The organism is Halocatena marina (assembly GCF_023276375.1).
Lineage (GTDB): Archaea > Halobacteriota > Halobacteria > Halobacteriales > Haloarculaceae > Halocatena > Halocatena marina.
Window position 1 is genome coordinate 2,189,748 of the sequence record NZ_JALLPK010000001.1, and the last position, 229,127, is coordinate 2,418,874.

The window sequence follows — 229,127 nt, forward strand, 5'->3', positions numbered from 1 at the left end:
CGTTCCAGATATTCGCCGAACCGTACGTCATCACCGGTGGTGGTCCATCGAATGCGACCATCACGATTGTGCAGTACATCTATAGACAAGCATTCATCCAGTTGAATCTCGGATACGCGAGTGCGGTTTCGGTTGCGCTCGTCGTTCTTGTGAGCGTCATGTCGATAATCCAGCTTCGATACGGAGGGGCAGAATAATGCGCCAACAAACCAAGCAAGAGGCTCTGTGGAGATTCGGGGGCTACATATTCTTGTTGACGATCACAGCCCTCATGATAATCCCCATCTACTGGATGATCGTTGCGGCGACGATCCCGCAATCAGAGTTCTTCTCGTGGCCGCCACGCCTCATCCCAGGATTGCACTACTTCGAGAACTTCCAGGCGTTACAGGAGAACGTTGACTTCGTCCGGAGCATCGGCAACAGCCTCGTTATCGCCGTCTCATACACGGTGCTGTCGCTCATTCTCTGTTCGATGGCTGGCTTCGCCTTCGCAAAGTATGAATTCAGGTTCAAAGAACCGCTGTTCTACTTCATCCTAGCAACGCTGGTCCTTCCGATCCAGTTGCTCATCATTCCGCTGTTCCTGTTGATGACGCAGGTTGGGTGGACGAACTCGTACATCGCTGTGATTCTTCCGTGGGCTGCGAACCCGCTGGGAATCTTCCTGATGCGACAGAACATGAAAGCAATCCCCGACGCGTTGCTCGAATCGGCTCGAATGGACGGCGCGACGGAGTTCCAGCTGTACTACAAGATCGCGCTGCCGACGATGATCCCATCGTTGGCCGCCTTGGCAATCATCTTATTCCTCAACCAGTGGCAGGCATTTCTCTACCCACTCGTTATTCTCCAAGAAGAGGCGATGTTCACGATACCGATCGCGTTGGCACAGCTCGTCGGACAGCAACGGGTGTACTTCGATCAGATCATGGTCGCAACCTCGCTGGGCATCATTCCCATCTTCCTGATGTTCATCTTCCTACAGCAGTATTTCATCAAAGGCATCCTTTCCGGCTCGGTCAAACAATAAGGTGATTATAATGGCTACAATCGATATTACGAAACTCCGCAAAGAATACGGCGACGAAAACGAACAGATCGTTGCAGTCGAAGACCTCGACCTCACTATTGAGGATGGGGAATTCTTGGTCTTCGTCGGACCGTCCGGCTGTGGAAAGACGACGACACTACGGTGTATCGCAGGACTCGAAGACGCCACAGACGGGAGCATCGAGTTCAATGGGACGGACGTGACTGAAAGGCGTGCGCGAGAGCGAAACGTCGCAATGGTGTTCCAGAACTACGCACTCTACCCACACATGTCTGTGAGAGGTAATTTAGGATTCCCGCTTCGACTCTCGACGAAACAATCGAGCGACGAAATCGACGAAAAAGTCGATTCGGTTGCACGCCTTCTCGGTATTGAAGATCTTCTCGCGGACAAGCCAAAAGAGCTCTCAGGAGGACAGCAACAGCGGGTTGCGCTTGGTCGTGCAATCATTCGTGATCCTGAAGTTTTCTTGATGGATGAGCCGCTTTCCAATCTCGATGCGAAACTCCGGTCGAAAATGCGGACAGAGCTTCAGGAACTCCAACAAGAACTCGACGTCACGACCGCCTACGTGACCCACGATCAGGTTGAGGCAATGGCAATGGGAGACCGGATTGCGATTCTCGATAAGGGGAGACTCCAGCAAGTTGGAACAGCCAACGAGGTCTACCGATCACCGGCCAACGAGTTCGTTGCCGGGTTTATTGGGAGTCCGAGTATCAATCTGTTCACCGCGGAAGTGGACGGAGACACCTTGCTTGGACCCGGAGAGTTCGTGTATACGCTTTCCGATCGTTCGCCAGTCGAGGACACAAACACTGTACGCGTCGGCGTACGGCCAGAAGACATGCAACTCGCCTCCAATGGGAGCATGCCGAGTGTCGTTACAGTCGTCGAGCATATGGGCAACGAAAACTTCCTCTATGCTCAGATAGGCGATATCGATCTGACGGCTCGTGTTGAGAGCGAGGTACAACCGTCTGAGGGCACAGAAGTTGATTTCGACTTCGAAGAAGCGGATCTGTACCTTTTCGATGTCGAAACAGGAAAATCCATCAAGACCAAAACAGCCGAAGCGGGAATCGACTACAGCCAGTACGTCCAGAACAACGTCTGAAGCGGTGTCTTTCGGTGTTTGGTCGGATGCTGACTGCCTCTGAAATTATTTCAATATCACAGACAGTAGAGGCCATCTATCTGTAATTGATCAAACACACGGTTCGAACGATTTTCGAAGCACAAAGCGGAACGTCCACTCGGTGGAGCTCACTGATGAAGATGGGAGTGACGTTCGAGTAGTTTTACAAGGCGAACAGCACATCAGAGCACAAGTCCGAGCCGAAAACATCGAGTCATACTCTACCGATCGATCTCGGGAATGAAAGACACTTGCTCGTTCCAACCAGCAAGCAATGCTATATTATTGTCAGCATAGTATCAGTTGCCGTTTCAGGAAACGTTTTGTGACTACTCATAAACTGGTTAAGGGATGGTCTATACTGTTGCCGTAATCGGTACCGGGACCGAGCCAGAGAATCCAGGACGTGATGGCTACGCGATGGCGTATCATCACGCGACTGGCTACGAAAAGCAAGACGAGTGCAATCTGATAGCGTGTGCAGACATCGTCCCTGAGAACGCCAACGCGTTCGCCACCGAATTTGGTCTCGACGACGAGAACGTCTTCGAAGACTACACCGAGATGCTCGATGTAGTCGAACCAGATATCGTCTCCGTCTGTGTTCCACCAGCAATTCATGATAATATCGTTCTCGACTGCATCCGAAGTGGTGGAGTCGAGGCGATCCACTGTGAAAAGCCGATGGCCGACACGTACGGTGGGGCGAAATTGATGACCCAAGAGGCACTGCGCCACGATGTTCAGCTCACATTTAATCATCAACGGCGATTCAGTGATGCGGTCCGAACCGCAAAGGAACTCCTCGACGCCGGTGAAATCGGTGATCTCCATCGTGTGGAGTTCGCGGCACCGGTTGGCATCTTCGACTATGGGAGCCACTCGTTCGACTTGTGCAACTATTTCAACGACGAGACGCCCGGAGAGTGGGTGTTCGGTCAGGTCGACTACTCCGAAGAGAATATTCTGTTTGGTACACACAACGAGAATCAGGCGATCGTCCATTGGGAGTACGAGAACGGTGTCCACGGGATCGGCACGTCGGACAGCACCGGCACTGGCGGCCCTGCGAGCGCAGTCGCGTGCCACAACCGCCTCGTAGGGACCGAAGGAGAGATTGTGGTCGGACCCAGAGACGACGACAGCGAAAATCCCCCCGCACTGCAGATTCGTCGAGACGGTCATGGGTGGGAGACGATTGAGACCGACGACGGTCTCCACAGCTGGGAGTTCGTTGACCGCGCTATCGCAGAGAACATCCGTTGCTTGCGCGAAGGAGAACAGCCAGAACTCGGTGCAGAAAACGCACTGAACGCGACCGAACTCATCTTCGCCGCGTGGGAGTCCTCGCGCCAGCGTGCGAGGGTGGATCTTCCGTTAGAGATCGACGATAACCCGCTCGAAGCGATGGTGAACACAGGCGATCTGACGCCGCAACCGAGGAGTGAGGAGTGATGGTTCAGCTCTCTGTCTGTATCGAGATGGTTTACGATGATGAGCCCTTCCACGAACGAATCCATCGTGCTGCCGATGCTGGCGTTGAAGCCGTTGAATTCTGGGATTGGCGGGGAAAAGACCTCGATGCGATCGAGACCGCAGCAGATGAAACGGATGTGCGTATCGTCGGATGCACGGCTGGTGGGGTTCTCACTGACCCAGACGCCGCTGACGAGGCGACAGCGACCATCCGTGAGTCAATTGATACCGCTGCAGATCTCGGTTGTTCGACGCTCATTGCGACGACCGGTCCCGATCAGGAGGGATTGGACCGCAAGACCCAACACGAGAATATCGTCGATGTTCTCTCCCGGGTCGCTCCAGCAGCCGAGGAGAGCGGGGTAACACTTGCTCTCGAACCGTTGAACACAGCAGTCGATCATCCAGGATACTACTTGCAGACCGCTGGCGAAGGATTCGAGATCATCGAGGCAGTAGACTCCGAAAGCGTAGCGCTCCTGTACGACGTGTACCACCAGCAGATCACGGAGGGTAATGTCATCGCAACGATTACAGAAAATATCGAACTGATCGGGCACGTCCACATTGCGGATGTACCAGGACGGCACGAACCGGGGACTGGCGAGGTGAATTACGAGAATGTGTTCGACGCTCTCGATGAGGCCAGTTACTCCGGCTTCGTCGGCTGTGAGTTCTCTCCGACAGGTGATCCAGAGACTGCGATGGCTACAGTTATCGATTATACATAAGCCAGTCTTCTACGGTTCTGGTCGTTCGATGAAATACTCGAACCCAGTGGAGTGTGAGAAGTTACCGGCACTCTCAGAGATGTAACAACCAACGTCTGGTGGATGCCAATCAAGCACTCTGTAAGCTCTCGTCCAGCCACGTCGTGTAGCTTCGGCAGCTCCGTATGACTATAATACAACGTGGGATGCAGACACCAATGATCGCTCCATCAGCGCGAGTACGCTGACCACCGGCGGGATCGAAAAGAATGGGTATAGAGTTACGCTCTGTAGTTCCTATCCTCAAGCCGGGACATTTGATGTCTCCAGCTTTCGTTTCACAATGAACTGTGTCAGGAAGAACAGAGCACCACCAGCAATAGCTATGCTAACTCCGAATCCAAACGGGATCAGTGTCAACGTTGTTGGATCATAAGTCCATTCAAACGTATAGACATCACCCTTGTACTGGACAGCGTGATTGGCAAACGTAGTGAGTGCAGTCCCTTCAACAGGAGCGGCTCCACCACCCTTCACCCGATCAAAGACAGCTTTTTCTTTTGATGTGAGACTGGAATACGAAACTTGCGATGCATCCGTGGAGGTGCCAACTTGGTCAACCTGGATCATGTACGATGTCGAATCAATCTCTCCGTATGCAGCAAAGCCAGTCATCGCAATTCCAATGACGAACAGTCCGACACTGGCCGCGTATAACCCAAGACGAAATTGTGGGGACAAATCCATGTATCCAGATGAGATGTGAATTAATATAAATATTATTATTCTATATCTGTGGTGTTTTGATTGTATTTTGATCGTTGATACTTTCGATCACCCCATCAATGTGAGCGTATTTGATCAGACCATTCACAGAACGCCCTACTCGGATATGGACTCTGTGGGGAGAGTGTCTCTTTCCGCATTATCACTGGCCCGTTCGGCGACAAGGACACCCACTTGGTCGTGTACGCGCTCGACTGCTGTGACCACGAATTCGGCGTCGGTGAGTACGTCGACGAGTTCTCCAACGGTAGCAGCATCAACGCCATGGCCAAATAGCGGTTCTTCAGGATCAGACGATCCGAAGAACATCGCGTCACCGAGGACGAACCGACGCGGGCCGAGATCGGCAATAACTTCGATAGCCTCGCGCTTTTCCTCGTCAGGAAGATGGTGCAAGGCGAAATTCGAAACGACGATGTCCACCTCACCGTCGTAGTGCGGGTCACGGAACTGGCCAAAGCCGAACTCCACGTTCTCGAGACCTCTATCGGTGGCCTTCGACCGCGCCTGCTCTATCATTCCGTCACTGATGTCGCGACCGACGACGTGGCCGGCGTTTCCGGCCAGCGCGAGTGCAATTAGACCTGTCCCCGTTCCGAGGTCGAGGACAACGTCGTCGGGCCCAGGGTTGGCGTGCTCGGCGACGAGCGAGGCGCACGCATTGTAGATTGTCTTCTGTTCACTACCGTGTTTGTCGTCGTACTGGTGGGCTATCTGCGAGAAGCGATCGGCGAGGTCCTGAAGGCGCTTATCCATTATTACCACCTCCTTTCGAAGTCTTCTTTTGACAGTTCCATGTTGACGGTCGTGCCGACTGCGTATCCATCGGCGACAGCAGACGGTATGGACGGAGGAGCTCCACTGGAGGCGTCTCCTGCAATGAAAAGACCCTCGACCGACGTAAACCCGATTCCACGCTGGGACCGCGTTGCATCGATGAGTCCACCCTGATTCACTTCGAGACCGAGCCGTTCTGGAAGCTCGCTGTGTTGCTCCATCGGTGGGGGATAGAATAGAGCGTGGCGAGCTACGCTGCGGCCATCCGCGAGCGAGATGCTTTCGAGTTCACTCTCGTTGCCAGAGCCGTTGAGTGCGGTAATCGGTTCGTCTTCGATTTCGATTCCTCGCTCGGCGAACAACGACCGTGTTTCTTCGTCGAAGACGTCCTGACCATCGGTGAATACGACGAGATCATCACTCAGATTGTAGATGAGCTTCGCGTAGTCGACCATGTGCTGATTCGTGACGATAACGCCGAGGGGTTCATCACGAACTTCGTAGCCGTGACAGTAAGGACAGTGATGTACGCCACTCCCCCACAATTCCTCGAAGCCTTCGGTATCTGGAAGGTCGTCCCTAACACCAGTTGCTAGTACGACCGTCCGACTCGTGACGGTCTCGTCGGAGTCAAGGGTGCTGATGAATCCACTGTCATCTCTCGAGACATCCGTTACCCGCGTGTTTCGGAATTCGCCCCCGTATTGCAATACCTCCTCACGTCCAAGACGGCGGAGATCCTCCGGCGAGATACCATCCCTTGTTAGATATCCATGGGCTTCAGCCGCTGGACCGTTACGGGGATAGCCGCTATCGCAGACCAAAACGCTGCGGAGCGAGCGCCCTAACTGGAGGGCTGCACTCAAGCCCGCAGGTCCACCACCGATAATGAGAACGTCGTACTCCCAATCACCGTCATCAGTTGTTTGCATAACTAATGCAATTAGGACATTGGAGATAAGACTGTCGTTCCCGGCGGAAGTGGCAGCCACTATGATAGAATGCAATGATAGGACCTAAACGACCGCATCTCTTCAAATTATATATCTTCTAGATGTCATTAAATTCTCAGGGCTACTCTGGTCCTACGAAAAGAATGCATTCAAAGTGCAAACTTTATCTAGCAGCAGTACCAAACCTCGACAATAATGCCAGACGCCGTACAAAATCAGCTCCGAGATGAACGAGAGTGTGAGGGTCTCCTTGACTGTATGTTCGGATTGAATGAGCTCGATCGAGGTGTCTTTAGACTGTTAGCAGAATGTTCTGAACCGCTTACCGTGGATCAAATTGCGGCGTTCATTGACCGGGAACGGACGACCGCGTACCGTTCAGTCAGACGGCTCCAAGAAACAGGAGTTGCTGTGCAAGAACAAGAAAGCTGTCCGAAGGGAGGCTATCACTACGTGTATCGAGTCTCAGACCCTGACGAGATAGCGGATAGACTCCAACGGATGCTCAATCAGTGGTACGCTGAGACCGGACAACTTATTCAGGAGTTCCGAGATGCGTATGGGGCGGATCATTCTCCAGAGATGGATCACTAACATCCCACGCTTGGTATCTGAGGCAGGATAAACTGGACGGACGTGGCCACCGATTACCTGACGCATTCGTCGACTCTTGACTTCTGCAAGCATTTCCGTGAAACAGGCCCAAACAGCCCTGAAACAGCCCAGTCTCCGAAACTGTGTCTGATTGCGGTAGCGAGTATTGATATAGCCATATACAGTATATGGCTGTGCATCTGCACAGAATATGCACAATAGACATTAATCACAGAGAGTAATTCCCTCAGAGAATACTAGAATCTCGTGTTCGTACTGCCGCAGTTCCCTGATACTCTTGAATGGTCTTTTGTAGTCCGTCAGTCTATTTCGAGCGACACATGAGTGAGAAGAGATGACCCTGTGAGCGCACCCGGCATTTCGTGACAGAGACCGCTGATTGCTGCGTTCGATTCAATTGGCTACCCAACTCCGGGTGAAATCAATGACCACGACGTTTCGTACATCATGTGACCATCTCTTTCGAAAGGATCCATTTTCAGGTACGGATGTGCGGCTCGTATTCGAGCTATCTTTCGGGTATGAATATATTGGTGCAGTAAACCGTGACGCAACACGCATCCATCATCCAAATACTCAAACTAGCGTTTTGATACGGTCGGTCCCCGTTCCCCAAACCGAGTTCAACAAGGACGCACAATCGAAAACGAGTGAAGGAGAAGAAAATCGAGAGCAACCACCTATTGAGCACTAGAGAGATGGTCGACGAATACACGTTATCGGAGCGAATAGATGTTCGCTTCGTAGACAGTCCGAACACGGTTACCCCAATCGTGGGTATACGTATCGATAATATCCTGTGCGACATCGCCACGAAGGTATTTCACGATTCCTCGATCCCCGGTTCGATCACGGAGATACGTCGTAAAGAAGTGACGGAAATAATGCGGTGTAACATTTTCTTCTGCCCCACCACCAACACGGTGCCAGCCCATCTGATTTGCGTGTCTTCGCACGAAGGTCCGTACTTGCGATGGCTCGAGACGGTGTCCCCACTTTCGACCAGTATCGACGAACAGCGGATCAGCAGGTGACGGTGCATCTGGCCGGATCGCAAGCCACGTGATCAGCGTCGCTTTCAGTTCTTCATCAACCGGGATGACGGTTACCCGCTTTCGTTTGTTCGAGGCCGTCCGCTCTTCGCCGTTGACAGTCTCCCCACGGTCGATATCACTGGCCACGAAAATTGTGCCTGTTCGACCATCAAGCTGTGGTCTATGAGTACGGCCGTACTCATCGCGGACGGTTGGGGCACCGAGATTGAGATCACGCAAGTCTAGGTTACAACACTCACCGACACGCAACCCGGTTTTCAGTAACGTCATCGTGACAGCTCGTTCGAGTGGATGTGTGATTCGTTCAATGAACGATCGCATCTTAGGAATAGACACTTCGCGCCGTGTCGGATCCGTATTAATAGACTCATCCATCTCTGCCATCACGAGGGCCATGGGATTTCCATCGAACGCTTCGGTTTGTGTCATATATGCATAAAATCGGTGTACGTAAGATGCATACGAGGCAATCGTGCTCTCAGCGTGCGAGCCACGAAGAGAGTGAACGAACGCCATACAGTCGCGCTGTCCAGCTGTTTCCGGAGATTTGCCACGATCCTGAAGGAATTGTTCGAATCGTCGAAGAACTCGTTCGTATGCAGCGAGGGTCCGCTCTGATTTTCCATGGTACGTGAGATCGTCCACAAAATATCCAATCGGATCGTCTACGCTTGCCGTGTCAGCTTTCATCGTCATTGGTCACTGTCTCCAATCAGAGTGTATCCACCGTTCCGACCACTGTACTTGATTTCGTTTTTCTCTTGTAGCGTATCAAGAGTGTGTTCGAGTCGGTCCTCAATATCGTCAGTCACGCCTGCAAGAAGTTCATCCCAAGTAAGATATCCTGCCCCACGAAGGACATCAAGGAGACGCATTTCGAGGTCGTCAACCCCCGGGGTAGCGTCCGTAGAATCGGTCTCCCCATCGGCATCTGATTCGGTGAAATCGAACCCTCGCCGACCCGCCTGCACCATCGATCGTAGAAACTCACTCTGTGTCATGTCAAGCTGCTCTGCGTGAGCAACCCATTTTTCCTTTTGCCAACGAGGAATGTGAACTTTCACCGACACCCGATCATCGTCGCTGCCCATGAATACGAGCATGTTTCTTTGGTACATCAATCTGTCCCCATAGAACGGGATAAGTATCCTTATCCCAAATTATGTACCCAGATTGGAGTGGGTTATCACCATATATCGTCTTTGATGGGGCTAGCAAAGATCAGTATTTGCACTACAAAATCAGATATTAATAGGCCCATTTGACAACTATCAATGCGCGATTACTGGTCACTCGGTAACTGAGTGAACCGCTACGGTCTGCCATTCATGACAAAGAGTATTCTCTCATCTAACAGTGAGATTGTTCAGATGATAGGTTGTTTTTGTTACTCTCTAGCAATTGTGAGCGTCGAGTCAGACAACCGAAGACCTGGTCTCGACAGGATACGCGATTATTCGAGGAGGGTCATTAGGGAACTCATTCGGGTTTCAGGCCGGACTCGCCGATGAATTCCTTAACAATCGTTTCTTCGGCCCGGTGAAGCACCCCACTCGCAGCAGACGGATTGACATCGAATGTCTCTGCTAGCTCAGTAAGCGTACAACCACGAGGAGTATCGTAGTAGCCGCGCTCAACTGCCTTTATGATAAATTCCCACTGACGATCTGTGAGTAGCTCGCTGGGGTCGTATGACTGCGTTACCGACTGAATTCTGTACGGGATACCAGCTTCTTCCAACGACTCCGGAAGATGTGATGTCTGTTCGTGTGTGACTGTGTGCTCTGCGGACAACCAGCCATCCTGAAGATGAGCAGGGAATTGTGGTAGAGCACCCGACGCGCGGAGAGCCCGATTCGATTCCGTTTCCGGGATCAAATACTGAATGACAACGAGCTGTGTATCAGTATGTAGCACCTCGTACGACAGTTCCGATGCGTCGTCGAAGTGTTGGATGACGGTAGTCGGATTCGGCGTCTCGATCTCCAACAATCCGAGGATCCCGTTGTCCGTCGGATGACTCGATAGAATCGTGAACTCCGTATCGGGCAGTTCTGTCGATACTGTGGCCAGCGGATCTGAGCGGGCCGCAGCGTCGAATGCGAGCTGGACGCGAGGCATAATTCGATAGTTGAGCGAGGACAATGATAAAACTGGCAAGAAAATCACGGTCTCATTGAGAAACCTTGCTACGTTGTGACTGAGATCAGTGGCTATTTCCCGACTCCAACACTCGGATAGAGACCAGTGGACGGCACAGAAAAGCAATGAGTTCGAGAGATACAATCGCGATCGCTGTATCATAGCCGAACCTCACGCACCGTTTCATAGTGTATTCCCTGACTAAAGCCGAGTGACATTACCAGACAACGATTGCTAAATCGTTCGTAGCCATGTTGATAGCCCTCAACACAATGATTTCATTTATTATTTGATGGAAATTATGTATGCTATGTCGGTCAAGGTCAGTCACGGTCTACAGTTGGAACACAGTGAGATCCGTAGACAGAAACAGCACACCGACAGTCCCGGAGTGTCGGTTGGGGACACTGAATGGTTTCTATTCACTCGAGCAGATCGAGACATTCACATCGACGCTATAGCAACGAGAGCTTTGATATCATAATGAATCGAGAATTTCAACCCACTCAGCAGTACCGCACTTCATGAGTCGGTATCGCACGACAGGGCTGTTCGTCCTACTGGCGGCGCTTTGGGGAAGTTCGTTTGTCGCTACGCGAGCCGCACTCTCTGCTGTGCCGCCAGTCCTACTCGCGGCTCTTCGCTTCGATATTGCTGGGATGCTCATGCTGTGGTATGCAATTGTGTCGACAGACAGGTGGCGACCGTCGACCCGATCAGGGTGGATTGAGGTCTCCGTCGGTGGAGTGCTATTCGTCGCCGCACATCATGCACTCCTGTTCATCGGCCAGCAGTACGTGACAAGCGCAGTTGCAAGCATCATCGTCAGCCTCGATCCCGTGCTTGCAGCTGTTTTTTCGAGCCTCCTCCTCACGACTGAGCGACTCTCGTGGAATGAGATCGTTGGGATCTGTCTCGGCGTCTTCGGAACGACGTTTATTGTCAAGCCAACATCACGAACGCTCGCCAGCGCAGATATCCGAGGCATCGGGTTCGTCTTTCTCGCTGCGGGAGCGTTTGCGCTCGGTGCAGTCATTACTAAGCGATATCGCACGTCGATTCCCGCGCAGTCGATGCAAGCGTGGATGATGCTCATCGGGGCAGCCTTGCTTCACGCAGCAAGTGTTGGTCTCCCGAATGAGTCGCTGGCGTCAGTCACGTGGTCGCCTGTCGCACTCGCTGCGCTCGGTTATCTATCGATTGTTGGCGCTGGTGGAGGCTATCTCATTTATTTCACACTACTGGATCGTATCGGTCCCGTTCAGATCAACCTCATCGGGTATGTGGCTCCAGTTTTCGCTGCGCTGAACGGCTGGGTGTTTTTGGGTGAGCCAATCACAGTAACAATGTTTTTCGGGTTCATGACCATCACTATAGGGTTTGTAATCGCAAAATACGACGAGATTGGCGAAGAGGTAACCCGCCTACGACAGTTCACACTGATACGAGAATAAGAATAGAAGGCGATTACTGAATTGAGCTTCAGGCGGCCACCCTATTTGCACCATCAGGCACGCGAAGTCTCAAGAATCGATGGACGGACACAGTGGATGTTACTGCACGACATATCTACCTGGATGAGAAAGTAACCACGGCGTGGGAACATGTGGTACCACCTATTTAAACAAGCGTATCAATAAGCATGTCACTCTCCACACTGGATACCGTTCGACTCACCAATGCCATCAGCATCATCGAATGGGTGGACAGCAGACGATATGCCTAACCAGACAGGCAATGTTGTCGTCGTTACCGGTGCGAACAGCGGGATTGGATACGACACGACCAAAGCATTCGCTCAAAAAGGTGCCCACGTCGCCGTGGCCTGCCGGAGTCCCGAAAGGGCGAACCGTACACGACAAAAGATTGAGTCGACGGTGAGTGATGCATCATTATCGGTACACGAACTTGACCTGAGAAATCAAGTAGCCGTTCGGCAGTTCGCTTCTGAGTTCAAATCCGAATTCGATCGGCTCGACGTGCTTGTCAACAACGCTGGCGTCATGGTACCTCCGTATTCGACGACCGATGACGGGTTTGAACTTCAGTTCGGCGTCAACCACCTTGGACACTTTGCGCTCACGGGACTCCTTCTCGAAGAACTCATCGAGACAGATGGGGAGACACGGATCGTCACACAGAGCAGTGTTGCTCACGACTACGGCGATATCGATTTCGACGATCTTCATCGTGAGCAATCGTACAACCGAACCGAGGCCTACGGACAGAGCAAGCTTGCGAATTTGCTTTTCACCTACGAACTGGACCGTCGGCTTCGCGCAGTCGGTTCGAATACGATAGCCGTTGCTTCCCATCCCGGCTGGTCTGCGACTGGACTCCAAGATGGTGACACCGAGTTAGGTGTCTCTAGTGTCCGGCGGACCGTCGCACGAATCGCGAATACGGTGTTCGCCCAGTCACCCGCCGATGGTGCACTTCCAACGCTGTATGCATCGACGGCAACCGATGTCGACGGAGGTCACTATTTCGGCCCGAGCGGAATCATGGAAATGCGCGGGAGTCCCACCCGAGTAGTATCCAATGAGACGTCGTACGACCACAAAACGGCACAGCAGCTCTGGGACATTTCGGGGAAACTGACTGGCATCACGTTTGAGATCGGTGAAGCGACAGCCACACAGTCTCTGCCGTAGGTAGCCAGACAAACGGCGGTATGCTTCCAATTAGGCTACCGCGAATTTCGTTACCACTACTCGGTTGGTTGAATCGAGAGTTTGTTCACATTACGCGATGGAGCGACCCCTCAAATTCACTACGATGGTCTGTGTTGACATGCGAGTGGTATGCGGGATATACTATTCGGTCGACATGGCGACGTACTGCTTTGAGCCGAGCGTTTGGCTGATGAGTTGAAACTCAGCCCGACGGAGGAGATCAGACGCAGCAGCGGCAGAAATTCCAAACTCGTCGGCGAGTTCCTGTGTTGATAATCTGCGTGGAGAGTCATAGTATCCCTGAGCGAACGCGGTTGAAAGTGCCCGATACTGTTTATCGGTGAGACCAAATTGATCACGCTCTCCGGGGTTCTCGGGATCGGAAGCGATGGTCAGTAACTCGAATGCAATATCGTGAAGTTCACACCGATCCCGGAGCGTTCTGAACGCATCGAAGTCAGAGAATACCTTCTGCTCTCTCAAGCCCTCGCTGGTGATTGTCGCGTCGATTAACACGCCTTCGAATTCGTCATAGTCATGTGAAGCTATGAGGTTGAAATCATCGTGGATGGTCAGCTGATAGAACCATCTTCCACCAGTCGGTCCGATTTCTACCGCGTCGTCAATCTCTGTTTGTGCGTCTGATCCGTTTTCGAAAGCTTCTCGTGAACTGCTATCTATACGAACCGTAAGGAGAAGCCGTTTGTCTTCAAGGGGAAGCCAACTATAAATCGAAATTTTTCCATTTGGAAGCGAACGCGCAAGGTCAACAAACGGAAGGGTTCGATCTGCGAGGAGGATCTCTGCGACGATAGCCATACGTGGATGTGTGGACCGAACTATGTAATCCACTTATTCAGTCGGAGACACTGGTGTGTCGTCTCCGACTGTAGGAAGACAACGGATCTGAACACCCAGCAGGCCTCATAAATCATATTCCGATATATGAAATGGCCTGTTCTGAGTCGGACGCGTACTGGAAAGGCTAAATTCAAAACAGGGGTATGAGAGTCAGAGGGTGCTAATATGAGACGCCTGGGTCAAGTCTTTGGTCACTATTCACAGCTTTTCGCTAATCGATCTCACCGTAATTCCTCTGTGGAATTCGATTTATCTAACCCAAGTCGCGGTGTTCAGACAGAGACGTTCCAAGTGGAACTCGAAATCACACTCTATTCAGAAACGTTTCACTTCGTGTCTGTCCCGGATCTCTACTGTAGAATAGAACCCGAAGCTATTCCGTATAGTAAAACTGTCCCGCAGAACATCTATCAGTCAACAGTATAACTCATATGATGACGATTACAAACGTTCGGAGGAGATAGCAGTATAGATGCAATACGACGAACTACAACAAATCTACGCTCAGGAGGGATACTATTGGGGCAAAGAACCGAACGAACTCGTTAAGCGAGCCGTCGACTACACTCCTAGCCGAGAGAGTCTGACAGCAATCGACGTAGGAGCTGGTGAAGGTCGGGATTCCGTCTATCTTGCCGATCAAGGAATAGACGTTACAGCCATTGACATCGCACCAAACGGACTCGAAAAGGCCAAACAACTAGCTGAGGAAATCGGTGTCGAAATCGACGTTTCTCAGGCAGATATCAATACGCTCCAACTCGCCACGTCGATCGACCTATTCTACTCGATAGGAACAATTCAGTATCTCCGTCCTGAGAATCGGTCCAATCAGTTCCAACATTTCCAAACTCAAACATGCTCCGGTGGCATTCATGCACTCTTCGCGTTCGTGGACCGAGACGACATCCCGCCTGCTCCCGACTGGGGTAAGAACGAATATTACTACGAGGAATCCGAACTGGACCAGTACTATGAGAACTGGGATTGCCTCTATACTGAGAAGCTGGTTTTCGATGATGACTCCGGTAGCGAACCACACCAGCACGCCGCAGTCGAGGTAATCTATCGCAATCCAGTGTCGAACTAATGAGATTGCTGTTTCCCGAAACAATCCAGACAGACCGACTCTGTGGCTGGCCGATTCCGGCTGATTATGTAGACATATGCCGTCCTTCTAAAACGAATCTGCTCGTTCTAAGACAGAGAACAAACTGAAGTGTCCGACAAATCGAAAGTGGGATAGAGATTATTCGGCACGAGATCACTCTCCAACTCAATCTCGACCTGCACAATCCGATGAACGTTTCATCGATTCGTGATATATTAATTACAGTAAATGAGTATCAGAACGGTGCCGTCATCTAGTGGTAGATCTCTCGTTACCCCAACGTTGTGACAGTGGTTTGTGCCTCAAAACCGTCTGGTGGTTGTTCGGTTACCTTCGCAATCGTTGGAAAGTTCGTGTCGAAACGTACGACCAACCGATACTGTACAGCTCCGAGCGATGTCTGACAGCTAGTCATCCAGACGGGGGTTTTTTTCTGCACAGATGCTACCGTGATTCTGAGTTCATCGCTTGCCTGATCGAGTGATATGTCAGTCAGTTTTACCTCTTCACACGGGCTGCCTTGCCACATCTTCCCCGTAATGATCACACTGTTTTCCTCTTTGTCAGTAGTTATTATTGGCTTGTTGTTGATTGGTTTTTCTGGCTGTTGGGAGAGGATAGTGAGCTCCGTTGATAGATCCGATGACAACTGATCACTAGAGATCGTTACTACCGACCAACCGCTCAGCAATACCGAAGATCCGAAGACGGTTTGTAACAAACTACGACGCCGCATATTCCTGTTATCGTGTAATTCATTATCAGTCTTCACCTGGATAAAACCCCCATATGATGCAGCCATATTTGACAGATCTGATTAGAGGATATACAATATTACTCTAGAGCATGAGAATTCCTAGTATATAATTGAGATATTATGTTTTTTAGATATCAATTTCTATATACCATCTAGAGAGCCGGGATAGCGCTCTATACTCAACTATCCAACTATACTATCTTTGTTAGTATTGGTTAGATCGTTGTGAAGCAAAAGTTAAAAATGTCCTTGTATTCCACTGTTAATACTATAGTTTAGTTTTCGACATAAAATCAGAACGGACGTGTGTCAAGCGTTATTACAGAGGTACCGGTGTAATACCGAAGTCGAAAATCACCGAGAATCCTCACAAAGTTCTCGGTCCACTCATGGGTCAGGGGTGGGTTGTGATTCCGGTCATGTTCCCCGGTTTCGAGGGGTCATAGTGATTGCCGCCCGAAAAATACGCATGCGCGAATCAAACAGACGATACGTGTTTGCAAAGCGGCCCGAAGGCGTTCCCGGAAAGGACGTATTCGAACTCGAGGAGAACGCTGTCCCCGATCCGGGAGAACGGCAGGTACTCGTTCGTACCGTGTATCTCTCGGTTGATCCGTACATGCGCGGACGGATGCGCGACAGGGAGTCGTATGCTGAGCCATGGGACGTCGGCGATCCACTGAAGGCGGCTGTCATCGGTCGCGTCGTCGACTCCAACTACGAACGTTTGAGCGAGGGCGATTACGTTACTGGCGAACTCGACTGGGCGGACTACACAGTCACAGACGGCGACGATCTTCACCCGGTCGATCCCGATCTCGCGCCGCTTTCGACGTATCTTGGCATCCTCGGAATGCCCGGCCGAACCGCCTATTTCGGACTGCTCGAAGAGGCACCTCCCAAGCCAGGTGACACTGTTGTCGTCTCTGGGGCCGCAGGTGCAGTCGGATCGACGGTCTGCCAAATTGCCTCACTCAACGGATGTCGAGTCGTCGGATTCGCAGGGAGCGACACAAAGATCGACTATCTCGAAGAAGATCTCGGAATCGATGCCGCCATTAACTACAAGGAGACGGAGAATTACCGCGATGCACTCGATACTGTCGCTCCCGATGGTGTCGATGTCTATTTCGATAATGTGGGTGGACCGATCACCGACGCCGTATTCACGAATCTCAACACCGATGCTCGGGTTGCGATCTGCGGACAGATCGCCCATTACAACGACGAAAGTGTGCCAACCGGCCCGCGGAAACTCCCACAGATACTCCCATTGCGCGCGACGGTCAGCGGGTTCATCGTCAGTGATTACGCCCCTCGATTTCAGGAGGCAACCCAACGTCTCGGTGAGTGGGTCGCAAACGGTGATCTGACGTACCGTGAGACGGTTACGGAGGGCCTCGAAAACGCGCCAGACGCGTTCCTCGGTCTGTTTGAAGGCGAAAACATCGGAAAGCAACTCGTCAAGGTCACAGATCCCGACGAATAACGAAGCGTCAACTCACAACCGCGTCTTATTATTATCGCATTCGATCTCGGGGAGCCATCACGGTCAGATGGCACTATCGACGAGAGGGAGAAGACAGACATACATCCAAGTTATTCGGATTTTGGTTCAGTTTAGCTACTGCTGGAGCTCCATCGATACTTCGTGCAATGAACACCGGGGGTCGATGAACTGGTCTTAGAATTCGACTGCATCGAGGATACCTTCCTGAATTCGAACCGCCTGTGGAAGATAATATCCTTCGAGAGCGTGGAGCGGCATCGGGGCATCGAACCCAGTGATTCGCTGAATTGGTGCCTCTTGATAGACGAGGGCCTCTTCTTGGATTATCGTACTGATTTCAGCACCGAGTCCCGCCGTTTTCGGAGCTTCGTGGACGATCGCAGCACGTCCGGTTTTTTTGAACGACTCGACAATCGTTTCGACATCGAGCGGGGAGAGCGTTCGAAGGTCGATGACTTCAGTCTCGATTCCCTTCTCATCCGAGAGATGATCGGCTGCAATAAGCGCCGGCTGAGTCATCGCACCCCACGTGTAAACAGAGACATCCGATCCAGTCCGACGCACGGACGCACTTCCAAGCGGTACCTTGTATGCTCCAGTGGGAACGTCCTGCCGAAAGGCACGGTAGATGAGCTTTGGCTCAAGGAAGATGACTGGATCCGGATCCCGAATTGATGCTGTCAGCAGTCCTTTTGCGTCTGCGGGCGTACTCGGCGCGACGACTTTGAGTCCAGGTTCGTGAACGAAGAATGCCTCTTTCGACTCAGAATGATGTTCGGGAGCACGAATTCCGCCGCCGTACGGCGCTCGAACGACCATCTGACAGGAGTACTGACCTTGGCTCCGGCTGCGAATCCGAGCAGCGTGACTGACGAGCTGATCGAATGCGGGATACATGAATCCCATGAACTGCATCTCTGGGATCGGCTTCAGTCCGGACAGAGCAAGACCGATAGCCGATCCTACGATACCGGACTCGGCAAGCGGTGTATCCACAACGCGGTCACCGCCGAATTCCTCGTACAGACCGTCTGTTGCGCGGAACACACCACCGTTCACACCAACGTCCTCACCAAGGACGATGATGCTCTCGTCACGGTTCATCTCGGTCGATAGACCGTCTGTGATGGCTTCAACTAACGTGAGCTGCTGGACTTCACCGTTCGATGGATGATCGTTGATCGAATCCGTACTCATTCTAAGACACCGGAGAATGCACCCTCTCCGTACTTCTTTCGGAGTTCGTTCAGTTCGTCCATCTGCGCTTGAAGGCGGTCGGGGGTCTCCTGATAGACGTGCTCGAATATCTGTTCAGGTGCAGCTTCGACCGCCTCGGCCGTCTCGATAGCTGTCGCAACCTGCTCTTCGATTCGGGCTTGAATCTCGGCTTCGCGCTCGGAATCGAGGAGCCCCGTTTGATAGAGGTGGTTTTCGAGCCGTTTGAGTGGATCGCGCTTTCGCCACTTATCAGCGTCTGCTTCGTCTCGGTAGACGCTGGGGTCGTCAGACGTCGTGTGCGCTCCGTACCGATACTGCACCGATTCAATGAGTGTTGGTCGTCGCTCGCCGTCAACAGGGTTTTTCGCCTTCCGAATGGCTTCTCTGGTGACCACGTAGACAGCAAGCGGATCGAGACCGTCGACCCGTATTCCTTCGATGCCGTACGACTGGGCCTTCTGTGCGATGGTTTCGCTGGCAGTCTGTCGTTCACGAGGAACAGAGATTGCCCACTGGTTGTTGTTACAAACGAATACCGATGGAACATCGAAGACACCCGCAAAGTTCAGTCCCTCGTGAAAATCGCCTTCACTGGTCGCGCCGTCACCGAGATGACACAGCACTGCTCTGTCGTCCTTGCCTTGGAGCGTATACCCCCACGCCATGCCCATTGCGTGCGGCACTTGCGTGGCGATGGGAATGTATTCGGGCATAACGTTTACACCCTCTGGGACGGCGTATCCCTCTCGATAACCAAGCAGTGCCGTCAGAAGTGACGGCAGGTCGACGCCGTGTACGTATTTCGCGGCGTGTTCACGGTATGTTGGGAATAGCCAATCCTGCTCATCAAGCGCGTAGCTGGTTGCAACCTGCGATCCTTCTTGTCCCGTCATCGGAGCATACGTTGCGATGCGTCCTTGACGCTGGAGACTGATTGCTCGCTGGTCGAAGTGTCGGGCGAGTTTGATGTCTTCGTACATCGCCAACCGTTTGTCACCGGACAGTCCCGGATCGACGCCTGGAAGGAGATGTCCGTCGTCGTCCAGAATGCGAAACACCTGATCGAACTCGCTCTCGATATTTGAATCGGGCTGTATCTCCGCGATACTAGGGTCGGTTTCGTCTTGCGTACTCATGGTTTCGGCTGTTTGCTTTGTGTTCGTCTGGCTGTAGATTGATGACTAGTCGTCGCCTCAGCGAAGAGGGGCGATTGCAGTACCTCGGGCCGAAGATCGATTTACTGGGTCGTTCGAACGTCACAGTTGTGCTGTTTCGAACGCCAGCAGCGCGCACAGGATGCGCGTTTTGATAGTACGAACCGCGTAACGAAACATTCCACCAGTGTCGCTGTTGTGGTGACTACGCTGAACTCGGTATCGGTACACCGAACTGGCTGAGTAGCCGCGCGAGTCGCTGATTTACTGGCGGAAGCCATGTCTGAATAATGTGTGGGTCGATACTTAATGATTGCGTGGTTTGAGTTCACATGGAGTAACAATCAATCAGAATATTTCGAATCCGTGGACGACACCGTGGAAACGGTACATACAGATCTAGTATCGTCTTGTTTTCTTGGACAGCAGCCTACTGGCTGTCTTGTGTCTGGCTATACTTTCGGATCCACGCTTCTAAGGTAATACCCATCGCGGCCTGCGTGATCGCGTTCGAAGACGCCGAGTTTGCGCTTTTGACGAGCTCGGCCTCAAGCGTTCGCTGGGGTATCTCGCCGAGAAAATGGGGAATCGCTCGTTGAACTGCTATCGGACATCCAACTTCGTGCGCGAGCGCGTATCCGGAGATTGAGTGTGGGATCACTTCGGTAGCGTACGTGTCGCGGTCTGGTTCAACGAGGGGACCATCATCAACGTGGTCGGTGTACTCATAACACTTTCCGACATCGTGCAGGAGGCACGCAGCGACGACGACATCCGTGTCGGGGTCGGCACCGTGAAGCTCGCGTTGAACTTCGACGGCTGCGAGGGCTATTTTCGTCACTCCACGAACGTGCTCGACGTTGCTCACATCGTGAATGTTCCACGCGTACGGGATATCCTCGATGTCCTGCCATCCACCACGTTGCAGGCCAAGCACCCACGCTTCGATCACTCGCTCGCGGAGGGTCTCACTCTCGATGTGGTCAAGTTCGGGGTACGCATCCCTCACTTGTGATGCATAAGGGGGTGTACTCGTTTGAGGCATGTTTCATTCAGAGCTCATCTTTGATGACGTGTTCTTGTCCAACGAATCGTGGACGGTCATCGATCGCGAGGAAGTTATCCACGTCTTCTCTCGGTGCGGCTGCCTTCGGGTGATCAGGGTCGTAATCACGGGAGGATTCGTGACCGAGACCAGCTCGAAGCGCATCGAGGCTTTCGAAATACAACTCCGCAACACCGTCGAACTCGGCGTGTGCGGGGTCGGTCGGTGTGACGCGAGTATAGCGAACAACACCGGGGATTTCCCGTGCGAGGGGAACGTGCTCGTTTGCCCAGTGATCGAGAAACTCCTCGTGACTCAGACCATCCTTCCGGACGAGAAACGCGGAGTGTTTGTACAGCTCGTCGGTGTCCCCGTCGACAGAATCCAGTTCGACTGTCTCTTCACCGATGAAGCGCGGACGGCGCTCGATGTCGAGGAAATTGTCTACATCTTTACGAGCTTTCTTCGCCATCCCTTTCTCTGGATCGTAATCGCGTGACCCCTCACTACCGAGCGCGTCGTACAGCGCGTCTAACTCCTCGAAATAAAGCTCTGCAATACCGTCGAATTCGGCTGCTTCTGAATCGATCGGTAAGACCTGATGGTAGCGGACAACACCTTCGATTTCGCGGGCAATCGGCGTGTGGGTGGTGTGCCAGTGATCGAGAAACGCCTCGTGTGTCAGATCACCCTTACGAACGAGAAGGGCCACATGCTTGTACATTCAAACAATCAATAGTGCACATCTTAGATAAAACATGGGGACACCACGATCACTGGATGTGAATTCCTCACAGTGCAATGATGAAGTTCTTTCACTATCCTCAATGCCCACGGTACGACCACACCAAACATGGAATTGAACCGCCATATATTATTAAAAATTGTATAGGTAAAAAATAGAAAAATTTTATATTGCGCTATGATATCCTTTTGTTGGGTATGCGAGAGAAAGATAGCATGAATCGGCGGACATTTCTACAATTGAGCGGTTTCGCAGGGATTGCTGGATTCACTGGATTCGCATCAGCGGTGCCCGAGCGTGAGTCAGGATCGAGCGTGGAGCTGTTAGTCGGTACGAGTGCGACGACAGAACGTCCGCATACAGTAGTCACGCCATACCTTCCGAATGGGACGCGCATTGTACACGAGAACGACACTCTCGGATACGTTGCTGTCGAGTTTCCCGAGCAGAGTAGCTCTCAGGTGTATACTGCCCTAAAACAAGCTTCAATGGAACAAGGGCCAGTGAGCTACGTCGAGCCGAACGGGACTCACCGGGCATTGTACGAGCCGAATGATCCTCTGTACAGCAATCAGAACATCCACCAGATGATAAACACACCAGCTGCGTGGGACGAGACACTCGGTGACAGCGATGTCACGATTGCCGTGATCGATCAGGGAGTCGCATACGGTCACCCTGATCTTCAGGGTAACGCGCGCAGTGATCCGGGCCATGATTTCGTCGATGACGATAGCGATCCAGCTCCAGACACGAGCGATGAAAGTCATGGATCACACATCGCAGGAATTGCGGCCGCTGGCGTCGACAACGGGACTGGTATCGCAGGAATTGGCAACTCAACACTCCTCTCTGTGCGAGCACTCGATGAAATGGGTTCAGGAGCGATCAGCGACATCGCTGACGGAATCCAGTGGGCTGCCGACCAAGGGGCAGATGTGATCAACCTCTCCTTGGGTGGTGGAGGTCCATCCCAAACGATGGACCAAGCACTCGCTTACGCTGTCGACAACGGTGCACTACCTATCGCCGCCGCAGGTGGTAGCGCTTCATCGGAGGTAGCGTATCCAGCAGCGAACAGTAAGTGTCTAGCAGTATCGGCGCTCGATTCCGACAGGACACTGGCTTCGTATTCGAATTACGGAGAAGCGATTGAACTGGCCGCACCCGGAACGAACGTACTGTCAACGGTTCCAGGCAGCGACTACGAGGTGCGATCGGGCACATCGATGGCGGCATCGGTGGTGTCTGGTGTTGCAGGATTGACACTTTCGCAGTGGGATCTCACGAACAGCGAACTCCGGGCTCATCTCAAAGATACCACAGTTAATGTCGGTATCCCAGAAGATGAGCAAGGAAGCGGCCTCGTCGATGCTGGTAACGCTGTTACCACTCCACCATAAAGCGACAGCAGTGACGGTGCGGTCGGCGTACGCCTTATCCCACCCACTGTCGGGCTACCAGACTGTTCTTAAAACGAGAGATGCACATGCAATGATTCGACGAAGATGTCGCCAGATCAAAGCCATTGTGACAGCGGCGGTTGAAATTCCAAATAAAGTGAAGTAATCAGAGGTTCGATGAGTATCGAAGATGGATGTGAATTTCATCGATTACTGCGAGCAGCGTGTCAGGAAGTTGCTCTCGAAGAAGTTCGCCTTTGACCCGGTTCGCAGGACCAGAGATGCTGATACTGCCGAGTGGATACCCATCTTCGCCTCGGATCGCCGCCCCGACCGCGTTCAATCCGGTGATAGATTCACCAATGTTAAACGCATAGCCACGGTCAGCGATGGAATCGATCTCCTCGAACAGATCCTCTCGATTGGTGACTGTGTTCTCTGTCTTTTCGGGAAGCCCTCGGCGTTCGATGATCGACCGGCGTTCGTCCTCGGGGAGAGATGCGAGAATGGCCTTTCCGGCTGCCAACTGATGGAGATGGCGTCGCTGTCCGATTCTTGCGGACGTTTTGAGCGGGTTATCACCATAGGCCTTGTAGAGATGAACACTGAAGTCACCCTCCTTTGCAACGAGCCAGATCTTCTCTCCGGTCTCTTCTGCTAATCTGTCAACGGGTTCGCGGGCAACGTTGAAAAATTCAGTCTGATCTCTGGCACAGATGCCGAAATCGAGAAACCGAAGCCCGATGTAGAAGGTCCCATTATCTCGGACAACGAGGTCGTTGTTTTCGAGAGTGAGAAGATGGCGGTGGATTGTGCTCCGAGCGACAGCCAACTCGCTCGTGATCTCTGCGAGTGTGAGACCGCGAGAAGCCTTGAGAAGTTCGAGAATCCGGATAGATGTCTCTGTCGTCGTGACCGCGCGATTCGGTCCGTCGTTTTCGGGCATGGTTCGAGTAGAGGGATTGTCGGTATAGTTCTTGTTGGGATAGCCACAGAGACACCGATCCGGCCGGTTCTCGACGTTCGTGCTATATCCAAGTAGATAGGATGATCTCAAATAGTATTAATAAATAGTATCACTTTTGTATCATATCTTCGACAGCGCCCCTACCACGTCGCCATCTGTATTTGAGAGGTAAATAAATATCATACAATATGATAGGAATTTATCACACGACAATCGTCGAGGAAACCATTATATATCGTCGAATGGTTGTAGATGACCAATGGATTTCGACTGTCCAAAGTGTGAAGCACGCATCGTCTCCGAGCAAGGAACGAGTCAATGTACCGGCTGTGGATTTGCGCCGCTGCACGGCGCAGACTGAACAACAATGGCGTATTCAAACCGACGCATACTGAGGTAGATCTCAAAGGAGTTCTGAGATTTAGTCTAATACACAGTTGGAGATCTGAGAGATAGATTTAAAATCTGTGACTTTATCGTTAGAAGATAGAGATCGCCACAGTACCGAGAACTGTGAATAGACAGACAGTCTTCTCGAAGACAGCGTGCCTGTTGATATCCGCGTCCAGCGTGAAAGATGAGTGTTCAAGACGTAATGGCCTTCAGGAGTACGCCACCAATCCAAATCCAGCGTTCATTGAAAGGCCGAACGTTTTCGGCAGCACAACCATATAATAGCACCCCGCTCATTTGTATATGCGACTCAATCTCCGATGGACGGTCGTTGCGCTCGCGCTTGTCTACGGACTCTTTGCTGTCAGCAGCTTTCTCAGTCCAATGCCCCGGTATGCGGTGATGATGAATCTCGTCATTTTCTTCGTGTTCGGTAGTCTGATCGCGATCATTGGAATTACGCACGAGCCGAGACAGGAGATGAAGAAGGTAGTGATTGCGTTTTCACTAATTTATGGGCTGTATGCTCTCGGTGGATACCTCGCTGCGATGCCCCAGCACGCGCTACAGATTGGGCTCATCGTGTATTTCGTGTTCGGAATCGCAGTCCTCACTGTTGGTGTCTCTCATGGCCAATATCGTGCATCACGGAGCCACGTATGAAAAAAGCGAGCCAGAGCTCCACAGACCGTGTACAGACTACACAGAGACACGTTGCGCCATGACAAACGATTCAAACACGAAGCCGGATGGGATGACTCGCTTAGAATCCATCCTCTATCCGATCTTCGGGCGTCCGACTGGTCTGTTGGGTCGGCTTGGAGGCCGGATGATGGCTGGTAGAAAAACCGACACGATCGAGCGGGTGGTAGAACTGCTGTCGATTCGGCCAACCGATCACGTTCTCGAAGTTGGATTCGGACCAGGGGATGGCATTCAGATTGCCTCGACAGTAGCCTCGGAAGGATTCGTTGCAGGAGTTGATTATTCCCGTCCGATGGTCGAGATGGCACACGATCGGAATGCAGCTGCTATCGAGACGGGATCAGTCGAACTCCAATACGGTGCTGCTGCTGATCTACCCTACGAAGACGACAGGTTCGATCGGGCGTTTTCGATCAACTCGATGCAACTCTGGCCCGACGCGTGCGCAGGACTCGAAGAGATGCGACGCGTTCTGAAGCCGGGGGGAACAATTGCGCTCGCGTTTACTTCGCATGCTCACCAATCGCGTGACGAACTGGTAAGTGTTCTCTCTAAGGCGGGCTTCGAAGACGTCCAGATCGACGAGAATGATGATACACTCTACGTGATTTCAAGAATTTGATGGAGAATACTCACCCGTAGCGTTGTATCGATAGAGCGATCTAGTCAGCGCTAATCGGCAGACGGTGTGCAACATCTAATTGCTCGCTCTGTAACATCACTTGATAAGATGCACACTACAGATGGAAATGATTAGATAGTGCACGTCTGTTTTTCCAGAAGAAATTGATGGTGAATGAGATCGAATTATCATTCTTTGCTATTGTACTGCTAACCTATTCACGGAACGTCGGTAGCTGTGGTACTGTTTGTGAGTGTTGAGATCGGCTGCGTGAGTCGGTTCTGTGATCAAGAGACAAAAGCTGTCTGTAAAATAGTACTGCGGACAAATAGAAAGAGCGGTGGTACTAGTTAATGCTTGCAATCAGTAGGTGATTCATTTTTTGTTCCTTGTTGTATATACAGCTGAAGAAGATGTAATTATCTTTGTTCGATCATTACTCATACCGTCGCTGTGACCTTGCTTCAGCGATGAGATCTCTGCATGTCGTCAGTAGTGTATCCTCTCCTATCGACATCAATGAACTCTGAGAGTTCCTTACTGGGATTTTCTATGGTACGACTATCGTCGAACTACACATGTGCTGTCAATGCGACCGTACCATTGACAGCTGTTCCAATGTGCGTCCGAATCGAAGTACTGATTCCAATCAACCGAGCGTCTATTACAATGGTACCACTGTAACGATCTCACAGTACATTCGATACCATTCACTCAATCGTCACAGGTTCGAAATGTAGATTAGTACTCACGGAAGGAAGAAGGTGGTATAGTGTAGAATGAAAGGCACAAGAGCATACAACATCCACAGTATCAACGCAACAAAAAGCCGATAGATCAATTCACTCGCTTAGTAGGTGACGGACTGTTTGATGTCCAAGTTAGAACTAATCTCGGTGGTTTCCTCACGGATGGCGTCGGCATCAACACACGTGACGGTACCGTTCTCCATGAGCACGCGTCCGTCGACCATCGTAAACTGCACATCGTCACCACGCGCGGCGAACACGAGATGGGACAACACATCGTGGAGTGGTGTCGCTCGGGTAATATCCGTTCGGAGCCCGATTATATCTGCACGCCAGCCCTCTCGTAACGCACCGACGCGATCGATGCCTGCCGCTGCTGCCCCATTAATCGTTGCCATATCGAAGATCGCGCTCGCCGGTGTCGCCGTCGGATCGAGGTGCTCAACTTTTTGGAGGAGGCTGGCCTGCCTCATTTCGGTGAACGGGTCGAGTGTGTTATTACACGGTGGACCGTCGTTTCCAAGGGCAACGTTGATACCGCGATCGAGATAGTCCAGAATCGGGGCAATTCCACTAGCCAGTTTCATATTCGACGACGGGCAGTAAGTCACGTTCGTTCCTGTCTCAGCGAGCACCTCGCGCTCGCTCTCATCGGTCCAGACACAGTGTGCGAGCACGACATCTTCACCCGTGAGTCCGACCTCGTCCAGCCAGTGAATGTTACGCTTTCCAGTGCTCTCCTTCACTTTTGCAATTTCGTCGCGGTTCTCGCTTGCGTGTGTATGAATCCGAACACCGTCGTACTTATCAGCAATCGCTCGCGCGCTTCGAAGACAGTCTTCTGTACACGAGACTGCAAACCGCGGCGTCACTGCGTATCGAAGGCGACCGTCGAACGAGTCGTGATACGCTCGAATGAGCCGTTCAGTCTCGTTGATCCCCGTGTCGGTGTCTTCGAGAAGCTCATCTGGTGCATTTTTGTCCATGAGTACCTTCCCAAGAACCCCGCGAATACCGAGCTCACCAGCAGCCTCGAAGGCACGGTCTGCGTGGGCGACAGAGAGGTGATCAATGCACGTCGTCGTCCCGCTTTCGATCAACTCTAGATAGCCGAGTTTTGCGGCCAGCTCCATCTCATCAGCTGACAGCGAAGCTTCCATCGGAAGGATGTAATCGAACAGCCAGTCGAGCAGTTCAGTATCATCAGCAATCCCACGCCCAAGACTCTGTACCGAGTGAATATGCCCCCCAACAAGTCCCGGTAGGAGAACATCGTACTCCGCTCGCTCGTGGTCCGGATACCGTTCGATGATATCCGCACGTTCACCCACGCTCTCGATAGTTGAACCTTCCACGACGACTGCCCCGTCGTGGATGACCGTGGACGAATCCACGACAACCGTACCTACGAGCAACATGTCTCTGACTGTGCTCTCCACCGTAATATGGTTTTCCCCACGGAGCGCTGCCGTTGCTCCACGTTATAGTCTGAGAAACAGGGATCGGCCATAACTGAAACATCAGTAGTACAATACTATATCCCTATATTCGAGTGAGTAGACATAAGAGATTGAATCCACATAGCGTTCCTATATGAAAAACGAATCAATTGAACGACGAGGCCGCACCAGTACTGGCCACAGCCTTCTGTGCAGAGTGGACACTAAATATGAATCAAACGGATGTAGCATAAGCACGATCAGATTAGTCACCATCTGTTTAAGAAAGACGCTCTGCTTTCCAATATATAGCACAAAGGAAATTAACTAATCGAACCGTTAAGTTCTCTTTTAGAACCTACCGCACGAATATTGAAGACGTTTCTACTGTCTCGTGAAGATGAAAACTTGAGTAGAGATTGCCATAGTTTTTGAGAGATAGAGTTTCTCGCCTACAAACGTTCGATTTAGGAGATTTACCAGTCAGCAGTGGCTAGTGATTGAAGAAAATTCAAAAATATATTTACTTTTATCTAAATAATCGCACTTTAGTTGCTTTTTATCTGTTATATTGTCGCTCGTCTCGATTGAGCCAACCGACTCAACAGAGGATGATACATCAAAAATGAACTGTGTCTCAACAATCGGATCATGAGGACACGGACCTGGGATTTTATGGTACCGCTCGTCGTTTCCGAGAGTATGGATATCGCCGAACCGTTCAGATTGGGGCTGGGGACGTACACCAGTGCTGGCGACGAGAACTGCACACAAAGCGTTGCGACTGCACTGGATGTGGGTTACCGACACGTCGACACCGCGCAGGTGTACGGAAACGAAGAAAGTGTAGGTGAAGGGATCCGCCAATCGTCTGTTCCACGCAAAGACATCTTCCTTGCGACCAAGACGGTTCATCACGATGTTCCTGGGCCTGAGTACGAGGACATTTTGCAAGCGGTTGATGGCTGTCTTCAACGGCTCGGTGTCGAAACCGTCGAGTTGCTCTATGTGCATTGGCCGACAGGCATCTATGATCCTGCGGTTACACTTCCAGCATTCGATGAATTGTACGATACAGGGACGATCGGTCATATTGGTGTGAGCAACTTCGAGCCTCACCAACTCGACGAGGCTCGTGAGATACTCGATGCACCGATTTTTGCTCATCAGGTCGAAATGCATCCACTACTTCAGCAGGATGAATTGCGCGCGTACGCTCAGCGTCACGATCACACTCTCGTCGCGTACGCTCCTATCGCAAGAGGTGAGGTGTTCGATGTCCCCGAACTGACTACGATCGCTGATAAACACGGCGTGAGCGAAGCACAGGTCAGCCTCGCGTGGCTGTTAGAGAAAGACGTTGTACCGATTCCGAAGGCAAGTAGTGAGGCACACCTTCGGGAGAATTTCGAGGCACGATCCCTGTCGCTCGATACGGAGGACATTGAGCAGATCGATGCGATCGAGCAAGAAGAACGGCTCATCGACCCCGACAGAGCACCGTGGAACCAGTGACGTTCTGAGGAACTCACTGGCACCGCTGTTCGTGAACGAGCGTTATTGACAAGGATTTGAGTATACTATTGAATTCCGTATACGAGTAGTAAACACACCGAGAGACGGTACGCCGTCCTGTATCCATAATAAATAATTTAAATGAAATTGTTCGTGAGTGCGAACGTTTTAGTAGATGGATACCAGTGTATTGGTATGGAATTACACAGCAGAGGCGTTCGCCAAGACGTTCGTGAGCTTGGTTCGTTGCTCGGTGATGTATTAGCAGCACAGGCATCTGATGAAGCATTTGAGGCAGTCGAAGCCCTTCGCACGACAGCGATTGAGTACCGACGGGATGACCGTACCTCACGAGAGGTATTGCGCGAGAATATCGCATCACTTTCTCCCGAGCATCGACGCAGCGTTGCTCGTGCGTTTACGACATATTTCGAGCTAATTAACCTCGCAGAGGAGCGCGAGCGTGTTCGAGCTGTTCGAACCGAGTCTCAGAACCAGACACTCGAAGGGAGCTTCGATGACGTAGTGGCAGCCCTCGATGATGTGGATTCAGCAACTGTTCAACAGATCGTCGATGATGTGTTGATTGAGCCGACGTTCACGGCTCATCCAACGGAAGCGCGCCGCAAAACGATAAAGGCAAAGCTCAGATCGATTGCGGCCATGCTCGAACGGCTCGATGAACAGTCACATACTGATATCGAACGAGCGCATCTCGAACGCGAACTCGATGCAGCAGTGACGAGTCTTTGGCAGACCGCACAGATTCGTAGTCGCCGTCCGACACCGGACGATGAAGCACACAACGTCCAGTGGTATCTCGAAAATGTTCTCTTCGATGTCATTGGTGATGTTTATACTGAGTTCGAATCGGTCCTCGAACGCGATATCGATGCGTCGATCGCTGTGCCGAAGCTGTTCGAATTCCGGTCATGGGCGGGCAGTGACCGAGACGGCAATCCGCACGTGACACCTGATGTGACGTCTCGCACACTCGCTCGACAGCAGTCGCTCGTTCTCGAACGATATCGTGAGGAACTCGATACGCTCTCAGGGGTATTGAGTCAGGACCGTGCACGGCTTTCGATCGACGCTGCGTTCCGAGAGTCGCTTCAGGAAGATCGTGATGCGCTTCCCAGTGTGGCCGTGACGGCCGAAGAGGCGTATCCTGACGAACCGTACCGCCAGAAAGTTCGACTGATGTACGAACGTCTCGACCGGATCGATGACGTTCGTCCCGGTGGGTACGACGCGCCAGACGAATTCGACGCAGATCTGCGTGAACTGATCGATAGCCTCCGAGCCAACGGTGCAGACTCGATCGTCGATGCGTATCTTGTCCCGCTCCGGCGGAAGGTCGAGACGTTTGGGTTCACCCTTGCGAACTTGGACCTGCGTGACCACCGTGAAAATCATACTGCTGCCGTCCAGGAGACACTCGAACGCGAGGGGCTCGATTACGGCACACTCAATGAGAACGAGCGAATTGCTCTTCTCACTGATGCGGTCCTTCAAGAACAGCCGGTCATCGATCTTACCGAAACGGGTGGACTGTCCGAAACAACAACGCGTGTTTGTGATCGATTTACTCACCTCTCGGATTGGCAGGCAGAGTACGGCAGTGGAGCCATCGATTCTTACTGTATCAGCATGACCGAGCAACCAAGCCACGTTCTCGAAGTGTTGTTTCTCGCTGATCAGGCCGGGGTTGTTTCGCTTCCAGAGTACTCCGGACTAAACATTGTTCCGCTGCTCGAAACCAAGAGTGCGCTCTCTAATGCGGACGACATCATGGGAACGCTGTTCGAGAACGACGCGTACTCACAAACGCTCGCACTTCGTGGAAACACCCAGGAGATCATGCTCGGCTATTCTGATTCAAACAAGGAAAACGGATTTCTCGCGGCTAACTGGGCGCTCTATCGCAACCAACGACGACTTGGAGCTATCACCGATGCACACGATGTCGATCTCCGGCTATTCCACGGCCGAGGAGGTTCAATTTCGCGTGGGGGTGGACCGATGAACGAAGCGCTGCTCGCGCTCCCTCGTGAGACAGTTACTGGCGAGGTGAAATTCACCGAACAAGGGGAAGCAATTGCGGAAAAATACGCCAACCCTCGCATTGCCGAGCGAAACCTCGAACAGATGCTCACAGCCCAGCTTCGTTCACGGCTTCGCTCTCTGAACGACCCAGAAGAGCCGATCCGATCGGAGTGGCGTGACGCGATGGCCACGATGTCCGAGACGGCACGCACGGAATACCAAGAGCTGCTCGAAACCGACGGCTTTGTCGCCTACTTCGAACAGGCAACGCCGATTACGGTCATTGAAACGCTCAATCTTGGTTCGCGTCCAGCCTCCCGATCTGACGAACGTACTGTTGAGGACCTTCGTGCAATCCCGTGGGTGTTCTCGTGGACGCAATCACGATGTATTCTCCCAGGATGGTACGGGCTCGCTGCTGGCATCGACGCCTATCTCGAAGACGGCGGTGACGTCGAAACCCTGCAGGAGATGTATTCGGAATGGCCATTCTTCCGAACGACGCTCGATAATGCAGCGCTTGCGATTGCGCGCACAGATATGGAAATTGCCGCCGAATACGCGACTCTCGCTGACGACACACTCCGCGATCGAATCTTCCCCCGGCTGACCGCAGAACACGAACGCGCAGCCGAACTCGTGTTGACGATCACGGATCGAACTCACCTCATTGATCGTGAATGGCTCCGAGAGAGTCTCGAACGACGCAACCCGTACGTTGATCCGCTCAATCTCTTGCAAGTCCGTCTCCTCGAAACGACCGAACGCACGTCAGAAGAAGAGCGTGCGCTTCGACTAACAATTAATGGGATTGCTGCAGGTATGAAAAACACGGGCTGATCCACTGTCGTCATCGGTGACAGACGACGCTATTCTCCAAAATTGCAGTTTGACTGTGAAACCAACCAACCGAAGATCGTTCTCAACCATTGGAATCACCATACACAAGCAAGGTGTTTGAGACGCAACCTCACTACTGATCACACTGTATACTGAAAAGTGTACGTCGCGAGCGCCCGATCCGGATGAGATGTTGTGTCGATCCTCGGCAAGGATTACAATGGTAACATTGTAACAACCATCGAACCAGACAGCGTAACCGACACATCAGATACGGCGTATTTCGATTCTACGTCTACTGTTCCCTCCAAGTTAGTCACATTACGAAATGGATCGGTCTCCGGACGGAGAGATAGAATGTTCGATACACAAGAAGTAGCTCCCTGCAGAAGCAGGCCATTATTCGTAGTTAAAAAACAATATTATTGGAATAAGGTTGGCAACCAAAGTTGTAAATGTAGTACGACGGTGTTCTTACGACGTTGACTGGTATACGCTGTGGAAGAAAATATTGCTAACCTATACTTGAAGCGTTTGTGAGCCAGATTATCGGCTATACATACGTGTAATCAGTGGTAGACAATGCTACACTATCCTTGAACTGAGATTGGTGTATTGATAATGGAGCATGTGCTTGTATATGCTACTGTCTTCGTGATGTTCACACTATACCATTATCTGATGTTTCATCCAACAGCAAGTTTCTCGAATAAGACGATCCACTGGTGTTATACGTTACAAATATATACGTGATCGGTATCGGTAACCGACATCCAGAGAGAGGTTCAATACACAAGTCTGATCGGGTAGTACCGATTCGAATGTGTAGTAATCGGCAGCAAGCGTTTCCCAGTGTCGAAGCGCAGTCTAAAACGCAAACACACAACAGCTATGCTCAGTAACACTATCTCGCCTTCCGGCGAATAGGATGAGGACGGAAGCAACACGCTGTCCGGTACCGGACACAGAAGAAACATTGGCGCAATCAGATTGAAGAGACCAATTCACGACAGTCGGGGGAGATGGGGCATCACTCATCAGCTTGAAAACAAGATAACCAATCGCAGAAAGTGCCGTTAAATAAGACAGAACAATGACTTCCATCGATTTCGAAACGGTGTTCGAAGAAGCGTCCGAGACACACGACCTGCAGTTTGATCGTTCACAGTTTGTCCCGAGTTGTGGCCCACTCAACGCATCGCTCATGCTCGTTGGTGAGGCACCCGGCGAACGAGAGAGATCGACCGCCGTGATCTCTACATCACCAATCTGAGTAAAGTGCGCTTGCCCGACAATCGTGATCCTCACAGTGATGAAATCACGATGTGGAAACCTGTCCTTGACGCGGAAATAGAACGTGTTGCTCCGAGTGTTATCGTTACGCTCGGAAATGGTACAACACGTGCGCTTCTCGATACGAACGAAAAGATATCAGACAAACATGGAGAGTATTTCGAACGAGATGATCGCATGACCATTCCAACATACCATCCTGCTTCAATGTTCTACGATGACCGAATTAAGAAAGCAATCGAAGAAGATATGCAGACTGCAGCGAAAAAAGCAGAGCTCCTGACGATGTGAAGCATCCTCTGGTTACTTATTTGGTTCTTATAGTTGTCAAGATGTATACCTATGATTTTCTCATTGAAAAACTAAGACACACAACGCTGACGTGCCAACTCACAATCTCGATATGGTTGCTTTTACATTTCCAACCATACAGTATCAAAAAGTCAATTGCAATTGGCAGTACGTGTAGTCAGATTTCACATATTAGATATAGAACATTGGATGTATTCACATATCTATTCACGTTATAATATACTAATTCCGTGTTTTTAGTAGTGAGATCATCTAACTACAGGATTGATTATAGAGTGAATTATTATCATCTGTTGGACCAATCAGTCGAGACATGTAGCTGCAACTGTTAGTTATTATATGTTCACAATTAATTAGCGATATCGCTCTATATCCCGATATCTCGTCATATGCCGGCGCAAATGTCAATATTTACTCCTTTATTATTCCAAATTGGATCCAGATATCAGATATTACTCCATCAGAAATGAGCGTTCAAAAGTTGGATATTTAGAACATCGACTAATTTACGAGTGTTCACCTCTACATCGCTGTTTCTGACTAATTATTAAATGTTCGCATTCTTTACTCCGACAATAGTGACCGATTGGTCGACTCTATTCCAAGTCAAAAGCGGTGATTCAACTCAATCAACACTGCTTGAGTAATATCGATTTCCAATAGAAATCTTGTCTTAGAGATACGTACAATTACTTCTATAACAGTAATATCAGCCGAATGTATTTATCACAAATAATAATCAAAATAGTTGCTGTGTGGAAATAAGAGCTGCTGCTAACCAGTATCACATCTGCCTCCATCATCCGAAACAGACGCTGGAATCGTCGGGGATGCTCGATAGAAATAAAACGGAGGCAAGAACGTCGAATCCGAAAATAGCTGTTTCGGCCGTTAGTCGTGCACCAGTACGTCAAGCACGTCCGGTCCGGTGGTAGAGAGTGTCTCTTCGAACGTTTCCTCGATTTCGTCGGGCGTCTCGACGAGGTGTCCTCGTGCGCCATGACTTTCGGCGTTCATCGGAATGTCGACTGGTGGTTCGAAATCCATCCCAACGAAGGTGTGATCCTCGTCATCCCCACCGAAGATTGCGTTCGTGTTGTCCTTCAGAATCCGATAGTTCCGGTTGTCAGGGACCACAACCGTTAGATCGATGTCGTAACGAGCAGCGGTGTACAGCGTCTGTGGATAGTAGAGGTAGGATCCGTCACCGATGTACCCGACTACGTCTCTCGGATCATCGGTTTCTGCCTCTGCGATTGCCGCTCCGACGCTTGCAGGAAGACCGTAACCCAGACCGCCGCCCTTATTCGAGATGAACTGCTGTTTGCTCATTGGCCACCGAGTCAACAGCGGATATTTGGCTGTAATGCCTTCGTCGACAATATAGCACTCTGGTGCGACCGAGCGCATCGTATCGACAAGTTCGGCCTTCGAGGCGCGCGTCTCTCCCGCTGGCGTCTCGTCTTCACCCATCGACTTGACGATCCCCGAAATTGATTGCTTCATCGTCCGCACAGATTCGAGTCGTTCTTCGCGTTTTTCATCGGACAGTCGCTGCTGGACGCGCTCTGCGAGGTCATCCATCACGAGGCCCGGATCCCCGATAATAGCGACATCAGCGGGCTGTCGTTTTCCGATTTCTGCTGGGGCGTCGCTGATATGAATGCAGGTGGTTGCGTCGTCGACGAGCGCGTTCTCGTGGCGCATGAGCGTCGTGTTGGTCGAACAGCCGACGAAAACGATCGTGTCGGTGTTCATTAACATCGACGCGATTCCTTCTGCGGGCGGTAGGTAGGAGAGCCACTGTTCGTGATCTCCGGGGAAGTTGACTTCACAGGCGAGAATCTCGCCGTGGACGCGGGCACCTGTTGCTTCGGCGAGTTCGACTCCCGAATCAACCGCGCCAGCGCGAGCGACGTGATCGCCGACGACGAGCATCGGTTCCGTTGCCTCGGCGAGCGCAGTAGCGGCCTGCTCCAGTTGTGCAGGATCACCGCGTCCCGCGTTCGGAACTGCACCGAGTCGCTGTGGCTCGTCGTCGGTCTCGGCCAACATTACGTCCATTGGGAGCGCGAGAAAGACCGGCCCCATCGGAGGTGTAAGTGCGGTTCGAAACGCTCGTCTGAGGAGGAGGGGCAGGGCATTCACGTCGGTGACTTCCGCGCTGAATTTTGTGAACTGTTCGACCATCGCTTCGAGATCTCCAGACAGAAGCGGCTCTTCGTGGCGGAAATCGAGCTCGTGGTTGCCAGCAGTGACAACAACGGGTGCGCCGGCCCACTTCGCCGCGAAGAGATTGCCGAGACCGTGAGCCAGTCCCGGTGTAATATGGAGGTTCACGACACCAACTGGAGGATTAGCGTGAGCGTCTTGGTCGTGCTCTTGGTTATGACCGTGATACCGACGCGTGCTCGCGTATCCAGCAGCCATTCCGACCGCGATGTCTTCGTGTAAGCCGAGCACGTATTCGAGGTTGCTGTCGGCAAGCGCATTCAAGACCGGTAGCTCGGTCGTCCCAGGGTTCCCGAAGACGCGAGACACGCCGTACTGAGAAAGGGCATCCACGAACAGATCCGCACCCGTCTGACTGTCACTCATTCGCTTGCCTCCACGAGTTGGTCGTGTGCCGTCCGATCAGCAGAGTTGATACCGAAAACATAGTGTGTTTATTCTGGAGCGAGTGTATCAAGGGTTGCGTCGATGTCATCTCGTTTGCCAGCACGGGGGAAAGAAACGGAAAGTGCATCCACACCATCGAGTGCCGCGAACGTTTCGATCCGATCGCGGGCTGCACTCGGTGTTCCGGCGACCGCTAGTTGGTCGAGTAAATCATCCGACATTGCATTCATCGCTCCTTCCCGGTCGCCGTTCTGCCACCGGTCGTAGATTTCGTGTGCGGTCTCTTCGTACCCCTGTCGAGCGAGCGAATCTCGATAGAAGGTTCCCATCGATCCGACGTAGAAAACGATGTGTTGTCGAACGAGCTTTCGCGCCCGCTCGCCGTCATCGAGTGCACAGCAGGTGAGAGAGAGCGTCGTTCGAACGGCGTCCGGGTCGCGTCCTCCGAGTTCGGCTCCGCGCTGGAGATCGTCCAACCGGTCACGGAACCCGTCGGGCGTTAGCATGAGTGCGTGCCAGCCATCAGCAAATCGACCTGCCAGCTCCACCGATTTCGGTGCCATGCCCGCCGCATCAATTCGTGGGCGTGGTTCGGGCGAATCACAGCGCAATCGAAAGCCCGAAAGATCGAATAGCTCGCCGTTGTACGTCACTTCTTCACCCGAGAGAATTCGTGTGACGATCTCTATCGTTTCGCGGGTGTATCGGAGGGGACGGACGAACGGCACACCGTGCCAGTTCTCGATAACGAGCGGGCCGCTCGGTCCGAGACCGAGCCGGAATCGCCCCTGTGAAACTTCTTGCAGTGTGGCAGCCGTCTGCGCGATGAGGGCAGGCGAACGGGAGTAGACCGGCATGATGCTCGGACCGATACCAATCTCGTCGGTCCGTGCAGCGATGGTCGCAAGCATCGTCACCACGTCGCGGCCCCACGTCTCGGGAAGCCACGCTCGGTCGTATCCTAATGATTCGGCGCGCTGGGCCAGTGCTACGAACGCATCGGCGCTCGGTTGCGACGCGACTGGGAGCGATACCTCTCTTGTGCTCATACGTCAGGCGTTTCCATGATGTCGGGAACGCCGCGAGCCACGATCGTTTCACCTGTGATATACGAAGAGGCAGGGCTAGCGAGAAATTGGATCGTGTCAGAAATTTCCTCACTCAGGCCCATCCGTCGCTCCACCGTCGATCGATCGATCGTATCTGCAGTAACGCCCATTTGCGCTTCAACACCGGGGGTAGCAACGAACCCCGGAGCAATACAGTTTACTCGAACGTCGTCGCTCGCCCACTCGAACGCGAGCGTCCGGGTGAGGTTCACGACCGCCGCTTTCGCAGCCGAGTAATGGCTCATGTACGGTGCTCCCTCGGTCCCGGCAACACTAGCGAGGTTGACGATGGTTCCACCATTTTCGCGCATGTATTCCCCAGCGGCCTGTGAGCAATGGTACGTTCCGTGGAGGTTGATGTCGACGATCGTTTTCCAGCCGTTCTCAGAAATGCCCTCGAAGTTCGCCATGAAGCTCGCTCCCGCGTTGTTCACGAGCACGTCAAGACCACCGAACTCCTCGACGGTCGCCTCGATGAGTGCCTCGACAGCATCGCGTTCGCGGACGTCACATTCGACCGCAATTGCCTCACCAGGGACATCACGTTCTTCGATGTCGGCCACAACGCTGTCGATCTTCTCCTGTGAACGAGAAGAGACAACAACGCGTGCACCGTCGGCCGCAAATCGTTCTGCGGTTACTTTCCCGATTCCCTGCGAGGAACCCGTGATGAGTACTGTTTTCCCGTCGACACTGAACTGATCGGTCCTCACGTGCAGCTCACCTGCTCCATCGTTGATTCACGTTGTCCATTATGAACGGTAATATATAAACGACGGTGATGTCGGTTCTCAATCATAGTCTCCGGGAGCGTTGTGTTCAACGTCAGTCTTATTCGCGTTCCGCGGGTTGTGATGGTAATGAAACAGTGCGAGCGGGTCGTCCCGATTCATCGAATTGAGTACGATGTCAACTGGCCACCGGGACACGTCGCAGGATATCTTGTCGACTGTGATGATCCGGTCCTGATCGACGCCGGAATGCCAGATTCGGGCAGTGAGGAACAACTACGCGAGACGCTCGGCGAGCATGGACACGAACTCAGTGATATCGAACATCTCGTCCTCACTCATCCACACATCGATCACATCGGGCAGGTACCGACGATCATCGAAGCCGCTTCACCGACGATCTACGCGCCAATCGGTGTGCAAGAACGGTTCGCTCGTGATCTCTCAGCACTCGAAGAAATCGTCCGAAAGAACGGGAAAGCAGCGGGATTCGCGGACGGAGAACTCGACCTGCTCGTCGGAAAAGCGGTCGAATCACTCCGGCGCAACCGCGAACTCCTCCCAATCGAGAGCGTCGACGTGTGGGTCGATCATGGTGAGACGATCACTGTTGGGGGCACGTCCGTGGATGTCCTCCACACACCGGGCCATCAGGCGGATCACTGTTGTTATCTCGTCGGACTGAACGACGAGCGCGTGCTCGTTTCCGGTGATATGGCTATTGAACCGTTCCGACCAGTCGTCCTCCATGCCGGTCTCGATCGAGGCGTCGAAACCGCGATCGACGAATTCCACACGGCACTCGATCGACTCGAATCGCTCGACGTTGATCGAGTCTACCCCGGTCACGGACCATCGCACACTGGCTTTGATGACGCCATCAAACGAGACCGAGCGAGCCTCAATCGAATGCTCGATCGAACCGTCAAAACACTCCAAAACGACTCTGACCACGAACACGATCACGATCGATCCTCGGCGTCGTATCCGCGTTTGAAGACTGCAGCCGAAATCGCTGAAGAGCGTGCTGGTGGCCGGGATACCACGTACATCGCTGCTGAAGTCGTCGCTGCGCTCAGACACCTCGAAAAAGAGAAACGGATTGAGGCGGTAACGACTGACGGCGTTCGTCGGTATCGATCACGATGAACTCCCAGTACATCGAGAACCCCTCACAACATCATTACACAGATACGACCTAGCTACGTTCACACCATCATGACCGAATACGACGGAGTGTTCTTCGATATCGGCGGGGTCATTCTCGATCTTGCGTCCGTTCGAGAAGGCCACATTGAATTACTCGCACGGATTGCCGATCAAGAAGGGATTGAAGACGTAGAATCGCTTATCGCGGACTGGCGATCATCGCTCGGTGAGTATTTTAACGGGCGCGATGGCACCGAGTACCGACGGGCGAAGATCGGGTATCAACGTGCTATCGACGCTGCCGTCGGCTACGAGGTCCCAGAAGAAACGTGGCTGACAGCCTTCGAAGCTGCGAGTGAAGAGTGCTTACAACCAAATCCGAACGCAGTCGAGACGATTCGATCACTCGATCAAATGGACGTGTATCTCGGAATTATATCGGATATCGACACGTGGGAAGCAGACGCGATACTCACACGGTTTGGGGTTGTGGACCGGTTCGATCATATCACGACCTCCGAGGAGATCGGCCGAACGAAGCCAGATCCAGCGATGTTCGACGCAGCACTCGAAAAGGCCTCCGTTGAACCCGAATGCGCACTGTATATCGGAGACCGTTACAAGCACGACATGCAGGGTGGCACACGAGCCGGACTGGTCACCGTAGCGTACGGCAACAGCGCTGTCGAACACGCGGGCAGTGAGAGTGTCGATTACACCGTTGATGATCTCTCCGTGCTCTGTGATCTTATCGAGGGGCAACAACCAAACCACGCCCGACGGTGAAGGTATATACGTCTTGAAATCAGAAACCTGTTCGAATGAGATATATTACCTTCGTCATTATCCCAGCTGACGGGGGGTTGACTAAGACAGATCAAGAGCTGGGGATCGACTCAAGAATAACTCGGCGATCGATCCAGCACATCAATCTCCTTGCAGACGGGACTGCAGTTGTCATTTTCGAACTTGATGGCGACCTCGACGCCATCGAAGACATCCTCGCTAACTCGGCGGAGGTGTTGGAGTACAACGTCACCGAAACGAGGGAGAGCCACCACGTATACATCCATTTAGAGGCAAACGAGACTATCACTGAGCTACTCACCATTCCGAACGAGTACGAACTGGTCGTCGACACCCCAATGGTGTTCACACATCGCGGTGGACTTCGGGTGACGGTCATCGGAGAGGAGGATGTTTTTCGTAAAGCGATGCCAGCCATGCCGAGCACCCTCCATTTCAAACTCGAACAGCTGGGAGAATATGAACCGAGTACTGAGCGGTTGTTCTCGCTCCTCACCGAACGCCAACAGGAGATTCTCCAAGAGGCCATCCAGCAGGGTTACTATGAAGTCCCGCGGAAGGTCACACATCAGGACGTCGCCGAGTCGCTCAACTGCTCCGGTGGGACAGTCGGTGAACATCTCCGAAAGATAGAAGCAAAGCTCCTCGGCGAAATCACACCCTAAGAACCAGAGAGCCGTCGGGCCATCACCTAGACGGCCTACTTAATACCACGGGTATCAGAGGCGGTAGGTCTACGTATTGTGATTCACTACCGGTGTTCGTAATGGTTGATCGAGACGATCTCAGACAGCAGCTCCACGATGCATTTGAAGGTGCGAACTATCCCGTCAACAGCCCGATGGATCTCGTCCCGGCGCTTCCGAACGGACCGGCAACGACGTTCGAATCGGGGGACGTAAGCTTCACCGCCATGGAACTCAATGCTCAGGCCAGCGGCCAACAATCGTTCCCATACGACAGTGTAGACGGTCTCGTCGATGACATCATGGGCGGTCTCGAGGAAGAGGGATATTTCGACGAAGAGTAACGATCTCTGGGCAGATATAAAATCGGCACGCAGATCAGATTCGAACGCGAACTCGAAGTTACGCTCATAGACGAAGGTCACAAAACGGTTAATACCATTCGTCGACAAATTCAGCGTCGAGATCGGCGGCCAGTTCAGTGAGTCTGACTGCAGCATCTGAGTACTAAAGCACTTTCTGCATACCTCCACCGAGTTCGAAATCACCGCCTATCAGATCATCGATGACGCCGATCTCTTGACGTAATAGCGCTTTTTGTGACATTCGGTGGGCTGCAACTCACGTGCGGTATCCTCCCTTGAAGACCAATGTGGTTGCCGGATTGTACGACTGGTATACGTGAATGAACGTGAATTAGTAGTTCAGAGGACGCAACCGAAGAGACCGATGTATCCACACGGTCAATCCGTGGAGAGTCTCGACCGGTTATATAAGCAACCGTGTATCCGGTAGGGAAATTATTAGTTGGGCATCCTCCATCATCCGGCCGTAATGGATTTTGGATTCGATGATAAGACTGCTCTTGTGACGGGCGGTGCTGGACGCATCGGAAGCGAGGACTGTCGTGTGTTCGCCGAGGAGGGAGCGGAGGTTATTGTCCTCGATGTGAAAGAAGACGCGGCCGAAAACGTTGCCAGCGACATCGAAGCGAACGGCGGGACCGCTCACGCCATTGAGTGTGATCTGACCGACCGAGATGATGTGAGTGGAACGATTGAGGCACTTCGTGAAGAGACTGGAGGGATCGATATTCTCATCAACAACGCCGGAATGGTCGATGCTCGTTCTCGGATGAAAGATTACGACGACGACATCTGGGATCGTGATATGTCCATCAACCTCACCGGAACGTACAATATCACCCGCGAGGTGTTTCCGGCGATGTGTGAGCGTGAGTGGGGTCGTATCATCAACATGTCCTCGATGGCCGGTTGGCAGGGCGGTTTCGGACAAGCATCCTATGCGGCGACGAAGGCCGCGCTCATCGGCTTCGGGAAGACGCTCGCGCTCGAAGGTGCACAGAGTGGCGTTACGTGCAATATCGTGACACCAAACATCGTCGTCGGCGCGCTTGCAGACCTTCCTGTCGAACAGCTTGAGCAGGTCGATGAGCATTTCGCTCGCATTGCAAAGGCAACGCCGATGAGACAGCTTGGCCGTGAAGAAGACGTTTCTAACCTCGTTGCGTTCCTCTGTAGCGAACAGGCAAGCTACATCACTGGTCAGGTCGTTGGCGTCACGGGTGGCGTCGATCTATTCAGTTTCTGATTATACCCAACCGTTCTCTCTGATTCGCTGGTCAACCAACGGCGAATACAGCCGAGAGAGACAGTCGTACATAAATTACCTCTGATACGCGGCAGTATTGTCAACATTAATGATAGTGAATATAGGATCGTCTGGTGGCCATCCGTCACGACAGAATCATCATGAGTACCCAAGAATACACCATCGAGCAGTATTTTCCGACAGAGCCATGGCTAGAGACGTACGGACAGCGCTTAGACCAGAGTGATCGGTTATCCGATACCGGCTCTGGATGGGGCGTCGGTTGGGAAGGCGGTATGGTGTTTCAGATTACGAACGTTCCACTCGGAGACCGCACCATCGCAGACCTTCCGGAAGAACTCGTCGACTCGGTCGAAGCTTCACTCGATTCGCTGTCGGACGATGAGCTTGAAAGAATTATTTCGGCCGCTCCTGAGGACGTTCAGGCGGACATAACCGATCGATCGGGATCACTCCGAGAGCAGGCCTGTGTGGAGATCATGGAAACGTCACTCGACGAAAGTTCCGACCGCATGTGGTCCGAACTAGAAGCCGAGATTCCCGAACTGTTGTTGGAACTAATCGAGCAGACTGAGGAATATATCATCGACGGCTCAGTCGTCTACTCGTATCTTGATCTCCACGATGGAGGTTGTCAGAACGTGGATATTCTCACGAGTCTTGACGAGCGCGAACACGGGTTCGTCATCTCCGGAGAGTACTCCCAGTGGAAGAAGCTTGTCAGCGGTGAAGCAAACGTCATCAACCAGATCATGGGTGGCAAGATGGAAGTCGATGGGGATATGCAAAAGATCCTTCAGTACTCGGACGCTGCCGTCACGATGACGGAAGTTTCGGCGGAAACAGACGCCCGATTCCTCTTCTAACGAACCGTTCTGCATCATTCAGCCGCATATAAACACCCTAGTATCCAATGAGATAGATCCATTCTCGTTTCCCTGGTACAGTGAGGTACAACCGGCCCACAGACGCGGGTCGACAGAAACGAGACCAATGACTGACGATGACCTCATTCAACGGATCGAAGAATCGTTCGAGAAAGACGACGCAGAGCTCGAATCGGAACTACCGGGGTTGCTCGACGACATCGACGGCCAATCCGACGACATCGTACGTGAGCACCCAGAGCTCATCTCACGAATCCTCGCTCGGATGAGCGAGATGGACATCGCGTCGTTCGTCTCCGCGAATCCTGAGACGGCAGATCAGTTTCAAGAACTGCTCTGGTCAGGCGTGCGGGTTGTCGCCGAGCGTAACGACACCGTTCAACAGCAGATCACCGACGACATCACCGTCAATTTCGAAGCCGAGGACTGTCCGATGACGGGTCATCTCGAAGTGAACGCGACCGAAGAGACGATCAGTGGAGGCGCTGGACATCTCGATGAGCCTGACCTTGCTATCACTGGCCCGGCAAGCGTGCTCGTCGGACTCATCACCGGGAACGTCGACCCAATTCAGGGATTCATGCAACAGCAGTACCAGATGGACGGTCCCGTCCAGAAGGGAACTCGACTGGCACCGATCATGAACACACTCTCAGACGAGGCACAGGCGGCTCAGTGAAATGCGCTTGACCGACGAGCAGGAGGCGTTCCGGGCCGATCTCCGTGGGTACCTTCAGGAGAACGTTGATCCGGTTGTCGACGAATTAGACAGGAATGGGCCGATGGATCGAGAGACGCTGATGGGGTTCGTCTCCGACCTTCGAGAGCTGGGGATCGGATTCGATCCGGAGACAGCTCCGGAGTTCTTCGGTGACGTATGGAAGTTCATGCTCACCGCAGAGGAAGTCAGCTACGTCTGGCCCAGCTTGAACGTTGGACTGATGATGTCGTTCCCGTCGGTGTTCGTTCGGTTCGCTTCCGAGGAAACCCGTGAGGCGATGCTCCCGAAGCTCGAAGCCGGTGAGTGTCTTGGATCGCTTGCGGTGAGCGAACCGAGTGGGGGAAGCGACACTGCTCGGCCTCGCACGACCGCCCGCAAGGATGGCGATGAGTTCGTGATCGACGGCGAGAAGATCTGGGTCGGGAACGCTCACTACGCGGACGTGTGTCTCGTAGTCGCCCACGACGAGTCGACGGGGGCACAGGACATGTTCCTCGTCGATCGTGAGAACGCCTCCTTCGAGACCGAAGAGCTGGATAAGCTCGGCTGGAGAGGCGTCTCGAATGCACGAATCACGTTCGATTCAGTGCGTGTGCACGAGGATAATCGCCTCTCATCAATCTTCAGCAACGCGATCATGGACGGCTACGAGATGAACGAGATCGTTCCGTTCCCAGAGAGCGTCACGCAGTTGTTCTTCGAACAGAAGCCTCTCAATGCGACGTTCTCGTTCATGCGAACGGGCATGTCGTTCATGGCTGTTGGCATTATGCAAGCTGCCGTCGACGAGGCGCTCGCGTATGCGACCGACCGCGAGACGTTTGGCAAACCGATTGCCCAACACCAACTCATCCAAGAGAAACTCTACGATATGAAAGCAGGACTGGAGACGTCCCGCCAGCTCTCTCGACGCGCTGCTGAGCTGCTTGAAGAGGGTGATCCCGAGGCACGGCTCATGTCTTCGCTTGCAAAAGGATACACCGCCGAGACGAGCAAAGACGTAACCGACGATGCGATTCAGGTCTTCGGAGCCGAGGGGCTCAAGCCCGAAAACCGACTCGAACGCTACTACCGAGATGCGCGGGTCATGACGATTCCAGACGGAACCACTGAAATCCAGAAGCTCATCGTCGGCTCCGAACTCACAGATATGAGTGCGTACACGTGAGAGTGTGTAGCGGCCAGCGAATAGACTGCCAGGAATGGGCGTAACGAACGCCCATCGATCATCGAGTGATCACGATTTTCTGGATGTCAACCACAGCCATGCGATTGTGATTAATTCACTCGATTGAGCCATGGCTGGTCTGTCCAACGAAATCACCGATCAACGTCACATACATGTCATTAGATAATGTGCATCAGATGCCTCTATCGTGAACCGATTATTGGCAGTGAATATTAATTTCTATACATAAACATTTTCTCATCCAACACGTAATACTCATCTATTTGTTCTGTCTGTGTCTACCCGGTGTGATAGAACGGTGTTATATCCGACAGAACAATGGTTAGAAAAATATAAGCAGCGGCTGAATGAGAATGAGCAACTCGACGATGCTGGATCGGGGTGGGGTGTTGGCTTCGATGGTGCGTTTCTCTTCGTCATTACAGATATTCCACTCGGAGAGACAACGATCGGTGAGTTACCCGAAGCGGCGCTCGAAGGCGTTCCGAAGTACCTCCACGACAAGTTAGCAGAGATTCCACTCGATCAAGCAGCGACGCTCATTAGCGAGGACATCCGACAACATCTCCCGGATCAAAGTCGTGAACTCCTCCGGCAGGTCGATGAATACATCGTCGACAGTACAGTGTACGCGTTCATCGGGCTGAAAGACGGTGGATGTACCGAAGTCGACATTCTCAGTGGACCTGATGATCGGGAGACCGGCTTCATTCTCCGTGGTTCATACGAAACGTGGCAGGAAATCGTCGATGGAGAACAGGATCCCATCCCAGCCGTGATGAGTGGTGATCTCAAGGTCGATGGAGACATGCAGCGGGTGCTCCAGTACGCGACTGCGACACAGCTCCTCGGAGACGTCGCAAGCGGGATCGAGACCACTCACCTGTTTTGAACGATGCTCGCTCAGGAACTGTTTGGTGTCGAGCGAGCGAAATGAAGTTTTCAAAATAACCTGATGGGGCGTCGAACGTTTTCGTCCTAACGATTCGCACACGGAAATTGTATGACCCCGGTATATCATCGTTGCATTCATACGTCAGCTATGGATGTGGATCTACTCTCGCTGCTCGATGAGTTGCGCGCGATGGCACAGACCGGTCTCGCATACACCGACGATCCATACGACAGAGAGCGATACAATCGCTTGTTGGAGTTGGTCGAGATGTACTACGGGGAGACACTCAATCTTCCGGAGAGTGAGGTTCGAACACGACTCGCGGCAGAGCTCGGATACGTTACGCCAAAAGTCGGGGCGTCGGCTGCCATCTTCGATAGCGACGGTCGCCAACTGTTGATGAAACGGCCGGACAGCGGAACGTGGTGTTTCCCCGGTGGATACGTGGATGTGACCGAATCACCGGCCGAAGCCGCAGTCCGAGAGGCAAAAGAAGAGACTGGATTGGACGTTGAAATCGCCGATCTCATCGATCACTATTACACGCCTCCCGATGGTCTCTACGGACCACACGGTGCTGTCGCCGTGGTCTATCTGTGTGATGTTGTGGGAGGTGAGCTACGCCTCTCAGAAGGGGAGGCGTTGCAATTCTGGTCGATCGGAGACGTACCGGCGTGGTTTCGAGATCACGGTGAGGTTGCAATCGATGCACGAACAGCGTGGAACGAGCACACAGCGTGAGCCAGAACCCAGATACTGGGAGTCATAAAGATTCTCGTGTGGTCACCAATCCCAGCAGAAGGAAATCTTGGGAGAACCTGATGAGATTTATCGATCAGGCGCGTCGACCGTGGCGATCGACAACGCGTTCCATCACGCTCCCCTCGGCTTTCTGGAGTAAATTCGAAGCGGTCGATGGAGCACAATCCAATCTGTTTGCGACATCTGCAACGGTGGCTTCCCGCGGGACATCGTAGAAGCCGAGATCAGCAGCCACTGTGACGGCCTCCAGTTGGCGGTCAGTCAGATCACCAGCGACCGTACTGTGGCGACGATCGTACTCGCCGATCGCGTTGACAGTGGTGTCGATCTCTTCGGGGAGTTCCTCGAGCATTTGTCGAATGTTTTCGCCCGTGCCGACGATGGTCATGTAGAAATCGCCCGCGTCGTCGTAGACAATCGGCGGGACGACGAGTAAGTCGAGTGCTATGAATGCGCGGCGCCACTCGATGTCTTCGTCTCGCGTTTCTTGGCAGACGTACGTGTAAAACGATTGTTCATCAATCGGTGTCAGATCGTACCATCTGATCGATTCGACTGCGTTGAGTTTTGCTTCGTATCGCTCACGCTCGGCTTCGACGTAGAACAGTTCGTATTCGAGATCGAGATCACGCCCGATTACGTTCCACGCGTGCAGCTCTTCGTAGTAGACAGCATCTGACTCGCGAGCGAACCGCTGCATCGGATGCATCATCCATCTCGGTTGTCGAAAACGCGCATCGAGATACTTCATGTCGCGTTGTATGGTATGTTGCATATAAATCGGCTAGTACTGACGTGATAATCGACAGGTTTCGGCGCGAGCAACGGCATCATGTACTGATGCACAGCAACAATTCATCTCCATCTACTAACTCAGTAGAGGTGACCGGTACGTGACATCGACATTGGCGTGGGCGATCTTCGTGATTGGTGCCGTCGCGGGGACGCTCAATACGATCGGTGTCGTGGCCAGCGCCCTCGGTTGGTATGAGTACTACCCACCCGGTGAGAAGGGATGGAAGTTTTACAGCTTGTGGGGTCTCTCGCACGTTTTGAATGTCAGTCTCCTCGCGCTCGCGTATCTTGAGTGGGGGACGCTCGGATTGCCGGGCTGGACGTTTTCGACTGGTCTCGTGCTCTTCATATTCGGCTACGCCATCGCTATCGCCGCCGGACACGACCTCGGATTCCATGAGACCACGGGGAGAGCCGGGGAGTTACGAACTGGAGGCTGGTATCGTTTCTCTCGAAATCCACAGTACGTCGGATATATTCTGGCAACAGTCGGTTACATTCTGTGGACTGATGCGGTGCTCGTTGTACCGTTGGCTGGTATCTACTTGCTGTGGTGGTTCGTGTTCCCGTTCGCCGAGGAACCATGGCTACGCGAGCAGTATGGCGAGCCGTACGAGCAGTACGCCCAGCGTATCCCTCGCTACATCGGTAGCGAGACAGTGCGAGCACTCGGCAAGCGAGGTGATGACGCCCAACAGCAGACACAAGGATAGATCGTGCTGGTGACTCGCCCGAGCAACGTATCCGGTGTGAGTCGTCCATTCCTCAACCTTTAACAGCCAGCCCGTAGTTGGTACGCAGTGAGGTGATATACGATGGCTGAACACTCTAATCCCGAACTGCCACCGCTCCCGTATGACTACGACGCTCTTGAGCCGCATATCTCCGAACAAGTGCTCACATGGCACCACGACACCCACCATCAGGGGTATGTAAATGGTCTCGAAAGCGCCGAGGAAACGCTTGCAGAGAACCGTGCGAGTGGTGACTTCGGTACAACCGGAGGCGCACTCTCTAACGTTACCCACAACGGCTGTGGTCATTATCTCCACACGTTGTTCTGGGAGAACATGTCCCCGAACGGCGGCGGCGAGCCGGATGGTGAACTCGCTGCGCGCATCGAGGAGGACTTTGGCTCCTACGAAGGTTGGAAAGGCGAGTTCGAGGCCGCTGCGAGTGCCGCGGGCGGCTGGGCGCTTCTGGTCTACGATCCCGTCGCAAAGCAACTTCGCAACGTTGCCGTCGACAAGCACGACCAAGGTGCGTTGTGGGGCGCACACCCCATTCTCGCGCTCGATGTCTGGGAACACTCCTACTACTACGACTACGGACCGGACCGTGGTTCGTTCATTGACGCCTTCTTCGAAGTCGTCGACTGGGACAACACCGCAGAAGAGTACGAGACGGTTGTCTCGACCTTCGAATAAGCGCGTTACAGACGGGGTCGTCAATCTTCGATTTCTTTTGGGCAGCTGAAGAGAATCAGTGTGACACTGTTGGACTCTATTCTCGGGAGAGACTGATAGCATTGATACAACGGCTTCGTATCAGAAGGTATAGATTTCGATCGGTTATGCGCACAGACAAATCGGCTCCGATCGATGGCTACGTCAGATCGACGACGGAATCCTACAATTTTAGTCGTGGGAGAGTGTCAAGACCGCTATGCCACGTTCGAAAGATGCGTTCGAGCACGTTCGTCCTCTCGATTTTAAAGCGCCCGAGGACGTGCTTGACGCCGATATGATGTACACCACGTACGAGATCGCACGGCTGTTACAGGGACTTGATCCAGAGCGAGACCTCGATGCCGAAACGGAGGCCGTTCTCTTAGATTGGGCTATTCCGTGGATAATGGTCAACGCTGAATCGTTCGTGTTCGCCAAGCCAACAGCCGACGACGAACCGGGGTACTACGGGTTGGCGTAATGAATCTGCTCGTCGCCAGCAACGCGCGGGTTGATGGTGGAAAGACGACGTTTTCAGTCGGACTGCTCGATTACATCAGTGGCACTGGATTCAAGCCACGTGCTGGCAACGACTACTGGTTCGACCACGACGACTACCGGGATGCCATCGAACGAGGTCGTCTCTACGGGAAAGACGCTCGACGGCTCGCTGCAGCGAGTACGACCCGTCTTACGCCTGAAGATCTCAATCCGATTCACCGGCTCTGGCGACCTGCTCCCGGTTCTAAAAAAGGACTCCTCGACCGTTCAGACCGCGAGTTTGTCGTTGACCGGGTTGGAACAGGCGAAGCTGAAACACCAACGTACGTTGTGAACGGAACCGTCGAGCTTCCGGAGTCGGTTCAAACGGGGCTTTCGCTCGCGTCTGCGATTACGGTCGAGTCACTCACCGAGTTTAATGATGTGATGAAGCGCGTTCATATGCGCGCACTAGAGCAGATTAGTGAGCGAATTGAATCGGCCGACCGCGCTGTGATCGAATCGTACGGGGACATTGCCCGACCGCTCACAGGACTCACAACCGATGCCGTCGCAGTCGTCGAGCCGAGACGGGCGCGGATCTATGACGGCGAACGGTATGCGAATGCGTGTGAGGTTGCGAGTGGGAGTGCCCGCGAGGGGCGACTCGAAACCCGCGTCGATCGAGTACTCGGTCTTATCGAGCCACGAGCAACCGTTGAACTCCCAGCGCTCGAAAGCGAGACACGGACGAAACCAGAGCGAATAGCGGATACGTATGCCCCAGCGTACGAAGCGTTGGTGACAACAGCGCTCGGTTGAACACTGAACCCAACCCTGCCGAACGAAACCGATGGATCGGCTCAGTAGATCTGTGCTGCCTGTTTCGCGCGTTCGATATCACGATACGGTTCTGTCGTCACGCTTGGTCCGTGGCCAGTGTGCATCTCGCTCAGGGTTTTATCAGCTGTATCGAGCACTCGTTCGATACTTTGAATGAGCTGCTCTCGGTTGCCTTCGTCCAGATCTGTCCGTCCGAAGCTCCCGTTAGCGAAGATGAGATCGCCAGCAAACAGGACTCCCGGTCCAGAAGCGTGAAAACAGAGATGATCGTCCTTGTGTCCCGGTGTATGGAGTGCAGTATATGTGTGATCGCCCAATGAGAGGCGTTCACCATCGGAAATAGCGTTGTCAACGCCTGTCTGGGCGGTATCGAAGCCCCACGCCTCGACACTGAACGCGTCTTTCACACTGGAGAGGTTTCCCACATGATCAGGGTGGGTATGCGTGAGAACGACTGCATCGATATCGTCGACGTGCTCTCGGATCCGACTTGGAGCGTCGAAATCATTCCCAGGATCGACGACGACAGTCCGGTCGCCGGTCACGAGAAACGCATTGCTCGTAAATCCCTGAACACCCCGTGCGAGATTGGTGATCATACGCGTCGATATGAACGGTACTCGTTTGTGTATATCGACTCCGAACTCGAAACTCCGAAAGCTACGACTATCGTGTTCTGGGAAATTAAAAAAGACGAATAAAATCGACGTATTCGATGATTATGCTACGTTATGGATACTTGTTGCCGCTCGTAGCAACCTGCGAACCGGAAATACCCTCATAAAGGGTGTTATTAACCAATTCAGCAGCACCATCAACAACATCAACGGCGACGTCGCCATCGTAGGCACCAGCAGTAATATTCTTGACTAGTACGCCGCTGCCCTCAATTGTGAGCGGGCGACCGCTAGACGCGTACTCGCCGCCATCGACGAGAACGTCGTCTGCGAAAATACCGAGTGCCCGGCGGTGTCCGCCACCAGGGAGATCAACATCAAGATCACGGAACTCACATCCACCGCGCTTGCAGTAGATCGCGTTTCGACCACCCGTTTCGCCGGATGCATCGCCGGTCACCTTGAGACCCTCAACGACAACAGGAGCGTCGCCGTCCAGAATCTGCAGTGCCTGACCCGCGTGGTTCTGCGTCAGGGACCCACCCTTGATGAGAACCTCACCAGCACCCTCTGCGATGTGGACGACATCAATGCTGCTGCGCGCATTGTTGTCTTGTGCGACGATCTTCGTACCCTCGATCGTTGCCGAACCGACGCTCGGGAGGATGTTGATTCCTCGCCCGTTCGGTTTGTCGAGCTCGATCACACTGTTGACGATCTTCAGGTCGCTTCCACCATCGAACCGAATACCGTGCTGACCCTCATCATCTTCACGGTTCTGAGTGATAGCGACTTTCGCCCCGTAGACACCACTTCCGTCACCGGTGAGACGAACACATGCTGAGTTGCAGTCCTGGTACCGACCGCCCTTGACAACGACCTGTCCGGGGCTCTCGGAGTCGTATAGACCGTTATCCGGGAATGCGCCGATAACGCTGTCGATGACGTCTAGACGACCGCTGTGGTACGGGCTGAGAAGGAAGCCTGTTGGCCCATTCTCAACGGACGGCATTGCGTCCTGAGCGGTTTTCTTGGTGAAGATACCTCCTTCGGGCATCTCGATGTTCTTGACGACACCGTATCCGTCGGAGTTGACGATGTCGACGTGCATCGGACCCCACGTTCCCGCGTTGTGAACACCCTCAAAGACGATGTCCTTAACAAACAGGCCGTCGGTGACGGTCAGATCGAACGCGCGCAGTCCCGTGTTGGGTGCGGTGAAATCGACCGTGAAACCTTCGACGTGAAGGTTTTGCCCGGCACTGTAGTACGTACCGAGTTTGATCATCCGAGCTTCTGTCTTGTACTCGTCGGCGGGTGCTGGCACGAGCGTCGCGCCGTCACCAATCATTCCGAAGTTCTTGAATCCGGTAAACCGGACGAGTTCATCCATGAAGTACCGCCCCTCAGGGAATTTGAGGAGCGTGTTATCGTCCATGAGATCCGACAGCTGAGACGAAATTGACTCGCCACCGGTGTTGTCCAAACCGGCTTCAACTACGTCAATAACCTTATCGTAATCACCTTCCGGAACTGACTGAGACTCCGGCGCCTCAGTCTCTAGCTCGACTTCGGTCGTGGCTGCCTTCTTAGGCGCCTCAACCGACGTATCGAGCTCCGAACCTGACTGCCGCGAACACGAACCAGCAGCGCTTGCGGTTCCTGATACCGAAAGCGAGGCTGCTGCAGCCCCCGTCGTTCCAAGGAACGATCTGCGGCTAACGTCTGGTGACAGACGCGATAGTGTACTGGCCTCTTCTCTCTCTGGCATAGTCCATTGGAACCACGGAAGTACTGTACAAAATAGCTTACTATATCGATCAGCCACTTACCAGACACTCAAGATATAGGAACCATAAAGTATATGTGTTTGTAGCCATCTCCAATCGAAATTAATGTCTGAATATATGGTAATACAATACTAGTAAGTCCGCAGATACATGTGTGTTGTCATCCGTGAGAATACAAAAACTGTATCGGAAACGGACGTATCGCTCAGTCGGGAGACGAGAACAGTCGTCTGAACGCAGTGATACCGGGAGCGCCGTCAACGAGCCAGACGAGAATCGCGAATAGGAACGGCCCGAAGTAGATCATCAATGCGATCATCAGTGGACCGGTGGCACCTTCCGTCGACAGCAGGTAGAGGAAGGCTGATATGTACTCGTGTATGCGCGCAAGCGCGCTGAGATCAGACGAGTACGGTGGTAGCGTTACGACGGGCCAGAGCACGCGCGCGAAGGTGTACGGATTTCCACCAACCAGTCCAAGGACGATGTCGCCGACCAGATGGGACCAGTACCCGACAATGAACGCGATACCATATTCTATCCGATGTCGCCACACTGCAAGCGCGAGCACAGCGATGCCAAGCGGAACCGCGACGAACACCGAATGACCGACCGAGTAACCCTGTGGGAATAGCTCAAAGACCCATGAGAGCGGTTTGTCGACGAGATCAGGGAGCTGAGTAGCGACGAGGAGAACGATCGTCGGGTAGCCGCTCGGTCGGCTGCCGAACAACCGCGAGCCGAACGAGTACAGCAAGTATCCGAACGCTGCGTGACCCCACGGCCACATCGCTATCTGGTCACCTGTACGGGTACGAGCTGGGGATTCGAGATTTGGGGCGAAGCAAGTGATCCCTCGTCATCCTCATCAGAGGATAGTGGTAATCGCACGGTGTGATAGGCCGATTCGCGTGAAGGCTCTCCAGCACTTCCCTTGTAGAGATAGATTCCAACCCGATCCCCGCTCTCGGGGGGCTGGACTTCTATTTTCTTTGTTTCTCCGTCTGCAATAGTTGGAGTGAATGTATTCACCTGTTCAGAGTCGGCTACTTCCCCATTTTCGATGGTTTCTTGAGCGACAATGACAGTGTACTGTTGTTGTTTTCTTTCCCGATTATTAATCACAATTGTCGCCGGTCGGCCGTCAACCATTGCATCGTCGGCAGCCTTGAGCGAGATATTTCCACTACTCTCGTTTTCCGCGACAGCGAAAAAGTCGGTGTCCGGATCTCCGGTGGTTGACATGACGGCGAAGGCACCGACGCTCGCAACGAGGATAAGAAGGCTTACTGCAAACATCACTACGAACGTGGTATCCATCGGGAACGCAGGCAGTTCGAGCGAATAGCGCTCTTCGGTAGGAAGGACGATTCGTCGCGCGATAGCGAAAATGATCATCGCCCCAGTGAATCCAAGCAGCATGATTCCGATCCGTCTTGCGTCGAAACCAACCGTGAAATTCAGTCCGAAGACGACGAGCGAGACGAGCGCAAGGCTGAGAACGACCGATAGCCCGATACGCTCAATGTTTCCCAACAGAAACGAATCGTCTTGATTCGTCTGCCGACCGGGATAGTCAGAAGCACCCCACGGCTTCCGACTGCGGCGTGATCGGGACAGACTACTTTCTTCGGGAAACAGCGCCGAGAGGAACGCATAGCCGGGAACGAACATGATCAGCGGAAGGACGAGTGCGATTCGGAGGGGACCATTGAACGAAAACAGGGCCGCACCCGCCAAGAGCGCCAGAAGTGCAACAGCAGCGAGATCGAGCAGCCAACGTATCATTTGGCCTACTTTGCAGTTGGAAGTGGTTAAAACTCACTAGACTGTTTCCGTCTTTCCCGGACAATAGCTCCCGATTAAAAACAATCTGAAACCGTTTGTCAGTGCCCTAACGCGTAGGAATGTCCATATCGTGTGAACCGTTCGCTCATCCAGCGCATTAGACGATCTATAATAAAGAGCCACGGGCACATCATAGAGAAAAATGCACGAACTGCAACACCGGAATGGCGTGCGAGTGCGACGTATGTCGCGGGGGAATGATCGACCTGAGCCACGACATACAGCACAGGACGAGCAGGTGCGTGTTGTGAGGGTGAGACGGTGAACGCTATACCGATCGCGGACCCACAACTCGGCGAAAAAGAGCACAAAGCGGTGCTCGATGTTCTCGATTCCGGTGATCTCGCAGCAGGCGAAGAGGTCACTGCGTTTGAGCAGGCGTTCGCTGAGTACTGTGGCGCGGACTATGCGGTCGCAACCACAAACGGAACGACCGCACTCCACACGGCACTCGTTGCTGCCGGAATTGGTGAAGGAGACACCGTCATCACAACTCCATTCTCCTTCGTTGCGACCGCAAACGTGATCCGGTTCGTCGGTGCTGAACCCGTCTTCGCTGACGTTGATCCATCGACGTTCAACCTCGATCCGGATGCAGTCGAAGAACGAATTCGTGAGCTGGACGGCGCTGTCGACGCCATCATGCCAGTTCATCTGTACGCGTTGGCGGCCGATATGGATCGCTTTCGTGAACTCGGTGAGCGCTACGACGCGAAAATCATCGAAGACGCAGCCCAAGCGCACGGCGCAGAGTATCACGACGAACAGGTCGGAACGTTCGGAGATGTCGCGTGTTTCTCCTTCTACCCGACGAAGAACATAACGACGGGCGAAGGAGGAATGATCACAACCAACGACGAAGAAATCGCTGCAGCCGCTGGCCGATTCATCAACCACGGTCGATCAGAGGGCGGGTATGGTTACGAACATGTCGAGGTAGGACACAACTTCCGTATGACGAACATCGCAGCTGCCATTGGTCGTCACCAACTACCACGACTATCCGAGTACGTTGAGCGCCGCCGAGAGAACGCGTCTCAATTAACTGACCTTCTCTCGATGACACCAGCGATAACGCCGATCGAACCCGACGAGCGTCGTCACGCCTATCATCAGTATACGATCCGGTGTGGCAACCGTGATGCGGTGCGCGAGGCACTCGCTGAAGAGGACATTTCGACGGGGATCTACTATCCGACGCCAATCCACCAGCTTGCGGCCTACGACGGATACGACGTCTCGCTTCCGATCGCCGAGACGCTCTCAGAGCAAGTACTTTCGCTGCCGGTTCATCCTTCGCTTTCATCGACCGACATTAATCGGGTCGGTGAGACGATCCAATCGTTGGAGGTAGACCATGTCTAATGAACCGCTACGCGCAGGCGTCATCGGCGTCGGGAGTATGGGACAGAACCATGCACGCGTCTACAGCGAACTCTCAGAAACCAAGCTCGTCGGCATTGCCGATACGAATATCTCTCGTGCAGAGCACATAGCCGAACAGTACGGTACGAGTGCCTACGACGTGGAGTCGCTGCTCGACAGCGTGGATATGGTCTCAGTCGCTGTTCCGACTAGATACCACTGTGAGGTGGCCCACGAATGCATCGAGGCTGGCGTCGATCTCCTCGTCGAGAAGCCTCTCGTCGAGAACCCAGCAGATGGCCGCGCGCTCATCGAACGTGCCGACGAGCACGACATCATCCTGCAAGTCGGACACATTGAGCGGTTCAACCCAGCCGTCAGGGCGCTCATGGGGATGGTCAGCGATCTCGATATTATTGCAATAAACGCAGAGCGCCTTGGACCGCCGCTGAGTCGGGCGATCGAGGACACCGCCGTGATGGATCTCATGATTCACGACGTGGAGATTTTACTGGCAATCGTCGATTCACCGATTTCGTCGGTCCAAGCCGTCGGGAATCACGACGCACGCTATGCGGAGTCACTCTTGCAGTTTGAGTCCGGAATCATCGGACAACTAACTGCCAGCCGAGTTACGCAGCGAAAAATCCGACGGCTCACCATTTCAGCGTCGGATTGTTGGGTAGAGCTCGATTACATCGATCAGTCAGTCGAGATCCACCGTCAGTCGACACCGGAGTTCGTCAATCGAGGCGACATCCACTACAGACACGCGAACGTCGTCGAGCGGCTCTCCATCGACCAGACTGAGCCGTTGAAAAACGAACTCTCTGCATTCGCAGACGCTGTCCGCGAACGCGAAGAGCCAGTCGTGACTGGTGAAGACGGTCTCCGAGCGCTCGAGCTCACCCAGCAGATCGATAGGATGGTGAGCGATGAACCAACCGGAACAACGGAGACGAGAGATGCGTTCTCGTCAGTCACCGACTGATCTGAAGGCAAACGAGCCGTAAGAGGCAGTAAACACGGAACACACCACACGGTTACGTTACAACTGTGATGCACAATACGATTCGAAGAATGCATCGATCGCAGGTACAGAGAACACACAGGATTACAACAGGACAATGAAAGCGACACTGAACGTGAACACAAGCTCAGGCAAAGAACTGGAACAGGGGCGACGATGACAGGTGAGTCCTACGTTGCAGGTGCCGACGCCAACATCGACGATCAGGCAACAGTCGGATATCAGCACGCAGACGACGCTGCACCACCCGTCCTCGGCGATCAGGCACGGGTTCGATCAGGGACGATCATCTACACTGATGTCCAGATTGGCGACGATTTCGTGACCGGACACCGAGCGCTCGTCCGAGAGGATACGACGATCGGCGACAGCGTAGTCGTTGGGACAGACACGGTTATCGACGGTGCTACGTCGATCGGCTCACACGTGAGCCTCCAGACCGGGGTGTATATCCCACGAAACACGACGATCGGCGACAACGTGTTTATTGGACCGAAGGCCGTGTTGACGAACGATCCCTACCCGGTTCGTCGAGACGTCGATCTCGTTGGACCCGTCATCGAAGACGGTGTCTCGATTGGCGCGAACGCGACGCTCCTCCCTGACGTCACCATCGGTGAAGGAACGTTCGTTGCCGCCGGTTCTGTCGTGACGAGAGATGTCCCCCCTGATACGCTTGCAGTCGGTACACCAGCAACACACAAACCACTCCCGGAGGAGTTAAGTCCGGAGAATATGTTACGATGAGTGATTCACAAACCACAACAGAGAGCGTAGCGCTCTATAACTCCGACAAATCGGTCGACGAGCAGCGAGCAGCACTAACGAACGGAGCAGTCCCGGTTGCGGTCACAGGACTCGGAAAGATGGGACTCCCGCTGGCGGCCGTCTACAGCGAGATAACCAAAAATGTGACCGGCGTCGACATCGACTCGTCGGTGGTCGAGGCGATCGAGAACGGCGACTGTCACATTACCGGCGAGCCAGCGTTGGCAGATCTCGTCGCCGAATTGGTCGACGACGGGGCACTCACTGCGACGACCGACGGCGTCGAAGCCGCTCGCAATGCACGCGTTCACGTTGTCATCGTTCCGACGCTGGTCGATGAGAACGACCAACCGATCCTCTCGGTGATGGATTCGGCAATGTCCACTATCGCTGAAGGACTCGAACCGGGCGACATCGTCATCGCGGAATCGACGCTCCCACCGCGAACGTGTGTTGACCGACTGCTTCCCCTGCTCGAACGCGAAAGCGGTCTTTCGCGCGAAGAATTCGGACTGGCGTTCTGTCCCGAGCGGACGTCGAGCGGACGAGCGCTCGAAGATATTCGCGGCGCGTACCCGAAGATCGTCGGCGGCGTCGACGAAGAAAGCACGCGTGTCGCCGAGCTCATATACGGAGAAATCAACTCGAACGAGATCATACCGGTCTCGGATGCGACGACCGCCGAGGCGGTGAAGGTGTTCGAGGGTGTCTACCGTGATACGAATATCGGGGTCGCAAACGAACTCGCCCTGATGACCGAGGAACTCGGCATCGACGTGACCGAAGCCATCGAGGCGGCAAACACTCAACCATTCTGTCATCTTCATATTCCTGGTGCTGGTGTCGGCGGACACTGCATTCCGTACTATCCCCACTTCTTGATGGGGCCGTTCGAGACGGACACGCCGATAATGCGTGCCGCGCGCGAGACGAACGACGAGATGCCGCGCTATACGGCGAATCACGCGCTCGATGGCCTGCACGCAGAGGGCGTCGATCCGGAGGACGCGCGCGTCCTCGTACTCGGGTTGACCTACCGTCCCGGAGTCAACGAAATCGAGAAGACACCCGCGCTTTCGCTCATTGAGGAACTCGACGCCGCGGGCGCGAGCGTGATGGCTGTGGACCCAGTGAACACGCACACCGAACCGTTCGAGAAAGCGGGTGCGACGCTCGTTTCGATGGATGAACTATCTACATATGACGCCTGCGTACTCGTGACACCGCAAGCAGCATTCGAGGAGCTCTCCATTCCTGCGCTTGGTGATTCCGACCGGCGGCTCGTTCTCGTCGATGGTCGGCAAGAACTGAAACACCTACGTGGCCACGACTCGATCCACTATCGAGGAATAGGTATCAATGTCTGAGACAACGACGATCTGTATCGTCGGTCAGGGTTACGTGGGACTCCCGCTGGCGCTGGCGTTCGACGAAGAGGGGTATGAGGTAATCGGATACGACATCAGCGAGCGGAAAATTGACGCGCTTTCCGATGGATTCGATCCATCGGGCGACCACGCTGATGAGACAATCGCGGACAGTAGCGTTGCGTTCACAACGGACGCGAGCACCATCGAGCGAGCGGACTACGTCATCATCACAGTGCCGACGCCAGTCGATGAGACGAAGAACCCAGATCTCTCGTTCGTCGAGAGTGCGGCAGTAACGGTCGGTGAACACGTTTCAGAGGGGACGACGGTCGTTCTCGAATCGACGGTCTACCCTGGCGTCACGCGTGATGTGCTCGGCCCAGTTGTTGAGGAGCACTCAGGATTGACCGTCGGCGAGAATCTGTTCTTGGGGTACTCGCCCGAGCGGCTTTCACCGGGAGACACCGATCTTCGAGACGCGATGAAGATCGTCAGTGGCTCTGATGAGGAGACGCTCGACCGACTCGTGGCACTGTATGGGTCCGTCGTCGATGCGGGTATTCACCGGGCACCCACCATGGAGACTGCAGAAGCAGCGAAGGTGACAGAAAACGTCCAGCGAGACATCAACATCGCGCTCGTGAACGAGCTCGCCATCGTCTGTGATCACATGGACCTCGACACCCACGCGGTGCTCGAAGCCGCCGGTTCGAAGTGGAACTTCCATCCCTACCGACCGGGATTGGTCGGCGGTCACTGCATCCCCGTCGATCCGTTGTATCTTGCCCACAGCGCAGAGCGCGTCGGCTACCAGCCCAAGCTCATCATGCAGGCACGCGAAGTCAACGAGTATATGCCCAAACACACCGCAGAGTTGGCGCTTCGAGGACTCAACCGGTGTGGAAAGGTGCTCAGAGACTCGCGCGTCCTTGCCCTCGGGCTGTCGTATAAGCCAAATGTTGGGGATATCCGCACGTCTCAGGTGCAGGGTGTCATTCGCGCGCTCTCGGAATACGATGTTGAGGTAGTCGGTTACGATCCGCACGCAGACAAAGATGCCATGCGTGAATCGTTCGATATCGATATTCAGGACGAACTCTCGTTTGAGGGATTCGACGCTGTCGTGCTCGCAACTGGGCACGACGATTTCTCTATACTTACCCTCGAAACAATGGCGGCCGAACTGGACGACGACCCTGTTCTCGTCGACGTCGTCGGGATGTTCGATTCGGATCGGGCAACCGAAGCAGGATTCGATTACAGTCGACTATGAAATCGTAGATGCGATATATTATTACTATTCAGCACCCGGCACACGTTCATTTCTTCAAACACGCGATTCGAGAATTGAAGTCGAATGGTCACGACGTGTTCGTATTCGCGCGCGATAAGGAGGTCGCCATCGATCTCCTCACAGCCTACGAGATCGAACACATCGTCCTCGCCGGTGGGCAGTCCGGCGGTCTTCGAGGGATGATGGTCGGACAGACGCTTTGGGAGTATCGCCTCCTCCAGCGGGCCCGTGAGATCGAACCGGACGTGATGGCTGGAATTGGCGGGACGGCTGTCGCTCACGTCGGCGCACTCTGTGGCGCGCGGACTGTGGTGTTCACAGACACCGAACACGCACCAGGGAATAAGATCACCTTCCCGTTTGCAGACGAGATCTGGACACCAGCGTGCTTTACCGACGATGGAGGCACAAAACACGAGCAGTACCCGGGATATCACGAACTCGCCTATCTCCACCCAAACCGCTTCGAGCCGGATCCGAGCGTACTCGAAGATGTTGGCCTCGACCCGGACGATCGGTTCGTCATCCTCAGAGTCGTCTCGTGGTCTGCCTCCCACGATGTCGGTGAGGGTGGATTCGACGATGTCCGTGATGTGGTCGACAGACTCGAAGAAACTGGTACCCGTGTACTCATCACTTCAGAAGCACCGCTGCCCGAAGCACTAGAAGCAAACCGTGCGACGGTTGCCCCGCATCGAATGCACGATCTGCTCGCGTACGCCGATCTCTTCGTCGGCGAAGGCGCGACCATGGCGGTCGAAAGCGCAGTACTGGGAACGCCAGCGGTGTACGTAAACACGCTTCGGATGGGTTACACCGATGAAATCGAAGCGCGGTACGGCCTGTTGTACAACTGCCAAGGCAGTTATAGACATCACAATGCGCTCGAAATCGCCGTCAGGATTCTCGATGGAGAGGAAGACCGAGACTGGGATGCACGCCGCGAACGACTTCTGAACGACACGGTCGATACGACCGACGTGATACTGAGTACACTCGATGTCGACAGAAACTGAAACTGACCTGCGCGTGCTGCAGGTGGCGACCTCGAATCGTTCATTCTTCCAGCAACAGGTGGAAGTGCTCGAAGCGCGCGGCGTCGAGTGTGAAACGCTCATCGTCCCTCGACCACGAGAGTCGGGGCGCGGCCCCCGAGAGTATCTGAGCTTCTATCTCCAGACGCTCGGCCGAGGACTGGAGGATTTCGACCTCGTGCACGCGAACTACGGCCTGATCGGCCCACTTGCGCTTGCCCAACCCACGCGGCCGGTCGTGCTGACACTCTGGGGGTCAGATATGATGGGTCCACGCTGGCTTAAGCACGTCAGCCGGGTCACGGCACGGGCGAGCGATGCCGTCATCGTGCCATCGAAACCACTCTCTCGCGTGCTCGATGTGCCCCACGAATACGTTCCGTTCGGTGTCGATACCGAGCTATTTGAACCAATGGACCGAGACGCCGCCCGCGAGCGCGTGGGCTGGCCGACTGACGAACAAAGTGTACTCTTCCCGTATGATCCAGATCGTCCGGTGAAAAACTTCGAACTGGCAGAGCGTGTCGTCTCACGCGTTCCGAACGCGACACTTCGAACGGTTTCCGGAGTTCCATATGAACGGATGCCGGAGTATATGAGCGCAAGCGATGCTCTCCTCGTGACCTCTGAGTACGAGAGCGGACCAATGACGGTCTGTGAGGCCGCTGCCTGTAATCTTCCCGTCGTTTCCCGAGACGTTGGCTTTGTAACTGATGTTCTCGATGGGATCGAGCCGTCCGCGATCGCGGACACCGAAGACGAACTCGTTGAGGCACTCACGAACGTTCTCGGTTCTGAAAAGCGGTCCAACGGCCGAACACGTATGAATCGGGACCTCGATCGACTTGGTCAAGAGCTCGTTCGCGTTTATCAGAAGGTTCTTAACTGAATCGCACACTTATCCCAGACTGAAGGCACCCTTCCACCAGGCACATAGGGATGGTGACTACTATGAACGCAGTGGCAAATTCAGACACAGACACAGAACCAGTATCAGCAGGTGATGGTACACCGGAATCGCTCGAGTCGGAGGACCCGCCGGCCGAGCTTTCCAAAGACGAACTATTTCACCTGTTACAGAACCAGCGCCGTCGTCGTGTGCTGTTGTATCTCCAAGACACAGACGGAGAGGTCAGCATGCGCGACATCGCAGAGCAAGTCGCTGCATGGGAAAACGATACGACAGTAGCGGCGCTCGGTTCCAACGAACGCCAACGGGTATACATCGCGCTCTACCAATCACATCTCCCGAAACTCGACGACGCAGGTGTGCTCACATACGACCAACAGCGCGGCATTGTCTCACGAACACAACTGGCTGACCAGCTTGAGGCGTACCTCAACGTTGAGGCATCCCACGAGTCGAACGCCGAAATCGGAACGGAAGCGAATGGAGACGTTGACAATCAACGCATAGCGAACGGCACAAATGAGAACAGTACGACGAACGTAAATCTCGATATCCTCCGGTACTACGGTGCGGCAACGCTTGCCAGTGTACTATCGACAGCCGCGTCGGCTGCCGGACTCATCGCTATGTCTGGGGGTGCCCTCGCGACATTTATCACAGGGCTGTTCGTCGCAGTAACGATTGGTCTAACGATCCAACAACGCAGTCAGGTTGGAAACTAAACCGATCTCGGCTCTATTTTTGGAACCAGACAATCAGTGTACAAGTAGTATCACCAATCTATACTAATATATGTATTATGTCTATGATTTCCTTTTCGGATAGGTATCGAACGCATACATGAATGAATCAAAATATGTTTTTGGCTCTTGATTATAGAATGATATCAAATGTTAGCAAATGTGATTAAAAAGCGCCATTAATACTGCTCTAACTGAACGACTTCCAGACTCCATCGATATATTACACAGAATATATAACAAATATAGTCACCTGTTATTTATCTATTGATGCATCTCGTATTCACCATATCAATGCTAATTAAATGGATTGTATATCGAATATACACTTTCACCCCAGTAGATATTTACACGTGACCAAATATACCCTTCGTAAGTTCCATGATATATTTTCACCTATTAAATACCTGAATGCATCTATTATGAGAATCTGCGTTTTCGTGTGGTATCACCCTTATTCAGTATATAACAAAGACCTGATCCAGTGTACTACTCTGAATAGAGGCGCGAGAATTGCGCGTCGCAGATAATCGGGACAATGTGTGAAGGGATCGCATCTATCGCGGACGATTTCAGAAATGAATCATCATATGAATTTGAACACCTAGAATACTGTTTGTCCCTCCATGAAGCCGTCGGCGACAGAAGTTGTACGCTTGGCAATCGGAATGCTGGACGGCCTTGGGAGCCCTCTGTCACACAATTTGGAGCACCAGTATATCGAACTCATAGCCATTCACTCGATTCGTGCGCAGCGACGATCGCGACGAAACAGCCGCTGTTCCCGAATCGTATAGACGAGATGAGATGAAATTCACAACTGATCCAGCCTACACTGGGGTGCACTCGATTGATTCCGGGTTTCGGTCGAACGTTCGATTTTGGTTTGTATTGGCCTCGTACCACTCCGCAGGTGCCTTCGGCTGCAACAGTAACACCTTTCCGAAGATCGATGAAGCGTGATACAGTCGAATAACCAGCGAGGAGAGGTCCGTGTTGGACCGACGATGAATCGCCAGCTCTTCGGTGTCTTCGGTGACCGAGCCGAATTCTCACGGCTCAGTGCCATCGAACAGTTCGACCACGTCATCGAGGGCGACTCCGCAACAGTGGGAATCCGAGACGTTGGCTACGGTCTCCCGGGACGAACAACGGTGTATGAGAGCGATGATGGTATCTGTCTCATTTGGGGAGAAATCATTCAGGAAACGCCACAACCACCCGCGAAACGACTGCTCGAACGCTACGCTGAAACGGGTAAAAGCGCATTTGACGAACTAAACGGCTCGTATCTCGCATTCGTCGAGCACAAGAACGATGCGCTCCTCATCACAGATCCAATCCGTTCGTGGGAGGCGTTTTATACGGACGCACCAGGGGTTCGAACGTTTGGAACCGACGCCGCGAAAGTCGCACGAACGATTCCCGATCCACAGCTTGATGATCGCACTGTCGCTGAAATCATCCACTTCGGTACCTCGTTCAGTGACTCGACTGTCGTGACTGACCTCAAACGAATTCCCTTTGACGGATACCTTACGCCGGATTCGGTCGGTGAACTCCGTCGGTTTGTCTACCGCCCGAAGGAGTTCGATTACGTCGGAGAACTCGCTACACGGTTACAACGCGCGATCGAGCGGCGGGTCCCACTTCCGGGGCAGAAAGGGCTCTTGTTGGGTCCCGGCTGTGATTCACGAATCGTCCTTTCACAGCATCCAGAGTTGGACGCTGCGTATACAGTCGGATCTTCCTCAACTGCCTGTACTCTTGCTGGCCGCCACGGCGTCGAGTACGCGGCGCTCCCAATTTCGGAACGGTCGCTCGACATTCGGCCAGAAGTCATCCAGTACACGCAGGGCATCCGAGAATCGGTTCACATCCACCATCGAGGAAACACGGATGCAATCGATGCCGACACTATTTACCACGGAACACTGTTTGATACCCTTCTACGCGGCCAGTTCCTCCCTGCTCACGAGGTCGAACTGTTCGGTCGAACCGTCACATTCGATGGTCTTGATCCGAATCCCGACATCACACAACACGTCAAATCACGGTTTGGTTGCGCAGGAGCAGAGTCGATCGTTACTGACGATCGATTTTCCGAGACAGATATCGCGGGCCGACGTCCGAAAGATCTCGTCGAACCGTCGTTCGAGTCGTGCTGGGATCGAACTGATTCGGTGTACAACGCTATCGATCTCTTTTCAATCAAGCAGACACCAACACTCGCATTCCGAACACACCTCGCAGATCACTTCCTTGAAAGCTTCATCGCCGCCGATCGTGATCTCATCGAGTGGCATCTTACGACCCCTCCTGAGTACCGGACGGAGCGAACGTTCCGGGCAGCACTCGAACGCCTTGATGCAACGGTTCTCGGTCCGACGTCGCCAGTCCGGATTCGCTCTCAGCACCATCCGATCGAGGGGTTTCTCGAACGAATTGTCCCAGACCGAGCACCGTTTGGAAATGGATCGTCGTCGACATCGAACCCGTCGGCTGTCGACCTCGATACAATCTATGAAACCGATAGCCTCGATCAGAAGCTCTTTCCCGGCTATGACGAGATACACTCACTTCCTGCACGAGTCAAGCTGCGGATGAATGACCTTATCACATGGATCGAGTATGCTACTGGCGAACCGCGCTATACCCCAGACCAATTGATGTCTTTATTCTGATATGTAAAAACTGCTCGGCGTCTGAGAGTATTACGCCACTCTTGCTGTCACCAAATGTCACTTCCTTAAGTATCAGTGGCGTGTTGCTCGAATCGACAGAAGGAATGAGCGAACCAGAATCATCGAGAGCACACATTGAGCTTGCAGACACAGATGTCGAAGCAGAATGGTCTATTTTCCTTGCTGGGGATTGTATTTATCAAACCGAGATGGCGTCCGAGCCAGTTGGGGATGGAATACAAGATCAAATCGACGAAGCCGATCTTTCACTCGTCAATCTAGAAGCACCTGTTTCTGTCGACAGTGAACCGATCGCAAAATCAGGACCCGCGAAAGCGTCGGCCCCATCCGCACCACGGATGCTCGCATCGGCTGGCTTCGATGTGGCCTGTCTTGCGAACAACCATATTATGGACTTCGGAGCGGATGGGCTTCGGGCAACGGAACAAGCGTGCACCGAGGCAGGGATCGAAACGGTCGGTGCGGGTGAAACCATCGACGAGGCACTTTCTTTGATCACCGCTTCCATCGACAGCCAGACTGTCGCAGTCATTAACGTCTGTGAACGGGAGTTTGGTATCGCTGGCGACGAGCCAGGAACCGCGTGGGTGTCCCATCCCACAGTTGAGGAGCGCATTGAACGCGCGGCTGAGTCGGCTGATATTGTTCTCGTCGTCACACACGGAGGCATCGAGTACGTTTCGTTCCCACCACCAGGACGCCAGCAGACGCTCCGTTCGTTCGTAGAAAGCGGTGCTGATGCCGTTATAGGGCATCATCCACACGTTGCACAAGGGTGGGAGATTTATAATGAAAGTCCGATCGTCTATAGTCTCGGTAACTTCCTCTTTGACCAACCAAACCGCCCAAGCACGAGCTGGGGGCTTACCGTTTCGCTTTCGGGACACGGATCGTCACTCGCTGGACTTCAAATTATCCCGACCGAACAGTACGACGGTCGCGTCCATAAGATGGACGATCCAACCTCACATCTCACATATCTCGGGCAGGTTTCGGACATCACCGCTGAGCGCGAATCGTTGCAGGCACATTGGCAGGAGCTCGCGGTGAGACTGTTCAAACAGCGATATTCGAGCTGGCTTCGGACAGGAACCGCCGCCGGACCGACCCAACTACTCAAAGACCCACGCGCAGCACTCGGGAACGCGTGGGATAGCTCCGAACGACGCACAGAGATGCTCACGCTCTTGAACGTCATTCGAAACGAATCACACCGAGACGTTATCGAGACAGCGCTCGCCGTCGAAGCAGGAGATATCCCCGACAAACGAACACCCGAGATAGAGCGAACGGTTCGTGATCTGCTAGAGTGGACGGAGGACCGACCGGTGTACGACCGACCGTCGTTCCCCGTACGTATCGCACAGACGCTGATGAGACGGCTCGGCTGACCGGCGAATCATCAAATAGTCCCGTCATTCGCAGGGAGATGTCGCAGTCTGTTCGTTGAGCCTAGTGGTGCACAACCACATCGACAGAGGATCAGACACGTTACCTCACAAAGATCAATTTATTTTCGATGAAAACCACACACTTCACAGACGATAATAGCGAAAAGTAACTGACCCGACCTCACCCTACTCAGACCTTCTCTATCAGTATTTTCGAGAACGCTCTGCCGACGCATTTGATCCCATTGATAAAAGACCCTCGTCGGTTGTCGTCGTCGTTGGTACGACTGTTGTCGTCGTCGTCGGTGATTCGGCTGGTGTCGTTGTCGTCGTCGTCGGTGATCCGGCTGGTGTTGTTGTCGTCGTCGGTGATCCGGCTGGTGTCGTTGTCGGCGAGATTGGTGTTACTGGCGTGGTGTTGGTGGTAGTAGTGGTCGTTGTGGTTGAAGTAGTGGTATTGTGAGGTGTCGGTGTTGGTGTCGGTGTTGGTGTCGGAACGGCTGTCTGTGAGGGGGTTGCTGTGGGCGTCGCCTGAGGTGTGTCCGTCGGTTGCGGCGATAAGCCAACAGTAGTGTTGTAGTTCGTTCCGTTGGGCGCCGGTGTCGATGAAGGCGGGCCCTGATCGACAATAGAGCCAAGCACACCATCCTCTGCAGATCCGAGCGGAGTCATAGCAAGCAGTGGGAATCCAGCAGCCATGACAGCACCACTGACGAGTACGATTACTGCTGCGAGTGCGAGTATCAGCTTGATTGCAGACGATCGGCTCTGCTGGTTCCCGAACTGTTCGGACGCCTCAAAGCTCTGTTTGAGTGGCTGTGCGACAGATCCAACCGGGCCAGGGATTTTCACAAGGATTTCAAATACTTCTCCAAGATCAATCGCTCCTGTCGCAATCGCGATGAGAGAGTAGAGAAGGAAGCCTGCCGGTGGGACGATCAACATTGCAATCGGTGTTTCACCGATTATCCCAAGCCATGGTACACCGACATCTGCGACTGTTGTCGAGCCGATTGTGACCGACATAATCCCGATCACGCTGGCGCTCAAGATCGCTGTGGCACTGATTCGTCCCAGTCGCGCTCGCTTGAACGGATTGTAGCCGAGCATCCGTGCGCCCCAGACCTGAAAGAGCGGGAGAGAACCGTATCCGATCGTGGTCGAGAGAGCGGCGCCTGCCATTCCGTAGTGCGGAATGAGTGTATAGTTGAAGGCGAGATTGAGCACAGCTGCCGCCCCTGTCGCCGCGATGAGAACGCCCATGTCACCCTTCGCGTGATTGATCGTCAGTAGCGGCCGTGCAACTGCAAAACCAACAGTTCCAGGTAGGAGGATGAGCAGTGGCACGATCGCCGGTTTCATATCGACGCCGTAGTACATCGGGACGAACACCGGAGCGAGCGCTCCGAGACCGATCGCCAGCAGCAAGATCAGCAATAGGACGTATCGTGTCGCCCGCGTTGCAATATCCTCAATCATCTTGATACGGCCTTTCGCCCAGTGATCGGATGTCGATTGGATCATGAGCGACTGGAGCGAACGTGGAAGGAGCCAAAGGAACTGCACGAGAACGAGCGCTGCGCGGTAATATCCGGTCAGCTCACTGTTAGTGAGAGCACCGAGCATGAGAACGTCGATGTGGTACATCGAGGTCAGTAAGAAGATGTAGATGACCGTATTATGGTTGAAATAGAACAGCTCCTTTCGAGGAAAATCCTTGGGTACCGGTCGGAATATCATTCCAAGTGAGATGTGTTTTGAGATAAAAACAATCGCGATAACGAACACGAGCATGCTGGCAAATATTTGCCCGACGAGCACGCCAGCGACGCCGAATTCGAGTGCCGCGAGTGCGATTGCAGTGACTGAAAATGAGACCTGATAGATGACGTTTAATGGTTCGCCAAGGTGTTCGAGTTTCAGTCCCATCAACGCTCGTCTGACGTATTCGCGGAACTGCGACGCGACGACGAGCAGCGCCAACAAGAAGAAATACGGATTATACTTCGGCTGCAGAATGGCCCCAACGAGTCCAAATTCGGCGGCAAATACGAGCGCGCCCGCTGCAATGAGAGCTAAGATGAGTGCTAGCCGGAAGTAGTATGCGAACACATGATTTTTCCAGTTACTGCCCTCACGTTCCTCCGAGATATACTTACGGACGCCACCGTTGATTCCTGAGCTGACAAGGATGGTCAACAGACCAAATGCTGAGGTCAGCGTTGCGTATTCCCCGTAGGTTGTAACACCGAGAATACGCACCAGTAGCGGTGAGAACGCCGCTTGAACGATCAAAATCGCCACCTGTGAACCGGCGATCGCAGCAAACGCCGTAACCAGATTCCGTTTCACGCGTTGTCCAGTCGAATGTGGGCTGTATGGTTCTCTTTATCGGTTCTCTCCGAGACCCAATCAGCCATGGGTGATGCTATCCAGTAACGCCTGTGTGAAAACGAGGGGGGTCTTAAATACAGTGACATGATATGAAACGAGTTATGTATGTTTCTCAGTGAGGGATAACGCAGATAGGACACATTATTATAAACCATCTAACGTCACCGTTGTATCACTCATCAGTATTTGCGTGCGCCGTACAGGTGGGCCGCGATTGGAATGAATCAGAAATAAATGATGTAACCAGTTAGCCTCAACACTACCAAAACACAACACACTCACTGCTTAACTGTGCTCTTGGATGCAAATAAAACGCACGTAGTTGTAAAGGAAATCACCCGCATCTTTTGCTCAGTTCTTACTCGTCCGATTACTCCACTTCTATTACCCTGAATAAAACCCACTAAAAAGCCATATTTTTTATCTTTATTCCATCATACATAAATTAATCTGATGGATGGTATCCGGATATCAAATAAACTGTTTCAGTTGTCCAGAAACAGTTGTATGTATGTTTATGTGGAGGATAGTAATACCGTAGGGTAACTGAGGGGAAATAGAGATGGACCCAACAATCGGCAGAAGGCAGACGGTGAAGCTGCTGGGCGGTCTCATCGTCACTGGTGGTCTCGCAGGATGTACGAGCGACGAAGCAGGAAACCCAGACCAAACCGAAGGAGCTGGGAACGGGACGACAACATCCAGTAACACTGAGCAACCAACAGCGACGACGGATTCGACTGCGACCGCAACAGCCACGCAGACAGAGAGCGCAACAGAGGAGCCAACCTCAACAGCGACCGAGAAGGAAGAGAGTGGAAAAGGAAAGGCGGTTTCGTTTGCCTCAGACGATGGACGAACCGTTGAAGGAACACTCTACGGAAGCGGCTCCTGTGCGGTGGTTTTCGCACACGGAGTTGGCTTCAAACGAAGTGCCTGGGAACCACAGGCGCTCGAAGTCGCCAACGGTGGCCATGCTGCGCTTACGGTTTCGCTCAATCACGACAACGAGACCGGTGCCGTCAAGACACTCGTCGGTGCCGTCAACTACCTTCGAGAGAAACAGAGTGCAAAAACTGTTGTCGTCGTCGGATCGAGTGCCGGTGCCAATGCAGCAGTGAAAGCGAACACTGTATCTGGGGCAAACATCGACGGGTCAGTCATTATCGCACCCGGACGCGCCGCCGAGTACGCGCCAGATCTCTCTGGAGATCTGCTGTTCGTCGTTGGAGAGGGTGACGAAAGACAGTACGTCGGAACAACCGATGCGATGCATCAGGCAGCACCAAAGCCGAAACGTCTGGAAAAACTTTCGACCGACAAACACGGACAAGAGATCTTCGACACAAATCAAGGATCCAAGCTCACGCAGCTTATCACCGAATTCACCGACACTACGTGTTCCGGGTAGCGTAGGTGTAGGTGTATGAAAATAGCTTCCCCGTAGGCATAGTCCAAACAGTATGGGGAAGTGAATTGTTTTATATCAATATTATTTAATAGATTAGAATGCGGAGTTCGAGCTGGTAACAAACGGGAGTTAGATCGGAGGATAACCAGTACAATACATCAATAGGTGCAAAAAAATGATGTCAGATCAAAGGAAAGAATGATTATGGAGAGGATAACTAAGGGGATGCAAATACTACACTACGATGGCGCCTCCGTTGGAGGTGTCTGACTGCACGGGTCGAAACGGGATAGCGAGAACCTATGTGCCATCGCCACTGCCAGCCACATACCGCTCTCTATCCCGTACTCATCACTATCCATTAAAATAACTAACACATAGACAATGCGAACAATGGTACACTGACATAACATATTATTCTCATTCACACAGCTAGTTATAAATAAGTATCACTAAGATAATTAAGTCTGGATCAATAGTATATCAATTGACGCATGGAAAAACGAGACGGTCGGCGTAAACGATCACGGAAGAGAAATCGGCGCCGAAGCGGACCCCGAAGTCGCGACAATTTAGTTAACAATAAACGGCTCTTGCAAGGTGGTTTAGTCCTCGCTGGTATTCTCCTTTTCATCATAGGAATGGTAATTACACTTATGGGTGGGTTTTCGCCATCAAACAGCTCCCCGAACACAACAGAGACCGATCAACCAACCGCCACGTCAACACCGACGCCGGAACCAACCGAAACGCAAACAGCAACGGAAACAGCAACACAGACGACCACTGAGGCACAAACGGTAACAGAAACAATTACCGAAGGACAAACAGTAACGGAGACGACAACTGAAGCAGCCACCCCAACGCCGTCCGCGACACCAACACAGTCCGAGACGACAACGCCGACGCCGACTCCAACTCCATCGACGACACCGACTCCATCCGCGACGACAACACAGTCTGAGACGCCAACGCCAACCCCGGTCGCCACGATTCCTCCCGAACCAGAGGAGGGTAATTCTACCGACCTGCTATCGATGCCGGCGCAGTAGGAATACTAACTTGTGATTTCCAGCAACGTTGAGGGGACGAGCGAGCCGAGAGTCGAAATATGACTGGGGAGAATGCACGAAGCAAGACCCCTCCTTTGGTTTCGCTCACACACCGCTTTTGATGAGCGAGACATCAACTCCGTTCGATAGACACGTTAGTATATAAGTAGACCATACACAGTTTCGTGAACACAGTCGACCAGACCGACATGAAGGCCGCCGTGCTCGTCTCGGGAGGGATGGACAGCGCCACAGCCGTGTACGAGGCTATCGACCAAGGGTATACGCCCTACATTCTGCACGTCTCCTACGGTCAGCAAACAGTATCGAAAGAGTACGAATGCGCTCAGGCGCTCGCTGAAACGGTCGCTATTGATGACTTTTTGCACTTACAAGCAGACCATCTCGCTACGATTGGTGCATCGAGCCTTACCGATGATACGATGGCAGTTCCGGATGCAGAGATGGACTCCGAAACGGTACCATCGACGTACGTACCATTCCGAAACGCGAATTTGCTCTCAATAGCAGTCTCTTACGCGGAAGGAGTGGAATGCGATGCGATCTTCATCGGCGCTCACAGCGAGGACTTTTCTGGATATCCAGACTGTCGTCCTGCGTTTTTCGAGGCATTTCAGCACATGATCGATGTCGGGACAAAACCTGATACCGAGATTGATCTCCGTGCGCCCTTTGTCGAATGGTCGAAAACCGACATCGTCGAACGAGGAATCGAACTCGGCGTCCCGTTCGATAAAACGTGGAGCTGTTATCGTGACACAGCACCCGCTTGTGGGACCTGCGATGCCTGTGCATTCCGGCTGCAAGCATTCCAGCAAACCGGTGTTCGTGATCCAATCGACTACGCAGAACGGCCGACATACGCGGAGTAATCATTAAAAGAATCAGTCAGTAGAACGAATTGAGAAGCCTCAAGCTCGTTCAGTCACCGGAAATTCCGGAGCGAAGGAGTAGAACCGACCGCGATTTTCGATGTTAAATTACGCGTATTCTGCGAACGATAGCGTGTAATGACCACCACCACTGAAGGCATCAATATTCACGTAGAGCTCGTTGGATACGTCGGGATCCTCAATCGTGATCGTCTCGTGGCTGTTGTTCGATCGGGATGAGAAATCATACTGATCGGAAGTCGGGAAGGAATCTTTACCCTCTGTAACATAGAGATCGAAATCGGCATCCGACGGACCACTCAACCGAAGCACGATCTTACTCGGATCCTCATAACCCCACGTATAGGAGATATAATCCGTATCGCGGTGGTTTTGAAGCGAATGGTCGACCTCTGTAGTGATGAAGTCAATATTCTCTCGCCCACTATCGCTGTCACTATCAGAACCAGAATCAGAGCCAGAGCCGGATCCAGAGTCAGAACCAGAATTAGAGCCAGAGCCGGATCCAGAGTCAGAACCAGAACCAGAACCAGAACTGGATCCGGGTCGGGTTGTAACTGCTTTTCCGGCGTCGATCCGACCTGCGCCTTGCTGTTCGCTCTGGAGACCGATATCGCTCGCGGTGTTCCTGAGATGGGTCCGTAGTTCTTCGTTGGTAAGGTCCCACTTAGCGAGTGTGAGGCCCGCAACACCTGCAACGACGGGTGAAGCCATCGACGTCCCGGAGGCCGATTTGTATCCGTCGTCAGTCCACGTCGAGAGGACGTTTGTGCCGGGGGCGGCCAATTCGATTTTGTCGCTGTAGTTAGAGTACTGCGCTATCGACCCATCGGGATTGAGCGCTGATACTGCTAGACATTCGTCGTAGCCAGCCGGGTACGACGTCTCGTTGCGTCCGTTGTTGCCAGCAGCGACGACGACAAGCGCACCCTTTGAGGTCGCGTACGAGACGGCGTTCTTCATCGTTTGAGAGTGACCACCGCCGCCCAGAGAGAGGTTGATTACGTCCGCTCCTTGATCGGCCGACCACTCGATTGCATCTGCAATATCCGATACAGCTCCCCATCCGGATCCGTTCAACGCCCGAGCCGAGAGGATGGTTGAGTTCCCAACACCAGACACGCCACTGTTGTTGTCGACACTTGCAGCAGCGATGCCAGCGACGTGGGTCCCGTGTGGCTCCTTGGACAGACTTTTCGGATACGGATCGCTGTCGTTGCCAAGGAAGTCCCGACCACGGTCGCTAGCCATGTTCTGTTCCAAATCCGGATGGTCGTATTTCACACCCTGATCGACTACAGCGATGGTCACATCAGAACTTCCAAGGGTCTCGTCCCATGCAGTCGGTGCATTAATCTCTTCAGCAGCGTACTGCTCGTCGAACTGAGGATCGTTCGGACGGAACTGAGCTTGGTACGTTTCGTTTTTCTCGACGTATTTGACCGGTCCGGTGTCGTCGATCGCCTTCGATAAGGACTGGTGTGTACGCGCGCAGGTGTTCTCATCATCAGGGAGTTCGATGGCAGCGTAGCCAAGGGTTCCGTTCTCGTGAACCACACTCGCCTCTCCTGGGAGGTGTGTTTCGACTTCCGACTGAGTACCGTCCGTGCTCACACTCACACCGACGATCCATTCTTTTGACTTCGGTCCCGGTTCGCGACCGGGAGTCGCCGAGGCGACTCCGGGAACGCCAGCCATCCCCGCGAGTCCGCTCAATCGGAGGAACATCCGTCGGTCGAGTCCCGAACGATCGTGCATATTCTGAATGGAAGGATAACCAATAATACGTTAAATCTTGCTATATCGGCAGACCAAGCACAACAAATAGATATTTTTTATTATCTAAGATGTATGGAGATATCTATACTCTGGACACTATGTGGATACACCTGTCGAAATCGTAGCCAGAAACGGCTTTCAGTGCTGACGAATAGTGACGGGCATGAACAGTCTATTGCGGTGGTTTGGCGGCGACGATCGCTCTCGCGTCGGATTATTCGTTGACGGACCGAACGTGCTTCGAACGGAGTTTGATGTTGATCTCGATGACGTTCGAACGGCCGCAATAGAACACGGTCGACCGGTATTAACGCGTTTGTACGTCGACGAGCACGCAACTCCCGGGCTAATTCAGGCCGCAGAGGCGCGCGGATTCGAAATCATAGTGACGAGTGGCGATGTCGACGTGAAACTCGCAGTTGATGCCGTCTCAGCCGCCGTCCGCAACGAATTCGATTTGCTCGCAATCGTCTCGCGCGACATGGACTTCAAGCCCGTTCTCGAAACAGCAGCCAGACACGGCCTCCAGACACTCGCTATCGCGCCCGGAACGCACGGCCGATCCGATGGGCTACAGAACGCGGCGCACGATGCCATCACGCTCGAATGAAACCGGGCTTTTTGCCAGGGAGATCCATCAGTCAACTATGCAAGAACGATCGACATCAACATCGCGACCGGTACTCGACAACCATCTTCATCTCGATCCGGTGAACGGTCGTGGAGTAGAGGCAGCGGAAGCATTCGCTGCCGCGGGCGGAACACATCTTCTGGTGCTGAATAAGCCATCATGGCACTACGCTGTCGACGTGGCTGATGCTGATGATTTCCGCGTCGGATTTGATCACACAATTGACGTAACACGACGGGCAGCCGAGGTGTTGCCAGGGGATGCGTGGCCCGTTCTCGGTGTTCATCCAGCCTTGATCTCTCGGCTCGTCGATCAGGGGATGACTCCAGCAAAAGCGTGTGATCTCATGCAGGTAGGGCTCGACGTCGCCGCTGAATACGTCGCGTCGGGAGATGCGCTTGCGATCAAATCAGGTCGTCCCCACTACGATGTGAGCGATGACGTGTGGGACGCCTCGAATTCGGTGATGCGCCACGCGTTCTCTCTCGGTGCCGACCACGGATGTGCGGTACAGCTTCACACCGAGGGTGGAGAGGATTTCACTGCCGTCGCCGAATGGGCAGAACAATCAGGCCTCCCACGCGAGCGTGTCATCAAACATTACTCTGCGGGTCGATTATCCGGACCGATACCAAGCGTCCTTGCAGACAAAGATGAGCTGGTGCGCGCCGCAGAGGCAGGCGAGCCGTTCATGATGGAAACCGACTTCATCGACGATCCGGATCGACCGGGAGCGGTGCTGGGACCAAAGACAGTCCCCCGGAGAACCGCGTGGCTGCGCGAGCAAGGCTACGAAGCAGCGCTCGAAATAGCCCACGTAGAAACCCCAAAAAGTATATATGGCATCGATATTCGGGGAACACTCGACGAAAATCGGCTCTAAAGCAGTCACGAGGAGACTGGGGACCATCCCGGGTATCGATGGTGAGTGAGAAAGGCATATCATCGACTGGCTGTTGTGTCCTGTTATGAGTTCCCCCGAGGGTGAGTACTACACTGATGAACGGTGGCAGAATTGGATTGAACGGTTGACATCGGAGGAGATCGATTTGGAGGATGAAGAATCCGGCCGACTGCTCCAGAATTTTCAGGACGACACGGTCATCGCGATCGCAAAAATCGTCACTGACTACGACGAGGGCGAGCTGGACGAAGAGACCGCACTGTCGGAGCTGTCTGACGTACGCGAGATCGTTCTGACGGATGTCGACCTCGATGGTGAAGACGAAAACACCCTAATGTTGGTGAACGCGGTTCAGACGGCGCTCGTCTGCGTGTTCTATGCCGCCGAAGAATACGTCGTCAACGAGGCACCCGAGACCGATATCGAACAGTATATCGAAGCGGCGCGCGACGCCGAAGCCGAAGAGGATTTCGAAACCGCTCTCGGCTACTGCGCACAGGCTGGTGCGAGCATTATTGACGGCGAAGAACTAGAGCCGAGCGTTGGGGAAGAGCTCGAATACGGTCCCGTCGCGGACTGGGTCACTGGTCTCCGGAGCCTTCAGATCGCGATGGCAGACCCCGAAGTGGTCGAAGCCGAAGAGAGCTGAAGCGTCACTACCAACACGGTGTGAAACAAACGAGAACAGGGCTGCGAAGACTCGTCTGAACGTTCGACACCGTATCGATACTGCTCCCGTCTCTTCGGCCAAGCGGTACGAGAGCGACTCTCGAAATGAGTGCGGAAGGCTATCCTTCCTGAATCACCAGTTGCAAGGCAGAGATATCTTCACCTTCAAGATTATTTCTGATCGAACTCTCCAAGCACGTAGTGGGATGCCGATGAATTCGTATAGTAGAGTCCAATTCGCCCTCCTTATTTTATCGTGGATGATGAACCTCGTGCATGGAGTTCTTCATCGAGTACGCGAACACGACAAGCGGGATCCTACTTACTCCGCTGGCGGCCCAGAGCGCGCTCGTCGATATCCTCTCCGGTTTACTTCCTATCTTCATCATTGCCGCATTCGTCGGTATTTTTGTCGCCAAAGTCGGGCGGTTTCCGTATACAATCGCGCTGTTGATCGCCGGATTCGGTGTCTCGATCGTCATAAGCGTTGTCGACCGACCACTCATCATCGAGAAGATCTCACTCTCGCACGATCTCATTCTCTTTGTTCTTCTCCCGCCACTTCTGTTCGAAGGGGCAGCAACGACCGAGTTCGAGCGGCTTCGTCAGAATCTACGTCCGGTACTCGCACTTGCGGTTGTCGGATTGCTACTGTCGATCACGCTTCTTGGAATCGTCGGCCAAGAGGTGTTCGGCTTTCCGTTGCTTGTCTCGCTCCTCTTTGCGTCAATGGTTCTCCCAACCGACCCAGTGTCAGTGCTCGCACTTTTCGAGGAGCTCGGTGCTCCCGAGCGACTATCGGTGCTCGTTGAGGGGGAAAGCCTGCTCAACGACGGGGTTGGTGTCGTCGTGTTCTCCGCGTTTTTGTTGTACGTTAATAACGGCACACCGGCTGGAGATCTATTTACGATCGGTGGTCTTTCGCGGCTGCTCGTCGATATAGCCGTGGTGAGCCTTGGCGGTCTCATCGTCGGCTTTGTGGCTGGTTACGTGATCTACAGCGTTATGATCAATCTCGACGAGCAGATGACCGAGATTGTTCTCACGTTCATCCTCGCATACGGAAGTTTCCTGGTTGCAGAGCACTATCTCCACGTCAGCGGCGTCATCGCAACCGTCGTCGCGGGGTTGTTCATCGGCAATCGTGGTGCGGAGTATGCGATGAGTCCGCAGACAAAAATCTCCATTTTCAACAGTCTCGAAACGGTCGCGTTTCTCGTCAATACGTTTCTCTTCATTATGATCGGCGTCGTGACACCGGTTAACCAGCTCATCGAACACGCCGGACTCATTCTTCTTGCCATCCCGCTTGTTCTCGCTGCTCGGGCAATCACCGTCTACGGACTCACCACGTTCGTGAACAGGGTGAACGAGCCGACAATATCCCGATCATACCAGCATGTCATCGTCTGGGGAGGACTACACGCCTCAATCCCGATCGCGTTGGTGTTAGGACTTCCTGCCGAAGGCCTGCCAATTGAGCAACTGCGAGCAATGGTCTTCGGGGTCGCTGCGTTCAGTCTCGTCGTGCAAGGATTGACAATGGAGTCACTTCTCGATTACCTCGGGATCGGGACGCGATCGACGGGACGGGAGCTCTACGAACTGCTCGTCGGGCGTGCTCGGGCCGTCGAAAGCGCACTCAACGCCGCCGATCGTCTCGATCAGGGTGGAGACATTCCGTCGTCTGTGTACAACGACTTCACCACTGAGTACGAGCAGGAAAAAGAAACGCTGGACGAAGCCATCTCACAACTTCTGCAAGAACAGCCCGAACTCCGCCACGAACAACGGTTAGCGGGAGAGCGACGAGTTCTTCAGTGGGAAAAGAGCGCACTCATAGACGCAAATCGACGCGGCGTCATTAGTAACTCAGTTAGCGAACGTCTCCTTGAGGAGGTAGATCTCAAACTCGACCGCGTCCGAGACGGAGAATCGACCGTCGATAGCGAGATAGAGGGCTACGAGGAGTTCTGGCGCTCTAAAGCCACGGAGTTTGGGCTGCTCGATTCTGAAACTGAAAGAGACGATACGTGAAAGTACATCTCTACCGAGAGATACACCAAAGGCGGTCCTCTCCGATACTGTAGCTATGACACGAGAGGAAACAGAAAGTCCGTCGTGGGTGACGCTTTCACCCGATGAGCGCATTATCTGGCAAGATCGACCTAGTCATTGGGTGATTGCCAAAGAGCTAATTATCGGAAGCATTGTCGTTGGAATCGGAATCGTCGGGATTGTTCTCCTTCCAGGACTGTGGCTGTTACTCCCTAGTGCTCTTGTCCTCATCGGAGCCATATACGCTGGCGTTACGATCTACAAACACCGGAAAGTCCGATACCTCATCACGAGCACTGAACTCTACAAAAAAACTGGAGTCTTCTCTAAGTCGGTGATTAATCTCAGACTCGACCGTATCCAGAACACATCATTCGATCAAACGTTCTACCAGCGCCTACTCGGATACGGAACCGTCCATATCGAAACAGCCGGGACAGACGGAACGGACCTCGTACTCGAATCGGTCAACAATCCAGAGCACGTGATGGGACGGATAACCGAATGCCTCGAAAAGGTCAAATCACCCGAGTACGATATTGCGTAGTTATGCGCTCTCTGCCGTGCTATCGGGAAAGCGGTCCGCAGCCGTTTTCCGGCTCGAAAAGTGTCTACGGTTCTTTGCGATCGGAATTACACAGCCAGTAAAACCATATTGAGGTGGATTAGATTGGATTGGATCGGATCGGATCGGATCGGATCGGATCGGACTGAATTCGAATCTCGGTACGGACGCGTTGCTCCCAGCTTCAAACTCTTTGATTACGTATTATCGCTTACGCATTTATCTCTGTAGAAGTGGGTCGGGGCGGATTTGAACCGCCGACTTCCTCCGTGTGAAGGAGGTATCATAACCGGCCTAGATCACCAACCCGCATACGATAGGAACAATTCCCGCGACTTAAGGATTCCTTTCGCCTACGGGATTCGACTGTCTCGGTATTCGTCGATTCGATCGCGTGATCTACGGAGCGCTCGTCGGGCATCTCGCTCGGTGCTCTGCTTCCGTTCTTCGAATTCCGCTTTGAGACGTTCGCTTCGGGTTGGTCTCGGTTCCTGATCTCGGCCGAGGACATCGCGGACAGTCCGTTCGACCGGTGACAGTGTTTCAACGACACCCCTCCGTCCTGATTCGCCAGCACGCTTCAGGTAATACCAGGTATCCTTGAAATTCCTGTTCATAGTTATCATTATCCACAGAAAGATAAAACGCTTTTGTCCAGATAATCGTGACGAAGCCAAGAGCAGACCAGAGCACATAGTGTCGATGTATACCGCACACATAGCTGTTGACTGGTGTGGCCACTTCCAGTGCGGGGCAGAAATGAGCACGAACGGAGCGGAGCACAGCACCGCGTTACGATCCGTACGACCGACCGGCCGCGTCCATCGAACGCCTGAGATGTATTCAGGCTCGTTGGTTGTACTCGTCTCTCGCAGCCTTGATGGCAGCAGCGAGGATTGCGAGCATATCGAACATATCGAGTTCACGACGAGCTTCAACTAGCTCATCTCGTGTACTTCCACTGAACTTCTCTTTTTCAGATTCAGCCTCAGATTCAGACTCAGATTCGGTCTCGGTCTCGATTTCGATCTCTTCTTCTGTTTCGATCTCTTCTTCTGTTTCGATCTTCTCATTCTTCGAATCGCTACCTCGGGACCGGAGCAGGAAGACCAACCCGCCGAACGCGAGCGCGACGAGTACCAGCTTGTGTTTCTTTCCGCTGCCGTCCATCGTACCGACGAGTACTGTGTCGGATAGTATCGAACGTATTGTCATGGACCGGTACCACTACATACTCGCTTCATCCCTGTATAGTTATTCGATTCTTAGCCCCTCTCGTATGATTTAGACATTATTTATGTGATACACCTGAATATTTAGTGACTCAATAGACGGTTCAGACGGGTGGTAGTGACGGTGACGCGGTGAGTGACCGAATTCTTCTGCCGTTTCGTCGTCGCACCGATGCTCTTACCTCATCCACGGTGTATCGGCCGACTATGGATGGTTGGCGAATTATACGAGCGCGCACTGCAGACGAGCGTGAGGAAGCTCTTGACGTTCGCCACGAGGTGTTCGTCGAAGAACAGGGTGTCTCTGTTGATCTAGAACACGACCAGTACGACGACCACGCGACGCATTTCGTTGCCTACGATGGCGATCAACCCGTTGGTGCGGCCCGGTTACGCGAATACGGTGACAGTATCGGGAAAATCGAGCGCGTGGCGGTTCGAGCATCGCGGCGGGGCGAAGGCTGGGGACGAAAGATTATGGCTGCCGTTGAAACAGCGGCTCGTGAGGAGGGTTTTATGACGCTCCGATTGGACTCACAGAACGATGCCATCGGTTTCTACGAGCGGCTGGGATACGAAGTAGTGAGTGAACCGTTCATGGATGCGGGGATTCTTCACCGAACGATGAGACGAACCCTCGATTGAACGTATTTGGCTCGAACATGTCGCTCCAAACCATACAAAAAGTGAAGTGTCACTTCTGGCCGTTGCCTACGGATATAAGCAAGCAGAAAGGCTGGATCCACCCACCGTTAGGAGGCCGGAAGCGATTGCCGGGAGAAGGGCAGCGGCGAGCGAGTAGGCTGTATCCCTGATTTCTAAGGTTCCCATCCCCGCTCTAGCGAGACTAATCATCACACGAATGAGAAACTTCAAGAGGAAAAACACCATCACGATCTCTAATCCGAGCGTTATCAACAACGGAAGACTGACACCCATCCGCCCAGCGCTGCATAGCACGTCTTTTGCCATGCCAATCCCCAACTCCTGAGCAATCGCAAGTATGATCCAAAGCGGACCAAGCAAGATAGCAGTCCCAACGACAGATGTATAAAGATCACCCCAGCCGGGCTGCATCACGATCTCGATGAGACCATGGCCCCCCCGACGAAGACCGTGCCCGCTGCGACGAAAGCCGTGTCCACTTCGACGGAAACCGTACCCGACCCAACGAAAACCGTTCCGAATCCGCCGAACGGGCGGTGTTAACAATTTAACGATACGTTCGTAGGTCTTCCCCATATGCTAACTATTAAGTTATTTCCACCGGGGAAAAATCTATCGAAAAGTTATCTGAGATATCAAAACGAATGACGACAGTCTCGCACTCTTGCTTTTTTGCATTCCTCATTCAGAGTCGACTGGTCGATCAGCTGAAACACCGAAGTTAATAACAACCGACGATTCTGACAAAATACGATACGAGCAATGAACGCAAGCGCCACTCTGTCACCTTTCACTGGGGTTACACAGAAGTATCCACTCCAGTGCTTGATTCGATCATTGAGGCAACCACAATGAGATGGACGAATGACAGTCGACAGACGAGATCCGTTGGCGTACTTCTCGCGGTATGGATCGTCGGATCCGTGGTCCTTGGGTTCGTTTTAGAGATTATTTTTGGTTATATTCTTCCCCCATCAGAAGCCAAAGGCGCTGCTCAACTGTTGGGTATCCTCCTCGCGGGAGGGCTGATACTACTTTCACCACTATACAAACGATGGAAAGACAAACAGCGAAAGCGTGTCCAGCAACTATGGGAACAGAAGACACCAGAGACGGCGGCTGAGGCTCTCTCACTCATAGGGCGTCGGGATACACAGGTACGATCGACGGCCATGGCTGTCGTCGCAGAGGTCTGTCGATCCGCACCCGGCAAGATCGTAAAGCAGTCCACAGACGACGCAGCACAGATCGTTGATCAACTAGTTCCTCACTTGACAGATTCAGACCGGGATACACGAATCCACGCCGCTGTTGCGCTGAAATTCTTCACACGGGACTATCCAGATACCGTAATCGAGCACACTGATACAATGCGTGAGGTTCTGAACGGAGCCGATTCGCCGGTACAAATCAGCGTGGCTCTCGCTGTCGGAAACTTCGTCGCTGCTCATCCTGACCACGGTGAGAAGTTCGATGATCAAATCGCCCAGCTACTCTCCGATGAAGATCCTGAGGTCCGATCGGCTGCTTGCATCGCACTCGGACACTTCCCTCCGGATCAGGCGTCCGAACAGTTACAAGAGATGACTGACGATTCGAGCCCACTGGTTGCGAGGTCTGCATCGGCAGCGCTATCGATGTTGCAAGGCGACTCAGAACCTGCTAACCAAATCTTTGAAGGAATAACAGGTGTCCAACGCAGAAGTTCTACTGAGTTCGTCGATGACTCACCCGATCGAGATTTCAATGATGTTGCGGGAATGGACTCTCTGAAGAACAGGCTCAGAGAGCAGATCATCGAGCCGTTCCACGGGAGCGATGTTTATGAAAAGTATGGCGTCGCCTCGGACAGTGGGATTCTCTTCTACGGCCCACCGGGAACTGGAAAAACGCACATCGCAACCTGTCTCGCAGGCGAACTCAGCTGCAATTATATCAGCGTCGATGTTGGCAGTATCGAAAGCAGGTGGGTCGGGGAAAGTTCTAACAACATAAAGCAGCTCTTCGACGAAGCCCATCGGAGTCAGCCGTGTCTCGTCTTCATCGACGAGATTGACGCTCTTGCCACCGATCGATCAGAGTCAAACCAGACAGCTGATAAGAAGAAGATGGTCAACCAGTTGCTGCAGGAGATGTCTACGATCGACGATTCAGATGACATCATCGTGATTGGTGCGACAAACAATCCGGACGATGTCGACGACGCCATGCTTCGGACGGGCCGATTCGACTCGAAAATACACGTCCCGAAACCAGACGCCGAAGCTCGTCTCGCAATCTTCGAACAGTACATGAACGCGCCTACAGAAGCGATCGACCCCGACGAGTTCAAACGAGCGACGCGCGGTCTTGTCGCCAGCGATATGGTTGCAATCGCCCGTCGAGCTGGCGTGCAGGCAGCTACTCGTGAACAGAAAACCGGCCGTGAGAGCATCGTTACAGAGACTGACGTGCTGAACGCCGTCGATGAAATCACAACCGAACAGGGAGGCGTCGGTGAATTCATCCAGCAGCCACCAGAGATGGACTTCTCTGACGTGATCGGAGCGAAAAAGCTGAAATCTGAGCTTCAACAAACAATCATCGACCCACTCACGAACCCGGAATTCCACGAAGAATATGGCCTCGGTGTCGAGAATGGAGTTCTTCTTTACGGCCCACCTGGAACCGGTAAAACGTACATCGCAACCTGTCTCGCAGGCGAACTCGGCTGCAGTTTCATTAGCGCGAGAGCCGGTGACCTCGTCAGCAAGTGGGTCGGGCAGGGAGCAAAAAACGTTCAGACAATGTTTGAGGAGGCTCGCTCCAATCAGCCGTGTATCATCTTTATCGACGAAATTGACGCTCTTGTCACCGACCGAAGCGCCAATCAGACCAAAAGCGAGCGCCAGATGGTTAATCAGTTCCTCACCGAGCTGTCTCACCTTAGCGATGATAACGAGGATGTCGTGGTGATCGGAGCGACTAATCGACCGGATGAGATCGATTCGGCGATGCTTCGAACCGGGCGGTTCAGTGAGAAGATCAGAGTCGGTCCGCCCGATACGAACGCTCGGATTGCACTCTTCGATTCCTACCTCGTTGCTCCCGTCAACGATATTTCACCGCAGGCCATCGGCGAAATGACGGAGGGATTCGTCGCCAGTGATATGAAGCACGTCGCCGAACGAGCCGCTCGCAAGGCTATGAAACGTGCGAAGAACGGGACGGGACCAAAAGAAGTCACACAAGCAGACGTGTCCGAAGCCGTCTCAGAAGTCCGTCGTGGAAAAAGGACTGGACGCGGATGATTGATCAACACAAAGAGCGTATCTCTCGAACTACTTCTGATTAGTTCAGCATCGCTTCATCTGGATGCTCGATAGTTGGACGAATACTCGAGAGGTTACAAATGATTTCACTGTCGATATCGTGGTCGTGCTCAACCGCGTGTTCGATGGCGAGCGTGCTGAGTTCGCGACGACTGTGAAGTTCGGTGCTCGCCGTCCATCCACAATCGAGACAATAACTCCGTTTGATCGAAAGAATCACGCGTGATTTCTTGGATGTCATCGTATTTCAGTTGTATTCTGTGCCTGATATTAGTACACCGACACGTTGTCAGTCACTGTTCGGGAAGCGTTTCTTTATGGGAACCAACCGTGAGGACAGTTGATAACTGCCGCACTCTCGTCTTCCTTGATTAGCCTACGTATGGCTGCTACGTGAATTTTTGGCCAATTTTCACCCAAATTGTCACCAACTATTGCGGCAAGAACAGATCGATCGACGGAAAATACATCGGAATCGGAGGACAGTTCAGGATCTGACTTACTACCCATGTACCAAGCACGGGCACGCTGTGTAGGATGAAGTATAGCACGTCGGTCGCTCTCCGAATTGGTTTGAGTTGTCCGAGTATCAACGGGCACAACACTTATGATGTTTTAGGCCAACCTAAAAACACGGCTCGGTGTAACCGGGCTGTGTGCATCGATCGAGAACAACAGTGGGCTATACACTGTCGGCTATACGGTCCAACCGACAGTCTGCGTCTGTCCTTCGTTCGTTAATACGTTGGTGGTTCCTCACGAACACCTTCGCGTTTGTTCACGACACGCGCAAAGACGAACAACGCATCGGAAAGTCGGTTTAGATACGTTATCGCTGCCTCGTTTACCGGTTCGTCTGTTGCGAGCGAGACTGCACGGCGTTCTGCGCGGCGGACAACGGCGCGAGCGTGATGGAGTCGCGCGCCAATTTCGCTTCCACCAGGAAGGATAAACGACTGTAGAGGATCAAGCTCCTCGTCGAAGCTGTCGATCCACACTTCTAGCTGCTTGATCTCTTCCTCACTCAGTCGGGGCGCATCACTCTCTTCGTCGGGATCCGCGAAGTCCGCCTGAATGATGTGAAGGTGATTCTGAATCGTTTGAAGATACTCATCGACATCGTCGTATCCTGAAGAGACGATAACGCCGATGAGCGTGTTCGCCTCATCGACGGTGCCGTAGGCCTCGATTCGTGGGTTCGTCTTTGAGACACGAGACATATCTCGCAGATCAGTTTTACCCTCATCACCTCGACCCGTGTAGATCTTCATAGAGCAACACAGGGGGCTGAAGGTTTATACCCCACCGGTCACGTCCTTATTGGCGTATTTTCTGTGATATCATCGTATAGCCTCGTTTTGTTGCTCTATATTCACCACTAGTGCATATAGAACCAGCAAATCTGGTTGCAATCCCACATACGATAAATCACACATCAACTATTCCAGTGACTATCTTGGTTCGACCTGCGGGTACAGCTGGCTGATGGGGATCGCAATAGTCATCTCATAAATAACCGATACAGCCGCGCTCCTCACGGATGTTCGGCCCGATAACACTGCTAACCAGATCGAATCGACGCTCAAACGCATAGCCTCCGTTCCCACAGGTCAAACCAAATCATGTTTGAGGCAGGATAGTCCGATTCGCTCGAAACATTAAATGCAGTGATTCCTTCGACCGACACGAATCGTACACCGATTGATTAATAGTAGAACACCCATGATGTCTCGGTGATGACCTTACCCTGTTGCCTATATCCAGTCATATTTCTACAATCGTAAAGTAGCACCGCGAATTTATTTTCCACCGATAATTACAAAATTTTTCTATTTATTATATAAATAGAGCCGGTACAACTATATTGTATCCAGTGGTAATCACTACTAGATGGGAGTTGTTAGCACGCCTTTATTGGATGAAGCACGGTCGATCTTCACCGATCTGGGATACACCGTGTCCAACGCAGGGACCGAGCTTCGAGCAGAGCGCAAGTGGCGTGTCGTGTATGTGACGGCTTCGAATCCGGATGAAACGCCGGAGCATGGGGAGCTCCGGTGTTTCGTGACTCGCGAGGATCACGCCTCATCGTTGTGCGACGACTTACTCGCACGCGCGCCAGAATATGATTGGGCAGTGATGGGTCTTACGGATACCGGTGGGTATCAGATACATCATCCGACGATAAGTGAGGGACTGCCGACGTGATAGGAAGACAGTAACGGAGAAAGTCGGATCGAAGATTGGACGTTCAGATAGTATATAACGAATGTCTTATCGCGCTGAGTCGAGTAGACAGTCCATGTTCGTCGGGCACGGGCTGCTGGCGTTTGCCGTTGTCGCTCTTTTTACACGACGGATGGGATGGTCACGCGAGCGAGCACTATCTCTCGGACTTATCGCCTGTGCATTCGGAACCATCCCCGACGTAGACATGTTGTATGCGCCGATTGGACTGTTCGCAGGAGCAGGTGGACTACTCGAACGTGCGGAGAATTTCTGGACAGCGAGTACGCTCGTACATCGGACAGTCACACACTCTCTGATCGTTGGCAGCATTGGCGCTCTTGGCGCAACAGCGTGGACGGGAGACACGCAGTCACGGCATGTTGGGATTGTTCTACTCAGCCTGCTCGTAGCCATAACCACGTTGCTGAGTGGTGGTCTCGCTGGTGCGATTATGCTCGTATTCACGCTTGCAGTTCTTGCTGTTGCAACCGCTGCAGGACGGCTCGGCTTCGGCTCACGCGCTGTCTTCGGGGCAGCGCTGTTCGGCCTACTCAGCCATCCGTTTGGTGACGTATTCACAGGTGCGCCACCTCAGTTTCTGTACCCACTCAGCATGCAGCTAATCGAAGGACGAGTTGCCGTCAGTCAGTCACCGACCCTGCACCTCCTCGGTGCAGTGGGAATTGAACTGGCGACGATGTGGCTCGCTGCAATCGCCTTCTGCTCGATTGCTGACCGACAACTCCGCGACCACATTGAGCCGTGGGCCGTCCTCGGCGTTGTCTACGCGGTTGCTGTGCCGACTATCCCACCGCCAACACTTGCGTTGTCCTATCCCTTCGTAGTCTCCGTTCTCGGTGTGGGCGTTGTGTGTAGTGTCCCGCGACTGGACCCACGCCGTCACGAATGGCTCACCGCAGCAGTGACGGGCCTCACCGCTGTTACCGTCGCGGTACTCACATACGTAGTGACGTACAATATACTCAAAATTTGAGACGGAAGTGCAAACACACAACACAGCCGACCCGTTTGTTCCAGCCGTATACGTTTTAGCGAGCCAATTCGTGAAACAAGTATGAACACGTCGGGACTGGGACAAACGCTTCGGAGTGAGCGAATCAATGCGTTGCTTGCGTGGGTGCTCGTTGGCTTTGTCGCTGTTGTTGCCGTCGTAAATGTCGGGATAGATCTACTTTGGGCGGGGTTCGCAGCGTGTGTCGCGGTGCTCGGTGTGGTTCCGGCTGTTGCTGTGCGCTCGCTGCGCGCGATGCTTCCGTGGGAGGTGCTCGCGCTCGCGTCGCTCCCGCTTCTCGCTCAGACGTTCAGAACACCGGGGACTGGACAAGTTGCGACCTACCTCGCTGTCGCAGCAGTGGCACTCATCGTCGCCGTTGAACTCCACGTGTTCACTCCCGTAGATATGAACTACTCGTTCGCTGTCCTTTTCGTCGTCGTCACGACCATGGCTGCTGCAGGCGTTTGGGCAATCATCCGCTGGAGTGCCGACATCTATCTCGGCATCAGTTTCGGACTCACAGAACGAGAGCTGATGTTCGAGTTCGTTGCCTCTACGGTCGCTGGCCTCCTTGCGGGAATCATCTTCGAACTCTATTTCCGTCGGTTCATACGAGCACACGAGCGGCTGGAGGTAGATATATGATCTTCGCTCAACTTGGAATCGAGCAGCGTCACCAACGTCGCGTCGTCTGGTTCATGGAAGTCGGACTGGTTGGTATGTTCTTCATCGGTCTCGAACGCCAAAACACGGGCATCATCGTCAACACTGCCATCGCGCTTGCCGTTTCACAACTCCCGCCAATCTTAGAACGGGATTACAATATACCAATGAATCCCGGTCTCACGCTGTGGATCACCGCTGCCGTCTTCTTACACGCGCTCGGGACTGTGGGTTTTCCTGGAACGAACTCGTCGTTCTACAATTCGGTTTGGTGGTGGGATCACCTCACGCACGGGCTTTCAGCATCGGTTGTCGCCGCCGCTGGATACGCTACTGTTCGCGCGATCGACGTTCATCTCGACGAGATTGAGCTTCCTCCAAAATTCATGTTCGTGTTCATACTCATGTTCGTCATCGCGTTCGGCGTTTTCTGGGAAGTCATCGAGTTTGCGCTCGGTGAACTTTCACACATCATTGGTGGCAGACCGATTCTCACACAGTACGGTATCAACGACACGATGCTTGATCTCGTGTTCGATACTATTGGAGCAGTTATTGTCGCCATCTGGGGAACAGCACATCTCAGTGGTGTTGTCGGTGCACTTGTCCAGCGATTCGACGATCGCAGTTGATACTCGTCTGTTCAGCTCAGCCACTACATTGACGAATCCTGAGACCGTATGTCATGCTAACCATCCCCGTGCCCGAATACCGAATCCAGCACAGGGGTGGCTGTACGAATCGTTCGCAGAACACAGACACAAGATGAGAGCCATGGTGTATAAGAAAATCACCTTGATCGGAACAAGCAAGGATGGATTCGACGCGGCGACGACAGACGCCGTCGATCGAGCAGAGAGAACACTCGATAACATCCTCTGGATCGAAGTCGAGAATCTTGGTGTCGAGATTGCCACTGTCGATAGCCGCGAGTATCAGGCCGAAGTCGAAGTGGCGTTCGAACTCGCCGAATGAAAAATGAGGAGACGACTATTTTTCGATCGTTGTCACCGAAACACGGCGATCGCGTGGGCCGTCACATTCGATGAACACAATTGATTGCCACGTTCCAAGCACGAGCGCGCTATTCTCAACGGGGACTGTGACGTGCTCACCGAGAAGCATCGCGCGGAGATGTGCGTCGGCGTTCCGATCGATGTCGTCGTGAGCGTATCCGGCACCTTGTGGAACAAGCTCGTTGAGCACGCGCTCAACATCGGATCTGAGCCGTTGTTCATCTTCGTTGACAACGACACCGGCGGTCGTGTGAGGGACGAACACCGTACAAAGTCCCGAATCGATATCGAGAGAGGCTGTCACTCGATCAGTAACATCGATGTACTCGACGCGTTCGTTTGTGGAGAGTTGAAATTGCATGTGGAATCTGATCGGTCAGGATGAACGATGTGGCCCGCGTTATGTCCGGAATGACTCGCCACAGCCACACTCGCTGACCACATTGGGATTTTCGACGTGGAACCCCTCTCCTTGAAGCCCTCCTTCGAAATCGAGGATACTCCCTTCGATGTAGTTCATACTCGCCGGATCGACGAATATCCGCAGCCCGTGGTGTTCGTAGATAGTGTCGTCTGCTTCCGGTTCGTTATCGAAGCGCATTCCGTAGGAAAGACCAGCACAACCCCCTTGTCGAACGAAGAGACGAAGCCCGGCTTCGTTCGTGTCCATATTCTCCCCGTTCAACAGACCGAGAGCTTCCTCTGCAGCCGTCTCAGTCACATCGATCGTTGTATCCGTCTCCACCGTCGAGCTCATGTCTCCCTCTACCATATGAAGACTGTTAATCTTGACGCCAGTCACCGGATCACGGACAGTTGAGCGGTGACAATCGACGATCGGTTTCGTGGTTCTTGTATGAATAATATCGTTGACGATACTCGAAATGAATCGTAGAGCGACGAAAGTTCCATATGTCACTGCCAGAAACGACCCCACATGATTCGACAGCTGCTGTACGGAGTACTCGGAGGAATTGGTGTGGTCACAGGCATTCTCGCGGTTGGACTCGCGGCAACCCACGTTGGGTTCGTGCTCGATGATCCGCCCCTTTTGATCGGATTCGTCGGGACGTTCGTCGCGGGATGCTTGCTCGTGGTCCAAGGAGGCAAAACAGTCGCCGCACAGATCCCGCATCGGTTGACAACACAGTGAACTGATTACGCCCGATTATCGAGAGACGTCAGACCGTCACTCGTTCTCGTTCTTGTTCTTTGTCGTGTCCTCGTTTGGTTTCTGTGCTTGTTTCTCGCGCAGTCGATTCTCCGCTCGTCGGAAGACGCCACGGAGCGAACTCACTTCTCGTCGTGTTGGGTGCGCGCGTCCGAGCACGCGGCGCCAAAGGCGTCGAATACGGGATTGCTGTTCGGGAACGATGCCAACCGGCTCGATGAACGTCTCGAACTGATCGTGCAGGCCCTCAATGTCTCGCTCGGAGGCACGAACGATTTTTGTTGGATGTTGGGTTTCGTCGACAGTGATCGATCGGAGTTCGTAGAGAACGATAGTGGCTGCCTGACCGAGGTTGAGAACAGGGTAGGCTTCACTCGCCGGAATAGAGCAAATTTCGTCGAGTGACGAGAGTTCCTCGTTGTGGAGACCGACGCGCTCGCGGCCGAACACGATCACTGTCTCGGTCCCCACGGTGGTAAGTGAGTCCGTAAGTTCACGCGGTGTCACAAACGGATAGCGGACGTGTCGTCGATCGTCGCTGTTAGTGACCGCTGTACAGCCCACCGTGTGGAAGTTCTCTATCAGATACTCGAAGGAGACCGTTTGGGCGTTTGGAAGCACATCTTCGCGCGCCTGTCCCGCGAGAGCGTAGGCCTCACCGTCGGGATCGAGATCTGGTGGATCAACGAGATAGAGATCGGAGAGACCGAAGTTCTTCATCGCTCTAGCGATGGTACCGACGTTGCCGGGAGTCTGTGCGTCGACAATGGCGACCGAGATCATACCTCAAGATCGTCGAAATCGAGATCCAGTGCTTCGCGCTCTTCCTCACTCAACGATGCAAGCTCCTCTTCGAGCGACTGCAGCTCCTCATCAGGTTCCGGGTCCGGAACCGAGTCGGGATCGGTATCGACGTGCTCGATCCCACCGTAGCCTTCGGGCGCACGCCCACCGTCTGCAAACCACTGGTGGAATGCGTTCGAAAACAACCGATCACCGACGAGTTCGCGTCCATCCTCTTCTCGAAACCAGTAGAGAAAGTCCACTTCGTGTCTGTTACAGAGGACGGTCTCTCGGAGTGGTTCGCCGTAGACGACGGCGGCCGACCGACAGCGCTCTTTTTCTTCTTCACCGTGGATTAACCAGCAGGCATCACACGGATCGTTGACAACATCCATCAAGCGAGAGATTCGATCTCGCGTATCGGGAGACATATCGGAAAGAGCCCTGAAATCCCCCTCCTCGTTGAACACCTCCTCTTCGTCGAACCGCCACCCGCGGAGTCCGATACTAACTTTCGTCATGAGATCGGGTAGCCGGTGGGAGGTGAAAAGCAGCGTGCTTAGCACTCACTCTCCAAAGACTACCGATTGCTATTCGAAGGCGGAATCGTCGATAGACGAAAGATCGGTTGCTTCGTCGAACGATTGATACTGCTTGCGCCACTCGTATCGTACATGGCAACAATCGTTCCGCCGCGTGAACGCGTTTGTGAACGCTGTGGTCGGGGAGACATTTGGGATGAGGAATCCGAAAATTGGGTCGTTGCTGACGATCCCGGTGACCCATTCTGTCTCCACGATTGGGACATCAACGGTACATACAACCCGGTTGATGAGTAGTGACTGGCAATGCCGACTGCCTACATCACCGCACCGCCCGACAGCGCGACTGATCTCGCTCGGATGCTCGTCGACAAGCGACTCGCAGCCTGCGTGAATCGCATTGACTGTCAATCGATCTACCGCTGGGAAGGCGAAATAGCCAACGAAGAAGAAGTAATTCTGTTAGCGAAGACAACAGACGAACGCTACGACGATCTCGTCGAACAGGTCACTAAGGCTCATCCGCACGACGTTCCCTGTATCGAGCGCTTCGATGACGTTCCGATCGAGTCGTTCGCCGCATGGCGTGATGCGTCCGTAGCGTAATAGAGTTCAGCAGACTCTAGTCTGATGTAATACATATGACCCGAGTTACACTCGATTGGTACGCCGATATTGGGCTTCTGAGTCAGTTTCCTCCTTGATGATTGGTCTATTTGAGAACGACCGCGACAGTTATTACTGTTGGCAAAGGATTCCATTCCATGTGCGTACGGTACTATGAGAACCAACATTCAATGTGGGGGTTCGAATGGTCAATCTGCTCCAACGGGAACTGATTGGCCAGTTTGTCGGTAGCGACTTTGATCCCTGCTCTGCCACCTGTAGTTTCCACGATGGCACGTGCACGCTTGAAGCCGGAGATACGCTTCAGATAGAAATCGAGCGCATGTGTGGTGAGTGGGTACCGTTGTTTCATCGTTGTGCAGACCACGCTGTCGAAGCGTTTCCGGAGGAACACAGTGTCCACGGTGTCGATCAGGCACTCATCGATACGACGCTTGCTCCAACTGGCGCGCATCTACCCGAGACGAACGAGTACGCGCCTGATGCGCTCACGATCGCTGATATCGAAGTTGTCGATCACTCGCCTCCGACGGAGGGCCGCCGGCCGACCGATCAGGACTGACAGACCGACGCGAACACGTCTTCGTGAAGCGTGTTCGAAACGTGTTCCATTAGCGTCCGTAGGTTTACCGTGTCATCACGGTTGTACGAAACGAGCGTCGAGAGCGCGTCCTCGTCTCCGCTTTCGTACTGTCGCCAGAGCCTGACAGCGTCACGGCCAGTAATGTCGGGTTGATCGCGTCCGATTCCGATGTCCTGTTCGATCTGTTTCAGTCCACCGGATAGTCCAAGCTGGCGGCACGGATACATGAGATCAATGTGTGGTGCGTCGATGCTGATGTCGAAGGCAGTTTCGAGAAACGGTACATCGAACCGCTTGCCGTTGAACGTGACGAGCAACGGGGCAGTGCTGATGGTTTCTTGGATAACATCGCTCGTCAACGGTTCGCCAACGCCGGGTGCAGCATCGTTGACGAACGTCCGTGTTTCACCGCTCTGGTGGATGCTGACTGTCGTTACCTTGTTGTTCGTTTGGCTCAGGCCAGTAGTTTCGATATCGAAAAAGCAGGCGTCGTCGTGAAAGTTCTCGTAGAGTCGCCACTGATGACTGCTTGGAAAGATATCATCGAAAAACCGACTGTCGCCCGCGTCGAGACGCGTTCGTGCGGTGTCGATGAACGATGCGATTCGTTCACTGGTTGTTTCACCGACGATTCCTCGCTCAAACTCATTCCAGTGCGTAATACCGTTTCGCCAGAGCTTCTGTTCTGTCGTTTCACCGACGCCCTCGACTGGAATGAAACTGTTCTCGATGCGCATGAGTTGTAATGGGATGGCGCTCTCACCTAAACGCTCCGACGACAGGTCGGTCGCGCCCTCTGTTTATGACCGTTACGTTCACATTCGAAATCAAAAACAGATTCACGTGAGCAGAGTGTGATCGAAGAGTGATCACTGCGCGAGCTCCGCGATTGGTGCGACCCGGATCAGCCGTGCAACTTCCTCTGGGAGACTCTGTCGTCCCTGTCCACCCTCGACAGTTATCATACCAAAGGGTGCAATTTCGATCACTTCGAGTTCACCGCCGGGAGTGACGCCCGATTCGGAAAGATACCGTAGTTCCTCGTCGGTCCGGTGGCGCACTCGTTTTACGATGACGTGATCTCCGACCTCGCATTCGATGAGCCGATGGCCAGGATCGTCTTGTGGTGGCGAAAGATCAGATGCGGGGATCGGATCACCGTGTGGATCGACACGCGGATCGCCGAGTAGTTCGGCGATCCGCTCCTCGAACCGCTCGCTGATGTAGTGTTCGAGGCGGTCGGCCTCGTCGTGTACGTCGGTCCAGTCGTAGTCGAGTTCGCTCGCCAGATACGCCTCGATCAAGCGGTGATGTCTGAGCACCTCGATAGCAACGGTCTCGCCTTCTGGGGTCAGCTCTACCCCTTTGTATTTCTCCCGTTCGAGCAGTCCACGCTCTTCGAGCGTATCGATCATACTCGTGACCGTGGGTGACGTGACATCCATCCGTTCGGCAATTGCGGACGTCGCGACCCGCTCGCCAGACTCCTGTTGGAGCACATAGATGGTTTTGAGATAATCCTCCATCACGTCACTGAGCATAGTCATACGAGGTGACGACCGAATAAAAACCGTTCCATCCAGATAGACAGCTACACGACAGCTCGGGCATCACGACACATCTGCAGAGCACAAGACAGTGGCGCGTGCGTATCACAAACACAAAGCAGACAGTGACAGAGAAATTGAAATAAAATTGAAAGATGTGCTCAATGAGCAGATTAGTCGTTCATCGGGGATTCAGTTCGCGATGGTTGTTGATCGGCTCCGAACTCGATATCCTCGGTGAAACGGTCGAGGAAGAAGACGAGGGTGACACCGATGACGCCAGCAGCGACAATGATTCCGATAACTCCCGGTGTCAGCTCCGAGACTTCGCTGTTGATGGTGATCACCGGAGCGCGGAGTGAGCCGAGCATCAGGCTCACGAGGAACGTAAGAGTTGCCTGCCGATAGTTCGAGAGCGCGTATCTGATGATGTGAGTGATCGTGAACAGGCCGAGGAATGCACCGATAACGAACGCGACAATCGGGATTGCGGTGGCAACGAGCGCGCTCGAGTCACCACCAGTCACAACAGCGAGGAGCTGCGAGATGAACTGTCCTGGGAGCGCGCTCATATACTCATACTGACCGAACATGTAGAGGATGAACGCTCCCGAAATTCCTGGGAGCACCATTGCACAGATCGCGATCGCACCACTCCCAAAGAGGAGCAGCGGTGAATGAGTGCCCGAACTGCCACTGGTGAACCCTGTCAGGAGAAACGCTAATGCGAAACCGACCAGCGCAGCAGCAGCACGAGGCACCGAATCGATCGACACGTATCGATAGAGTACGACTGCAGCAGCCGCGATCAATCCGAAGAAAAACGACGATGTCAGCACCGGATGGCCCTTGATAGCCTCATGCATTATTCCAGACATGACGACGACAGCCGTCACAATTCCCATCCCGAGCGCGATGAGAAACGGAACGTCCATCTCAACGAGATCATCGTACAGTGAAGCACGACCGTCTGAAGTGTGCAAATATGGGACGTGTTCGAGCACGCGCGGATCGATCCCCGCAATCGCGTCGATCAACCGTTCGTAGATCCCTGCGATGAGTGCGATCGTTCCACCAGAGACGCCAGGAACCGTGTCTGCTGCCCCCATGCACACACCCTTAAGATAGATGACGAACCATTCACGAGGACCAGTACCACTCATCTCAAACCACCGTTGCCCGCTGTTCGAGCGCGTTGTTTGCCAGCTGAGTCTGGACCAGTGCTGTGTTCCCGATGCTGTCGGTGTTCATCGCGCTTTCACCCAACTTCCCTTCGAGTTTCGCTTCACTCGTCTCGTTTGTCGTCCCGTCGTTAGTATCGTTGTTGGTGTCGCTGTCGTTTGAGCCAACCGTCACACGAACGGTTGAGTTGTCTTCACCGATGACTTGCGCCTCGGTTACTTCGGCCTCCGTGGTTGTACCATTCTCCGTCGTGTTGTTCGCTGTCGTGTTGTTCGCTGTTCCGGTAGCGTTGTCGTTTGTCGTGAACGTGTACGGTCCTGTTGCGCGGACACTCACGTTTGTGTGTCCGTTTTCAGGACTCCACTTGTCGTAGCCGGTTGTCGAATAGGGGAGCGTCATCGCGAACTGCCCTTGCGCATCTGTCTGTGCGTGTTGTCGATACACGAAGGTCTCGTTCGTGGTCGGTATGCGCATCGTGACGCTTGCTGTGACGTTCGTGTTCGGTGAAGCGGTTCCATTCACTGTCGCACCGGGAACGCGCTCGAACGTCTTCACCCACGGTTGGCCGTTGACGTAGGACGGTCCACGCTCTTGACTCCCATGGACGAGTCGGTAGTGTTTCAGTGCTGGAATCCGCTCGGAAGGCATGTTTCCAACGAGACCAACCCGTGAAGATCCGTCTTGCTTGACGAACTCACGGGCGGCGCTCATGTTGTCGAACTGTTTGACAGGGGGTCCCTGATCCTCTCCCGGAACGACGCGGATCGAGATCGTCTCTCCGTTGGCCGATCTGACCTGTCGTGTTTCCCAATCGAGCACTGTCGGTTTCGGCTCTACCGCACTTCCATTGAACGAGTACAGGCGGATCCGCATGCTCTCGTAGTGGCGCTGGGTCGGGACGTAGGTGATCCGCTGATAGCTACCCTCTTCTGTGGACTGATACAGTGGGAATACAAGGTCGCTCTTCGAGATGGTGTCGTTCGACTCGAACTGGGTCGGAGCCCCATATTTCGAATAAATACTGACGATCTGCCAATCGACCATCACGTACCGCGTCGATTCGTTGCCGTCGATGAGGTCAGTCGCATCGCTCTCATTGGACGAAAGCAGGAAGTCAGCCGATTTCTGGGCACCTTGTTGGAACGGGTTCGCCGTTGGGATCCGCTCACCGAGCACCGTGATCCAATGACCGTAATCCCACCACGATAGGACGCCGTATGCCCCAGGTTTGTAATCGTAATCTTCTGTTGGTTCGTACGTTCCGTAGTAGTCCATCGGCTCAGCGTCGGGATGGCCGTACTGACCCTCTTCGGGCGTGTTGTTCGAGAGCCATTCGAGGCTCGAATCCCACTCAATCCCGTTGGGCCCGGTGGACGCTGCTTCGGTCGTCAGCAGTCCGAATCCTTGTGAACCGCCCGAACCCGAACCTGAACTCGCCCCCGAACTGCCCGCGCTTCCGAGCATGATGAACGGTCCAGTAATGAGGAAACAAACGATGACGAGAGTTACGACTTGATGGATTTCGAGGTCATCGAGCCGGTCTATCGTGGAGATGCCGAGGAAGTCGACGATGGTTCCGACGAGATAGCCGTTAAGAACGGCGACAGGAAGTGCGAGATAGTAGTTGAAGCGGACTTGGGTGAACACAGCCATCGTCATGAAGACACCCCAAACGACGATGAGGAGTTCTTCCGGCCGTGATTCATCGTCGATGGCGATTCGTGTGATAGCGATAAGTGCGCCGATAGCAGCCGAGTAGAAGGCAATCCCGTACGTGTAGTTCATTACCTCGATCCAGTAGTTCTGAGTGCCTTTCTCCAGACCGAGTGGCTGGGCCTCAATGACAGTCCGTTGTGCGGCTGTCGTGGAGAGTCCAATAAACCGCAGGGACTGAGACACCATGTACGAGTAGAGATCCGGAAGCGCGACGGCGACAGTACCGACCGTGAGAACGATGCCTCCTAGGATGAGGACGGGATATAGCCAGCGATTGATATTTCGGGAATCGAACACCCGAGCGAAGGCTGCCATCACAACGAGGCCGAGTGCGACAGTGAACAGAAGTGCCGGCTGAAGAAGCGAAGGATCGGTTGCGGTGAATGTAAACGTAGAGATCCGAACTGCAGTGAGCACACCTGCAACAGCGAACGCAACGATGCCAACGATAGCTGTGTGTTCCGGGCTTTCCCCACGGACGTATTCGAGTGACAACTGCAAGACGAAGAAGATACTGAGTACAGCAGCGATTACGATGCCCGGTGGCCATACCCAGATGTAGAGCGCAATAGCGAGTCCCGCGAGAGCCGCCACGCCGAACGGTCGCGACAGCGGCTCGGTCTCGCGCGCTGCGACCAATTCGTACACGGGCTTTTCCTCGCTTGCAACGCGGAGCGCAACCATAATGGCAAGGAAGGCAAGCGCCTGAAACAGCGCTTCTGCAGCGTGATGGTCGGAAAAGCCGACAAGACTCCGCTGGAGGAATCCTCCTGCGGTGAGTGAAAGGACGAGAACGGCAGTGACTCCACCCAGACGCCCACTGATTCGACGTCCAATGAAGTAGACCGGAATCGCGGTGACCGCTCCAATAACCGCAGGAGCAAACAGCAGCGTCAACGCGATCGTCTGTTGGCTTGGACTCCCAAGTCCGATGATGAGTGCGACGGTCGCAACGATCTGGTCGTAGAAGGTTCCGAACTGACCCGAAGCCGTCCCCGCTGGGAAGTTCGTCCACGGATCGAACGGCATCGTCGTCGGCCAGTTGTGAACGGTGTAGGTTGTCTGTCGGAGGTGATACCACGCGTCGTTTCCTGAAAAGTAGACACGATCGTTAGTAACGAATTTTTCCCACATCCGTGCTCGATTCCAAAACATGAACGCAATCAGAAGCACGAGCACCGGGACGTGATACAACGCCACCGCACGCTCGTAGAGAACGTCCCGGTCCAACGTTAGCCATCTCTCTGTCCGCTGGCTCATTGGCAGATAGGAACGCAAAAACGCGGATAAAGCTTTGGAAAGATGCCTCTAGACGATGCGTTTCCTGAACGACTCGATTATAGACCAGTTAAAACTGAACGAGTCGAAAAATGTCTAACCCACGGTCACGAGGCGGACGTATGCTCATTTCGGTCGTCGTCTGCACCCATACAGAAGACCGCTATCCCTATCTCCGCGAAGCCGTCGACAGCGTCCTCGAACAGACCTACGAGAACCACGAGATCATCATCGTCAGCGACGGCAGTTCGACAGTCGAACGTCGCGCTCGGTCGGACTACGGTGAGCATCCTGATGTTACCGTCCACCTCCAAGAGACGAACCAAGGACTGCTTACTGCACGCAACACAGGGGCGTCGTTCGCCAACGGAACCGTCGTGGCATTCATCGATGACGACGCTGTCGCCCACGAGAACTGGCTCGCTGAACTCGCAAAACCGTACGAAGAAGACAAAGCTGAAGCTGAAGATGATGTGAGTCAAGAACACCCGGTTGAGCGTGAGCGCGATTACGATAGCGATCCTAATCACGATCACGACGGTGAGCAGCCGCTTGCCGTTGGCGGGAAGATGACGCCGCTCTGGGTTGCGGGAAAGCCTGAGTACGTGCCAGAAGAGTTCTACTGGCTCATCGGTGTGACTCACCGGGGATTCGCGGACGGAGCGGGGGAAGTTCGAAACACGTTTGGATCAAATTTTTCTGTTCTGCGAACAGTGTTCGATGAGCTCGGTGGTTTTGACACCGAAATCGGGGGAAGAAAAGGTGATAAGCATCTGCAGGGTGGCGAGACAGAACTCTGTGCGCGTCTTCGGAGTCGGTACGACGTCGGCGTGCAGTACAATCCCAAAGCACGGGTCGCCCACAAGGTGTTCGCGTACCGTACTGAACCGACGTGGCTCATCAAGCGGGCGTTCTGGCAGGGCTACTCGAAGCGCGGGATGGAAGTGTTGCTCCCGGAGTCGACGACGCCAGCGACCGCCGAGGAGACTGAATTTCTGGGTCAGTTGCTCGGTGAATTCGTCCCAGAACGGCTCGTAGCATTGGTTCGTTCCCCATCGACAGCGGCGCTCTCACAGCTCGTGCTGTTGTTCGTTCTCACTGCAGCAGTCGGTGGAGGATATCTCTACGGAGCATTCGCGTGGCGTTCATCGGGATCAACGCTCTCGTAGGACCACACCAGCTCGAAGTATCGGTGAAGCCCTGCAACGAACGAGCCGTTCTCGGTAATTGCGGCTTGGCGCATGTGGTTCGGTACGTCGTCTTCTTGGACGAGGAGGATCGCTGTTCCGGTGTCATACTCCATGCTCGGATCGGCGATCGTCCCGCGCCACGGGAGTGCTTTTTCGCTGTACCGAAGACCAACCGAGGGATACGTTTCGGTGACGTGTGACACAATATCAGCCTGTCGTTCGCGCGCCGCTGGTGTGAGAAGTTGCGGGGATAGCAGGAGAACCCTGACGTCGATTCCTCGCTCAACAGCGTCTTCGAAGGCAGGCTCGATACGATCGAGATACTCGAACGCCTTGCTCAGCACTCGCACGCTCTTGCTTGCAGTGTGGTAGATGCGTTGTGTCCCGTTTTCACTCGGTTCGCCGACATCGACGACGTGAAACAGCTCCTCGGCAGGGCGGTTCTCTTCGTTTGCGTGTTCGAAGCGCGGCCCAAACTCCGACAGGAACGCATCGCTTGCGTCCTCGATCTTGCGCTGGAACTTCTCGAACTCCTGTCGACGATTTTCGGTCGCCAGCTCAAGCACTTCGGCGGGCGGTCTCGCCACGTACTCTTTCGGACGGCCGGGAATGACCTTCACGTATCCCTCAGCAGCGAGTGAATCGAGAACGCCGTAGATACGAGCTTTCGGAATCCCTGTCGCCTCAGCGAGATTCGGAGCCGTCGTCCTTCCGAGACCAAATAACTCGGTCATCGCATCCGTTTCATATTTCGTTAATCCGAGACGATCGAACACGTCCGTGGCGGACATACTCGGTCTACCAGCAGAGCGAGGATAAAGCTGTCAATCGTTCGCCTGCGAGGAGATACAAGAACAGAAGAGAGAACGAAATGAAACGAAATAAACGCTAATTGAAATTCGAGCAATCAAACACTGCTGATAAGAACCGGGATATGGATGGTGTCTCAGACCGGTTCGAATCGGTATCCGTCCCACTCTTGACTTTCGGGTTCGCGGATGCCAGCACCGGGTTCGCGTAGTTCCTCGACGTAAACAGGACGGACCTCATCGCCGATCTCGACAGCGTCGGTTGTGAGCTGACCGAGCACGCGTACCGATTCGTCATCAACTGTGAACTCGACGATTGCGAGTGGATTCGGTGCTCGCACGCCAGGTGGCGTTGCGGTGCTCTTCGTCCACGTCACCACAGTCGCCGTGTGTTCGCTTAGATCGACGGTTCCGACCGGTTCACTCCCGTTCGGTCCAATCTGGTGGCCAGGATAGCTGATACTACCGTCCGCATACCGGGTCGCGTTCATCTCCTTCGAACTCATTGGTGTGCCTCCATGATGGTCGTGATGACACAGTTACCGAATCCACCGACGTTACAAGCGAGTCCGACATCGGCGTCGACCTGTCGCTTGCCAGCATCGCCGATGAGCTGTTTGTACACCTCGTATCCCTGTGCGACGCCGCTCGCGCCGAGTGGATGTCCCTTCGATTTGAGTCCGCCAGAGGTGTTGACCGGGAGCGACCCGTCCATCTCGGTGACTCCTTCTTCGATGCCTTCCCACGCCTGTCCTGGTTCGAAAAAGCCGAGTCCCTCACACTGGAGGAATTCGAGGATCGTGAACATATCGTGGAGTTCGGCGACATCGATGTCTTCTGGGTAGTAGCCGCTCATTTCGTACGCCTGCTGTCCACTTTCGACGACACCCCGCATCGTTGTCGGGTCAGCACGCTCGTGGACAACGTGGGTGTCCGTCGCTCCACCAATTCCTGCGATGGAAGCGTACGTGTCCGTCCATTCTGCAGCCGCATCGAGCGGGCAGAATAGGAGGGCAGCACTCCCGTCAGTTATCGGGCAGAAATCGTACAATCGGAGCGGATCGGCGACGATCGGTGATTCGAGGACGGTCTCGACCGAAACCTCCTTTTGGAACTGTGCGTGGGGGTTATTGACGCCGTTCGCGTGATTTTTCACCGCAACCTTCGCGAGACTTTCGCGCGGAGCGTCGTACGTATCGAGGTAGAGACGGGCAGTGAGACCCGCAAAGCTCGGTAGCGTGACGCCGTGTTTGTACTCGACAGGATGCGTGATCGAGGAAATAACGTCCGTCGTCTCGGATGTCGAACGGTGCGTCATCTTCTCTCCGCCGACGAGCAATGTCATATCACTCGTGCCAGAGGCAATCGACTGCCAGGCGGCGTAGATACCTGCTCCACCCGACGAAGAAGTCTGATCGACGCGCTGTGTGTACGCGGGCATCATTCCAAGATCGTGGACAAGGGAGTTTGGAACGCCTGTCATGCCCTCGAACTCACCGCTCGCCATGTTCGATACGTACAGGTGGTCGACCTCGCCCGGCGAAACGCCAGCATCAGTCAAACACTCTTTACCGGCTTGTGCGAGTAGTTCCCGAATCCATTCCTCTCGCTTCCCGAACTTCGTCATCGACGCGCCGATAATAGCAACATCCCTCATCTCAACGCCACCCCGTTCGTCCGGACATCTTCCACTCGTCACCGCGCTCGACTGTGCGCGGAAGCTCGTTCCGAGAGTGACAGCCATACCGTCCAGCGAGCGTCCAGCTGTCCGCAGTATCATCCGTCGCTAGGTCTGTGCCTGCAATCGAGCGATCACGAAGATACGCGCCGAGACACGCTACGAGCGCCGCTGCCTCGCCGTCAGTCGCGGTAGCTGGGACGACAATCCGCGCTTGCACGTCTTCGTCCGTTTCGCCGCTAGCATCAGAGTGGAGGTAGGAGCCGAAAGCGGAACGAGAGACAGAAACCGAATCGGTTCCATCTCCGTTGTCAAGCAGTTCTACCATTGGTTCTCCTGTTTTCGTAAGCATTTCAGTTGTGTTTGTTGCCATCAGAGTGGAATATTTCCGTGGTCTTTTGGTGGATTATCCACGCGCTTGCATTCGAGCAGATCAAGGTCATCGATGAGTCGCGCGCGAGTTTTCTTCGGTTCGATAACGTCGTCGATGTATCCGCGTTCGGCGGGTTTATAAGGATTTGCGAATTCCTCGCGGTAATCGTCCATTAGTTCTTCCCGTTTTGCGTCGGTATCATCAGCCGCCGTGAGTTCACGCCGATAGAGAATATTGACCGCTCCACGCGGTCCGAGTACAGCCATTTCGGCCATCGGCCACGCGTAGTTTCTGTCTGCTCCGAGGTATTTCGATCCCATCACGATATACGCCCCGCCATAGGCTTTCCGCGTGATGACTGTTAGCAGGGGTACGCTCGCTTCGGCGTAGGCATAGATGAGCTTCGCGCCGTGGCGAATGATACCGTTATGTTCCTGATCAGTACCGGGAAGGAAGCCGGGAGTGTCCACGATCGTAATGACCGGGATATTGTACGCATCGCAGAACCGAACGAACCGCGCGGTCTTCTCGCTGGCGTCGATATCGATGGTACCAGCCATCGCGCGCGGCTGGTTCGCAACGAGACCAACGGAGCGACCATCCATTCGGGCGAAGCCAACGACCATACTCCGAGCGTAGTCCCCGTGGATCTCAAAGAACGACTGATCGTCGACGATTTCTGCGATGACATCGACCGTGTCGTAGGGTTTTTTCGCATCGTTGGGAACGATCTCGTTGAGACGGTCACACGAACGGGTAGGATCATCCCACGGCTCGAGGACCGGTGGATCCTCCATATTGTTCTGGGGAAGATAGGAGAGGAGCTGACGGATGGAATCAAGTGCCTCGGTCTCACTCTCACACGCCATATGAGCCACTCCACTCGTGTCCGCGTGCGTGTCCGCCCCACCGAGTTCCGCCATCGAGATCTGCTCACCGGTTACCGTCTCGATCACGTCAGGACCGGTGATCATCATATGGCTCGTATCACGTACCATGAACGTAAAGTCAGTGAGAGCAGGCGAGTAGGTTGCCCCGCCCGCACACGGCCCCATAATGGCAGATATTTGCGGAACAACGCCGCTTGCATCGGTGTTGCGCTTGAAGATGCGAGCGAATCCAACCAACGAATCGACGCCCTCCTGAATGCGCGCTCCACCCGAGTCGTTGAGACCGATAATCGGAACACCAGCATCGACCGCTTGGTCCATCACCTTACAAACCTTGTCCGCGACGACTTCTCCAACCGAGCCACCAAGCACAGTAAAATCGTGGGCAAAGACGAACGTCTTACGACCGTTGACATCTCCGTAGCCGGTTACGACCGCATCACCTGAATAGGTCTTCTCATCCATCCCAAAGTTCGTACACCGGTGTTCGGTGAATGGGTCGATCTCACGGAACGTATCATCGTCGAGGAAATACTCGATTCGTTCGTGAGCGGTCATTTTCCCTTTCGAGTGTTGGGATTCGATCCGTTCTTTTCCCCCGCCCATGCGCGATATTTTACGACGGTTGCGGAGCTCTTCGATTGGCGTCAGTTCGTCTTTACTCTCCTCTAACAGTTGGCGCGACAGTTCCTTACTCATCGTTACCGCTCCATACCACCGGTTACTGAGAGAATCTGGCCGGTAATGTAGCTGGATCTGGGACCAGCAAGGAAACGGGCAACGCCCGTTATATCTTCGATGTCAGCGAATCGATCGAGCGGGATTCGCTCTAAGATACTCTCCTGAACGTGCTCGGGGACTGTCTCGAGCATATCGGTCTGAACAAATCCCGGAGCGATGCAGTTGGCAGTTGAACCGGACCGAGCCATTTCCAGCGCAAGGGTCCGCGTAAAGCCGAACATCCCACTTTTCGAGGCGGCGTAGTTTGCCTGCCCAAAGTTCCCCTTTCGACCAATCATTGAGGAGATGTTGATCAATCGGCCGTTGTTGGATTCGGTCAGATCGTCGAAGAACGCCTGCGTGCAGTTGAAAACACCTCCAAGATTAACCTCCATTACCGTATCCCAATCCTCACGGCTCATGTTGGTGAACTTCCCGTCCATCGTACATCCAGCGTTGTTCACTAAAATATCGGTTCGTCCGAACGCTGTTCGGGTCGTCTCACTCATCGCTCGTGTTTCCTCCGTATCGGAAACATCCGCTTGCACAGCAACCGCTTTGCTCCCAGATTCCTCAATGGCATCGACGACATTGTGTGCTTCTGCTTCCGATGAACGATAATTAACAACCACATTGGCACCGGCAGCCCCCAACTCTTCTGCGATCCCACGCCCGATACCACGAGAGGCACCAGTAACTACACACGTTTTATCTTCTAATAACATAGTATCTGATTCCATTTTAATTAGCCGTTGGTATTTTCTCCATTAAGAACAGTCATCAATCTCACGTAATGCGATTTTGCTCTTTTTGAGCGTACATTCACGTTAATAAACTCTAACATGGTTTTCACACATTCATTCGCACGGGATCGGCCATAATAAGTATATGTTCTGTTACCCTCTGCTCAACGTGGTGCAATAATGAATAGTCACCTCGAAAACAATAAATTCAGTTTGCGATTGATATCTGCGATCGCAACCAACAGCTACTTTGGGTGATCCTAGATATGGGTAACTACGGAATGACTGTAGACACGTGTGTGATCATCCCGACGATCAGGGAGTATGAGTGTGTACGGACGTACGTCGAAAACGCCCGCGAGCATGGCTTCGATCTCGACCGATTGTTCTTCTTGCTGGTCACAGAGGACTTCTGTGATACAGACGATATGGAAGCAATGCTCGAAGAAGAAGGCGTCTCCGGAGCCGTCTTCGATGGATCGCGCCGCGAGGCGTGGTACGAAGAGCAAGATGTTGTTGAGTTCTCGCATCTCGTTCCTGCTGCGAGCCACGCTGAGACTAGTTTCGGTCTGCTCTACATGTGGGAGAACCAACAGTACGAGTACGGGTTCTTCATCGACGACGACACACTCCCACACCCCGACTTCGACTTCTTCGGCCGTCACTTCGAGAACATCGCGTTCGAGGGTGAGATCGAAAGCGTCGCCTCTGATGAGCAGTGGGTGAACGTCCTCTACCAGAACTTCGACGAGCACGGATTGTATCCACGAGGATACCCCTACAGCGCAATGCACGAAAACGTCGACATCGGCACCGAACAGGTCGACGACGTCGTCGCCTCGCAGGGTCTTTGGACGAACGTCCCCGACCTCGACGCTGTGCGCATCCTCATGGATGGCGATCTTCAGGGACAGGCACAAACCCGTACCTCATCCGACGACTTCGATGGGGACTTCGTCGCCCGAGAGGGAGAGTACCTCACAGTCTGTTCAATGAACCTCGCGTTCCGTCGCGAAGTTGTGCCCGCATTCTATCAGCTCCCGATGGACGACAATCCGTGGGAAGTCGGCCGATTCGACGACATCTGGAGTGGTGTCTTCTTGAAACGGGCCTGCGACATCCTCGGCAAACAGATCTACAACGGATACCCGTTGTGTGAACACAACAAGGCGCCACGATCGACGTTCGACGATCTCAACAACGAAGTTCCTGCGCTCGAACTGAACGAGCACGTCTGGGAGATCGTCGATGCGGTCGGAGACGACGCGACCTCCTACGCAGAGGCGTTCGACGCCATGGCGAGTGCACTCGTCGAACACGACGGCGACTACAACAACGACGACTTCCTCGTGTACGTCGGAGAATACATGCACGAGTGGCTCGACTGCCTCGATGAACTCGCGCCCGTTGAAACCGAACGAACGCGAGCGAGCGTCACTGCTACCGACGACTAGCACAGAATCGGCAAGCAGAAGTGTTTTGTACACCATCATGTAGTGAACTGGTGTTTGAGAACACAGCGACTGGGACGCGTTCGATGCTGCTTCCAACGAAACGGATGGATGATGGTGTATCACCGTTGTGCTCGATGGAGGTGGCTGCTATTAGCCACTTCATCCAGCCAACACGTTTGAGCACGCCCGAGCGTTTCGATCGTCACCGACATCTACAGAACGACGCGCGAATGAGCTTACGATACGAATTCGATTCCGCCGACGAGGTCGACCACCGAGAGAATCACACCACAAACCGAAGCGGTGGCAGCGACACGACCATCGATTGCGATCACGATCACGACCACGCTCGTGGGTGCACAACTCACGTCGGTACGGGCGGATATTTCACTATCACAGCTATCGACAGCAGGTTCTATGGAGTGGACTAAGCGTAGATTCCGTCTTGCTGTTGGGTTCCTCTCGGTTCTTGCTGGAGGGGTAGTATTCCTCATTGGTCACGAGGTGTTCCCCTATCTATCACACAACCACGACGAAGGCGTCTATCTCCAGCAGGCTTCGATGCTCCTCCACGGGAAGCTCTGGTATACGACTGATTTCCCGGCTGCCTTTCGACCGTGGTTTTTCGTTCAGGATGGAAATCGGCTGTATCCGAAGTACACGCCGGTTGCCGCGCTCATGTACGCGCCGGGTGTCGCGTTGGGCGTTCCTCGACTGATGCTCTCGGTGATTGCGGCGGGCAACGTTGCCCTCGTTGGGCTTCTCGGGCGTGAAGCATTCGATCGACCGACGGGCGTCCTCGCTACTGGGATTGCGCTCACGACGCCATTTTTCCTGATCATCTCAGCGACGTTCATGGCGTATGCGCCGACAACGTTGCTGAACCTCTTGTTCGCGTTCGGGTATATCCGGATGTTTCGAAGTCAGAGCCGCCGGTACGCTGTGCTCGCAGGCGCAGCCATCGGACTCGCGTTCTTCTCTCGCCCGTATACAGCCGTTCTGTTCGCCACTCCCTTCCTCATTCATGCGGTACTCACGGTAGGACGTCACGCCCGTGAGCGAAACATTTGGACACCAATAATTGAGCGAGAAGCGATCGTTGCGCTTTTCGGCGTGTTGGGGGTGGGACTTGCACTCACGTACAATCATGTGGTGACGGGCGATGCACTCGTCTTCCCGTATCAGGCGTTCGCGCCGCTTGATGGGTTGGGATTCGGTCGGCGAAGGATTCTCCAGCACACGACTGTGTACTCGGCTGATCTCGCATGGCGTGTGAACAAGCACCTCGTAGCCGAACTCTTCACGCGATGGACTACCGCCGCTCCGATTGGAGCCACTGTCGCTGCGATTGGTCTCTTTCCGGTTGCACTTCGCTATCGGGAGCGCCATACGTCCCCGATCTCTGATCTTACACTCCGGCTCGCCATTCTCGGTGTCTGCATCACGGTCATCGTCGGAAATATCTACTTCTGGGGGACGCTCAACAGCCTCGCAACGATTGCAGATCCAACCGACGGATTCATGGCGGTATTTGGTCCGTACTACCACTTCGATCTCGTGCTTCCGCTGTCCGTATTCGGTAGCGCCGGTGTGCTCTGGCTCGGTCGATCGATCCGATCGGCCCTTTCGGTGCGCCTCTCGACACAGAGCGTGCGTGCAGTCATCATCGTGTTGTTGGTTGTCTCAGCACCGATTCTCGCGGGCGCAGAATACGCTCGGATGGAAGAGCCGATCGGGAAGAATCTGGGTGGTATCGAACAACAATCTGAGCTGTACGCTCCCTTCGAGAACGAAAGTTTAGACAATGCGCTCGTCCTGTTCCCGGTCCCGTACGGGCCGTGGCTGTCACACCCGTTCCAATGGCTCCGAAACGGGGGCTCGCTCGAAGATGGAGATATTCTATACGCACAGAATCTCGGACCGGCCACAGATTTCGGTCTTATCGACGCCTATCCCAACCGATCACACTATCGATTTACGTACCGAGGAAAATGGCCCGGCAACGTTATGCCGCATCTCCAGCCACTCAGCATCCGGAACGGCACGAGCCACCAGCTCACAACAACTGTTGGTACCGTTGGACAGCCAACAGCGGTTCGGCTTACGGTCGATGATGACCGGATCGTCCGGTTCCGGTATCCCACAAACGTATCCCGACCGCCAGAAAACGAACAGTTCGACGTTCGCTGGAGCGTGAACGGAACACACGTTCGATTGGAAACGATCAACGGAACGCCTGTCGAGGCAGAGACGACAAACACGAGCGTCCAAGAACCACTGAGTGGGCAAGCGATAGTTCCGACGACACCCGACGGATATCCCTCCGATACGATTGCTATCGACGGACCAACGTTCGTCCAACTGACGATGACGTTCGTGAAACCAAACCATAACACCGTCACATACCGCTACGCTATGGGTGTCGATGCGAACAACGAAAGCGCCCGGCTTCTCTGGCCCGGTTCACCAAAGGTGTGTCAGGGGTCGCGTCACTGTGGTCACGAGGGGATGTACATCCCAGAAGGTGAGTATCCCGACGGAATCACCACGAACACGACCGTCCAGACACGGTAACGAAGCAGGGTTATCGGAGATGTTCTTCGAAACAGACCTTGACGATCGACTTCGCGATAGCCGCACCACCTTCGATCGGGTCGAGCTTCGTCTCTCCTCGGCGTTCGCGGTACGTGATCGGCGCTTCGCGCACCCGGTAATCACGCATCACTGGCCGGATGAGTAATTCAGCTGAGAGACCAGTGTTTTCGGTCCATTCGATCTGTTGGATAACTTCACGCCGGTAGGCACGCATTCCCGTCGTCGTGTCGTGAACGCGTGTTCCCATCAACACACTGGCGATGAGGGCAAACGTCGCGTTCCCAAGGCGGTTGAATGCTGGCATTTCCCGCGCTCCGTGGTACAGTCGGTCACCGCTGACCACGTCGTATCCCTCATTGATCAACGAGAGGAACTCCGGGAGGGCATCCATCGGATAGGTGTCATCACAATCGGTCGTAACGACGATCGGTCGATCAGCACTCAGAACTGCCTCGCGCACTGCGACGCCGTATCCCTGTGGTTCCTGCTCAATGACACGTGCGCCGTGTTCGCGGGCGATTTCTGGCGTACGGTCGCTCGAACCATCGACACAGATTGCTTCAGCTCGGCCGTCTGTGACACGATCTATGTCTTCAAGGACGACACCAATCGACTCCTCTTCGTTGTACGTCCCCATTACGACACTGAGATCATCGAATGTGAACTGCTCGGATTTCGTTTCTTGTTGCATTACCCGCTACTCGGCCCAGCGTACACTTCAGCGTTATCAAGCGCGCCGAGCAATACCGAATCTCAACGTATATCATAGCGCCAACGGATTAGGTCCCAAACGTCTGCAAACGGACTTCAGCCACCGATAATGAAAAGTATTCTATATATTTTGCAAATTTAAACTCTTCGATATAATTCCACGCACGATGATATCCACTAAACCATACTATCAACCAATGTTTATTTACAGTATCTTTATATAGATGAAAAATTATTTATCGACAGAACCACCGAGTAATAGCGTGAACGGATGTATCACAAATCCTATTATCGCCCGAGGAGGTAGCACGGGAATGCAGTACGTTGTGCGTGGACTAGACTTCCGTGTGAGTAGCCCGTCGACGGAACGAGTAAACTGGATTCCAAGCACCCCTCTCGCCGTGGGAACTCCCGAGACAGCACTTCCGGGATCGGTCGCTGACCGGAGTCGATCCGTTCGCATATTACAATGACAGACAGTCGAGATCTATCAACACACACAGAGCCACTCCGGGCGCTTCCGGATGACGAGGAGATATTCGACCCGCTCATGAACCTGCGACGTCGGACGATCATTCGCTATATGAGCCACCTGCCGCCGGATGCCGCCGTCGAGACAGCGGAACTCGCGCGGGTATGCGCGGCTGTCGAACGGGATCTTCCGCTCCACAAAGTCAACCATCGAACGTACCGCCACGCCTATCAGGCGGTGCGCCAGCGGGATATACAGCGGCTGGCGGACGCCGAAATCCTCGACAGACACGACAGAGACACAATCACGCGCGGAGAGCGTTTCGCGTACTTCATCGAACTGCTCGACGCGATTGATGACCATCTTTAATAAATAGCCAGCGTGAGACGGACGTACAGAGACCGCTTACCGGAAATGCTTTCGGGTAACGGACGTATTTTCCACTTCGACATTAACTAATCGTATGAATGAATCTGTTGATATCAATCCAAAAAGAGTTGTACAAATGGTCGTCTGGTTTCTCGTTACATCGTTGTGTCTATTCGTTGCATACGACTATTGGGTAACGCAGGGACAGACAGACGTCTTTTTCACGATAATTGGTGGTTTTCTGTTTCTTTTTGCGCTCGTGTCGATCCCGGTGTTCGTCACTCGTTACAGGTAGAAGTGCTTTGCCCGCCTACTGTTTTCGTCCGATCGACGATTGGACCCGCAGGTATACACAACTGGGTACCGTACTCGAACCATGGAATACGTCACCCTCCGAGGAGAGAAAATCCCGAAGGTAGGTCTCGGAACGTGGCGACTGACGGGCGAAGACTGTCGTCAGGCCATCGCAACAGCGATCAATCTCGGATATCGACACATCGACACCGCACAAGTCTACGGGAACGAGCGAGAAATTGGCGACGCGATCCGTGCGAGCAAAATCGACCGCGACAAACTCTTTTTGACGACGAAGCTCGGGGGACAGAACTACGGCCACGACGCTGTGCTACGCTCGACTGAAGAAAGTCTCGCTAAACTCAACACCGACTACATCGATCTGTTGTTGATTCACTGGCCTGCAGATCGCATTCCGATCGGAACGACGCCGCTCGCGGAAACGCTCGGTGCGATGAACGAACTCGTTGAGAACGGCACTGTCCGACATATCGGAGTCAGTAATTTCGACATCGATCGGCTTGACGAAGCACGCAACCTCTCAGAAGCGCCGATCTTGACCAATCAAGTGCAGTATCACCCATTCTGGGATCAGACACGACTGCTCGAATACTGTCAAATACACGATGTTATTCTCACTGCGTACAGTCCATTCGGTCACGGAGGCGCGTTGGACGATGGAGTGCTCGTCGAAATCGGAGACCGGTACGGAAAGTCGAGCGCGCAAGTTGCGCTCCGGTGGCTAATTCAACAAGAGATGGTCTGTACCATCCCGAAGGCGACCAGCTACGAGCATCTCAAAGCGAATTTTGCGGTGTTCGACTTCGAACTCACAGACGAAGAGATGAAAAACATCTATCGTCCCTCGAAACTCCGAACGGTGTCTGGGTTCGTCAAATCACGACTTCCAGATCCGCGTCGATAAGCAAGTTGCTGGAGAATCGTTCTTGACCCCCGCTCGTAACCGTACGTGGTAGATTCATGAATTTTCCATAGAACCATCGGATATTTTATTCGTCGCGTTCGTAGAGATAGTATGGTCTTCGAACTCACGGAGAACGCTTGGCAGGTCGATTTGACCGGTGTGAATGCGTATCTTCTCGACGACGGAGGGACGCTGACACTCGTTGACGGGGGGACACCGTGGGGAATCTCAAAGCTCATGCGAGAGATCGAGGAGACAGAGTACACGCTCAACAGCATCGACCGTGTTTTGCTCACGCATTATGACATCGACCACGTTGGCGGACTCATTCGTCTTGGAATTGAAGCACCAGTGTACGTCGGGATGCCCGATGGGGCCTTTCTCACTGGACAACGAAAGCCACCACTCACGAACTCGAAAGGCGCTCTGCAACGCGCACTCAGACCGTTCATGCGCGGACACGATCTCTCGATCGAGCCGGTTGAGGACGGTGACGAGATCGGGAGCTTTACCGCATATCACACGCCAGGGCACACCCCGGGCCACATAGCTTATATGAGTGAATCACTCTCACTCGGGTTTGTCGGCGATTTAATCATCGAGCGCAGGGGGGAACTCATCCCGTCACCGTGGTATCTCAGCTACGATTCCGGACAAGCCAAAGAGAGTATTTTGGATCTCGCCGATCGGCAGCCAGCAGTCGAAACGATCGGCTTCGGACACGGAGTACCGTTTCTCAAAAATGGCAGTGTTCGATTGGCAGAACTCGGCCAATCGATAGCGTGATCCAAACGACCGATTATTGTGAGGTTGAGATCAATTCGTCTGCGACGGTTTCCGGAGCTATCAGCTCGGGATCGACTATGAGTCCAGCCGTTGCGCGAGCGAACTCCGGAAGCGAATCGTGGACGTACGCGACAACACGGAGGTCAGGAGTGATCTCGCGGGCGACCGGAATCGAAGTAGCGAGCACGGAGTTGGTGACAATCAGCAGGTCGGCCGTTTCGATGCCCGCATCGAGGAGTTGTTCTCGTGACGCCGTCCCTTCCGCGTGCGCGACGGAGACGCCGTTAGCATCGAGTGCATCTCCCAGTCCGTCTTCATCAGGGCCAATAACGATAGCGTTCATCACTCGTACTCGATGGTCGCAGGGGGTTTGTGTGTAACGTCATAGAGCACGCGAGAGACGTTCGGGAGTGTTCCCGTAATCCGGCTCTGGATGCGCTGAAGCGTCTCCCAATCGAGTTCCTGCGCTCGGGCGGTCATCCCGTCACGACTCTCGACGGATCGAACTGCAACGACGTATCCGTGAACACGATTGTCTCCTTTCACGCCCGTTGCCTTTCCGAGCACCGCTGCGAACGCCTGCCACGGCTCGTATGATTCGAGTTCGTCCTCGACGACAGCAGTCGCTTCGCGGGCGACCGTGAGTTTCTCGCTTGTGATTTCGCCGACGATGCGGACCGCAAGTCCTGGTCCGGGAAACGGCATCCGTTCGGCGACGATCGCTTCGAGACCGAGGGTGCGAGCCACATCCCGGACCTCGTCCTTGTACAGATCTCGAACGGGTTCGACGATGCCCTCGAAATCGACTCTCTCGGGGAGTCCACCGACGTTGTGGTGTGATTTGATGTTTCCTTCACTTTCGATACGATCCGGGTAGATCGTACCCTGCACGAGGTAGTCAGCGTCTGATTCGCGGGCTTCGCGCTCGAACTCGCGGATGAATTGCTCGCCAATTGCGTGGCGCTTTTCCTCCGGGTCAGTGACACCTGAAAGGGCATCGAGGAACCGATCCTGTGCTTCGACGATGCGGAGGCTCTCCATATACGCGAATGTCTCCCGGATCTGGTCTGTCTCGCCTTTGCGCATCAGTCCAGTGTCGACGTACACCGGAATGAGTTGATCGCCGATGGCCTCGTAGGCGAGCGCGGCAGCGACCGAAGAGTCAACGCCACCCGAGAGTGCAATAACTGCGTTTGCGTCTCCGATCTCCTCGCGGAGTTCTTCGACGGCGTCCTCGATGAACTGCTCAGCGTCGACCATTATCTGGTCACCTCCATTTCGGTTGTATCGTCACGATCAAGCACGGCATCAATCAGTCCGAGAAACGGCGGACTGGCCCGCCCGGGCCGCGATCGGAACTCGGGATGGAACTGTGTTCCCACGAAATACGGATGCTCGGGCAGTTCGAGAACCTCCATCCGGTTGTCTACCCGGCCAGAAAAGCACAGGCCAGCATCTTCTAACTGCGCGATGTACTCGGGATTTACCTCATAGCGGTGACGGTGACGTTCGATACACTCATCATCGTACAGCTCGGCGGCGAGCGTTCCCGGCTGGATAGTCGTTTCGTACGTTCCAAGACGCATCGTCCCACCCATATCATCGATGTCGTACTGCTCTGGGAGCAGGTCGATGACGGGATACGGTGTGTCGGTGTCGAATTCGCTCGAATGTGCCATTTCGAGACCCACGATATTGCGGGCATACTCCACAACGGCAAGCTGAAAGCCGAGACACAGACCGAGATACGGGACATTATTCTCGCGGGCGTAGCGGATAGCATCGATCTTCCCCTCGGTTCCCCGAGAGCCGAAGCCACCGGGCACGATGATACCATCGGCGTCTTTCAGCCGTGTTTCGTGTTTGGGACCCATCTCGTCTGAATCCACCCACTGGACGTTCACGTCAGCGCGGTGTTCCAGCCCGGCGTGTTTGAGCGCCTCATACACCGAGAGGTAGGCGTCTTCCATCGCGTACTTTCCGACGAGTGCGATCTCGACTTCGTGCTCGCTGTCACGGGTAACGATATCTCGCCAGCGATTTTCTCGCTCTGGTTTCGGGATCGCTCGCTCTGTGAGACCGAGCTGGTCCATCACGTATTCGTCAAGTCCCTCTTCTTCGATCATCAACGGGACGAAGTAGATATCCTCGGCGTCAGGGTTCGAAAACACAGCTTCGATCGGAACGTCACAGAACAGCGCGATCTTCTCTCTCGTTTCGGGGTAGAGTCGGTCGCTACACCGCCCGACGAGAATATCCGGCTGGAGACCAATGCTTCGTAGTTCTTTGACGCTGTGTTGTGTCGGCTTCGTCTTTTGTTCACCGTTTTTCGAGTACGGAACGAGCGTTACGTGCGTGAGAAGGAAATCGTCCGGATCTTGCTCGTGGACGAACTGACGGATTGCTTCGAGAAACGGCATGCTCTCGATGTCACCCACCGTCCCACCAATTTCGACGATGCAGACGTCGTGACCCTCGGCAGCCTCGCGGATGCGACGCTTGATATCATCAGAGATGTGCGGAATGATCTGGACGGTCTTTCCGAGATAATCCCCAGCGCGCTCTTTCTCGATGACGTGCTGGTAGACTTTCCCGGTCGTTACGTTGTGATCAGAAGTCATATCGATGTCGAGAAATCGCTCGTAATTACCGAGATCGAGATCAACCTCCCCGCCGTCCTTCAAGACGTACACCTCCCCGTGTTGGAAAGGGTTCATCGTTCCCGCATCAACGTTCAGATACGGATCAATTTTGACGGCGGTGACATCAAATCCAGCGTTGGAAAGTAGCCGGCCGGTGCTCGCGGCCGTGATCCCCTTACCAAGCCCCGACATCACGCCACCTGTGACGAAAATGAATTTATTCCCTAAAGAAGGGTCGTAGCTCCTAGGTGCTGTCGGCATACTGACCGTGGGCCATTATTGGTGAAAACGGTTTCGGGCGGCCGCTCTACCAGAGAATATCTAGCGTACCACAGAAGAAAGAGACGATGCTGTTTGTGAACTCAAACAGCAATATCAGAAACAGCAACAGGCCGAGCATCAACGCAACAGCTGTCATATTAACTGATATTCAGTTCAGTTCTGAGAAACTCAACGACCCGTGCTGCGACTTTCTCAGTCTGGCCGACGAAGAAGTGATCGGCACGCATTCCCTCGACTGTGTCGTTCAATGCTCGCGCTCGCTCGACGATCGGTTCCCATTCAGCGGTCGAATCGCGTTCGCCGTAGACAATCTGGACAGGGCAATCGATGGCATCAAGAGCGTCCACGGCATCCAACTCTGAGATTCGTGACGCGGGAGCAAGGGCGCTGACACACGCCACGTCCATTTCGGCCCCAGCGAGGAGCGCGAGAGTACCGCCGAAGCTGAAGCCATACAGACCGACACGGTCGTACCGATCGCTCGCCCACCGAACGGCGTTCAGTGTATCCGTGTGCTCACCAACACCCTCGGCCCACTCACCGTAGTCGAATCGAAGCGAGGCAATACCACCATCTCCATTCCCATTCCCATTCCCGTTTTCGCGTGCGAGTTCGTTGCTGACTGTGGTCAGTCGGGCATCCGAGCGTGACCCACCCATCTGTGGATGGGGCGGACAGGCAACGACACAAGCTGTCGTCTCGGAACTGGAATCTGGGACGGTGAGTGTTCCCCGAACGTCGCGTGCGCCTCCCACGAGAACAGGTTCGTTCGGGCTCATCGCACCCTCCTGCCGGCAATTGAACTGTTCATAAATCATGTTGATGAGTACGTGCTTTAATAGGATGGGTCGTTATAGTCCAATTATGGGAATCCTTTCACGGACATCATACGTCATTCGCTCAAAAATCAACGCCCTCCTCAATCGCGCCGAAGATCCGTCGGAAACACTCGATTATTCCTACGAGCAGATGCGAGACGAGTTACAAGAGGTCAAGCAAGGCATCGCTGATCTCACCACACAGAAAAAGCGCCTCGAAATGCAGCGACGGCGTCTTGAAGAAAACATTAACAAACACAACGAACAGGCACGCGAAGCGGTTAATCAGGACCGCGAGGACCTCGCTCGTCGGGCATTAGAGAAGAAAAAGCAGAAGATGAACCAGATTGAGGACCTCGAAGGACAGATAGCGAACCTTCAGGAGACCCAAGATACTCTCGTCGATAAGAAAAACCAGCTCGAAAACCGTATCGAGGAGTTCCGCACGAAAAAGGAGTCGATGAAGGCACGCTACGAGGCTGCCGAAGCGTCTGCACGGGTCTCGGAAGCCATCACGGGAGCAGGTGACGAGATGGCAGACGTCTCTCAATCCATCGAACGAGCCGAAGAGCGAACCGAGGAAATGGAAGCCCGATCGGCTGCCCTCGATGAGCTGGAGGAGACGGGCGCGCTCGATAGTGCTCTCTCGGATAAAGACAGCATCGACCGAGAACTCGAAAACCTATCGAGTGACCGGGAAGTCGAGAAAGAACTCGAAACGCTCCGCTCAGACATGGGAAAGGAATCGGGAAACGGAAACAAAACCGAGAGTGAAACGGATTCCACCGTAGAAACTGAAACAGATTCTGACACGGAGAGTGCCGACCCAGAGGTTGAGGCCGAACTGGAAGAGCTGCGAGATGACGACTCGAATACGTGATGGGTGTCAGTTACAAATTCTGCGAACACTTGAAGAGATAACAGACCTGTTCGGTAAGCGATTGAGTGACCTGTTCTCGGTCGCTCAATCAGATGTCGAGCCTAAAATGTCCGGTTCGATTCGTTTCTGATCGCGTTCCTGTTGGAGGTGCGCCCTGAACGCCCCAATCTCGACATCGTTTTGTTCTCGTTCTTTTCGGTCACGGACAGAGATCGTTCCAGCTTCTTCTTCGGTGTCACCGACGATGAGCATGTACGGGACACGGTCATCGTGTGCTGTCTGAATCTTCTTTCCGACGGTCCACGAGCGGTCCTCGACGGTCACGCGGAACTCACCGAGTTCGGCTGCAATAGCCTGTGCATACTCGATATTGTCGTCAGAGACTGGCAGAATGCGGACCTGTTCGGGTGCAAGCCAGAGTGGAAACGTCCCGTTGAAGTGCTCGATAATGACGCCCATGAACCGCTCGAACGAGCCAAGCAGTGCGCGATGAATCATCACTGGCCGGTGTTCCTCGTTGTCTTCTCCGATGTACGTGAGATCGAGGCGTTCCGGGATGTTGAAATCGAGCTGGACGGTCCCGATCGTCCACTCACGCCCGAGCGCGTCCTTCGCGTTGATTCCGATTTTCGGGCCATAGAAGGCGGCTTCGCCCGCTTCAACATCATATGCGAGATCATCGGATTCGAGTGCATCACGCAGTGCGTCCGTCGCATCGCTCCAGATCTCGTCGCTTCCGATCGCGTTCTCGCCCTTTGTTTCCAGTTTGTAGAGCACTTCGAGGTCGAAGTTTCCATAGATGTCTTCGATACTACGAAGCGTCTCTGCGATTTCATCACGGATCTGGTCGGGACGGACGAACGCGTGACCGTCGTCTTGCGTCAAGCCACGAACACGAAGGAGACCAGAGAGTTCCCCCGACTGTTCGTTCCGGTAGACGGTGCCGAATTCAGAGAAGCGAATTGGTAAGTCGCGGTAAGAGTGTTGCTCGTTGGCGTAGATGGACGCGTGGTTCGCACAGTTCATCGGCTTGAGACCGTACTCTGTGTCGTCCTGTTCCCAGTTGAACATCTCACCTTCGGCGGTGAAGGTGTCGTAGTGTCCCGTCGGCTTCCAGAGTTTGGCCTTATTCAGTTCGGGCGTCCACACCTCTTCGTAGCCGAGTTCGTCGTTCTTATTCCGAATATAATCCTCCAACGCTCGACGGATCTTCATCCCGTTTGGGTGATAATGCGGACACCCGGGCGAATGATCCGGGATGGAAAACAGATCCATCTCACGGCCAATCTTGCGATGATCCCGCTCTTTGGCCTTCTCGCGCCGCGTGAGGAACGCATCGAGTTCGTCCTCGGATTCGAACGCCGTGCCGTAGACGCGTGTGAGACTCTCGTTTTCTTCCTCACCGCGCCAGTAGGCCGACGAGATTGAAAGGAGCTTGAACGCGCCGATCTCTCCCGTCGAGTCGACGTGTGGTCCCTTGCAGAGGTCTTCGAATTCGCCCTGCTGGTAGAACGAAACTGGATCTTCACCGGCCGCCTCAGTCTCCAGAATGTCGCGCTTGAACGGATTATCTTGGTAGAGTTCGAACGCTTCCGCTCGCGGATAAGAGAGTCGTTCGATCGGAATGTCTTCATCGATAATATCCTGAGCTTCGGTCTCGATTTGATCGAGTGCGCTCTCATCGAGATCGACACCGTAGATATCGTAGTAGAACCCATCGTCTGTCCACGGACCAATAGCGAGCTTCGCGTTGGGGTACAGGCGCAACAGCGCTTGTGCAAAGACGTGTGCTCCCGAGTGACGGAGCACATCAATGTACTCGTCGCTTCCATCTGTGACGATCTCGATACGCGCACCATCGTGAACAGGCGTGCGTGCATCCACGAGATCTCCGTCGATGACTCCGGCAACGGTGTCGCGTCCGAGACCCGCTCCGATCTCGTAGGCAACATCCTCGACCGTCGCGCCTTCCTCGACGGACAGTTGAGAATCGTCCGGTAAGATGACCGAAATAGCGTCCATATACGAGGAAACCGAGGATGGAGGATAAGTGTGTTGAGAGCGTCCGAACCGTTTCGTTTTAATCGTCGCTCGGGATGGCTGCTCGATCTATTGTTTCGGATTCTTGCCACTCAGTTGCAATTGTCTGGACCCGATCCATTGGAGTGGTCGTCTCGGTCTCAGTTTCGTCTGTGGATGGAACCACCCAATCGAGTTCATCGTCTGTGCGGGCAGCAAGCGCCACGGTTGGGAGCGTGACGAACTCGTGGGTTTCGCCGGTAATCGACGAATGCACTGTTCGTTGCTCGAATCCACCTTCGAGCGTCACACCGTTGTGCGAGGCCCACTGTCTGAACTCGGTGATGCGACGGCGGAGGGACGCCCCGGTATCAGTTCGAGCGACGGACGATCCAGTACTAATTCGCTCTCCCCACACGGTGACAGTGAAGTCCTTGATATACCCCTCAGCTGCGAACATATCGAGCCGATCGATGATCGATTCGACATGAACACCAGCACTAGATGAGAGTGACCGAACGTACAATTCTAGCGTTCTGGATGAGGTGGCTTCATCGGACATCTTGATTGTACACCACGGGATAAACGATTAAAAACGTTCGCTCTGTTCGATTCCCTGTCAATCCACACAACAAGATTCACTGGCTAGATATATATTCACACGATAATCGATGCCAATGATTGCGGACTCAAAAGCGTGACGGCCACCGGACGTTGCGATCACTCAGCGCCCGTCCCCGGTCGCTCAACCGTCGAGAGATCAATCACTCCACCCGGCATGGGGATACCGTCGTACGGATCGTCGGCCAAGAGAAGCGAGCCATCGAGATCAGCGTAGTCGACGAGTGGGGTGAGATGGCAGGCAGCTGCAATCGCCGCGTTTGTCTCGACCATACACCCGAGCATGACATCGAGACCGTGTGCACGAGCAGCGTTGATCATTTTGATCGCTTCGAGTGGGCCCGCACATTTCATGAGTTTGATAACGATGATGTCGGCTCTGTCTGCAACGCGAGGCACATCAGTAAGCGTCACACACGACTCATCAAGCGCAATTGGGACCGCTGAACGTTCGTGGACGAATCGAAGTCCCTCGGGGTTCGTTGCTGGGAGCGGCTGTTCGAGGAATTCGATGTCGTGGTCGGCAAGCATTTCGCTCATCTCGACCGCCTCGCGTGGCGTCCACGCTTCGTTCGCATCGACACGGATTCGAGCCTCGGGTGCAGCGTCCCGAACGGCTGCAACGATTTCTTCGTCTCGATCGGTTCCGAGTTTCGTTTTGAGGACTGAGTAACCATCTGCGACGGCCGTTCGCGCTTTCTCTGCCATCACGTCGGTCGCGTCGAGACCGACGGTGAACGAGGAGGTGATGGTTCGGTCCGGATCGAATCCGAACAGACGATAGAGCGGGAGATCGAGCCGTTTCCCGACGAGATCGCACAACGCAATCGAAATCGCGGCCTTTGCAGCCGGATTGTCCCCGACTCGGGCAGCTATCTCACGTTCGATCGCATTTCTGTTCAACGGATCATCCGCCTGCTCGACGATCGAGAGGAGATCAGGAAGCACGGCCTCAACGGTGTCGGGCGTTTCACCGTAATACTGCGATGGTGCCGCCGCACCAATCCCCGTGTGTTCGCCATCATCGATGCGAACGACGACGTTCTCGGCCGTTTTCGTCGTTTCTCGCGAGATGGTAAACGGATGGTCGAGTGGCAGGGCAACACGCTCGAACGTAGTGTTCAGGCTCATTGGTTCTCGATTACGTCTACGAGTTCGTCTGGATCGAATCTGACAGGGTCTGTTGCTGGAACACCGATCGCGTCTTCGTACGTAGCGATGTGCTCGCGCGCGTCTTCGGTGTCGGTCGAAGACGTATTGAGCGCGCCAGCGACGACCGGACAGGGATTGACCGGACGAGCGAGCGATTCGTAGAGATCAACGGTCTCTGAAACCGGGCGGAGAGGGAACGACTCGTATCCGTGAACAACCTCCTTATCGACCTCGTGGCAGAGGATCATTGCGTCGGGCATCGATCCGTGGAGAATACCGCACGTCACAGCCGAGTACGCGGGGTGCGAGATCGATCCCTGTCCTTCTACGAAGAGGTAATCGTGGTTCTTCCGCTCAAGCAGCATCTGCTCGACAGCACCAGCGGTAAAATCGCTCACGACACGGTCGATGACGATACCGCTTCCATCAACCATTACGCCTGTCTGTCCTGTCGGAACGAATCCAGCGTCGAGACCACGATCGCGTGCGGCCTGTACGAGTTCCATCGTCGTGGTCATCTTTCCAACAGAGCAGTCTGTCCCGACGGTGAGGACAACTGTCGCGTCGAGATCCCGAGCGACACCATCGCTCACCGATAGGTCGTCTGGTGAGCGGCGAACGTCCCAGATCTGGCAGTCGTTCTCCGATGCAAGACGAGCGAATTCGGTGTCTGTGGCGAGGAAGTGATGGAGACCAGCCCATACATCACAGCCGCGGGAAAGCGCACCAGTGACATCCGACCGCCACGTTTCCTCAAAGCCGCCGCCGATCGGTGCGATACCGATGACGAGCGCGTCGATCTCTGGTGTGTCACCGATGTTGGAAACGATGGGTGCTTCTTGTACGTCGGAAAGGTGATCACTCACCTGATCGCCAGCAGTGGCCCGGTCGATGACGGCCACAATGTCGTGTTCACCGTACCGGAGTAGTCCCTGAGCGGTCTTGGCCCGGCCGGGAAATGCTTCATGAGCTAGAATTGCTAGTCGCATACTCGCTCACTTGTTGTACGGGTAGTTAATTTGATTGTTCCTGTTTGTGCATTTCGTCCGACCATCGATAGTGAAAATTGAAAGTAGTGACAAATATTGCATAGATCCGTTATACAGAAGCTGTAGGTCGGATGGTCCGCTGTGGCTCGCTTTTGCAGGTTCGGCGGCTATTCGGTCGTCAGGCCTTCTGTTTCGACGCGCATGACAGCTTCACCATCAGGGAGATTTGGTGCGTCAACGAGCCGGACGACGCGTTTCGTGCCTTTGGAGTTGCGGAGATAGAGTCGAATGGTGGATTTGTGGCCGAGGATATTACCACCGATGGGCTTTGTCGGGTCGCCGAAATACGAGTCAGGATTGCTTTGGACCTGATTCGTCACAAGGACTGCGGCGTTGTAGAGCACGGCAAGCCGCGAGAGGTCGTGGAGATGTCGGTTGAGCTTCTGCTGGCGTTGGGCAAGTGTGCCACGTCCGACGTATTCGGCACGAAAGTGGCCGGTGAGTGAGTCGACGCAGATCAGTCGAACCGGCCATTCGGTCTCTTCGTGTTCAGCTGCGATCTCACGCGCTTTCTCGACCAGTAACATCTGGTGATCCGAGTTGAATGCCTTGGCGACGTGTATCTTGTCGAGCACTGCCTCGATGAGCAGATTCATCGCTGTCTCGTCGGTCGGATCGCCCGCAATGTCCCGTTGCTCCAGTAGGGCGGTGAGACGTTCCTCGGAGAGACCACGAACCATCTCCTCAATGCGTTCGGGGCGGAACGTGTCCTCGGAGTCGATGAAGACGGCCCGTCCGTCAAGGCCACCGTGCGCTTCAGGCAGTTGCGCGTTCACTGCGAGTTGGTGGGTCACCTGCGATTTTCCGACGCCGAATTCGCCGTACACTTCAGAAATCGACTGCGTTTCGATGCCACCCCCAATGAGGTCGTCGACCTCCTCAACCAGCCAGCGGAGTGAGCCGATCTTCTCGCGGTGGTCGAGAATGCTCGTGCCGCTTTTGAACCCACCGACGTCAGCCGCCTCGCGCGCAGCGTTGATGATGGTTGCCGCTGTATTCTCGCCGATGTCTACTGTATTCGAGAGTTCGCTCGGGCTGGCGACCGCGATCCCCTGATACGAGTCAAAGCCCGACTCGATAAGTTTGTCAGCGGTCGCGGGACCGACACTCGGGAGACGCTCTAAGTCCGCGGTTGCTGCCATGCACTGAGAAAGGTTCTACAAGAAGATAAGCCAGCGTCAATAGCACCGTGAAAGTGATATCGGCCAGAATGAAATGGCCGAAAACGGAGCCTAAATCCATTATGAGCGGTGTTGAGATCACTTTCAGTGGGTTGCTTACTGTCGCTTTTATCTGTCCTTCAATATATATTATATTTATATTTTAGTATAGAGAATTCACCTGTGTTCTCACAGACGGGAGCGTTCCGAGGACGAATCCTATGGCACTTGAATCAGCACGCAATCGGATCGGGAAACGACAGCCGCCGTGGATGATCCGTCTCACGACTGTCTCGGCTCTACTACAGACTTCCACAGTGACCGACACCTGCACTCGACGACAACGGCTATGTGTGGCACGGTCGATGGTTTCGGTGTGAATGTCACGATCATCGACTACGGCGTTGGAAACCTCCGAAGTCTCCAGCGCGGACTCGAACGCGCCGGTGCCGTGGTTTCGGTGTCCGACGATCCTGCGGTGATTTCGGACGCCGAATCTCTCGTTCTGCCCGGTGTTGGAGCCTTCGAAGAGTGTATGCGCAACTCCGAACCGTTTCACGACGTTCTCATCGAGAAGGCTGCCGATACGCCAATTCTCGGTATCTGCGTCGGGCTTCAGCTCATGTTCACCGAGAGTACGGAAGGCGCACCTGAGGGCGAGGTCGTGGAGGGTCTCGATCTTCTCGACGGGCGCGTCGAGCGCCTCCCCGATTCGGTGAACGTTCCGCACATGGGTTGGAACGAACTCACGGCCAAGCGTGAACACCCGCTTGTAGGAGGGATCACAGACAACGTGGCCACAGCGACATCACAAACAGACGGAGCTGTCGATTCCGTCGATGACCCGTACGTCTACTTTGTCCACTCGTACTGCGCTGCGGTGAGTAAACAGACAGTTGCGTCGTGCGAGTACGGCCGTAAGTTTACTGCCGTCGCTGCGAACGAGGCAGGCAACGTCATGGGAACACAGTTCCACCCTGAAAAGTCGGGGGAAGCGGGACTCCGCATCCTCCAAAACTTCGTTACCTACGCTCGAAGCACCACCAATGGCGGTCAACGATTACCAACTGAGCATTGATAGACGGTAAGAATACGCCAATACTATCGATGACCCTGTAAGATCGGTCTGTTTGTACGATTAGTATCGATCCCGAGTTCTATTTAGTACATAGCAATTTTGGACAGCAACATTTAATGTTCAAGAACCAATTTATTTTGTATGCCAAACAATCCCACCACATTCACGGATGACGATGGAGAGAGCGTGACGGTTATGTTCTACGAAGGTGGGGAATTCCAAGAACTTTTCCACGGCTCGGTCGACGAGCTATCGGACCGAATGGAACAACAGATAGCCACCGATCAACTCGGTTCACAGTCAGAGAGTAAGCTCGTGGTTTCGGGGCGAGATCGACAGTCATCCAACCAATAGGAGACGGATACGACGGATCGTCCGAGCAAGACACAGAGACACCGAGACACAGAGACACAGAGACATAGAACGATTAGTGATGGCTGTATGAGCGAATCAGCCAGACAGCTACCACACTCTGTCTCCACCAGTTCCAATGTCAGTCTAAATGCCCGCCGCAGCACCCATCTGCACGAGTTGGGCAGCATGATCAGCTTTCGCTAGCAGGACTTCGCGCAGGTTCGGCGGGGCTCGCAGACGCTCTTCGAGCATGGACTGTGGAACGGCCAGCGTTCGGTCAGGAATTCCGGATTCACCATGAACTGCGAGATGGCGAGTCCCGAGTTTCATGACGAGTGGATTATCGAGTCGTTCGACCCCAACACCAGAGGTATAGAGCTGCTCATTGACTTCCTCGTGCTGGTCGCGACGCATCACCGGACGGTCACCGTCGTACGGCTCGACGTACAGTCGACCGAAGTAGTACGCCCGAGAAAATGGTTCGAACATTCTTTCCACAGTAATATGTTAGTTATTCTCATTCATAAGTATTTGGCAGTACACTTATACAGACGCACAATCAGATAAGACTCTGACAAAGGAGTCGACATCACTTTATTCAAAGAGCATCAGAAAGAGGACATGATACCGGAGCGATGGGCACAGTATTATCTCGGAAATCCCCCTAGTCTTGTCTGGTTGCTGTTTGCCAACATCGTTGGCGTACTCGTCGGCGTTCGGTATTACGTCGAAACGATGCCTACCGTATCCACATTCGCGTGGCCGCTCTATGCCGACTCACCAACTGCCGTTTTTCTCGCTCTCTTGTCACTGACGACCCTCCTACCGAATCTCGGCTATCGGCTCCGAGACACACCGATGAATCTACCACTAGCGTATCTACACACGCTGGCGTTCGTTTGGCTCGTCAAGTATGGGCTCTGGACAGCCCTCGTCCTTAACCTTCAGTTTTCGGCGTACTATCCCGAACTCTGGGCGTACTTCGGCATTCTCATCACACATCTCCTCTTTGTCGGCGAAGCCTATCTCATCCCAAACTATGGAAAGACAACTCGGGGAGCACTCGTAGTTTCGCTGGTATTGTTACTCTTCAATGATTTTGTCGACTACTGGATTGGTGATTTTTTCGGATGTGTATTACTCAATTCAAACGGACTAGTCGGAAATGCTCTTGGTCGGTGTGATCTCTACCCACCCCTCCGTGTCGATCCCGGTGTTGTTTTGCCACTCCTAACTGTAGCGCTGTCAGTGCTTTCAGTCGCACTCGCAGCGCACTCATTTGACCGATTCAAACGGACTGTTTAGGCAAATTTAGCTAGCTATCTTCGACCGTTTATTCCGTGAACGGTGCGAACGGACGACTGTCCTTTTAAGTGTGGACGGAGACGAACAATCTAATGGATCGTCGCCTCACCGTCATCATATTGGTGATTGCCGTAGTAGCGACTACTGGAGCGACGCTGAGCACGGCGACAAGTAGCCAAACACAGCCGGAAAATGACAATTCTTCAATGGGAACGGCTGTCTCGTCGTTCATGCAGGTCAGCGTAGTGGAAGCCGATAGCACCGTCGAGCGAGAGATGTGGAGGACAGCGTTCGAAAATGCCGACAACAAATCAGAACGGTCCGCACTGCTCGAACAACGCTCGAACCGGCTTTCACAGGAACTCTCATCGATTCGCAATCAGCGTAGCCAGCTCAATGGCGGGGAGAACGGCGTTGGTCAGGCCCGTAACGCTGCTCTTAGTGCTCGATTGAGTGAACTCCGTAAATCTATCAGTAATGCGAGCCGGACTGCAAACAAATCGAATGTGCGTTCTTCGAAGCTCTCGACACTTCGAAAGGAGGCGTGCACTGTTAACGTATCAAACGCATCCACAACCGTCGATGTCTCTCCGGGCGGTAGTTCGGAACTAAATTGTCCACCAGGACTGTCCAACGGAAATGGTACCGCTGGAAACAACACGACGGAAACGCCCACCAACGGAAGTGGGAACGGCACCGTCGGAAACAACACGACGGAAACGCCCACTAACGGAAGCGAAAACGGAACTGTCGGAAACAACACAACGGAAACGCCCACTAACGGAAGCGGAAACGGAACTGTCGGAAACAACACGACGGAAACGCCTGGAACGGAGACACCACAGGATCCCAACAATCAGACAGAAACGCCAACAGAGGATCCAACAGGAACGGAGACACCACAAGAGACCGAGACACCGCCAGCCGGGACAGACACGCCAACGGCAGCACCCACGATTACAGATAATAATACGAGTTCGATAGACACACCGATTCGGATCACAACGACAGCAGAGAATAGCGGTATCAGTCTGTTGAACGTCGATTCACGTAAGACACACATGGCGAATCAGAGACCGAGACTCCAACGAAACCACTAGCCGACGGTCGGTGAGAGCGTCACGGTTTTCACTACGTATCGCTTACCTCAGGTTAATGGACTCCGCCGCGCTGCTCGACCTGTTGGGCAACGAGAATCGCCGGCGCATTCTCAGGCTTCTCGCGCGAAAGCCGTGCTATGTCACCGAAATCAGCGAATATCTCGGTGTCAGCCCAAAGGCCGTCATCGATCACCTGCGCAAGCTTGAGGAAGCCGGATTAGTCGAGTCTCGCGTCGACGACCAGCGAAGAAAATATTTCTCGATCGCCCGGAACCTCCGTCTCGAAGTAAATGTCTCTCCCTACGGATTCGGTACGAAAAGCGCCTATCCGGCCAGCCGAGGATTGGATATGACTCGGTGTCGATACCTCTCTATCGATATCGCCAACCCGGATCAAGCGGCCGAACTGGCCGAGCTCGCTCACGAACTGAAACGATTAGAAGATCTCTCTAGTGAGCTATCGCTAGCCCAACGGTGGGTTCAAGGGCGACTGACAGAAGTGATGGATGGTATTTCCCGCCGGATCCACGACGAACCGACGCTTGGAGCGCCGGAAGGCGATGATGCTCGCTTCTACGCCGAAGTGTTGTCCGCGCTCGCCAACGGTGCAGACCATATCGAGCAGATCAGCCACAACGTTGATGCATCACCAGAACTCGTCGAAGATGCGCTTCTCCATCTCGCTCAACACGGCGTCATCGAACGTGAGGACAGTCGCTGGCGCTTGGTCGAGTGATCATCAATCTCACTCAATCTCTTTTGTCAGTCCGCCTCGAAGATCTCGGCCGAAGTAGTAGCCGAGAAGCGCGACGACCGCACCGATTGCCGCTCCTGCACCGACGAATTCGATTCCGAAACGACCGACTACGGCGAGCGTAAGATAGTTCGAAAGCATGCTCGCGCCTGAGGCTACTGCGCCTGCAAGACCGACTTCGAGATATCGCCGCTCGCTACTGAATCCTCCAAGCGCGAACGCGACACCGAAGACACCGATGAGACCGGTTGCGGGGATGATTGGGATGGCTCCAGCAATGAACAGCGCAATTGTGGTAAGGACGAGAGAAACAAGAAAATACCGCGGAGAGAACATCTGGCGGGCGGTATCGACGGCGCGAGTGCGGCGGGACGCAGACTTCGTTTCGGGCTGAGTGGAGGTCTCCTCTTCTACCTCGCGGAGGAGTTCGTCGGTGCGACTCATGGACGAAGACACGAGTCGAAGATATATTTCCTTTGTCCCGAGTGCAGCGTCTCGGCCCATAGCGCAGTCGAATGGAAAGCGTTGGAGTGAGGAGTGGTATCGAAAAATGAATCCAAAACGAGAGAGCGAGGAACGATAGTATTGAGGTTATCGATCCCAGAGATGCACTATGGACTCAGGGGACCGCATTCGCGTCGAGCGTAGTGGTGAGCAGTACGAGGGAGTTTGTATGCCCTCGACAACGGAAGATCACGTCGTCTTGAAGCTCGATGGCGGGTACAACATCGGTATCGAGCGTGAAGAGAGCCACGTCGAAGTGCTCGATTCGGGCGTCTACGACATCGATAGCGAAGTTGATGGTGATGAATCATCCGTCGTCGAGATCGATCCCGACCTCCCGACAATCTCGCTCATCTCTACGGGTGGAACCATCGCGTCGACCGTCGATTACCGGACCGGTGCAGTCACGTCTCAGTTCGACGCTGAGGACGTATTGCGTGCAGTGCCGGATCTGGCTGGACGGGCCAACTATCGGGGACGGGTCGTTGCCAATATTCTGAGCGAGAATATGACGCCCGAGATCTGGCAGGATCTTGCGTGGGCCGTCCACGATGAGATCGAGAACGGCGCGGACGGCGTCGTTGTCATGCACGGCACGGACACGATGCAGTACACTGCGTCTGCGCTTGCGTTCATGCTCGATACACCCGTTCCGATCGTTTTTACTGGCAGCCAGCGCTCTGCGGACCGACCATCCAGCGACAACGTGATGAACGCAGTCTGTGCGGTTGAGGCGGCCATGTCCGACTGCGCCGAGGTGTTGGTGTGTATGCACGCGACCGAGAATGATACGAGGTGTGCGCTTCACCGAGGGACCCGTGTCCGGAAGGATCACACCTCGCGCCGGAATGCTTTCGAAACGATTGGAAACGAACCGCTTGGTGAGGTAGAGTATGCGACCGAGACCGTCACATTCCAGCAGCCGTACGACGAACGAGGATCGACCACGCTCGATATCGCTCCCGATCTCGAAACCGATGTCGAGTTGCTCAAGAGCACACCCGGTATGGATGGAGCGTTTCTCGATCTCTGTGACGGAAAGGCAGGGATTGTCATCGAAGGAACAGGGCTCGGACACATCAATACAAAGTTCATCGATCACATTGCGCGACTGACCGACGACGGCACAGCGGTCGTGATGACGAGTCAGTGTCTCGATGGGCGGGTTTGCGATCGCGTCTACGATACGGGACGCGATCTACTCGAAGCGGGCGTTATCGAGGGTGAAACCATGCTCCCCGGTACCGCGATGGTGAAACTGATGTGGACACTCGCCAACCGCTCGTCCGTACGAGAAACGATGCAAACATCGCTCGCAGGAGAGATAACCGAGCGATCAGTACCGTGGACGTGAACAGCGTGAGCAGCGTGAACCACCAACTAACCATTAGGCCGGTACGAGCAGACGACTACGAACAAGTCGCGGCGTTTACTCGAAACACGTGGGAAGAGCGAGACAGCAGCGATTACATTCCACACGTCTTTCACGATTGGATCGCCGACGACGGCGGTCAAAAACGAACAGTTGTTGCCGACGCCGGTGAGGAGATCGCTGGTATCTGTCAGGCAGTCATGCTCTCATCACACGAGGCATGGGCGCAGGGAATGCGCGTCAATCCGGCGTTTCGTGGACAAGGCGTGAGTTCCGCTCTCAACGAGGCGCTCTTTGTGTGGGCGAGCGAACAGGGCGCAACCGTCTGCCGGAACATGGTGTTCTCGTGGAACGCCGCCGGGCTCGGTGGATCACGCAGTGTTGGTTTCGAACCGATCACGGAGTTCCGGTGGGCGCATCCAACACCCGAACAAGATCCAGATCAAGATCCAGAACCCGAAGCCAGTACTGTGACTGGCGCTCCTTTCGCTATCTCATCGGAATTGCGTGTCGAATCTGATCCTGCTGTGGCGTGGAGCTATTGGACGGACAGTGCTGCTCGTGAGCATCTCGGTGGGTTGGCGCTCGATTTGGACGAGTCGTGGGCTCTCTCTGAACTCACGAGAGCAAATCTCAGCCGTGCGGCGGACGAGACGTCTGTGTTCGCTGTCGTGGGGGATGAAGTGCGTGGAATGGCGTACCGAACCCGAACCTACGAACGAGAGAACGACGATGGAAAAACGGAGCTGTTTGCCGAGTACGGCGTCGGTGCGTGGGACGATCTTGCGGCTGCACGATCACTATTTGCTGCGATTAGCGCTGACGCTGCCGACGTGCAAGCCGACCGCACGCGTGTTCTCATCCCTGAGACAGTACAGTACGTCTCTGATGCAGCGTGGCTTCGGGCCGGAATCAGCGATGAGCCGGATTTCGTCCTCGGAGCCGATCTGAGCGCACATAGGTTCTGACTACCGTTCTCAGTCGCGTCACTTCACCAGTCAACTGTCAGGTTTTAACTCACCGGCCTCTGAACCTACGGACATGGATGTCGAAGCGTTCTTCGAGGAGATGCCGTTTGCGAAACTGCTCGGTATTGAGGTGACGGAAACGAACGACGGACACGCAGAAGGATGGATCGAGATGCGCGAGGACCTTTCGTGGAACCAAGATCGGGTTATGGCCCACGGTGGAGTGACGTTCACACTCGCTGACACTGTCGGTGGGGCCGCGCTCGTCTCTCTCGTTGACCAACCTGTCCCGACCATCGACATGCGAATCGATTACCTGAGCGCTGGCACTGGTGATCTCCACGCGGTGGCTGATGTCGTTCGATGCGGGAGCGATGTCGGCGTGGTCGATGTCGATGTCTACGCCGAAGACGACACACACCTCGCGGACGCACGAGGAGTGTACAAAACAGGATAACGCCGTCTTCTTGTTCTACGAAAAGTGTGGGACAACGTGCTCTCCGAGACACTCGATACTCTCGCGCATGGCGTCGGTGCCAATACCGGGGTAGTATGTACGAAGTATGAAGTGAATATCGTCGCCGAGTGCTGCTCGATAGCGTTCGAGTTCGTCGATGACCTGATCTGGTGTACCGTGAACTGCCTGTTCTTTCAACTCCGATCGCCGTTCAGCCGAAAGTTCATCGACCGATTCTCCAGAGAAGATTTCGGCGTACCGACGCTGAATGTAGAAGTAGCCGTCTTTCATCTGTTCCCACGCCTCGTCGTCCTTCGCCCCGTCTGGTGCGACGAACCCGTGCTGGAGGACGTAGATCGTGAACTCACCCGCAATGTTTTCTTCCGCGCGAACGCGTCGAATGTCCTCGACCCGTTTTTTGACACCAGCAATCGAAAGCGACGAAGGCGCACACCACGCGTCCGCTGTGCGGGCAGCGCGCCGAACAGCGGGCTTTGCTGCTCCACCGAGCATGATCGGAATATCGTGGGTTGGTTTCGGTGTGACGGTCACATCAGAAGAGATGTCATGAAACTCAGAGTCGTATTCGAGCGGCCCAGGTGACCACGCACCGCGCAATAGATTGATGTGATCGGAGAGACGCTCGACGCGTTCATCCGGCGAAATACCGAATGCGTCGAATTCGCCGGGATTCGACCCAATGGCCAACCCGAGAGTGAGCCGACCATTTGAGAGCAGATCGACCGTCGCAGCGTCTTCAGCGAGACGAACGCCGTCATACAGCGGCGACAGCGCAATGCATGGCCCGATCTCGACGGAATCAGTGACAGCGGCGAGTGCCCCGAGAGAAGGCATTACGCCGGACAGATAGCCGTCTTCCTCGAAGTGATGCTCTGAAACCCACGCGCTTGCCAGACCGGCGTCATCGATGGCCCGGCCCAGTTCGAGCAGTTCTTGGTACAGTTCGTCCATCGATCGGTCGTCATCGGGTCGACGCTGGCAGGTGAACAAACCGGTGCCGATGTCCATATCTCTGATCGATGGCCCACCCGCATAGTACCTGAGGTAACTGCGTGTCGAAACGCTGTGTTGGCCAGTGACACACCACCGGTGCTGGTTTTACTGGTGCATCCAATCTCAGTTCTATGCTCGATGATACACCAAAAACCGGTGATGCGTTTGGTCGCGCGCTCAAAGCGCATCACGCTGGTGAGAGTGCTCTCGAATTCGTCGAACGCGACGACGGCTATCTCGATGCGACCGATGTTGGATACTACTTCACACAGCACAGCGAGTGGTCCGAACAGATGCAAGCAGCGATGGCGCACGCAACGGGCCGCGTGCTGGATGTGGGCTGTGGCGCGGGGCGAGTCTCGCTGTATCTGCAAGAACAGGGCTATGGGGTGACCGGGATTGACGTTTCACAGCGCGCGGTCGAGATCTGCCGCGAGCGAGGACTCCGAAAGGCGCGCCTGCTCGATATTGCTGATATCGACCACGAGATTGACGATCCATTCGATAGCGTCCTCCTCTGTGGGAACAACTTCGGACTCGTCGGGACGCGATCAAAGGCCCCGGATATACTCGGTCGACTCGCACGCGTTACGACGCACGACGCACGACTCATCGCTCAGAGTAGGGATCCGGAAGCGACCGACAATGCAGCGCATCTCTCGTATCACGATCTGAACCGCGAGCGTGGTCGTCTTCCGGGCGCACTTCGAATGCGAGTTCGCTACGGACAGTACGCAACCCCATGGTACGACTATCTGTTCGTCGGGCCAGAGACGATGCGTGAGCTAGTCGCGCCGACAGCGTGGGACGTTACAGAAACGATCGAGAGCGAACATTCGCCAGATTACGTCGCGGTTCTCGAAAAAGAGTAAGCAGCGATGCGAGACGGGGGACCGGTTCAAATCATCCACGGAACGACCACCCACTTCGGTTATCACGTTTCGTTGATATTCGAGGACTGTTATCTCGGTGGGACCAGTACCGAAAGCGCATGAGCGATGTGCCTGACGAACTGCGCGAGCGAATTGAGAACGACCCGTTCTGTTCGACGCTCGGCATCGACCTCGCTGCTCTCGAACCGGGGTACGCCGAAACGCGCCTGACGATCACTGATGAACTCCTAAATTTCCACGGGACGCCCCACGGTGGCGCACTTTATGCGCTCGCCGACGCCGCATTCGCTGCGGCCTCGAACTCACACGGTGACACTGCTGTTGCGCTCGAAACGAACGTCTCCTATCTCGCTGCCACTGAAACGGGAACGACACTCGTTGCGACTGCTGCGGAGACACACCGGACGAATCGAACCGCCGAGTACGAGGTTCGCGTTACGGCCGAGGACGAACGTGTCGCTACATTTCGGGGACGAGTTTACCGACCCTGACTGGTTACCCTCAGTATGTTTAAGTAGGAGAATGGAACGATACTGCCCCGTTGGTATGATAGAACCAACTATAATATATTCTATGAATTGGAGGCACCACTCACGACTTCTGAAGTGGACTGTTTACTGTTACCGAAGGATTATGTGTGAGACGTACGTCTCACACTGTATGAGTGCCGACGCTGATGACTCCGATGACGGCACCGAAAAGATCGATGTCCGGGTTCCGGCACGTCTCTTACAACGGATCGATGAGGAATACGAGCGGCGAGGATACACTTCTCGATCCGAGGCCGTTCGCGATGCGCTGCGAGACTGGATAAACCCGCCAGTTACCCTCTCGAAGGAGACACTCGACGATCTCGAAGAGAGTCGTAAGCAGGCAGAGCAGGGCGAGACGGTGTCAGCTGAGGAGGCCCGTGAACGACTGGGCTTGGATGACTGACGTCAAGTATACTGAGCAGGCCCTCGAACATTTAAGCGAGTTGGATCCACAGGTCGCCGATCGGATGATGAACAAGATAAGCGAAGCCACAGAGTGGACTGAACACCGGCTCGTTCCTCTCTCCGGATTTCCATACTACAAGCTCCGTACTGGCGACTATCGTGCGATTATCGTCTGGGAGAGAGAAACCGATATTCTTCGTGTCGAGGCAGTCGGCCACCGCCGAAACGTGTACGATCGACATCTCCCGCCCTAACCGATCGGATTGGTACCGAAGATCCATGTGATGCGCCCAACGAGCTGCGCGAGTGAATCGAGAACGACACGTTCTATTCGAGCATAGTATCGACCTCACTGGCGCCGAAGCAACGACACTCGTTGCGACTGCTGCGGAGACACACCGGACGAATCGAACCGCCGAGTACGAGGTTCGCGTTACGGCCGAGGACGAACGTGTCGCTACATTTCGGGGACGAGTTTACCGACTGTGAGAAACTCGTTTGGGCTGTCGATGAAAACGAGAGACGTTCCGATTGTCGGGTTCAGTGCAGGGTGACTCGTTCGTTGCAATCGTATTCAGCGTCATTGACGCCAGCGTGGTCACATATACGAACAACCGTCTATGCACAGCCGAACCACAGCGATAGATTAGGCAATGGAACTTCGATAATATGCCGGATAACGGATATTCCTCCACCCGACAGCGAGTCGTACGCGGTGTTGCCAGTAATCTAATCCATAGTTCATTGGTTTCTGTCTCCCCAGACAAGTCAGTCGGTGACGAGCGACTTCTCGAACCAGTATTCGGTCGCCTCAAAGCCGTGGTGTTCGTAGAACTGGTGAGCTCGGGTGCGCTCTACTCCTGACGCCAAAACGATTGTCTCGCATCCTTGTTCACGTGACCACGTCTCGACAGCCTCGTACAGTCGCGTGCCACATCCCTCACCCCGGTGATCTTGGTGCGTGACGAGATCGACTAACCACGTGAACGTCCCATACCACGGGGATGTGAGCACGTACACTCCTGCAAACGCCACTGGCTGCTCAGTAGTCAACCCGAATGCTCGATAGCCCTGCGCAGTCATCGTCCGCAGACATTCGACGTGCTGGTTCACTGTGTCAACGGGCCAAAACCCATCGACAACAGGATAGAACGCTCGCCACTCTTGTTCGCTCGTAAGCTGCTCAATGGAGACCATACTACCAACTGTTGTGAAGCTCAGTAAAACGCTGCTTGTGAAGCGGTGGTTCTGAGCAGGTTGTCATTATACCAGTTCTCTCCGTTGCACCCTCCTTCACCAGACGTGTTACAGTTATATGACGGATCTGTCATCGGAAATTATCGTACGTCTTCGCTGACTCAGAGCAACAGAGTTACATCATATAAATACGCATACAGGTCTATGGACATTCTTCGACTTCCTGCCGACGAGGCTGCCGTCCGTCGCTATATCGAAGATCTTTGGCTCCCTTACAACCGCGAGCTTGAAGCGATCGTCGACCATTTCGCGCTTGTCGATGATGTCGATCTCGTAACGGAAGAACTTGAGTGGCGGCTCGATCGCCACGAAGCGAAGAGCTACCGAGCGTGGGTCGCTGTCGAGGGGTCACACGACGAGAACAACCACATCACCGCCGATATCGATAGTGATTTTGTCGGATTCATTACGACCGATATTGACGAGTCGTCGAGCGTCTTCGACCGTCCCGATCGGCTCGTTGTCTGTGATATTTATGTTCGTAAACCCTACCGTGGTACTGGTCTCGCCAACGATCTGATCGAGCGTGCCAAAGCACGGGCGCGTGAGCAGGAATGTGCCAACCTCACACTCGACGTCGATGTAGACAATGAACGTGCTATCGCCTTCTATGAAAAGCTGGGTTTTGAACCACTCCGTCAGACACTAACCACCAGCGTCGATGGGTGACCGTCGGCTCGATTGTGACGACATTACTCAATGTATATGAAATGAAATCATGATGCGACTGTATAGCTGGCAAAATCCTCACCCAATTCGTAGCCAGCCTCTGTCACTATCGCTTCTAACTTTGCCGTAGACTTCTCAACCACATACTCATTGACATGCGTCAGGACTGTTCGGGAAGCCGCTGCTTTCGCTACCGGATTTTTGGGCGGGTTATCCGTCGAGAGTAGCTCTGGGGCAACCACTGGCGTGGCTTCGAGAATCGCAAGATCAGCGTCCGTATATGCTCCACCGCCTTTCATATCGGGGCACCAATTGGCGAAATCTGGCGCATACACCATCGTTTCTGTCTCCCGTTCCAATCGAAAGCCGAGCGTATCTGACTCCGGGCGACCGTGAGCGACCGGGATTGGCGTAATTTCGAGATCGCCCACCGTGATTGGCTCACCGTGCATCAGATCCTGAATGGTGAACGCATCAGTGAGAGATGGCATCTCCCGAACAAATCGATCCTGTGCGGTTGGTGTCAAATAGAGTGCGAAATCAAGAATCTGAGCAGCGAGCGCTAGATCATTTATTCCGCCGATATGATCGCGGTGCCAGTGAGTTACGAGGACCGCGTCCACGGTACGGACACCGACTTCTCGAAGCCCTTCGTGGAACTCCGGCGGAACATCAATCAGGAGTGTTGTCGTCTCAGTTTCGATGAGAACACCACTCCGACGACGACGCGCTGTTGCGTCCGCATCAGCTAGTGTTCGAAAAGGAGGCGGGACACCAGTCACGTCGGCAGTTCCAAGCAACGTACATCGCATGCACTACCCAGTTCAGAACGACGGAAAAATCATTGTGCCCTGAGAAAAACTGCCAATCCTATACAAAATACCGACATCTCGGGCCTGAACAGAGTTCATCAGTCATCACATTGATTCGGAGAAAGACAACTCGTAGTACCCCACTGATAGGGACATCGTCACTTTGCCGATCGTTAGTCTATTCCCGGTTGCAGGATCACTCTCGTCAGCGTCGGTACGCTCATCTGTCATCACGATATCGTTCGTCGAGCAAAATGAGGTCAGTGAGCGGTTCTCGGAACAAGTATCCAATTGTGAATACCGCGAGGAGAAAGAGGATTGGGACGATAAGTGCCTCCATTCCAACAAGGGTGAATGCAATGCTCACAACGAGAATCGTGAGTACACTCTTAGTGAGTCGGAGTACGGCCCGTCGCTGACGCCCATCGACGCCAAGGGAACTCAGCAGGTGATCTGTCCCCGGATAAACGACGAACCGAGAGATTGCACCCAACAATATGAGGGCAAACGCTAACACACAGATACTCACGAGGAATTCTGCTATCTCGTCTTGGAGGCCAATACTAGATTGCAGAGCGATAACGTCTCGTCCCTGATAAACTGAGTGTAACCAGCGCACATCGGGGAGATTCATATATATCAGCATCTCTATAATACATAAATATCTTCTGCTTCATGTTCGAAAATACTCACATCGAACTGCTACTCCCGGTGATCGAACACTCGTTGTACTTTCCCGACTTCGGTACGTTCAATGGAGCCAGGATCAACGACAGTGATATTGTCGGGTTTCACAGAAAGAACCTCTTCTAATCGCTCCCGGATTCGTGTTTCGAGGGCAGTGGGTGTGTCCCCATACCCTTCGTGGTGTTCAACCGTTACTTCCATTCTGTCGAGCGAGTCCTCGCGTGTGAGATCGATGCGATACTGCGGTGCGACATCCGCGAGCGCGAGCATCGTCTCTTCAATCTGGCTCGCATAAACGTTCACACCACGAACGATGAGCAGATCGTCCGTCCGTCCGGTGATGTTATCCATCCGGGCGTGGGTTCGCCCGCACTCGCACGGTTCGCGCGTGAGCGACGTGATATCACCAGTTCGATACCGCAAGACAGGGAGCGCCTCTTTGGTGAGCGTCGTGAGAACGAGTTCGCCTGCCTCACCGTCGGGGAGCACTTCGCCTGTTTCGGGATCGATGATCTCAGGATAGAAGTGATCCTCCCAGATGTGCAGCCCGTTTTGCACTTCCGCGCACTCGATCGAGACACCCGGGCCGATGATCTCCGAGAGCCCGTACACGTCGACTGCAGTAACATCGAGAGCGTCTTCGATCTCTTCGCGCATCGGATCAGTGAACGGTTCAGCTCCAATCACTACGGTCGAAAGCGAGAGATCCTCCGCGTCAATCCTCTGCTCATCCAATTTTTCGGCGAGATACAGGCAGTACGATGGTGTGCAGGCGAGCACATCACTTTCGAGATCCTGCAGTAGATCGATCTGTCGAGCGGTGTTCCCACCACCGACGGGGATCACGCTTGCGCCGAGCGCTTCGCTGCCGTCGTGAAATCCCAATCCCCCAGTGAACAGCCCGTAGCCGTAGGCGTTCTGGACGACCTGATCGGCGGTAACCCCTGCGGCAGCCAACGAACGGGCCATCACCGACCGCCATACGTCGAGATCGCCCTCCGTATACGAGACGATCTTCGATTTACCAGTGGTCCCAGACGAGGCATGAATACGCCGCACCGCATCCCACTCGACGGCAAATAGCCCGTCGGGATACTCCGCTCGAAAGTCTTCTTTCGTCGTGAACGGTAACCGACCGCAGTCCTCGATCTCCTTAATATCGCCCGGTGAAACTCCCATCTCGTCCAATACGCCTCGATAAAATGGAACGTTCTCGTAGGCGTGCCGCACGGTTTCGCGTAATCGCTCGGCTTGGAGTGCCCGAAGCTCCTCACGATTCGCTGTTTCTACCGCATCATAAATCATGAACCGTGATATAACACCTGTTGTCAAATTCTTTGGGGTCGTCCTCACGTGAATTTCGAGACGAATCCAGTTCTATTCAGTATACTAAGAATGAACACAGAAGTTGTTCGCACGCATCATGAAAGCAGACGTATAATGACCTCCAGCTCACTCCTCACCGTTGCTGACCTCGATACGGATGCTGTCGCAACAGTGTGTGCGAACGCGACAGCGCTCGAACGCCTCGCAGAAGGTGCCGCTGTCCCCGTGGTCACTGCGTTATTCGATGACAGCACAGTCGCGCAGCTCCAGTCACTCGGGCCTGGATCACTGGTTTTCAATACAGATCCAAGAGCGGCGGTCGAAGACGCGGCAGTCATCTATACGGATGCATGGACGAGCATGGGATAAGAGGCCGAACGTGAGAAGCGACGCGAAGTCTTCGAAGACTATCAAGTGAACACTCAGCTACTCGAACACGCACCCAGCGCAGTCGTGCTTCACTGTCTCCCAGCAAATCGTGGCGAGGAAGTCACTGCAACCGTACTCGATGGGAAGCGCTCGGTCGTGTGGCAACAGGCACAAAGCCGACTGCCGATACAACATCACACCGTATCTAATTGACACTATGAATAACCAACAGAATGAGAACGTCAGACCTTCGCCGACTAGATCCACTTTCACTACGCTTGGGTGGCTTCTTTATGACGTGCGCATCTCGAAGAAAGTGGGTGAGATACCCCGAAGAAAAGTGAAAGACATGCCGACGCAACCAGCCGATTTGACATTTATCAGCCGGGGTCGACTGAGCTGTCGAATTTACTCGATGGCGCCGAATGTGTCAGTGGATTGTCTCACTGACGCTCAGCGATAACCGGAACGATGCACGCTCCGGGTCGAATCGGTGAGTAGCGCGATCATCGTTGGGAGAGAAAACCCACGATAGTGACGAGTTGATCATCATGGATAGCGAAGATAACTTGGTCAGTTCCCTGACAAATGGTGCCCACTGGCACTCCAAGTCTGGCAACCCCTTTCTCTGGAGACGCTGCCGGGACGGGTTGTCGTAACATGACTTCTCAGAAAAGCATACGATAGCGGCCTCCGTTTTGGTATTTGAGATATTATCTATGTTCTGCCACTAATAGAGACAGATATCATTCATGTATCAAAATCGAAAAGCATCATCTTCAACGAATAATGATGTTATTCAGTGGCGCGTAATCGCTCATACGGCACATTCGTAGCATCTGGGAATGAGATGATTTGTATCTATCAGACGAGTGTTCGTACCGGTGTATTTTTCTTGGGGTTAGCAGTATCTACACCCATGCTCGATGCGCCTGAAGTCGAAGAGTTAACGCCACCGGTACGCACGCTCATGGGCCCCGGCCCGAGCGACGTTCACCCTCGCGTATTGCGTGCAATGGGGACACCGTTGGTCGGCCACCTCGATCCGACGTTCATCGATCTAATGGACGAGGTGCAGGAACTGCTCCGGTATGCATTCCAGACAGAGAACCAATGGACGATTCCGATCAGCGGAACGGGTTCGGCAGCGATGGAGGCAGCGTTTGCCAACCTCGTTGAGCCCGGTGACACGGTGCTCGTGCCGACGAACGGCTATTTCGGGTATCGAATGGCAAGCATGGCAGAGCGCGCAGGCGGGTCGGTCGTCACGGTGGATGCGCCGTGGGGCAAACCACTCGACCCGGCAGATGTTCAGGATGCATTCGATACGCACCAACCGGATGTGTTCGGTTTCGTCCACGCCGAAACGAGCACCGGCGTTCGACAGCCGAACGTCAGCGATCTGACTGCCATCGCACACGCTCACGACGCGTTCGTGATCGCAGACACCGTCACGTCGCTCGGTGGTGTCGAACTGCGCGTCGATGCGTGGGATATCGATGTTGCCTACTCTGGTGGGCAAAAGTGCCTCTCGTGTCCGCCCGGCGCGAGTCCGCTGACGCTCTCCGACCGCGCGATGGATCGCGTGCTCAGCCGTGAGAACCCCGTTCGGTCGTGGTATCTCGATCTCTCGCAGTTGGAGGGCTATTGGGGCGACGATCGATCGTATCACCACACCGCGCCGATCACGAACGTGTACGCGCTCCGGGAGGCACTCAGACTCGTTGCCGAGGAAGGAATCGAAGCGCGTTGGGAGCGTCATCGCCGGGTCGCACAATCACTCGTCGACGGGCTGGCCGATATCGGTCTGGAACGCTACGCAGACGAGGAGTACTGGCTGCCGAGCCTCAACACGGTCAGTGTTCCCGACCACGTTGACGACGGCCAAATCATCGATCGTCTCTTGAACGAGTATGATCTCGAAATCGCTGGCGGACTCGGCGATCTCGCGGGAGATGTCTTCCGCATCGGTTGCATGGGACACTCTGCGCGACCAGCGAACGTGCAGTATCTCCTCGCAGCGCTTGATGACACGCTCGAAATTGAAACGCCCAAGACGCAATAAAAGCGCTCAATCAGTTCTTACACCGGACCCAGACCGTGTTCTTCCCGAAGGACGTTGATATACTCGCGGAATCCGTGTTCGAGGTCGTAGACCACCTCATATCCCATGTCGTCTTCGATCGCACTCATATCGAGTTGCTGTGTCCATGGGAGCGTTCCCTCGTCTGAGACGGTGAGGTCGGCGTCAGGGAGAATCGACTGAACCGTTTCGGCGGCTTCGCGGATCGTCGCACACACCCCACGAACGTTATAGATTCGTTGCGAGAGCTGCGAATCTGGCGTGAGTGTCGCACGGCGGAAGGCCTGAGCGATATCTTTGACGTGCTGCCAGTCGATAACCTGATCGCCGTACTGTACACTGAACGGTTCGTCGAGCGCGGGTTTTTCGACGATGTTGGCGAGAAACGCCGATCCGCCTGTCTCTCGATACGGGCCGTATGCGACAGTTGGGCGAAGCCCGACGTGTGAGACACCAAACTCCTCGTACACCCGTGCTTGATGTTCGTTGTACTCCTTGGTTGCTCCGTAGAGCGTATCGGGGTAGACGAGGTCGCTCTCGGTGACCCATCCGTGATCGTAGTTTGCGGGCGGAGCGAACACCGCTGCGCTCGACGCCCACGCGATGCGCTCGATCTGATCATTGAGGATGCGGGCAGTCTCGAACACGGTGTTCGTCCCACCGATGTTGACTTCGTGTGCGAGTCGTGGATTCTCGCGTGCACTCGTCGTGAGCAGCGCGGCGAGATGAACGATGTGGGTCGTCCCCGTCTCACGAATCGCACGAACGAAATCCGTCGGATCTGTGACATCGCCGCGACGGATAGTAACCTCATCTGCGACGCCGAGTCGTTCGAGAATATGCGTGTCTGTCGAGAGGTCGTAGGCGTACACGTCGTGTCCTTCTTCGATGAACTCCTGTGCGACGTACGAGCCAATGAATCCTGTACCACCTGTGATGAGTACGGTCGCCATACGCGCCTTTCTCTGAGGGGGTGGAAAAAGTTGCCGGGAAGACAACTAGTAGTCACACGATACGCGTCACTCGTGGAGCCCACCGACTTCCGCGTAGAACGACGACTGGAGCGTCTCGCTCATGTCGATATCAGGATCGATTCGCACGTCAAGCACCGTCGGCTGATCGGATTGTTTTGCCTCGCGGAGTGCAGGTTCGAGAGCAGCAGGCTCCTCGATTCGCGTTCCTCGCGCGCCGAAGCCTTCGGCCACGCGAACAAAGTCCGTATCGTGGAACGTCACACCAGGAATCGATTCGTCCATCTGACGGACCATTCCGAGACCCGTGTCGTTGAGTACGACGAACGTCGTTGCGGCCCCGTATTCGACCGCTGTTTCGACGGCCGTCATCGTCATCGCAAAGCCGCCATCACCAGCCACAGCAACTGTGTTTGCGCCGGTGATGAGAGCAGCGCTCACCGCTGCCGGTGCGGCCCATCCCATCCCCCCGACGCCACCACTTCCGAAGTACGTTCGTTTCGAAGGGGTCTGTAGGTAGTTCAGCAGCCAAAATCGGTTGTTCCCCGAATCGGCGGTGACGATCGTACCGCTGTCGACGACCGATTCGATTGCTGTTACTGCCCGCTGGGGTGTGATCGGAATGGCATCCGAACTGCATTCCGGAGCGTCGAAATCCGCGCGTGCTTCGCTCGCTCGCTCGGTCGCCCACCCCGATGATCGAGTGCCGGAAACAGCGAGCCGTGACAGCGTTTCGCGCGCATCGCCGACGAGACCGACATCTGCTGGATACACCCAGCCAGTGTTGCGCGCGTCGATATCTGCGTGAATGATCGTCTGCTCGTCGGGCCGGATGAACGAAGAGGACTGCCAGTTGGTGTCCATCGGGTTGAGCCGACAGCCGACGACGAGGAGAACGTCCGCTTCACTAACGATTCTGTTTGCCCCTTCGTGACCGAACGAGCCGATGACGCCCGCCGCATAGTCGTTCGTCTCGGCGATGGTCGACTTACCCAGATACGATGTCGTTACAACGGCGTCGTACGCGTTTGCGACCGCTTCGAGCTCCTCGTACGCACCGGACGCATGAACACCGTTTCCAGCGATAGCAACAGGTTTGGACGCCGATTCCAGCGCCTCGACTGCTGCTGTGATATCCCGATCTGTCGGCTGGGTCGTCCACGTCCGTGTTTGCGCTGATTCGTCCCAGAGCGACGGCAGTGGATCGTCAGGCACCTCGTCAGTGACCGCATCACCGTCGAGGACGACCGCCGTCGGACCGGGACGACCAGCAACAGCGTGCTTGAACGCTAGCTGAACGCTCCGGAGCGTCTCGACGGGCGTTCGCGGGGACCAGTGCTCTTTCGTGATCCCGTCGAGAATAGACGAAAGATCCAATCCACCGTAGTCACCACGGGCCTGCTGGTAGGGTGCAAGCGTAGAGTACTCGCCTCGTTCTGATGATTCGGTGAGCACGACCATCGGTGAGGACCCGAGGCGGGCTTCCATCTGTCCGATCGCACCAATGCTACCAATCCATGGACCCTGCCCAGCGAGAACACCCGGCCGACCAGTGAGCCGGCCGTACATTTCGGCCATCACACTCGCTTCGCGCTCATCGCGTGGTCGAATAACATCAATGTGCGAATCCGAAAGCTCCTCGAACAGTTCGATGATACGCCCACCCGGATAGCCGAATACGAACTCGACATCGACGGCTTCGAGCGTTTCGACCAATCGCTCAGCTGTCCTCATGAACAGTCACCACCGCTGTAACGGCGGTCACACGCGACGGAAATCGATCCGTTTCGGTTCGTGAGGCCAAAGTCTTCGACACTCCTGATCATCCCGTTACTAGCCGTTCGCGGCTGACTTCGTTCTATTGATCGACGGATCCTACCACAGGCACGGTTATCCGCCGCTCACGGGCGGAAACAGAGCCAGTTCATCATCTGTTTCGAGCACCGTATCGAGCCCGTCGTCAGTTACGAATGGATCGTGTGAGTTCCGGAGAACGCGGATGTGGTCGAGAAGCTCACCGTCCTCATTGAGCACCTCCTCTCGGAGCTCAGGATGCGTTTCGAGAAGCACCGAAAGCGCATCGCCGACAGTGTCCCCTGATTCAACGTTAACCGTAACCTCTCGCTCGCCTGCGGTTTCGCCGAGGTTGGCGAAGAGTTTCCAGTGCATACGATCAGTATTGGTGGGAGACACAAGAGCGTAGCCGTTGTTCTTCAGTGGATCGAACCACGACTGAAATATTAGTGCACACCACACTTCTCGACCGCGCAATCGGTCTTACGTTCGATAGTTTCGATCAAGAATCGCCACGTCGCAGTCGAGAGATTGGATTCGTTCAAAGGTCGGTGGTGAGACAAACCGCGATGCAGCACTACGGTCTTGACTCGCACCGATGATGATGAGATCGTACTCCGACGCGCGCGTTTCGAGGAATGACTCGATGGACGAGTGTGAAACGCGGGTTTCGCAGGCCGTTGCTGTCGTCTCGGCGAGATTTGCGAGCATGCCCTCAGCAGTACGACGTTGCCGTTCGTTCGTAATACAGTGAGCAACAGAGACGTGTCCTGTTTGTCCGACGAGACGAGTGGCGAAATCGAGCATACTGTGTGCGACATCACTGGCCTGTCTGACGGACACGAGGACGTGCTTCCAGTTGGTTCTATCATCGGCAGACCGGTGGACGAGCACGTCGGTGTCGCCGGTAAACAGTTCGCGGAGAAACGGTGAAAGCGAACCGTGGTGTGTCTCGTAGGGAGTGGTAATCAGGTCACAGTTCGTCTCGTGGGCAGTCCGCATGACTGTTCGGGCAGGATTCGTCCCTTCGCTTGCGACGACCACCTCACAGGGAACGCCGACTTTCGTCCGGATAACGTTCGCTCGCAGTTCGAGTGCGGACGCAAACGCGGATGCGGCGCGCTGTTCGGTCATCTGTTCGTCCGTGTCATCCGTATCCGTGTCGTTGCTGTCTGTTGGATTATGCCCGACAGGCACCGTGTTCCCATCAACAGTCCGACCGGCAACTTCAATCTCATCTTCCTTGACCATGTGGAGCAAGACGACCTTTCCGGCGTCGTGTGCGGACGCAATGCGAGCGCCCAGCATTGCAGTCACCGCGGGTTGTTCACCACGCATCGGAACGAGGACGTGATCGTCTCCGTTCGTCGATTGGTAGAGATACTGGGCGCGCTCCGAATAAACTTCGCGCCGCCAGAAAATGAACACAGTTGCAACCAGTGAACTCGATATCATGATGCTCAAGACGTAGATCCCTGCTTGGTTCGGTGTTCCAGTGAGGAGCACGAGTAGTGCCGTCGAGAACGCAGACGGAATCTCGACGTTGAGTCCCCACGTGAAAGCCCCTGTGAGAAAAATACTCAGTGCCGCTCCACCCGGAGAAACGCCTGCAAGAGATCCAGCACCGAACAGGACGTCAGCAGGGAGGATGAGCGTCACCCACCCACAGACTGCACCAATGGTGAGTCCTCCCACAAACTTCCACGGTCTCGAATATTTCCCCTCTGGGTTAGCAAAGAGCGTGTACGTGCCCGATGCAAGCGGTGGAAACAGCAGAAACGAAAGTCCATAATCCGCCTGCGAGGCGGCAGTAACGATTGCAATGAGCACAGGGATGACCAGCAGACTGGTGAGATGGACCAAATTCCGAGTCGTCTCGATCCACACACGGAATTCTCGAAGCTCCCGACGCTCGATTCGCCGGAGTCGGCGAAGGTATGCCCACAAACGATTTCTCTTGGGCATACTCGTGATTTCGAGTGCAGCGGAAAATCCGTTTCGTTAGTTGTTACAATGCTGTCGTCGCAGAAAGCGCGATTTCGATCGCGCGGTCGACGTTGTTTTTCGCCTTCTCGGGGAGTTCGTCGGCGTCCGTCTCACCCTTCTGGGTACCCAGAACGAGATTGCCATCGACGGTACAGATTGCACCAGCACGCAGTCCCTTCCGCCGAGTAAGCGAAAAGAGCACCGCCGCCTCCATCTCGACGGAGAGAAGTCCGGCGTCTTCCCACGAGTTGATGTACTCATCAGTCTCGGCGTAGAACGCATCATCCGTGGCAATTGGTCCGACGTGGGGAGCGGTCTCCGCTGCCTCAACCAGCGATGAGAGAACGTCGAAATCGGCCACCGCGGGGATTGTCTCGGATTCATAGCGTTTTGTTGTCCCCTCGTCTTTCGCTGCACCCGTTGCAACGATCATGTCTCCAATTTCGATATCGGGCTGGAGCGCTCCTGTCGTTCCGACGCGAATGAACGTTTCGACCCCCACAGCGGCGAGTTCCTCTACCGCAATTGCGGTCGAGGGGCCGCCAATTCCCGTCGAGCAGATAGTCAGTTCGCGTCCTTCGTATTCGGCGTTGACGACTGCATACTCCCGGTTCTGTGCGACAGTTTCCACGTTTTCACAGTGCCCGGCAATACGATCGACCCGGTCGGGATCACCCGGAACGAGCGCGATATCGGCTACGTCTCCCGGCGCAACAAGTAAGTGGGGCTGCTTTTGTTCAGCCATATATCAGTCTCCGGTGGCACAGTCAAACGTTTGCCGAATTCTGTGGTCTGGGTCTGGAGTCTGGAGTCTGGGTCGATGATCTATGGTTCCTGTATTGCTTCGATCGCTTCCCACGACAAGCCGGGGCGGGTTCCTTTTTCTCTCGCGGTAAGCGCACCACATGCGTTTCCAATCGTGAGTGCAGCGTGATAGTCCGATGGTGAATCGTAGAGTGTTGTGATAAATCCCGCAGCGAACGCATCCCCTGCACCGGTCGTGTCGACTGCATCGATCGAGAATCCGGAGTGGTGATGGGTCTCGTCGGGGGTCTCGACACTCGCGCCGCCGACTCCGTGTTTTCGGACGGCGATGCAGCCGTCAGGAACTTCGATCAGATCGGTCTCTCGGCGGTTGACGAAGACGATATCAGCGAGTGCGAGCGCTTGTTCGTACGTTCGATTTGTGGAGCGACGCCCGGGATCGAAGCTCACACCGAGACCAGCCCCACGCGCTCGCTCAGCCAATATGGCCGCAGTCTCTGGATTCTGTCCGGTCAAATGGAGATGATCCGCAGTTTCGATGAACGATGCGGGAACGTCGTTCGGATCGACGGCTTCGTTTGCACCGTCGGTACCGAGGACGAACGCCTCGCCATCGGGAGCAACAACGAGATACTTCACTGCTGTCTGTCCAGTAACGACCTGTAATCCCGTTGTGTCCACGCCGTTCTCACGAAGTTCCGCTTGAGCCGCCCGACCGTCCCGATCATCCCCAACGCTGGCGATGATTCCAGCATCGACGCCGAGCTGCGAGAGAGCAACGGCGGTGTTGGCTGCGCTCCCGCCACCGCCGCTGTGTCGGTCGCTGATATCAGCTTCGCTGTCGGCCGTCGGGAGATGATCCACCTGAAGCGTGACATCCCAGTTGACGTGACCGGCGCAGATAACGCGCATTATCACACGGTTGCGCGAGTGAGGCAAAAGTATCTCGTCTTCTTCTTCCCCTTCCCCTTCCTCTCCCTCTCCCCCTTCAAGCGTTTCATTTTCATCTACTGTGAGACCGGATACGATCGTAAGCTTGCCCTGATGCTGAACGGACGATCCCGAACGACAGGAGCGTTCGAGTGACGACAGCGCTGTGACCGTTGAACGGGTTTCACGAATGCATGACGTAATTCACCGACAGGTGTGATTCGAAAACGGAGACCCGTCTGTTGGCGAGGGAGTCCGTCTGTCGATATCCGTGTTATGTTATAATAAATCACTGTTGTGCGAGGTAATCAGACGGAGCGGTGAAGCAGCTGGGTGTTGTGGAATAGTGTCCAATTATATTCTTTCTATTCTGATTTGAATACAGCACAATGAACCGCCGCCTGTTCCTGTCGGCTGTGAGCACTGGGATGATCAGTCTTGCTGGGTGTATCAGCACACTCAGTGAGAGGAAAGTACAGCTAGAGAAGATCATTCTCGTGAATACGCTCGATAGTGCGAAGAACATCTCAGTGCTTGTCCGGAACGACAGTGAGATCGTCTATTGGGCAGAGCACGAACTGGCAGGTGGCATTTGCACGAGCGCGGTGGTCGAGCCAACATGGGAAACGTCGCCTGCTGATCTCAGCGTGGCTGTCCGTCTTGCTGACCGTGATTCGTGGGAGCAGAGATCCCCCGGCAGAGGCAGTGGAGAGTGTACCGTTCTCCAAATCGAAATACTGCATCCACAAGATGGCGGCGACATCTATTTCGTAAACCGTGATTGTGCTACGTCTCCATCATCCCCGTGTTGACGCACAGACACAGATCATACGCCATCGTTTTCCGACCACCGGACGTTCAGCCGACGACGGTGAACAAGATGACGTTGTGTGCGCCGGGGCCGAGACCGACAGCTGTGACAATAGCGAGGAGCAGATAGCCTTCAGACGGTTCTTCGCGGACGTAATCAGCCATGAGATAGACGACAACGAGGGCGATGAGGATTTTGACGAGAACGAATAGCCACACACCGCCGAATTCAATGACGAGTCGCGAGACGGGCGTCTGTTCGCCGAAGCCGAGAAATTCCAGTCCAACAGCCGTCGAGAGACCGTCGAGAGCGTGTCCGAAGACAACGAGCACGCCCGCCCATCCCGTCAAATCGATCTGCAACGATCGATATCGGTGACCGACAAGCCGAACAACACCAGCGATCACGAGCGCTCCCGCGACGGCCACGCTCGGCCAGAACGCGTGAACAGGAGCGTTCCGGAACGCCGTAAGCAGCGCGATTGCGAGCACGCCGGTCAAAGCGAGCACACCCGTCAGAGCGAGAATACCGGGACAGCTATCGAACGAGAACTGCTCCGGACGGCGATGACCGACCACTGTGATGATCGTCCCCGCGATAACGAACATCGTCAGATACACAGTGGGCGCACTGGCCAACGGCACGAACAGTGACGGAATGACGGCCGCCTGTTCGAGGGCGTACAGTCCGGCACCGACGATCATCCACGGGGCAAGCGCGATGACAACCTGCTCGGTGACCGGTGGACGACGTCGGTAGAGAGCCGCAGCGACCAGTACGCTTGCCGCGAGAACGCCGATAAGATATGGAAGCGGCGGGAGCACGAACCCCTCGGGGAGAACTTGCATCGAACAAACAGTATCACGCACACGACAAAGCCCTACCGACATTGAATGAGAAACCAAGAGGAGGCAAACTGTGTCAATACGAGTAAATAACAAACAAATTTTTATTTCTGGTATGATTTTGGATAACAAATATGGATCGAATGTATCGATATCACGCTATTATATTCAGTCTTGGAGCGGTTGGTTTCCTGCTACGCGCGCACGTTCACTGGGGAGACAATGTTCCGCTTAGCACAGTCTATGGCCAAGTTGCCTTGTCAATCATCTTTCTCACTGGCGCAATCGAATACGAGTACAAATGGAGAAGAGGAACCGTTCCCCCCCGCTTGCGACGGTTTCTGTTGGGGATTGCAGCTCTCTGTCTACTGCTCATCGTGTATTCAGTCGTAGTAGACGTAGTACAACCGAATCTCAATTTTTGAGAAGCGTTGTAACGGATGTTCATGAGCGCCTGTCAAGGAGTTTCTTGTCTCAGCAACGCCAAGCAGTGGCTGCTCTCCGTGAGACAGATAGGTCCACGAGTATCAGTTGGTTACACGAAGATGAGCACGAACATGAATCGCGCTGATTTCGCTGGACGCATCGATCACACCGTTCTCGGGCCAGAAACGACGCTCGCTGACGTCGAGCGGATCGTTCAGCAAGCAGAGCGCTACGGGATGAACGCCTGCATTCCACCGTGTTACGTCGAAGAGATCGACGCCGACATCACGCTCGCCACGGTCATCGGCTTTCCCCACGGACAGCACGCGCTAGCGGCAAAACGGGCCGAAGCCGAGCAAGCGTGGCACGACGGAAGCGACGAACTCGACATGGTTCTCAACATTGGTCGCCTGCGTGCAGGAGATGACGAGGCTGTACAGGCCGACATCGAAACCGTTACTGAAACGGTTACCATCCCAGTGAAAGTCATCATCGAAACCGCACTGCTCAACACCGAGGAAAAACACCGGGCCTGCGAACTCGCACGAGCGGCGGGGGCCGATTTTGTGAAGACTTCAACCGGGTTTGCAGACGGTGGCGCGACCGTTGCGGACGTCGAGCTCATGAGCGACTACCTGCCGGTCAAAGCGAGCGGTGGCGTTGGTACCTACAAAGAAGCGATGGCGATGTTCGATGCCGGTGCAGAGCGCATCGGCGCATCGAGCGGCGTCCAGATCGTCGAAGGATATCCTGATTCGGAGTAGCCCGTCGCTGCGAGGAGACAGAGAATCTCCCTGTTTTCGACTCAGTACCTGTTGCGAACACGCACTGTTCCATTCCACTGGCTGTCCAGCGATCGTTTTGATGCCATGCGTGCACAGATTGGGCATTGATTGCTTCGTAAGGTCGTCTACCTGCTGAACCACACCATACACCAGCATCCGCACGGAAGGTTTAATCCCCTATACCTCATATTTGTTCATGCATGATTGACGAGATACAACGTGCGAACCGGGACACACGTGTCCAGTATGCGCTCATGCTCGTCTTCGGTACGTTGTGCATCGTCGCCGCGTTCGCACCTCTTCAAGAGTCAATTCGCATCACGACTGTCGGCACCCTGTTTGGGTTCACTGCCGGACTCTGGGTTTCACACCTCATCCAAGTGCTTCAGAGCGTCGCTGAAGCCAACGATGACAAGAGCAACACCTCCGCGACAGATTGAACAATGAGTCCGCCAGAATCCTCCAGCGATAGTGCCGACACGGTCACCGACTCAAAGATCACTGATGGAATTGCACTTCTCACCGGTGAGGACCCTGCCCTCGGGCCGTTTCTCCTTGTTGTCGGGATGGTCACCTGCGTGTTCGTCGCAGTCTTCCAGCTCACACTTCCAATCCCGATTGCATACCTACTCAGCGCAGGGGTGCTTTTCGTTACCGCCCTCAGCATCGGCTTCGCGTTGGTCCTCAACTCGCTCGGACATTTCGAATGAGAAACTACCATCACTGACCACGGAGACGAGAGCGATGGCGATGCTCTTCTCTTCAGGGCAGAGCACACAGATATCACGACAGGGACGCGAGAGGACTAGCACGACTCCACTCAGGGGAGTTCGATGGCACCGATTTGCTCGAATAGTCCCAACGCGTCGTCGTTGATATATCGTTCTGTGAGTTTTCCATCTTCCAAGTGATCGATGATGATACCTGTTATTTCAATAGAGTTATGAGTTGGTTCAATATCCATGAATTCACCATCATGGACTGCGCGTGTCGTATACCGGGTGACCACTTTGTCGTTCACAGCAACCATCTCAGATATCTCCATATCAATATCTGAGAAGGCATCTCTGAACGTCGCAGCTAATTTCCGATAATCGTCTGGTCCGTGAACCGGCTCATCAACCAGCGGGTTTCGATAGACGAAATCGTCTGTAACGATGTCAGGAATCAGATCGAGATCCCCACTACTGTGCCATACCTCTCGAACATCTCGACGAACGATGGCCTCGTTGTCCGCAACGTGAGAACTCATGCATGATGCCTCCACTGAATCATTGGTTGGGCGAAACAATAAACGAATTGAGTGGTCGATTTGAGTATCGAACCCGATACTACCCTTTGATGAATTTCCGGTCGGTGTCGCTGATCCGTCCGCTCCTTTCTGACCGAGTTCTCTTGGTCCGACACCGAATTGATCGGCGATAAGCTCGGTGTCCGAAAGATCGTGTCTCCCAGTGAGACGATAACTTCCATTACGATTCACTTGGCAGATAGGCGAGTTGACTGCGTCGCTCACTCGTGGCCGTGATGGTGAATGCTGAGACGTGCTGGTATTCTCACTGTGAGATAGACGAAGCTACGTCGTTCGAATCGTTTGACGCAAGTACGCACCAGTGAGTGAGTCCTCTGCGTCGAGTAGCTGTCGTGGTGTGCCTTCAAAGATGACGCTTCCCCCACGCGTGCCACCTTCCGGCCCGATATCGACGACCCAATCGGCGTTTTTCACGATATCCACATTGTGTTCGATCACGATCACCGAATTCCCTTCATTTACCAGTCGATTCAGGATCGAGAGCAGTTGCTCTAAGTCGGCCATGTGAAGACCAGTGGTCGGCTCATCGAGCACGTAGACGCTCCCCGTCTTGTGTAGCTCGTTCGAGAGTTTGATGCGTTGGCATTCGCCCCCCGAAAGCGTCGGTAGCGACTGGCCCAACGTGAGATAGCCCAAGCCCACGTCGTCGAGTGCTTCGAGCGTTCGTTGCAGCGTCGGTTTCTCGAAGAACGCTACTGCTTCGCTCACCGTCATTTCTAGAACGTCGCTGATAGTTTCTCCGCGCACGGTGTACCGAAGTACTCCGTCTTTGTACCGCTTTCCTCGACATACCTCACACGTCGACTGTATCGAATCCATGAACGCTAGATCCGTATAGATGACACCATGACCATCGCATTCCGAACATCCGCCATCCGAATTGAAACTGAAGAGGGATTTACTGACATCGTTTGCTCGGGCGAACCGTTTGCGTATGTCATCCATCAATCCGGTATACGTAGCAAGAACCGATCGAATCGATGTACTGACTGCCGATTGATCGATGCTGATCGCTTCGGGATGATCCTCCAAAAAAACGTCGAGAAGCGTGCTCTTTCCGGCCCCCGCTACTCCTGTGATGACTGTAAGGACACCCGCCGGAATGTCCACAGTAACGTCTTGCAAATTGTATCGTGACGCATTGGCAACCGTCATCTGGCCAGTTGGCTGGCGGAACGTCGACTTGATCGGCATTCTATGGTTCATGTGCCGACCTGTGTTCGTATCGGCATCGTACAACCCTTCGACAGTCCCTTGGTAGACGATTTCTCCACCGCTCTTGCCGGCATCCGGACCGATATCTACGACGTGGTCTGCTATCTCGATCACGTCAGGATCGTGTTCGACGACCAGCACAGTGTTTCCGTCGTCCCGTAACTCTCGTAGTAATTCGTTTACTCCACGAACATCACGGGGGTGCAAGCCGATCGTTGGCTCGTCGAAAATGTAGGTCATGTCGGTGAGACTGCTCGTAAGATGTTTCACCATCTTGATCCGTTGAGATTCACCCCCCGAGAGCGTCGACGTTTCTCGATTGAGGGTGAGATACTCGAGTCCAACAGTGCTGAGATGCCGTAAGCGGTCAGTTATTTCTGACACGATCGGAGTGGCAACGGGATCTTCAATATCGACTACGACCCCCATGAGTTCGTTCACGTTCATCGCGGCGAGTTGAGCGATGTTGTGATCATTGATCTCGCTGCTCAGTGCATCTTGGTTGAGTCGGGCTCCGTCGCACAGCGGGCAGACCCCACGGGATGTGACCCGATCGATGGCCTCGTGGGTTCGGTCGCTCAAAGAGCTGATGTCTCTCTCGATGTACCGCCGTGTGAACGTGTCAACGAGTCCTTCGTAATTCAGCTCGACAGTCTCGTCATTTACAGAGGACTCGACCACGGTATCACCGTGAATAAGCATCTCATATTCGGCGTCAGTGTAATTGGCCAATTTCTCGTCGCCGTCAAAGAGGCCCGATGCTGCGTACCTCTGCCACTGTTGGTGTAACGTGGAGAATTGAATTGCGCCCTCATTGAGTGACTTCGATGTGTTCAGGAGCTTCTCCAAATCGAGGGTCATCGTTTCGCCGAGACCATCGCATTCAGGACACATGCCTTCGGGTAGGTTGAACGAGAAGGCTTTGGAGTAGCCAATGTGCGGTGTACCAACCCGTGAGTACAGAAGTCTGAGCAGAGAATAAATATCAGTGATGGTGCCGACTGTCGAGCGTGAATTGCCCTGAATTGGTTTCTGATCGATGACGACCGCGGCTGAGAGATTCTCAATGGCGTCCGCGTCCGGTTGACCGTAGCTCGGAAGAAAATTCTGGACAAACGTCGAAAACACCTCGTTCAGCTGCCGTTGTGACTCCGCAGCAATCGTATCAAAGACGAGCGACGACTTGCCCGCTCCCGAAACGCCAGTGAAGACGGTGATTTGTTGTTTCGGAATTTCGAGTGAAACATTTCGAAGATTGTTCTCTCTGACCCGTGTCAACGCTATACAATCGTTTTGAGAGTTATTTTCCATAGGTTTCATTGGTGGTTTTTAATTGAGTAACACCAACATCGTTCGCCGATCCGTACTTATGACTGTGAACGACAATCCAAATAATGTTTACGATTGGGTATGTTAGGGTTATACCATGGTAGCACAAACACATGATTATAGCTTTTAGAGCAGTTGTACTGTGTATTCTCTGATTGCTAATAAATAGGTAATTATTCAGATAAAATACGCTATCGATCACATACCCACCCAAATCAGTTCTGAGACAGTATCCGGTATTCGTCGAACCACATTTCGTATTGTGTTACAGTAGCGACTTGACTACCATCGGGATTAGGCCCACTTGGATTTGGTATACGGGGATCATCGTCCGCGCCGACTCCGGCAACCAAACCGGAGGAGGTGAACATTTATGCACCGTCAACCGGTCCTTTGGGTGTGGTTTACGAGACTGGCAACCGGACGGTAGACGACGCTGTAACCCGCGTCCTCGATGGTGAGTCGCTCGATCGGACAGACGGTCTCGCGTTGCTCGCTCAGCCGGTCGAAGCGATCGCAGCAGGGGCCGACCTCGTCCGTTCTCGTTTCAGTGACGGGACGGTCGACGCCTGTAGCATTGTGAACGCCAAGGCTGGTGACTGCGCTGAGGACTGTGGTTTCTGCGCGCAGTCGGTTCATTTCGACACCGGCATCGACACGTACGGCTTTCTCGATCCCGAGGAAATCCTCGCGGCAGCACAGCGCGCCGAACGCGACGGCGCACAGCGATTTGGAATCGTCGTTGCGGAAAAAGGAGTTAGTAAGGACCGACGGCCCGACGAGTGGGACCGTGTCATCCGAGCGATTCGGTTGGTGCGGGACGAAACGAGCGTGGAAGTTGATGCAAGTCTCGGTATTCTCACACGAGAGGAAGCGGCGATCCTCGCGGCCGAAGGAATCAATCATTACAATCATAACATCGAGACTTCTCCGCGGTATTTCCCCGAAATCGTCGACACGCACTCGTTCGAGGACCGAGTTCAGACCCTCCGTGTTGCGAAAGAAGCTGGGATGGATCTCTGTGCGGGTGTTATCCTCGGGATGGGTGAAACGCCAGCCGATCGGGTCGAGGCTGCCTGTGCGCTGCAAGAGATCGGCGTCTCCTCGCTCCCAGTGAACATTCTCAATCCCGTTGCTGGAACACCACTCGGCGAGCACGAGACTGCACTCATCTCAACACAGGATCTCATCAAGACGATCGCTGTGTACAGATTTCTTCACCCGCACGCGCGTGTCCGGCTCACGGGCGGGCGTGAAGTGAACCTTGCACCGAACGAACAGCACCTCCCGTTCGAGGCGGGAGCCGACGGAATTCTCACTGGTGATTATCTCACCACCGAGGGACAGTCCCCGGGTGAAGATATCCAGATTATAGAGCGGGCAGGGCTCGAACCCAACCGCACTGTCAACGACTTCGAACCAGATGCGGTGAAAGCACGCCAAGAGGCGTCTCCTGCCGTCGAGACCGCCGCGGGAACAGCGACAAGCACCGCAGAACCCGACGACTGATTCGATCGGGGCCGACTGATTTCACTTTCGAACAACGAAACACAGACAATACAATGGACGACATCAACGTAGCGGTACTGGGTACAGGTGGTATTGGACGACGGGCACTCGATGTTTCGACGCACAAAGACTGGTTCAGACCGGTTGCGGCGTGCGATCGACACGGGATTGCGCTCGATCATACTGGACTTGACGTTGCCGAACTCCTCGATGCAACAGAGGGAAACGTCGCAAGCGAATCACAGACGAGAACCGACGGCGGGAGTGCGATCAAACAGACTGGGAAAAAGCGAGGTGTCGCTGCTTCGACACAGGCACGGAGTACTGAGACGCCGATCGATGACGTGATTGCAGAGAGCGATGAGATCGATGCAGTGCTCATCGCGCTGCCGAATCTCGAACACGACTTCATCCCACGCATCGCAGAGCGGTTCGCTGATGCCGGATACGAGGGTGTTCTGGTTGACGTACTGAAACGCTCGCGTGTAATTGGAATGCTCGATGAGCGCGAGGAGCGTCTCATCGATTCGGGAATCACATTCATCTGTGGTGCGGGTGCGACGCCGGGGGTTCTCACCGGTGCAGCCGCCCTCGCCGCCCAGTCGTTTGTAACTGTTGAATCAGTCGACATATGGTGGGGTGTCGGCCTCAAATCTGGATACGAAGACAATCGCGGGACCGTGAGAGAAGACATTGCACACCTCGATGGCTACGACATCGAGACGGCGCGTAACATGACGGACGAAGAGATCGAGCAAGTGATTGACGAACACGACGGCGTCATCGAGTTCACAGACATGGAGCACGCAGACGACGTGTTACTCGAACGCGCAGGTATTTGTGATGCGGCTGATGTCTCGGTTGGCGGGATCCTTGATGTTCGCAACGACGAGAAACCCACGACGACGACGGTCAGTGTCACTGGAACAACATTCGACGGTGAGCGCGCAACCAACACGTTCGAACTCGGGGACGCAACGAGTATGGCGGCAAACGTGAACGGTCCAGCACTTGGGTATCTGAAACGAGGCGTGCAGATGAATCAAAATGAGGTGTACGGTGTATTCGGTCCGGCAGAACTACTGCCAGGATTTTAAACGAAATGGTTGGGATAACGAGATGACTCGTGGGTTCGATCTTCGGGCACGACTCACAGACCGCGATTCGCGCGGGCTTCGACGCGGTCTCTCTCCCATCGAAACCGTGGGCGAACGAAGCCGGGTCGTTGATAGTTATGAACAGTGCTCATCGTCCGACGAACAGTTAGTGTTCGCGTCGAACAACTACCTTGGATTGGCGGACGACGAGCGGGTACGACGCGCTGGTGCTCGTGCGGCCGAAGCAATCGGAACAGGTGCCGGTGCAAGTCGGCTTGTCACCGGTGATACACCCGCACACCACGCGCTCGAACGAGACTTAGCCGCCACGAAGCAGTCCGAACGAGCGCTGGTCTTCTCATCAGGGTATGCTGCGAACGTGGGAACCATCACTGCGCTCACACCGGATGTCGTATTTTCCGATGCGTTCAATCACGCGAGCATCATCGATGGGTGCCGTCTCTCGGACGCAGAGGTTGTCGTCTACGATCACTGTGACGCTACATCGCTCGAAAAAGCAATGTCTGAGCGTGCCCGCGATCGGATCGACGAATCGTGGCTCGTCGTTACCGACTCGGTGTTCAGCATGGACGGCGATGTCGCGCCACTCACAGCGCTTTGTGACACAGCAGAGCGCTACGGCGCGTGGATGATGGTCGATGAGGCCCATGCGACCGGCGTCTTCAAAGCAGGGGGTGGCATCGTACAGCGCGAGGGACTGTCGGATCGTGTTCACATCCAACTCGGAACGCTCTCGAAAGCGTTGGCCGCACAGGGGGGATACGTCGCCGGGCACGAGGCACTGATCGAGTATCTCCTCAACACCGCGCGGTCGTTCGTCTTTTCGACAGGGCTTGCGCCACCAGCCGCCGGTGCAGCGCGCGAGGCCCTTTCGATCGCTCGTGATGGAACGCGACGGGAGCAGCTATGGAACAACGTCGAACGACTCCGTGCTGGGCTCGAATCGCTCGGGTTCGACGTACTAGGAGAGACACACATCCTTCCGGTGCTGATCGGAGATCGATCGGACGCGGTGGAATTCGCCGATCAGCTCCGAGAAGTGGGGATTATCGCGCCCGCAATCCGTCCACCGACGGTTCCCAACGGAACGAGCCGTATCCGTGTTGCACCGATGGCAACCCACACCACGCGTGATATCGAACACTGTATTGCGGCGTTCGAAACCGCAGGGCGAGAGTGTGCAATCGTATGAGAGTAGCTATTGTCGGAACTGATACAGGTGTCGGAAAGACCTTCATCACTGCCGCGTTGACCGGGGCGCTTCAGAATAGAAACTGCGATGTCCGCGCGGTGAAACCAGTCCAAACGGGTTTTCCACCGGACGATGACGCAGCAGTCATCGCAAGCGTCTGTAACGCTAAGAGCGCGATCTGTTTACGATATCTCGAAGCGCCGCTTGCGCCCGCCGTCGCCGCCGAGCGCGAGGAGATCGATCTCTCGTATGAAACGCTCTGTCAGGAGACGGCTGCTGCGCTTGACGAAACGGCGATTAGTATCGTCGAAGGAATCGGCGGTTTGCGTGTCCCGCTTGCCGACAACCGAGAAGTTGTTGATCTTGTCGCCGATCTCGAGTGTACCGCGGTGGTCGTCGCCCGTTCAGGGCTCGGAACGCTCAATCACACAGCGCTCACACTCGAAGCCCTCTCTCAGCGCGGTGTACCGGTGCTTGCAGTCGTGCTGAACGAGTATGCGGGTGCGACGACCGCAGAGCGAACGAACCCGGACGTACTCCGGTCGATGACCGACGCTCCAATACTGACGATGCCGACGGTCGATCGCGCCGACCTCGTCGCCACAGCGAGCGAACAATTGGCCCCCATCATAGAACAACTCGAATAAGGATCTCGGACGCACGGTTCTGGCAGTAATAGGGTGTAGCTGTGCACAGTATTCGTTCAGGCTCATCTCCCGAGAAAAAGTACTGCCCCGATCGGAAACTACACCCTTGCCTGTAACTGTTTGTATGATATTGATCGATTATCACTCCGAATGTGTGAGAGCACCAGTACGATAACCATGCGAAGGCATCAACATCAAGCGCCGACACCAGCACGCCCCAATCTATGACCAAGGACGCAGTCTGGAACACGTATCGAGAAATCTTGGAGCGATTGACAGACGAGATGCTCGACGTTGTCGAGGAGGAATTCGGAGGCGGCCTCGTCGGAAAAGCAATTAAAAAAGGCACAAAATCGGCAACTAAGCGTATCAAGAAGGATATGGAAAAGCAGGGTCGGATTGTCGTCGAATACGCGGCACAGGAGAATGACGGAGGACGGTATCAGCGGGAATTTCTCGCGACTAATCCAGTCTACCAGCGGTATTCGGGAAACAATCGTAGAGAGCTTGAAGAACATCTCCTCTCGCATTTCGAGACAGTCAGAGCGGATCTCGCTCCACTTGTTTCCTCTGAGACAGATGACTTCTGGGAAGCACTAGCAGAAGAGTACTCTCGAGAGGAAGCAACCGAGATTATCGAGAGACACTTCAGCCAAGCAGAAACATTCGAACGATATAAAGACGATCTCTTTCGATCCAACAAACTTGGAAATAAGGTTATCACGGTCCTCAAAGAGGGAGAAACTCGTCTGAAGAAAGATCTCGAAAGACAACTCGATTCGACGTACGACAAACAATAACGTCGGGTTGAGCGATGAAATAAAGTGTACTATCAGACCGGCTCAATCAGCCGTCGCTACGTACTGGGTGGTACCAATCTTTATATCACGGTCGATAGTTATTCTCAGTGAGGGCAATACCAACGCCCGGTACACACAGTATGGAATTCAACGGCACGTTCAAACTCGAGGACACGTCAGCTGAGGAGGTATGGCTCGCGCTCTCTGACCCAGTGTTGATCAGGGACTCGCTTCCCGGCTGTGAGTTCCTCATAGAGGTTGATGATGAGGACGTAGCGTTCGATGAACTGAGAGAAGAGTCAACCGAGGCAGAACCAACTGGTGACCCCGAGGTAATCGCAGAGCGTGCATTTCAGGAGGGTAAGCGATATGCGGCACTCGTCGAAATCGGAGTCGGAAGCGTCAATCCGAGCTTTGAGACGACAGTAACGATCGACGAGCGTGAATTCCCCGACATGACGGCGTCAGGCGAGGGAAGTGCAAATGGTAGTTCCTTCGAGATGGAGTCGGGGATGCACTTGAACGAGACCGATGACGGTGTCTCAGTCGAGTGGTGGGCCAACGCAGAGGTGTTCGGACGGGTTGCCCAGATGGGCCAGCGAGTGATGAATCCGGTGGCGAATAGAGTTGTCAAGAAATTCTTCGAACGGATTCAAGAACGGCTCAGCGAGCTCACGCTCGACGATCAAGGCGGAGACGGAGAACAAGGAACAGAGAGAGCGGGTGCTGATGAAGCAGACGACACGTCAGGCCTCTCACAGCGCATTAGAGACAGAATCGGGTTATGAATAGAGATGACGAGCGCAACCGGTGACTCTGAATCGAGACAATCGCCGGACTCGATAGCTGCCGATATCATTGCCACCATTTATCACGACCAATGACGGAAAACGACATTACACTGACGGTTAACGGCACAGAACACGATCTCACCGTCGAGCCGCGGACGCTGTTGGTGCACGCACTACGAGACGAACTCGGTTATACGGGTGCAAACGTTGGCTGTGAGAGCAGCCTTTGTGGCGCATGCACGGTTGACATGGACGGTGACGCGGTAAAATCCTGTACGGTACTTGCCGTTCAAGCCGACGGAACAGAGATCGAAACGGTTGAGGGGCTAGCAGAAGACGACGAGTTCCATCCAATTCAAGAGGGCTTCCAGAAAGAACACGGATTGCAGTGTGGTTACTGTACGCCCGGAATGATGATGACCGCGAAGGATCTGCTCGAACGGAATTCATCTCCGGACGAAGGGGAGATCAGAGAAGCCTTAGAGGGTAACCTCTGTCGATGTACTGGATATCAGAACATTGTCAATGCGGTCGAATTCGCCGCCGACCGAATGGACGCTGACACAGCAGAAGACGTCGCAGCCGACGGCGGAACAGCGACAATCGACGACAGCGACGTCGGTCGAACGGAGGGCCAATAATGTCAATGGACACAATAGAAGCCGACGAGGTCGATGTGAGTGATGTGCTCGGATCGGCCATCGAACGGCGCGAGGACCCCGCACTCATCACCGGCGAGGGAACCTACACGGACGATATTCAAGATCCGGAGATGGCCCACATGGCCGTTCTCCGGAGTCAGTACGGCCACGCTGAAATCGAGAGCATCGATACGAGCGAAGCCGAGGCAATGGACGGTGTGATTGCCGTCTACACGGCCGAAGACATCGAGGAGACAGGCACACCGGGAGATCTTCCGGTCGGGTGGCTGCTTCCGAATTTGAAAACGCCATCGCATCCGATTCTCGCGAAAGATCGAGTGCGCTACCAGGGAGATGGCGTTGCTGTCGTCGTTGCCGAGGAGCGCTATGTTGCACAGGACGCGCTCGATCGGATCGACGTCGAATACGACCGTCTCGACGCGGTTGTCGACCCCAAAGCTGCGGTCGATGAAAGTGCACCACAGGTTCACGAATGGGAGGATAGCGACGTCCAATCGAACCAAGCGTTCGACTGGGAGATCGGTGACGGCGACGCGACCGATGAGGCGTTCGAGAACGCGGCACACACTGTTTCGGTCGATCTTGAAAACCAGCGGTTGATCCCGAACGCGATGGAGCCACGCGCGACGGTAGCAGAGTACAAGCCGGGGACTGAGGAGCTGGAGGTTTTCATGACGTCCCAGAACCCCCATCTTCACCGCCAACTCATGTCGGCGGTACTCGGCGTGCCAGAGCACAAAATCCGCGTCGTTGCTCCCGAGGTCGGCGGTGGGTTCGGTAGCAAGATCCACCACTACCCAGACGAGGCGCTCACGAGCTGGTGTTCGATGCAGCTCAAACGCCCGGTGAAGTGGCAAGCGACCCGTTCCGAAACGTACCTGACGGACGCTCACGGGCGCGATCACATCACACACGGCGAACTCGCGATGGACGAAGACGGGACGATCACCGGAATGCGCGTCAAAACGTACGCGGGGATGGGCGCGTATCTCTCGACGTTTGCGCCAGCGGTTCCGACGTATCTGTACGGAACGCTGCTGTCTGGTCAGTATGACATCCCGGCGATTCACTGCAACGTAATCGGGGCCTTCACGAACGGTGCACCGGTCGATGCTTATCGTGGCGCGGGCCGACCTGAAGCGATCTACGTGGTCGAGCGCCTCGTGACACTCGGCGCACGCGAGATGGGGATGGATCCTGCAGAGTTCAGACGGCAGAACTTTGTCCCATCTGATGGCTTCCCCCACGAAACGCCCGTCGCAGTCGTTTACGACAGCGGCGACTACGAACCGGCGCTCGATAAAGCGCTGGAGATGGTCGATTACGAGGCACTCAGAGAGCGCCAAGCGGAGCTCCGCGAGGACGGTCGCTATCTGGGAATCGGCTTTTCGAGTTACATCGAGGCTTGCGGGCTTGCACCATCGGAGCTTGCAGGACAGCTCGGTGCGCAAGCAGGATTATGGGAGAGCGGACTCGTCCGCGTCCATCCAACAGGAAAAGTCACCGCTTTCAGCGGTACCTCCGGACACGGTCAGGGCCACGAGACGACCTACGCCCAGATCGTCTCCGATGAACTCGGTATTCCGTACGACGACATCGAGATCGTCGAGGGAGACACCGACGAGATTCCCCAAGGAATGGGAACGTACGGCAGCAGAAGCGCGGCAGTCGGTGGCAGCGCGCTGGTGACGAGTTCACAGAAAGTGGTTGAAAAAGCCCGGAAAATCGCTGCACACCTGCTCGAAACCGGTGAAGAGGATATCGAGTTCGAGAACGGAGAGTTTTCCGTGACAGGTGCGCCCGAGCGTTCGATGACCATTCAGGAGGTCGCCCAGCAAGCCTACCTCGCACACAACATGCCAGAGGGAGTCGAGCCGGGACTTGAGGAAACCTCCTTCTATGACCCGGACAACTTTACGTTCCCATTCGGGACGCACGTCGCGGTCGTTGAAGTCGATCCAGAGAGCGGTGAGATCGAGTTCGAACAGTACGCCGCGGTCGACGATGTGGGCAACCAGATCAACCCGAAAATCGTTGAAGGGCAGGTCCACGGTGGTATTGCACAAGGGATCGGACAAGCGCTCTACGAGCAAGCGGTATACGACGACAACGGCACGTTGGTCTCGGGGTCGATGCAGGATTACGCTGTGCCGAAAGCCGAGCATATCCCACACATGGATACCGACGACACCGTGACGCCCTCGCCACATAATCCACTTGGCGTGAAAGGTGTCGGTGAAGCGGGCACGATTGCAGCGCCACAGGCCGTCGTGAACGCTGTGACAGACGCGTTGTCACCGTTTGGCGTCGATCACATCGATATGCCAATCACAGAGGAGAAAGTGTGGCGTGCGGTGAACGAATCCGAGGAGGGATCATAACATGTATCCATCATCATTCGAGTACGAGCGGGCCGAGAGCGTCGAAGACGCGCTCTCGCTCATGGATCAGTATGCAGACGAGAACGCCGAACTGCTCGCTGGGGGCCACAGCCTGCTCCCAACGATGAAATCCGGACTCGCAAGTCCGGATGCGCTGATCGATATCGGACATATCGACGAACTAAACGGGATTGAGGAGAACGGAGAGTCTATCAATCTTGGCGCGCTCACGTCGTATTCTGCGGTTGATGACGCAGAGACGATGTGGAATGGAGCGACTGCCTTCGCAGAAGCCGCTCACCGCATCGGTGACGTGCAGGTCCGAAACCGGGGAACTGTCGGTGGGAACATCGCTCACGCAGATCCTGCCTCAGACCTCCCAGCCGCACTGCTCGCTTCAGATGGAACAGTCGTCGCTCACGGACCGGATGGCGAACGCTCGATCCCAGTCGACGACTTCTTCGAGACGATGTACACGACCGCTCTCGCTGAAGACGAGATCCTCACTCGACTCGAACTCCCAAAGCGGGGACAGAACAGTCACGTCGGTGCGTACGCGAAAAAGCCAAGCCCGTCGTCCGGATACGCAATGGTCGGTGTGGCAGTCGTGCTCGAACTCGACGGAGAGTCTGTTGACTCGGCGCGGATCGCTGCAAACGGCGCGATGGATCATGCAGTTAGGCTCGAACCGGTCGAAGAAGCGCTCACAGGCGAGACGCTTTCAGATGAGACGATCGCAGAAGCCGCCGAGCACGCGACCGACGACCTCGACACCATGCTGTTGATGGATGACCTCCAAGCATCGAGTGAGTTCCGTGCCCAACTGCTCAAGGTGTACACGAAACGTGCACTCGAAAGCGGACTCGACCGAGTGAATGCACCAGCACCAGCGGCCGACTAAACAGATCGAAGCAGCAAACCAACAAATCTGATCTGTTCTGATCCGATTCAATTCAACTCGAACCGAATTGGCAGCTACATTTTGTTTCCGTCGAAGCTGAGTCGATCCGCTTGAACCAGTTCAGTTCCTGTGATTAGCTGAGTGTTTTTTATGTTTCGCACGCCAACACCTACCAACTGATGATATCCGTAGCGCACCGAAACCGAACGAAGCTGGATTGTCGAGTATGAACGAGACGGACCGACAACATTCGTTTTCGGCGTTTAGCGAAACTGAGCTCCGCGAGCTGTTCGAATCGACGGATTACGTCGCCGAAGACGACATTGTAACCACTGTGTTGCTCGCGTTACGGCTCGATAAGCCGCTGCTCATTGAGGGTGAGCCGGGGTCGGGAAAGACCGAACTCGGGAAGGTACTCGCAACGGGATTCGATACTGAGCTCATTCGACTCCAGTGTTATGAAGGGTTGACTGCCGAGAACACTCTCTACGAGTGGAACTACACCAAACAGCTCCTCTCGATACAAGCGGGCGAACAGGGCGTTGCAGAAGAACTCGAGAGTACGAGTGACGTCGAGACAATCGACGTTCACGAAGACGGGAGTGAAGACACCGATGAAAACGGGGACGAGCCGTCGACGGTGTTCTCCGAAGAGTATCTCTTGGAACGGCCATTGCTGCGCGCGGTCTCAGCAGAGCACCCACCGCCACCCGTACTGCTCATCGACGAGATTGACCGCGCTGACGAGGAGTTTGAGGCACTCCTTTTGGAAGTGCTGTCGGACATGCAGGTCACGATTCCAGAACTCGGTACCGTTCGTGCGACCGTTCCACCGATCGTTATTATCACTTCGAACCGGACACGGGGGCTGTCGGACGCGCTGAAACGACGGTGTCTCTATCTCCACGTCGAGCCACCGTCGTACGAAAAAGAGCGTGCAATCGTCCGCCAGAAGGTGCCAGAACTCGACGGGGCGGTCGCCACCGAGGTGTGTGCAATGACCCAGCGACTCCGTGAGGAACCGTTTTTGAAACAGCCCGGCGTTGCCGAGACCTTAGATTGGGCGCGTGCCGTCGCAGAACTCCGACAGGACGGCGACGGGCCGTTGTCGCTTTCGACCGTCGAGAATACGCTCGGTTGTCTCTTAAAGGAGGTCGAAGACATCCAACGCGTCGATGATTCCTTACTGTCGGCGTTGCTGGAATCGGCGAGTGACGCCCGAGCAGAAGGATGAACGGCCCGTTTTCCGGAGAAGGCAGCGAGAACACCGACCCCAATCAGAACGGGACGATCGATGTGGTCGCGGCGCGAGATACAGTGCTGTCCGCACTGCTCGGATTCTGTCGGGTGCTCAGACAGTCGGGGGTGAACGTTCCCGCAAACGCAGCAATAACGGCTGCACGGGCGCTCGTGACAGTCGGGTTCGACGATAAAGAGCGCGTACGCGCTGCGCTTCGGGCGTCTCTTATCTCACGGCAAGCAGATATCGCCACGTTCGACCGGCTGTTTCCCGAGTTCTGGCGACGACTGACTGCCGGACTCGACATTAGCGACGGACCAGATCGTCCGGACGAACCAGATGGGCAGCTCGCTCCCCTCACCACCCGGGAAGCAGCTACGAGCGACACTAACAGGAACGCTGTCAGCGACGAGTCTGCACAAGAGAGCATTTCGCGGTGGACAAAATCATCAGGAACAACCACCGAATCAGAAAACGAATCGGAGACAACGACGACCGCACGCTACAGCCCAACGGGACACTCAGAGCCGGTGTCCATCGAGACGACAGTCCGGCACACAGAGCTCGATCGGGCAGTACGCAGACTGACGCTTGCTATCGGAGGGCTGCGTGACCGACGGTGGAGTCAAACGGGAACAGACCACGCATACGCTCGAAGAGCGCTCAGAGAGAGTATATCGACAGGAGGGACGGTCGTTTCGCTGCCACAGCGCGACCGTGCCGAACGCGCGGTCCGTGCCGTGTTGCTCGTCGATGTGAGCCGATCAGTGCTCGATATCGTCGATCGCTCCTTTCTCATTCGATTTCTGCACGCGGTGTCTACAGCATGGCGTCAGGTTCGGGTGTTCTTCTTCGATACGAACATCCGTGATGTGACTGAGCCGTTTCACGCCCCGACTGACGAGGCGGCGGTTGATGCGCTCAGACGCGCTGAAACCGAGTGGGGTGGAGGAACCCGCATTGGAAACGCACTCGATGTGGTTAGGCACGAACATCCAGATGCGATTGACCGTCGGACGGTCGTCTTCATCGTGAGCGATGGACTCGAGATGGGTGATGTTGATCGTCTCGAAGAAGGGATGGTGTGGCTGTCACACAAAGCCCGTCGTTCGTTCTGGCTCAATCCCCTTGCGGTCTCGCCCGCTTACGAACCAACAGCACGGGGGATGGCAGCAGCACTGCCCTACACCGACGGGCTGTTCGCGTTCAGCGGTCCGAGCGATCTTGCAGAGATCGCTCGACAGCTCGAACTCGACCGACGCTCGATTGGCTACGAGCACGATCCGAGACGGACCGATGCATGATCGGAACGATCGCTGTGCACGAAGCTGGCGGAGGTCGGGAAAGAGTCATTACTCACCACGAACTAGTATGTTACTAGAGAACAATGAGCGCAAGTAACTGGAGTGTACCGGAAACGGAGGTGCTCGCTGCCGCCCGTGAAGTACTTGAGGCAGATCGGCCTGCTGCGCTGGCGACGGTCGTCGACGTGCGTGGGAGTGCGTATCGCCGCCCTGGCGCGAAGATGATCATTCCCGAAGACGGTGGCGGAATCGGGAGCGTCACAGCTGGCTGTCTCGAAGAGGACGTTCGGTCGCTTGCCACTGATGTGCTCGCTGCGGGAGAACCACGCGTCGAGACGTTCGATCTAATGGGCGATGATGATGTCTGGGGACTCGGTGTCGGATGTAACGGAGTGATCGATATCCTCATCGAACCACTGTCCGAACAGTATCGACCAGTCCTCTCTGCGTTCGCAGCCGGGAACAACATCGCCGTTTGTACCGTCCTCGACAGCACCGATCGGGCACAAAGCATACAGGATGGAGCAGTGTATCTCGGTGATCGAGCGTATTGTGAACCAGCGCCAGCAACATTCGACCGCGTATCGGGAGCGTGGCCGGACTGGCTTGTCCGAGCTGTTCGGGAACCAGCCGAAACGCTCGCTTCGCGTGGGAAGGCAGAGACGGTAACGGTCGAACGCAAAGCAAGCGACGGAAGTGAAAACACAGAGCACGCGACAGTGTTCATCGACGGTGTGGCCGCACCACCAGAGCTGTTCGTGTTCGGCACCGGTCACGACGTTGAGCCAGTCTGTGAACTAGCGAAAAATGCGGACTTTCGCGTGACAGTGGTCGGATTTCGTGGCGCAAGTGCGACCGAAGATCGGTTCCCGGCTGCCGATCGTGTGGTGTCAACGTCTCCGGGACGACTCCGAGAGGATCTCACCTTCAATGAAAACACCTACGCTGTCGTAATGACACACAACTTTATTGATGATCGTCTGACTGTGGACGAACTACTCTCGACAAACGTTCCGTACATCGGTCTCATGGGGCCACGCGAACGTTTCGAGGAGATGCAAGACGATTTCGCCGAAGAGGAACAGGCCAAGACTCCCAACGAACTACAGAATCTCTACACTCCCGCCGGACTCGACCTCGGTGGTGATACTCCGTACCAAATAGCCCACAGCATTGTTTCAGAGCTACTTGTAGTTGATAATAACCGGGCACCGCGACACCTCAAAGCCCGTGAGGGACCAATCCACGAGCGCGTGACACTTGGTTCACCACAATCAGACGACTAATCGAACCGGGATACAGATTCGTTCGATCACCCACGTATCGATCAAACAACCATATGTTATTTCCTAACCCATTTTTGTCGTGGCCACACAATTAAACACATGAACCGACGCAAACTTCTCAAAAGTGTTGCTGGGGGCGTCACACTCGGACTAGCGGGATGTATTGCTCGTCAGAGCAGCACCGATGCAACCAATGGAAACGAGACGACGAACAACTCGGAAGACAAAACTGACCACGAAAACCGAACTGAGAACGAGGGATCCGGTACTGATACCGATTCTGATGGAACCCAATCAGGAAAGCAGCAATCGACACTTGCAAAAAAATCGTTCAACGTTGTCTCGAGTGGGTGTGGGAAGGAAAAAATAGAGACCAACGCCTCGTTCGAGGGGCGCACTGTTCAGGTTACAGGAACAATCAGTGGATCGAACTCCTGCTATACAGCTGAGCTGAAGGATGTAACACTCGAACAGGATACCCTGACCGTGAGGATTCGGTCGTTCGAGAATAAGAACAACGAACTCTGTTCGATGTGCCTATCAAATATCGAATATAACACCACGTGCACCTTCGAAGACGAGCTTCCAAACCGAGTCGTCGTCGTCCACAATGGCAAGGAAGCCATGAGCAAACGACGATCATAACTCCATTGCTGCAGATCTGAATTGACCGATTTTCGATATAACACAAGCTAGTTCGAATTTGATTGGTAAAAGATTATTTGATGCGAATCGGTCTTTTGGTTGGCCAAAAAATATTTCCCAGTTTGAGAATCTTTAAGTAGGAAGCGTGAGTATTCAGAGGTGTAATGAGCACCCAAGAAGAGCGAATTCGTCAGAAGAAGGGTGACGTCGAAGAGAATGCACTGCGCATCGACACAGATCGCGCAGAGCAGATCATCGACGCGCTCAACACAGACCTAGCAAACTCGTACGTTCTATACCACCAGCTAAAAAAGCACCACTGGAACGTCGAAGGTGCAGAGTTCCTCGAACTGCACCGCTTCCTCGAAGAAGCGTACGAAACGGTCGAAGAAGGAGCAGACGAGATTGCAGAGCGTGCTCAGGCTCTTGGTGGGGTTCCGGTTGCAGGACCATCTGCACAAGAAGAGCGCGCGACGGTCACGTTCGAAGGGGAAGACGTGTACGACGTTCGACTGTCGCTCAGAAACGATCTTGAGATATACGGTGACATCATCGAGTCACTCCGCGATCACATCGAACTCAGTGACAATCTTGGCGACTTCGCGACGAGTGAGATGTTGCGCGAGATTCTCGTCGAGGTCGAAGAGGATGCACACCACATCGAACACTACCTCGAAGACGACACCCTCGTCCTCGAAGAAGCAACTCACTGAGAGACAGTAGTTGCCAGACCACGGATCGATTTCTTCTCGGGTTGTTTGCGGTTTCGGTTCGTTCCTTAGTAATATGAGAACATCGAGGCTACGAACTCATCGTTCGAGGTCAACGACGAGATCCGTCGCGATCCACGCATCGTGATTGCCCGATTCGACGAAAACGGTCTTCTCCGGTGCGGTAGCGTGTGTAGTGATGATAGCCTCGGTGTCGTCAGCCGTCGGCAGAGTGGCCATTATCGGTGATTAGGCTGGCCTAAAGTCAAAAACGTTTTGGTTGGCCTAGACCGGAAGCCAATCTGTGAGAATATCGTCCTCCGTGAGATGCCAACGGTGTTTCCCGGGACTGAGTTCGATGAGAATATCGAACTGGGGCATGAGTTCCGAAACAACCTCACACTCAAGTTCGACCGGGAGGTGAAAATGTCCCATTCCATTGGTCTCGCCGATTCGTTCGGTGACGGTATCGAGAAACGACTCAATTCCATTTGTCCCGTACATGTCGACGAGGGGTCGGAGCGAATCGACACAGACGCGCAGTTCTCCCGGCGAGAGTCCCTCCGCAGCAGCGTCAAAGTCATCAATTGCACTGAGCATCTCTCTCTCTAACGCTGAGACGTCCAGTGGACTCGATGCGTTTGCACTGATTGCGGCGCTGCGCATTGCAGGACGATGATCGATGACCCGATAGGTGTCCGCATCAGTCGTCTCTGAACATCGGGTACCGACCCCGTAGCTGTCGGTCGCAACGACCAATCGCCATCGGGATTCAGCGTCTGCAGTCCCCATCAACTGGCGAGAGAGTTCGAGGTGCGTCCCATCACGAACCGGGCCGGCGATGAGCAGATTACACCCGCGCTGCTTGAGGGCCGAAAGCGAACGAGCGAATGCTCTTGTTTCATTCTCCCCATCCATCCTAATGATACACAGTACTACCTGTATATATTATAAACTTTCTGGAAGCATCAAAGTCGCACTTCCGATACGTGTTTCACTTCGGGGAGTAGAGTACCTGTATGAGCCGGCGTCACGATGATGATCTCGACGAACTGCTCTCGGAGCTCTCGGGGACACTCTCGGAGTTACAAGACGTTCTCGCTGATGAAGAACGCCACCGTCAGCCCCGTGATCAGCACCAGGCACGGGAGCGACGTCGTCCGCCATCACCGAGACGGTTTCTTCGATTTACCGAAGAGCACACGATTCCAACGCTCATCTCACTTCTGGAGACGAATATTCGCGCGCTCGAACTTCTCCAAGGATTGCTTCGACTCGTCAATGGCCGCGACGATGGACGGCAATCTGATTCGACGCCATTCAAAACCAGTCGGCGTGTTCGAACGACTGGCCGTCGCACGCTCGATACACTGGATGATGCCCTTTCGGATCTGCAAGGCGCATTAGACGGAGAACCAACTGACTCCGAAGCCCGCACTCTCTTAGATGATGCCCGTGCACTCCGCGAGGAGATTGATACACAGCTCACTGGCGCGAGGACAGAACAAAGTCGTTCGAACAGTAGAGACCGAGATCAAGATCAAGACCGAGAACAGTCTCAAGGTCAAGAAGACGATGGCGTCATCACGATCGACGTTGAAGAAGAGACAGACAGTGATGAGAATGAAGACACTGACGAGCTAAGCGTCGACGACGAGCTCGATACGATCAAGCGTGAGCTCCGAGATGACGACGATCAAGGACATGATTGAGCGATTGATGGTTTGAAGTACAGAAGCCGGAATGTATTCAGATACTCGGTGATCTATTATGAGAATAGAAAGTGAGATTTTTGCGCGTCGGGAAGCGAGGTGTGGATAATGGCTATCACGGATGTATGTATCCTCATTCCGACATTTAACGAGGCTTCAACCATCGGTGGTGTCATCGACGGATTTACTGATCAAGGATACACGAACGTCCTCGTTATCGATGGCCGTTCGACCGATGGCACCCAAGAAATCGCCACAGAGCACGGTGCACGCGTCATCGAACAGCGGCGTTCTGGAAAGGGACAAGCGGTTCGTGAGGGGCTCGAATACATCGAGTCGTCGTACATCCTCATGATCGACGGGGATGCGACCTACGACCCAGCAGACGCAGACCAGCTCCTCAACCCGCTGGTTGAGGGACGGGCAGAACACGTCATCGGCAATCGATTCGCCAATATGGACGAACAGGCAATGAACCGACTCAATCAGTTCGGCAACCGGGTCATCAACGGGACGTTTGCGATGATCCACGGACGTGATTTCGGCGATATTCTCAGCGGGTACCGGGCGTTCACTCGTGAATCGCTCGAGCGATTCGTCCTTACAGCTGATGGGTTCACGATCGAAACCGAACTCGCCGTTGCGTGCGTCAAACACCGGATTCCGACGGCTATTGTCCCAGTACAGTACCACCCGCGACCAGAATCATCAGAGACGAATCTCGATCCGTTCCGCGACGGAGGTCGTATCATCCACACGCTCTACAGCCTCGCTCGAACGAACAATCCGCTATTTTACTTTGGAAGCGTTGGAAGCGTAAGTATAGTTTCTGGGATTGCAATCGGTGCGTTCATTGGCTATGAATGGTACGTACATCACGTTTCTCACGAAGCGCTGGCAATCGTCTCGGCGTTTGCTATCCTTCTTGGGGTACAGCTGTTCATGTTCGGTGTACTCTCCGATATGGTCATTGCGGTGAATAGAGAACACACCCGACAGGTCGAAGAGCTCGCTACCCAGCTCATCGAACCCGAAACCGAATCAGAGATTCATGCCGACTGGGATGAAACTATCGAGCAAACACAGAGCGAACAAAAAAGCCGAAGCTCCGAACGTGAAGAGAAACCCGATCAGGCGGTTGGAATCGACGATTAGAACGGAATAAATGATCGGATCCGATCAAGAATCTTAGTTGGCCCGGCCTCACGGCGTTCCTCGAAAACCGGATGCAAGGCGTTCAGTAGTTCTCGTTTGCTCTCGAAGCGTTGCTTTGGAACCTGTTCGATCGCTTCATCGAGTGGCATCGTACTTCCAGCGGCATTGTAAGGAATGCCGACGGTGCCGAGCGAATCCCGAAGTGATTCTTTGGTCGTCGGGAACGAGATGTCTTCCTCATCGAGATACGAATCGAGCGCAGCGATGCCAAATGCGATCGTATCTGGTTCCTCGCCAGTATTGCCTGTGGGTGGACGAACCGCCATTGGAAACGATACTGTCCCCGCGATTGAAAAGCTACTCCCTCTTCCATCTATTGATGTGTTTTGAACCAACAAATTTCAATTCATTTGAGAGTTATTATAACCTGGTTGTGGTTTCTTGCTGTGTGCTCTCCGTTCGTCGAGTCATCACAGGGTCGTCTGAGTGATTCGCTATTAGTAGCGAGCGGCCAGATTTGCCGTTGTATCGATCAGGTTCGGTGCGTAGACCGTACTCAATCCAACATTTTGTCACAGCACACACTCCAATCGCAGTTACGAGAGCACCCGATCATATATTGATGGAACGCAATTAGTGTGCATGACCGACGAGATAGATTTGCGAGCGGCTAAGCGGGATGATATTGGTTATCTCAAATCACTTCTCAGAGAGAACGGACTCCCGGTAGATGATATCCCAGACGTATTCGACAGTCTCTCCGTTTGCACTATCGACGGGAAACGAGTTGGGGTTGGTGGATTCGAACAGTACGGTCAGGACGCACTCCTCCGTTCGGTGGCGATTGAAGAAGCAGAACGCAACAAGGGCTACGGGAAACTACTCTGTGAGCAGTTGCTCGCAGTGGCCCGTAGAAAGGGCGTCGCAACGATGTATCTCTTGACGACGACTGCGGATGAGTTCTTTCGCCAGCTTGAATTCAAGAACGTCGATCGAGACACTGTTCCAAGATCGATTCAACAGACGAGCGAATTCAGCGATCTCTGTCCATCGACGGCGACCTGTCTGAAAAGGACCCTTTAGCGATCCTCGGACGCTCAGTTCCGTCACTCAATCACACGTGGCGTACCGACTACTTTCAGAATGAGATAAGATAGAAAGAAAACGGCGGATGATATATCTGGCTGGATTGATTTGTATATACCATGACGGAGTATACTACTGTGTCCATTCCGAAGGATCTAGCAGACCGTGTTGATGAGACGATCGAGGGAACGAGTTTTTCAAGCACCAGCGACCTCGTTCGGTTCCTCCTCCGGAGTATCGTCATTCAGCACCAGCGATCTGGGAGCCTCACAGAGGCAGAATTTGAGGAAATAGCTAGTCAGTTGCGCGATCTCGGTTATCTACGAGACTGATTCGACTGGCGGCTCTGCATCAAGTGTCGTCACTGATAGTTGCTGTCCACTCCGATCGAACGCGGTGATCTCACTCCACGGTGGAATCGCAACGAACACGACTTCGTGGAGATCATCCGTCCGTCGGAGATCGCGATGCCCGTCTGGATGGGAAATAAAACGACCCTGCGTCCGTGGCGTTCCGAGATCAACGCCGAAGACGGCATTCACCGATTGTCCTGCCTCAGGGAGGTAGAAGTGGGTGAACACCGGGGTATCGGACGCGAGCGAGTCAGCATCGCCCGTGAGCTCTTCTGCCCGTGTCACAGTGAGACCGATAGAGATTGGGTCCGGATCCCGCTCGCGGGCGAAATCGAGTAACACCGACACGAGTCCGCGAGTAATGTACACACCCCATAGTAGTAGCTACGGTCGGATAACTCGATCGCTACATGCGGTTCTATTGAATGGATACCGACCAACTCACCAAATTATAAACATAAATTGTGTGCGGAAAGCCCATCTACTGCTCACCAGACAAGTAATTACAGCGTCTTGTTGATGGCCAGAAGACATATACCAATTTCACCGATCGTATCGGTATCTATGAATAGCCGCGATGTAGCGGTCAATCGGCGTTCGTTTCTTGCAGGAACTACCTCAATATTGACTAGTTTTGGTTTATTCACTCGTGATTCGGGTGGGTTTGCACGAGGGGAGACATCCACAACGGCTGGTAATTGGACACATCCTGGAGCGACCGCTGGCCATTCCGGGTATCTCCCCGAAGATGTCGGTCCGACAGGAGACATCACGAAAGCGTGGGATCATTCTCTCAGCCGCGGTAACAACAACGACGGGGTGGCAGTCGTCGATGACACAGTCTACACTGGTGGTGGACCGTTACGGGCACTGAATGTCGCTGACGGGGCCGAGCGCTGGTCGTTCGATCCGACCGTCCCAGACCTCGAGTACCACGACGCAGGGAACACTCCGGAAGTGCAGTCTCCCGCCGTTATGGATGGGACGGTGTACGCATCGGTCCGAATCGGGGTGTACGACGCTGGTGACGCACAGCACACTGCATTGATCGCTGTCGACGCGGAAACCGGCGAAAAACGCTGGCGGGTCGACTCAGATGGGCTGTCTAGTGGATTATTCTCACCGGTCGTTGCCGCCGATGGAGCAATCTTCACGAGCGGTCCAGACATTGACGGCGGGACGAAGAACTGGTGGTATGCGTTTGACGGGGACGATGGAACCGTCCGCTGGCGACGGCCGCTCAAAACAGATACCAAGGAGACGCTCCCCGTCGCCGATGGTCGATTGTACCTTCCTCGTGAGAAGGGTGTGCAAGCACTCGATACGGCGACTGGCAAAACCGTCTGGACGGCACTACCTCGGGTAAACACCACGTCCACCCCAATCGTGTCCGATGGAACGCTGTTTGTCACCGAGGAAAATCCGCCGGGGATGACGCTCATCGCACTCGACGCAGCGACAGGAGACGAATACTGGCGCACTGCCTATCCGTCATCTGACGACTATCCCAGTCTGGACGTCGGTGCGGTAGACGACGAGCACGTATACATTCAGATTCACAAAAGCGACGCCGATATCATTGCTCTCAGCCGGAACGACGGCAGCGAGCGTTGGCGGGCATCCATACCACAACCCCCCGAACAAGACGAAGGGCCCGTCATGAACGTCCCGACAGACGGAGTCGCACGAGTCGGTTCTCTCCTCTACGTCGGTGGGGCCGCCCTGAACCCTACAGACGGGTCCGTTGCGTGGACGCATGCAATACCCGGACCGTGGATATTCGGCTATTCCTTACGCGCGGTCGCCGGGGGCCGTGTGTACATTGGCGGTGATAAACTCATCGTGCTGAGCGGCACAACCGAACAGCCCGAACCATCACCACCAACAGAAACGCTTCAGGTCGGTACCACTACGACCGAACCACCATCCACGACAACAGAAAGGAATACGGAAACAGGAACGCTGTCCACAACAGCCCCATCATCTGAGACGTCAGCGCCCGCAACCGCTGTCCCGTCCCCAACAGACTCGAACCCGTCAGACCCGAGCCCGACAGTCAGCACGGCGTCGGAGCAGACAACGGCGACAGACGGTCCGGGGTTTGGGGTAGCGTCCGCCCTCGGTGGAATCGGACTAATAGCGTGGCGCGCATTCACACGCAACGAAGAGTGACAAGGATCCCATTCGATCCAACAACGTACGGGACTGAACTCCCGCGGCGTGCACCATCCGATTGTGTCTGGAGAATAGTTAGCTGTTCACCGTTTCAAATTGCTACGAGAGGACACTCTCTTTAAGCGTATTCAGATAGAGTGACGGCGCACGGGAACGCGAACCTGTGACGGCGTCTCTGATCGCTGCAGTCGCGTTCTCGGTGACGCCGGAGCCGTGACCAACGAAGAGACGCTCTACCGACAGCTCCGTGAGGTCCGTCGGTGGAGTAAAACGGAGGATCGGATGAACTCCCAGACGCTCTCCAGGCGCACAAAAATATCTGACAGTTCCGAGCGACTCGGGAACGAGGAGTGTTCCATCATCGGGTCGATATAGCACTGCTTCCTTCCAGACTGGGAGATCGATCCGTTTGCGAACACTGTATCCAGTGTCTCCGAGCTCACTTCCAAGTGTCCTCACAGGAGCGTCGATCGAATCGTCGATCGTACGCATCCACGATGGACGGTGAACCGAGACATCGTGACGACGGGCAATCGCCGCCGCATCTCGCTTGTGTCGATCAAGCAAAACGAGTACGCCGAGCACTGGACCGGATTCAGATAACAGCTCATCGAGAGTATCCGAATCGACAGGATCGACGAGCCAAACTCCATCATTACCGTCACTGTCACGTCCCATGAGAGCGTGGCTCGCGCGTTGCATCTGTTCGTTTGGATAAGCAATCCAGCCGACTCCACCATCCCACCGGTCGATCTCTTCTAACTGAGTCGGCCCCGATTCTTTCAGTGTCATCGTTGTGATTTCGGCCGCAGAATCCATAAAGCGTGTCCGAGAATCGCCGCCATCAACTCTGAAATTTGATCAGTTCATTGGCGCTTCACTCATGTGCTGTTCGATTTGCTGTCCTACCCACTGATACCGGTTGGTGAGTTCTTCCCACCCTCCGTCAGTGAGTGCGTAGTAGTTCGAACGTTTGTCGAGTTTCCCTTTCTCAATGAAACCCCGGTCAGCGAGCGCGTCAAGATTTGGATAGAGATGGCCGTGCTGGATCGGAGAGTCGTAGTATTTATCGAGGGCTTCTTTGATCGCCAAGCCGTGAGGATGTTCTTCACCGATACCCGCGATCACTACGAGAAGATCACGCTGGAATGCAGTAAGATCATTCATAAGTACCAACCGATTGTTATTGGCCATATATATTCCTAACGATGTATTTTCACATAGTCGTTGTTTAATTAGTCGCTCAATTTTTAATACAATAAAGTTCTATATATGAATTGCTATGGCTAGTGCTCAAAATGACACCAGGAGTTGACAGCAGGCAGTCGCCACTAATTGGTCTAATATACGATGAGCCACTCAATCAGCGTGTGAATACTCGTTCTCCGTATCGTCATCCAACCGATGGGTGAAGCGGGTCCTCAGCTGGCGTGTCTCCACCGTTGTTTGAATCGTCTGCAGTGAGTCCAAGCGCACTCGTGACGGCGATCGCGTACAGATGTTGTATAGAAACGTGCAGATAGAACCGCAAGAAAAAGCCGACGAGAATAAACTCGAGGAGGATTGCAATCGGGACGACGATGAGCCGCATGACACCGGCAAACACCCAACCAACAGCGTAATCCTCGGTGAAAACACAGGTACGGACTCTTGAAAATTCGAACGCTGCTCGAACTGAGTTTTGCTGTGCAAACAAGGCAGTTGCTGCGGGAACGAGATACGCAGCAGCGATAAGAGCGAACAGTCCGAGTAAGAACGCGAACGCACCCACTGTGTTGATCACCGCGTTTTCCGTTTCTGGAGTAGATGGTCGTCGTATGAATAGACCAAGACCTCCTAATACGAGTGCTGGGACGAGATAGCCGAACAAGATAAGAGCCGATTTGATGCCATCAACTAATGCACGGATTCGAAACCGGGGAGCAACAGGATTCGCTACACCAACGACTGTCCGCAAGACAGCGACGTAATAGCCCCGAACCAAGAGGTGGATACTGAGATAAAAAAGAGCAACAGCGATGAGAATGACGAACAGTTCGTCGGTCACAAGCGCCTGTTCTGTAGCTTCTGACGTTGGAAATTCGGCAGATAGCTCCCTGCTGAGAAGATACCCGGAAGTGACGATAGCCACAGCGAGCACGGCAAAGAAAAGTCCGCCAACAACAACTGCTCTTGAACCGTGCTTTCCCGACGGTGGATAGTTCAACGCCTCACGGATCACAGCACACACTTTCGTGTGTAACGGATATAACTGTCCCGAAGCTGAGGAGAGTGTATCGGCACAAGACACCAAACAAACCACGAATCGTCCAGCCGATCAGTACTATCGAGAGCCTGCCATTACCGGCATGGTCACGATCCTGGAGGAGGTGTATCGTTACTCAACAATTCTACTCCCACCAGTGGGACAACACTCCTGTATCTGATCGGGGCTTGCTACTTTTCTGAGGAAAGACTGATCTTCGAATCGATCGCCGAACTGTCGATAGAGGCGCTTTGCGATGTCGTTTTGGGCATACCGTCCGGGTTCCAGATCGATCTTCGTCACAGCTCTGGATTCAATAGCAGACGGGGGCCCGCCGATGACACGCGTCTGTGGTTCGCAGGTGATACCAACAGAGATGCCGACAGCGGTGTCGTTGTAGTAGGTCCGCTCTCCTCTGATAACGAATGATCCTTTTTCGATGAACTCACCACTTTCTGGTGTTTTCGACACCTGATCGGGCTCTGCCATATACACATCACCGCTGTAGTGCCCATCTTTCCAGACGGAGGAGTAGGAAACGGCGAACTGGGCGGCTTCTTCTCGGCTCTGTTCGGGGATGTCGACATCCCGTGCTGCCTCGCTCGGCCCAGTCGCTTTCAGGATTGTCACGGGCGCGCCGTGGGCCTGCGCGTGAAAGAAGAGATCGCCGCGTTCCATGTATTTCTTGACTAATTCTTCGTTCTGATCGGCGTTTCGACCACCGATGACGAGAAATCCATCGCTCGTGTGGAACCAACGGAAACGCTCGTACCACTGCTCGTCGCGCCGGATCGGGATCGATGACCGAGAGAGCCAATCGATCGATTCAGTCTCGTCTGATTCTTTTTGGACGTTGGGCCCGTCATCCGTCCCCCACGATTCACGGCGCTGTTTGACCGCTTCGAGTTGCTCGCGTGTGTCTTCGATCGCCTCCAGCGCGCCTTCTCGTTTCTCCTCGATCCGTTTTGCTTCCTTGTAGAGCTGATCCGCGTTCTTCTCGATATTGATTGTCGTATCGACGGTAACGGACAGCTCACCGAGATCAAGTGTCACTGTTGCGTCTGTCCCGTCTACGTCCTCGATAGCATTCGCGGCGGGAATATCCCGTTCGGCTCCCGCTTCGAATCGTTCTTCAATCTCGTCCCACGATCGATCCTCACTCCGGGCGTGTTGGACTGCCGTGAGTACCTCGTCTACGAGATCGTAGCGCTCATACAGCAGTTCAGCTTTCCGACGTTCCTGGTTGGCGTCCGCTTCGAAGCTCTCGATCGCACCCTGTTGTTGTTCGACGATCCGTTCGAACTTCTCGATCTCACCTTCGAAGTCGGGGCGTTCAGGTTCCTCGTGTGCGGCTGTCTCTTCTCCCGCTTCCTCGAGCTGGGCGAAATACGCATCGAGCGCCATGTTGAACGAGTCGAACTGCTCGCACTCTTGGCCCTCACGCTCTGAGAGCGGGACTGGCGTCGCATCGATTGGATCACCGTCCTCGTAGTAGACGTGTGGATCGAACCGGCCCGAAGAAAGGGTCTCTCGGAGATCGTCGACAACGCGAAAGAGGTCGTGATACTCCGCTTCGTCTGCGTCCTCAATCGATTTCGTTTTCTCGATCCCTGCGCGCGTACACAGCTCTTCCGCCCAGAATCCACCGAGGTTGAGTTGTGTTGCGAGCGTTCGCACGATGTCGGTATCAGACTCATCCATCTGCCGCATGAACTGGTCTTTGGTCGCATCCAACGGATCGAACCGCGATTGGGGATACTCATAGCGGGCACCAGGCGCGACGGTCCGAGAGGAAAGTCGAATCGTCTCCAAACAGCCGAGGATCTCGTGCTCTGCGTTGCAGACAGCAACGTTACCATCCCCGAACAGTTCGGCGACAACGAGGGTGTCGCCATCTGGACGCTCGAACCGGAGCGTTACGATGCGGTCGAATTCGTACTGTTCGACGCCCGCAAAATCCGCACCAGAAATACGGTTCCGGAGCATCATCGCAAAGTGTGGCGGACGCCCTGGTGCATCGGAGACGTTCGCTGGGTCAGCGACGTGTATCCGCTTTGGGTCGCCAACCTCGATCAACAGCTCGACGCGACCGCGATCGAAATCACGCATCCGAAGCCGCACCAACGAATCGTCGTAGAGATAGGCCTTATCGACCTTAGCGCCCTCAAAGGACTGTAGCTCCGTGGTGAGCGCACTGAGGTCGATACTGCTCAACTCGCGCTTCCTATCCATACCGAATACAATTGGAGCAGGTGAAAAGGGATGTCGCTCCGCATGCCCGAAACGATTAGTCGCCCAAAGCGTCTCGTACACACGATGCCGACCGAACTCGTAGACGACGTATACGAAATCACTTGCGCTGAAACGCCCAACGGACACATCCGCGCGTATCTCGTCGACGGCACTCATCCGACGCTGTTTGACAGTGGTCTTCCCGATTCGACCGAGGCACTCATCGAGGGCATTGACGCGACAGCCATCACGCCTGAACGGCTCGTCATCACGCACACCGATCAGGATCACATCGGTGGTCTCGCTGCCGTAATTGAGAAGTACGGCGTCGAGACGTACCTCCCCGCCGGGAGCGAACTGGCTGGCGAGCGTACAGACACAGTGTATAGTGAGGGTGACAAAATCAGCGGATTCGTGGCCCTACACATGCCCGGCCACCGCTCTCACCAGCACGTCTTGGTGAACGAAACACGGGAAATCGCTGTCCTTGGTGATGCGGTGAGCGGTGCGGATCAACGAGGACTTCCTGCCGGATACTTTCATCTTCCACCGGGAATGTATTCGGAGGACCTGATTCTCGCCGAAGAAAGCGTGGGGAAGCTCCTCGATTACGAGTTCGAGGTCGGCCTCGTCTACCACGGATCCTCGGTGACGGAGAATGCACGAGACACACTCGAAGCGTACGTCGGTGGCTTCGTCGATTGAGATAAAATCGGTGGATTATCTCCGTTCTGATGGTTGCGGATCGTCACAGAATTCGTCGCCAGTGTGCCGTAAAGCGGATCAATCGAACGGAGTCACCCCGAGCGATGCACCAAATCTAAAGATCAATCCGCTCACCCGTTTCGAGACCGCTATTCAGAGCGAGGTGGATGCGTCCGTCGCCAGCCAGCCAGTCACCAGCGAGATAGAGTCCGTGCCGCTCCGCACGGCTCCGAGCGCTGGTTTCAGAATTTGAATCAAGATCGGCACCGGGGTCGGTGTCGGGAAGCGCGTGTTGCCAGTTTCGCGCATCAGTCCAGTCGGGCGATGCGAGTCGGTCGTCATCCAACAGATCAGCAGTGAGTTCAGCGACAGTGAGTGCGTTCATCTCAGAATTTGAATCTGAATCTGAATCCGAGACTGATGCACTGTTCATCCGTCGGGCAGACCAGTCCGGTGCCATCTGGACGACGAGGAGGGATTCGCCGTCAGGGATGTGGTTGGATTTGCATTCCTCGCGTGACACCCATCCGATTTCGTGCTCTCGGTCGGTGTTGATGAGAGCGTAATACGGTCGCTCCAACTCGAATGGGTAGTGTAAGAGCACACTGTAGATCGTTCGGTACTCGATGTCGCCAATGGTTGTCGCGAGTTCATCACGGAGAGTGTGGTCCCAGTGCATTTCCTCGATGAGTTCGGCCGAGCGTGGAGCCGGGGGAGTAAGCACAAGCGTATCGAACGTGCCGAGATCCTCGCCCGATTCGGAGGCGAGTGACCAACGCCCCTGTTCGTGGGCGACCGTTTGGACCGGTGTGTCTCGGAATATTGTCGCATCTGTCTGTGCGAACAATCGTTGTGGGAGCTGTTCAATGCCATCCTCGTAGGTCCATTTGTGTTCGTCCCTCTCATCTCCCTGCGAGATGGTTCCATCCGCACTGAACGTCCACACCGGCGCATCGATGTCCACGAGACCGTCGGTATCAAGTGTTTCAGTGATGAGCTCCTCGGCAATCGGGTCATCACTCTTGACGTAGTTCGCACCGAAATCGTAGGAACAGTCGTTCATGCTGTGGGTTGCCGCACGCCCACCGATGGTGGAGGACTTTTCGAAGACTGAAGTAGAATTACCAGTTCTTTGTAGGGAAAATACGACGCCGGCGCCTGCCACACCGGCACCGATGATGGCAACTCGTTCCATGCCCACTCTACGGTTCGACTGTAGAAAAACAGCCCTGACCCAGCTACTCGTTTGCAAAACTGCTACAACTGGTCTGCAAGCTCCTGCAGCTTGTCGTGACCATCCTCGGTGAACGGCGCTCCATGACCAGTGCAGATGAGATCGAACGAAGAGCTGTCGCGGGCGAGTTTCTTGACGCTCTCACGAAGCCGTCGCATGTCGTACGAATCACCCCAAAATGGTGTCGTCAGTTCGCCATCATTTTCCCAAACAAGATCACCGAGAAAGGCCGCACCAGCGTCGTGAATGTACACCATGTGGCCCGGATTGTGTCCCGGCGTGTGATAGGCCGTAAAACGACCAATGCGCTCACCATCACTGACGCTTCGAAGATCGATGTCCGCAGGGAGAGGGAAGAATCGGCGGGCAAACCGATGGAAGAGACCTTTGTGATGAGCGAGAGGAAGCGGCCGCTCACCTTCTAGCAACGCAATATCGCGCTCTCCGAGATAAACCGGGCAGTCGACCGATATCGTATCGAGACCGCCCGTGTGATCGAGATCGTAGTGAGTGAGAAGCACACGGTCAATGTCTGCAGGCTCGTATCCTGCAGCAGCGAGCTCTTCGCGCAGCGATCGACGGCTGTACCGAAGTCCAGTGTCGATGAGTGTGACTTCACCCTCATCCCCACCACCCCCACGCTCGTTATCACTCGTACCCGAATCCATTCTCTCGCTACGCTCGCCGGTCTCTGGATCGATACCGTCATCGATGAGATATGCGTTCGAACCGAGGGGTGCAGCCCAACCGAGCTCAAGCAACCAGACGTCAGCGCGGAGACGTCGCATCATGATATGTATCGTTCGTGGCGCGTTTAACGTTCACGGCAGATGGAACGCTACGATATATTACGTTATACTATAGTATCCCACTCAGTTGCGGTTACGTCTGTCCAACAACACAGTTCCAACACGAGAGATCACACCAGCCGACGATATCATCTTCATGTCTTTTGGAATTCCAGTTTCGTATTCGTCGGCAACCGTTGACCGTCCTTTCGTGATCGATTAACGATAAAAGCAAAACAGTTCGATCGGGCTCAGCTTCAGATCTGTTTCGAGACGTATGGACCGTCTTGATAGTATCCGAGCTTCTCGCGGTAGTACTGTCGAACACCGATACCGCTGATGACACTCAGTTTCTCGTAGCCAGCATCGTGGGCCATGCGTTCTGCGTGTTGAAGGAGTTTTCTGCCGTAGCCTTTGTGTTGGTACTCCTCGCTCTCGTTTTCTTTCCCAACACCGATCTCATTGCCGTAGACGTGTAGCTCTCGGACGAGTGCCGCGTCTTGCAGTTCGTTGCGAACGGTATTCTCAGGGAAACGGAGCCGACAGAATCCGATCAGGAGGTCGTTTTCGGGATCTTCGTAGCTGATGAAGTGCTCGGTTCCGGCGCTTGCCTCGTAGGTCATCACGTCACGTTCGATTTGGTCCGGATCTTCGTCGTTCATCCCGACCTCACGACAGCGGATACAATCGCACGTCCAGCCGTGTTCGTCCATACGCTTGCGGGCCAATTGGCGGAGATTCGACTTCCAGACGCCCGCGTCGATGAAGTCTGCGGGGATGTCGCGTTGGACTCGTTGGAGGCGAGTGTATTTCGGAATCATCGACTTGATTTCTGCGACGAGATCCGCCGCCTGATCGTTAGTCAGCGGGTCATACTCGTCACGACGCCACATGTCATACGTTATCGTGTCTCTGACGACGAGTGTCGGATAGATCTTCAGGTAGTCGGGTCGCCACTCTGGGCTGTCGAAGAGTTGTCGGAAGTCCTCGCGACACATTTCCATCGTCATCCCCGGTTGACCGGGCATCATGTGGAACCCGACTTTGAAGCCCGCGTTCCGCAGGCGACGGTTGGCATCGATCGAGGCTTGAATGCCGTGGCCGCGGTGCATCTCTCGATTAATGCGTTCGTACGTCGTCTGTACTCCGAGTTCGACTTTCGTCCCCCCGAGCGCGAGCATCCGGTCGATCTGTTCGGGATCACACCAGTCGGGCTTGGTTTCGAATGTGGTTCCGATGTTTCGGACGTCTGTCGTCTCATTCTCGGCGATGACATCTTCGAGATACCGGAACTCGTATTCGTCAGGATCCTGCGCGAAGCTCACATCCTCTGCCGGTTCCGGCTCTTTGGTCACGTCGTAGTCGTTCATCGCCTCAAGCGCGCGTTTGACGAACCATTCTTGGTAGTCGTGTGAGCGAGCGGTCATCGTTCCACCCATCAAGATGAGTTCGACCTTATCGACAGGATGACCGATCTGACGCAACTGTTCCAGTCGGAGCGTAACCTGTCCGTACGGGTCGTAGTCGTTCTGTACACCGCGGGCAGCCGCGGGTTCGTGGCCCGTATAACTTTGTGAGGAGGAGAACTCCGAGGCAGGCCCACCGGGACAGTAGAGACACTTCCCGTGCGGGCACATGTGCGGTGATGTCATAATCGCAACCGGTGAGACACCGGAAGCAGTTCTGACAGGCTTTCGACGGAGAACGGGTTCGAGTTCTTCACGTCGCTCATTTCCGACGAAATCTAGTAGTTCAGAGTTCTTCGGAACTTTCGGAGCAGAGTACTCAGAACAAACATCGAGCTTGGCCGATTCGAGGTCTTCACGCCCGACCTCGCCAGCGAGAATACGTTCGACTAACGCCTCACACACTCGCTCGAACGCGTCGGTTTCGGTCGGATGCGTACTCATTACGATATCGGAATATGGCGGCGCACGAATAAGAGCCTACGGTTCGAGCGCGACCAAGACCCAACAGTTATTTCATTCTGCGTTGTTTCGGGAGTGTGAACGGCAATCGCGTAATCGCGCTCGCACTCGTCATAACTGTTTTACTGGCGGGCTGTAGTAGTATCGACTCGCTAACTGGATCTTCAACACCGACGGAAGCTGAATCGACAGCAACCGAGACCGAGACGGCGACTGCCACAGAAACTTCGACACCGACCGCTACGTCTACCCAAGTCGTCAAGACACCAGCTCCAACGGCGACAGCAAGACCCACGGGAACGTGGACAGAACCTGCGACACCAAAGGCTCCGGAAGATAAAAACGACAATCGCATCAAAAGTGCGAAAATCATCAATAAGAAGAAAGCATCCGACGGAAACGGCTACACTGACTTCGATGTTCAAGTGAACGCCAACACCTTGTTCGATAATATTGACCCAACGCCAAGTGTGGATGGTGAACCGTACATCGTCGTTGAGATCAACGGCGAGATCGTCGCACGGGATGAAGTCAATCTCCGAAAAGACGGTTCGTTCACGATCGATGTCCGACCGGGAGCACTCGAACAGTTCGATTCCGGCACCCTCAAAGTCAGTGCCACACTCTACGATGAAGACCACAAACACGATGACATCTACGGGACGTGGAGTGGCACTGTCGAGTACACTAGCAGCTAAACAATCCACCTAGATGCACAATCGATCACCGAACAGCGCGTGACAGATCAGCGTTCGAATTCAAATCTAAACCCGAAACCAAAATCGAATCCGAATCCGAATCCGAATCCGAATCTGAATCTGAATCTGATTTTGGGATACGAATTGGTCGGTTGGGCTGCTCTCATTCTAAACTGAACAGCGCTGGTACCGCTCCGTGTGATTCAGAGCTAAAACGATTCTCGCAGGCGAATTTCAACAGAACATAGAAACATAACGTGGTTTACATGTGTCTCTGTATGCACAGAATACTACTTGTTCGTCTTAGACCGCGTTTGCGATGGCGTCGATCGCGGCTTCGAGGACACGTTTGCGTTCACCGACGACGAACTCAATCCGGCCGTGTCCGTCGCGGGCGGTGACGCCGGCGTTCGGAACAGCGTCTTCGAGTTGTTGGACGACATCAGAGATATCGACGGGGGTGGTACTCCGAATGGTGATTTCGTCTTCACCGACGCCGAGCGTGACAAACGTGCCATCGCGGTTACGACGGTGGACTTCATCGAGGAGGAGTTCAGTCGACGGGAAGTCGAACCTGTGGGTGAATGAGTTGGTATCGAGAACCGCAAAGGCAACACCGCCCTCGGAGCGACGATCGAGATTCTCCTCGGCTGTCTCCACTTCGCGTGCGAGTTTTTCTCGGAACTGTTCGCTCACCTTCTCTCTAAGCCCCGACGTATCGTCTGCGAACAGGAGATCTGAGACGAGTTCCCGTTTGCCATCGTAGGACTGGTAGTACGCTTCGAGTGCTATGGCTTCACGGAGGTTCTTCGTCTCCTCTGCGTTGTAGCCTCGTTCGTCCGCGAGATCGGCGTACACATCCGGTGTGTTCTCCCAGAAACTCGCTGCGGGTAAATGTCCGAGATCGTCTCGTACATCAGTATTGACGTGTGCAGCGATAGCTGTTGCAATTGCAGTGGAACTTGTCTCGGCATCACTCCCAGCCAACTCCGGATTCGCGATGGTACGAACCGCATCAGCGACGGCCGCATCACCAGTTTCGCCGTCGACGACGATCGCGTCGGCGTCGTAGATCCGAAGCAACTCGAACCCATCGAGAGAGTCACGAGTGCTCCCAGTTGCAGCGAAAACGAATAGGGGGTGTTTCTGCTGGTGGCGGTCGTGGGCAGCGAGCAACGAGGTGACGTCGTTGGTTGCATCGTCCATGTCGTACGCACCGTCGAGTGGCCGCCGATCGAAGTGGTGATAGACCGCATCAGCCGATGTCTGTTCATTTTTGATGAGCGGTAATACCGCACGCTCGATCGCTGCACCGGCGAGATAGCCGTCGACAGTCGCCTCGTGGCGGACGACGATCGGACGGGATTCGATGACAGCCCGTCGGATGGCCGTTGCGGCTTCACGGACTGTATCGAGCACCGCTTCGACAGCCGGATCCGGAACGAGCGGTTCGACGGTGTCGACCGCTGCTTCGGCCATGATAGCATCTTCCATCCGGTCGGATACCGTAGCGGCTGCCTCGTCCTCAAGAACAACGAGTTGCTCGGTCTCGATCTGTAGCTCACCACGCCGCTCGCGCACTTCACCATCGATACAAACGTAATCGCCCGCGTCGACCCCGGGGTAAGCGCGGACTCCAGCACCCTCGAACGCCGCACAGTCGACAGTTCCCGTCTCGTCTTGCAATGAGAAGACAGTTGGACCGCTGGTCTGTCGAGCGTCCGTGACGATCCCTTCGAGACGAACGACGTTGCCAACGTTCTCTTCGAGGGCTTCAATCTCTGCGCGCTTGAGATCAGCTGATGAACTCTGCGCTCGTTTCCGCTCTACGTCAGGTTCCGGTCCCTGTTCTTGTTCTTGCTCCGTTTTGACGATCGCTTCTGATGCGTGTGCTTCTTGAACCGAATCAGCTCGTGAATCAACTGATGCATCAGCCATTGCACGGTCGTCGGTCTCCGATTCTGATTCTGATTCTGATTCTGATTCTGGCTTTGATTGTAGTTTCGCTGTCTCTGTGGAGTCATCGAGATCTTTGGGATCGAGTGTTCCTTCCGGATCGTGGACGAAGTTCCCACGGAACTCGGACTCCGCGCGGCGGAGTGACCAACCGAGATCGACATTTCCGTTGTCACGGACGTTTTTCACCTGCGCGTAAACACTGTCGCCGATATCCCAGTCGAGACTTTCGAGCCGAGTCGGAAGTTCACTCCGATGGAGGAGACCAGTTACGTGCTCTCCGAGATTCACGAATACACCGAAATCGGCGTAGCCATCAACAGTACCGCGATAGTAGCAACCAACAATAAGTTGATCAGGCCGCTTCCCGGCGAAATCGAGAACGACATCCTCCTTGTGGAGGTTACCGATCTGGTCCTCCAGGGAGTTACCGGTGACGATCTGCTCGCTCATATGAACACGAACCGGTCCGGCTTGAAACGGTTGTCGAAATCACTTCACTCTGTTCGGAAGACAATTACAGGAACCAATCGGTCCACGCGGTGCCATACTGTACGCTTCGCGCTGTATTGATGGTAGATTTGTTCGGTCAAATGTTCACGATGCAAACACTACCCCAAATCCTGACGCTCAAAGAACCGCGCTTGTGCTGAGCAGTTCCAGTGCATGGATACCGCGAAAGCCGTATCCGAACACGAGTAGTGACGGGAGGGCTGTCACCACGACGGCTCGTGGGACAGATGTGTCGTGGACAACGACAGTTCCGATCACGAGAAGAGCGGCGCCGTAGACCGCAGTGGTAAGCCACAACACGGGGACAATGACACCGGACAGCGAACAGAGGGCCGTATCAGGCAGTACACACAGCGTACGAAGAGAAACACCAGACAGCGCGCATGGTGCAACAGCGTAGGCAATTACCTGAACCGTCTGGCTCACACCACCGCGCGATTTGGCGAGGGGGATGAGCAATGCAGTCTCAAGCGCAGCAACGAGATGCAGCGCGACTGGCGTTACTAACAGTGCCACCAAAAGGAGAATGAGTGCAAGCACGGGGACAGAGCGTGTCTCAGACGGGGAAGCAAACGCGAATCGAGTTGCAGTGTGAATTAGCGTGACGGCAATTGCAAACACGAGACCCGGTGCCTGATCGCCTGCTGCGATATTATCACGAAAAAAGCGCCGTGGACGAACGATCACTGTTATCCACGCCCGAACGAGACCCAGCAGTCCTCGCTGGCGACCACCACCCGGACTTTCGATCCACGTCGTCACACTACGAGAGAGTCACGGCACAGAAAAGAGCGTTCCGGGACGTTCCTCGTTAGTCGTCCGCGCCGACGTTCTCGGCGCTTTCGACTGTGTACGGATCGGGCTCGATCGAGGCGTACTCGACGGCACGCTGTCCCAGCGTTTCCACGCGCTCTGCAATATCCGTGTTGCTGAATTCACCGTCATCGAACTGCGTTCTCGCCTTTGGAATTGCGGCCTGATGCGGGATTACCCACGCGTTCAGCGCACGACAGACAGACCGCATGTGATCGAGCGTTGTGACGGTAAACGAACCACCGGAGACAGCGAGGAGACCAACCGTCGTGTTCTCGAACTCATCGAAACCACAGTAATCGAGTGCGTTTTTCAACGGCGCGGAGAACGATCCGTGATACATCGGAGACCCAAGGAGTACGCTGTTTGCTTCTCGAACCCGTCGACGGAGCTCTGTTGCATCACCCGCATCGTTGCCATCCGCGTCGTAAACAGGGAGATCGAGCGCACGGAGATCGATGTGATCAGTTGTCGCACCGATATCGTCCGCGTGATCGAGCGCGTGATCGAGTGCGATTCTCGTGTAGCTCCCTTCCCGGAGGCTGCCGCAGACAGCGACAACGTGTGGAGAATTCATACGTACTGTAATCAATAGGTAAAGAAAAACATGCCGTCTCGGTTGTGCGCGGTCTACTGGTTCGATAGTCGATGACTCATTGCTGGAGCCGTACTCGGTCGTCCTCGACGGTTACAAGCCCATCCGCCGCAAGATCAGAGAGCAGCCCACGAAGCCACTCGCGGCCGTGTTCTCCATCCGGTGTGTAATCAACACGGATTCTGTGACCCAAGTCATCGATCGCTAGTTCGTCGTATTTCCCCAGAACGTTCACGATGCGACCACGGAACTGCCGACGACTCCCGGTGAACTCGGGCTGTGTAGGAACATCGGGCGCGGTGAAATCGCCTGTTTCGTAGGCGTGACACCACTTGCGCCACGGACAACTCTCACTGTCACACCGTGGCGTCTTCTCACAAGCAACACCACCGAGTTCCATGATGGCGTTGTTCCACACACGCGATTTGTCTTCGGGCATGAGATCACTCGCACACTGCTCGAATACGCTATCATCGTCAGGGACATCGAACGCTCGGTAGAGCACGCGTTTGACGTTCGTATCGACGACAGCGTCACCCGCGTTGAACGCAAAGCTCGCAACAGCGTTTGCGGTGTACGGTCCAACGCCTTGGAGCGTCTGTAATGTTTCTGGTGTTTGGGGGATTTCACCGTCGTAGTCGTCCATTACCTGCTGGGCCGCAGTGTGAAGATATTTCGCTCGGTTGTTGTATCCAAGCCGGTGCTCTGACCAAAATCCAACCACAGCAGCCCGATCTTCCCGAGCAAGAGCAGCGACAGTCGGCCAACGATCGAGAAAGGCTTCCCACGCCGTCTCGACCCGCCCAAGTTGCGTCTGTTGACTCATCACCTCCGAGACGAGGATTTCGTACGGGTCAGTCGTGCGCCGCCACGGAAACTCTCGGTGGCCAGATTCGTACCACTCGATGAGCGCCGTTCGAACGGCAGCAGTGGGAAACGCGCGCGCATCAGTCATCAGTTCCAGCTACGAGCACGGACGTTTAGGGGTGGCGATAGGGTGTCAGAGTTCTGTTTTCCCAGAGCGGTTCGGGGTGAACCATCATGACGTTCAATCAGATAGCCAATCGATACGACGTTCGTCAATCGTAGCATGGTCTCGTAAGTTGTATCCGGGGCGCTATCGTGACGCCACTATGAGCCTCGACGATCTTTCAGAGGACGTAGAAACTGCCTACAGCGACTTCGATGAAACACTCCCGGTTTCACTCGATCGTGAGACGCGAAACGAACTGGCCGTATTACAGACCGTCCTCGATCCCGACGATCCCGATGAACTCGTTCGTCGAGCCATTCACATGCTCTTTCAAACGAAAGTCGAAACTGGGTCGCTCGATTTTCATCTCCGTCGTGGCTACAACGTTACCTACGATGAGTATCTCTCAGGTATGACCTTTCAGGAGATGACGGGCGCACCACAACCACCCGACAACGATGGCCGACGATATCAGTTCTGAACTCCTGTCTGCCGAACGCGCCGACGAAATACGCTCATAGTAATTCATCATATTACACAAAACTTATTCCAATACAATTATTCAGCGTTAGCATGAACGAATTGGCCCTCGTGCTCTTATTCGTAGGAATAATAATCATACGCGCCCTCCTTTCGTACAGTTCGTCATCGAAGAAACGCAGATCGTCCAAAACCCACACGACTGGGGTGTTCGACGGAGAAAGCGATGGTGACGGTGGTGATGGCGGCGGTGGATTCGGTGGGTTCGGAGGAGACGGCGGCTTCGGCGGTGGCGATGGTGGCGGTGGCGGCGGCGGAGAGTAAAGTAGAGTCGTCGGTTATCGCATTATTCTTGCAGCCGTATTTTCGGCCTGGTCACTGGGCGTCAGTGACGGCTTCAATCAGGAGATCGCACGCGAGGTCAATTTCGCGTTCGGTTACGTCGAGTGGTGGTAGCAATCGGAGCGTTTTGTAACCACAGCCGAGAGTGAGCAGTCCACGTTTGAGCGCAGCGTCGACGACTGCCTCGCGCAGCGCGTTCGTCTCGAACTCGACAGCGAGCATTAGCCCAAGACCGCGAACGTCTACGATACCATCCAGATTGGCGTCTTGAAGGCGTTCTGTGGCCTGTCGACCGCGCTCGGTCGCATTCTGGAGCAGGTTGTGTTCCTCGATTGCGTCGATGGTGAGTACTCCTTGTGCCGAAGCAAGGATATCGCCTGCTCCCCACGTCGATGAGATCCGGGCTTTCTCGTCGGGGAAAACCTCTTTGCGGGAGATTGTTGCTCCGACGCGGAGTGCCTTCGCGCTCGCAATGACGTCTGGTTCGATTGGGAAGTGGTCAGCAGCCCACATCTCACCAGTACGGCCGATCCCTGACTGGATCTCGTCAGCGACGAGGAGGAGGTTGTGTTCGTCACAGAGTGATGCGATCTCGTCCATGAAATCCGCGCTCGGGATTCGATAGCCCCCCTCTCCCTGTACGGGTTCGATGATGAGATAGGCGACATCATCGCCAGCAACGTGGCCGCGCTCGGGATCGAGCAGTTCCCGGAGCTTCGAACCGTCTGACGTGAAAAAGCCACAGCCACAGCCTTGGGAGGACTGCGTATCGTTGTGAGTACAGAACGGTACGTCGTGGATGTTCGAAATCGCTGGGTAGTGCTTCCGGTGGACAGTCTTCGATCGATTGAGTGAAAGCGCACCAAGTGTTCGGCCGTGGAACGCCCCTTCGAACGTGATACCATACTCTCCTCGCGTGTGGTCATACGCGATTTTAATCGCATTTTCGACCGCTTCTGCACCCGAGTTCGAGAGGAAGACAGTGTCCATTCCGTAGTGACTCGTGATGTCTGTGAGTCGGTCCATCAGTTCTGTTGGACCTGGAAGCCCTCCGTCGACAGCGTTCTCACCACTGACGTAGAAGTCCTGCCCAGCAATTCGTAGCGGATCAACGAGATCAAACTCGCGCAGTCGGTCCACAATCATGGGGTTGTTGTAGCCGAGCGGCGCGGCACCGACGTGGCTCGTAAAGTCCATGAGAATGTTACCGTCAACATCGGTACAGAATGGACCATCTGCCTCTTCCGAAAGGTCCCAAACGAAATCATAGACGTAGGTGCTCTTCGCAGCATGCTCGCGATGCTGTCTCGATCGATCGCGGGCGCGCTCACCTGGCATTGACCGAACCGTCGGAGTCGTCGTATCCCGGTTCATGCCCCGCGTAGATCCCCCGGGGGTAAATAATGAATTGTGTTCGGTGCAGTATTTACGACAGCAACGTGTCCACGACGAGCACAGTAAACCATCATCGAAATATGAATATCCCCACTCATATCCATAGAACATCCAATACCACGTCGATAATGTTCTAGTTATATATCAAATGAGGATGAGGATGGCGATACCTGTTGCGACGGTTGCCAAGCCGGCGCTCCACGCGGCGACGCGGTAGCCAAACGATCTCGTCGGGCTAACGAGCGCAAGCGCGGCTTTCACGCCGATGCTCGTGATTGTCGCAATCATTACGCCAAGAATAGCCGTGTTCGGGCTAATCACGTTCCCGTTGTAGAGGACAATTGCCGAGGTTGTCGCACCAGCGCTCGAAACGAAACCACTGAGTGCGGCCGCGAGCAGAAAGCCAGCATTCCCGTACAACGCTTTCGCGATCGCGCTTCCGAGAAGCACCACAGCGAACAGTGCACCGAAGCTGAGGGCGTTTCGGAGAGAAAACGGACTATCGAGATCGAGATCGATCTGTTCAGACCAGTCTGCAGTAAGTCCAGCGACCACGAGACTCCCAAGAATAATAGCGCTCAACGGTAGCACGAGACCGATCATCGGCTGACGGTTGTCGGCAAACACCAGCACGATCGTCAGATTGCGCAGCGCCATTGCCGCATCCGCAAGGAGAATTGCCGCAACGGCGTACGAGACCGCATCAGATCGCTGTCGGACGTGATCCAACATTGCGCCGACGACGGCTGTTGAGGATGCCAATCCTCCGAAGAAGCCGGTAACGACGATGCCACGGCCGCCATACGATCTGACAATTGCGTAGTTGACGATGCCGATAGCAGCAACACTGACAACGAGCAACCACACCACTCGGGGTTCGATCTCGATAGAGAGACCGATGAGTGTCACTGTCATCGACCCACCTGGGAGTATCGGATAGATAACGAACGCGAGGACGCCGAACTCTGCTGCCGAACGCAACTCCGCTTTGGTGAGGCCCCACGCGAAATCGTGCAGTTCGCGTTTCAAAACGAGGAGGAGTGATGAAAGTATTGTGACCGTCACGCCCTCAAGAAGCATCCCCGTTCCAACGAGTACGCCAACTCCGTACGCCACGAGCATAGACACCGCCGTCGTCAGAGATAATCCCTCGCCGTCAATGAGGAGCCCACGGAAAGCGAGCACGACCCCCTGTACAACGATTAGTACACCCCCGAGGACGAGCAGCCACTGTCGATTAAGCACCGTGAACAACGCTCCGAGGAGCGTGATCAGTGAGAACGTCCGAATGCCCGCCGATCGGTGTGACCACTCTCGTTCCAGACCGAGAAACAACCCCAACGCCCCTGCGAGAATGAGACGCATGAGAACGGGGTCTGGAACCGAGAGCTCTAATGCCATATGTTACCGAACATAGCGCTATATATTAAGTGATTCGGTGTCAACGGGGTTTTTTGCTCTACGGGTCGCATTGCGCCGTATGTCCAGAATTAGCTGGCGGCGCGCAGGGTGGGCAGTTATTGGAGCGACGCTTGGCCTCGCGTTGTTGTTCGTGCTGCATTCGTTCATTGGCACGTTCGTCTTCGGTGTTTTCATCTACTACGCTACACGACCGATGTATCAGCGACTGGAACGGTACATCTATCCGAAAAGCCTCGCAGCAGCAGTTTCTATTCTTGCGCTTGCTCTCCCAGCGATTCTTCTGTTCGCGTACCTCGCTGCCATCGGCCTCCAACAATTTGGTTCCGTGACACAAAACATCAATCTCGGACCATTTCAGGAAGTCATCGGACCGTACATCGACGTTTCAACCCTCGTTCGGAATCCACAACTGATCTCTCAGCGGGTAGATATACAACAACTTTCGAACTTCGATTTCAGCACACTCGCCCCAGTACAGAAGCTCCTCAACGAGGTAGGCAAGTATCTCGGATTCCTCGGTAACATGCTCCTTCATTTGTTCATTATGCTCGCGCTCGCATTCTACCTCTTGCGCGATGGACCCCGAGCCTCTCGATGGCTCCTCGAACGATTCGGCGACGAACGGGGCCTTCTCGAAGAGTATCTGCGTGCAGTCGACACCGATTTTGCGAGCGTCTTCTTCGGAAATATCCTGAACGCCGTCATGACAGGACTCATTGGTGCAATCTCGTATTCTGCACTGAATCGGATGGCGTCTGGTGGAACGATCCCATATCCGGAACTACTGGGACTGTTGACGGGCGTCGCCAGTCTCATTCCAGTCGTCGGCATGAAGCTCGTCTACGTCCCAGTCACGCTCTACCTCCTCGCTCAACAGTTCACACAGTCGGGATCGCTTGTGTTCGTCGGGCTGTTCTTCGTCATCTCGTTTTTCATCGTGGACACACTCCCTGACTTCGTTCTTCGGCCGTACGTCTCGGGACGAAATCTCCACGTCGGGACGGTCATGTTCGCATACATATTTGGTCCGCTGCTGTTCGGCTGGTACGGACTCTTTCTCGGACCGATACTCCTCGTGTTTGCGTATCACTTCGCGCGATTGGTGCTCCCCGAACTACTCCGTGATGAGCCGACGACACAAACGGATCCCACACTCGTGTTTCCGTCTTCGAATGCCCTCTCGCCAGCCATGATGGACGCAGACGGCAGACACACATCAGACAACCCAGCAGAACAGAAACGAGAGCAAAGCGAAAGTGAAAATGGATCCAAAACGACACAGATCGATGAAGAGGATGGCTCTCTGGATGGATCAGTCAATGAGAGCTAATCGATAGCTGCGATCGAGTGATTCGATCGCGCTCGGCTCGACGCCTAACAGATTCGTTGTTATTCTCGGATTTGGAATTTAGAATCCTTTGTCCATCAGTTCGCGGGCGATGATGTTCTTCTGGATTTCGGTCGTTCCTTCGTAGATCTGTGTGATCTTGGCGTCACGGTAGAGACGTTCGACATCGAAGTCGTTGACGTAGCCCGATCCGCCGTGGATCTGGACGGCTTCGTTTGCACAGTCGACAGCGACGCGGGAGGCAAACTCCTTTGCCATCGAAGCAAGCGTCGTCAGCTGTTCGTCCGAGTGTTCGACGCTCCACGCGGACTTGTACGTGAGCTGTCTGGCTGCTTCGGTTCGAGTGTGCATGTCGGCGATCTTATGCTGGATGGACTGGAAGTCGCCGATCGGACGGCCGAACTGCTCGCGTTCTTGTGCGTATTCCAGTGACCGTTCTGCAGCACCTTTCGCGATTCCCACGCCCTGTGCAGCTACCATCGTCCGTGTGATGTCGAAGAACTGCATGAGCTGGAGGAAGCCCATCCCACGCGTACCGACGAGGTTCTCTTCGGGGACACGCACGTCATCGAAGATGAGTTCGGCCGTATCGCTTGCTCGGATTCCGAGTTTCCCCGTGATCTTCTCGCTCGTAAATCCGTCGCGGTCGGACTCGACGACGATCTGAGAGAATCCGTTGTATCGACCTTCGGCGTCGGGGTCGGTCTCACACATGACAACGAAGAAATCACCCACAGAGCCGTTGGTGATCCACATCTTGTTGCCGTTGATGACCCACTCGTCGCCGTCTTTTTCGGCATTGGTTGACACCGAGGACACGTCGGAGCCAGTGTCGGGTTCGGAGATTGCCGCACCCATGATCGCCTCGCCGCTCGCAATCGGGGCGAGGAACTTCTCTTTTTGCTCTTCTGTTCCGTATTCGATGATAGCGTCGCTCCCGAACGTGGTTGCTGTGATCGAGAGAGCAATACCGGGATCGACGGCGAACAGCTCCTCGATGATGATGGCCGTATCGAGCGCGCTGTACTCAGCGCCGCCGTACTCCATCGGAATGTTCGCTCCGGTCAAGCCCATCTCCGTTGCGGTCTCTAGGACTTCGAATGGGAACTTCTCCTCAACGTCGTACTCTTGGGCGACAGGTGCAATCTCATTCTCCGCAAAACGACGGACCTCATCTCTGATTTGTGTCTGCTCGTCGGATAATTCGAAATCCATGCTCATTTTCATCGGTGTTAAACCATAACGATTTTGCGCAAGCGATAAACCCGTAAACGGTTGTTATAGGCCCAATGGGAAACGTTGAACACCTCTCCGAGAGACTCACTAATTGTCATGGATGTAGATGATATCGATAGTATCGCGGTGCTCGGTGCCGGGAACATGGGTCACGGGATCGCCGAGGTGGCCGCACTCTCCGGCTACGAGGTCACGCTCCGCGATATCAACGAGGAGTTCGTTCAGAACGGCTACGATCAGATTGAGTGGAGTCTCGGAAAGCTCGCGGAGAACGATCGAATCAGCGAGGAGGACGCAGACAACGCGCTCGAACAGATCACGCCACTCGTCGACATGGAGGCTGCCGTTAGTGACGCCGATTTCATCATCGAAGCAGTCCCCGAGCAGATGGAGATCAAAAAGGACGTGTACAGCGAGGTACAAGAACACGCCCCAGAGCACACGATTCTCGCATCGAACACGTCGTCGCTTTCGATCACCGATCTCTCGGAAGTGACCGAACGGCCCGAGCAGTTCTGTGGGATGCATTTCTTCAACCCACCAGTGCGCATGCAGCTCGTTGAGGTCATCTCAGGCGAACACACCGCAGAAGAGACGCTTTCTGTGACCGAACAGCTCGCAGATTCGTTCGATAAGTCTCCTGTTCGCGTGCGAAAGGATACGCCTGGTTTCATCGTGAACCGGATTCTCGTTCCGCTGATGAACGAGGCGTGCTGGATCGTCTCCGAGGACGATGCGACCAAAGAAGAAGTCGACAGCACAGTCAAGTTCGACCTCGGTCTCCCGATGGGTGCATTCGAACTCGGCGATCAGGTCGGTAACGATGTCACCTATCACGTCCTCGAATACATGAACGACGTACTCGGCGAGGCGTACGCTCCTGCACCGTTGCTTGAGGAAGTTGTTGAGGAAGAACGCTACGGGAAAAAGAGCGGTGAAGGCTTCTACGACTACAAGAACGGCGATGGGGCACAGATCCCCACCGATGTTGGCAGCAGCGAGATCAAGCACCGTCTGCTCGCCGTGATGGCAAACGAAGTCGGCAATCTCGTCGGCAACGAGGTTGCACCGGTCGAGGACATCGACGAGGCCGTGATGCTCGGGGCCGGGTTCCCAGAAGGGCCAGGGAAACTCGCCGACGAAACGGGACTCGAAACGCTCGTCGAGACACTCGATGAACGGCTCGAACAGAACGGCGCATCGCGGTATGAGGCTTCGGACTACCTCCGCGATCGAGCCCAAGAAGGAGGATTTTACGACGAGGAAGCTGACGACGACACAGTCGAATACGAGATGATCCGCGTCGAGTACCCGGGCGAGATGGTTGGGCAGATCGTCATCGATCGTCCACACCGGATGAACACCATCAACATCGAACTGCTCGACGAATTGGGAGCAGCCATCGATGCGTTCGAATCCGACGACGACGTCCGCGCGATCCTCATTACGGGCGAGGGCGAGAAGGCGTTCTCTGCTGGAGCGGACGTGCAATCGATGGCCACGAGCGCAGAGCCGCTTCAGGCAATCGAACTCTCGCGGACGGGACAACAGACCTACGGTAAACTCGAATCGTGTTCGATGCCAGTCGTCGCTGGTATCGATGGCTACTGTCTCGGTGGCGGGATGGAACTCTCGATGTGCGCTGACATGCGTATCGCCTCTGAGCGTTCTGAACTCGGCCAACCCGAACTCAACCTTGGTCTGCTACCGGGATGGGGTGGCACGCAACGGCTCCAGCACATCGTTGGTGAGGGTCGAGCGAAGGAGATCATCCTGACCGCAGACCGCTACGACGCGGAGACGATGGCCGACTACGGATTCCTGAATGACGTCGTCTCGAACGACGAACTGGCGTCCGAGGCGTTCGAACTCGCTGCCGATCTCGCTGCCGGACCACCGATTGCGACACAGTTCGTCAAGAAAGCGATGCTACGCGGCTGGGAGGACACGGATGCCGGTCTCGAAATCGAAGCACAGGCGTTCGGTCACCTCATCGGTACCGACGACCTCATGGAAGGAATTACGGCCTTCATGGGCGATGGCGACCCTGAATTCGAAGGGAAGTAGAAACGAGTCACAGATCGGAACGGGGGAGATCTGAGTACCACCGGCTAAACGATATTCAACAACTATCGATCGAGTGACCTCGTTCGAGTACTCTCTGTTCGAGAACGATCAGTGTACTCGCTGAAACAAGCGAATACAGAGCGTCCCGCCGTCTTCTATCCGATCTGATTTTTTATGATTCGAATTCGTCTTCGAAGACGAATCGACCATTTCGCTGTACCACGTCTCCATCGACTTCGATGACCGACTCTTCGCTCATATCAACGATCATATCGACGTGTGCTGCGCTCTCGTTGCGCTCGCGGTTCGGACCGACAGTGTCGCCGTAGGCGTTTCCGACGGCCATGTGGACGGTGTCGCCCATCTTCTCATCGAAGAGCATATTGTACGTGAACCGATCGATGTCGCGGTTCATCCCGATGCCCAACTCCCCGAGCCGTCGTGCACCCTCGTCGGTTTCGAGCACCGACGTCAGCACGTTTTCGTTCGTCTCGGCGCTGTGTTCGACGACCACGCCGTCCTCGAAGACGAGATGTGCGTTCTCGACTTCGCGGCCTTGATGGTAGAGAGGCATATCGAACAGCACTTCGCCCTCAACGGAGTCGGGGACGGGTGCGGTGAACACCTCACCGCCCGGGAGATTGTACTCTGCGTAGTCGTTCTGGGTGTGCATTCCATCGATGGACATGGTGATGTCGGTCGTGTCACCGCTCTTGATGCGTATCTCACTCGCCGGGTCGAGAATATCGACCATTCGCTGTTGGTGCTCGCGTTGGGCGTCCCAATCCTTATCGATCGCATCCCAAACGAAATCCTCGTACGCTTCGGTGCTCATCCCTGCGAGCTGAGCGAAGCTCGCGCACGGGAACTGGGTGAGACACCACCGTTTCGAGAGTGCAATATCGCTGATAGGCTTTTTCGCGCGCTCGTTCGCGGCCATCGTCTCGGGCGTGACATCACTCGTTTCAGTGACGTTTTGACCACCACGCACTCGGATGAGCACGTCCACATTCTCGTACAGTGCTGCTAGGTGCTCTGGCGTCTCGATCCCATCTGCACCGGCCGCTCGGAGATACGCCCGATCAGCACGGTCGCTGTCGGCTAAGTACACAGGAACACCACCGATGTCACCGACTACTTCGTGGAGAGCAACAGCGAGATCTTCTGCGACAGATGGTGTACTGATAACGACGTTCTCGCCAGGTTGGAGATCGACGGAATGATTCACGATGGTCGCCGCGTGCTGACGGATTCGTGGATCCATGGTTAGTGACTGATTTTGCCGGAAAAACAGCTTTCGAAGTCGAGTTGGTGTCTGGTTATTCGGCGACGTTCCTTGTCATCAGTGTCATGCTCGCTTCGGTCACGGCGATTTCGTTGCCTGCTGATTCGGCTGTTCTGATCGAGGTGTATTTATTTTCGCATCATGATTGTTCACTCCATGATCGACCTTCGAAGTGACACCGTCACACGACCGAACGACGCGATGCGTGAGAGCGCGCGTGACGCTGAGGTTGGTGATGATGTGTATCACGAGGATCCGACAGTCAACGAACTCGAACGTCGTGTAGCCGATCGGCTGGGGTTCGAAGACGCGCTGTTCGTTCCTTCTGGGACAATGGGAAACCAAGTTGCGGCGCGGACACACACGGACCGCGGACAGGAGATTCTCCTCGAACGCGATAGCCACATCTACCGGTGGGAATGTGCTGGACTCGCCCAACACGCATCACTCCAAACGCGACCGATCGACGGCGGTAAGCGCGGCGTCATCACCTCTGGAGCTGTCCGCGAAGGGCACGTCCGCGCCAACGACCACCGTCCCGGTACGGGCCTCCTCGCGCTCGAAAACACACACAATGCGAAAGGCGGGACGGCCATCTCGCCCAAGACCATCGACGCAGCTGCAAAAACCGCTCACGATCTTGGAGTTCCGGTCCATCTCGATGGTGCACGCCTCGCTAACGCTGCTGTCGCTCACGACGTTGCGCTCTCTCGGATGACACGAGAAGTCGACTCCGTTATGATGTGTCTCTCGAAAGGACTCGGTGCTCCTATTGGTTCGATGCTTGCAGGATCGTCGGCGTTCATCGATCGCGCTAGACGGGGACGGAAGCTCCTCGGTGGGGGGATGCGACAGGCGGGCATCATTGCTGCGCCCGGTATGCTCGCGCTCGAAAACGTCGAACGCCTCGAAACAGATCACGAGAACGCCCGTCTGCTTGCTCAGTCACTCGATGCGCTCCAAGGACTCACCGCCCACGAACCGGAGACAAATATCGTTCTCGTCGAGACCCACTCCAAAGCGAGTGACTTTCTCACTCGGTGTGCCGATGCTGGCGTTGGCGGTGTCGAATTCGACGATCATCTCGTACGATTCACCACTCACTGGGATATTGATCGAGCAGACATCGAAACGGCTATTGAGCGGATCACTAAGGTCATCGAAAAGAGCTAGCGGTTTCTCCCTTGGGCCCCTTCTTGGAAAGCAAGCATTGTTCGTCGGAACAGTAAGTACAGCCCGAAGATGAACAACGCGCCAGCAATAAGGAAAACGGCGAGTACGGGATCGTTAATACCGAGCACCATGCCTCTATTCCATGCCCATACAACAAAACAATTTCGTCGTTCGTTACTGCTCTTGAGAGGCTTGTTAGTAGGCAAAGGAAACCATTCACAGAGCGGTTAGAATTGGGCTGGACTCTGAGTTAGTGTTCGCCGGGAGTCGTGATTGCGTGCATTCCGGAAGGGTTCCGTTCGTCGGCTATCTGTACAAGAGCGATCAGACACGACGGGTTCGAGAGGCTCTCCCCAACGACCCCGAATTTATGCTCAGTGCCAACAGGAGCGATGATCGTATCACCTGATCTCGCGTGAAATACCTCATCACCAACCGTTCACTCCATCTCCCCAGTGTGCATGAAGATGATGGATGATTCATCGTGTGTATGGCGTGTGCTGGCCTTATTTGGAGTGTGTTCGCGCGTCCATTTCACTTCGAAATGTGTTCGTTCTCGTTTTCATTGCGATGGGCGGATCGAACGGTAGTGGATCAAACTCGACCATTATGAACATCGATGTGCTACTGAAGAGCGCGTCTGGGTTTGCGACGAACTGTGGTAATCCTTCTGGAGGGCTGTAAAGACCTCATCGATGGAATGACAGGCGACAAGCAGTGTCATCCAGTGTGGAGAGATCAGCCTCCTGCTGCAGCGATCAGCCGACCGATGTGCCGTTCTCACTCTGTCGAGGAACGGGGTGTCGCGGAGCGATTACACTGTGAATGTATCGATGAGCGTTCCGTCCGGTTCGATGAGCCGTCCTCGAAACGGATCGAGTTCGAGTTCTGCGTACGCGGGACGATACCATCGCGGATCGGCGTGACTTCCCGGATTGAGAACAGGGAGATCACCGATATAGCGAAAGGAAGGTCTGTGAGAGTGTCCGACAACGAGGAGGTCCGCGTTTTCCTGCTGTCCGAACAGCGCGAGTCCAGTGTCCGTATGTTCGTGACCGTGTACTAGAGCGATACGAGTTCCTTCGTACTCGACGGTCTGTGCCACTGGAAGCCGCTCACGAAGCGTGGATGAATCGTTGTTACCGGTAACGCCAGCAAATCGTGTGCTTTCGGCTTCGAAGGCATCGAGAACGGATTCTGTGACGAAATCACCTGCGTGAAGCACGAGGGTGGCCTCGCGGATAGCGCTGAGCGCGTGATCAGTCAGTCGATGGGAGTCACGGCCATGGGTGTCAGAAACGACAGTGATCATGGAATGATGGTTATCAACCGCATACGAGAGTACGAGCGGTAGGCATTTCGTTTATCCTCTGGTTTGGTAGAGTAATGGCAAGTAGTAAATCAGTCGTCATTGCAGCGTTATTCGCAAACGCAGCGATTACGGTTTTAAAATTCGCTGGGTTCCTCCTGACAGGAAGCCCAGCGATGCTCTCAGAAACATATCATTCGGTCTCTGATACGGGTAATCAGGTGTTTCTTCTCATTGGTATTCGCTACAGCGGCCGAGAAGCAGACGATAAGCATCCCTTCGGCTACGGAAAGGCACAGTTCTTCTACTCGTTCCTCGTCGCAGTCCTGTTGTTCGGCATCGCTGGCTGGGAGAGCGTGACGCACGGATACCACTCAATCATGCACCCACATCCAGTCACGACCTCCACGGAAACGCTGTTTGGCTACCAATTTCCCTCTCACTGGGTCAACTACACGGTGCTCATCGGGGCAATCGCCTTCGAGACTTACGCACTCTGGAAAGCGTATCTGGGCATTTCCCGGCAGATGAAAGAACACAACTGGGAGAGCCTTTCAGAAGCATTCCGGAAAACCAGCGATGTGACGACGCTGACGGCGCTCACCGAAGATTTCGTCGCTGTCGCTGGTGCCGGGATTGCCCTCTTCGGAATCTACCTCTCACGAATCACAGGCAATCCCTTCTACGATGCTGCTGCGTCAGTCTTCATCGGACTCTTGTTGATGGGCTTTGCACTCGCACTCGCGTGGGAGAACAAGCGCCTCCTGCTCGGAGAGAGTCTTCCGTCCGGAGACGAACGACAGCTGAGAGCGATCGTCACTCAGTGGGACACTGTTCGACATATTGACGACTTCCGAACGGTCTTTTTCGGACCCGAACAACTCCTCGTAACTGCCGACATCAGTTTCGAAGATACGATGGACACAGAGTCGATCGACGAACAGATAACGGCTATCGAGAACGCGCTCATAGAACACAATCCACAAATCGAGAAGGTCTACATCGAACCAGAGATGTAAACGATGACGACAGAGTCCATATAGAACAGTTATCATTCATTTTCGCACCATTTAATACTATGAACAGATGTGAGTACGTACATTCATCATTTACAGAAGAAATGGACCACCACCTCTTATAAAAGCCGTCAACAGACAGGTAAACAATTATTACGTATGATTAAGATGAGCCTTAACAAACACATTATCGAACCACGAAAGCCCTGTGACGGAGGGAACATCCTCCAAACCGGGGAGGTTCGATATCAGTGAGTACGGGCACAAGCGCATCACCATGCATACCGTCACACAATCGCCGATCCAATAAACAGAAAGCAAATCATGAAAAGGGAGCCAAGAGGTGCTGCTCACAGGTATCTGAGCGCAGCACTCGTCGGTGGGATCGGAGTAGTGACTGGTTCGGTTCACACCTATCACTTCATTACCGATGGTCCTAATTCGCTCCTCGCAACCATCAGTGGTATTGTTCTCCCGTTGTGTCTTTCGCTGGCGATGGCTGGTTCTGGATGGTGGCTCGTGCGGAGCAATATAACGGACAAACAAGTCACCAGAATCGTCAGCTGGAGCACCATGGGGGCAGTGGTGTTCATTATCTCGGGTTTGTTGATAATTCAATATCAGCAGGCACAAGGCGTCATGATGAGCGACCGCGTGTTCATACTCATAGACAGCGCGACGGGAGGAATGGCTATTGGCTTCGCCTTCGGATTGTACGCAACTCGGATCAAGCGCCGAACATTGCAGTTAGATCGGTATCAACGCCGGTTAGAACAAGAACGCGACCGATTCGTAGCACTACTCGATAATCTCCCAGATCCAGTCATCCAGTACGAGCATGTGGACGGTACACCGACAATTCGCGCCGTTAATCCAGCATTCGATCGGGTATTCGATGCTGATGGTGCGACTGTCGACGGAATTCAGATCAGTGAAGTCGTCGTTCCCCCTAATCAGGAGCGCGCAGCCATCGATCTCGATACTGATCTCCACTCCGACAAGACGCTACAACACGAAATTCGACTGAAGACATCAGCAGGTATCCGCGATTTTCAACTGATTGTCATCCCGCCAGCAGTCGCTACGACAGACGGAACTGGACACATCATCGCAACAGATGTTACCGAGAATAAACAGCACGTGAGACGATTAGAGGTTCTAAACCGTGTCCTGCGACACGATCTGCGCAACCATGCTGGGGTCATTATTGGCAACGCTGACCTGCTGATCGACAAATTATCGGAAACAACCCGAGCAGAAACAATACGGGATACAGCCAATAAGCTCGTCGAGTTAGGCGATACAGTCCAGCAGATAGAGCACGCACTCGATCGCAACAACGAGACGACAGAGACAGTCTCTCTGCCTGAAGTACTCGATGAATGTGTCAGGCGCGCTCGCAATGAGTACCCAGAAGCCGATATTAGGACCGAGATACCCTCGAATGAGAACATGGCTGTGTGGGCAAATGATCAGATTGACTTAGTGTTCGATAATGTGATCGAGAACGCCATTGAGCACAACGATGCTACAACCCCAACTGTCACAATAACGATTACGAGCACGCACACCTTCACTACCGTCGAAATAGCAGACAATGGTCCGGGACTTCCTGATCGAGAACGACAGGTCCTACAGGAGGGGACAGAAACACAGCTAAAGCATTCGCTTGGCTTGGGACTGTGGCTCATTAGTTGGATCGTCGTTGACTCGGGCGGTGACGTAGCGTTTGAGGATAATGATCCACACGGCAGTATCGTTTCGATCGATCTCCCGAAAGCAGATAGCAAGACGGCAGAGACGGTCAATAAGCGATCTGCATCGTCAACGAGATTCGTGAGTGAGTAGTCACACAACCCGGTTCCAATTCAGTCGATACCGCACGAAGGAATGCTATCAAATATCTTATCCAAATTATGACAACCAGATAAATTGTATTTGTACACTACATTTCCCACGTAGAGATCCATAGCGATACCTCATTTGGACAGCGGTATGCGAGAAACTATAATAATGTTTTTAACCGTTTGTTGAATACGGGAATACGTAGTGCTTAGCGCTACCACTGCATCGCATAGCAAGCACGTAAGATAACAGATGAGGGTCAGTAACAGCCTCTCTGACACCTCTGCCGTTTCTACGATATCATGGTCCACGTGGCAGGCAGGCATGATCCTGTTTGCCCAAATCAGATCTTCAAAGCGCAGTTCGATAGACATCTTTGTAGATAATCTTCACCAACTAATGTTGTGAGTGAACATCGCACGTATTCGAAGACGTTTGTCTGAGATAATCATCAAGTCATATAATAATTGTATTGTAATCTTCCAATTATCTTTGAATAATACGTCTGACAGGGATTTATATGATAGCCTCAATGCAGCCTAGACGAGGCTGTTACAGCGGGAGTCAGCGCATCTTCCGCTCTTTCGGAGGCATTTTCCGGCAGCCTCTCCGCCATGAGAGTAACCCGTGATGGGACATCTCCCATCTACCCCATCCCATCGTATTCCTGTCCACAAATTGGATGGGGTGGGATAATAGTTGGTAATAAAGATAGTGTTAATTTGCAATTAGTTTTGTAGTTGCGGATAATATAGCAACACTTAATTGGTTGTTACTCACAGGGTAGTCCGCTATGGTCCGAGACAAGTCTCGTCGCCGATTTTTGCAATTGGCGGCTGCTGGTGCAACATCAGCCGGAGTTAGTCGTATCGCAACTACCCGAGGGCGGGCACTGCCTGCCGTCGGTGGTCCCTCGGTCATCGGCCAAACTGGCCGAATCGTCGCTGGTCAGAGCGATCCTGACCGCTGGGCCCGTGTCTCATTTGATATCCCGTTTGCACTCACCCCCGTCGTTATCATGAACCCCGTCACCGCAAACGAGACGGCCCCCGTCGATGTCCACATCCGGAAGGTTACCCGGAACGGCTTTGAGTTCCGCCTCGAAGAGTGGGATTACCAAGACGGCGAGCACGCCGCCGAAGAACTACACTTCCTTGCGATGGCACGCGGTGTCCACGAACTCGTCGGCGCACTCCTCAACGCCGAAGCCGGCTTCGTCGCCGCTAACACCACTGCACAGAGCGTCTCCTTCACGCAGTCGTTCTCCCAGCGCCCCACCGTCTTCGCACAAGCACAGACGCATAATGGCCGCCGCGGCGATGCCGCCGGCAAGGGCGATTCCATCACCACCCGCGTCGACGTCGCGGGCACCAACCAGTTCACCGTCAAACTCCAAGAACAGGAGCGATACCGACAGTTCCACCGCTCGGAAACGGTTGGCTACATCGCCCTCGAACCCGGTGAGGGCATCCTCGATCCGCCGCTTGGCAAGCTCGATTCGATCCTCGGCGGCTTCGAAGTCGACGCCACCACCCAGACCGTCACGCACGACGAGTACCCACTCGAGTTCGCAAACGACTACGACTCACCCATCTGCCTCGCCGACATGCAGACACTCGCCGGGCACAACACCGCCACCACCCGCGTGAGCGATATCGACGGAACTGGTGCAACCGTCGCTGTCGAGGAAGAACAGAGTGCTGACACCGAAGTCGAACACGTCCCCGAAGCCATCGGCTACGCCGTCTTCGAAGACGACGCCCTCCTCTACGTCTGAAGCGGACGAGCATGGTCCATGCAGTTTTTGGCTGATTCAGTTCTAAAGAGCGGCACGTCTGTTCATGTACGTACGATGACCACAATGTAGTGGATCGTAACACCGCATGACTACTACGAATACATCACAACACAGTCATGATAGACCGTGTTAAATCCGGGCATTTTTATGTGCTGACACATATGTACGTCGCATCCATGTCGCTTGAGACCATCAACGCCGGTGTATGGGCACTCGTCCCCGCGATTCTCGCGATTGGGTTAGCGTGGACCACCCGCGATGCCCTCATTGGTTTGTTTGTTGGCGTTATCGGTGCAGGCATCGTCTACGGAGCGTTTAGTCCGGCCACTGTCGGAGTTCCATCGGGCCTCACAGGGAGTATTACTGGGACCATCCTCGGTGGCGTGATGGGACTAACCGTCGTCCCGACCCTCATTGCAACTGCGCCGCTGTTCAACGACGCATGGTACGTCGAAAACGTACTACTTGCAATCTTCATGATTGGCGGAATGATTGGCCTGATGATTCGTGCTGGGGCAATCCAAGGTGTTCTCGAAGCACTGGCCGCACGTGTCGATTCACCAGCAGATGCCGAGCGGGCGTCGTTTTTCGCTGGTATGATCGTCCACATCGACGATTATTTCAACTGTCTTGTGGTCGGATCGATGATGCGACCACTCACAGATCGCTACAACGTTTCGCGGGCCAAGCTCGCGTACTACGTTGACAGTGCTGGCAGTCCGGCTGCGAGACTCGCGTTTTACTCGACGTGGGGAGTCGCACTCATCGGTTTCATCGGCGGAGGACTTGTCCGAGCACAGCAGAACGGTGAGTTGCCGGCAAGTATGAGCAACTACGTGCAAGGATCTGGCCAGCAGGCGAGCGCAGTCACCGCCGAAATCTGGCCGCTGTTTTTCAACAGTCTCTTTTTCGGGTTTTACTCATGGATCGCGCTTATCATCGCGGCGTTGGTCGCGTGGCAAATCATCCCGAACATCGGGATGATGAAGCGCGAAGAAGAACGCGCACGCTCGGGTAACGGTGTTGTTGGCCCGGACGCCGACCCGATGATATCCGAAGAGATGAATCAGTACGAGATGTCAGAGGCTGCCACTCCCGATTGGCGCAACTTCGTGGTCCCAATTGCGACAATGATACTCATCGCCGTCATGGCGATGTTCTGGCGGGCAAATCCGGTCATTCAAGCGCCACAGATGTCTACGCTGTTCTCTGCCGGAGGGTATTCACTGATCCTCCCGTCTGGTGGACAGTGGTCGTTCGATATCGGCGGTGTCCGGCTCGGACTGGCCGCCACTGCGGGATTGGTCGTCGCGTTCGTTCTCTATCGAATCCGTGGGGATATCCCAACGAACACGGACGCGACAGACGCGATCGTCCGTGGTTTCAAAGGAATTCTCCTCGCTGCAGTCATCCTCACTCTTGCAAGCTCCATCCAGAATAGCGTTTCACTGCTCGGGATATCGAAGTTCGTCACCAACTGGTTCCAAGGTGTGCCAGCGTCGATCGTTCCAGTTAGTCTCTTCATTGCAACGAGTTTCATCAGCTTCTCTGACGGGAGTTCGTGGGCAACCTACGGGATCATGTTCCCAATTGCGATTCCGATCGTGTTTGTCACGGGAGCGAATCTCCCGTTGGTTCTCGGAGCCGTTTTCAGTGGTGGTATCTTCGGTGATCACTGCTCACCGATCAGCGATACGACCGTGCTTTCTTCCTCGACGAGCGGAAGCGACCACATGGTTCACGTCCGTACTCAGATCCCGTATGCGCTGATCACCGCGACGATCGCTGCAGTGCTGTTTCTCATCTTCGGCTTTCTGATCCCACAAGGGTTCAACATTATTCCGTACTGATCTCGGCGAGTCAGGATGTTGAACTGGTGTCAGTCGGTATGAATTCTGCGTAGCAGATGACCGCGAGCGTTTTACGCGCCAGTCGGTTATCGCTGGATACGACCATGAGTACGCCTAATCCCGACGTGTATGAACAGGGACGCGGGATGGACGCGCACAATCAAGTGATGCGCGATATTCGTGCGCGCAATCAGCGCACCTACGATCCATCCGAACCGACCCGTGTCTGGCTCGATGAGGACAACACACCCGATGGTGTCTATCAGTCACTCACGATTATCCTCAACACAGGCGGCTGTCGATGGGCTCGTGCCGGAGGCTGTACGATGTGTGGATACGTCGCCGAATCAGTCGAAGGCGGCACCGTCTCTCACGAGCTGCTGATGGAACAGATCGACGCGTGCCTCGAACACGAACGTGAGAACGCAGGAGACGAATCGTCCGATCTCATCAAGATCTATACGTCCGGATCGTTCCTCGACGAGCGCGAAGTCCCCGCGACAACGCGTCAAGCTATCGCATCGACGTTTTCCGATCGAGAGCGCATTGTCGTCGAGAGTCTCCCTGATTTCGTCGAGCGAGAAAAGCTCACAGACTTCACCGAGGTCGGTCTCGACGTGGATGTCGCCGTCGGTCTCGAAACAGCAACCGACCGCGTTCGACACGACTGCGTGAACAAGTATTTCGACTTCGATGACTTCATCAAGGCAAGCGACGCAGCCGACGCGGCGGGAGCGGGCATCAAGGCGTATCTTCTCATGAAGCCTCCCTTCCTCAGCGAGCCAGAAGCCGTCGAAGACATGAAACGTTCCATCAGGCGCTGTGCCGAATACGCCCACACTGTCTCGATGAACCCGACGAACGTCCAACGCTACACGATGGTCGAAGAGCTGTACCACGACGGCGGGTACCGCCCACCGTGGCTCTGGTCAGTCGCAGAAGTGTTGCAGGACACCACGGACGCCGACGCCATCGTTGTCTCTGATCCAGTCGGGCATGGCAGCGACCGCGGATCACACAACTGCGGCGAGTGCGATGATCGTGTACAAACCGCCATCAAAGATTTCAACCTACGCCAAGACCCAACAGTGTTCGATCAAGTATCGTGTGAATGTGAGCTGACGTGGGATGCGATTATGGAGCGAGAAACGAGCTACGGAATGCCATTATCGCGGTGAGTGATCACAATTGTAGAACTATCAGATTTAAGTTTTTCCGATTGAAATTGCTGTTATAGATGGTCACGTCCGGTAGTACTGATGATCTCATCCGCTTACTGGAGCGACGAGTAGAGTTTCTGCGGTGTCTCGAATCGTCACCTCATCAGAAACCGGAGGTCGTCGAGGCGCTCGAGTGGTCGCGTTCGACTGTCGACCGCGCGCTCCGTGAACTCGAGCAGGCAGGCTTTGTCGAGCGGACGGGAGATGGATATGTAACGACGCTGGCCGGTCGACTGGCCACCATCGAGTACGACGAGTTCGTCGATCGGGTCAATAATGTTCTCGTTGCATCACCTCTCGTTGAAACCTTTCCCCGGGATACCCGCATTCCGCTTGAAGTGTTAACAGGCGTCGAGCGTGTTCCGACCGACGCACAGAGTTCGTTCGATATTCCAACGGCGGTTCGGTCTGTGATTGAATCAGCCGACCAGCTCACCGCCTTTCTCCCTGTTCTTGCGGATCCGCTCTTGCTCGGGCTGTGTCAGTCACGTGTGGTAGAGGATACTCTCGATCTCGATCTCGTCGTCGGGCCAGATCTCTATGAAACACTTCACCAGCGCTTTCCGGGAACACTCGGACAGTTAGCCGATCACGGGGGAACGCTCATGCGTGCCGACCGATCACCACCGTGCTCTCTTTTCGTCGTGGAACGGTCGTCGGGTGAAAACGAAGCCATTGCTATCGCATACGACGGCGACACTCGTGCCGGAATATTCCGAAACGACACCGCCATTGCGTTTGCGCAGGCGCAGGAGTACGTAACCTCCGTCATCGAGTCAGCGACGGATGTCACAGAAGAGACAACAACGAATACTTCTGGTTCAGCAGTGCAACAGCGTCTTCCGGTGGCACAAACCACGGTTACCGAACATCACGGGCAGGTCGTCCTCGAACGGGAGGGATTCGTCGAGCTGACAGAGGAGTTTTTTGAGTCACGCGCACCCGGGCCACCGACGACCAGCTGGCGAACCGGTATCGACCTTGCAGAAATCGCGGCGGACCACGCCGTAGAACGGACACGTGAACGAAATGGCGAACGCCAGTCGCTCGTCGGTACAATCCTCAATGGACTCAAAGAAGGCAACGATCACGCACTCATTGGACATCCTGGTTCGGGAAAAAGCACCGTCTGTAAGACGGTCGCCTACCGCTGGTACGAAGCTGGCTACGGAACCACACTGTATCGAAAGGAGGGAATGGGACAGGTGTTCGATAGTGCAACCGCACTCTGCAACCGTTTGCGCGAGTGTGATGGACACACACTCATTGTCATCGAAGATGCGCTCTCAGCAGAAGCGAACGCCATCTTCCGCGTGATCGAAGCGTATCGTGACGATCCGACAGTGACCTTCCTCCTCGAATCGCGTGAACACGAGTGGGACAATCCTTCGGTCCCCGAGCAGGAGACACACATCGATACCAACTGGAAAGAAACGATCGCACGCGTCGAAATGCCTGCTCTTGACGTGACCGAATGTGATCGACTCATCAGCCACTTCGAGACCGTGACCGGACGGCGAATCGATCTCGATGCCTCAGATCTACTCGATGGACACGAGGATGACGACGATCCAGCGGCTCTCCTCGTAGTGTTGCACCGTCTTGCTCTCTCCGTCGATCCACTCGCATCGTTCAGAGCGATGACCTCGACAACGCTCACAGAAGACGTACTACAGACCTATGACGATCTTCTGTCACTCGGTGACTGTGCGCTTGATGTCGGAGTGCTCGTTTCTCTCCTCAATGCAGCTGACATCGGCGTTTATCCCGGCTTCGTTTACGCGCTCACAGCTGACGATCATGATCGTAATCAGGAGATAATTGAAGAGGCACTGTCGTTGTTAAAAGGGCGCGTCGTTTTCGAACCATCCGATTCAGAGGATGGAACACGACCGTACCGCACGGTTCACGAGTCGTGGTCTGTACTGTTCCTCCAACAACTGTACAACAGAGGTCACGAACAGCAAAAACAACGAGCAACAGAACGGTTCGACCGCGTCGTTACCGCTCTTTTATCGTTGGCCGATGACGAAACTCGCCGCGTGCGTATTGACTGGGAATTCGCTGGGACATCACCAGTCATCAAAGAGATCTCTGCTGATCCACAAGGATGGGCAGACACGACGATCGAGCGGCTATTTTCCCTCGGTCTCTCTCACTCCACGCTCGTTCCGTTGTTCGGTGCGGGCTCTGACACGAAAATCAACCTCCCAGAGGTCTGCTCGGACGAGATGGAGATTCACTGCACCGAGTGGCGAGGAAAAATGTCTCTGTATGCTGGCAACTTCGACGATGCCGACCGCGAATTCGAGCATCTCGCTGACCTTGCGAGTGATGAAACGAGGGACACGACCGAAACACTCCACGCAAGGAGCCTCAAACACAGGGGAACGGTCGCATTTCGTCGGAGTGAGTTCGACGAAGCCGAGCAGTTTTACGAACGGAGTTATTCGGCGTATCTCGCGGCCGGCGATGAACAGGGTGAGCTCGATGCGATCAACAATCTCGGAATCATCGCGTGGTCGCGTGGTGATCTCGACGAAGCGAAAACGTATCTCCAGACGTGTCTCGATCGCTATCGTGAACTAGACAACCACAGCGCCGAAACGGACGCGCGATTCAATCTCGCAACGGTACTCGATTCGAAAGGTGATCTCGATGCTGCTGTCGATCACTATCGCGCCTGTCTCGACTACTACCGATCGATCGGGAACCATCGTTCAGAAGCGGATACACTCAACAACCTCGGTGTCCTCAATCGAAAGCGCGCCGACTTAGACGCGGCAGAACGCTGTCTCAAACAGGCACTCGATACGTACCGGGATATTGGCGACGATGTTGGAGAGGCGAACAGCTTACACAGTCTCGGGCACGTTGTCCAACTCCGCGGCGAATTCGACCGTTCGATCGAATTCCACGAACGTAGTCTCGAACGCTATCAGGAGCTCGGCGACACGCAGGGAATGGCACAATGCCTCAACGACCGCGGCACCGTCGACCGCCAGCGGGGTGATCTCGCGGCCGCCAGACGACGCTACGAACGCAGCCACGATCTCCGGTGCGACATCGGAGATCGTCTCGGAGTCGCTGAGTCGCTTTTCAATCTTGGATCCGTTGCGCGCCTCGAAGGACACCTCGATACCGCCGTGGACCACATCGAGCGCAGCCTCGAGTGTTATCAAGAACGCGGTGACGTGCGCGGTGTGGCCAACTGTCTCCGACTACTCGGCACAATAAACCGTGATAAGAGCCGGTTTGAGACGGCCGAGGCGCAACTCGCTGCGAGCCTCGAACGGACACACGAAAGCGGTGACAGAATTGGTGAAGCCCGAACACTCACACAACAGGGAATAGTTGCCGAGGAACGACAGAACTTCGAACGTGCCCAAGAGCGCTACGAAACCGCACTCTCGATGTTCCGTGATATCGGAGCGATTCCCGACGCTATCGAGACGTGCCACCATCTCGCCAACGTCGCTACCGCGCTCGATGATATGGATGCAGTACTCGAATATCGCGAGACAGCGGCCGAGCTCGTCGAAAAAACAGGATTCGACAGCGGAGAAGCGAAGACGATGTTGGACGAAGACCGATAAACCTACTGAGATACTGTTAGCACAGCAGTTTCACGATGGCGTACTGGCTACCTTGAATCCGTTGAGGACGCCTTGTCCATCAGTTCCATGCAGTTCTGGGAGCGCTGCACGCTCAGGGTGAGGCATCAACACCGCCGTGGTGTCGCGCTTGCCACTGACACCAGCGACGTTGTCGGTCGACCCATTCGGATTTGCACTGTCGGTGACCGCTCCGTCCGCGTCACAGTACCGAAAGAGGATTCGATTCTCGTCTTTTAGCTCCGCTAGCCGGTCGTCCGTGATCTCGAAACGACCCTCACCGTGAGCGATTGGGAGAGAGATAACGTCACCCTGCTCAAACGCGCTCGTCCACGGCGTCTGGTCGTTCTCGATCCGGAGATGAACGCGCTCGCACTGAAAACGCGCGCTCTCGTTCGTGGTGAACGCTCCAGGCGTCAATCCCGTCTCACAGCCGATTTGTGCGCCATTGCAGATACCAAGGACAGGGACACCATTCTCGGCCTGTTCTCGGACAGCACTCATCGCGGGAGAGCGAGCAGCCATCGCACCGGCACGGAGGTAATCGCCGTAGGAAAATCCACCCGGAAGGAGGATTCCATCGGTTTCGTCGGGGAGTTCATCTTCGTGCCAGACACGTTTGGCCGTCAACCCGAGCTGTGAAAGCGCTCGGACGGCATCACGATCGCAGTTGCTCCCACCGAACTGCAAGACAGCAATCATCGCTCCTCGACCACAGCTTCGTAGTCGTGAATGGTGGGATTCGCAAGGAGACGCTCCGCCATCTCCTCGGCACGTCTGACAGCAGCCTCACTCGATTCAGCTTCGAGATCGATTTCGAATCGGTCCGCAGTGCGAAGCTCCTCTAACTCGAACCCGAGACGGGAAAGCGCACGTTTCGTTGTCTCTGCCTCTGGATCGAGGACACCCCGCTTGAGACGGACGGTCACAGTCGCCGTATACGCGGCCATTGGATACGACTCGGTGATGATGGGTCAAATGGATTGCCATCTCTCCGTCGAGTCTTCCAGTAAGACGAACCGAACCGACTAGCAGCCACTAAACACAGAAAACAACGATGTGCGGTCACTACAAATCCACTAACATCAGTACTGTCGATCAGTGACTGGAGAAGTCGGTGCCGACCCATCAGAGGGTTAATCGTAGATGTCGTAGTAGTCCAGAATGCCACCGACAATCTTCTTCTGCCAGCTGACTCGTGCCTTCTTGTTTACGTTTTCGAATGTCTCAACGATGAACGACGGAATTCCTGCCTCATAGGCGGCCTTTTCCGCGAGCAGTCCGTTCGGCGCGCGATTTGGCCCACTGATAGGCCCAGTACCAAACTTGAGTTTCTGACTACCGATTGTTCTGTTCGCACGCTTGAGACCCAACGAAGCGGCATCAGAGGTGTTTCGTCCGGGCGAGCTGAAGACTGTTTGTCCCACACCCGATGGGTATTTGTTACGGATACCGCGCGATTCCTGAAGCGTCAACAAAATATCTGGATCAGCCGCAGAAACCGCATTCCAGATCGATTGCGCGAGCTTCGTGGACGGAAGTTGACCGAATCTGAATTTCCGGTTCAGGTCACCGAGATCGTTCCCACGAGTGTTGTTCTCGATAGCAACCGGATTTGCTTCGGGAAGTACTACGATCTGTCCGGCATCTGGACTCCAGTTCGTAATACTGTGTGACGCAATGACTCCAGCCTCCTCATCCCCATGAAGACCACCAACAACGAACGCTGTTGGTCCCTCCACACCGCTGTCAATGATCTCAATGTCGAGATCAACATCGATCGCATTGGACAGATCTGGGAGATCGATCGGCAGTGTGTGCTCTTTTGTACCCTTATCACGGCGAGTACACGCATTTTTGAGTCCTCCAGCACCCGTTGCCTTCACCCGACTGACACTCACGATTCCGGCTCCGACTGCGGCTGCTGTTGCTAAGAATGCCCGTCTACCGTGCCGTGCCCCTGGCATATAGGAATAATTCTACCAACACAGCCTTAAAACTTTGTGAATAGGTGTGTAAATGGTTGAATTGTAGTAACTAAATGGAATAAGCAAATGAATCATTGATAGAATATGATAAAGATCGATGATTTTGTGTGATTATACGTGCGTCTCCCGACTACAACAGTTGGAGAACATTGTCTACTGAGCCACCGTCACAGTTCTTCGATCGTTTCGATAGCCGCTGAAAGCGGTGGTGCATCGAACAATTCCCGATCGAGATAGCGGTTTGCTCCTGCAGTGTAGAGATCAGAGACCGCATCGATGACGTCCTGTTCGAGCGGTTGTGGTTCGACGCTGCAGATCGTCCGCCAATCGGCGATATCGCGGTCGATCGCATCTTGTTTTGCCTGATTGACAGCATCGATCCAGTCGGACTGTGTACGTTTGTGGTACTGTCGGAGCACCTCTTTCGAGAGTTGCTGTTCCTCGTAGGAAAAGCGATTCTCATCAAACGTTCCAGCGACATCGGCAACGCGGATCTCGCCGTCGTAATACAGACACTCGATCTTCCCGTCCTCGTGGTGAAGCCCTACTTCGCTGGCGTGTTGTGTGATGATCTCGTTTACGTCTTGTGCGATCGATTCGAGATCGTCAACATCTGCTTGTCCCGCGATGTGATCGGCTTCCTCCTGTGAGAGCTGTCGATCCGACTCCTCGTATTTTGTCGTAAATTCGATGACCGGTTCGGGGAGATCAACCGACTCATCGGGCCACTGTTCCTGATCGAGACCGACTTCCTCTGGTGTGGTTCTCGATCGGAGACTCGATCCGACAGGTACCCGATTTCGGAAGACGATTTCTAACGGTATGAGGTAGTTCTCTCCTGCTGCTGCGTGGAACGCATCGTAGTCGTACTGCTGGCCTTCATGAGGTAATTCAGGAACACGGGTGAGATCAATGGCCATCTCTCGCGGAGGACGGGTGACCGTATCGAGACTCGATGGCCCACCCTTATCGAGCACGCCACGATAATGGGTCTCGATGCCGTCAGCCTCAAGCAGTTCGAAGGTAGCCGCACCCATCACACAAAGGCTCTCGCCCTTCTCTGGGATCTGGTCGGGCATCGTTCCCCAATCGAAGACTGAATAGTCGTCGGTGAAGACGAACCACCCGCGTCCGAGGCGGTCCGGCGTCGCCGCCTTGTCGACGCGGAAATCCTTAACGCTCGTCATACCGATCCTTTTATCGGGAATCACTAATCGATTTCTATCGTTCAAACGCATCAGTGCGCGATAAGTGTTATCTCCAGATAGTTTCGTGTGTGGAATAACGAGATCGATTGGCTGCTGACGGGAGAGGACATGGTGTGCGTTAGAATGATAAGAATAGATTATCTGCCATGAACTGATGCCTTCACCACTAGTGCGTGATCTGAAGATGCTCGAACCGGAGCCGAGTGTCCGTAGTTCAGAGGGGTTTTAGTCATTCGGGGAACCATCGTCAGCAATGGTTGAGAACAGACCGACGAACGTTCCGGACCCAAACGAGTTCGACTTTGCGTACAGGGCTGAAACCGATCAGTCATTCGAAAACGCCCTCGAAAAGGCCCGGAGTGGCGAGCGTCTCTCTATCGATGACGGTGTCGAGCTTCTCACGACCGGTACGGAGTTCGACGGCATCGATCTGGAGCGAAAAGAGCGTGTTCTCGAAGCCGCAGATCGTCGCCGAGCCGAAGTCGTCGGAGAAGAGGTGACGTTTGTGGCAAATCTCAACAACAACGTAACCACTGCGTGTAACACCGGCTGTCTGTTTTGCAATTTCAAAGATCCAGCTGGTGAGTTCGAGTCCGAAGGAGACAGAAGAACGGACGGCTTCACAAAGACGCCTGATGAGTCGCGTCGCATCGTCGAAAACGCAATCGACCGTGGGATCTACGAAGTCTGTTCAGTCAGTGGGCTCCATCCCGCGCTCGCACTCGATGCGGAGCACCGAGAGATCCTCAAAGCAAACGGTGGGCCAAACTACAAACCAGCCAGTGCGTACCGGATCGACCCAACGACGTATATCGAGCAGATTTCGGCAATGAGTGTGGGTGATATCCACGTCCACTCGATGACACCAGAGGAAGCCGCCCACGCAAAGCGTGGCACCGAGTGGTCGTACGAACACGTCTACAAGCGATTGTGTGATGCTGGTCTCGATTCTGTGCCGGGGACCGCAGCAGAAATTCTCGTCGACGAGGTGCGCGATGTCATCTGTCCGAACAAGATCAATACGGACGATTGGCTCGCTGCGATGAGTGCAAGCGCGTCGGTCGGACTGGACACAACTGCGACCATCATGTACGGACACGTCGAAAACGAGATGCACCGCATCATGCATCTCGATCGAGTACGCGAGCTACAGGATCGCACCGGTGCGATTACCGAATTTGTCCCGCTCTCGTTCATCCACTACGATACGCCGTTGTACGATGAAGGGATGGTGACTGCGGGTGCAACGAGAGACGAGGACGAGCTGATGATCGCCGTCTCGCGCCTGTATCTCGACTCCATCGAAAACATCCAGTCATCGTGGGTGAAGTTTGGCGATGAGCTTGGTCTGAAGCTCCTCTCATGCGGTGCAAACGACTTCATGGGCACCATTCTCTCCGAAGAAATCACGAAACGTGCTGGCGGCCAATTCGGTGAGTTCCGATCCGTCAGCGAGTACGTGGAGATGATCACCTCAATCGGCCGTATCCCCGTTGAGCGCTCGACAGACTACCGCAAACAACGGATTATCGATCCCGAGGAGCGACCGATGGGGCCGATGCTCGGCCCAGCGGCCGACGGAACACCACTACTTGACGACTACAGCGTAGTGGCTGATGATTGATTGCACGTAAGCGAAGGGTTCCGCAAGCTGCTGATGCGGGAATCCGGCGAAACTGACCGTCGAATCAACCACTCCGCCTTTCCGTCTCCGCTTGCTTTACCGCCCGACAGCGACGAGCAGTGAGATCCGAGCACAGATCACCGACCGAGATAACGAAAGCAAAGTCGAGACAGTGCCTGAAATGTAGATCAAAACGGGAATAAAAATAAGAACATGGGACGGAACATAATTGAGAACGAGCCACTCGATGAGTACAAGACCGGGCCGATTCAACCATTCATGGTTGACATTTCAGCTACTGAGATCAAATCAGTAATCGACTTCACACGATCAGAGCACGAGACGATGATATGGGAGCTTCCAAAAATTCGATAGGCAGAGAAAGACACCATAGATCATAGTATTTGACACACAAAAACCATATGTCTGATTCGTATTATGACTGTCTCGGCGTCGAACCGGATGCTTCTGAAGCGGAGATCGAGGCAGCCTACCGCGAAGTGGTGAAACAAATACATCCGGACAAGAGCGACAGTTCCGATACTAAAGATCGATTCATGCGGGTGCAGGAGGCACGGGCGGTGTTGATGGATCCGATAAAGCGGGCTCAGTACGACCAACGCCGCACATCAAATACCGAGAAACAAACACAAGATACGAATCGAGAACAGGATCAAGCGCACGATGATCGTCAGCAGAGCCAAAATCAAGAGCCACAGCAACACCGTCACCAACAAGAAGATTGGCAGAGACAGTACAGCGACGAGAAACGACGATCCAAATCGTATCAATCACGGACACGAACGAGCAACCAAGCAGACAATAGAAATGAACCAGACCGCAAGCGTCGACGCAATCGTGCATCGGCGAGAACTGGTTATTCACAGCATGGTGCTTCTGCTCCGATCCTAGAATGGGTGATAACATTGATCGAGAGCGTCCACCGGACAGGACGAACATTTCTGAGAATGGTTCGGTGTCCAAGCGTTCGTTCGGTAGATCGTGTACTGCTCCGTTCACTCATCACCTCGCCAACAGGTGTTCGTCTCGGAACAACGATCGCGTTCGTATTCGTGCTCAGTATCGGTGTTCGATTGTTCGGATATTCACCGAATGAATCGCCGTCACTCGGTCTCATGCTCCTCCTTATCGCGCTTATCGGGAGCTATGCTGGATACGAGCTTCTCGTCTCACATCCAAACTACGGATCACAGATACAGAAACGGACACGAAATCGAAAACGGACACGGACACGGACGCGAGTGCAACCGCAGGAGCAACACTCCTCGAGTGGTAGCCGGCGTATTTGGCCGATTGCTGTAACAAATCTACTCGGTGTCAGCCTCGTTGCTGGTGCGATCGTCAGTGACGCACCAACTGGAGGTGTCGTATTCACTGGAGTGTTGCTCTTTCCGTTCGTCGTTCCACTGTTGATCTACAGTGGTGTGCTGCTACCGACGGTACGGTTTCAGAGAACGACGAAGATACTCACATACGTAGTCAGCGATGTGCACCGTTTGCTGAGTATAACGGCAGCGATCGGGGTCGTGATCGTCGTATTTACCCAGTGGGGGATACAGACGCCTAATCTACTGGATTCGTGGGCAATGACGACATCCTCACCGTGGATTCAGAGCTTCACAATCGGACCGATCTATCTGGGATTGTTTGTGAACTTTGTCGTTGGGATCACGATGTATTCGTGTGTTCTCTGGAGTATGTACGCGATGTTTCGGTACTTGACCGCTGCACCGTGGACTGACCGATTCGATTACGGATACCGCATCAGACCCGGGACGTGGAATTTGCTGGTTGCCGGCCCGTTCGTCGTCGTCACGTGGATGGTTCTCGAAGGCGTTCCTACGATCAGTATACCACTCGGCGCTTCGACGCTCACTCTTACCCAACAGAGATCGCTTGTTGCGTTGTTTTTCCTCCCAACGGTGCTAACAGTCTTATACATCGTCCGACGCCGTCTCGAATGGATACTTCATACGCAGCCGAGACGAGAGTAATTCACAGAGAATTGTTACGGATCACGGTCGTCCGTGCTTTTTCGCTATGGACAGCGGCGGACGACGATAGTAAATTCGGAGATCAACGGTAATCTTCTTACAGTCCTGAAGTTAACTCCAAAAGGGTGTGAACTATCTCAAGTATTTATCCACTATCGAGAATATTCTTTTCACCTGTGTTGGTGCCGTATTCACCTATGAATTAGTTTTTCTGTACCATTCGAGAGAGTCCCATCTCAGTTACAGATCACTGATCGTCTCTTTAATTATTCGCTTGACTCCGGACTCCCGCGTTCCTAGGCGCAAAAGGACTCAATTCCGCATCACGTCTCGGAATCGTTCACCTGCTTCGTTTTCAGCGTTGATCGCCGTTTCGATCGTCGAGGAAAGCCACCCATCATCGACGTATCGTTCGTACACTGGTAGCCGTTCGTCGAGTGGGACACCGGCTTCGTTTGCGATATCACGCAACTCTGCCAGCGCGGGCCACGCATAATCTGGGTTGATGTAATCGTCCGTGACGGGCGATACGCCACCAAGATCATCAACACCGCAATCAAGCAGTTCCCGAACGGGCGAAAGGTTCGGTGGAACTTGTATACTCACAGTCTCCGGAAGGGCAACACGCGCCATCGCAACGGCACGGCGCATCGTTGCTACCGGAACAGGATCGTTACGCCAACGCTCGTTTGGCACAACGTTCTGGACGAGGACTTCCTGAACGTGTCCGTACTGCTCGTGCAATGTTCGAATTGCAAGAAGGCTCTCAGCTCGGTCGCGCCACGTCTCCCCGATACCGACGAGGATGCCAGTGGTAAATGGAACGCCGAGTTCGCCAGCGACACGGATCGTGTTCAGCCGTTGTTCCGGTGATTTCGCTCGTGAACCGCCGTGGACTTGTACGTCCGCCGTTGTTTCCAGCATAACGCCCATACTCGCGTTCACATCCGCGACGGTGGCCATCTGCGCTCGTGTCTGGTCGCCGGGATTCGAGTGAGGGAGGAGTCCCTCCTCAAGTGCGATTTCACACGCTTCGTGCAGATACGAGTGGATTGACTCGTGTCCCCATTCGGTCAACTGCTCGTGGATCTGTGTGTATCGATCGTCAGGGTCGTCACCAAACGTGAACAGTGCCTCGGTACAACCGGCGTCTGCACCCATGCGGACAGTGCGACGGATCTCCTCTGGACTCATGAGCGAGGCCTGTCCCGGTGGATCGTAGTACGTACAGTACGTGCAGGTGTACCGACACGCTGTCGTGAGTGGAATGAAGACGTTCCGCGCAAAACTCAACGCGGGTGCTGGCTCGACATCGGCGGGAGTGACCGACAGCAGACGATCGACAGCCGACTCATCAAATTTAACTCCATGTACACCACCGCCGTCGATGCCGTCCTCGTCCTCCACGTGTGTCACACTATAATGTTTTCATCAACAGTAAAAAAGACTGCCACCCCTTAGACCAGCCATAGTCTTGGGTATACCATGCCCATTTGCGACAGCCTCGATACGTAGCTTTGTCTGCGGTGGACAGCCCGTAACCCATGTTGACTGACCCCGCATGACATGGTATGTGGTAACATGATATATGCTTTGTCCCAATTCTCTCCCAATTATCCAGAGCTAGTATCACATTTTTCGCCATTATGCCATCTCACCAAATCACTCGAATTAAATAGTGACCCGTCCCCTCCAGCTTCAGGCAATCATTATTCAGAATTCAGTATCGTTTGACACCAGTTCGTCCGTTCGAGGTGCTCAGTTCGAACCGGTCGTCGAGCCAGTCGGCCGCCCGTCCGTCACCGTGTAAGAGCACTTCCGCGAGATCAGCCGGTTCGTCGATATCGGTACCGAGGCGATACGAGTCAATCGTCCGCACGCTGGCTCCGATCGCTTTACAGATCTCCACGTGATCACGGTACGAAGCACCGTGATAATCGACCCGGAATTGGGGATGGCGAGCGACGATCGCGTTCGTTCCACCACCACGTCCGGGAGCGAGAACCACGTCTTCGTTCGTTTCGAAGAGTTCTCCAAGCACTGACGGAGTTGCGAGCGCAAGATCCGCCATCACGACCGCCGTATTCGGTTCGAGATGACTGTTCACTGCAACCGTCAATGGACGCTCATCGACGCAGTCCCCACCAGAAAGCGGTGCCGTCGATAGAACCGTCGGGTCGTAGCCCGCGCTGCGGACGGCAGCGAGGACATCCGCGAGCATGAGGCGAGAGAATTCGCGTCGCTCCTCGTCGTCGAGTACGGGGGCGAGCCGTGTTTTCGGCTCGTCGACGCGATAGGGAACGAGAACCTGCATCGTTACAACCGCGTCCGACAGATGAGTGATAGTCGTTGCACACGCTACTGTCCGAAACGTAGTAGCAAAAAATCTATCACCTCTCTTCGCGGGGTCGAACATCGAGATTCGTTACATTGCTCATTCGGTGCAGGAAGCATCGATATCGATCGGTTCCGGTATATCAGCTATCGATGGTTCCGATCCAGAATACGAGTCAGCAGGGAAATTCGACTCATCACGCAGCGTCGCGCTTTTCATTAGTCCCCAGTAATTCAACCTACATGACCAACAGCGACGATCTCGCGTGGGAGACACTCGATGCGCGCACAGCGTATGAGTGCCCGGGATTCACCATTACGAACGAATCGGTGCGACTCCCTGACGGTACCGAATCGGATTTTGACTACCTGACCGAACCTGCGGCTGTTGTCGTACTCCCGTTCACAACCGATGCAGAGGTAGTCATCATCGATGAGTGGCGACAGGCGGTCAGTCGCGTCAACCGGAGCCTGCCAACGGGAGGCGTCGAGCCAGACGATGAGAATCTCGAAGCCGCCGCCCGCCGAGAACTCCGTGAAGAGACCGGTTACGAGGCGGATCGGATGGAACAGTTGTGCTCTATCGAACCGGCGAACGGGATCGCAAATTCGGTCCTTCACTACTTCGTTGCCCACGATTGTGAATCAACTAGCGAACAGGAACTCGACTTCAACGAATCAATTCGAGTACGGACAACGACGATCGATAAACTTCTGAACGCCATTTCGACCGATGAGGTACAAGATGGCCGCGCTGTACTCGGTGTTCTTTACTATCAAATGTATGCTGCGGGGTCAGTTGGCCGTTAGCGAAAGAGATCACAGGAAAACGTCGTGTGCGACCGATGTACGGTGGTTGAATTATCAGCCAGTGGGCACCCCCGTTCTCGTATCCGCCTCCAATCATAATAGCAGATTTCATGTGTCTTCGTATCTACCGTGGCGGACTCTGAACCGTGCTTGAGAGGATTACGTCATAGGATATCTACGGTGATGTCCGTCACAACGTTCGGATAGCTTGAATTGGGTATCACAGGTAAAAATTCGGAACGGTATTGGAACTGACTGGACACGCTGCGTTGCTTCGCTATTGGGTATATCTGTTAGGGTGAACTCTCAGCACTCATAGCACCATCACCTGCACTCACCTCTATCGGCATCGATGTATGCCCGATACGACAATAAATTGTCATTAGGCTGCGCAATCGAGAGTAGAATACTACGCTGGCAAAGAACTATACTCCTTCACCTCGTTGATGAAGACATGACTGACGACACCCCCTCGGACAACTTCGAGGACATCAACAAGGTGGTTAGCGATGAGTGGGAGTCAGAGACAACACCCTACGAGCGCGTTCGTCACGTTATCGCCCACACCTATTCACCTGCGTCGGCCGAGACTGTCGCCGAAGAGGCACAGACTTCACCGAAGACAGCACGGAAGCATCTGAACGCACTCGCTGACGAGGGGTTCGTTGGTACCACAACGGGGAAGCATGGTGGGACGATCTATCAGCGGTCATCAGAGTCACTCGTCGTTGAGCAGGCCGCAGACATACTCAAACACATCTCAACTGATGAACTTGTTACACGCATCACAGAAATGCGTGATCAACTCAATGACTACCGGGCAGAATACGGCGTCGACTCACCCGAAGAGTTGACCATCGAACAGACAAATCACAGCCTCGCTGAGACCGACTCAGACCAATCCGATGTCGACGCTGAAACGCTCCAAGACTGGCAGACGACACGGCGAAATCTCGCATTTGCGAATGCCGCACTCTCAATTGCGAACGCCGAACGATTTGTTGACGGTGACGCACGAACAACTGATGATAGTGTCCCCGTCTAGCAAATGACGGGCAGAAACGAGACAGATGAGTCTCACTCGCTACGAGGGCCGATCGACCGGTCAGCACTCCTTACGATTCGTACCATCATCGAGAGAGAAGAACCGCTCGCAGCGCCATCGCTGGATGACTATCTCAATCCAACGGTTCTCGAAGTCCTGCTTGACGACGGCCTCTGTCGTGCCGAATCCGCCCGGATTGACGTTCAGTGGACGACCCAAGCAGACTACAAATTTCACTACACGGATGTTGACGACGTGAATTTCCGCTGGGGGAAACATCCACACGACGGTGACTACATCCACGTCCACGAATTTGGGCACTATCATCCACCTCCTGACGCCACCGCTGATTCTGACGACGTCGAGCAGTCCTGCATCGAGCAGTCTGTCGAAGCACTTGTCACTCGTGCTGTTCTCAAATTATGGCGTGTTGCCTATCATGCAGGCTCCTACGACCCGCTGAACGCTGCGAGTAATCCCCCGTAGCAGTGCAAGTGGCTATCGAAGAGACTCCATTCCCGGATGATCCACTGCTGTTGTAGAATCGTTGGACCATCGGCACGAAAGAGGAAGAAAACGAGGACGCTTAGCAGTGGATGAGCATCCAGACCACTGGATGGGGACCACGGATAATGCTCGACACCGATCCATCCAAGAGGGCGAGACGCTCGTCGGATCATCACGGATCACCCCGAATCGGCCGAGAACTTTGTTCGTATCGATCGCGCCCTCATCGATCGAGAATTCGACAGTCAGCACGTCCTCGAAGTGGCCAACGGGCGTGGCTATGGCTATATGTGTTTAACAGGCAGTATTTCAAGACAGTCTCATTATACACAACCTATAACAGCCGATATAGCGCATATCGCAATATCTTGTGCCACGGTTTCGGGAGACAGTACAATCGTATTTCATACAGCTAGTAGTCTTGCTTCGTCGCTCCCGATCTAAGGTTGTAAGCGGGTATCCGAACGTCAATTGCCACCAGCTATTGGAATCGACTGGTTCTGACTCGATTCTTGCTGAACAGTGTTAGAAAATCAAGACAAGAACTCTCTCGCTGTCCGCTAATCAGTTCTCCGAGCAGAATGTGTTTTACCCCCTATCTACCATCCATTCATAAACAATGAACCGATACTGTGATGTCTGAGTAAGCACTTACTAAATAGAATGGGCGAGAGAAATCATCAAAAAGAGAGCAACGAGAGGCAGACCCCAGACAGCATCCAGAAACCGGGAGCAACAGCAAATGCCACCAACAACACCGATTCAAAAAGTCCGTATCTCGTGATGCCGTTCCTGATATTCTTAGTGACATGCTTCATTCTTCGTGCGCTGGGCACACTCGGTGTGGAAACGGTGGATTCGTGGCATACTTCCGTCAGGGTAGCGTTGGCTGTGATGTTCATTTTCACGAGTACGACTCATTTCACTAGCAATCGAGACGCACTCGTGCGCATGGTACCTCACAGCGTGCCGTATCCAAAGCAAGTAGTAACGGTGACAGGCATCGCTGAGCTCGTCGGCGCGGTTGGATTGCTCTGGCCTGTCACCGACCGGATCGCGGGATTCGGACTCGCCGCGTTGCTCGTGGTGTTGTTCCCCGCTAATATCGTGGCTGTACGAAACGAAGTAGCAATCCACGGAAAACCACCGACACCTCTCTGGATTCGCCTGCCGATCCAACTGGTGTGGATCGCATCGCTCCTCTGGGTGACGTGGTAAACGAAACAGAGTCCAGTCGTCCGTCCACACCACTGCTGTCGAGTAGCTGTCCGAAGAAACTATTCCGTTGATGATATAATCCACTGCGTGAAGTACCGCCATCCACCGACAGACGAAGACCATCGAGGATTTCATGACCGGAATCGTTATTCAGTTTCAAACTGGCTAGCCACCATGCGTGGGTTCGGTGATAAGGAACGTGAATAGATTTGGAAACAACTAGTTGAATCGGGACGCGAGTTGCTCCTCATTTACGGGCCAAAAAAGACGAACATCGTCGAGCAGTTGGTATCGCTAAGAGTTCATTCTATCTCTTCTTCGACTCCAAGGAAGAGTTGTATCTCGAAATACTTCGCCGCGAAATGGAGGAGTACCGCGAGAACCTTCGTGATGAGTTAGAGCAGGTCGAAGAACCACGTGAGGGATTAGAGTCGCTGTTCAGGAACTACAGGGAGATCGCCGAAGACGATCCGTTCATCCAGCAGATGGTCATCCAGCGCGACTACCGGGAGGTGCTTTATAATATCTCATCAGAAACGGGAAAAACCCGATCGAAGAAGTTCGAACACACGACGCCGTTCATCGAGACTCTCCAAGAACAGAGTACAGGGCACCTCGCGGAACACGGTCCCAAAACGGTTCTCGGCGTCAAGGGAACAATCCTGCTGGTCCTGTACAAAGACGAGTTCGAAGCGTACAGAGCGGAATTTTACGAGCAGACATGAGACCTGCTTATCACTGCACTCTCGGATGATTGACATCTGAAGCAGAAACCAACATACAAGCCACGAGAGCTTCCAAACCCGATTAATCGAGTCGTTCGACAGTCCCACGGCTTCCATCGACACGGAGTCGTTGTCCAGTCTCGATGCGTTTTGTCGCACGCGGGACGGACATAACGGCTGGGAGACCATATTCGCGTGCGACCAGCGCACCGTGTGTCATCCGCCCTCCCACATCTGTCACCAACCCAGACGCATTAAGAAACAGTGGTGTCCATCCCGGATCACAGGATGGTGCAACGAGTATCTCACCCTTCTCAAGCGTGGATTCACTCGGATTGTGGATGACGCGTGCAGTTCCCTCGATGACACCCGACGAAACCCCTGTCCCGACGAGAGCGCCGTCGAGACACTGGTCAGTCCGAGTAGTGAGTGCCTCTCCTTCGCTCGTCAGCAGTGCTGGTGCGTCCAGTCGGGCGAATCGTTCGTGTTCGCGTCGACGACTATCCACGTCGATATTCGCGGCGGCTCCCGATTCAAACAGTTCGA

General features: G+C 54.3%; 228 protein-coding genes, 1 tRNA gene and 2 pseudogenes (2 of these 231 cut by a window edge). 132 read left to right on the forward strand and 99 right to left on the reverse strand.

What is annotated here, in order from left to right:
• From MW898_RS09850 to MW898_RS09870, 5 genes are all read left to right on the forward strand, one after another.
• A protein-coding gene (locus MW898_RS09850; protein ID WP_248906774.1) for a carbohydrate ABC transporter permease crosses the window boundary here: on the forward strand, positions 1-197 show its 3' end. Its footprint begins 823 nt before the window's first position; the window shows 197 of its 1,020 coding nt (coding positions 824-1,020); its start codon lies off the left edge, out of view; it ends in the stop codon at positions 195-197.
• The gene (locus MW898_RS09855) at positions 197-1,033 is read left to right on the forward strand and encodes a carbohydrate ABC transporter permease (protein ID WP_248906776.1); all 837 of its coding nucleotides are present in this window, start codon (positions 197-199) and stop codon (positions 1,031-1,033) included. Before MW898_RS09850 ends, MW898_RS09855 begins: the two co-directional genes overlap by 1 nt.
• Before the next feature lie 10 nt (positions 1,034-1,043).
• Positions 1,044-2,171, forward strand: coding sequence for an ABC transporter ATP-binding protein (locus MW898_RS09860; protein ID WP_248906778.1), 1,128 nt, complete (start codon positions 1,044-1,046; stop codon positions 2,169-2,171).
• A gap of 372 nt (positions 2,172-2,543) precedes the next feature.
• A complete protein-coding gene (locus MW898_RS09865; RefSeq protein WP_248906780.1) occupies positions 2,544-3,647 on the forward strand; it encodes a Gfo/Idh/MocA family protein in 1,104 nt (367 codons plus the stop codon).
• Complete coding sequence (locus MW898_RS09870) at positions 3,647-4,399, forward strand: hydroxypyruvate isomerase family protein (RefSeq protein WP_264383040.1); 753 nt, start codon at positions 3,647-3,649, stop codon at positions 4,397-4,399. The genes MW898_RS09865 and MW898_RS09870 overlap by 1 nt, the downstream gene beginning before the upstream one ends.
• A 282-nt stretch (positions 4,400-4,681) precedes the next feature.
• On the opposite strand, the gene MW898_RS09875 is transcribed toward MW898_RS09870, so the two are convergent.
• The 3 genes from MW898_RS09875 to MW898_RS09885 all read right to left on the reverse strand — a co-directional run bounded on the left by MW898_RS09875 (position 4,682) and on the right by MW898_RS09885 (position 6,873).
• Positions 4,682-5,125, reverse strand: coding sequence for a DUF7979 domain-containing protein (locus tag MW898_RS09875; protein WP_248906784.1), 444 nt, complete (start codon positions 5,123-5,125; stop codon positions 4,682-4,684).
• A gap of 135 nt (positions 5,126-5,260) precedes the next feature.
• Positions 5,261-5,920, reverse strand: a complete 660-nt coding sequence (locus MW898_RS09880; RefSeq protein WP_248906785.1) for a class I SAM-dependent methyltransferase — start codon at positions 5,918-5,920, stop codon at positions 5,261-5,263.
• A gap of 2 nt (positions 5,921-5,922) precedes the next feature.
• Positions 5,923-6,873, reverse strand: a complete 951-nt coding sequence (locus MW898_RS09885; protein ID WP_248906787.1) for an NAD(P)/FAD-dependent oxidoreductase — start codon at positions 6,871-6,873, stop codon at positions 5,923-5,925.
• A 216-nt stretch (positions 6,874-7,089) separates the two neighbouring features.
• On the opposite strand from MW898_RS09885, the gene MW898_RS09890 reads away from it, so the two are divergent.
• Positions 7,090-7,488 carry a helix-turn-helix domain-containing protein gene (locus MW898_RS09890; RefSeq protein WP_248906789.1) on the forward strand — a complete coding sequence of 133 codons (399 nt, stop codon included), beginning with the start codon at positions 7,090-7,092 and terminating at the stop codon, positions 7,486-7,488.
• Positions 7,489-8,225: 737 nt separating this feature from the next.
• Here the strand turns inward: MW898_RS09890 and MW898_RS09895 are convergent.
• The 3 genes from MW898_RS09895 to MW898_RS09905 form a co-directional block, all read right to left on the reverse strand.
• Positions 8,226-9,254, reverse strand: a complete 1,029-nt coding sequence (locus MW898_RS09895) for a tyrosine-type recombinase/integrase (protein ID WP_248909743.1) — start codon at positions 9,252-9,254, stop codon at positions 8,226-8,228.
• Positions 9,255-9,256: 2 nt separating this feature from the next.
• Complete coding sequence (locus MW898_RS09900) at positions 9,257-9,655, reverse strand: DUF5805 domain-containing protein (protein ID WP_248906791.1); 399 nt, start codon at positions 9,653-9,655, stop codon at positions 9,257-9,259.
• Between the two features lie 388 nt (positions 9,656-10,043).
• Positions 10,044-10,685, reverse strand: coding sequence for a helix-turn-helix domain-containing protein (locus tag MW898_RS09905; protein ID WP_248906793.1), 642 nt, complete (start codon positions 10,683-10,685; stop codon positions 10,044-10,046).
• Between the two features lie 545 nt (positions 10,686-11,230).
• Here MW898_RS09905 and MW898_RS09910 point away from each other — a divergent pair.
• Together MW898_RS09910 and MW898_RS09915 are read left to right on the forward strand one after the other, a co-directional pair.
• Positions 11,231-12,160: a DMT family transporter gene (locus MW898_RS09910; RefSeq protein ID WP_248906795.1), complete on the forward strand. Its 930-nt coding sequence runs from the start codon at positions 11,231-11,233 to the stop codon at positions 12,158-12,160.
• Between the two features lie 225 nt (positions 12,161-12,385).
• Positions 12,386-13,360, forward strand: a complete 975-nt coding sequence (locus tag MW898_RS09915; protein WP_277999778.1) for an oxidoreductase — start codon at positions 12,386-12,388, stop codon at positions 13,358-13,360.
• A gap of 162 nt (positions 13,361-13,522) precedes the next feature.
• Here the strand turns inward: MW898_RS09915 and MW898_RS09920 are convergent, their stop codons facing one another.
• The gene (locus tag MW898_RS09920) at positions 13,523-14,200 is read right to left on the reverse strand and encodes a helix-turn-helix domain-containing protein (RefSeq protein ID WP_248906799.1); all 678 of its coding nucleotides are present in this window, start codon (positions 14,198-14,200) and stop codon (positions 13,523-13,525) included.
• Between the two features lie 514 nt (positions 14,201-14,714).
• Between MW898_RS09920 and MW898_RS09925 the strand changes: the two genes are divergently transcribed.
• Entirely contained in the window at positions 14,715-15,332 is a 618-nt protein-coding gene (locus MW898_RS09925) for a methyltransferase domain-containing protein (protein WP_248906801.1), read from the forward strand.
• A gap of 292 nt (positions 15,333-15,624) precedes the next feature.
• Here the strand turns inward: MW898_RS09925 and MW898_RS09930 are convergent, their stop codons facing one another.
• Positions 15,625-16,155 (reverse strand): hypothetical protein, encoded by a 531-nt coding sequence (locus tag MW898_RS09930; protein WP_248906804.1) that lies wholly within the window; start codon positions 16,153-16,155, stop codon positions 15,625-15,627.
• Positions 16,156-16,579: 424 nt separating this feature from the next.
• Here MW898_RS09930 and MW898_RS09935 point away from each other — a divergent pair, with 424 nt between their 5' ends.
• Positions 16,580-17,599, forward strand: a complete 1,020-nt coding sequence (locus MW898_RS09935) for an NADP-dependent oxidoreductase (protein WP_248906806.1) — start codon at positions 16,580-16,582, stop codon at positions 17,597-17,599.
• Between the two features lie 195 nt (positions 17,600-17,794).
• Here MW898_RS09935 and MW898_RS09940 read toward each other — a convergent pair whose 3' ends face one another.
• Positions 17,795-18,817, reverse strand: coding sequence for an alpha-ketoacid dehydrogenase subunit beta (locus MW898_RS09940; RefSeq protein WP_248906808.1), 1,023 nt, complete (start codon positions 18,815-18,817; stop codon positions 17,795-17,797).
• Positions 18,814-19,974, reverse strand: coding sequence for a pyruvate dehydrogenase (acetyl-transferring) E1 component subunit alpha (gene pdhA / locus MW898_RS09945; protein WP_248906810.1), 1,161 nt, complete (start codon positions 19,972-19,974; stop codon positions 18,814-18,816). The genes MW898_RS09940 and pdhA overlap by 4 nt, the downstream gene beginning before the upstream one ends.
• Before the next feature lie 41 nt (positions 19,975-20,015).
• Here pdhA and MW898_RS25635 point away from each other — a divergent pair, with 41 nt between their 5' ends.
• Positions 20,016-20,147 (forward strand): hypothetical protein, encoded by a 132-nt coding sequence (locus MW898_RS25635; protein ID WP_264383041.1) that lies wholly within the window; start codon positions 20,016-20,018, stop codon positions 20,145-20,147.
• 275 nt (positions 20,148-20,422) lie between these two features.
• On the opposite strand, the gene MW898_RS09950 is transcribed toward MW898_RS25635, so the two are convergent.
• Both MW898_RS09950 and MW898_RS09955 read right to left on the reverse strand, forming a co-directional pair.
• A complete protein-coding gene (locus MW898_RS09950; RefSeq protein ID WP_248906812.1) occupies positions 20,423-21,037 on the reverse strand; it encodes an HD domain-containing protein in 615 nt (204 codons plus the stop codon).
• Between the two features lie 7 nt (positions 21,038-21,044).
• Entirely contained in the window at positions 21,045-21,761 is a 717-nt protein-coding gene (locus MW898_RS09955; RefSeq protein WP_248906814.1) for an EthD family reductase, read from the reverse strand.
• Between the two features lie 236 nt (positions 21,762-21,997).
• On the opposite strand from MW898_RS09955, the gene MW898_RS09960 reads away from it, so the two are divergent.
• A complete protein-coding gene (locus MW898_RS09960; protein WP_248906816.1) occupies positions 21,998-23,185 on the forward strand; it encodes a S8 family peptidase in 1,188 nt (395 codons plus the stop codon).
• A gap of 166 nt (positions 23,186-23,351) precedes the next feature.
• Here MW898_RS09960 and MW898_RS09965 read toward each other — a convergent pair whose 3' ends face one another.
• Positions 23,352-24,131 (reverse strand): IclR family transcriptional regulator, encoded by a 780-nt coding sequence (locus MW898_RS09965; RefSeq protein WP_248906818.1) that lies wholly within the window; start codon positions 24,129-24,131, stop codon positions 23,352-23,354.
• Between the two features lie 717 nt (positions 24,132-24,848).
• Here MW898_RS09965 and MW898_RS09970 point away from each other — a divergent pair.
• Positions 24,849-25,208 carry a hypothetical protein gene (locus MW898_RS09970; RefSeq protein WP_248906820.1) on the forward strand — a complete coding sequence of 120 codons (360 nt, stop codon included), beginning with the start codon at positions 24,849-24,851 and terminating at the stop codon, positions 25,206-25,208.
• Positions 25,209-25,266: 58 nt separating this feature from the next.
• A complete protein-coding gene (locus MW898_RS09975) occupies positions 25,267-25,872 on the forward strand; it encodes a class I SAM-dependent methyltransferase (RefSeq protein WP_248906821.1) in 606 nt (201 codons plus the stop codon).
• An 850-nt stretch (positions 25,873-26,722) separates the two neighbouring features.
• On the opposite strand, the gene MW898_RS09980 is transcribed toward MW898_RS09975, so the two are convergent.
• Entirely contained in the window at positions 26,723-28,039 is a 1,317-nt protein-coding gene (locus tag MW898_RS09980; RefSeq protein ID WP_248906823.1) for a 5'-deoxyadenosine deaminase, read from the reverse strand.
• Between the two features lie 723 nt (positions 28,040-28,762).
• On the opposite strand from MW898_RS09980, the gene MW898_RS09985 reads away from it, so the two are divergent.
• The 4 genes from MW898_RS09985 to MW898_RS10000 all read left to right on the forward strand — a co-directional run bounded on the left by MW898_RS09985 (position 28,763) and on the right by MW898_RS10000 (position 34,045).
• Positions 28,763-29,575 (forward strand): aldo/keto reductase, encoded by an 813-nt coding sequence (locus tag MW898_RS09985; RefSeq protein ID WP_248909744.1) that lies wholly within the window; start codon positions 28,763-28,765, stop codon positions 29,573-29,575.
• A 195-nt stretch (positions 29,576-29,770) separates the two neighbouring features.
• Positions 29,771-32,461, forward strand: coding sequence for a phosphoenolpyruvate carboxylase (ppc, locus tag MW898_RS09990; RefSeq protein WP_248906825.1), 2,691 nt, complete (start codon positions 29,771-29,773; stop codon positions 32,459-32,461).
• A gap of 1,093 nt (positions 32,462-33,554) precedes the next feature.
• Positions 33,555-33,734, forward strand: a complete 180-nt coding sequence (locus MW898_RS09995) for a hypothetical protein (protein ID WP_248906827.1) — start codon at positions 33,555-33,557, stop codon at positions 33,732-33,734.
• An 11-nt stretch (positions 33,735-33,745) separates the two neighbouring features.
• Positions 33,746-34,045, forward strand: a complete 300-nt coding sequence (locus tag MW898_RS10000; protein ID WP_248906829.1) for a uracil-DNA glycosylase family protein — start codon at positions 33,746-33,748, stop codon at positions 34,043-34,045.
• A 912-nt stretch (positions 34,046-34,957) separates the two neighbouring features.
• Here the strand turns inward: MW898_RS10000 and MW898_RS10005 are convergent.
• From MW898_RS10005 to MW898_RS10015, 3 genes are all read right to left on the reverse strand, one after another.
• Positions 34,958-36,664: a thiamine pyrophosphate-binding protein gene (locus tag MW898_RS10005; RefSeq protein WP_248906831.1), complete on the reverse strand. Its 1,707-nt coding sequence runs from the start codon at positions 36,662-36,664 to the stop codon at positions 34,958-34,960.
• Positions 36,665-36,732: 68 nt separating this feature from the next.
• On the reverse strand, positions 36,733-37,734 hold the full coding sequence (locus tag MW898_RS10010; RefSeq protein ID WP_248906833.1) for a TIGR04024 family LLM class F420-dependent oxidoreductase: 1,002 nt from the start codon (positions 37,732-37,734) through the stop codon (positions 36,733-36,735).
• A complete protein-coding gene (locus MW898_RS10015) occupies positions 37,731-38,507 on the reverse strand; it encodes an SDR family NAD(P)-dependent oxidoreductase (protein ID WP_248906835.1) in 777 nt (258 codons plus the stop codon). Before MW898_RS10015 ends, MW898_RS10010 begins: the two co-directional genes overlap by 4 nt.
• 147 nt (positions 38,508-38,654) lie before the next feature.
• On the opposite strand from MW898_RS10015, the gene MW898_RS10020 reads away from it, so the two are divergent.
• The 10 genes from MW898_RS10020 to MW898_RS10065 all read left to right on the forward strand — a co-directional run bounded on the left by MW898_RS10020 (position 38,655) and on the right by MW898_RS10065 (position 47,232).
• Positions 38,655-39,674, forward strand: coding sequence for an MBL fold metallo-hydrolase (locus MW898_RS10020; protein WP_248906837.1), 1,020 nt, complete (start codon positions 38,655-38,657; stop codon positions 39,672-39,674).
• 69 nt (positions 39,675-39,743) lie between these two features.
• Positions 39,744-40,460 (forward strand): HAD family hydrolase, encoded by a 717-nt coding sequence (locus tag MW898_RS10025; protein WP_248906839.1) that lies wholly within the window; start codon positions 39,744-39,746, stop codon positions 40,458-40,460.
• Positions 40,461-40,495: 35 nt separating this feature from the next.
• Positions 40,496-41,146, forward strand: a complete 651-nt coding sequence (locus tag MW898_RS10030) for a helix-turn-helix domain-containing protein (protein ID WP_248906841.1) — start codon at positions 40,496-40,498, stop codon at positions 41,144-41,146.
• Between the two features lie 101 nt (positions 41,147-41,247).
• Positions 41,248-41,511 carry an MTH865 family protein gene (locus tag MW898_RS10035; protein ID WP_248906843.1) on the forward strand — a complete coding sequence of 88 codons (264 nt, stop codon included), beginning with the start codon at positions 41,248-41,250 and terminating at the stop codon, positions 41,509-41,511.
• Between the two features lie 490 nt (positions 41,512-42,001).
• The gene (locus MW898_RS10040) at positions 42,002-42,778 is read left to right on the forward strand and encodes an SDR family NAD(P)-dependent oxidoreductase (protein WP_248906845.1); all 777 of its coding nucleotides are present in this window, start codon (positions 42,002-42,004) and stop codon (positions 42,776-42,778) included.
• A gap of 161 nt (positions 42,779-42,939) precedes the next feature.
• Positions 42,940-43,665: an SCP2 sterol-binding domain-containing protein gene (locus tag MW898_RS10045; RefSeq protein WP_248906847.1), complete on the forward strand. Its 726-nt coding sequence runs from the start codon at positions 42,940-42,942 to the stop codon at positions 43,663-43,665.
• A 127-nt stretch (positions 43,666-43,792) separates the two neighbouring features.
• Positions 43,793-44,365, forward strand: a complete 573-nt coding sequence (locus MW898_RS10050; protein WP_248906849.1) for an SCP2 sterol-binding domain-containing protein — start codon at positions 43,793-43,795, stop codon at positions 44,363-44,365.
• 1 nt (position 44,366) lies between these two features.
• A complete protein-coding gene (locus tag MW898_RS10055) occupies positions 44,367-45,575 on the forward strand; it encodes an acyl-CoA dehydrogenase family protein (RefSeq protein ID WP_248906851.1) in 1,209 nt (402 codons plus the stop codon).
• A gap of 319 nt (positions 45,576-45,894) precedes the next feature.
• Positions 45,895-46,488 (forward strand): SCP2 sterol-binding domain-containing protein, encoded by a 594-nt coding sequence (locus tag MW898_RS10060; RefSeq protein ID WP_248906853.1) that lies wholly within the window; start codon positions 45,895-45,897, stop codon positions 46,486-46,488.
• A gap of 150 nt (positions 46,489-46,638) precedes the next feature.
• Complete coding sequence (locus MW898_RS10065; protein WP_248906855.1) at positions 46,639-47,232, forward strand: NUDIX hydrolase N-terminal domain-containing protein; 594 nt, start codon at positions 46,639-46,641, stop codon at positions 47,230-47,232.
• Positions 47,233-47,326: 94 nt separating this feature from the next.
• On the opposite strand, the gene MW898_RS10070 is transcribed toward MW898_RS10065, so the two are convergent.
• A complete protein-coding gene (locus tag MW898_RS10070) occupies positions 47,327-48,004 on the reverse strand; it encodes a helix-turn-helix domain-containing protein (RefSeq protein WP_248906857.1) in 678 nt (225 codons plus the stop codon).
• Between the two features lie 142 nt (positions 48,005-48,146).
• Here MW898_RS10070 and MW898_RS10075 point away from each other — a divergent pair, with 142 nt between their 5' ends.
• The 4 genes from MW898_RS10075 (at position 48,147) to MW898_RS10090 (ending at position 50,798) form a co-directional block, all read left to right on the forward strand.
• Positions 48,147-48,761, forward strand: coding sequence for a methyltransferase family protein (locus MW898_RS10075; protein WP_248906859.1), 615 nt, complete (start codon positions 48,147-48,149; stop codon positions 48,759-48,761).
• A gap of 102 nt (positions 48,762-48,863) precedes the next feature.
• A complete protein-coding gene (gene sod / locus MW898_RS10080) occupies positions 48,864-49,475 on the forward strand; it encodes a superoxide dismutase [Mn] (protein ID WP_248906860.1) in 612 nt (203 codons plus the stop codon).
• A 238-nt stretch (positions 49,476-49,713) separates the two neighbouring features.
• On the forward strand, positions 49,714-49,977 hold the full coding sequence (locus MW898_RS10085; RefSeq protein WP_248906863.1) for a DUF5827 family protein: 264 nt from the start codon (positions 49,714-49,716) through the stop codon (positions 49,975-49,977).
• Complete coding sequence (locus MW898_RS10090) at positions 49,977-50,798, forward strand: ATPase (RefSeq protein ID WP_248906865.1); 822 nt, start codon at positions 49,977-49,979, stop codon at positions 50,796-50,798. The genes MW898_RS10085 and MW898_RS10090 overlap by 1 nt, the downstream gene beginning before the upstream one ends.
• Positions 50,799-50,839: 41 nt before the next feature.
• On the opposite strand, the gene MW898_RS10095 is transcribed toward MW898_RS10090, so the two are convergent.
• The 4 genes from MW898_RS10095 to MW898_RS10110 all read right to left on the reverse strand — a co-directional run bounded on the left by MW898_RS10095 (position 50,840) and on the right by MW898_RS10110 (position 55,014).
• Positions 50,840-51,418 (reverse strand): MBL fold metallo-hydrolase, encoded by a 579-nt coding sequence (locus MW898_RS10095; protein WP_248906866.1) that lies wholly within the window; start codon positions 51,416-51,418, stop codon positions 50,840-50,842.
• 130 nt (positions 51,419-51,548) lie between these two features.
• A complete protein-coding gene (locus tag MW898_RS10100; RefSeq protein WP_248906868.1) occupies positions 51,549-53,207 on the reverse strand; it encodes a twin-arginine translocation signal domain-containing protein in 1,659 nt (552 codons plus the stop codon).
• 224 nt (positions 53,208-53,431) lie between these two features.
• Positions 53,432-54,016, reverse strand: a complete 585-nt coding sequence (locus MW898_RS10105) for a metal-dependent hydrolase (RefSeq protein ID WP_248906870.1) — start codon at positions 54,014-54,016, stop codon at positions 53,432-53,434.
• 2 nt (positions 54,017-54,018) lie between these two features.
• Positions 54,019-55,014 (reverse strand): DUF8471 domain-containing protein, encoded by a 996-nt coding sequence (locus MW898_RS10110; protein ID WP_248906871.1) that lies wholly within the window; start codon positions 55,012-55,014, stop codon positions 54,019-54,021.
• Between the two features lie 321 nt (positions 55,015-55,335).
• Here MW898_RS10110 and MW898_RS10115 point away from each other — a divergent pair, with 321 nt between their 5' ends.
• From MW898_RS10115 to MW898_RS10160, 10 genes are all read left to right on the forward strand, one after another.
• Positions 55,336-56,439: a DegT/DnrJ/EryC1/StrS family aminotransferase gene (locus MW898_RS10115; RefSeq protein WP_248906873.1), complete on the forward strand. Its 1,104-nt coding sequence runs from the start codon at positions 55,336-55,338 to the stop codon at positions 56,437-56,439.
• On the forward strand, positions 56,432-57,430 hold the full coding sequence (locus MW898_RS10120; protein WP_248906876.1) for a Gfo/Idh/MocA family protein: 999 nt from the start codon (positions 56,432-56,434) through the stop codon (positions 57,428-57,430). The genes MW898_RS10115 and MW898_RS10120 overlap by 8 nt, the downstream gene beginning before the upstream one ends.
• 195 nt (positions 57,431-57,625) lie before the next feature.
• Positions 57,626-58,216 carry a DapH/DapD/GlmU-related protein gene (locus MW898_RS10125; RefSeq protein ID WP_248906878.1) on the forward strand — a complete coding sequence of 197 codons (591 nt, stop codon included), beginning with the start codon at positions 57,626-57,628 and terminating at the stop codon, positions 58,214-58,216.
• Positions 58,213-59,604, forward strand: coding sequence for a nucleotide sugar dehydrogenase (locus tag MW898_RS10130; protein WP_248906880.1), 1,392 nt, complete (start codon positions 58,213-58,215; stop codon positions 59,602-59,604). The genes MW898_RS10125 and MW898_RS10130 overlap by 4 nt, the downstream gene beginning before the upstream one ends.
• A complete protein-coding gene (locus MW898_RS10135) occupies positions 59,597-60,880 on the forward strand; it encodes a nucleotide sugar dehydrogenase (protein ID WP_248906883.1) in 1,284 nt (427 codons plus the stop codon). The genes MW898_RS10130 and MW898_RS10135 overlap by 8 nt, the downstream gene beginning before the upstream one ends.
• An 8-nt stretch (positions 60,881-60,888) precedes the next feature.
• On the forward strand, positions 60,889-61,917 hold the full coding sequence (locus tag MW898_RS10140; RefSeq protein WP_264383044.1) for a DUF354 domain-containing protein: 1,029 nt from the start codon (positions 60,889-60,891) through the stop codon (positions 61,915-61,917).
• Positions 61,901-62,824, forward strand: coding sequence for a glycosyltransferase family 4 protein (locus tag MW898_RS10145; protein WP_248906886.1), 924 nt, complete (start codon positions 61,901-61,903; stop codon positions 62,822-62,824). Before MW898_RS10140 ends, MW898_RS10145 begins: the two co-directional genes overlap by 17 nt.
• A gap of 62 nt (positions 62,825-62,886) precedes the next feature.
• A complete protein-coding gene (locus MW898_RS10150; RefSeq protein WP_264383045.1) occupies positions 62,887-63,567 on the forward strand; it encodes a DUF7344 domain-containing protein in 681 nt (226 codons plus the stop codon).
• 977 nt (positions 63,568-64,544) lie between these two features.
• The gene (locus MW898_RS10155) at positions 64,545-66,269 is read left to right on the forward strand and encodes an asparagine synthetase B family protein (RefSeq protein ID WP_248906888.1); all 1,725 of its coding nucleotides are present in this window, start codon (positions 64,545-64,547) and stop codon (positions 66,267-66,269) included.
• A gap of 104 nt (positions 66,270-66,373) precedes the next feature.
• Complete coding sequence (locus tag MW898_RS10160) at positions 66,374-67,681, forward strand: CapA family protein (protein ID WP_248906890.1); 1,308 nt, start codon at positions 66,374-66,376, stop codon at positions 67,679-67,681.
• Between the two features lie 204 nt (positions 67,682-67,885).
• Here the strand turns inward: MW898_RS10160 and MW898_RS10165 are convergent, their stop codons facing one another.
• A complete protein-coding gene (locus tag MW898_RS10165) occupies positions 67,886-70,033 on the reverse strand; it encodes an oligosaccharide flippase family protein (RefSeq protein ID WP_248906892.1) in 2,148 nt (715 codons plus the stop codon).
• 604 nt (positions 70,034-70,637) lie between these two features.
• Between MW898_RS10165 and MW898_RS10170 the strand changes: the two genes are divergently transcribed.
• The 3 genes from MW898_RS10170 to queC all read left to right on the forward strand — a co-directional run bounded on the left by MW898_RS10170 (position 70,638) and on the right by queC (position 73,431).
• Entirely contained in the window at positions 70,638-71,486 is an 849-nt protein-coding gene (locus MW898_RS10170; RefSeq protein ID WP_248906894.1) for an alpha/beta hydrolase family protein, read from the forward strand.
• A 656-nt stretch (positions 71,487-72,142) separates the two neighbouring features.
• Positions 72,143-72,538: a hypothetical protein gene (locus MW898_RS10175; RefSeq protein ID WP_248906897.1), complete on the forward strand. Its 396-nt coding sequence runs from the start codon at positions 72,143-72,145 to the stop codon at positions 72,536-72,538.
• 209 nt (positions 72,539-72,747) lie between these two features.
• Positions 72,748-73,431 (forward strand): 7-cyano-7-deazaguanine synthase QueC, encoded by a 684-nt coding sequence (queC, locus tag MW898_RS10180; RefSeq protein ID WP_248909746.1) that lies wholly within the window; start codon positions 72,748-72,750, stop codon positions 73,429-73,431.
• A 108-nt stretch (positions 73,432-73,539) separates the two neighbouring features.
• Here the strand turns inward: queC and MW898_RS10185 are convergent, their stop codons facing one another.
• Complete coding sequence (locus tag MW898_RS10185) at positions 73,540-75,210, reverse strand: S8 family peptidase (protein ID WP_248906898.1); 1,671 nt, start codon at positions 75,208-75,210, stop codon at positions 73,540-73,542.
• A 184-nt stretch (positions 75,211-75,394) separates the two neighbouring features.
• Between MW898_RS10185 and MW898_RS10190 the strand changes: the two genes are divergently transcribed.
• From MW898_RS10190 to MW898_RS10210, 5 genes are all read left to right on the forward strand, one after another.
• On the forward strand, positions 75,395-75,841 hold the full coding sequence (locus MW898_RS10190) for an NYN domain-containing protein (RefSeq protein WP_248906901.1): 447 nt from the start codon (positions 75,395-75,397) through the stop codon (positions 75,839-75,841).
• A gap of 37 nt (positions 75,842-75,878) precedes the next feature.
• Positions 75,879-76,745 (forward strand): TatD family hydrolase, encoded by an 867-nt coding sequence (locus MW898_RS10195; protein WP_248906903.1) that lies wholly within the window; start codon positions 75,879-75,881, stop codon positions 76,743-76,745.
• A gap of 85 nt (positions 76,746-76,830) precedes the next feature.
• Positions 76,831-77,415, forward strand: a complete 585-nt coding sequence (locus tag MW898_RS10200) for a DUF2150 family protein (protein ID WP_248906905.1) — start codon at positions 76,831-76,833, stop codon at positions 77,413-77,415.
• 296 nt (positions 77,416-77,711) lie between these two features.
• The gene (locus MW898_RS10205; RefSeq protein ID WP_248906907.1) at positions 77,712-79,472 is read left to right on the forward strand and encodes a cation:proton antiporter; all 1,761 of its coding nucleotides are present in this window, start codon (positions 77,712-77,714) and stop codon (positions 79,470-79,472) included.
• 55 nt (positions 79,473-79,527) lie between these two features.
• Positions 79,528-80,040, forward strand: a complete 513-nt coding sequence (locus MW898_RS10210) for a PH domain-containing protein (RefSeq protein ID WP_248906910.1) — start codon at positions 79,528-79,530, stop codon at positions 80,038-80,040.
• Between the two features lie 252 nt (positions 80,041-80,292).
• Here MW898_RS10210 and MW898_RS10215 read toward each other — a convergent pair.
• The 3 genes from MW898_RS10215 to MW898_RS10225 form a co-directional block, all read right to left on the reverse strand.
• Positions 80,293-80,367: transfer RNA gene (locus MW898_RS10215), tRNA-Val, on the reverse strand.
• 44 nt (positions 80,368-80,411) lie between these two features.
• On the reverse strand, positions 80,412-80,675 hold the full coding sequence (locus MW898_RS10220) for a DUF7553 family protein (RefSeq protein WP_248906912.1): 264 nt from the start codon (positions 80,673-80,675) through the stop codon (positions 80,412-80,414).
• 226 nt (positions 80,676-80,901) lie between these two features.
• Positions 80,902-81,273, reverse strand: a complete 372-nt coding sequence (locus MW898_RS10225; RefSeq protein ID WP_248906914.1) for a hypothetical protein — start codon at positions 81,271-81,273, stop codon at positions 80,902-80,904.
• Between the two features lie 224 nt (positions 81,274-81,497).
• Here MW898_RS10225 and MW898_RS10230 point away from each other — a divergent pair, with 224 nt between their 5' ends.
• Complete coding sequence (locus tag MW898_RS10230) at positions 81,498-81,935, forward strand: GNAT family N-acetyltransferase (protein WP_248906916.1); 438 nt, start codon at positions 81,498-81,500, stop codon at positions 81,933-81,935.
• A gap of 66 nt (positions 81,936-82,001) precedes the next feature.
• Here the strand turns inward: MW898_RS10230 and MW898_RS10235 are convergent, their stop codons facing one another.
• Entirely contained in the window at positions 82,002-82,532 is a 531-nt protein-coding gene (locus MW898_RS10235) for a hypothetical protein (RefSeq protein WP_248906918.1), read from the reverse strand.
• Positions 82,533-82,807: 275 nt separating this feature from the next.
• Between MW898_RS10235 and MW898_RS10240 the strand changes: the two genes are divergently transcribed.
• Positions 82,808-85,246, forward strand: coding sequence for an AAA family ATPase (locus MW898_RS10240; RefSeq protein WP_248906921.1), 2,439 nt, complete (start codon positions 82,808-82,810; stop codon positions 85,244-85,246).
• 40 nt (positions 85,247-85,286) lie between these two features.
• Here MW898_RS10240 and MW898_RS10245 read toward each other — a convergent pair whose 3' ends face one another.
• Both MW898_RS10245 and MW898_RS10250 read right to left on the reverse strand, forming a co-directional pair.
• The gene (locus tag MW898_RS10245; protein ID WP_248906923.1) at positions 85,287-85,508 is read right to left on the reverse strand and encodes a hypothetical protein; all 222 of its coding nucleotides are present in this window, start codon (positions 85,506-85,508) and stop codon (positions 85,287-85,289) included.
• A gap of 496 nt (positions 85,509-86,004) precedes the next feature.
• A complete protein-coding gene (locus MW898_RS10250) occupies positions 86,005-86,538 on the reverse strand; it encodes a cob(I)yrinic acid a,c-diamide adenosyltransferase (protein ID WP_248906925.1) in 534 nt (177 codons plus the stop codon).
• Positions 86,539-87,157: 619 nt separating this feature from the next.
• Between MW898_RS10250 and MW898_RS10255 the strand changes: the two genes are divergently transcribed.
• The 5 genes from MW898_RS10255 (at position 87,158) to MW898_RS10275 (ending at position 90,149) form a co-directional block, all read left to right on the forward strand.
• The gene (locus MW898_RS10255; RefSeq protein ID WP_248906927.1) at positions 87,158-87,475 is read left to right on the forward strand and encodes a DUF7116 family protein; all 318 of its coding nucleotides are present in this window, start codon (positions 87,158-87,160) and stop codon (positions 87,473-87,475) included.
• A gap of 94 nt (positions 87,476-87,569) precedes the next feature.
• A complete protein-coding gene (locus tag MW898_RS10260; RefSeq protein ID WP_248906928.1) occupies positions 87,570-88,490 on the forward strand; it encodes a metal-dependent hydrolase in 921 nt (306 codons plus the stop codon).
• Positions 88,491-88,571: 81 nt separating this feature from the next.
• Positions 88,572-89,156, forward strand: a complete 585-nt coding sequence (locus tag MW898_RS10265; RefSeq protein ID WP_248906931.1) for a hypothetical protein — start codon at positions 88,572-88,574, stop codon at positions 89,154-89,156.
• A complete protein-coding gene (locus MW898_RS10270; protein ID WP_248906933.1) occupies positions 89,153-89,806 on the forward strand; it encodes a DUF2238 domain-containing protein in 654 nt (217 codons plus the stop codon). Before MW898_RS10265 ends, MW898_RS10270 begins: the two co-directional genes overlap by 4 nt.
• A 142-nt stretch (positions 89,807-89,948) precedes the next feature.
• Complete coding sequence (locus tag MW898_RS10275; RefSeq protein WP_248906935.1) at positions 89,949-90,149, forward strand: dodecin; 201 nt, start codon at positions 89,949-89,951, stop codon at positions 90,147-90,149.
• A 15-nt stretch (positions 90,150-90,164) separates the two neighbouring features.
• Here MW898_RS10275 and MW898_RS10280 read toward each other — a convergent pair whose 3' ends face one another.
• Positions 90,165-90,551: a secondary thiamine-phosphate synthase enzyme YjbQ gene (locus tag MW898_RS10280; RefSeq protein WP_248906937.1), complete on the reverse strand. Its 387-nt coding sequence runs from the start codon at positions 90,549-90,551 to the stop codon at positions 90,165-90,167.
• Positions 90,552-90,590: 39 nt separating this feature from the next.
• Positions 90,591-90,947 carry a HesB/IscA family protein gene (locus MW898_RS10285; RefSeq protein WP_248906939.1) on the reverse strand — a complete coding sequence of 119 codons (357 nt, stop codon included), beginning with the start codon at positions 90,945-90,947 and terminating at the stop codon, positions 90,591-90,593.
• 180 nt (positions 90,948-91,127) lie between these two features.
• Between MW898_RS10285 and MW898_RS10290 the strand changes: the two genes are divergently transcribed.
• The gene (locus MW898_RS10290) at positions 91,128-91,343 is read left to right on the forward strand and encodes a hypothetical protein (RefSeq protein ID WP_248906941.1); all 216 of its coding nucleotides are present in this window, start codon (positions 91,128-91,130) and stop codon (positions 91,341-91,343) included.
• 36 nt (positions 91,344-91,379) lie between these two features.
• Here the strand turns inward: MW898_RS10290 and MW898_RS10295 are convergent, their stop codons facing one another.
• Positions 91,380-92,144 (reverse strand): RNA methyltransferase, encoded by a 765-nt coding sequence (locus MW898_RS10295; RefSeq protein ID WP_248906943.1) that lies wholly within the window; start codon positions 92,142-92,144, stop codon positions 91,380-91,382.
• Positions 92,141-92,665 (reverse strand): DUF8114 family protein, encoded by a 525-nt coding sequence (locus tag MW898_RS10300; RefSeq protein ID WP_248906945.1) that lies wholly within the window; start codon positions 92,663-92,665, stop codon positions 92,141-92,143. Before MW898_RS10300 ends, MW898_RS10295 begins: the two co-directional genes overlap by 4 nt.
• A 153-nt stretch (positions 92,666-92,818) precedes the next feature.
• On the opposite strand from MW898_RS10300, the gene MW898_RS10305 reads away from it, so the two are divergent.
• The 3 genes from MW898_RS10305 (at position 92,819) to MW898_RS10315 (ending at position 93,875) form a co-directional block, all read left to right on the forward strand.
• On the forward strand, positions 92,819-92,983 hold the full coding sequence (locus MW898_RS10305; protein ID WP_248906947.1) for an HEWD family protein: 165 nt from the start codon (positions 92,819-92,821) through the stop codon (positions 92,981-92,983).
• Between the two features lie 9 nt (positions 92,984-92,992).
• Positions 92,993-93,292 carry a divalent-cation tolerance protein CutA gene (cutA, locus tag MW898_RS10310; protein ID WP_248906950.1) on the forward strand — a complete coding sequence of 100 codons (300 nt, stop codon included), beginning with the start codon at positions 92,993-92,995 and terminating at the stop codon, positions 93,290-93,292.
• 205 nt (positions 93,293-93,497) lie between these two features.
• Complete coding sequence (locus MW898_RS10315; RefSeq protein WP_248906952.1) at positions 93,498-93,875, forward strand: hypothetical protein; 378 nt, start codon at positions 93,498-93,500, stop codon at positions 93,873-93,875.
• On the opposite strand, the gene MW898_RS10320 is transcribed toward MW898_RS10315, so the two are convergent.
• The 4 genes from MW898_RS10320 to MW898_RS10335 all read right to left on the reverse strand — a co-directional run bounded on the left by MW898_RS10320 (position 93,866) and on the right by MW898_RS10335 (position 99,601).
• Entirely contained in the window at positions 93,866-94,633 is a 768-nt protein-coding gene (locus MW898_RS10320) for a ribonuclease H-like domain-containing protein (RefSeq protein ID WP_248906954.1), read from the reverse strand. The genes MW898_RS10315 and MW898_RS10320 overlap by 10 nt on opposite strands.
• A 132-nt stretch (positions 94,634-94,765) precedes the next feature.
• A complete protein-coding gene (locus tag MW898_RS10325) occupies positions 94,766-95,437 on the reverse strand; it encodes a metal-dependent transcriptional regulator (protein ID WP_248909747.1) in 672 nt (223 codons plus the stop codon).
• Between the two features lie 179 nt (positions 95,438-95,616).
• Positions 95,617-96,606: a DUF368 domain-containing protein gene (locus MW898_RS10330; protein WP_248906956.1), complete on the reverse strand. Its 990-nt coding sequence runs from the start codon at positions 96,604-96,606 to the stop codon at positions 95,617-95,619.
• Between the two features lies 1 nt (position 96,607).
• Positions 96,608-99,601: an oligosaccharyl transferase, archaeosortase A system-associated gene (locus MW898_RS10335; RefSeq protein WP_248906958.1), complete on the reverse strand. Its 2,994-nt coding sequence runs from the start codon at positions 99,599-99,601 to the stop codon at positions 96,608-96,610.
• A 140-nt stretch (positions 99,602-99,741) separates the two neighbouring features.
• Here MW898_RS10335 and MW898_RS10340 point away from each other — a divergent pair, with 140 nt between their 5' ends.
• Positions 99,742-100,788, forward strand: a complete 1,047-nt coding sequence (locus tag MW898_RS10340; protein ID WP_248906960.1) for a glycosyltransferase family 2 protein — start codon at positions 99,742-99,744, stop codon at positions 100,786-100,788.
• Here MW898_RS10340 and MW898_RS10345 read toward each other — a convergent pair.
• The 6 genes from MW898_RS10345 to MW898_RS10370 all read right to left on the reverse strand — a co-directional run bounded on the left by MW898_RS10345 (position 100,743) and on the right by MW898_RS10370 (position 106,004).
• Positions 100,743-101,600 carry a TrmB family transcriptional regulator gene (locus tag MW898_RS10345; RefSeq protein ID WP_248906962.1) on the reverse strand — a complete coding sequence of 286 codons (858 nt, stop codon included), beginning with the start codon at positions 101,598-101,600 and terminating at the stop codon, positions 100,743-100,745. The genes MW898_RS10340 and MW898_RS10345 overlap by 46 nt on opposite strands.
• Before the next feature lie 155 nt (positions 101,601-101,755).
• Positions 101,756-102,124, reverse strand: coding sequence for a Zn-ribbon domain-containing OB-fold protein (locus tag MW898_RS10350; RefSeq protein WP_248906965.1), 369 nt, complete (start codon positions 102,122-102,124; stop codon positions 101,756-101,758).
• Positions 102,121-103,275, reverse strand: a complete 1,155-nt coding sequence (locus tag MW898_RS10355; RefSeq protein WP_248909748.1) for a thiolase family protein — start codon at positions 103,273-103,275, stop codon at positions 102,121-102,123. Before MW898_RS10355 ends, MW898_RS10350 begins: the two co-directional genes overlap by 4 nt.
• Before the next feature lies 1 nt (position 103,276).
• Positions 103,277-103,669, reverse strand: a complete 393-nt coding sequence (locus tag MW898_RS10360; RefSeq protein WP_248906966.1) for a DUF8022 family protein — start codon at positions 103,667-103,669, stop codon at positions 103,277-103,279.
• On the reverse strand, positions 103,669-105,258 hold the full coding sequence (locus MW898_RS10365; protein ID WP_248906968.1) for an acyl-CoA carboxylase subunit beta: 1,590 nt from the start codon (positions 105,256-105,258) through the stop codon (positions 103,669-103,671). Before MW898_RS10365 ends, MW898_RS10360 begins: the two co-directional genes overlap by 1 nt.
• A 2-nt stretch (positions 105,259-105,260) precedes the next feature.
• Complete coding sequence (locus MW898_RS10370; protein ID WP_248909749.1) at positions 105,261-106,004, reverse strand: beta-ketoacyl-ACP reductase; 744 nt, start codon at positions 106,002-106,004, stop codon at positions 105,261-105,263.
• Positions 106,005-106,303: 299 nt separating this feature from the next.
• On the opposite strand from MW898_RS10370, the gene MW898_RS10375 reads away from it, so the two are divergent.
• Genes MW898_RS10375 through MW898_RS10385 form a run of 3 tightly spaced genes read left to right on the forward strand, consistent with a single transcriptional unit; the run spans position 106,304 to position 110,050 of the window.
• Positions 106,304-107,476: an alpha-1 4-glucan-protein synthase gene (locus MW898_RS10375; RefSeq protein WP_248909750.1), complete on the forward strand. Its 1,173-nt coding sequence runs from the start codon at positions 106,304-106,306 to the stop codon at positions 107,474-107,476.
• A gap of 50 nt (positions 107,477-107,526) precedes the next feature.
• Positions 107,527-107,907 (forward strand): hypothetical protein, encoded by a 381-nt coding sequence (locus MW898_RS10380; protein ID WP_248906970.1) that lies wholly within the window; start codon positions 107,527-107,529, stop codon positions 107,905-107,907.
• On the forward strand, positions 107,894-110,050 hold the full coding sequence (locus tag MW898_RS10385; RefSeq protein WP_248906972.1) for a DUF7846 domain-containing protein: 2,157 nt from the start codon (positions 107,894-107,896) through the stop codon (positions 110,048-110,050). Before MW898_RS10380 ends, MW898_RS10385 begins: the two co-directional genes overlap by 14 nt.
• A 10-nt stretch (positions 110,051-110,060) precedes the next feature.
• Here MW898_RS10385 and MW898_RS10390 read toward each other — a convergent pair whose 3' ends face one another.
• On the reverse strand, positions 110,061-110,762 hold the full coding sequence (locus MW898_RS10390; RefSeq protein WP_248906974.1) for a dolichyl-phosphate hexose transferase: 702 nt from the start codon (positions 110,760-110,762) through the stop codon (positions 110,061-110,063).
• Positions 110,763-111,251: 489 nt separating this feature from the next.
• On the opposite strand from MW898_RS10390, the gene MW898_RS10395 reads away from it, so the two are divergent.
• From MW898_RS10395 to MW898_RS10405, 3 genes are all read left to right on the forward strand, one after another.
• Positions 111,252-111,623: a DUF7344 domain-containing protein gene (locus MW898_RS10395; protein ID WP_248906976.1), complete on the forward strand. Its 372-nt coding sequence runs from the start codon at positions 111,252-111,254 to the stop codon at positions 111,621-111,623.
• A gap of 376 nt (positions 111,624-111,999) precedes the next feature.
• Entirely contained in the window at positions 112,000-112,842 is an 843-nt protein-coding gene (locus MW898_RS10400; protein WP_248906979.1) for an aldo/keto reductase, read from the forward strand.
• A gap of 111 nt (positions 112,843-112,953) precedes the next feature.
• On the forward strand, positions 112,954-113,628 hold the full coding sequence (locus MW898_RS10405; protein ID WP_248906980.1) for an MBL fold metallo-hydrolase: 675 nt from the start codon (positions 112,954-112,956) through the stop codon (positions 113,626-113,628).
• A gap of 13 nt (positions 113,629-113,641) precedes the next feature.
• Here MW898_RS10405 and MW898_RS10410 read toward each other — a convergent pair whose 3' ends face one another.
• The 4 genes from MW898_RS10410 to MW898_RS10425 all read right to left on the reverse strand — a co-directional run bounded on the left by MW898_RS10410 (position 113,642) and on the right by MW898_RS10425 (position 117,331).
• Positions 113,642-113,971: a DUF7126 family protein gene (locus MW898_RS10410; RefSeq protein ID WP_248906982.1), complete on the reverse strand. Its 330-nt coding sequence runs from the start codon at positions 113,969-113,971 to the stop codon at positions 113,642-113,644.
• A complete protein-coding gene (guaA, locus tag MW898_RS10415; protein WP_248906984.1) occupies positions 113,971-114,888 on the reverse strand; it encodes a glutamine-hydrolyzing GMP synthase in 918 nt (305 codons plus the stop codon). Before guaA ends, MW898_RS10410 begins: the two co-directional genes overlap by 1 nt.
• Positions 114,888-116,531 (reverse strand): glutamine hydrolyzing CTP synthase, encoded by a 1,644-nt coding sequence (gene pyrG / locus MW898_RS10420; protein WP_248906986.1) that lies wholly within the window; start codon positions 116,529-116,531, stop codon positions 114,888-114,890. Before pyrG ends, guaA begins: the two co-directional genes overlap by 1 nt.
• Before the next feature lie 158 nt (positions 116,532-116,689).
• Positions 116,690-117,331: a dienelactone hydrolase family protein gene (locus MW898_RS10425; RefSeq protein WP_248906988.1), complete on the reverse strand. Its 642-nt coding sequence runs from the start codon at positions 117,329-117,331 to the stop codon at positions 116,690-116,692.
• An 85-nt stretch (positions 117,332-117,416) separates the two neighbouring features.
• On the opposite strand from MW898_RS10425, the gene MW898_RS10430 reads away from it, so the two are divergent.
• Positions 117,417-118,250 carry a PspA/IM30 family protein gene (locus tag MW898_RS10430; RefSeq protein ID WP_248906990.1) on the forward strand — a complete coding sequence of 278 codons (834 nt, stop codon included), beginning with the start codon at positions 117,417-117,419 and terminating at the stop codon, positions 118,248-118,250.
• Between the two features lie 84 nt (positions 118,251-118,334).
• Here MW898_RS10430 and thrS read toward each other — a convergent pair whose 3' ends face one another.
• The 5 genes from thrS to radA form a co-directional block, all read right to left on the reverse strand.
• Complete coding sequence (thrS, locus tag MW898_RS10435; protein ID WP_248906992.1) at positions 118,335-120,272, reverse strand: threonine--tRNA ligase; 1,938 nt, start codon at positions 120,270-120,272, stop codon at positions 118,335-118,337.
• 58 nt (positions 120,273-120,330) lie between these two features.
• Complete coding sequence (locus tag MW898_RS10440) at positions 120,331-120,831, reverse strand: HTH domain-containing protein (protein ID WP_248906994.1); 501 nt, start codon at positions 120,829-120,831, stop codon at positions 120,331-120,333.
• A 158-nt stretch (positions 120,832-120,989) separates the two neighbouring features.
• Positions 120,990-122,021 carry a dipeptide epimerase gene (locus MW898_RS10445; RefSeq protein WP_248906996.1) on the reverse strand — a complete coding sequence of 344 codons (1,032 nt, stop codon included), beginning with the start codon at positions 122,019-122,021 and terminating at the stop codon, positions 120,990-120,992.
• Positions 122,018-123,031, reverse strand: coding sequence for an N-acetyltransferase DgcN family protein (locus MW898_RS10450; protein WP_248906998.1), 1,014 nt, complete (start codon positions 123,029-123,031; stop codon positions 122,018-122,020). Before MW898_RS10450 ends, MW898_RS10445 begins: the two co-directional genes overlap by 4 nt.
• 167 nt (positions 123,032-123,198) lie before the next feature.
• Positions 123,199-124,233, reverse strand: coding sequence for a DNA repair and recombination protein RadA (gene radA, locus MW898_RS10455; RefSeq protein WP_248907000.1), 1,035 nt, complete (start codon positions 124,231-124,233; stop codon positions 123,199-123,201).
• 239 nt (positions 124,234-124,472) lie between these two features.
• Here radA and MW898_RS10460 point away from each other — a divergent pair, with 239 nt between their 5' ends.
• The 3 genes from MW898_RS10460 to MW898_RS10470 all read left to right on the forward strand — a co-directional run bounded on the left by MW898_RS10460 (position 124,473) and on the right by MW898_RS10470 (position 125,683).
• Positions 124,473-124,631 (forward strand): hypothetical protein, encoded by a 159-nt coding sequence (locus tag MW898_RS10460; protein ID WP_248909817.1) that lies wholly within the window; start codon positions 124,473-124,475, stop codon positions 124,629-124,631.
• Positions 124,628-125,329, forward strand: a complete 702-nt coding sequence (gene hisH, locus MW898_RS10465) for an imidazole glycerol phosphate synthase subunit HisH (protein WP_368409068.1) — start codon at positions 124,628-124,630, stop codon at positions 125,327-125,329. The genes MW898_RS10460 and hisH overlap by 4 nt, the downstream gene beginning before the upstream one ends.
• Positions 125,330-125,470: 141 nt before the next feature.
• Entirely contained in the window at positions 125,471-125,683 is a 213-nt protein-coding gene (locus tag MW898_RS10470) for a hypothetical protein (protein ID WP_248907004.1), read from the forward strand.
• Positions 125,684-125,827: 144 nt separating this feature from the next.
• Here the strand turns inward: MW898_RS10470 and MW898_RS10475 are convergent, their stop codons facing one another.
• Positions 125,828-126,172, reverse strand: a complete 345-nt coding sequence (locus MW898_RS10475; RefSeq protein WP_248909751.1) for a DUF5802 family protein — start codon at positions 126,170-126,172, stop codon at positions 125,828-125,830.
• Between the two features lie 132 nt (positions 126,173-126,304).
• Between MW898_RS10475 and MW898_RS10480 the strand changes: the two genes are divergently transcribed.
• The 3 genes from MW898_RS10480 (at position 126,305) to MW898_RS10490 (ending at position 128,824) form a co-directional block, all read left to right on the forward strand.
• Entirely contained in the window at positions 126,305-126,988 is a 684-nt protein-coding gene (locus MW898_RS10480) for a DUF1405 domain-containing protein (protein ID WP_248907007.1), read from the forward strand.
• 92 nt (positions 126,989-127,080) lie between these two features.
• Complete coding sequence (locus tag MW898_RS10485) at positions 127,081-128,088, forward strand: hypothetical protein (protein ID WP_248907008.1); 1,008 nt, start codon at positions 127,081-127,083, stop codon at positions 128,086-128,088.
• A gap of 55 nt (positions 128,089-128,143) precedes the next feature.
• Positions 128,144-128,824, forward strand: coding sequence for an ArsR/SmtB family transcription factor (locus MW898_RS10490; protein WP_248907010.1), 681 nt, complete (start codon positions 128,144-128,146; stop codon positions 128,822-128,824).
• A 9-nt stretch (positions 128,825-128,833) separates the two neighbouring features.
• Here MW898_RS10490 and MW898_RS10495 read toward each other — a convergent pair whose 3' ends face one another.
• A complete protein-coding gene (locus tag MW898_RS10495; protein WP_248907012.1) occupies positions 128,834-129,286 on the reverse strand; it encodes a DUF8526 domain-containing protein in 453 nt (150 codons plus the stop codon).
• 169 nt (positions 129,287-129,455) lie between these two features.
• On the opposite strand from MW898_RS10495, the gene gatD reads away from it, so the two are divergent.
• The 3 genes from gatD (at position 129,456) to MW898_RS10510 (ending at position 132,143) form a co-directional block, all read left to right on the forward strand.
• The gene (gatD, locus tag MW898_RS10500; RefSeq protein WP_248907013.1) at positions 129,456-130,700 is read left to right on the forward strand and encodes a Glu-tRNA(Gln) amidotransferase subunit GatD; all 1,245 of its coding nucleotides are present in this window, start codon (positions 129,456-129,458) and stop codon (positions 130,698-130,700) included.
• A gap of 14 nt (positions 130,701-130,714) precedes the next feature.
• Complete coding sequence (locus tag MW898_RS10505) at positions 130,715-131,686, forward strand: GNAT family N-acetyltransferase (protein ID WP_248909752.1); 972 nt, start codon at positions 130,715-130,717, stop codon at positions 131,684-131,686.
• Positions 131,687-131,759: 73 nt separating this feature from the next.
• On the forward strand, positions 131,760-132,143 hold the full coding sequence (locus MW898_RS10510; RefSeq protein ID WP_248907014.1) for a PaaI family thioesterase: 384 nt from the start codon (positions 131,760-131,762) through the stop codon (positions 132,141-132,143).
• A gap of 15 nt (positions 132,144-132,158) precedes the next feature.
• On the opposite strand, the gene MW898_RS10515 is transcribed toward MW898_RS10510, so the two are convergent.
• A complete protein-coding gene (locus tag MW898_RS10515; protein WP_248907015.1) occupies positions 132,159-133,172 on the reverse strand; it encodes an LLM class flavin-dependent oxidoreductase in 1,014 nt (337 codons plus the stop codon).
• A 116-nt stretch (positions 133,173-133,288) separates the two neighbouring features.
• Here MW898_RS10515 and MW898_RS10520 point away from each other — a divergent pair, with 116 nt between their 5' ends.
• The 5 genes and pseudogenes from MW898_RS10520 to MW898_RS10540 form a co-directional block, all read left to right on the forward strand.
• Positions 133,289-134,029 (forward strand): class I SAM-dependent methyltransferase, encoded by a 741-nt coding sequence (locus MW898_RS10520; protein WP_248907016.1) that lies wholly within the window; start codon positions 133,289-133,291, stop codon positions 134,027-134,029.
• Between the two features lie 119 nt (positions 134,030-134,148).
• A complete protein-coding gene (paaI, locus tag MW898_RS10525) occupies positions 134,149-134,541 on the forward strand; it encodes a hydroxyphenylacetyl-CoA thioesterase PaaI (protein ID WP_248907017.1) in 393 nt (130 codons plus the stop codon).
• Positions 134,542-134,710: 169 nt separating this feature from the next.
• On the forward strand, positions 134,711-134,986 hold the full coding sequence (locus MW898_RS10530) for a ribbon-helix-helix domain-containing protein (protein ID WP_248907018.1): 276 nt from the start codon (positions 134,711-134,713) through the stop codon (positions 134,984-134,986).
• Complete coding sequence (locus tag MW898_RS10535; protein WP_248907019.1) at positions 134,979-135,242, forward strand: type II toxin-antitoxin system RelE family toxin; 264 nt, start codon at positions 134,979-134,981, stop codon at positions 135,240-135,242. The genes MW898_RS10530 and MW898_RS10535 overlap by 8 nt, the downstream gene beginning before the upstream one ends.
• Positions 135,243-135,357: 115 nt before the next feature.
• A pseudogene (locus MW898_RS10540) lies at positions 135,358-135,477 on the forward strand (phenylacetic acid degradation protein PaaI); the annotation flags it as partial.
• Between the two features lie 279 nt (positions 135,478-135,756).
• Here the strand turns inward: MW898_RS10540 and MW898_RS10545 are convergent.
• Entirely contained in the window at positions 135,757-136,185 is a 429-nt protein-coding gene (locus MW898_RS10545; RefSeq protein WP_248907021.1) for a GNAT family N-acetyltransferase, read from the reverse strand.
• A gap of 204 nt (positions 136,186-136,389) precedes the next feature.
• On the opposite strand from MW898_RS10545, the gene MW898_RS10550 reads away from it, so the two are divergent.
• Complete coding sequence (locus MW898_RS10550) at positions 136,390-136,914, forward strand: GNAT family N-acetyltransferase (RefSeq protein WP_248907022.1); 525 nt, start codon at positions 136,390-136,392, stop codon at positions 136,912-136,914.
• Between the two features lie 47 nt (positions 136,915-136,961).
• Here the strand turns inward: MW898_RS10550 and MW898_RS10555 are convergent, their stop codons facing one another.
• From MW898_RS10555 to paaK, 3 genes are all read right to left on the reverse strand, one after another.
• Positions 136,962-137,726 (reverse strand): MBL fold metallo-hydrolase, encoded by a 765-nt coding sequence (locus tag MW898_RS10555; RefSeq protein ID WP_248907023.1) that lies wholly within the window; start codon positions 137,724-137,726, stop codon positions 136,962-136,964.
• Positions 137,727-137,946: 220 nt separating this feature from the next.
• Positions 137,947-138,360, reverse strand: a complete 414-nt coding sequence (locus MW898_RS10560; RefSeq protein WP_248907024.1) for a hypothetical protein — start codon at positions 138,358-138,360, stop codon at positions 137,947-137,949.
• 68 nt (positions 138,361-138,428) lie between these two features.
• Entirely contained in the window at positions 138,429-139,718 is a 1,290-nt protein-coding gene (gene paaK, locus MW898_RS10565; RefSeq protein WP_248907026.1) for a phenylacetate--CoA ligase PaaK, read from the reverse strand.
• A gap of 135 nt (positions 139,719-139,853) precedes the next feature.
• Here paaK and MW898_RS10570 point away from each other — a divergent pair, with 135 nt between their 5' ends.
• The 3 genes and pseudogenes from MW898_RS10570 to MW898_RS10580 all read left to right on the forward strand — a co-directional run bounded on the left by MW898_RS10570 (position 139,854) and on the right by MW898_RS10580 (position 142,173).
• Positions 139,854-140,108 (forward strand): hypothetical protein, encoded by a 255-nt coding sequence (locus MW898_RS10570; RefSeq protein WP_248907028.1) that lies wholly within the window; start codon positions 139,854-139,856, stop codon positions 140,106-140,108.
• 12 nt (positions 140,109-140,120) lie between these two features.
• Positions 140,121-140,321: pseudogene (locus MW898_RS10575) on the forward strand (ornithine carbamoyltransferase); the annotation flags it as partial.
• Positions 140,322-141,027: 706 nt separating this feature from the next.
• Positions 141,028-142,173, forward strand: a complete 1,146-nt coding sequence (locus MW898_RS10580) for a pyridoxal-phosphate-dependent aminotransferase family protein (RefSeq protein ID WP_248907032.1) — start codon at positions 141,028-141,030, stop codon at positions 142,171-142,173.
• A gap of 17 nt (positions 142,174-142,190) precedes the next feature.
• Here MW898_RS10580 and MW898_RS10585 read toward each other — a convergent pair whose 3' ends face one another.
• The 6 genes from MW898_RS10585 to MW898_RS10610 all read right to left on the reverse strand — a co-directional run bounded on the left by MW898_RS10585 (position 142,191) and on the right by MW898_RS10610 (position 148,622).
• A complete protein-coding gene (locus MW898_RS10585; RefSeq protein WP_248907034.1) occupies positions 142,191-143,144 on the reverse strand; it encodes an NAD-dependent epimerase/dehydratase family protein in 954 nt (317 codons plus the stop codon).
• 66 nt (positions 143,145-143,210) lie between these two features.
• Complete coding sequence (locus MW898_RS10590) at positions 143,211-144,896, reverse strand: thiamine pyrophosphate-binding protein (RefSeq protein WP_248907036.1); 1,686 nt, start codon at positions 144,894-144,896, stop codon at positions 143,211-143,213.
• Positions 144,897-145,052: 156 nt separating this feature from the next.
• Complete coding sequence (locus tag MW898_RS10595) at positions 145,053-145,331, reverse strand: ubiquitin-like small modifier protein 1 (RefSeq protein WP_248907038.1); 279 nt, start codon at positions 145,329-145,331, stop codon at positions 145,053-145,055.
• Positions 145,332-145,439: 108 nt separating this feature from the next.
• On the reverse strand, positions 145,440-146,921 hold the full coding sequence (locus MW898_RS10600; protein ID WP_248907040.1) for an HPP family protein: 1,482 nt from the start codon (positions 146,919-146,921) through the stop codon (positions 145,440-145,442).
• 43 nt (positions 146,922-146,964) lie between these two features.
• Complete coding sequence (locus MW898_RS10605; RefSeq protein ID WP_248907043.1) at positions 146,965-147,687, reverse strand: nucleoside phosphorylase; 723 nt, start codon at positions 147,685-147,687, stop codon at positions 146,965-146,967.
• Positions 147,688-147,767: 80 nt separating this feature from the next.
• Complete coding sequence (locus MW898_RS10610) at positions 147,768-148,622, reverse strand: ATP-dependent ribose-1-phosphate kinase (protein WP_373689885.1); 855 nt, start codon at positions 148,620-148,622, stop codon at positions 147,768-147,770.
• A 15-nt stretch (positions 148,623-148,637) separates the two neighbouring features.
• On the opposite strand from MW898_RS10610, the gene MW898_RS10615 reads away from it, so the two are divergent.
• Both MW898_RS10615 and MW898_RS10620 read left to right on the forward strand, forming a co-directional pair.
• Positions 148,638-148,793 carry a hypothetical protein gene (locus tag MW898_RS10615; RefSeq protein ID WP_248907045.1) on the forward strand — a complete coding sequence of 52 codons (156 nt, stop codon included), beginning with the start codon at positions 148,638-148,640 and terminating at the stop codon, positions 148,791-148,793.
• Between the two features lie 233 nt (positions 148,794-149,026).
• Entirely contained in the window at positions 149,027-149,449 is a 423-nt protein-coding gene (locus MW898_RS10620; protein ID WP_248907046.1) for a hypothetical protein, read from the forward strand.
• Positions 149,450-149,495: 46 nt separating this feature from the next.
• Here the strand turns inward: MW898_RS10620 and MW898_RS10625 are convergent, their stop codons facing one another.
• Positions 149,496-150,296: a DUF63 family protein gene (locus MW898_RS10625; RefSeq protein ID WP_248907047.1), complete on the reverse strand. Its 801-nt coding sequence runs from the start codon at positions 150,294-150,296 to the stop codon at positions 149,496-149,498.
• A gap of 554 nt (positions 150,297-150,850) precedes the next feature.
• On the opposite strand from MW898_RS10625, the gene deoC reads away from it, so the two are divergent.
• The 3 genes from deoC (at position 150,851) to MW898_RS10640 (ending at position 152,214) form a co-directional block, all read left to right on the forward strand.
• Positions 150,851-151,483, forward strand: a complete 633-nt coding sequence (deoC, locus tag MW898_RS10630) for a deoxyribose-phosphate aldolase (protein ID WP_248909753.1) — start codon at positions 150,851-150,853, stop codon at positions 151,481-151,483.
• Between the two features lie 221 nt (positions 151,484-151,704).
• Complete coding sequence (locus tag MW898_RS10635; protein ID WP_248907048.1) at positions 151,705-151,944, forward strand: hypothetical protein; 240 nt, start codon at positions 151,705-151,707, stop codon at positions 151,942-151,944.
• 3 nt (positions 151,945-151,947) lie between these two features.
• Positions 151,948-152,214, forward strand: coding sequence for a hypothetical protein (locus tag MW898_RS10640; protein WP_248907049.1), 267 nt, complete (start codon positions 151,948-151,950; stop codon positions 152,212-152,214).
• 110 nt (positions 152,215-152,324) lie between these two features.
• On the opposite strand, the gene MW898_RS10645 is transcribed toward MW898_RS10640, so the two are convergent.
• Complete coding sequence (locus MW898_RS10645; RefSeq protein WP_248907050.1) at positions 152,325-152,756, reverse strand: ester cyclase; 432 nt, start codon at positions 152,754-152,756, stop codon at positions 152,325-152,327.
• Between the two features lie 324 nt (positions 152,757-153,080).
• Positions 153,081-155,309 (reverse strand): ATP-binding cassette domain-containing protein, encoded by a 2,229-nt coding sequence (locus MW898_RS10650; RefSeq protein WP_248907051.1) that lies wholly within the window; start codon positions 155,307-155,309, stop codon positions 153,081-153,083.
• Between the two features lie 450 nt (positions 155,310-155,759).
• Here MW898_RS10650 and bioB point away from each other — a divergent pair, with 450 nt between their 5' ends.
• The 14 genes from bioB (at position 155,760) to dpsA (ending at position 170,549) form a co-directional block, all read left to right on the forward strand.
• Positions 155,760-156,869, forward strand: a complete 1,110-nt coding sequence (bioB, locus tag MW898_RS10655; protein ID WP_248907052.1) for a biotin synthase BioB — start codon at positions 155,760-155,762, stop codon at positions 156,867-156,869.
• Between the two features lie 53 nt (positions 156,870-156,922).
• Positions 156,923-157,966 carry a (S)-8-amino-7-oxononanoate synthase BioU gene (bioU, locus tag MW898_RS10660; protein WP_248907053.1) on the forward strand — a complete coding sequence of 348 codons (1,044 nt, stop codon included), beginning with the start codon at positions 156,923-156,925 and terminating at the stop codon, positions 157,964-157,966.
• 22 nt (positions 157,967-157,988) lie between these two features.
• Complete coding sequence (locus MW898_RS10665; protein ID WP_248907054.1) at positions 157,989-159,179, forward strand: aminotransferase class I/II-fold pyridoxal phosphate-dependent enzyme; 1,191 nt, start codon at positions 157,989-157,991, stop codon at positions 159,177-159,179.
• On the forward strand, positions 159,176-159,826 hold the full coding sequence (bioD, locus tag MW898_RS10670) for a dethiobiotin synthase (protein WP_248907055.1): 651 nt from the start codon (positions 159,176-159,178) through the stop codon (positions 159,824-159,826). Before MW898_RS10665 ends, bioD begins: the two co-directional genes overlap by 4 nt.
• 224 nt (positions 159,827-160,050) lie before the next feature.
• Positions 160,051-160,626 carry a hypothetical protein gene (locus MW898_RS10675; protein ID WP_248907056.1) on the forward strand — a complete coding sequence of 192 codons (576 nt, stop codon included), beginning with the start codon at positions 160,051-160,053 and terminating at the stop codon, positions 160,624-160,626.
• 140 nt (positions 160,627-160,766) lie between these two features.
• Positions 160,767-161,414: an SRPBCC family protein gene (locus MW898_RS10680; protein WP_248909754.1), complete on the forward strand. Its 648-nt coding sequence runs from the start codon at positions 160,767-160,769 to the stop codon at positions 161,412-161,414.
• A 92-nt stretch (positions 161,415-161,506) separates the two neighbouring features.
• Positions 161,507-162,058, forward strand: a complete 552-nt coding sequence (locus tag MW898_RS10685) for a (2Fe-2S)-binding protein (protein ID WP_248907057.1) — start codon at positions 161,507-161,509, stop codon at positions 162,056-162,058.
• Positions 162,058-164,460, forward strand: a complete 2,403-nt coding sequence (locus MW898_RS10690; protein WP_248907058.1) for a xanthine dehydrogenase family protein molybdopterin-binding subunit — start codon at positions 162,058-162,060, stop codon at positions 164,458-164,460. The genes MW898_RS10685 and MW898_RS10690 overlap by 1 nt, the downstream gene beginning before the upstream one ends.
• 1 nt (position 164,461) lies before the next feature.
• Entirely contained in the window at positions 164,462-165,361 is a 900-nt protein-coding gene (locus MW898_RS10695) for an FAD binding domain-containing protein (protein WP_248907059.1), read from the forward strand.
• A gap of 226 nt (positions 165,362-165,587) precedes the next feature.
• Positions 165,588-166,595 (forward strand): AAA family ATPase, encoded by a 1,008-nt coding sequence (locus MW898_RS10700; protein ID WP_248907060.1) that lies wholly within the window; start codon positions 165,588-165,590, stop codon positions 166,593-166,595.
• A complete protein-coding gene (locus tag MW898_RS10705; RefSeq protein ID WP_248907061.1) occupies positions 166,592-167,905 on the forward strand; it encodes a vWA domain-containing protein in 1,314 nt (437 codons plus the stop codon). The genes MW898_RS10700 and MW898_RS10705 overlap by 4 nt, the downstream gene beginning before the upstream one ends.
• 83 nt (positions 167,906-167,988) lie before the next feature.
• The gene (locus MW898_RS10710; RefSeq protein ID WP_248907062.1) at positions 167,989-169,191 is read left to right on the forward strand and encodes an XdhC family protein; all 1,203 of its coding nucleotides are present in this window, start codon (positions 167,989-167,991) and stop codon (positions 169,189-169,191) included.
• A 99-nt stretch (positions 169,192-169,290) separates the two neighbouring features.
• Positions 169,291-169,836, forward strand: coding sequence for a hypothetical protein (locus MW898_RS10715; RefSeq protein WP_248907063.1), 546 nt, complete (start codon positions 169,291-169,293; stop codon positions 169,834-169,836).
• Positions 169,837-170,000: 164 nt separating this feature from the next.
• Positions 170,001-170,549 carry a DNA starvation/stationary phase protection protein DpsA gene (gene dpsA / locus MW898_RS10720; protein WP_248907064.1) on the forward strand — a complete coding sequence of 183 codons (549 nt, stop codon included), beginning with the start codon at positions 170,001-170,003 and terminating at the stop codon, positions 170,547-170,549.
• Positions 170,550-170,645: 96 nt separating this feature from the next.
• Here dpsA and MW898_RS10725 read toward each other — a convergent pair whose 3' ends face one another.
• Both MW898_RS10725 and MW898_RS10730 read right to left on the reverse strand, forming a co-directional pair.
• The gene (locus tag MW898_RS10725) at positions 170,646-170,786 is read right to left on the reverse strand and encodes a hypothetical protein (RefSeq protein WP_248907065.1); all 141 of its coding nucleotides are present in this window, start codon (positions 170,784-170,786) and stop codon (positions 170,646-170,648) included.
• 45 nt (positions 170,787-170,831) lie between these two features.
• A complete protein-coding gene (locus MW898_RS10730) occupies positions 170,832-171,464 on the reverse strand; it encodes a DUF7504 family protein (RefSeq protein WP_248907066.1) in 633 nt (210 codons plus the stop codon).
• Between the two features lie 101 nt (positions 171,465-171,565).
• Here MW898_RS10730 and MW898_RS10735 point away from each other — a divergent pair, with 101 nt between their 5' ends.
• Together MW898_RS10735 and aglJ are read left to right on the forward strand one after the other, a co-directional pair.
• Positions 171,566-172,258, forward strand: a complete 693-nt coding sequence (locus MW898_RS10735; protein ID WP_248907067.1) for a DUF7547 family protein — start codon at positions 171,566-171,568, stop codon at positions 172,256-172,258.
• A gap of 108 nt (positions 172,259-172,366) precedes the next feature.
• Positions 172,367-173,413 carry an S-layer glycoprotein N-glycosyltransferase AglJ gene (gene aglJ / locus MW898_RS10740; RefSeq protein ID WP_248907068.1) on the forward strand — a complete coding sequence of 349 codons (1,047 nt, stop codon included), beginning with the start codon at positions 172,367-172,369 and terminating at the stop codon, positions 173,411-173,413.
• Here aglJ and MW898_RS10745 read toward each other — a convergent pair.
• Positions 173,410-173,739 carry a hypothetical protein gene (locus tag MW898_RS10745; protein ID WP_248907069.1) on the reverse strand — a complete coding sequence of 110 codons (330 nt, stop codon included), beginning with the start codon at positions 173,737-173,739 and terminating at the stop codon, positions 173,410-173,412. The genes aglJ and MW898_RS10745 overlap by 4 nt on opposite strands.
• 316 nt (positions 173,740-174,055) lie before the next feature.
• Here MW898_RS10745 and arsN2 point away from each other — a divergent pair, with 316 nt between their 5' ends.
• Positions 174,056-174,496, forward strand: coding sequence for an arsenic resistance N-acetyltransferase ArsN2 (arsN2, locus tag MW898_RS10750; protein ID WP_248907070.1), 441 nt, complete (start codon positions 174,056-174,058; stop codon positions 174,494-174,496).
• 122 nt (positions 174,497-174,618) lie between these two features.
• A complete protein-coding gene (locus MW898_RS10755) occupies positions 174,619-174,831 on the forward strand; it encodes a ribbon-helix-helix domain-containing protein (protein WP_248907071.1) in 213 nt (70 codons plus the stop codon).
• Here MW898_RS10755 and MW898_RS10760 read toward each other — a convergent pair.
• Positions 174,820-175,221, reverse strand: coding sequence for a JAB/MPN domain protein-containing protein (locus MW898_RS10760; RefSeq protein ID WP_248907072.1), 402 nt, complete (start codon positions 175,219-175,221; stop codon positions 174,820-174,822). The genes MW898_RS10755 and MW898_RS10760 overlap by 12 nt on opposite strands.
• A gap of 195 nt (positions 175,222-175,416) precedes the next feature.
• Here MW898_RS10760 and MW898_RS10765 point away from each other — a divergent pair, with 195 nt between their 5' ends.
• Complete coding sequence (locus MW898_RS10765; RefSeq protein ID WP_248907073.1) at positions 175,417-177,024, forward strand: outer membrane protein assembly factor BamB family protein; 1,608 nt, start codon at positions 175,417-175,419, stop codon at positions 177,022-177,024.
• A 102-nt stretch (positions 177,025-177,126) separates the two neighbouring features.
• Here the strand turns inward: MW898_RS10765 and MW898_RS10770 are convergent, their stop codons facing one another.
• From MW898_RS10770 to rqcH, 4 genes are all read right to left on the reverse strand, one after another.
• The gene (locus MW898_RS10770) at positions 177,127-177,819 is read right to left on the reverse strand and encodes a hypothetical protein (RefSeq protein WP_248907074.1); all 693 of its coding nucleotides are present in this window, start codon (positions 177,817-177,819) and stop codon (positions 177,127-177,129) included.
• A 69-nt stretch (positions 177,820-177,888) separates the two neighbouring features.
• Positions 177,889-178,194, reverse strand: a complete 306-nt coding sequence (locus tag MW898_RS10775) for a helix-turn-helix transcriptional regulator (protein ID WP_248907075.1) — start codon at positions 178,192-178,194, stop codon at positions 177,889-177,891.
• Positions 178,195-178,420: 226 nt separating this feature from the next.
• Positions 178,421-179,248 carry a DUF4013 domain-containing protein gene (locus MW898_RS10780; RefSeq protein ID WP_248907076.1) on the reverse strand — a complete coding sequence of 276 codons (828 nt, stop codon included), beginning with the start codon at positions 179,246-179,248 and terminating at the stop codon, positions 178,421-178,423.
• Positions 179,249-179,404: 156 nt separating this feature from the next.
• Entirely contained in the window at positions 179,405-181,504 is a 2,100-nt protein-coding gene (gene rqcH / locus MW898_RS10785; protein WP_248907077.1) for a ribosome rescue protein RqcH, read from the reverse strand.
• A gap of 42 nt (positions 181,505-181,546) precedes the next feature.
• Here rqcH and MW898_RS10790 point away from each other — a divergent pair, with 42 nt between their 5' ends.
• Positions 181,547-182,209 carry an MBL fold metallo-hydrolase gene (locus tag MW898_RS10790; RefSeq protein WP_248907078.1) on the forward strand — a complete coding sequence of 221 codons (663 nt, stop codon included), beginning with the start codon at positions 181,547-181,549 and terminating at the stop codon, positions 182,207-182,209.
• Positions 182,210-182,324: 115 nt separating this feature from the next.
• Here MW898_RS10790 and MW898_RS10795 read toward each other — a convergent pair whose 3' ends face one another.
• The 3 genes from MW898_RS10795 to MW898_RS10805 all read right to left on the reverse strand — a co-directional run bounded on the left by MW898_RS10795 (position 182,325) and on the right by MW898_RS10805 (position 186,141).
• Complete coding sequence (locus tag MW898_RS10795) at positions 182,325-183,404, reverse strand: NAD(P)/FAD-dependent oxidoreductase (protein ID WP_248907079.1); 1,080 nt, start codon at positions 183,402-183,404, stop codon at positions 182,325-182,327.
• 62 nt (positions 183,405-183,466) lie between these two features.
• Positions 183,467-184,231, reverse strand: a complete 765-nt coding sequence (locus tag MW898_RS10800; protein WP_248907080.1) for an MBL fold metallo-hydrolase — start codon at positions 184,229-184,231, stop codon at positions 183,467-183,469.
• 257 nt (positions 184,232-184,488) lie between these two features.
• On the reverse strand, positions 184,489-186,141 hold the full coding sequence (locus MW898_RS10805; protein ID WP_248907082.1) for a tRNA uridine(34) 5-carboxymethylaminomethyl modification radical SAM/GNAT enzyme Elp3: 1,653 nt from the start codon (positions 186,139-186,141) through the stop codon (positions 184,489-184,491).
• A 95-nt stretch (positions 186,142-186,236) separates the two neighbouring features.
• Here MW898_RS10805 and MW898_RS10810 point away from each other — a divergent pair, with 95 nt between their 5' ends.
• The gene (locus MW898_RS10810) at positions 186,237-186,857 is read left to right on the forward strand and encodes a hypothetical protein (RefSeq protein ID WP_248907084.1); all 621 of its coding nucleotides are present in this window, start codon (positions 186,237-186,239) and stop codon (positions 186,855-186,857) included.
• A gap of 303 nt (positions 186,858-187,160) precedes the next feature.
• On the opposite strand, the gene MW898_RS10815 is transcribed toward MW898_RS10810, so the two are convergent.
• The 4 genes from MW898_RS10815 to MW898_RS10830 form a co-directional block, all read right to left on the reverse strand.
• Positions 187,161-189,266 carry an OB-fold nucleic acid binding domain-containing protein gene (locus tag MW898_RS10815; protein ID WP_248907086.1) on the reverse strand — a complete coding sequence of 702 codons (2,106 nt, stop codon included), beginning with the start codon at positions 189,264-189,266 and terminating at the stop codon, positions 187,161-187,163.
• Between the two features lie 177 nt (positions 189,267-189,443).
• Positions 189,444-190,088, reverse strand: coding sequence for a YIP1 family protein (locus tag MW898_RS10820; protein ID WP_248907088.1), 645 nt, complete (start codon positions 190,086-190,088; stop codon positions 189,444-189,446).
• Between the two features lie 49 nt (positions 190,089-190,137).
• Complete coding sequence (locus tag MW898_RS10825) at positions 190,138-190,716, reverse strand: NADPH-dependent FMN reductase (RefSeq protein ID WP_248907090.1); 579 nt, start codon at positions 190,714-190,716, stop codon at positions 190,138-190,140.
• 76 nt (positions 190,717-190,792) lie between these two features.
• On the reverse strand, positions 190,793-191,689 hold the full coding sequence (locus tag MW898_RS10830; protein WP_248907092.1) for an HhH-GPD family protein: 897 nt from the start codon (positions 191,687-191,689) through the stop codon (positions 190,793-190,795).
• A 178-nt stretch (positions 191,690-191,867) separates the two neighbouring features.
• On the opposite strand from MW898_RS10830, the gene MW898_RS10835 reads away from it, so the two are divergent.
• On the forward strand, positions 191,868-192,188 hold the full coding sequence (locus tag MW898_RS10835; RefSeq protein ID WP_248907094.1) for a ribbon-helix-helix protein: 321 nt from the start codon (positions 191,868-191,870) through the stop codon (positions 192,186-192,188).
• Between the two features lie 92 nt (positions 192,189-192,280).
• Complete coding sequence (locus tag MW898_RS10840) at positions 192,281-192,511, forward strand: hypothetical protein (RefSeq protein WP_248907096.1); 231 nt, start codon at positions 192,281-192,283, stop codon at positions 192,509-192,511.
• Positions 192,512-192,562: 51 nt separating this feature from the next.
• On the opposite strand, the gene MW898_RS10845 is transcribed toward MW898_RS10840, so the two are convergent.
• Positions 192,563-193,903: a class-III pyridoxal-phosphate-dependent aminotransferase gene (locus MW898_RS10845; protein WP_248907098.1), complete on the reverse strand. Its 1,341-nt coding sequence runs from the start codon at positions 193,901-193,903 to the stop codon at positions 192,563-192,565.
• 165 nt (positions 193,904-194,068) lie between these two features.
• On the reverse strand, positions 194,069-195,325 hold the full coding sequence (locus MW898_RS10850; protein ID WP_248907100.1) for an MgtC/SapB family protein: 1,257 nt from the start codon (positions 195,323-195,325) through the stop codon (positions 194,069-194,071).
• Between the two features lie 79 nt (positions 195,326-195,404).
• Between MW898_RS10850 and MW898_RS10855 the strand changes: the two genes are divergently transcribed.
• Positions 195,405-196,676 (forward strand): AI-2E family transporter, encoded by a 1,272-nt coding sequence (locus MW898_RS10855; RefSeq protein WP_248907102.1) that lies wholly within the window; start codon positions 195,405-195,407, stop codon positions 196,674-196,676.
• A 78-nt stretch (positions 196,677-196,754) separates the two neighbouring features.
• Here MW898_RS10855 and MW898_RS10860 read toward each other — a convergent pair whose 3' ends face one another.
• Complete coding sequence (locus tag MW898_RS10860) at positions 196,755-197,909, reverse strand: acyl-CoA dehydrogenase family protein (RefSeq protein ID WP_248907104.1); 1,155 nt, start codon at positions 197,907-197,909, stop codon at positions 196,755-196,757.
• Positions 197,910-198,026: 117 nt separating this feature from the next.
• Here MW898_RS10860 and MW898_RS10865 point away from each other — a divergent pair, with 117 nt between their 5' ends.
• Positions 198,027-199,997, forward strand: a complete 1,971-nt coding sequence (locus MW898_RS10865; RefSeq protein WP_248907106.1) for a 3-hydroxyacyl-CoA dehydrogenase/enoyl-CoA hydratase family protein — start codon at positions 198,027-198,029, stop codon at positions 199,995-199,997.
• A gap of 172 nt (positions 199,998-200,169) precedes the next feature.
• On the opposite strand, the gene MW898_RS10870 is transcribed toward MW898_RS10865, so the two are convergent.
• Positions 200,170-201,261 (reverse strand): aminopeptidase, encoded by a 1,092-nt coding sequence (locus tag MW898_RS10870; protein ID WP_248907108.1) that lies wholly within the window; start codon positions 201,259-201,261, stop codon positions 200,170-200,172.
• A gap of 177 nt (positions 201,262-201,438) precedes the next feature.
• Here MW898_RS10870 and MW898_RS10875 point away from each other — a divergent pair, with 177 nt between their 5' ends.
• Positions 201,439-202,455 carry a threonine aldolase family protein gene (locus MW898_RS10875; protein ID WP_248907110.1) on the forward strand — a complete coding sequence of 339 codons (1,017 nt, stop codon included), beginning with the start codon at positions 201,439-201,441 and terminating at the stop codon, positions 202,453-202,455.
• On the opposite strand, the gene MW898_RS25640 is transcribed toward MW898_RS10875, so the two are convergent.
• Positions 202,452-202,586, reverse strand: coding sequence for a DUF7859 family protein (locus MW898_RS25640; protein WP_264383046.1), 135 nt, complete (start codon positions 202,584-202,586; stop codon positions 202,452-202,454). The two genes, MW898_RS10875 and MW898_RS25640, sit on opposite strands and share 4 nt — an antisense overlap.
• A gap of 683 nt (positions 202,587-203,269) precedes the next feature.
• Positions 203,270-203,767 carry a metallophosphoesterase gene (locus tag MW898_RS10880; RefSeq protein ID WP_248907112.1) on the reverse strand — a complete coding sequence of 166 codons (498 nt, stop codon included), beginning with the start codon at positions 203,765-203,767 and terminating at the stop codon, positions 203,270-203,272.
• Positions 203,768-203,841: 74 nt separating this feature from the next.
• On the opposite strand from MW898_RS10880, the gene MW898_RS10885 reads away from it, so the two are divergent.
• From MW898_RS10885 to MW898_RS10910, 6 genes are all read left to right on the forward strand, one after another.
• Positions 203,842-204,783: a cation diffusion facilitator family transporter gene (locus tag MW898_RS10885; protein WP_248907115.1), complete on the forward strand. Its 942-nt coding sequence runs from the start codon at positions 203,842-203,844 to the stop codon at positions 204,781-204,783.
• Between the two features lie 321 nt (positions 204,784-205,104).
• Positions 205,105-206,628 (forward strand): ATP-binding protein, encoded by a 1,524-nt coding sequence (locus MW898_RS10890; RefSeq protein ID WP_248907117.1) that lies wholly within the window; start codon positions 205,105-205,107, stop codon positions 206,626-206,628.
• A 790-nt stretch (positions 206,629-207,418) separates the two neighbouring features.
• Positions 207,419-208,402, forward strand: a complete 984-nt coding sequence (locus MW898_RS10895) for an H-type lectin domain-containing protein (RefSeq protein WP_248907119.1) — start codon at positions 207,419-207,421, stop codon at positions 208,400-208,402.
• 197 nt (positions 208,403-208,599) lie between these two features.
• The gene (locus MW898_RS10900) at positions 208,600-210,273 is read left to right on the forward strand and encodes a Na+/H+ antiporter NhaC family protein (protein ID WP_248907121.1); all 1,674 of its coding nucleotides are present in this window, start codon (positions 208,600-208,602) and stop codon (positions 210,271-210,273) included.
• Positions 210,274-210,377: 104 nt separating this feature from the next.
• Positions 210,378-211,451, forward strand: coding sequence for an archaeosine biosynthesis radical SAM protein RaSEA (locus tag MW898_RS10905; RefSeq protein WP_248907123.1), 1,074 nt, complete (start codon positions 210,378-210,380; stop codon positions 211,449-211,451).
• Between the two features lie 59 nt (positions 211,452-211,510).
• A complete protein-coding gene (locus MW898_RS10910) occupies positions 211,511-215,089 on the forward strand; it encodes a tetratricopeptide repeat protein (protein WP_248907125.1) in 3,579 nt (1,192 codons plus the stop codon).
• A 30-nt stretch (positions 215,090-215,119) separates the two neighbouring features.
• On the opposite strand, the gene purQ is transcribed toward MW898_RS10910, so the two are convergent.
• The 4 genes from purQ to MW898_RS10930 form a co-directional block, all read right to left on the reverse strand.
• Positions 215,120-215,809 (reverse strand): phosphoribosylformylglycinamidine synthase I, encoded by a 690-nt coding sequence (gene purQ, locus MW898_RS10915; RefSeq protein WP_248907127.1) that lies wholly within the window; start codon positions 215,807-215,809, stop codon positions 215,120-215,122.
• Positions 215,806-216,057, reverse strand: a complete 252-nt coding sequence (gene purS / locus MW898_RS10920; protein ID WP_248907129.1) for a phosphoribosylformylglycinamidine synthase subunit PurS — start codon at positions 216,055-216,057, stop codon at positions 215,806-215,808. The genes purQ and purS overlap by 4 nt, the downstream gene beginning before the upstream one ends.
• A gap of 186 nt (positions 216,058-216,243) precedes the next feature.
• The gene (locus MW898_RS10925) at positions 216,244-217,074 is read right to left on the reverse strand and encodes a M14 family metallopeptidase (RefSeq protein WP_248907131.1); all 831 of its coding nucleotides are present in this window, start codon (positions 217,072-217,074) and stop codon (positions 216,244-216,246) included.
• Between the two features lie 188 nt (positions 217,075-217,262).
• Positions 217,263-218,282, reverse strand: a complete 1,020-nt coding sequence (locus MW898_RS10930; RefSeq protein ID WP_248907133.1) for a phosphoribosylaminoimidazolesuccinocarboxamide synthase — start codon at positions 218,280-218,282, stop codon at positions 217,263-217,265.
• Positions 218,283-218,556: 274 nt separating this feature from the next.
• Here MW898_RS10930 and cofH point away from each other — a divergent pair, with 274 nt between their 5' ends.
• The 3 genes from cofH to MW898_RS10945 all read left to right on the forward strand — a co-directional run bounded on the left by cofH (position 218,557) and on the right by MW898_RS10945 (position 221,942).
• The gene (gene cofH, locus MW898_RS10935) at positions 218,557-219,927 is read left to right on the forward strand and encodes a 7,8-didemethyl-8-hydroxy-5-deazariboflavin synthase subunit CofH (protein ID WP_248907135.1); all 1,371 of its coding nucleotides are present in this window, start codon (positions 218,557-218,559) and stop codon (positions 219,925-219,927) included.
• Positions 219,928-220,140: 213 nt separating this feature from the next.
• Positions 220,141-220,302, forward strand: a complete 162-nt coding sequence (locus tag MW898_RS10940) for a hypothetical protein (protein ID WP_248907137.1) — start codon at positions 220,141-220,143, stop codon at positions 220,300-220,302.
• A gap of 47 nt (positions 220,303-220,349) precedes the next feature.
• Complete coding sequence (locus MW898_RS10945) at positions 220,350-221,942, forward strand: J domain-containing protein (RefSeq protein ID WP_248907139.1); 1,593 nt, start codon at positions 220,350-220,352, stop codon at positions 221,940-221,942.
• 312 nt (positions 221,943-222,254) lie between these two features.
• Here MW898_RS10945 and cofG read toward each other — a convergent pair whose 3' ends face one another.
• Together cofG and cofC are read right to left on the reverse strand one after the other, a co-directional pair.
• Positions 222,255-223,331 carry a 7,8-didemethyl-8-hydroxy-5-deazariboflavin synthase subunit CofG gene (gene cofG, locus MW898_RS10950; protein WP_248909755.1) on the reverse strand — a complete coding sequence of 359 codons (1,077 nt, stop codon included), beginning with the start codon at positions 223,329-223,331 and terminating at the stop codon, positions 222,255-222,257.
• Between the two features lie 331 nt (positions 223,332-223,662).
• Positions 223,663-224,256, reverse strand: a complete 594-nt coding sequence (gene cofC / locus MW898_RS10955; RefSeq protein WP_248907141.1) for a 2-phospho-L-lactate guanylyltransferase — start codon at positions 224,254-224,256, stop codon at positions 223,663-223,665.
• A 263-nt stretch (positions 224,257-224,519) separates the two neighbouring features.
• On the opposite strand from cofC, the gene MW898_RS10960 reads away from it, so the two are divergent.
• The 3 genes from MW898_RS10960 (at position 224,520) to MW898_RS10970 (ending at position 226,617) form a co-directional block, all read left to right on the forward strand.
• Positions 224,520-225,086 carry an NUDIX hydrolase gene (locus MW898_RS10960; RefSeq protein WP_248907143.1) on the forward strand — a complete coding sequence of 189 codons (567 nt, stop codon included), beginning with the start codon at positions 224,520-224,522 and terminating at the stop codon, positions 225,084-225,086.
• Positions 225,087-225,540: 454 nt separating this feature from the next.
• Positions 225,541-226,131 (forward strand): DUF7342 family protein, encoded by a 591-nt coding sequence (locus MW898_RS10965; protein ID WP_248907144.1) that lies wholly within the window; start codon positions 225,541-225,543, stop codon positions 226,129-226,131.
• 3 nt (positions 226,132-226,134) lie between these two features.
• On the forward strand, positions 226,135-226,617 hold the full coding sequence (locus MW898_RS10970; protein ID WP_248907146.1) for a toxin-antitoxin system TumE family protein: 483 nt from the start codon (positions 226,135-226,137) through the stop codon (positions 226,615-226,617).
• Here the strand turns inward: MW898_RS10970 and MW898_RS10975 are convergent.
• Positions 226,581-226,811 (reverse strand): hypothetical protein, encoded by a 231-nt coding sequence (locus tag MW898_RS10975; protein ID WP_248907148.1) that lies wholly within the window; start codon positions 226,809-226,811, stop codon positions 226,581-226,583. The two genes, MW898_RS10970 and MW898_RS10975, sit on opposite strands and share 37 nt — an antisense overlap.
• A gap of 490 nt (positions 226,812-227,301) precedes the next feature.
• On the opposite strand from MW898_RS10975, the gene MW898_RS10980 reads away from it, so the two are divergent.
• Positions 227,302-227,856: a DoxX family protein gene (locus tag MW898_RS10980; RefSeq protein ID WP_248907150.1), complete on the forward strand. Its 555-nt coding sequence runs from the start codon at positions 227,302-227,304 to the stop codon at positions 227,854-227,856.
• 362 nt (positions 227,857-228,218) lie between these two features.
• Positions 228,219-228,581: a hypothetical protein gene (locus MW898_RS10990; protein ID WP_248907152.1), complete on the forward strand. Its 363-nt coding sequence runs from the start codon at positions 228,219-228,221 to the stop codon at positions 228,579-228,581.
• A gap of 82 nt (positions 228,582-228,663) precedes the next feature.
• Here the strand turns inward: MW898_RS10990 and MW898_RS10995 are convergent, their stop codons facing one another.
• Positions 228,664-229,127, reverse strand: the 3' portion of a protein-coding gene (locus tag MW898_RS10995; RefSeq protein WP_248907154.1) for a PEP/pyruvate-binding domain-containing protein. The gene runs 2,224 nt beyond the window's last position; only the last 464 of its 2,688 coding nucleotides appear in the window; its start codon lies off the right edge, out of view — the gene reads right to left on this strand; the stop codon is at positions 228,664-228,666.

What these genes read in the sequence shown, in the direction of transcription:
- MW898_RS10880 (WP_248907112.1), bottom strand. Translation starts at nt 203,767, where the DNA reads ATGATCACTGTCGTTTCTGACACCCATGGCCGTGACTCCCATCGACTG.
- rqcH (WP_248907077.1), bottom strand. Translation starts at nt 181,504, where the DNA reads ATGGATAGGAAGCGCGAGTTGAGCAGTATCGACCTCAGTGCGCTCACC.
- MW898_RS10625 (WP_248907047.1), bottom strand. Translation starts at nt 150,296, where the DNA reads ATGCAAGTTCTCCCCGAGGGGTTCGTGCTCCCGCCGCTTCCATATCTT.
- MW898_RS10825 (WP_248907090.1), bottom strand. Translation starts at nt 190,716, where the DNA reads ATGAATTCTCCACACGTTGTCGCTGTCTGCGGCAGCCTCCGGGAAGGG.
- MW898_RS10205 (WP_248906907.1), top strand. Translation starts at nt 77,712, where the DNA reads ATGGAGTTCTTCATCGAGTACGCGAACACGACAAGCGGGATCCTACTT.
- paaI (WP_248907017.1), top strand. Translation starts at nt 134,149, where the DNA reads ATGAGCGATGTGCCTGACGAACTGCGCGAGCGAATTGAGAACGACCCG.
- MW898_RS10605 (WP_248907043.1), bottom strand. Translation starts at nt 147,687, where the DNA reads ATGGCTGAACAAAAGCAGCCCCACTTACTTGTTGCGCCGGGAGACGTA.
- arsN2 (WP_248907070.1), top strand. Translation starts at nt 174,056, where the DNA reads ATGACCGACGAGATAGATTTGCGAGCGGCTAAGCGGGATGATATTGGT.
- MW898_RS09880 (WP_248906785.1), bottom strand. Translation starts at nt 5,920, where the DNA reads ATGGATAAGCGCCTTCAGGACCTCGCCGATCGCTTCTCGCAGATAGCC.
- MW898_RS10770 (WP_248907074.1), bottom strand. Translation starts at nt 177,819, where the DNA reads ATGACACTGAAAGAATCGGGGCCGACTCAGTTAGAAGAGATCGACCGG.
- MW898_RS10735 (WP_248907067.1), top strand. Translation starts at nt 171,566, where the DNA reads ATGAGCCGGCGTCACGATGATGATCTCGACGAACTGCTCTCGGAGCTC.
- MW898_RS10410 (WP_248906982.1), bottom strand. Translation starts at nt 113,971, where the DNA reads ATGAACGCTATCGTTATTGGCCCTGATGAAGACGGACTGGGAGATGCA.
- purS (WP_248907129.1), bottom strand. Translation starts at nt 216,057, where the DNA reads ATGGCCGCGTATACGGCGACTGTGACCGTCCGTCTCAAGCGGGGTGTC.
- MW898_RS09970 (WP_248906820.1), top strand. Translation starts at nt 24,849, where the DNA reads ATGCGACTCAATCTCCGATGGACGGTCGTTGCGCTCGCGCTTGTCTAC.
- deoC (WP_248909753.1), top strand. Translation starts at nt 150,851, where the DNA reads ATGAATCGCGCTGATTTCGCTGGACGCATCGATCACACCGTTCTCGGG.
- MW898_RS10245 (WP_248906923.1), bottom strand. Translation starts at nt 85,508, where the DNA reads ATGACATCCAAGAAATCACGCGTGATTCTTTCGATCAAACGGAGTTAT.
- MW898_RS10185 (WP_248906898.1), bottom strand. Translation starts at nt 75,210, where the DNA reads ATGCACGATCGTTCGGGACTCGACCGACGGATGTTCCTCCGATTGAGC.
- MW898_RS10580 (WP_248907032.1), top strand. Translation starts at nt 141,028, where the DNA reads ATGCTCGATGCGCCTGAAGTCGAAGAGTTAACGCCACCGGTACGCACG.
- MW898_RS10635 (WP_248907048.1), top strand. Translation starts at nt 151,705, where the DNA reads ATGATTGACGAGATACAACGTGCGAACCGGGACACACGTGTCCAGTAT.
- cofH (WP_248907135.1), top strand. Translation starts at nt 218,557, where the DNA reads ATGGTTGAGAACAGACCGACGAACGTTCCGGACCCAAACGAGTTCGAC.
- MW898_RS10480 (WP_248907007.1), top strand. Translation starts at nt 126,305, where the DNA reads ATGATACCGGAGCGATGGGCACAGTATTATCTCGGAAATCCCCCTAGT.
- MW898_RS09960 (WP_248906816.1), top strand. Translation starts at nt 21,998, where the DNA reads ATGAATCGGCGGACATTTCTACAATTGAGCGGTTTCGCAGGGATTGCT.
- MW898_RS10425 (WP_248906988.1), bottom strand. Translation starts at nt 117,331, where the DNA reads ATGAGCCCGAACGAACCTGTTCTCGTGGGAGGCGCACGCGACGTTCGG.
- MW898_RS09900 (WP_248906791.1), bottom strand. Translation starts at nt 9,655, where the DNA reads ATGGGCAGCGACGATGATCGGGTGTCGGTGAAAGTTCACATTCCTCGT.
- MW898_RS10020 (WP_248906837.1), top strand. Translation starts at nt 38,655, where the DNA reads ATGAAACAGTGCGAGCGGGTCGTCCCGATTCATCGAATTGAGTACGAT.
- MW898_RS10355 (WP_248909748.1), bottom strand. Translation starts at nt 103,275, where the DNA reads ATGAGGGATGTTGCTATTATCGGCGCGTCGATGACGAAGTTCGGGAAG.
- MW898_RS10550 (WP_248907022.1), top strand. Translation starts at nt 136,390, where the DNA reads ATGGACATTCTTCGACTTCCTGCCGACGAGGCTGCCGTCCGTCGCTAT.
- radA (WP_248907000.1), bottom strand. Translation starts at nt 124,233, where the DNA reads ATGGCAGCAACCGCGGACTTAGAGCGTCTCCCGAGTGTCGGTCCCGCG.
- MW898_RS10695 (WP_248907059.1), top strand. Translation starts at nt 164,462, where the DNA reads ATGTATCCATCATCATTCGAGTACGAGCGGGCCGAGAGCGTCGAAGAC.
- MW898_RS10405 (WP_248906980.1), top strand. Translation starts at nt 112,954, where the DNA reads ATGGTCTTCGAACTCACGGAGAACGCTTGGCAGGTCGATTTGACCGGT.
- MW898_RS25640 (WP_264383046.1), bottom strand. Translation starts at nt 202,586, where the DNA reads ATGGTGCTCGGTATTAACGATCCCGTACTCGCCGTTTTCCTTATTGCT.
- MW898_RS10515 (WP_248907015.1), bottom strand. Translation starts at nt 133,172, where the DNA reads ATGGACATCGGCACCGGTTTGTTCACCTGCCAGCGTCGACCCGATGAC.
- MW898_RS10330 (WP_248906956.1), bottom strand. Translation starts at nt 96,606, where the DNA reads ATGAGTGGTACTGGTCCTCGTGAATGGTTCGTCATCTATCTTAAGGGT.
- MW898_RS10350 (WP_248906965.1), bottom strand. Translation starts at nt 102,124, where the DNA reads ATGAGTTCGAAGGAGATGAACGCGACCCGGTATGCGGACGGTAGTATC.
- MW898_RS10900 (WP_248907121.1), top strand. Translation starts at nt 208,600, where the DNA reads ATGTCGCTTGAGACCATCAACGCCGGTGTATGGGCACTCGTCCCCGCG.
- MW898_RS10195 (WP_248906903.1), top strand. Translation starts at nt 75,879, where the DNA reads ATGCAAGAACGATCGACATCAACATCGCGACCGGTACTCGACAACCAT.
- MW898_RS10545 (WP_248907021.1), bottom strand. Translation starts at nt 136,185, where the DNA reads ATGGTCTCCATTGAGCAGCTTACGAGCGAACAAGAGTGGCGAGCGTTC.
- MW898_RS10120 (WP_248906876.1), top strand. Translation starts at nt 56,432, where the DNA reads ATGTCTAATGAACCGCTACGCGCAGGCGTCATCGGCGTCGGGAGTATG.
- MW898_RS10775 (WP_248907075.1), bottom strand. Translation starts at nt 178,194, where the DNA reads ATGAATGATCTTACTGCATTCCAGCGTGATCTTCTCGTAGTGATCGCG.
- MW898_RS10290 (WP_248906941.1), top strand. Translation starts at nt 91,128, where the DNA reads ATGATTCGACAGCTGCTGTACGGAGTACTCGGAGGAATTGGTGTGGTC.
- MW898_RS10150 (WP_264383045.1), top strand. Translation starts at nt 62,887, where the DNA reads ATGAACGCAGTGGCAAATTCAGACACAGACACAGAACCAGTATCAGCA.
- MW898_RS10360 (WP_248906966.1), bottom strand. Translation starts at nt 103,669, where the DNA reads ATGGCAACAAACACAACTGAAATGCTTACGAAAACAGGAGAACCAATG.
- MW898_RS09865 (WP_248906780.1), top strand. Translation starts at nt 2,544, where the DNA reads ATGGTCTATACTGTTGCCGTAATCGGTACCGGGACCGAGCCAGAGAAT.
- MW898_RS10520 (WP_248907016.1), top strand. Translation starts at nt 133,289, where the DNA reads ATGCTCGATGATACACCAAAAACCGGTGATGCGTTTGGTCGCGCGCTC.
- MW898_RS10490 (WP_248907010.1), top strand. Translation starts at nt 128,144, where the DNA reads ATGGACTCCGCCGCGCTGCTCGACCTGTTGGGCAACGAGAATCGCCGG.
- MW898_RS10890 (WP_248907117.1), top strand. Translation starts at nt 205,105, where the DNA reads ATGAAAAGGGAGCCAAGAGGTGCTGCTCACAGGTATCTGAGCGCAGCA.
- MW898_RS10270 (WP_248906933.1), top strand. Translation starts at nt 89,153, where the DNA reads ATGATCTTCGCTCAACTTGGAATCGAGCAGCGTCACCAACGTCGCGTC.
- dpsA (WP_248907064.1), top strand. Translation starts at nt 170,001, where the DNA reads ATGAGCACCCAAGAAGAGCGAATTCGTCAGAAGAAGGGTGACGTCGAA.
- MW898_RS10275 (WP_248906935.1), top strand. Translation starts at nt 89,949, where the DNA reads ATGGTGTATAAGAAAATCACCTTGATCGGAACAAGCAAGGATGGATTC.
- MW898_RS10030 (WP_248906841.1), top strand. Translation starts at nt 40,496, where the DNA reads ATGAGATATATTACCTTCGTCATTATCCCAGCTGACGGGGGGTTGACT.
- MW898_RS10930 (WP_248907133.1), bottom strand. Translation starts at nt 218,282, where the DNA reads ATGACGAGCGTTAAGGATTTCCGCGTCGACAAGGCGGCGACGCCGGAC.
- MW898_RS10365 (WP_248906968.1), bottom strand. Translation starts at nt 105,258, where the DNA reads ATGAGTAAGGAACTGTCGCGCCAACTGTTAGAGGAGAGTAAAGACGAA.
- MW898_RS10800 (WP_248907080.1), bottom strand. Translation starts at nt 184,231, where the DNA reads ATGCGACGTCTCCGCGCTGACGTCTGGTTGCTTGAGCTCGGTTGGGCT.
- MW898_RS10070 (WP_248906857.1), bottom strand. Translation starts at nt 48,004, where the DNA reads ATGAAGTATCTCGATGCGCGTTTTCGACAACCGAGATGGATGATGCAT.
- MW898_RS10620 (WP_248907046.1), top strand. Translation starts at nt 149,027, where the DNA reads ATGAACCGCCGCCTGTTCCTGTCGGCTGTGAGCACTGGGATGATCAGT.
- MW898_RS10400 (WP_248906979.1), top strand. Translation starts at nt 112,000, where the DNA reads ATGGAATACGTCACCCTCCGAGGAGAGAAAATCCCGAAGGTAGGTCTC.
- MW898_RS09995 (WP_248906827.1), top strand. Translation starts at nt 33,555, where the DNA reads ATGACTTCCATCGATTTCGAAACGGTGTTCGAAGAAGCGTCCGAGACA.
- MW898_RS10140 (WP_264383044.1), top strand. Translation starts at nt 60,889, where the DNA reads ATGCGATATATTATTACTATTCAGCACCCGGCACACGTTCATTTCTTC.
- MW898_RS10305 (WP_248906947.1), top strand. Translation starts at nt 92,819, where the DNA reads ATGGCAACAATCGTTCCGCCGCGTGAACGCGTTTGTGAACGCTGTGGT.
- MW898_RS10860 (WP_248907104.1), bottom strand. Translation starts at nt 197,909, where the DNA reads ATGGATTTCGAATTATCCGACGAGCAGACACAAATCAGAGATGAGGTC.
- MW898_RS10085 (WP_248906863.1), top strand. Translation starts at nt 49,714, where the DNA reads ATGCCACGTTCGAAAGATGCGTTCGAGCACGTTCGTCCTCTCGATTTT.
- MW898_RS09965 (WP_248906818.1), bottom strand. Translation starts at nt 24,131, where the DNA reads ATGCCCGAAAACGACGGACCGAATCGCGCGGTCACGACGACAGAGACA.
- MW898_RS10235 (WP_248906918.1), bottom strand. Translation starts at nt 82,532, where the DNA reads ATGGGGAAGACCTACGAACGTATCGTTAAATTGTTAACACCGCCCGTT.
- ppc (WP_248906825.1), top strand. Translation starts at nt 29,771, where the DNA reads ATGGAATTACACAGCAGAGGCGTTCGCCAAGACGTTCGTGAGCTTGGT.
- MW898_RS09935 (WP_248906806.1), top strand. Translation starts at nt 16,580, where the DNA reads ATGCGCGAATCAAACAGACGATACGTGTTTGCAAAGCGGCCCGAAGGC.
- MW898_RS10910 (WP_248907125.1), top strand. Translation starts at nt 211,511, where the DNA reads ATGGTCACGTCCGGTAGTACTGATGATCTCATCCGCTTACTGGAGCGA.
- sod (WP_248906860.1), top strand. Translation starts at nt 48,864, where the DNA reads ATGGCTGAACACTCTAATCCCGAACTGCCACCGCTCCCGTATGACTAC.
- MW898_RS10375 (WP_248909750.1), top strand. Translation starts at nt 106,304, where the DNA reads ATGACTGTAGACACGTGTGTGATCATCCCGACGATCAGGGAGTATGAG.
- cofC (WP_248907141.1), bottom strand. Translation starts at nt 224,256, where the DNA reads ATGCAGGTTCTCGTTCCCTATCGCGTCGACGAGCCGAAAACACGGCTC.
- MW898_RS10225 (WP_248906914.1), bottom strand. Translation starts at nt 81,273, where the DNA reads ATGACAATACGTTCGATACTATCCGACACAGTACTCGTCGGTACGATG.
- MW898_RS10555 (WP_248907023.1), bottom strand. Translation starts at nt 137,726, where the DNA reads ATGCGATGTACGTTGCTTGGAACTGCCGACGTGACTGGTGTCCCGCCT.
- MW898_RS10845 (WP_248907098.1), bottom strand. Translation starts at nt 193,903, where the DNA reads ATGAACCGGGATACGACGACTCCGACGGTTCGGTCAATGCCAGGTGAG.
- MW898_RS10680 (WP_248909754.1), top strand. Translation starts at nt 160,767, where the DNA reads ATGGAATTCAACGGCACGTTCAAACTCGAGGACACGTCAGCTGAGGAG.
- MW898_RS10945 (WP_248907139.1), top strand. Translation starts at nt 220,350, where the DNA reads ATGTCTGATTCGTATTATGACTGTCTCGGCGTCGAACCGGATGCTTCT.
- MW898_RS10710 (WP_248907062.1), top strand. Translation starts at nt 167,989, where the DNA reads ATGAGCGCAAGTAACTGGAGTGTACCGGAAACGGAGGTGCTCGCTGCC.
- MW898_RS09915 (WP_277999778.1), top strand. Translation starts at nt 12,386, where the DNA reads ATGCCATCAGCATCATCGAATGGGTGGACAGCAGACGATATGCCTAAC.
- MW898_RS10170 (WP_248906894.1), top strand. Translation starts at nt 70,638, where the DNA reads ATGGACCCAACAATCGGCAGAAGGCAGACGGTGAAGCTGCTGGGCGGT.
- guaA (WP_248906984.1), bottom strand. Translation starts at nt 114,888, where the DNA reads ATGGTCGACGCTGAGCAGTTCATCGAGGACGCCGTCGAAGAACTCCGC.
- MW898_RS10640 (WP_248907049.1), top strand. Translation starts at nt 151,948, where the DNA reads ATGAGTCCGCCAGAATCCTCCAGCGATAGTGCCGACACGGTCACCGAC.
- MW898_RS10260 (WP_248906928.1), top strand. Translation starts at nt 87,570, where the DNA reads ATGTTCGTCGGGCACGGGCTGCTGGCGTTTGCCGTTGTCGCTCTTTTT.
- MW898_RS10110 (WP_248906871.1), bottom strand. Translation starts at nt 55,014, where the DNA reads ATGATACGTTGGCTGCTCGATCTCGCTGCTGTTGCACTTCTGGCGCTC.
- MW898_RS10925 (WP_248907131.1), bottom strand. Translation starts at nt 217,074, where the DNA reads ATGCCAGGGGCACGGCACGGTAGACGGGCATTCTTAGCAACAGCAGCC.
- MW898_RS10130 (WP_248906880.1), top strand. Translation starts at nt 58,213, where the DNA reads ATGAGTGATTCACAAACCACAACAGAGAGCGTAGCGCTCTATAACTCC.
- MW898_RS10125 (WP_248906878.1), top strand. Translation starts at nt 57,626, where the DNA reads ATGACAGGTGAGTCCTACGTTGCAGGTGCCGACGCCAACATCGACGAT.
- MW898_RS10765 (WP_248907073.1), top strand. Translation starts at nt 175,417, where the DNA reads ATGAATAGCCGCGATGTAGCGGTCAATCGGCGTTCGTTTCTTGCAGGA.
- MW898_RS10990 (WP_248907152.1), top strand. Translation starts at nt 228,219, where the DNA reads ATGGAGGAGTACCGCGAGAACCTTCGTGATGAGTTAGAGCAGGTCGAA.
- MW898_RS10100 (WP_248906868.1), bottom strand. Translation starts at nt 53,207, where the DNA reads ATGCCAGAGAGAGAAGAGGCCAGTACACTATCGCGTCTGTCACCAGAC.
- MW898_RS10135 (WP_248906883.1), top strand. Translation starts at nt 59,597, where the DNA reads ATGTCTGAGACAACGACGATCTGTATCGTCGGTCAGGGTTACGTGGGA.
- MW898_RS10430 (WP_248906990.1), top strand. Translation starts at nt 117,417, where the DNA reads ATGGGAATCCTTTCACGGACATCATACGTCATTCGCTCAAAAATCAAC.
- MW898_RS09920 (WP_248906799.1), bottom strand. Translation starts at nt 14,200, where the DNA reads ATGGCTATCGTCGCAGAGATCCTCCTCGCAGATCGAACCCTTCCGTTT.
- MW898_RS10535 (WP_248907019.1), top strand. Translation starts at nt 134,979, where the DNA reads ATGACTGACGTCAAGTATACTGAGCAGGCCCTCGAACATTTAAGCGAG.
- MW898_RS10485 (WP_248907008.1), top strand. Translation starts at nt 127,081, where the DNA reads ATGGATCGTCGCCTCACCGTCATCATATTGGTGATTGCCGTAGTAGCG.
- MW898_RS10850 (WP_248907100.1), bottom strand. Translation starts at nt 195,325, where the DNA reads ATGGCATTAGAGCTCTCGGTTCCAGACCCCGTTCTCATGCGTCTCATT.
- MW898_RS10960 (WP_248907143.1), top strand. Translation starts at nt 224,520, where the DNA reads ATGACCAACAGCGACGATCTCGCGTGGGAGACACTCGATGCGCGCACA.
- MW898_RS10045 (WP_248906847.1), top strand. Translation starts at nt 42,940, where the DNA reads ATGAGTACCCAAGAATACACCATCGAGCAGTATTTTCCGACAGAGCCA.
- MW898_RS10005 (WP_248906831.1), bottom strand. Translation starts at nt 36,664, where the DNA reads ATGAGTGACAGTCAGACGGGTGCGGATCTGTTCGTGGATGCCCTTTCT.
- thrS (WP_248906992.1), bottom strand. Translation starts at nt 120,272, where the DNA reads ATGGACGCTATTTCGGTCATCTTACCGGACGATTCTCAACTGTCCGTC.
- MW898_RS10510 (WP_248907014.1), top strand. Translation starts at nt 131,760, where the DNA reads ATGGATGTCGAAGCGTTCTTCGAGGAGATGCCGTTTGCGAAACTGCTC.
- MW898_RS10975 (WP_248907148.1), bottom strand. Translation starts at nt 226,811, where the DNA reads ATGATCCGACGAGCGTCTCGCCCTCTTGGATGGATCGGTGTCGAGCAT.
- MW898_RS10940 (WP_248907137.1), top strand. Translation starts at nt 220,141, where the DNA reads ATGGGACGGAACATAATTGAGAACGAGCCACTCGATGAGTACAAGACC.
- MW898_RS09905 (WP_248906793.1), bottom strand. Translation starts at nt 10,685, where the DNA reads ATGCCTCGCGTCCAGCTCGCATTCGACGCTGCGGCCCGCTCAGATCCG.
- MW898_RS09985 (WP_248909744.1), top strand. Translation starts at nt 28,763, where the DNA reads ATGGATATCGCCGAACCGTTCAGATTGGGGCTGGGGACGTACACCAGT.
- MW898_RS10885 (WP_248907115.1), top strand. Translation starts at nt 203,842, where the DNA reads ATGGCAAGTAGTAAATCAGTCGTCATTGCAGCGTTATTCGCAAACGCA.
- MW898_RS10875 (WP_248907110.1), top strand. Translation starts at nt 201,439, where the DNA reads ATGATCGACCTTCGAAGTGACACCGTCACACGACCGAACGACGCGATG.
- MW898_RS10600 (WP_248907040.1), bottom strand. Translation starts at nt 146,921, where the DNA reads ATGCCCAAGAGAAATCGTTTGTGGGCATACCTTCGCCGACTCCGGCGA.
- cutA (WP_248906950.1), top strand. Translation starts at nt 92,993, where the DNA reads ATGCCGACTGCCTACATCACCGCACCGCCCGACAGCGCGACTGATCTC.
- MW898_RS10200 (WP_248906905.1), top strand. Translation starts at nt 76,831, where the DNA reads ATGAGTTCCCCCGAGGGTGAGTACTACACTGATGAACGGTGGCAGAAT.
- MW898_RS10690 (WP_248907058.1), top strand. Translation starts at nt 162,058, where the DNA reads ATGTCAATGGACACAATAGAAGCCGACGAGGTCGATGTGAGTGATGTG.
- MW898_RS10370 (WP_248909749.1), bottom strand. Translation starts at nt 106,004, where the DNA reads ATGTTATTAGAAGATAAAACGTGTGTAGTTACTGGTGCCTCTCGTGGT.
- MW898_RS10010 (WP_248906833.1), bottom strand. Translation starts at nt 37,734, where the DNA reads ATGAGCACAAGAGAGGTATCGCTCCCAGTCGCGTCGCAACCGAGCGCC.
- MW898_RS10210 (WP_248906910.1), top strand. Translation starts at nt 79,528, where the DNA reads ATGACACGAGAGGAAACAGAAAGTCCGTCGTGGGTGACGCTTTCACCC.
- MW898_RS10685 (WP_248907057.1), top strand. Translation starts at nt 161,507, where the DNA reads ATGACGGAAAACGACATTACACTGACGGTTAACGGCACAGAACACGAT.
- MW898_RS10730 (WP_248907066.1), bottom strand. Translation starts at nt 171,464, where the DNA reads ATGGATGGGGAGAATGAAACAAGAGCATTCGCTCGTTCGCTTTCGGCC.
- MW898_RS10440 (WP_248906994.1), bottom strand. Translation starts at nt 120,831, where the DNA reads ATGTCCGATGAAGCCACCTCATCCAGAACGCTAGAATTGTACGTTCGG.
- MW898_RS10560 (WP_248907024.1), bottom strand. Translation starts at nt 138,360, where the DNA reads ATGAATCTCCCCGATGTGCGCTGGTTACACTCAGTTTATCAGGGACGA.
- pdhA (WP_248906810.1), bottom strand. Translation starts at nt 19,974, where the DNA reads ATGAGTACGCAAGACGAAACCGACCCTAGTATCGCGGAGATACAGCCC.
- MW898_RS10145 (WP_248906886.1), top strand. Translation starts at nt 61,901, where the DNA reads ATGTCGACAGAAACTGAAACTGACCTGCGCGTGCTGCAGGTGGCGACC.
- MW898_RS10530 (WP_248907018.1), top strand. Translation starts at nt 134,711, where the DNA reads ATGAGTGCCGACGCTGATGACTCCGATGACGGCACCGAAAAGATCGAT.
- MW898_RS10585 (WP_248907034.1), bottom strand. Translation starts at nt 143,144, where the DNA reads ATGGCGACCGTACTCATCACAGGTGGTACAGGATTCATTGGCTCGTAC.
- MW898_RS10240 (WP_248906921.1), top strand. Translation starts at nt 82,808, where the DNA reads ATGAGATGGACGAATGACAGTCGACAGACGAGATCCGTTGGCGTACTT.
- MW898_RS10965 (WP_248907144.1), top strand. Translation starts at nt 225,541, where the DNA reads ATGACTGACGACACCCCCTCGGACAACTTCGAGGACATCAACAAGGTG.
- MW898_RS10895 (WP_248907119.1), top strand. Translation starts at nt 207,419, where the DNA reads ATGGTCCGAGACAAGTCTCGTCGCCGATTTTTGCAATTGGCGGCTGCT.
- MW898_RS10335 (WP_248906958.1), bottom strand. Translation starts at nt 99,601, where the DNA reads ATGAGCCAGCGGACAGAGAGATGGCTAACGTTGGACCGGGACGTTCTC.
- MW898_RS10065 (WP_248906855.1), top strand. Translation starts at nt 46,639, where the DNA reads ATGGATGTGGATCTACTCTCGCTGCTCGATGAGTTGCGCGCGATGGCA.
- MW898_RS09925 (WP_248906801.1), top strand. Translation starts at nt 14,715, where the DNA reads ATGCAATACGACGAACTACAACAAATCTACGCTCAGGAGGGATACTAT.
- MW898_RS10865 (WP_248907106.1), top strand. Translation starts at nt 198,027, where the DNA reads ATGGATGTAGATGATATCGATAGTATCGCGGTGCTCGGTGCCGGGAAC.
- MW898_RS09860 (WP_248906778.1), top strand. Translation starts at nt 1,044, where the DNA reads ATGGCTACAATCGATATTACGAAACTCCGCAAAGAATACGGCGACGAA.
- MW898_RS09890 (WP_248906789.1), top strand. Translation starts at nt 7,090, where the DNA reads ATGCCAGACGCCGTACAAAATCAGCTCCGAGATGAACGAGAGTGTGAG.
- MW898_RS10390 (WP_248906974.1), bottom strand. Translation starts at nt 110,762, where the DNA reads ATGCAACAAGAAACGAAATCCGAGCAGTTCACATTCGATGATCTCAGT.
- MW898_RS10970 (WP_248907146.1), top strand. Translation starts at nt 226,135, where the DNA reads ATGACGGGCAGAAACGAGACAGATGAGTCTCACTCGCTACGAGGGCCG.
- MW898_RS09885 (WP_248906787.1), bottom strand. Translation starts at nt 6,873, where the DNA reads ATGCAAACAACTGATGACGGTGATTGGGAGTACGACGTTCTCATTATC.
- MW898_RS10725 (WP_248907065.1), bottom strand. Translation starts at nt 170,786, where the DNA reads ATGGCCACTCTGCCGACGGCTGACGACACCGAGGCTATCATCACTACA.
- MW898_RS10250 (WP_248906925.1), bottom strand. Translation starts at nt 86,538, where the DNA reads ATGAAGATCTACACGGGTCGAGGTGATGAGGGTAAAACTGATCTGCGA.
- MW898_RS10035 (WP_248906843.1), top strand. Translation starts at nt 41,248, where the DNA reads ATGGTTGATCGAGACGATCTCAGACAGCAGCTCCACGATGCATTTGAA.
- MW898_RS09895 (WP_248909743.1), bottom strand. Translation starts at nt 9,254, where the DNA reads ATGAAAGCTGACACGGCAAGCGTAGACGATCCGATTGGATATTTTGTG.
- MW898_RS10445 (WP_248906996.1), bottom strand. Translation starts at nt 122,021, where the DNA reads ATGAGCCTGAACACTACGTTCGAGCGTGTTGCCCTGCCACTCGACCAT.
- MW898_RS10745 (WP_248907069.1), bottom strand. Translation starts at nt 173,739, where the DNA reads ATGGCGGTTCGTCCACCCACAGGCAATACTGGCGAGGAACCAGATACG.
- MW898_RS10040 (WP_248906845.1), top strand. Translation starts at nt 42,002, where the DNA reads ATGGATTTTGGATTCGATGATAAGACTGCTCTTGTGACGGGCGGTGCT.
- MW898_RS10870 (WP_248907108.1), bottom strand. Translation starts at nt 201,261, where the DNA reads ATGGATCCACGAATCCGTCAGCACGCGGCGACCATCGTGAATCATTCC.
- MW898_RS10840 (WP_248907096.1), top strand. Translation starts at nt 192,281, where the DNA reads ATGAACGAATTGGCCCTCGTGCTCTTATTCGTAGGAATAATAATCATA.
- MW898_RS10320 (WP_248906954.1), bottom strand. Translation starts at nt 94,633, where the DNA reads ATGCGCATCGAGAACAGTTTCATTCCAGTCGAGGGCGTCGGTGAAACG.
- MW898_RS10340 (WP_248906960.1), top strand. Translation starts at nt 99,742, where the DNA reads ATGCTCATTTCGGTCGTCGTCTGCACCCATACAGAAGACCGCTATCCC.
- MW898_RS10190 (WP_248906901.1), top strand. Translation starts at nt 75,395, where the DNA reads ATGAACAGTCTATTGCGGTGGTTTGGCGGCGACGATCGCTCTCGCGTC.
- MW898_RS10300 (WP_248906945.1), bottom strand. Translation starts at nt 92,665, where the DNA reads ATGACGAAAGTTAGTATCGGACTCCGCGGGTGGCGGTTCGACGAAGAG.
- MW898_RS10675 (WP_248907056.1), top strand. Translation starts at nt 160,051, where the DNA reads ATGACCAAGGACGCAGTCTGGAACACGTATCGAGAAATCTTGGAGCGA.
- MW898_RS09855 (WP_248906776.1), top strand. Translation starts at nt 197, where the DNA reads ATGCGCCAACAAACCAAGCAAGAGGCTCTGTGGAGATTCGGGGGCTAC.
- MW898_RS10395 (WP_248906976.1), top strand. Translation starts at nt 111,252, where the DNA reads ATGACAGACAGTCGAGATCTATCAACACACACAGAGCCACTCCGGGCG.
- MW898_RS10795 (WP_248907079.1), bottom strand. Translation starts at nt 183,404, where the DNA reads ATGGAACGAGTTGCCATCATCGGTGCCGGTGTGGCAGGCGCCGGCGTC.
- MW898_RS10470 (WP_248907004.1), top strand. Translation starts at nt 125,471, where the DNA reads ATGCCAAACAATCCCACCACATTCACGGATGACGATGGAGAGAGCGTG.
- MW898_RS09975 (WP_248906821.1), top strand. Translation starts at nt 25,267, where the DNA reads ATGACAAACGATTCAAACACGAAGCCGGATGGGATGACTCGCTTAGAA.
- MW898_RS10265 (WP_248906931.1), top strand. Translation starts at nt 88,572, where the DNA reads ATGAACACGTCGGGACTGGGACAAACGCTTCGGAGTGAGCGAATCAAT.
- MW898_RS10805 (WP_248907082.1), bottom strand. Translation starts at nt 186,141, where the DNA reads ATGAGTACGCATCCGACCGAAACCGACGCGTTCGAGCGAGTGTGTGAG.
- MW898_RS10855 (WP_248907102.1), top strand. Translation starts at nt 195,405, where the DNA reads ATGTCCAGAATTAGCTGGCGGCGCGCAGGGTGGGCAGTTATTGGAGCG.
- MW898_RS10755 (WP_248907071.1), top strand. Translation starts at nt 174,619, where the DNA reads ATGACGGAGTATACTACTGTGTCCATTCCGAAGGATCTAGCAGACCGT.
- MW898_RS10095 (WP_248906866.1), bottom strand. Translation starts at nt 51,418, where the DNA reads ATGATCACCAATCTCGCACGGGGTGTTCAGGGATTTACGAGCAATGCG.
- MW898_RS09980 (WP_248906823.1), bottom strand. Translation starts at nt 28,039, where the DNA reads ATGTTGCTCGTAGGTACGGTTGTCGTGGATTCGTCCACGGTCATCCAC.
- purQ (WP_248907127.1), bottom strand. Translation starts at nt 215,809, where the DNA reads ATGATTGCTGTCTTGCAGTTCGGTGGGAGCAACTGCGATCGTGATGCC.
- bioD (WP_248907055.1), top strand. Translation starts at nt 159,176, where the DNA reads ATGAGAGTAGCTATTGTCGGAACTGATACAGGTGTCGGAAAGACCTTC.
- MW898_RS09910 (WP_248906795.1), top strand. Translation starts at nt 11,231, where the DNA reads ATGAGTCGGTATCGCACGACAGGGCTGTTCGTCCTACTGGCGGCGCTT.
- MW898_RS10295 (WP_248906943.1), bottom strand. Translation starts at nt 92,144, where the DNA reads ATGATCTCGGTCGCCATTGTCGACGCACAGACTCCCGGCAACGTCGGT.
- aglJ (WP_248907068.1), top strand. Translation starts at nt 172,367, where the DNA reads ATGGCTATCACGGATGTATGTATCCTCATTCCGACATTTAACGAGGCT.
- MW898_RS09955 (WP_248906814.1), bottom strand. Translation starts at nt 21,761, where the DNA reads ATGTACAAGCATGTGGCCCTTCTCGTTCGTAAGGGTGATCTGACACAC.
- MW898_RS10325 (WP_248909747.1), bottom strand. Translation starts at nt 95,437, where the DNA reads ATGCTCAGTGACGTGATGGAGGATTATCTCAAAACCATCTATGTGCTC.
- gatD (WP_248907013.1), top strand. Translation starts at nt 129,456, where the DNA reads ATGGACTCAGGGGACCGCATTCGCGTCGAGCGTAGTGGTGAGCAGTAC.
- MW898_RS10175 (WP_248906897.1), top strand. Translation starts at nt 72,143, where the DNA reads ATGGGTGGGTTTTCGCCATCAAACAGCTCCCCGAACACAACAGAGACC.
- MW898_RS10645 (WP_248907050.1), bottom strand. Translation starts at nt 152,756, where the DNA reads ATGAGTTCTCACGTTGCGGACAACGAGGCCATCGTTCGTCGAGATGTT.
- MW898_RS10590 (WP_248907036.1), bottom strand. Translation starts at nt 144,896, where the DNA reads ATGAGGACAGCTGAGCGATTGGTCGAAACGCTCGAAGCCGTCGATGTC.
- MW898_RS10835 (WP_248907094.1), top strand. Translation starts at nt 191,868, where the DNA reads ATGAGCCTCGACGATCTTTCAGAGGACGTAGAAACTGCCTACAGCGAC.
- MW898_RS10315 (WP_248906952.1), top strand. Translation starts at nt 93,498, where the DNA reads ATGGTCAATCTGCTCCAACGGGAACTGATTGGCCAGTTTGTCGGTAGC.
- MW898_RS10055 (WP_248906851.1), top strand. Translation starts at nt 44,367, where the DNA reads ATGCGCTTGACCGACGAGCAGGAGGCGTTCCGGGCCGATCTCCGTGGG.
- MW898_RS10495 (WP_248907012.1), bottom strand. Translation starts at nt 129,286, where the DNA reads ATGAGTCGCACCGACGAACTCCTCCGCGAGGTAGAAGAGGAGACCTCC.
- MW898_RS10475 (WP_248909751.1), bottom strand. Translation starts at nt 126,172, where the DNA reads ATGTTCGAACCATTTTCTCGGGCGTACTACTTCGGTCGACTGTACGTC.
- MW898_RS10285 (WP_248906939.1), bottom strand. Translation starts at nt 90,947, where the DNA reads ATGAGCTCGACGGTGGAGACGGATACAACGATCGATGTGACTGAGACG.
- MW898_RS10385 (WP_248906972.1), top strand. Translation starts at nt 107,894, where the DNA reads ATGGAGTGGACTAAGCGTAGATTCCGTCTTGCTGTTGGGTTCCTCTCG.
- MW898_RS09940 (WP_248906808.1), bottom strand. Translation starts at nt 18,817, where the DNA reads ATGAGTACGGATTCGATCAACGATCATCCATCGAACGGTGAAGTCCAG.
- MW898_RS10665 (WP_248907054.1), top strand. Translation starts at nt 157,989, where the DNA reads ATGACTCGTGGGTTCGATCTTCGGGCACGACTCACAGACCGCGATTCG.
- MW898_RS10790 (WP_248907078.1), top strand. Translation starts at nt 181,547, where the DNA reads ATGCCCGAAACGATTAGTCGCCCAAAGCGTCTCGTACACACGATGCCG.
- MW898_RS10570 (WP_248907028.1), top strand. Translation starts at nt 139,854, where the DNA reads ATGACCTCCAGCTCACTCCTCACCGTTGCTGACCTCGATACGGATGCT.
- MW898_RS10160 (WP_248906890.1), top strand. Translation starts at nt 66,374, where the DNA reads ATGAGCGAACCAGAATCATCGAGAGCACACATTGAGCTTGCAGACACA.
- MW898_RS10105 (WP_248906870.1), bottom strand. Translation starts at nt 54,016, where the DNA reads ATGTGGCCGTGGGGTCACGCAGCGTTCGGATACTTGCTGTACTCGTTC.
- MW898_RS10255 (WP_248906927.1), top strand. Translation starts at nt 87,158, where the DNA reads ATGGGAGTTGTTAGCACGCCTTTATTGGATGAAGCACGGTCGATCTTC.
- MW898_RS10715 (WP_248907063.1), top strand. Translation starts at nt 169,291, where the DNA reads ATGAACCGACGCAAACTTCTCAAAAGTGTTGCTGGGGGCGTCACACTC.
- MW898_RS10460 (WP_248909817.1), top strand. Translation starts at nt 124,473, where the DNA reads ATGGCACTTGAATCAGCACGCAATCGGATCGGGAAACGACAGCCGCCG.
- MW898_RS10090 (WP_248906865.1), top strand. Translation starts at nt 49,977, where the DNA reads ATGAATCTGCTCGTCGCCAGCAACGCGCGGGTTGATGGTGGAAAGACG.
- MW898_RS10700 (WP_248907060.1), top strand. Translation starts at nt 165,588, where the DNA reads ATGAACGAGACGGACCGACAACATTCGTTTTCGGCGTTTAGCGAAACT.
- MW898_RS10980 (WP_248907150.1), top strand. Translation starts at nt 227,302, where the DNA reads ATGGGCGAGAGAAATCATCAAAAAGAGAGCAACGAGAGGCAGACCCCA.
- MW898_RS10025 (WP_248906839.1), top strand. Translation starts at nt 39,744, where the DNA reads ATGACCGAATACGACGGAGTGTTCTTCGATATCGGCGGGGTCATTCTC.
- MW898_RS10705 (WP_248907061.1), top strand. Translation starts at nt 166,592, where the DNA reads ATGAACGGCCCGTTTTCCGGAGAAGGCAGCGAGAACACCGACCCCAAT.
- MW898_RS09875 (WP_248906784.1), bottom strand. Translation starts at nt 5,125, where the DNA reads ATGGATTTGTCCCCACAATTTCGTCTTGGGTTATACGCGGCCAGTGTC.
- MW898_RS10450 (WP_248906998.1), bottom strand. Translation starts at nt 123,031, where the DNA reads ATGCGACTAGCAATTCTAGCTCATGAAGCATTTCCCGGCCGGGCCAAG.
- MW898_RS09950 (WP_248906812.1), bottom strand. Translation starts at nt 21,037, where the DNA reads ATGCCTCAAACGAGTACACCCCCTTATGCATCACAAGTGAGGGATGCG.
- MW898_RS10345 (WP_248906962.1), bottom strand. Translation starts at nt 101,600, where the DNA reads ATGTCCGCCACGGACGTGTTCGATCGTCTCGGATTAACGAAATATGAA.
- MW898_RS09930 (WP_248906804.1), bottom strand. Translation starts at nt 16,155, where the DNA reads ATGGCTGCATCATATGGGGGTTTTATCCAGGTGAAGACTGATAATGAA.
- MW898_RS10830 (WP_248907092.1), bottom strand. Translation starts at nt 191,689, where the DNA reads ATGACTGATGCGCGCGCGTTTCCCACTGCTGCCGTTCGAACGGCGCTC.
- MW898_RS10905 (WP_248907123.1), top strand. Translation starts at nt 210,378, where the DNA reads ATGAGTACGCCTAATCCCGACGTGTATGAACAGGGACGCGGGATGGAC.
- MW898_RS10230 (WP_248906916.1), top strand. Translation starts at nt 81,498, where the DNA reads ATGGATGGTTGGCGAATTATACGAGCGCGCACTGCAGACGAGCGTGAG.
- bioU (WP_248907053.1), top strand. Translation starts at nt 156,923, where the DNA reads ATGGACGACATCAACGTAGCGGTACTGGGTACAGGTGGTATTGGACGA.
- pyrG (WP_248906986.1), bottom strand. Translation starts at nt 116,531, where the DNA reads ATGCCGACAGCACCTAGGAGCTACGACCCTTCTTTAGGGAATAAATTC.
- queC (WP_248909746.1), top strand. Translation starts at nt 72,748, where the DNA reads ATGAAGGCCGCCGTGCTCGTCTCGGGAGGGATGGACAGCGCCACAGCC.
- MW898_RS25635 (WP_264383041.1), top strand. Translation starts at nt 20,016, where the DNA reads ATGACTAGTCGTCGCCTCAGCGAAGAGGGGCGATTGCAGTACCTCGGG.
- MW898_RS10595 (WP_248907038.1), bottom strand. Translation starts at nt 145,331, where the DNA reads ATGCACTGGAAACTCTTCGCCAACCTCGGCGAAACCGCAGGCGAGCGA.
- MW898_RS09870 (WP_264383040.1), top strand. Translation starts at nt 3,647, where the DNA reads ATGGTTCAGCTCTCTGTCTGTATCGAGATGGTTTACGATGATGAGCCC.
- paaK (WP_248907026.1), bottom strand. Translation starts at nt 139,718, where the DNA reads ATGATTTATGATGCGGTAGAAACAGCGAATCGTGAGGAGCTTCGGGCA.
- MW898_RS10050 (WP_248906849.1), top strand. Translation starts at nt 43,793, where the DNA reads ATGACTGACGATGACCTCATTCAACGGATCGAAGAATCGTTCGAGAAA.
- MW898_RS10220 (WP_248906912.1), bottom strand. Translation starts at nt 80,675, where the DNA reads ATGAACAGGAATTTCAAGGATACCTGGTATTACCTGAAGCGTGCTGGC.
- MW898_RS10280 (WP_248906937.1), bottom strand. Translation starts at nt 90,551, where the DNA reads ATGCAATTTCAACTCTCCACAAACGAACGCGTCGAGTACATCGATGTT.
- MW898_RS10815 (WP_248907086.1), bottom strand. Translation starts at nt 189,266, where the DNA reads ATGAGCGAGCAGATCGTCACCGGTAACTCCCTGGAGGACCAGATCGGT.